The following is a 225,601-nucleotide window of genomic DNA, read 5'->3' on the forward strand; positions in this document are numbered from 1 at the left end:
AGCGCCCCGCTCGCATGGTCGTGAGCGTGCGTCGAAGGGTGCATGAAGTGGGCGCGGTCGGCGTCGAAGAGTTGGTCGAGTTGGGTCATCGGAAGCTCCTTCGTGTGATCGTTGAATGGGTTGGGTTGACTCAGGCCGCCGCGTCAGCCGTCGCGGCAGCCGCCGTTGCAGCAGCCAGGCGGTGAGCGGGAAGACTGTCAGTCACCGGCAAGCCGAGCTGGCCGAGGCAGAAATAGCGGGTTTCGACAAACGGCTCAAAACCTTCAACCCCGCCTTCGCGGCCGAGTCCGGACGATTTGATGCCGCCGAATGGAATCGGCGCACCAGTGAATTTCGCGCCGTTCACGGACACCATGGCGAAGTCGAGACGGCGGATCAGTTGAAACACCGTGTTGAGGTCTTTCGCGCAGACATAGGCGACGAGGCCGTATTCGGTGTCGTTCGCGCGCTCAATGGCTTCATCGAGCGAATCGAATGGCGAGACTGCGGAGATCGGCGCGAAGTTTTCTTCGTCGTAGATGCGCATGCCGGGCGCGGCGTCCGCAACCACGGTCGGCTCGAAGAACCAGCCCCCGCGCTCATGGGCCGCGCCGCCGGTGGTGATGCGCGCGCCCTTCGCTTTGGCCTCGGCGACGCGCTGCGCTGTGGTGTCGAACGCGGCTTGATGCATCAGCGGACCGACATCCACGTCTGCTTCGAATGCGGCACCTACCCTCAGTGCTTTCACGGCCTCGCTATATTGCGCAACGAACGCTTCGTACAGCGGCCGGGCAACGAAGATGCGATTCGCCGCGCAGCAGTCCTGACCCGAAGTCTGAAACTTCGCCGCGATCGCCACGCTTACGGCCTGAGCGAGGTCGGCGTCTTCGGTCACAATGAAGGGCGCGTTGCCGCCGAGTTCCAGTGCCGTCTTCTTGATGCCGGCCTGGGCCGCGGTCTGCATGACCAACGCACCGACGCGCGTTGAACCGGTGAAGCTCACCGAGCGCACCCGGGTATCGCGTACTAGCGTTTCCATCGCCATTTGCGGTTCGCCGAGCACAACATTGAATACGCCCGCGGGAAAACCCGCTTCTTCCGCCAGTTGTGCGAGGGCGAGTGCGGAGAACGGCGTTTCATGCGCGGGCTTCACCACCACAGTACAACCTGCGGCGAGCGCGGCGGCGGCCTTGCGTGTGATCATCGCGCAGGGGAAATTCCATGGCGTGATCAGCGCTGCCACGCCGACGGGTTCGATCACCGTGCCCAGATGCGCGCCGTCGATATGCGTGGGAATTGTGCGGCCGTTCAGGCGTCGCCCTTCATGCGCAAACCATTCGACGAAACTCGCACCATAGGCGATTTCTCCGCGTGCTTCGGCGAGAGGCTTGCCCTGTTCGAGCGACAGAATCGCAGCCAGATCATGTTGATGGCGCAGAATCAGCTCATGCCAGCGCAACAGCAGTGCTGTGCGTTTGGCAACCGGCAGCCAGCGCCACGTAGAGAACGCGCGCTGCGCCGCGTCGACTGCTTCGGTGATTTGTGAGGCGTCGAGCATTGGCACGTGGCCGAGTACTTGCTGGTCGGCGGGATTCTGCACGGCGATACTCGCGGCGCTCGCGCTGTGTATCCAGCGTCCGTCAACGTAGCACAGCGATTTGAATAGGACCGGATGACCCAGCAACATGACGACCTCCTGTATGCGATGTATGTCTGTTACTGTACGACCGGCAGCGATGTGGTTTTTTTGGTTGAAGCGTCGCAAAGTCAGCGTTTTTTCTGGATTTTGCCGTGACACATGGCGATTTTCTGGCGCGATCGCCATGCGCTTCAACCGTCGTCGCCGATCGTTTGTTCTGCCCAGTCCGGCAACCCTTCCGTGCTGCTCTTCACCACCTTCGTGACGATGTACGTAAAGTACTTTTCGATACCCAGTTCGTCGGTCAGGAGTGAATCGATAAACCGCTGATAGTGGTCGATGTCGCGCGACATCACGTGCATCACATAGTCAACGCCGCCGCCCGTTGCGTGGCATTGCACAACCTCCGGTGCCGCGGCGATCCGCTCTTCGAAGCGCCGCATGTCCTGCGCGGTGTGACGTGCGAGCGTCACCTCGACCACGACGCGGCTGCCCTTGAAGGCGCGTATCCAGTCGATATCCGCGCGATAGCCGCGAATCACACCGCCTTCTTCCAGACGCTTGACGCGCTCCCACGCCGGCGAGATCGACAGATTGATCTCCTCAGCGAGACGCGACTTCGTGATGCGTCCGTCGCGCGCGAGGATGCGCAGAATCGCCAGATCGAAACGGTCGAGTTTCATCGTGCGCTCAGACTCCCACCGGTATGCCGCGCTCGACGACATCGGCCACCACCGCCACCGTATCGCCGATCCGCACGAGGCCCGGAAAATGCCGGGCCGCGAGCAGGCCGCCACGGCGCGCGCGATATTCGACGGGTACGCCGCCGGTACGCGATGCGTCGTGAATCCGTGCGATCACTTCGCCGCTTTCAACCGTTTCGCCGAGGTCCTTGCACAACTCCAGCAGACCGTCGTGTTCGCTCGTCGTAAAACAGGTGCCATCGGGCATGTCGAGCAGCGTCGTGGTACGCGAGGTCGGGTGCCCGGAATGACGCCCAGCTTCGTCTCGCCCAAGGATGCCCGCATACTGCAGGAAGCCTCGCACGCCGCGCTCCGCCACCGCTACGCTTTGCACCGTCGCCGTGCCGCCGCCGCCAAGTTCGGTCGACACAAACACCTTGCCCGCTTCTTCGACCGCTGTGTCGTACAGGCCGACACTATCGAGTTCGAGCATCCGCATCGAATACGGCGCGCCGAATGCGCGCATCGCCGCTTCGCACCGGGCCTGCTGACTGGCATCGGGCAGCAGGTGAATCGCAGCAAGCGGCACGAAATCGAGCGTTCGCCCGCCAGCGTGCAGATCGAGCACGTAATCGGCGAGCGGCAACAGATAGCGCTGAAAATAATCGGCGATCTTCTCGGTGATCGTGCCATCCGGTTTGCCGGGAAAGCTGCGGTTCAGATTGCCGCGATCGATCGGCGACGTGCGGCTGCCCGCGCGGAACGCGGGAAAATTCATGAATGGCACGATGATCACGCGCCCTTTCACGTCGTCGGTGTTCAAGGTTGCGGCCAGCTTCGACAACGCAATCGGGCCTTCGTATTCATCGCCGTGATTGCCGCCGGTGAGGAGCGCCGTCGGTCCCTCTCCGTTGCGGACCACCGTGACCGGAATCATCTCCGCGCCCCACGCGGATGTGTCGTGCGAGTGTGGCAGCTTCAGAAAGCCGTGTTGTTCGCCATCGGCGTTGAAATCGACCGTCGGCTGAATAGGTGATGCCCGCATATGCATTACTCCCTCACGAACAGCTTGTGCGGCGTGTTGTAGAACGTTTCGACGCCGGAACACCGATGCTCGTATCCTGTCCCGGTCATGTTGTTTCAGACATAGGCCGCTCTTAGCGCTTCGCGTCGTTGCGAAAAATCGTCCCTGCGCTCGTGGCATGCGCTCGCTTCAATGCAAGCGAGGCAATCGCGGTATCCTGCGCGCCGGTGCCGGTCAGGTCGCAGATCGTCACGTCGCTTTCATTGGCGCGGCCCACGGCCTGTTCGGCAATCACCTGACCCAGTTCCGCTATCGCGGCACCGGCATGCATCACGCCGGCATTCAGCGCGTGATGCAACTCGCCCAGCACGCGCGTTTGTTGTGCACGGTCGCATACATAGCGCGCCGCGGCGAGCGCTGCCGGCGCGATTTCATTCTTGTGCTCGGCGTCCGAACCCATCGCGGTGATGTGCAAACCTGGATGCAGGTCGGTGATGTCGATCAGCGGTGTGCGGCTTGGCGTCGTGGTGATCGCGATGTCCGCTTCGGCGAGCGCATGGTGGACATCACGTGCAACATCGCATTGCACGCCGAGCGAGGCGCTCATCTCCGCAGCGAAACGTTGCGCATTGCCCGGATCGCGCGCCCATACGCGCACGTGTTCGACGCGACGCACCAGCTTCAATGCGCGCAATTGCAAACGTGCCTGCTCGCCGGCGCCCAGCACCGCGACTTGCGGCGTGTGCTGTTTCGCCAGCCAACGCGCCGCGACCGCGCCGGCCGCCGCCGTGCGCACGGCCGTCAGATAACCGTTGTCGAGCAGCACTGCTTCGGTCAGCCCCGTCTTTGCCGATAACACCAGCATCAGGCCATTCAGACTCGGTAAGCCGAGCGACGGATTGTTGAAGAACCCCGGACTCACCTTGATCGCGAAACTATCGAAACTCGGCAGCCAGGCTGTCTTGACGTCGACTTCGCCGTTATGTTCCGGCAGATCGAGCCGCAGGATCGGTGGCATCGCAACAGCTTCGGTAGCGAGCGCGAGAAAGGCGGCTTCCACCTGGTCGATGGCGGCAAGGTCGAGCGGCACGAGTTCGCGAAGCTCAGCTTCGCCAAGGAGCGTGATCGAGGTCATAGAATGGTGTGTGAATCAGCTTGGGGCGACGCGGTGTCTACGATCTGGCGATGCAGATCCATATCGATGTTGGCGCCCGTCACGACGAGCACGAGCGGCCCACGTTTGATGCGCTCGGCAGGCAGCACGCCATCAAGCAAGGCGGCGATGCCTACAGCCGCCGCGCCTTCCACAACGAGGCGCTCATGCCGGTATGCATGTGCGATGCCGCGTGCAATCGACGCCTCGCTGAGCAGCACGGTGTCGTCGATCAGATCGCGCGTGAGCGCATAGGTATAGCGGTTTTCGAGTCCGATGCCGCCGCCCAGCGAATCTGCGAGCGTTTCGACTTCTTCGACCAGCACCGGCTGGCCGGCCGCGAGACTCGCATGCATCGCGGCGCCACGTGCCATCGTCACACCGATCAGGCCGATCGCGCGATTCGCGCTTTTAGCCGCGATCGCAATGCCCGCAAACAGGCCACCGCCGGACAGCGGCACGACGATGTTCGCGACATCCGGCAACGCCTCGACGATTTCCAGTCCGATGGTCGCCTGACCGGCGATCACATGCAGATCGTCGAATGGCGGGACGTAGGCGAAACCTTCTTCGCGTACCAGTCTCAACGCTTCATGTTCGGCCTCATCCTGGCTCTTGCCGACAATCCGCGCCTGCGCGCCGAGTGCGCGCACGGCTTGCACTTTATTCGCCGGTACGAGCGCGGACATGCAGACGGTCGCGTCGATACCCAGCGCGCGGGCCGCATGCGCCACCGCGCGGCCGTGATTGCCCGTCGAGGCAGTCACGACTTTCCGGCAACCCTGTTCGGCAAGGCGAGCGAGTGCATTGGTGGCGCCGCGCAGCTTGAAGCTGCCGGTCGGCTGCACGGTTTCGAGTTTCAGAAAAACCGCTGTGCCCGCCTTCTCCGACAGACTCTGCGATTCGATGAGCGGCGTATGACAAACGCGCCCCGCGATACGGCGACGCGCGCGATAGACATCGGCTAACGACAGAACGGACATGAACGCGGCCCTGCACGAAAGGGTTCAATTCCGATGCTGTCGCGCCTGCGTTGTCACGCTGATTGCGGCCGCATCGTTTTTCAATGCAGTCCAGTCTAATGTTCTAAAAAACGATTTCCATTGTCCTAGTTCATTTCACGCGAGCAGTGCGAAATCCGATCGAAGTCAGGTGAAATCATGCACCTGCGGGTACTGCTCGAACACGTCGCGCATTGTTTCCAGTGCGCCTTTATAGGTTTCCTCGCTGACCTCGGCACCGACGCAGATACGCACCGCATTCGGCCGGTCCGCGTCGCGCACCAGAAATGGATCAGGCGAAGTCACGGCAATATCGCGGTTACGCAGCTCCCTCACCAGACGGTCGGTATGCCAGTGGTCGGGCACGCGCAGCCAGGCGGACAGTGCCTGTGGATGCGCGCCAAGCACGTATTTACCCAACGTTTGCTGCAATTGCGCCTGACGCCGTCCCAGACGTTCGCGCTGTATTTCCACGAGCCGTTCGGCAGTCCCGTCGACGATCCAGCGCGTCGCCACTTCGGCCATCGGCGAAGTCGCCATCCAGCTGCTCACACGCAACACGCTTTCAGCGCGCAGCGCGAGCCGCCGCGGGGTAGCGAGGTAGCCGATCCGCAAACCGGTCATCACCGACTTCGTCAGGCTCGTGCAATAGAACGACAGATCGGGAATCAGACTCGAAATCGGCGTGCCATGCTTCGCAGGCAAAGGACCGTAGACATCGTCCTCGATCACGTAAACGCCGTAGCGTTCGGCGATTTTCGCAATCGCGCGGCGCCGCGAATCGGGCATGAGCGCCACGGTGGGATTGTTCAGCGTGGGCGTGCAGACAAGGGCCGTGATGCGTTCGCTATCGCACATCTCCTCGAAGTGTTCGGGATGAATACCGTATTCGTCGATCTCGAGGCCTTTCAGCGTAAAGCCCAGTACATTCGCCGAGCCGATCACGCCATGATCCGTGAGGCTCTCACACAGTACCGTGTCACCCGGCCCCACGAGCGAAGCCAGTGCCAGAAAGATGCCGTGCGCCGCACCATTCGTGACTAGCAGCGTATCCGCCGAAGCCGGCATGCCCAGCGACGCGAGCCACGCGATCCCCGCCTGCCGATGATGCTCGAAGCCCGCAATAGGCCGGAACGCGCGAATCCAGGGTTGGTCCTCGAGCGTCGAGAGTGTCGCGCAGACCTTGCGCCACATAGCGTCGTGTTCCGGCGTATGGATGATGCGCGCAATCGAAAAATCGACCACCGAACGCTCGGCCGTGTCGAGCATATAGCTCGACATGGTTTCCGTGACGCGCGCCGCCACGAAGCTGCCGCGGCCCACCTCGCAGCGGATCAGCCCCTGCCGCTCCAGTTCCTTGTAGGCATTGGTCACCGTCTGCACGCTGATCGCCAGTTCCGAGGCGACGTCGCGCTGCGGCGGCAGGCGCGCGCCCGCCGGCAACGACTCGCTTTCGATGTCGCCCGCGATCGCCTTGACCAGCCGTTTATATTTCGATTCCACGCCGTGCACCGCGCGCACGGCATCCCGCCACTGCTCGATCACCGCTGCCCTCCGTTGTCGTCGGACCCCGCCTATGTCCACTCCACCTCAATAGTGAGGCCAAACACTGCACAAAAATAATTGTCCTAGTGCATTGACGAGCAAAAATAGGGGTTTGTATCGTGCAATTTGCGGGGGCGGCACCGGCCGCTCAGATCAATCGGAATCGGTTCGCATCAGCTTGCGTCCGGTTCTTCGTCCATGATGAGCAGAAACAGCGTCGACTGGGATGAGATATCCAGTTTTCTGTAGAGATTGCGCCGGTGAACCTTGGCGGTGGCGGGTGACACGCCGAGCTGCCTCGCCATATTTTTGGTCGAGTGACCCGCCAGAATCAGCAGGGCGATTTCAATTTCGCGATTGGTCAGCGACGCATTGGACCGCTTGCGCAACGCCTGTTCGAAGTGAATACGCCGGTCGTTTCCGGCGGCAGAACTCACCGCCGGGGGGAGTACCGCTTTCTGCGCCGCCAGGGTATGGCGCATCAACGGAAGCAGCCATGCGCCGTAGAGACAGAGGGTGCCGATTTCAGTCGAACTAAAGCGGCGTTCACTCCCTATCGACACAGACAGCGTTCCTCCCGCGGGCAGAGGTGCTAAAAACTGCACCTCGTCTTCCAGCACGTTCACTGAAAAATAACGACGAAAATATTCGGTTTCCCGAAAGTGATCGGGCGCAACTTCGTCGAGGCAATACACGCCCGGACTGATCGCGCCCAGGCTGAATTGATAGAAAGGGTCCAGCAAATAGACGTTGTTCAGATACCCCTTGAACAGTTCGTCGTTCGACGTGCGAGCCTGGATCTCCGCAATCAGCTGCGGCTTCCCGGCGGGCCAGAAAACCATCACCACCCAGTTGTCAAAGTGGACCACTCTGCGCAATAGATCGATCAGCGCAGGCCAGAACTGCCTGTCGTCGAGTTTTTCGACCAGACGCCCGAGCCGCTGATGAAATGCAACGTCCGCTACTTCAAGCTGCATGCCAGTTTCCTCCACTACCCCTAACGGGGTAGTTCGCTCCATCGTTCTAGCCCTTCGGCCTGATTTTCACCGGCTACGCCCCACCCTACCATCGCAATACCCCGACGCATGCGCGCCGGCAGGCTTGCTCGCAACGAGCAACACAGGAGACAGGTATGGGTATCAGAGACATCGGTGTTCGAGTTGGCCACGGCACGCCTGGTCCATTTAATAGCATCACCGACGTGCAAGGCGTAAGAGTGGGGCATCGTACCCTGGTCGAAAATCGGGCAGAAGTATCGATTCGAACCGGCGTGACCATCATCGAGCCACGCGCCGGCATCGCGCGGTTTGATCCATGTTTTGCCGGCTGTCACGTGCTCAACGGAAACGGCGATGCCACCGGTCTGGAATGGATACGCGAATCCGGCTTGTTGAGTACGCCCATTGCCTACACCAACACACACAGCGTCGGCGTGGTTCGCGATGCACTGGTCGCCGCCGAACGCGAATGGGTCGGCGACAGCCAGTATTGGTGTATGCCGGTGGTGCTGGAAACTTTTGATGGCGTACTGAACGACATCTGGGGACAGCACGTCACCGCAACACATGTCCACGAAGCACAGGCGCAGGCCCGTAGCGGCCCTGTCGCCGAGGGCTCGGTGGGCGGCGGCACCGGCATGATTTGCCACGAATTCAAAGGAGGCATTGGCACAGCCTCACGCAAGCTCGCAGCGGACGACGGCGGTTGGTGCGTGGGCGCTTTGGTCCAGGCCAACTACGGCCGTCGCGACGCGCTGCGGGTAGCGGGCTATCCCGTTGGCGAGGCGCTGCGGAATCTGCCGTCGCCATTCGACCGGCGTCAGGCAGGTGTCCCCGGAATGGGATCGATTGTGGTGACGCTCGCGACCGACGCGCCGCTTCTTCCGCATCAATGTGAGCAACTTGCACGACGCGCAAGCATTGGCTTGGCGCGTGTGGGCGGCGGCACCGAATACTCCAGTGGCGATATCTTCGTCGCCTTCTCGGTAGGTAACCGCGGCATACCGCCGGCGGATTACGGCAAGGCGGGCGAGCCGGTCATCAGCGTGCGCAGTGTCAGCCAGGATTTCATGTCTGCGCTATTCGTCGCGGCTGCGGAAGCGGTCGAAGAGGCCATTCTCAACGCACTGGTTGCTGCGGAGGATATGAACGGACGAGGCGTTCATGTCACCGCGCTCGGGACCGCCCGGCTACTAAAAGCACTGGAGCAAGTCGGCTGGCGTCGCGGCGCAGATCACGCAGACCACCCATTCGCTGACTGACTCCTCTCCCCCTGCTTGAGATCCTTCAATAAAACCGAAAGGCCATATATGACTTCTCGCCATCTCATCACTGTTGTCACAGGAATTCTCGCAGCGTCGGGGATGCTTGCTGCGACGACAAACCATGCTAAAGCCGAAGAACTGAACCTCTACAACTGGTCGGACAATATTGCCGACGACACGGTGTCGGGCTTCGAAAAGGAAACGGGGATTCATACGCGATACGACGTCTATGACGGCGACGATACCTTGCAGGCAAAGTTGCTAAGCGGTTCATCGGGCTATGACGTGGTGGTGCCGTCGTCCTCCTACGCCGGCAAACAGATCCAGGCGGGCGTCTATCGGAAACTCGACAAAAGCAGGATTCCACATCTGGCTAATCTGGATCCCATGCTCATGAAAATGCTTGCGTCAGCCGATCCCGGCAATCAATACACAGTGCCGTGGTCATGGGGAACGGACGGCATCGGTTACAACGTCACGAAGGTGACGCAGATTTTGGGCAAGGACGCGCCCTACGATAGCTGGAACCTGCTGTTTGATCCACAATACGTATCCAGGCTGAAAAGCTGCGGCGTTTCAGTGCTCGACTCTCCGGAAGACGCATTCTCGGTTGGGCTGATATACCTGCATAAGGATTCCAATAGCACCAACCCCGCGGATTATCAGGCGGTGTACCAGCTATTCAAAACGATTCGCCCCTACATCACCCAGTTCAATTCTTCCGGTTACATCAACGACCTGGCCAATAACGATGTCTGCATCGCGCTAGCGTGGTCCGGCGACGTCGGCATCGCGAAGCGCCGTGCAGAAGAAGCACATCGCGCTTATGAGATTCGCTACATGATTCCAAAAGGCGACGGCGTGCTGTGGTTCGATCTGATGGGTGTTCCAAAAGACGCGCCGCATCCGGAAGCGGCGATGCAATGGATCAATTACATCCTTCAACCCAAGGTGAGCGCGGCGATCACCAATCAGGTTTTCTATCCAAACGCTAACGCCGCTGCGCGTGTTTATGTGAAGCCGGCCATCCTCGATAACGAAGCGGTCTATCCACGCGGTGAAAGGATGAAATCGCTCACACTGTCGTTGCCTTTGCCGGCCGATATCCTTCGCCTTGAAAACAGGCTGTGGACGCAACTCAAGGCAGGGCGCTGACCTGAGGTTGCCAAGGCGCACAGGGTTCCCGCGAAATCCTCAGCGCGGGATGGCCGGCGAACACCGCGCAGTAGCGATTACGACGCCCGGCGATGCACGTACCCGGTGCGTCGCCGTTCATCGTCAGTCATGATTGCACCATGACATGCTTCGCCAAACGTTTGCGGCATGCACGATAGCGCCCGCAATGCCCGTGGAGTCGACCCGGCCCGATGCTTGCTTTTATGCAGGTACAACATTTCCACGCTACCGGGGCCAAGCCATGTCGAATCCGCTCGAAATCGTCGAACTGACGCATCACGTCAGGAAGCTGGCGACGGGGAAAATCTCCGATATCAACGACATCAATCGCGAGACCACGTTCCTCGCACTCAACGCCTTGATCGAAGCGGCGCGCGCCGGTAATGCAGGCCGTGGCTTCGCGGTCGTGGCGAATCAGGTCAAGCATGTGTCCGCGCGAATCGGCGAAATCACTACGGTGCTCAATCGCGAACTCGCCGGCTCGCTGACCAAGCTGACTGATCTCGGCGACAGCATGATCGAACGGCTGCGCTCACATGAGGGCCAACGTTGCGCCGATCTCGCGCTGAACATGATCGATGTAATCGACCGCAATCTGTACGAGCGCTCATGCGACGTGCGCTGGTGGGCGACCGATTCCGCGGTGGTCGACTGCCTCGCCCATAAGAGTGCGGAGACACGGGCGTATGCGTCGCGCCGTCTGTCGGTGATTCTCGACAGCTACACCGTGTACCGCGATTTATGGATCATCGACGCGGCGGGCAACGTAGTCGCAAACGGCCGGCCGGATATGTATGCGGTGCACGACCGCAATGTCGCCGAAGCCGGGTGGTTTCGCGAGGCGATGAAAACACCTTCGGGCGCGGACTTTATTGCGGGAGACATTGAGGCGCTGCCGCTTCTGAAGCACGCGCACGTCGCGACCTATGCAACGGCAATCCGCGAAAACGGCGCGGTCGACGGCAAACCGCTCGGTGCACTGGTAATCTTTTTCGACTGGGCGCCACAGGCGTCGGCCGTCGTTAAAGGCGTGCGGCTCACGGAAGAGGAATGGCGACGCACGCGCTGCATGATCGTCAACGCGTCGCATCGCGTGATTGCGAGTTCGGACGATAAGGGCGTGCTCGACGAACAGTTCCATCTGAATACCAACGGCCGTCCAGCAGGCTTTTATCAACTGGCAGACGGCCGTACCATATCGTTCGCCGCCACCCCAGGCTATGAGAGCTATCGCGGTTTGGGGTGGTACGGCGTGATTGTGCAGTCACCGCCGTGAGGCGATCACGCAAGGCGGCAGCTCTACCCATCGCGCGTTGCGGCTTGCGGCTTGCGGCTTGCGGCTTGCGGCTTGCGGCTTGCGGCTTGCGGCTTGCGGCTTGCGGCTTGCGGAAAGATCAGCAAAGCCGATGCAACGCGCGGTGACAATTGAATGCGTTTTCCCTGCCTGCTTTCGCGACTAACCCACCATCGCACGCAAGTGCGCAGCGAAGTCATGAGCAGCGCTCTGCTGATCGGCCGTCGCGCGCTCGACGATCCCAACGTCGCGGTAGAACGTGTCGTCGCCCAGAGTCAGCGTTCGCACCGTCGGCGGAATATGTAGCGCCGCCGCCTGCGGGACGATGGCAATGCCCACGCCCGCCGCCACCAGCCCAACGATTCCCTGCAGCTCGTCCAACTCCGCCACGTCGTCCACGTTGATCCGCACGCGTTTCAGGAAGCGGTCCACGAGCCGCCCGCCAAACGAATTACGGTCGTAGCGGATCAGCGGCTCACGGGCGAGCAGCACGCGCCACGATTCTTTCGCAAGCTTGCGCGGCACCAGCAGTACGAATGGTTCGCTAACGAGCAAATGCCATTTCAGCTCGGGCGGCAATGCGAACGGCGGCTTGATAATCACCGCGAGATCCAGTTCGCCCGAGTCGACCTGCGCGAGCAGATTCAGCGATACCCCCGGCAGCACGCGAATCCGCCAGCCTGGCGACGCCGCGCGAAACCGCTGGATTGCACCGACGAGCAACGAACTCTGCACCGACGCGATCGCGCCGACCCGCAAGAGCCCTGCATTCTCGCCTGCAGCGCCCTGCAATGCGAGGCGTGCATACACCGCGAGCAATTCCTGCGCAACTTCCACTGTCCGCTTGCCCGCTGCGTTGAGGCTGGCGGACCGGCCGGTACGATCGAACAAGGCGAAGCCGAGTTCGTCTTCCAGACGTTGGATCTGCGCACTCACCGCCGACTGCGTCAACCCGGTCTGCGCGCCGGCACGCGCAAAAGTGCCATGACGCACGACGGCGAGGAACGTTCTGAGCTCTCGTAGCATGGTTCAATTCATCGATAAATTTGGCTCTCAGATCTGAAATATATCGTTATTCATTAAAACACGTTGTATTTAATATGTTGTCTGAACGCTCGATGAAGCGCACATTCCTTCAACTTCTGGAAGCCCCATTGCGATGAATACCCCACTCCTCCCGTTCCACATTGCATTTCCGGTCCACAGCATCGAGGCGGCGCGCGCGTTCTACGGCGACCTGCTTGGCTGTCCCGAAGGCCGTAGCGCGCCCGACTGGGTCGACTTCAACTTCTATGGCCATCAGATCGTCGCGCATCTCGCGCCGGGTGAAACGGGCGTGAGCTCGACCAATGCCGTCGATGGACACGGTGTCCCTGTGCGCCATTTCGGCGCGCTGCTGACAATGCCGCAGTGGACCGCGCTCGCGGAAAAGCTCAAGGCGGTCGGCATGCAATTTGTGATCGAACCATACATCCGCTTTAAGGGTGAGCCTGGCGAACAGGCCACCATGTTCTTTCTGGACCCGAGCGGCAATGCGCTCGAATTCAAGTCGTTCGCGAACCTCGATATGCTGTTCGCGAAGTAAGGTCGCGGGAAAATCGTCAGGCAACGGTGGAGTGTCGCGATTACCGGCTTCGGTACGATCGGCCGCACAGTTGCCGGATTACTTCGGCAGCGCTCAAGGATTTCGAACGCATTCTGATGAAGAAAAAATGGCTGAACGTGCCTGTACCGCAGCACGCGTCATCGACTAGAGGTCAATAACCAGTTCGTCTGATTTAGCCCGCGACACGCAGATCATGAGGGATTTGCCAGCCACCTGCTCCTCTTCACTCAACACGTAGTCACGATGTTCTACTTCGCCCGACAAAACCTCAACCTCGCAACTGCGGCACAGTCCTTCCCTGCAAGAGAACGGCGGGGAGACCCCCTGACGCTCAAGGCTCTCGAGAATCGACTCCGTGGGCTTAACGGCGCATCGCAAGCCCTGCTTTGCGAGAACAACAGTAAACGGTCGATCGCTGTTATCAGAGATTTGCGTGGGTGGAGCAGTAAAGCGCTCAAAGTGTAGATTTTCGCGCGGTATGCCGCTTTGCTGACCGTGACGGGATACAGCATCCATCAGTCCAGCAGGGCCGCAGCAATAGATGTGCTCGCCCATCTTTACGTCGCTTACCAATGTTTGAATGTCAGCCGCCTGGCCGCCCCACTCGTCGTTTGCGTGCACATGAACGCAGTCACTGAAAGCAGATAATTCATCGAGATACGCGGCGCACATCCGTGAGCGCACACAGTAGTGCAATTGCCAGGGGATGGAATGACGGACACACCATCTGATCATACTGAGGATCGGTGTGATGCCTATTCCACCCGCAATGAAACGATGACACGTCGCGTCACGTGAGAGCCTGAATAGCGTGCGGGGCTCGCTGATGGTCAGAGCGTCGCCTTCGCGAAGCGACGTGTGCAGATAATGCGATCCGCCGCGCGATACGGCGGCAAGTCCGACGCCAAGACAGTAACGGTTCGTTTCGGACGCGTCGTTGCACAGTGAATACTGCCGTGTAAGACCGTCAGCCAGATAGACATCAATGTGCGCGCCAGGCTCGAACCCGGCGAGCCTGGCGCCATCCGCTGCCTGCAGTTCGACGCCGAGTATCCCTTCTGCCTCGCGCTTCAACCGCGTCACTTTCACCTCGATCATCTCAGTCTCCCCGGGCCGCTGCCGACGCCTGCGCTCGCTCTTCTTCAAGCCGTTGATTCACGGCCCAGCGGAACTGGGACAGCGCGGCATCGATACCAAACGGCATCATCCTGAAGCTTGGGTCCAGTGAAAGATTCCTCTGCTGAGCGGTGATGATGTCGCGGTCCTCATCGAACGCATCGACTACTGCCTGATGGATCGCGCGCGTGACATCGGGCTGGTCAATCGCAAAGTTGTGCGGGTGACCGAAGAAATAATGCGTTGAGTTTTCTGTTTCAGGCGTGAGCGCCTGGCAGCCGCGAAATTCGGCGGCATCAACACGAACTCCCTCTTGTGCGCCTGTGCCGACTGGCGCCATGCCGGAATCCATCCGCAGGATCGCGGGAACGGTGAAGTCATAAACGTTCCAGCGATCGACCTTACCCGCCCAGTCCTTCACGGCAGCAGCAAACGGCGGAGCGTCCGTGTTCAAAGTCCAGCGCGTGATGCGTACGCCGCCCTCGATCCGCTCGACTTTGGGCTGTACCTTCGCATAGTCCTCAGGGCCGCCCAGCGTGGTCGGATGCACAAACGGCAAATGCGAGAAGTCCAGCAGGTTGTCGCAGATCAGCAGGTAGTTCACGTCATAGTGAATGTAGCCAGGCAGGCTACGCCACACCGGATCATCGAGCCAGTGGGTATCAGGAATAGCTTCCGGGTCTGCCAGTGATGGGTCTCCCATCCAGATCCAGATCCAGCGATGCCGCTCGACAACCGGGAAGCTTCGCACCTTCGCCTGCGGCGGAATGCGCTGCTGGGCCGGCGCTTCAATACAGGTCCCGGCGCTGTCGAACTTCAGGCCGTGATACATGCACCGCACACAATCGCCCTCACGCCGGCCAACCGACAGTGGCGCGCCGCGATGACAGCAACGGTCCTCGAGCGCCACCACGCCGCCGCTTTCCTCGCGATACAGCAAAACCGGGATGTTGGTAATGACGCGATTGAAAAGCGCTTCGCCTGCCACCTCATGCGACCAGGCGGCCACGTACCACGTATTCCTGATGAACATAGTTGTCTCCTCCATTTGCCTGCGCCCTGTCGGGAGGACGCTTGACCTCACGATAGATTTGGGACCATCATGCGTCAAGACAATGGAGCTAATGCAGGGAATGCACCGCGTGCATATACGTGATCTCGATCTCAACCTGCTGGTCGTATTCGACGCGCTGCTTCGTGAACGAAGCGTGACTCGCGCGGCATCGGAAGTGGGGCTCTCACAGGGCGCAATGAGCCATGCGCTGAACCGTTTACGGGCATTTTTCGAAGACCCGCTGTTCGTCAAGACGCCGGCTGGCATGGAACCGACGCCGAAAGCAACCATGCTCGGCGTATCGATCATTGAAATCATGACGACCTTGCGTCAGGACGTCGTCTCGCAGGCACGCTTTGATCCTTCGACAGCGCGGCGCACATTCGTTCTGTGTATGACCGACATGGGGGAACTGGTCTTCCTGCCGCCGCTGATCCGGCGGCTGCGCAAGGAAGCGCCGAACTGCACGCTGCGATCCGTGCAGGTTCCAATTGAACAGATCGAAGGGCTGCTCGCGTCTGGTGAAGCGGATCTTGCGTTGGGCTCGATCCGTGCCGCGCCCGACGATCTATTCCAGCAGCAGTTGTTTTTGCATTCGTTTGTGACCATGGCCAGCGTGCGGAACACGGCCATCGGCGAATCGATTACGCGCGAACAGTTCGAAACGATGCCACAGATTGTGGTTTCGCTGACTGGGCGAGCCAGCGCGGCGTATGACAGCGCATTCGACGAATACGGAATCACGCGCAACGTATATTTGACGACACCACACTTCCTCGTCGTTCCTCTGTTGATCGCCGAACATCCCGAACTGATCGCAACGGTACCGCTGGAACTTGGAAATACTTTCGCCAGACTCGGTACCGTCAGAATCCTGCCGCCGCCCGTGGCGCTGCCACCCTTTGCGCTCCGTCAACACTGGCATCCACGCTTTCACGACGAACCAGCGAACATCTGGCTTCGCCAACTCATCAAGCGGACTTTCGAGCGTTATCCCGACTTACCGGACGAATAGCGTCGAACTCGAAAGTTCATCTCCGACGAGGGATATGATGCACCTCTCGTAGCGCAGAAGTTCCGTCGCTCGCGGCTCATCAGCGCTTCGAATCTGGCTATAGCAGCGGCCGTTCGCTTTCAAACCCCTTTAGCAAGATGCCATTACAATCCAGCACTTCGATCTGACGACGGTGATTTGCGCCATGAGATATTTCCTTACATCGACACTCGCGGCTGTCGTCGTGGCCGCAAGCACGGCTGCGACAGCCCAAACATCCGCGAGTGGCAATACACCCACACTGCAGTGCGCCATTGGATATGTCACTGGCGTCGGTGGAGCCGCGCAGAGTTTTCGTGAGTACCTTGCGGCCCCTGACAGAGACAAATATCGCTACCTTGCAGACAATCCGATCCAATGCAAAGTCTCCGACGAGGGTCGCGCGTCTGCCTGTACCGGCGTCACCAACCTTCGGAATGAAAAGGTCAGCGTGTACGACGACGTCGACAGCGAGACAATGGCCGTGGTCGCGCGCGTGGAACTCGACCACGGGACATACCCGGTGATTATCGTCGTGCGAAAGCAGGACGTGAAATGTGAAGAGTGATTGCGGAGCTCGCGGCAGCCTTGCGGTAAAGTTCTGAAGCGAATCGCTTCGCGGCTACGCGGCCACGTTCACTCACTCACGCACAATCACAAATGGCTCCCTTGCTCCCCTCTGCTGGTGCCGTCCTTTTGCTGGTGGATCTTCAGAAAGCGATCGATCATCCAAGCTGGGGGAAGAGAAACAACCCACTTGCCGAGACTCAAATTGCACGTTTGCTCGCCCACTGGCGCAGTAACGGCTGGCCGGTATGGCACATTCGGCACGACTCGAAAGAACCCGGCTCACATTATCGGCCGGGGCAAGCCGGACATGACTTCAAGTCAGAGACCGCTCCGGCTGCCGGCGAGCCGGTCATCCCGAAACAGACCAACAATGCCTTTATAGGTACGGATCTGGAAACGAGACTTCGCGCGCAAGGCCATGACACACTCGTTGTAGTCGGCGTCATCACCAATAACTCTGTCGAAGCAACCGTTCGTATGGCCGGCAACCTCGGTTTCTCTACCTACCTCGCGGCCGATTGCTGCTTCACGTTTGACCGAAAGGACTGGAACGGCAACCTGAGAAGCGCGGAAGACGTGCACGCGATGTCGCTTGCCAATCTGGACACGGAATACTGCACCGTTATCACCGCCGCGGCGCTGCTGGACCTAGGCACGTAAACCAGTAATCCGCTCGCGCCCAACGTGGTGCTGGTCGAACGCGAGCGGCGCCGGCATGTCCATGTTGAACGAAACTGTTGGCGTTATCCTCAGTCGGTGAACTCATGAGCACAATGAAATTCGATACCGTCGTACTCGGCGCGGGCATTGTCGGGGTATGCGTCGCCGTCCATCTTCAGAAACGCGGGCACCAGGTTGCGTTGGTCGATCGCAAACTGCCCGGCAACGAGACGTCGTTTGGCAACGCGGGGCTGATCCAGCGCGAAGGCGTGTACCCGTATGCATTTCCGCGCGACCTCGGCACCTTGCTTCGATACGCACGTAACCAGTCGCCTGACGTTCGATACCACGCCAACGCGATGCTCGAGGCCATGCCGTTTCTGTGGCAATACTGGCGCAATTCTCATCCGGCGAAGCATGCGGCGATCGCGAGGTCCTATTCGACGCTGATCGAACATTGTGTGAGCGAACATCGCGCGCTAGCCGCCGATGCCGGCGCGAGCGCGTTATTGCGTCCGATCGGCTGGCTGAAAGTGTTCCGCACCGAAGCGGTCCGCGACAGGGAAACGCGGATTGCCGGGCAGTGGCATCAGGAATACGGCGTCGAGTTCGAGTCGCTCGACGCGGCGCGTCTGCAACAGATGGAGCCCGATCTCGAGCGCAGCTTGATCGGCGGCCTGCGCTACACGGCATCCGATTCCGTGAGCGATCCGAATGCACTGGTGACGGCTTACGCAAAATACTTCGAACAGCTCGGCGGACGTTTTTTCATCGGCGACGCGAATACGTTGCGCGATCATTGGCAGGTCGATACGAACGCGGGCACGATCGCGGCTTCGTCCGCTGTAATCGCGCTGGGGCCGTGGTCGGATCAGGTGAGTTCACGGCTGGGCTATCGCCTGCCGCTGGCTTCCAAGCGCGGTTATCACATGCACTATGGCTCACAGCCAGGAGCGCGTCTGAATCATCCGGTGCTCGATGTCGAAAGCGGATTCTTGCTGGCGCCGATGGCAAAAGGTATCCGGCTGACGACAGGCGCCGAAATCGCGCGGCACGACGCGCCGAAAACACCCAACCAGCTCGCCGCCGTCGAACCGGTTGCACGCAGGCTGTTCCCGTTGGCCGAGCGTCTGGACGCCGAACCGTGGATGGGTCGGCGCCCCTGCACGCCCGACATGATGCCGATCATCGGACCGGCAGAAAATCACAAGGATTTGTGGTTCGCGTTTGGTCACGCGCACCACGGGCTGACGTTAGGTCCCGTGACGGGCCGGTTGATCGCCGAGATGATGACCGGCGAGGAGACGCTTGTGGATCCCCGGCCGTTCAGGGTCGACCGGTTTTAGCGCTGCCCGATCAAAGCACACAACGCCCGGTGGCACGCAACTCATTTTCAGCTGACGCAAGCGGCAGCATTCGAGTCCTAATTAGAGGTCTTGCCGCTCTTCAAGACTAATCCCGAGCGCTCGCCACATCTGCCAGTGCAAGCCGACAAAAGGATGATCGCGAGTCACAAAGAAATAAATAGCAGCCGCAAGACATAGCACTGCCACGCTCACGAAGAGCCAGGATCGCCCTGCCAGCACGAATTCGGCCGGTGGTGAATCAGCCACCTGCGGTTGCATCGTCGCCATTGGAGGTTATTCCTAAAGTAGATCGACAGGCATACTGCAATGCGGCACGTCTCAGGTCTACCCACAAGGGTCTTTGTCTTTCCGAATACCGGTAGACGTCGTCAATGATCAGGCCAGGTGCTTGACCATGAATACGCGCTTTAGACCTTTTTCCTCGGCCCGGTGCGTCTCGGTATAGCCGATGCGAGAGTAAAGCGCGATATTTTCCGTCATGGTCTCGTGGGTGTAGAGCCTGATGACGCGGTAGCCCGCCGCTCTGGCTGAGTACTCAGCGTATTCCAGCAGGCTGCGGCCTAGTCCTGTTCCCTTGGCAGAAGGTGCGACGGCCACGTTGGCCAGCAGCATCGCATCCTGCTCCGGGACGAGTACAAGAATGCCTTGTATGGTGCCTTCCAACTCGACAACATAGACCCTTCCCTCGCCGATCAAGACTTCATAGTCATCCAGCATCGGCCCCGGCGGCCGCCCGATACGGCAGATATAAGGCGAGTAGGCGTCTCGAACGATTTCCTCGATAGCTTGACGGTCGGCAAGAATGGCGGGGCGAGGATCGGGATGCATTGTAATGCTTCGCAAGTATTCGGCTGAAGACGCGGTCGTGAATATAGTAGCGCTTCCATGTCGAAGGACTCAAGTTGGCCGCATGCTGCCTAAGACGACAACCTGGCGGGTTCTGTCAGATAATCTGCCGTGGAGTATCCGCTTGAAATCCTAACGAGGACGTTGCCATGAGAGTCATTTTCGGCTTGCTCGGTGTCGCTGCATTCGGTGCAGCGCTCGGTCCGCTAGGCTGGTTGGCATGGCTTGCCCATACCCATGCGCTAACCACCATCCTGACATATCAACTCGTGATTGCGATCCTGGTTGCCTTACTGATAGGGGCTTTCTGTCTGGCGGCCAATTGCTCCTTGAATCGCCGCTCCCCCCTGTTTCCTGTCGCCCAAACGTCACAGCGCGGGTAGGCAACACGCAGCGAGATAACGGTCACCGACGCAGTTCGCGTGCTGTCACGCAAAGGACGTTGCAAAGGTTTCTGGATCTTCAGTACAGGACGTGTGTCCAGTTCAAATAGCCGTCGTGCGCGGAGGGAGGCGCGTCGCTCACTCAATTCGCTCGACAAACTGCGCGCGGTCAAATGGCGCCTCGTAGGGATCTGGCCAGAATTCGACCATGCGGGTGATTTTGCCGTGTTCGACCGTAAAGAACGAGATTGCTCTGGCATGCTGGACGCCATCGGTGACAGACACATCCGACACAGCCTCTTTTTCACTCCCGACGATACGATTGATCGTGAAAACCCACGGACCTTGCGCCGGGTATTCTGTGTTGAGTTGAGCAAAATTGGCCGCGCCCCGAATCCGCTCTTTCGATTGGGGCCACTCAAGAACAAAGTCCTGCGCCAGAACCGCCGCGACGGCGTGAAAGTTGTTTGTGGCCATGAGACTGATAAATCTCGCATTCATGCTGGAATTCTCCTAGTCATCATCGGTGATATCAGGCGGCATGCTTTGGCCATGTCAACGGCTCGTAGTCGACATTCATTCGCTGCTGGTCCACTCCACGTTTGCGCCCACTGAGCGCAAATTTTCCACAAAATTTGGATGTGCACGGCGGATCGGCAGCGCATTCATGATTTCCGAACGCCCCTCGATACTCGCGGCGACCATGAGCAGCGCGATTGCCACGCGAATAATGTATGGACTCTCGACTTTCGCGGCGCTCAACGGAAGCCCGCCGAACGTGATCAGACGATGAGGGTCCGACAGGAACACATGCGCGCCGAACTTGGACAGTTCAACCGACCAGCCCATTGCCCCGTCATATACCTTGTTCCAGAACATCGCACTGCCTTCGGCCTTAACGCCAAGCGCAATGAAAATGGGCAGCAGATCGACAGGTAGATAGGGCCACGGCGCCGCTTCCACCTTGGTGAGAATATTCTGGGTAAAAGGCCGCCGCACTCGCAGCGGACCTTCCCGAACGGCGTGCGACCAGCCATCCCGGTGCACCACCTCCACGCCGAACTTCGCGAAGGTTCGGTCGATAAGCGGGAACTGCTCAGGCGCGGTGTTTTTGACCGCGATGTCGCCACCGGTGATTGCACCAAGCGCGAGAAAAGTTGCGATCTCGTGGAAATCCTCGCTGAAACGAAATTCGCCGCCACTGAGTTTGTGGCCGCCCTCTACGCTCAGGCGCGATGTGCCAATGCCGTCAATCGGGACGCCCAGCTTTGCCAGAAAACGGCAAAACTCCTGCACGTGCGGTTCCGATGCTGCATTAACTAACGTCGACGTGCCATGGGCCGACGCCGCGCATAGCACGAAGTTCTCGGTGGTGGTGACCGATGCATAGTCCAGCCAATGCTGATTTGCGACCAATTGAGTGGCTGCGCGCACGATGAGCGAGTCGGCAGTGCGCTCAATGCCCGCACCGAAGCGCTCGAAGACCTCAACGTGCGGATCTATCTCGCGTACGCCTAGCGTACAACCCTTTACATCGTTTTCCAGACGTGCAACGCCGAAACGCGCCAGCAACGGTGGCACCAGCATGATCGAAGAGCGCATCTCCTCGGGCAACCTGTGCGCGACCGGATCGAATGCAGTCGCGTGGTGATGCAGATCGAGGATACCGGTGGTGAAATCCATCGACACGCGGCTGCCGAGCATGCGAAAGATCTCAAGGATCTTCTTGACGTCGGTGATATCAGGTACGCCGATGAGACGTAGCGGCTGATCGGTAAGCAGCGTGGCGCAAAGGACGGGCAGGACAGCGCTGACACAGCAATGCGTTAGCGGCAGAAAAGCGCCGACGCATCGCTGTGCAACCGCGAACCCTTACTGTTTCAGCAGCTTCACAATGGTCAGCGTTCCATCCACATTTTCGACTCGTACCTTGACCTTTTCACCCTCCTTCGCCTCTTTGACCATCGACGCATCCTTGGCCTTGTAGGCCATCGTCATCGCCGACATCCCGATGTTCTTCAGCTCGCCGTGCTGAAGCGTCACCATGCCGGTCGACGGGTTCACCTTCTTGACGACCGCGTCGGTAAGCACGGCGTTGTTCTGTGCCCCGGCATCCGTTGCACTGCTGTTCATCTTCATGCCGGCCATATCGTCCGCCGCTATCGCCGCGCCGGCGAACGTAAGACCGGTACAGACCATAGCCGTCAGGGTGATCAACTTCTTCATTGGTTTTCTCCAGAGTGAGTGTGCGGCACAAGCGTGCCATGGGGTACGACATGAGGTTGAAGCGTTTCTTGCGTGTCTGCTTTCATGCGCGTAACGCGGCGGCGCTGCAGCAACAGCCAGGCGGCCGGAATGATGAGCATGGACAGGAGCGGCGCGGTCACCATGCCGCCAACCATCGGCGCGGCGATGCGTTGCATGACTTCGGAGCCGGAACCATGGCCCAGCATGATCGGGATGAGGCCCGCCAGGACAACCGCGACCGTCATCGCCTTGGGTCTCACCCGCAGAACCGCGCCTTCGCGGATAGCATCGACAAGCGTCTCTTCGGTAAAGGGCTCCCCTTCCTCAAGCCGACGGTTAAGTGCGCCCTTCAGATACAGCAGCATCACGACACCGAATTCGGCCGCCACACCGGACAACGCGATGAATCCCACTGCCGTGGCAACGGACACTGCGTGTCCGAGCATCCAGATCAACCAGAACCCTCCCACGAGTGCAAATGGCACCGTCAACATCAGCAATAGCGCGTCGGCCGCCGAGTTGAAGGTCAGGAAGAGCAATACAAAAATGACGACGAGCGTCACAGGAATCACCGTTCGCAGCTTCGCAGCCGCGCGCTCCAGATACTCGAACTGACCCGACCACGCGATGGAATAGCCGGGTGGCAGGACAACCTGTTGCGCAACCGCGATCTGCATCGCCTTCACAGCCGATTGCAAGTCGGTATCGCGAATGTCAACGTAGACGTAGCCTGATAGCCGGGCGTTCTCGCTGCGAATCATCGGCGGGCCATCGGAGATTCTGACCGTGGCCACATCTCCCAGCGTGATCTGCGCGCCGCGGTCCGTGACGACCGGCAACTGGCGTATGTTGTCGACCGAGTCCCGGATCTCCCGTGGATAGCGGATGTTGATTGGAAAGCGCTCGCGACCCGCGATCACCTCGCCAACGTTATCGCCACCCACGGCAGTCGACACGACGGACTGGATGTCGGTCACCGACAGACCATAGCGGGCAGCCGCGAAGCGGTCGATGTCGACGTCGATGTAGTGACCGCCGTTCAGGCGTTCCGCCAAGGCTGACGTGACACCCGGCACGTTCTTCAGGACGGACTCGACCTGCGTGGCGATCCTGTCGATCTGCCCGAGGTCCGCGCCGGAGATTTTCACCCCGACGGGCGTCTTGATGCCGGTCGACAACATGTCCAGGCGATTGCGAATCGGCGGCACCCAAACGTTCGACAGGCCCGGAATCTTTACCCGCGCGTCGAGTTCATCCACCAGCTTCTCCGGCGTCATGCCCGGCCGCCATTCGCTGCGCGGTTTGAACTGGATGGTGGTTTCGAACATTTCGAACGGCGCGGGATCGGTCGCGGTATCGGCACGTCCCGATTTGCCGAACACGGTCTTCACTTCAGGAACCGTCTTGATGAGGCGGTCCGTTTGCTGCAGCAGTTCGGCGGCTTTATCTGCGGAGATGCCGGGCAACGCAGTCGGCATGTAAAGCAGGTCGCCTTCATCAAGCGGCGGCATGAATTCGCCCCCGAGCCGCGACACGGGAATCACCGTGATGGCGAGCGCTAGCACTGCCAGCCCGATTGCCACCCACGGCCGGCGCAGCGTCGCTTCGAGCAATGGACGGTAAAGCCGGATCAGCAGCCGGTTGATTGGATTCGCATTCTCATGCGGGATCCGGCCGCGGATCAGATAGCCCATCAGGACCGGCACGAGCGTGACGGACAACCCGGCGGCAGCGGCAATCGTGTAGGTCTTGGTGAACGCGAGTGGCGCAAACAGCTTGCCTTCCTGGCCTTCGAGCGAGAACACCGGAATGAACGACAGCGTGATGATCAGCAGCGAAAAGAACAGCGCCGGCCCAACCTCGGCGGCAGACTGCGCGATCAGTTCCCACCGCTGGGCGGTCGTAATCGGCGTATCGGGGTGCTTGTGGTCGTACGCTTCCAGATGCTTGTGAGCGTTCTCGATCATCACAATGGCTGCATCGATCATCGCGCCTATCGCGATCGCAATGCCGCCCAATGACATCAGGTTTGCATTGACGCCCTGATAACGCATCACGATGAATGCGGCCAGCACGCCGAGCGGCAGTGACAGGATCGCGACGAACGCACTGCGCAGGTGAAACAGGAACACCGCGCAGACTAATCCGACAATGATGAACTCCTCGATGAGTTTGTCCTTGAGGTTGTCGACTGCGCGTTCGATGAGTTGCGAGCGGTCATAGGTGGTAACGACCTCGACGCCCGGCGGCAGAGACTTCTTCAGATCGGCGAGCTTCGCCTTGACCGCTTCGATGGTCGTCAGCGCGTTCTTTCCCGAGCGCATCACGATCACCCCGCCAGCCACTTCGCCTTCACCATTCAGTTCGGCAATGCCACGGCGCATTTCAGGCCCAATCTGAATGCGGGCGACATCGCCAAGCAATACAGGGGTCCCGGTGCTGTTCGTGCGCAGCACGATGTTGCGGAAATCATCGAGCGAGTGCAGATAGCCCGATGACCGAACCATGTACTCGGACTCGGCCAGTTCGACCACTGAACCGCCCGATTCCTGGTTTGCCTTGCCGATCGCATCCGCGACGCTAGCCTGTGTGATGCCGTAGGCGCGCAGCTTGTCCGGATCCAGAACAACCTGGTATTGCTGCACCATGCCGCCGATGCTGGCCACCTCCGAAACGTCCGGCACCGATTTCAGCTCGAACTTCAGAAACCAGTCGTTCAAGGCGCGGAGCTGCCCAAGGTCATGTTTGCCCGTGCGGTCGACCAGCGCGTATTCGTAGACCCAGCCAACACCGGTTGCATCAGGTCCGAGTGAGACAGTCGCGCCCGGGGGCAAACGGCTCTGCACCTGGTTCAGGTATTCGAGCACGCGCGAGCGGGCCCAATACTGGTCCGTCTTGTCATCGAATAGCACGTAGACGAACGCATCCCCGAACGACGAATAGGCGCGGATGGTGGTGGCGCCCGGCACGCCGAGCAATGTTGTCGTAAGCGGGTACGTCACCTGGTCTTCGACGACCTGGGGCGCCTTGCCTGGATACGATGCCTTGATGATGACCTGCGTGTCGGACAGATCCGGCAGTGCGTCGAGCGGCGTCTGGGTCAGCGAATACACGCCCCACGCGGTGACGAGCACCGTCGCGAGCAGCACAAGGAAGCGGTTGTAAATCGACCAGCGAATGACGCGTGCAATCATTTCGCGCCTCCGACCGGTTCGACCTGCGTCAACTGGTAGCCGTCATCGGACGGCTTGAAGACGAAATGCACGGACTCGCCCACCTTGACGTCCGGAAAGGCCTTCGGAGACGGCTTGCCGAAGGTCATGGTCATTGCACCCCAGCCCAGCGCCGGCACGGGCTGATGCGAGAACGTGATGTCGCTGGCGGTGACTTGTTCGACCTTGCCGGTCGTTTCGTAGGTCTGCGCAACAGCGGGGGCGGAAGCAGAAGAAGGTGCAGATGCCGATACCCCAGATGCCACGCTTCCGTCGAGTTTCGGCAGCACGGATGTCAGGCTCGCTTCCGAGTCGATCAGGAACTGGCCCGATGCGACAACCTGCTGACCCGCGGTCAGCCCGCTTGTCACTTCGGTGTTGTCGCCGCTATCGTTACCGACGGTGACCTGAACAGGCTGCAGCCGGCCATCGCCATTCCTGACGATGACGATCGAGCGCTTGCCGGTGGTGATAACCGCTTCGGACGGCACAAGCAGCCGCGAGACCGGCTTCGCTCCGCTGACCCGTGCACGCATCAGCATGCCGGGCGTCAGCTTCAGCCCGGCGTTATCGATTTCGAGGCGCGCCTGCAGCGTCCGGCTGTCCGTACTGATGCCCGGCAGAATTTCACGGATGTGGCCGCTAAAGTGTTGTGAAGCGTCGCCAGCGAACGTCGCGTCGACCATCATGCCGGGCTGCACCTGCAATGCGAGCGACTCAGGTATCTCGACGATCAGCCACAGCTTCGAAAGACCCGCGATCTTGGCGAGCGTTTGGCCCGGCGACACCATCGCGCCATCGCGAACATTGAGTTCCGTCAGCACGCCGGCTTCCTGGGCGAATAACGTAACGTGGGTCTGCGCGTTGCCGGTTCGCTCGAGGCTCGCAATGAGGCCGTCCGGAATCGACAGCGCCTGCATGCGCGCGCGGGCTGCAGCAAGCAGGCCGGCATCCATGCCCCCACGTTTGAGCGCAAGGTACTCTTCCTGGGGCGCCAGCCAGTCGGGAACGAATAGCGACGCAATCGGCGCGCCCTTCGCGACACGTTGCATCGGCGCGCTGGCGTACAGGCGGTCGATATAGCCGGTCACCCGCGACTGGACGACATCTGCCATCGACTCATTGAACTGGGTGGTTCCGATCGCGTCGAAACCTTCGGCGGTGTCCCGCCGGACCACCGTCGCGTATCGGATGCCAAGATTCTGTTGAAGCGTGGCGTCGACCTTGATCCCGTTTGAACCGCCTTCGTCAGCGAAAACGGGCTGAAGCGCCATGTTCATGAAGGGCGATTTGCCGGGCTTGTCGAAGTGCTGGTTGGGCACCATCGGATCGTGCCAATAGAGCACTTTGCGACCCGTCTTTGCGTCGACCTTATCTCCGGGTGCGGATGGCGTCGCGGCCGCGGCTGACGCCATGGGTGCATCCGTTGCCGCGCGACGGGTGCCGATCACGTAGCCGGCGCCTAGCAGCACGGCCGCAGCGAACACGGCTGCCACCGCGCGTACGATCAGTTTCTGGTTCATGTTTTTCTCTTTACTGGCCGGAGGTCAGATCGGGCGGCAAAACCTGGTATTCCAGCTGCGCCCAGACGAGGGAAACGTCGCGTTCAAGGTTCAACACCTGAAGGTCCGCTTCGAGCTGTGTGTGTCTCGCGTCCAACGCATCAGCGAGCGTGCCGGCACCTGATCGGTACGCGGCATTGGCCAGTTGCACTTTCTGTTCGGCCGAGGGAAGAACGGCTTGTTTCGCATTGGCCAGACGTTCCCGGCCACTGGCGAGCTTTGCCGTCAGACTCTGGATATCAGCTACCACCTGCCGCTCGGTGTCTTCATAAGTCAGCCGCGCTTGCGTACCCATCTCGGACTTTTGCTCGACGTCGCGGTCTTCGACGTTCCGGCGATGGATCGGCAACGGAATGGAGACACCTACCGAGACATAATCCGGAAACTGGCCGCCGCTCTTGAAGTAGGTCAGCCCCCAGGTCCAGTTCGGGTTCCTGTTGCTTCGGGTAACGTCCGTGTCGGCGTCAGCCAGCGAGATGGCTGCGCGCGCCGCGATCAACGCGGGCTGGACCTGGGCAAGTTGCTCGACGCTCAAACTGGACACGTTTGACTGGAGCTCCGGCGGGGTACCGGCAACTTCCAGCACGTTGCCTGCCGCCGTCCAGCGCGACAGCGCAATCAACGCGGTCTTCTCGTCTTGCCGCGCATTGATCAGTTCGTCACGCGCGTTCCCGAGCGTCAGGTTGGCCTGAGCGACATCGACCGCCGTCCCTTTTGCACCACGATAAGACGCCTGCCTTGCCGTCAGTTCCTCGCTCAGATGGTCAACCAGTGCCTGGCTCAGGGCGACGGCCTTTTTTGCATAGATGGCGTTCAGCCACGCCATGGCCGCTTGCTGACGGACCTCGGCCACCTTTTCAAGGTACGTCGATTTGTCCCGCTCTACAGCACGATTGGCGAGCGTTGTCTGCAGCCGGCGCTTTTCCGGCGACACCCATTCCTGCTGGATGCCGATGCCGCGCATCGTGAAATTGTCCTGGCCGATGGTGAAGGCATTGGGTCCATTGATGGGCAGGTCCTGGACACTCAGATTCAGCGTGGGGTTGGGCAGTTGCCCGGCTTTGACAACCACGTCCGAACTTCCGCGGATCGAGGCTTGCGCAGCCTGGATCGAGGACGAGCGGCTAGTGGCAATTTGCAGTGCCTCGTCGAGCGTCAAACCCGCGTTCTGGGCGTGCGCCGCGCGGCCAGCCAACAGGCCGAATGCGAAAAAGACGGCACATGAGCGAGCCCAGGCGCGCCGGGATGCCGGCGTGCCGATGATGGAAAGCATGTTCTAACCTCGAATGGTCGAGCCGCGTATAGCCGCGCGAGCGGACACACGAACTCACGCCCCGGAACGGGACGACATCACCGCGCAAAAGCGGTGAACCAGAACGATAGAGTTAGAGGGACTGCGGTGGACGCCAGAGGCCATCCGGCTCGCGGATGGAGAGCGACTGCGCGTAGTGGAAGCTGACGGGGACAAACGACCCAGCGGGTCGAGTTACGGTGGGAGAAGAAACAGGGTGATAGAGGCTACCCATCTGACACTGGGCACTCACCTTGCACAGCGACACCTTCGACTTGCCGTGTTCGCTGGACGTTGGGCTCATTGAATCGCAGCCGGGCATATCAGCCGACATGGCCGCCGTGTCACCGGCCATGGTGGATTCCATTGGGCACGGTCCAGTCGTGCCGCTCGCTGCCAGCCCACTCAGGGGCAGCATCGCACACAGCAGCAAGACGAGGAGTGTCCGCAGAATTTTCATCGCAGCAAGTATAGCGCAGCCAATTCAATCTGATTGGCGGCTTTTTCCGCTCAGGGGTTGGTTCTTGCCTGCATGATTGACCTTCCCATTGGGGGAAGGTCAAGTCGTTTATGGAAAAGGTCGTGGTGAGTAGAAGGGCCAATTAAAGACATCTTCTTATGCCCACCTTCAGGTTTACTTCATGTCGTGCTCGACGAGAAAAATCGACATCGCCTCACGCAACGTCCGCGCTTTCTCCCGCAAGCTTGCCGACGCCGAAGCGACACCCCTTACGTGCTGAACATCGCGCTCCAGCATCGCATCCATCTTGCCCATGCCCTGACTGAACCGGTCGACATCGTGGCTCTGGGCGTCACTTGATGCGCTGATATTTTCGATCAACCTGGCGACGTCTCCCACATTGCCGACAACGTGCCGCATGGCCGTACCGGCCCGTGTTGCGAGCGTCGAGCCATGCTCGACGCGCTGCAAAGAATCGCCAATCAGGGTTTTGATTTCGCGCGCGGCGCTGGCGCTCCGATGAGCGAGCGTACGCACCTCCTCGGCCACTACCGAGAAACCCCGTCCGTGGCTACCCGCACGCGCCGCTTCGACAGACGCGTTGAGCGCGAGGAGGTTGGTCTGAAATGCGATGCTCTCGATCATCGCGATCATGTCGCCCATCCGATGCACAGCCTGATTGATCTCGTTCATCTTGTCGACGACTTCGCCGACAACCTGTTCACTTTGCTGTACCGAGGTTGAGGTCTGCCGCGCAAGGCTATTCGCGGATGCCGCATGTTCCGCGCTTTCCCTGACCGTTGCGCGATCTGCTCCATCGCCATGTTGGTTGCGTTGAGCGTTTCGGCTTGCGTGGTGAATTCCTGCGACAAGGTGTGATTTTCGGCTGCGATGTTGTCCGATGAAGCCGCCATCTGGTCGATCGTCATGGTGATTTCGCGCATCGCATCGTGGATGGCGCTGAGTGTGTCCTTGAAGGTGCGGCTGCTGCTCCCCTTGAGCGTCATGGGCGGAAGGCGCAGGTCGAATTGACCCGCTTGCCGTGAAAGGTTTTCGCCACGAACGGCGAGTTCCCGGCCCGTTTGTGCATCGGCTTTCATATGCCGCGCAATGAAGATCAGCAAGCCGGCCTGAGCAACCACGTAAGCCGCATGCAGCAACACGGTCGACCACGCGGGCGTGGTGAAGCAATAGGCATCCAATCCGGCAAGCTGGAGATAGTTGAACGTGAAGTGGTGCACCGCGATGACGCAGGCGGCACAGAGGATCGGTCGCCAGTCGCGATAGGCCAGCAGGAACGACATCAGCACAAAGATGCCAAAGTGCAATTCGGTGAGGCCGTGCTCCTGATGAATCTGCAACGCAGCGAATGTCATCAGACTGGCGGCCAGGAAAAGGCGCGTCACCAGTGCGCCTGCACGCCAGTAAGTCAGCATCGACGCGACGGCGACAGTAGGCAATCCGACCCACAGTACGGCGTGCAAATTGTAGTCGCGTGTCGCCAACAGGCAGGAGATCGCGAACAGCCCCCATACGACAACAATCATGAGCCTGTCGGCCTTCACATAAACCGTGTGCAACAACTCGTCCGGCTGTTTCATGCGGGGTCTCTTCTCTCAGGTATCTTTTTATTGATCTGGTGCGGATGCGTCGTCTCTGCGTCGCTGGATCCGCGTCTCACCCGATCTGCAGTCGGTGATGAGAATCGGCGGCGAGCGCTCCGAATACCTTGCGGACAACGGTTTGCGCGCACGCGATTGCTGACGTGGGGCCTCGTCCACACGCCATGCACCTGCATAACGGCATGCCTGGCCGATTCTTTAGATCAATAAAAAGGGCGCGGGAAGGCCCGGCACGCGAGCTCCACTGCTAACAGTTCAAGCACATAATGTTGCGCTTGTTATTCGCCAGCCTTCACTTGGTGCATCGGCTCCTCGCCGGAGATTGCCGACGCGGTCCTCGTCGATCTCCATGCAAGGCACAACGCGATCGCGACCACACCGCAGCCTGCCCAAGGCGTACTGAGCAGCGCGCCATTGTCCACCAGAAGTCCCCCCAGACCCGCGCCCAAGGCCACACCAAGATGCATTGCGGAAACGTTGATGCCGATGCTGACGTCGGCCTGATCCGGCGCGCTGCGTATCAGGTAGTTCTGGACGATCGGCGAAATGGACCAGCTCAGGCATCCCCACAGCATCATGGCGGGCAGGAAGAGGAGGGGCGCGCGGCTTGTCGCGGGGAGTACAGCCATTGCCAACAAAAAGACCGCAGGGCAACAGATCAGCGCACGCGATGCGCCTGCCCGATCGGAAAACCAGCCGCCCAGCCACGCGCCTATGACGCCCGCCACGCCGAAGGCGACATAGAGCAGCGTCAACGTGGCCGCGCCCGGCGAATAAACGGCCTGCACATACGGTGTCAGATAGGCGAACAGCGTAAAGTGCCCGCCGATCATCGCAACAGATACCAGTTGCCCGGTGAGCATTCGCGGATGCGTGAGCTGGGTCCAGTACGTTCGAACGGACATCGATTTGCGCGATGCGGACAGCGGCAGCCGGCACGCAAGATAGACCGTGAGCGGCAATGCCAGAATAGCGATGCAGCCGAATACCGCACGCCAGCCAGCCCAGTTATTGATGACCATGCCGACTGGCACGCCCAGCACCAGTGAGCCGCTGATGCCCATGAAAACAATCCCGATAGCGCGTCCGCGACGGGCAGGAGGCGTGAGTTCGGTGGCAAGCGTCGTGGCCAACAGGATCACCGTTGCACAGCTGGCGGCCATCGCCACGCGCGCTGCGAACAGTACGCCATAGCCCGGACTCATGGCTGCCAGCAGATTGCTGAGCGCGAAAGCGCCCAAGGCGTACAGCAGCAGGCGTTTGCGCTCCCGATGCGATAACCACGCGGACACGCAGAACGCAGTCAGTGCGAAGACGCAGGAAAAGATCGTGGTGAGTTGCCCAGCAGACGCAAGCGAGACATGAAGGTCCGTTGCGATGGACGGCAGGATGCCGATGCAGATGTTTTCGTCGATGCCGGCCAGAAATACCGTTGCTGCCAGCAAGTACACACGCGTGTCCATGAAATCCCGTCCGATGTGATGGATGACGCGGCGAACAGGCCGGGTGCGTCATCGTCAGTCAGTTGGGTTTCGAGGCGTGACCTTCGGTTATCCCTGAAGGCTGGACATTACCGAAGTTAAGTGGAGGATGCAACCAGCAGGGGATCACGTAGGCGGTAGTGCAGGACGAAAATCCGAATTGTTGTGCCCCCCGAACGCAGTGTGCGAGTCTGGAAGTCGCGTCGTTATCGCACGCTGTCCCGGTGTATCACAAACGTTTCCGTGCGGGAACCGTAGTGCTTCGTGACTTCGGCGTCGATCATCAGCCTGGACGATTTCAGGATTGGACCTGTCACCACATAGAGTCGATCGGGATCGGGGCCGTACATATACAAATAGCCATCATTGCCGTCAACATGAAACTCATGTCTCGCCAAGTTCGCCAGCGCCCGCACGCTTTATCGCGCTTTCTAGCCGATGTTCCAGAACGCGAATTCGCGGCCGGTCCTTGGGGTAGTAATCGAAATGGACCATCATTACCGGTCCTGGTGGCCTCTGTGACTGCTCCAAAGCCGCTGCGCTGCCCGTAGACAAAGCGATGCACAGACAAGTGACGACTGCTCTTCTTCTTAACATGGGCACGATATCGCAGGCGAAATGAAGATCAATTGTCGACGATGTGGACAGTCCCGTCGAGTGCCCCTTTGCGGCCGCACGCGGTCCAATGAACTCATCGCGCTACCGTTCATTGAAGCGATTAGCCCCCGGCCCGCTTCGCGTGGTGGCCGTAGTTTTTGAGCGCTTCGATGACCTGCTCGCAATGGTCACCCTGCACTTCAATCACACCATCCTTGACTGTTCCACCGGAACCGCAGGCCGTGCGCAACTGCTTGCCTAGCAACGCCAAAGCAAGCGGATCGAGCGCCAGCCCTTTAACGAGCGTCACGCTCTTCCCGCCCCGGCCTTTGGTCTCGCGAATCACCCGCACTACGCCATCGCCTAGCGGTAGTTTCCTGGCAGCCGTCTTGCAGACACATTCCGCGAGCGAGCGCCGGCATTCGGGACACATCCGCCCGCCCTCAGTGGAATAGACAAGACCGCCTTTGGGACTACTCTTCATTATTCGCTTGCTCGGAGACGCTTAAGTCGGGAATCGGGAATCGGGAATCGGGAATCGGGAATCGGGAATCGGGACGAGTTTAGCAGGTGAGCCTTGGCAGCCGCCTCTGGCCAGGTGCGGTCAGGTGATCAACGATTACAAACATCGCCGAATGATCTCAGCGTCCTTAACCGGTTCTTCGGAATAGTGTTGGGACATAGCACGCCGGCAACGCCGGAGGTCGATGCAAAAGGAATTTGGCGCTCGCCGGCGCAGGCATCACCTTTGGCATGGAAGAGGCATTCCGCTCTTAAAGCCCACCCGCAATGTTCGTGGATTGATAAGGATCGCGGAACGAACCAATCAGTCAGCCGCGCCACCGAAGCTCAATGGAAGGGCGCTTTCTCCGGATCGGCTGCGTATTTGTCCCGGATTGCATTCACGCAACTGGTGAACCGCGTGCGGAAAACGACGGGATCGGCGCTTGGCGGTGTGAGTCCATCCGAAGTAACGTTCCATCCGTCTGACGTGCGGGTGACATTCAGATCGAAGGGGGTCCCCGCCTCGTCCTCGAGAATCACCGTCTCGCGCACCTCGCGGCCCTCGGCGCGGATGATCGCCAGGCACCCCTGATGAAGCTTGCCAGGGGCATGTGTGTTACGACTGCCCGTAGCGACGCTTTCCGGGGCGGCGCCGTACATCCGTAGCGATTCGAATTGGGGCGGCGTCGCGGCAGTAACAAATGCGACATCGGCATCCGCTATTTCGTCGCTACAGCCCGTGAGCAAGGTGGAAATCGCAGCCAGCAGGATGCCGGCGAGCGCGTGTCGGAGACTCGATGTGTGGTGGCGTAGCATGGCTGGTCCAGGAATTTGCGGCACGTGGCCGTAAGTGTCATGTCAGGTGCTGGCTCTAATGAGGGTCTCTCGACTACACCCCGGCCATCGCAACTGTAAGGATATCCGATTAGCATGACAGCGATTAAGTCGCCGATATCGAATGACCGGATGGGGTCGAACACGGTTCGACTGCGCTGACGAGCCGCGAGTCCGCACCTACACGCGGCACATTCACCCCGCGAAAGTTCGTGGCTACTTGCGCTCGCCTTCCAGCACCGCATCGGCGCAAGCGAGAAAGCCCCTGATCAGACGCCCGCGCGGCGACGCCCGATGCCATAGCACGCCAAACCGGCGCGGCTCCGTCTGCACCGGCAGCGGGAGCTTCGCGACGTTCAGATGGGTTGTCAGCGGCGAAACGATGTCCGGCACAAGCGACACGCCGAGTCCGCGATCGACCATCATCGCGATTGCCATCAACGAGTTCAGTTCGAACAGTTCATGCGGCACGATCTTCGCCGCGCGCAGGTATTGATCCGCCTGCTTGCCGCCGCCGAGCGAGCGGTCATAGCGAATGAACGGCTCGCGCGCCAGCAGGTCGTGAGGCGCGTGCGCGGCGAGACGCGACGGCGCGAGCACGACGATCGGTTCTTCGCGCAGCAGATGCCAGTCGTACGCCTTCGGCAACGCGAACGCGGGGTGCAGGCAGACAGCGACATCCACGTCGCCACGCTGCAGCGCCTCGTAGAGTTCCATCGACGTTCCCGCGCGAATCAGCACGTTCGCGTGCGGAAACGACGCCGCGAAACCGGACAGCACATCAGGCACGAGACTCAGCAGCGCGGTCGTGATCGTGCCGATCCGCAATTCCCCCGCCGCTTCACCTTCCAGAGCAAACGCCTTCAGTTCCGAGAATTCGCGTACCAGGCCGCGCGCGCGTTCGATCACGCGATGGCCCGCTTCGGTCGGCATCACGGTACGCCCCGAGCGCACCAGCAACTCGACGCCGAGTTCGCGCTCCAGCGCCTGAACCTGCTGCGCCACGGCGGCTGGCGTCACGCCAATCCGGCGCGCGGCCTCCGCCATCGAGCCACAATCGACGACCAGTAAAAGATTGGCGAGAAAGGCGACGTCCATAAAGATAGTTTATGTACCGTTTGAAGATAGGTCTGGATAGTTTATCTAAATTCAACCCGGAATTAGACTTGCTTCCGATAAATCGAGAACTGGAAGCGGAGACATGAGAAGCAAACTGTTCGTGCCAGCCTCGCGCCCCGAGCTGTTCGCGAAGGCATTCGCGAGCGCCGCCGATGCGCTGTCTTTCGACCTGGAAGACTCCGTCGCTGCCGACCGCAAACCGCAAGCACGTGTGGAGCTGCGCGAGTTGCTGGGCTCCGATCTCGTCGCCGGCAAGCAAAAGGTGCTGATCGTCCGCGTCAACGCGCTCGACACGCCGCATTTCAGCGCGGATATCAACGCCGTCGCACAACGCGGCCTCGACCTGATCAATCTGCCGAAACCCGAATCCGTCGACGACGTGCGCGCGGCCGTAGCCGCGCTCGAACGCGCCGAAGCTGTCAGCGGCGTAACGACTCCGATCCGGTTGCTGCTCAACATCGAATCGCCGAAAGCGTTCCACCTTGCGGCCGAACTCGCCGCTGCGCATCCGCGCGTTGCGGGTTTACAGCTCGGGCTTGGCGATCTGTTCGAGCCGCTCGGCATCGCGCGTCGCGAACCGTCGGCCATTCAGCAAGCCATGTTCGGCCTGCGCATCGCGGCTGGCGAGGCAGGCGTGTTCGCGTACGACTCGGCCTTCGCCAATATCAAGGACGAAGCAGGTTTTCGTGCCGAAGCGCAACTCGCCCGGTCGATGGGTTTTCTCGGCAAGAGCTGCATCCATCCAAGCCAGATCACCCTCGCGAATGAAGTCTTCCGCCCTTCCGACGATGAAATCGCGCATGCGCTGCGTGTCGTCGAAGCGGCCCGCGAAGCCGACGCGAACGGCGTCGGCGCTTACGTGGTGGACGGCAAAATGATCGATCCGCCGTTCGTCGAACGGGCGCGCGTGCTGGTTCGCGATGCCGCGCGCCTCGGGCTGCTGAACCGCCCACCCGGTGGCCGCTGAACGCCTTGCACTGCCGAGCCGCCCCCAATCCGATCCGATGGAGCCAATCATGGAACGTTCGTCCCATACAGCCGAAGCCGGCGCAACAGGCCCGCTGGCGGGGATTCGCGTGCTGGACCTGAGCGCGTACATCGCCGGTCCGTACGGCTGCACGCTGCTTGCCGATCAAGGTGCCGAAGTCATCAAGATCGAGCCACCCAGCGGCGACAACCTGCGCAAATATCCGTCCACGCTCGAAACCGAAAGCCGTGCTTTTCTCGGCGTGAATCGCGGCAAGCGCGGTCTCGTGCTGGACCTGAAACAGCCTGAAGCGCTCGACGTGCTAATGCAACTCGTCAAGACCGCCGACGTGCTCGTCCATAACTTCCGCCCCAGCGTGCCTGCGCGCCTCGGTATTGCTTACGAGCAGCTTCGCGAGGTCAATCCGCGCCTGATCTATTGCGCGGTCACCGGTTACGGCGAAACCGGTCCGAACAAGGACAAGGCCGGCTACGACCAGGTCCTGCAAACGATGAGCGGTATGTGCATGCTGCAAGGCAAGCGTGGCGGGCCGCCGGAGATCCTGTACGGCTCAGTGGTCGACTACTACGCTGCGGCGCTGGTCGCGGCGGGCGTGTCGTCGGCGCTGTTCGAGCGCGAGCGCAAAGGCACGGGACAGTACGTTGGCATATCGCTGCTGCGCAGTGCGCTGACGATGCAATCCGCGCGGATGATCTGGGCCGAAAGTGAACCGAAGGACATCGGCCGCGATATGCGCTCAGGCGGCATTACCGGCATTCATCCGACCCGCGAAGGCTACCTCTACATCTCCGCGAACACGCCGCATTTCTGGCTGGCACTCTGCGAGAAAACCGGTCTCGACGCACTCGCGAGCAACGAACGCTACGACTCCGTTAAGAAGCGTGCGTTGTACTGCGACGAAATCGTGCCGCAACTGCACGCGGCACTCGCGGCGCGTAGCGCGCTCGAATGGGAGACGTTGTTCGGCGACGCGGTGCCATGTGCCACTGCACGCGGCATCGAAGATATGTTCGACGATCCGCAGGTGCTGGCCGAAGACATGATCGCAACCTACGCTTATCCGGGCGTCGGACATTACCGTGGTTTCCGTCAACCGATCCGCTTTGGCGACACAACCGGCCCCACGCCGCTCGCCGCGCCCGCATTCGGTCAACATTCCGATGCCGTGCTGCGCGAGTCCGGCTGGAGCGACGACGGGATCGCCGCGTTGCGTGCAAAACGCGCGGTGCTGTAAGCGAACTTTCGGTGACGCATGAGCGCCGCGCGACATAAAACGGAGACGACAATGGACACGCAACAGCGCAACGACAACGTGCAACTGCCACGGAACCGGGCGCCCGCTGGTGCGTGCGATTCGCACATGCACATCTACGACCGCCGCTTCCTCGCGGCTGGCGCGAATCACGCGAGCGTCCCCGAGCACGCCACCGTCACCGACTATCTCGACGTGCAGCGCAGAACCGGCACCCAACGCACGGTTGTCGTGACGCCACGCAATTACGGCACGGACAACCGCGTCACGCTCGATGCGATCCAGCAACTCGGCCAGGACCGGACGCGCGGGGTCGCGGTGCTCACGCCGACGGTCACCGATAAGCAACTCGCCGAGCTTCACGACGGCGGCGTTCGCGGCATCCGTTTCACGCTGTACACACCCGCCCATGCTGCCGTCAACTTCGAGATGGTCGAGCCGCTCGCGCGACGTATCGCGGAGCTCGGCTGGCACGTGCAACTGCACTGGACCGCCGCGCAGATCGTCGAGCATCGGGCGATGCTGGCGCGCCTGCCTTCGACGATCGTGTTCGATCATCTCGCGCGTCTGCCGATGCCCGACGGCGCGTCGCATCCGGCGTTCGGCATCGTGCGCGATCTGGCCGATTCCGGTCGTGTCTGGGTCAAGCTGTCCGGGCCGTATCTCGACTCCGTTGCAGGCATCGCCAAAGACTACGGGGACATCGCATCGACCGCGCACGCGTGGATCGACGCGCTGCCTGAGCGCCTCGTGTGGGGCAGCGACTGGCCGCACACGACCGAGTCGCACAAGCCCGACGACGCCCAGCTGTTCGATCTGCTCGGCATATGGACCGGCGACGATGCGATCCGCGACCGCATTCTGATCGACAACGCCGCGACGCTGTACGGCTTTCCCACCCAGGCGAACTCGGCCACAACAGCCTGAATTCCCGGCACCTCAGCGCGCATAGAACGCGTAACCCACAAGATTCTTCGGAGACACCAGATGAAACCCGCAGCCGCTGCCCCACCCACCATACGCAAGACACGCTTCACCGAAGCAACTATCCGGCTTTTCGAACGGACCATCCCGGACCCGTTCGTGCTCGCGATCCTGATTACCGTCGTGGTCGCTGTGCTGTCGGCGGTGTTCGCGCCGCATGCATCGGCCTCCCACCTGATCGGCGGCTGGTACAAGGGTTTCTTCGATATTCTGACCTTCGCTTTTCAGATCACGCTGGTGCTCGTGACCGGCCATGCGTTCGCGCACGCGCCGCTCGTGCAGCGTATGTTCAAGGCGCTGGTGTCGGTCGCGCGCACGCCCGTGCAGGCGGCGGCGCTTACGTTCGTACTCGTCGCAATTGCGTCGTTCTGCAACTGGGGCCTGGGGCTCGTTGTCAGCGCATTGCTCGCACGTGAAGTGGCCAAACGGATGCGTGTGGATTTCGCGTGGATCGTCGCAGCGGGTTTTTCCGGCTGGGTCGTGTGGGCAAGCGGCATTTCGAGCTCGATCGCGCTCGCACAATCCACGCCCGGCAGCGCGATGAATGTCGTGCAGAAACTGACCGGCCAGGTGCTGCCGTTCAGCAGCACGGTGTTCACCAGCTTCAACCTGGTGCCGACGATCATCATGCTGATCGCGATGCCGTTCGTATTCGCGTGGCTCAAGCCCTCCGACGAAGACGCAGTCGTGCTCGACACGGAGAAGCATCCCGATGCACCACCGCGCGAGCGCCCGACCGGCAAGCTGAGTTTCGCGCGCTGGATCGAACATTCGTGGCTTGGTAGCGCCTTCATCGGTGCGGCGGGAATTGCATTTCTGATTCTCGCGCGCGTCGAACATCTGGCGTTTTCAGGCGTGAACGCGGTGATCTTCGTGATGTTCATCGCCGGCGTGATTCTGCATGGCTATCCGCTCGCCTATGCGGACGCCGTCAAGAACGCGGCAAAGCAGACTGGTTCGATGATGCTTCAGTATCCGTTGTACGGCGGGATCATGGGGATGATGGACGCGACTGGATTGCCGGACGTGATCTCGCACTTCTTCATCGCCATTTCGAATCCGCACACGCTGCCGTTCTGGAGCTATGTGTGCTCGCTTATCGTTACGTTCTTCATTCCGAGCGGTGGCGGTCACTGGGCCGTCCAGGGACCGTTCGTCGTGCCTGCCGCAGTCGCGCTGCACGCGTCGGTGCCGGCGACCACGATGGCTGTCGCGATGGGTGAACAGGTGTCGAACATGCTGCAGCCGTTCTGGGCCGCCCCAGTCGTCGCGATGGCGGGTATTGGCGTGCAGCGCGTGCTCGGCTTCACCGTCATGACCTTCGTGGTAGGCGCGCTCGTGTACGGCACCGCGTTGCTGCTACTCGTTTGACGATCGGCGGCGAACTCACCGACAACAGATATGAACGGAGACGATTCGATGAAAGCAGTCACGACGCAGCAGGCCACTCCCGGGTCGAATTTAACGGCTGCACAGGCGGCGGATTCGCCAGCCGGTCACGCAACATTGAAGGATCGCTGGTGGGCGATCTTCGACGCACGTATCGGATCGTTGCCGGCGCCAGTCTACTTCGTGCTGCTTGCGGTGCTCGCGGCGATGACCCTGCGCGGAAAGCTGGCCTCCGATCTGCCGACCGGTATCGCACTCGTCGCGGTCGGTGGCTTCACATGCGCCGAGCTCGCGAAGCGCATCCCCTGGATTCGCCATATCGGCGCGACGTCGATCTTCGCGGCGTTCATTCCGTCGATGCTCATCTACTACAAGCTGATGCCGGTTCCGGTCGTCAAAGCCGTCACTGACTTCACCAGAACATCGAATTTTCTCTATCTGTTCATCGCCGCGATCATCGTCGGCAGTGTGCTCAGCATGGACCGCGAGACGCTGATCAAAGGCTTCGTGCGCATCTTCATTCCGGTCGCGGCGGGTTCCGCTGCGGCGGCATGCGTCGGCACCGGGGTGGGCGTCGCGCTCGGCATGGACCTCCGGCACGCGTTGTTCATGGTCGTGGTCCCGATCATGGCCGGCGGCGTGGGCGAAGGCGCACTGCCGTTGTCGGCGGGCTACGCGCAGATCATGGGTGTCGAACAGGGGCCGCTGTTCGCGCAAGCACTGTCCGCCGTGATGCTCGGCAATATCGCCGCGATCTGCTGCGCAGGCCTGTTGAGCTACCTCGGCGCGCGCAAGCCGCGTTGGACCGGCAATGGCCGTCTGACCGTCGCGAGCCGCGCCGACGACGAAGCCATGCGCAACGCGCCGCAGTCGTTCGAATTCGACGTGAGTTCGGTTGCCGCCGCGGGTGCTACCGCGATTGCGCTGTATCTGCTTGGCGTGCTCAGTCATCAACTGTTCGACTGGCCGGCGCCGGTCGTGATGCTGATTCTGGTGGTCGCGGCGCAACTGTTCCAGGTCGTGTCGCCGCGCGTTCGCGGTGGCGCACGCTTCATGTATGGCTTCTTCTCGACCGCCGTTACGTATCCGCTCATGTTCGCGATCAGCGTCGCAATGACGCCTTGGGGCGAAATCGTCACAGCGTTTCACTGGGTCAATATCGTCACCGCTGTTTCTACGGTGCTGACGCTCGTCGTAACGGGTTTTGTCGTCGGCAAACTGGTCGGCATGTATCCGGTCGAGGCCGCGATCGTCAATGCTACGCATAGCGGCCTGGGCGGCACCGGCGATGTCGCGATTCTGACCGCCGCCAATCGAATGGAATTGATGCCGTTTGCGCAGATTGCGACACGTATCGGCGGCGCCATCACGGTGATGATGGCGCTTGCCGCTTTTGCGTGGATTCACTGACCTGGTTCGAAATGGCCGCGCCGGTCGTCATCGCGCGTTCATCTCCAACTGTTTTCTTCCGTCCGCTTATAAGCGGACGACATCGACGATGGCATCGGCAAATGCCTTCGGCGCTTCCTGTGGCAAGTTATGTCCGATACCGCCGTCGACGTTCCGGTGCACATACTTGCCGGTGAACTTCTTCGCGTAGGCTGCCGGCTCGGGATGTGGTGCGCCGTTGGCGTCGCCCTCCATCGTGATGGTCGGAACGGAGATGACCGGCGCCTTCGCCAGGCGCGCTTCGAGCTCATCGTATTGCGGCTCGCCCTTGACTAGCCCCAAACGCCAGCGGTAGTTATGAATCACCACCGCGACGTGATCCGGATTGTTGAACGACTCAGCCGAACGGTCGTACGTCGTATCGTCGAAATTCCATTTTGGCGACGCGAGACGCCAGATCAGCTTGTTGAAGTCGTGGCGGTTCGCTTCATACCCCGCATGGCCACGCTCCGTGGCGAAATAGAACTGATACCACCAGGCCAACTCCGCCTTCGGCAGCAGCGGCGCCCGGTTGGCTTCCTGGCTGCCGATCAGATAACCGCTTACCGACACCATCGCCTTGCATCGTTGCGGCCACAGCGCCGCAATGATATTCGCCGTGCGCGCGCCCCAGTCGAAACCGCCGAAGATCGCCCTTTCGATCTTCAAGGCATCCATCAATGCAATGATGTCGACGGCAACCACGGCCTGCTGACCGTTGCGAGGCGTATCCGCGGACAGGAACCGCGTTGAACCATAGCCGCGCAGATACGGCACGATGACCCGATAGCCCGCAGCGGCAAGCAATGGCGTGACCTCGGCAAAGCTGTAGATATCGTAGGGCCAGCCGTGCAGCAGAATGACCACCGGTCCATTCTGCGGACCCGCTTCCGCATAACCCATGCTGAGCGTTCCCGCATTGACCTGACGAAGATTGTCGAACGAAGCAACACGCGTTGCCGCTTTCGTGTCGGGTGGCGTGCCGTTCGACTGTGCCTGGGCGAGGCCGCTCAAACCCAGCTCCATCAAACTGATACCAGCAACTGTCGTCCCCAGCAGACGACGACGTCGAGTATTGATCTGGTCCGGCATCACTGATACTCCTCAAAGATTAGCCACACAAGCGCAGTGCATGTCCGGCTTGCGAAGCCAGACGATCTGGCCTGGAAGTATTTAAACCCGTGGACGTATCTGGCATGTGTCTATCAGGAGCGCCAGTGAAACGTTATGTATTTATCGACGATGGAGATACATTGAGATACAGAGACAGCGTGGCGAGCATTCACGCTCATTGACGAAAAGCTGCGACATACCACGCAATCAGTGAGCAACAGGAATCTGGCTGACGCCTTTCAGCACAAGCCTGGCTTCCAGACCGCCATCGGGCCGGTTATGCAACGACAGCGCCGCGTCCATCGCCAACGCGAGTTGCCGCGCAATCGCGAGGCCCAGCCCGGTACCGCCGGTTCCGCGGTTGCGCGATCCTTCCAGCCGATAGAATGGTTCAAACACCGCTTCCAGCGACTCAGCCGGAATGCCCGGCCCGCGATCGAGCACGGAGACCATCACGTGCCCGTTCTGCAAAGTCGCGACCTTGATCTCGGCCGCCCCGCCGAACTTCAGCGCGTTATCGACGAGATTGCCCACGATCCGGCGCAACGCCTGAGGACGCGTCACCAGTGCGGTGTCGATACGCCCGTGCAGCGAAACGTCCTTGCCGGCATCGACATAGTCGAACACGAGGCTGTCGAACAGCGCATCCGGATCGATACGCAGGGGCGCCTCACTGGCGCCGTGCATGGTGCGTGCGTACGTGACGCCTTCCTTGACCATCGTTTCCATTTCCTGCAGGTCCTGCTGCAGCCTGGTCCCCTGCGCGCTCTCGTCCATCACGTCGAGGCGCAAACGCATGCGGGTAATCGGCGTTTGCAGGTCGTGCGAAATCGCCGCGAGGATCTGCAAGCGCTCGGTCATGTAGAGCCTGATACGGTCCTGCATGGCGTTGAACGCGCGCGCCGCGCGCGCCACTTCGTCCGGCCCGTCTTCGGGCAGGCGTTCCACCTTCAGGTCGGGCCCCAGGGTATCGGCCGCTCGCGCCAACACGCTCAGCGGGCGCGTCGCCAGCCGCACCGCCAGCCAGCAGCATGCGGCCAGCACCGCCAGTTGCAGCACCAGCACCCACGACAACCATGGCGACAGCGGCGCGCCAGGCATGGGGTGGTAGTCGATCGTCAGCGGTGTGCCGTCACTCAACTGCAGATGGACTTGCAGACGGTCCGGGTCGCCAGGGACAGCGTTAGCCGTTAACGGATAGCGCTTGCCGATACCTTCTGCGATAGATTGAGCCACCCTTGCTGAGAGCTTCGCATCGGGAGGTGCGCCGGCAACGCCGGGCCCCAGATTGAAGGTATAGGTGCGCCGCGCCAATCTTGGCAGCCATTCCGCGCGTTCGTTGGCGGGCAAATGGTCGAGCAGCGCGACGGAACTGGTGACCTCGCGTTCGATGTAACCCATCATCACGTTCGTCATGGTCTGGTCCCGTTCCGTCATGGTGAGCCAGACCGAAAGCGTTTGCACCAGCGCAAGGCTGACAAAGAGAATCAGGGCAAGCCGCGCGAACAACGTACGCGGCCAACGCAGCAAGGCATTCAGCTTCATGGATTGCCTTCGATCATGGTCACGGCCGCCGAAAATACATAGCCTTCGCTGCGCAGTGTCTTGATGTAACGCGGCTCGCGCGCCACGTCCTGCAGGCGCTGCCGCAAGCGGCTGACCAGCAGATCGATCGAACGGTCGAACGGATCGGCCTGGCGGCCCTGAGTCAGATTGAGCAATTGATCCCGCGTAAGCACGCGTTGTGGATGATCGAGAAACACGCGCAGCAAGCGGTACTCCGCACCGCTCAGCGCCACCATGGTGCCCTCGGCGTCGAGCAGATGGCGCGCAGTGGTGTCGAGCCGCCAGTCGCCGAAGCCGATCATCGGTGCGGTTTCCGTCACCTGCATGCCCGGCGGCAGCATGCGCGCGCGGCGTAACACGGAGCGAATGCGCGCCAGGAGTTCGCGCACCGCAAACGGCTTGGAGAGGTAATCGTCCGCGCCCATTTCCAGCCCAACGATGCGATCCGCCTCTTCGCTGCGGGCGGTCAGCATTAATACCGGTACCGAACGGAACTTGCCGGCACGCAGTTCCCGGCACAGCACGAGACCGTCTTCGCCGGGCAGCATCAGGTCAAGCACGATCAGATCAGGGGCGCCCTGCTCGAGGACGGTGCGCATCTGCCGGCCGTTGGCGGCCAGCGAAACGCGCATGCCGTTCTTCTCGAGATAGGTTGCGAGCAATTCGCGGATGCCCCGATCGTCGTCGACGATCAGCACGTGGTCGGTATTTTCCATCAACGGATCAATCCTTTCGACGATTGACGCGCACCCGGTTCACGTTGACCAACGAACAGTGCACAGGGTGCGCCAGTTCTGCTGCCAATCCACCCGCCAGGAAGGCGAGAATCGCCATGAACCGTCTCATGCATCCTCCACGACCGACAGGCTGGCGCCATTGGCAACAGTGGCCTCCAGCGTATACGGGTCGATGCCCTCCAGGCAACCGATGTTGACCCGCCACAACTGTGGATCCCTACGCGTCTGGTGAAACGGATAAATGCCGCAATGCTTGCAGAAGTAGTGCTTAGCCGTGTGCGTATTGAACTGATAGAGCGTCAGCGCTTCCTCACCGTCCAGGATCTTCAGTTCGCCTGCGGCGAACGGCGGCGTCATTAGCGCACCCTTGCGCCGGCACAGGCTGCAATTGCAACGCGCAGCAGGCAGGACGTCGGTACGGACTTCAAATTTCACGGTCCCGCAATGACAGGATCCTTGCAGCAGTTCGGTACTCATGGGGTGCTCCGCAGTAGGCATGGCTGCTTTATAGCCCAGTACGCCCCACGCTTTGTATCGCAATGTATCTGGGCACTCCCCTGACACAAAACGTTGCACCCGCGCCGCCTCGGCGACACAAGCCAGATACGAACGGGCGTTCCAATGCAGCATGCGCACCAGCGGAATGCACGGCATGACACCCTGGTCTGCGCCCGGACCTTCCCTTTCATGAAAGGACGCTGACATGCTCTCCCGACTCAAAACCACCGCTACCGTCGCCCTCTTCGCCGCAACGGTGGCAGCCGGCGCCACCGCAATCGCTACGCTCGTTGCAAGTCCTGCGGCCAGCGCTGCCACAAGTCCCGCTGCAAATCCGGTCAACGACAGCACTACCGCGCCGGAATTCACCGGCATCGATAAATGGCTCAATAGCGATCCCCTGACCATGCAGCAGTTGCGGGGCAAGGTTGTGCTGGTCGATTTCTGGACCTACACGTGCATTAACTGCATCCACGTGCTGCCCTACGTGAAGACCTGGAATCAGAAATATAAGGATCAGGGCCTGGTGGTGGTCGGTGTCCACACGCCCGAGTTTCCGTTCGAACGCGACACGGACAACGTCAAGACGGCGATCAAGCGCTTCGACATTACGTTTCCTGTAGCGCAGGACAACCGCTACGCCACGTGGCGCGCCTACGACAACCAGTATTGGCCTGCGTTCTATCTGGTCGACAAGAAAGGGCACGTGGTCTACACGCACTTTGGCGAAGGTGACTACGAACGGACCGAGGCGAAGATCAAGGCGTTGCTGGCGGAAAACCCGTGATTCGTATCGTGATGTATCTGGGCATCGAGGTGATCCAGAACATTGCAATTGATCAGGTTTCTCGACACAAGCCAGATACGTCGGCACGCTTTAATGCGTCGACGCCGGATGCAAGACGCATCGCAGATGTGTGCCTACTCTCCGCCATCCGACTACGATCTTCGGTCGTCCGTTCGCGTCAGTACCGAACGCTGCTTGTGGTGAGCAACGGCAACGCTTGCGTCGCCTGTCCGTCGACCGTGGCGCCGGCGAAGATAAAACTCGGCGAAAGATGCGCGTTGAGGTCCGCGGGGAAGTTGAGTGCAGGCTTCGACACTTCGTCGAGCATTGCGATCTGCGCGGCGGTGAGTTCGAGGTCCAGTGCACTCAGGTTGGTCCGCAGTTGATCGATACGCCGCGCGCCGATGATCGTCGAGGTCACGCCGCGCCGTTTGTAAACCCATGCGAGAGCGGCCGCGGCGGGGCTCACCTCAAGTTCGGCTGCGACCGCCATAAGCACGTCGATCACCGGAAACTCCTTGTCGCCCGGCACGCCGACAAGCGCCGAACGCTCGGACTTCACCGCTTGAGTGTTTTCGCGCGTGTATTTGCCCGACAACCAGCCGTTCTTCAACGGGCTCCACGGCATGACGCCAATGCCGAGTTCTTCGGCCATCGGTATCAGTTCGCCTTCCGCCGTCCGCTCCAGCAGCGAATACTCGACTTGCATCGCAATGATGCGGTTCCAGCCGCGAAACTGCGCCATGGTCTGCGCTTGCGCGATCTTCCAGGCAGGTGTGTCGGAGATCCCGATGTAACGAATCTTGCCGGAGGCGACCAGGTCGTCGAGCGCGCGCATCGTCTCGTCGATCGGCGTGTTTCTGTCCCAGTTGTGAATCCAGTAGAGGTCGATGTAATCCGTTTGCAGCCGGCGTAGCGACGCTTCGCATTGTTCGACGATCGCCTTGCGTCCGGCGCCGCCGCCGTTCGGATCGCCAACGTGCAGGTTGCCGACAAACTTCGTCGCAATGACGCTGCGATGCCGGCGGTCCTTGCGCGCCGCAAAGAAGTCCCCGATGATTTTTTCCGAGTGGCCCAGCGTATAGATGTTGGCCGTGTCGATGAAATTTCCGCCACGCTCCAGGTACTCCGAAAGTATGGCTTCGGATTCTGCGGGACTCGTGCCCCAACCCCAGTCTTCACCGAAGGTCATCGTTCCAAGGCAAAATGGACTCACGCGCAGACCAGAGGATCCGAGCGTGACGTATGAATCGAGCGGCATAATGTTTCTCCTGGAAAATGAGCCGACTGGCTAGCTCCAATGAGACCATCGCGCGAGTGCGGCGCGGTAGACTGAAACTCGCAAGCTCTTGCACAATCCTCTCAGATTGAGCGGGTTCGGGCAGATGCGCTTGCGCTTTCACGGTCGGCCAGGATACGTTTGAGTTATGGACACGCTCGCTGAACTTCGTACCCTGATTGGCCGCCATGCTGTCGACGATGTAACGGCAACAAGCCTGCCGGGGGTCGTCCTGTCGGTGTCGACCACACACACGCAGTCGATTCATCGCGTCTACGAGCCGGTATTCGCTCTGGTCGCTCAGGGCGCAAAACGCGCGACCCTCGGTGACAAGCTTCTCGAATATCACGCGGGACAATGTCTGGTCGTGACCGTCGATCTCCCGATGTGCGGGCACGTGATCGAAGCGAGCGCGAACAAGCCGTTTCTGGCAGTCGGCCTGATGTTGAAACCCGCGACTATCGCTTCGTTATTGCTGGACACCGCTTCAGACGCGCCCACTATGGTGAACCCGTTCGGTGCGGCGGTCGGCGACGCGACGCCCGAACTGCTTGATCCGTTTGTGCGGTTGTTGCGGCTGCTGGAGCATCCGGAAGACCTGCCCGTTCTCGCGCCGATGATCGAGCGCGAAATCTTGTGGCGGATACTCACGGGACGCCAGGGCGCGCTGCTGCGGCAGGTCGGTCTTGCCGACAGCCGTCTGTCGCACGTCGGACGCGCGATTCGCTGGATCCGCATGCACTATGCGGACATGCTGCACACTGAAGAGCTCGCGGAGCTGGCGGCGATGAGCGTGTCCTCATTCCATCGGCACTTTCGCGCCGTCACCGCCATGAGTCCGCTGCAGTATCAGAAGCAGATCAGGCTTCAGGAAGCCCGCACACAACTGCTGACCACGTCGAAGGACATTGCCAGTGTGGGGCTGAGCGTTGGCTATGACAGTGCCTCGCAATTCAGCCGTGAGTACAGCCGGCTGTTCGGGAGGCCACCGGGGCAGGATGCGCAGAGGCTGCGATCGTCTGCCATGCAGGCACGCAGCAGTGCAACTGCGCGATCCTGAGCGACTTCAGCACCGGCTCGACCAGACACCGAACACTATGACCGCTTGACGAAGCGCGGTTGAGCGCGTCCTGGGCAAGCTAAAGCACTAGATCTCTTCGGTTATGCTCGATCACTGCGATGCTTCTACCAGCACTCTTTCAAGCTCGGCATGCGCCTCGTCCACTTTGCGTTGGCGCTCGGCGATTTTCTTCGCGCTCTTACCGTTGGCCTTCGCTTCCTGCAAGTCATGCTGGCGCTCAGAGAGCTTCCTCTCGGCCGCAGTCACCTTCCGTTGCGCGTCGCTGCGCAGCACGGCATCCGTGCAATTCGCGTTCATTTGAGCGAGCGCGGTTTCGAGACCATCGATGCGCTTCGCATTGCCGTGCGCTTGCGCGTAGGCGATTTCTCTCTCTATCGAGCTGCGTTTAGCGTCGCAACCGCTTGTTTGAGCTGAACACAGCATCGGATAGATCGCTATACCGAGCAAGAATGCCTTGATCGACGTACTCATGAGAGACCTCACAATAGTGGAGTGTTGTTCGTTCGTTGTGCGTTTTGCAGCCCGAACGCATACTTGTTCTTGTCGACGCTGCAATTCACCGCGAGCAATACTACTTCAAAATGACAAGGCGACTCGATTGCTGACGATCGGTAGCACTCAATCCACAAGGGATCTTCCACGTCAACGGTCCAGATTTACCACCACGATTCATCTTCTATTTTTGTGGTGCATCATAGGATGCATAGGTTTGCTTTTGATTGGGCCATCCTTGCTCCAGCTCCTGAATGTGCGTCATTGATCGCACTGAACCAGCCGCCTTATCGATTGACTACAACGTTCGATACTTCGGTCAGATTGTCGACACAACCGAGCAATCGGCCAAATAGCCGGAATTGGTCAGACAGAGTGAAATGGTGAGCGGCGCAGGTCGACCCTGCGCCGCTCAGAGCGTCATTTGCATTCGCCCTAACCCATTCCTTCGATCACGCGCACGACCCTACATCACCACGGAATCGTTTCGTTTTCCCAGCGCGTGAACGTCCCTGTTGGGCCGTCCGGGCCCAGCAGCGCGACGCGCACTGCCTCGCGAGCGCCCTCCACGACAGTCTCCGTGCCCGCGTATCCGTTGAGGTTCGTCCTGGTGAAACCCGGGGAGACAGCGTTGACCTTGATCCCATCCGGCTCCAGCTCGATTGCCATGGCGACCGTCAACGCGTTGAGAGCCGTCTTGGACGCTGGATAGACCGGGCCGAAGATCGCGCGGTAAGCGAAGGCCGGGTCCAGGTTCGTCGCTAGCGACCCGACGCCGCTCGACACGTTGACGATACGCGCGCCCGGTGTCTTGCGCAGGAGCGGCACCATCGCCTGGTAGACGGCAAGAACGCCGAACACGTTGGTGTCCCACACCGCACGCATTTCATCGAGGGACACGTTGCTCGGGCGGGTCGTCTTCGCATACTCCTCGACGGCCTGACCGGGCCGCTTTTTCGTATTCGAGATTGCCGCGTTCTGGATGAGCACGTCGAGGCGGCCAAACTCATTGCGGACACGCTCCGCCGCGGCTGTGATCGAAGCCTGATTCGTCACGTCGAGCTGGAGCGCGTGGGCGTGCCGCCCGACCTCCGTTGCCGCAGCCTCGCCGCGCTCGAGATTGCGCGACCCGACCAGCACGGTGAAGCCGTGTGCCGCGAGATCCTTTGCGATCTGAAGACCGATTCCTTGATTAGCCCCGGTGACCAGGGCGACGGGTTTGTCCTGCATAGCAATCTCCTTGTCGTATTGCGCTGTTGCGCAAAGAAGTCATTTCCGATTTCAGTTCAGGGCGGCGGCACCGGCCACTTAGCTAACCTCGGCCGCCCATGCTTCAGCGTCGGCGCCGGCCGGGATACGCATCGGGGATGACGGATCGGTCGCCGCGCGCCATACGGCCTCGGCGACGTCCTGTGCCCGGGTGACAGGAGAAGATGTATCCGCGAACCTCGCGAAGACGCTTTTGACGAGATCGGCATAGGCTTCATGGTCTAAGCCGTGCATATGGGCGCGCGCGTTGTCTCCGAAGCGGGTCTCGGGCGCACGGCCCGGCAGCACCAGGCGCACCCGCACGCCGAACTGTTCGAGCTCCAGCGCAATCGATTCGGTGAATGCGTTCACCGCCGCCTTGCTCGCGCGGTACGCGGCGATCAGGGGGAGCGCCTTTAGCGTCACGCTCGACGTAACGTTCACGACGACGCCGGCCTTGCGCTGCCGAAACTGCGGCAACACCGCTTGCGTCAATGCGATCGTGCCGATCGTGTTGGTCTCGAAAATCTCGCGCACCGTCGCGATCGGGACGAGTTCGCCCGGAGAAGCCGCGCCGAAGCCCGCGTTGTTGACGAGGACGTCGATCGGGCCTGCGGCCTCGACGGCCTCGCGAATGCTCTGCGGATTCGTGACGTCGAGCGCCAGCACGCGCAAGCGGTCTGAAGGCGGCAGCACGTCGGCACGCGGTGTGCGCATCGTGGCGATGACCTGCCAGTCGCGTGCCAGAAAGAAGCGGGCGGTCTCGAGGCCGAATCCGGAAGAAGAACCGGTGATCAGAACAGTTTTCATAGAAATTCCTGTGTCGACCGGAGTTGGTGCTTTAGCGCTTACTCCGGTCCCATGCAACATGGTTGCTGGGATGGTTTGTATGTGCCCATACGATAGATCGCCGCGACCGTACTTGCTACAATCAATCATCCGAATTTCATTTGCAAGAGTCCGGCGATGATTGATCCGTTGGCCGAAGTAGTGACGCTGCTGCAGCCGAATGCCCGGTTTTCCAAACTCGTCCACGGCGCCAGCCCCTGGCGCATCAGCCGCTCGGATGCCGGCCAGCCGTTCTATTGCGTGATACTTGAAGGCGGGTGCCGCCTCGCGATTGACGGACACGAGCCCATCGAACTGCTGTCGGGTGACTTCGTCCTGATTCCTGCGGCGTATGGCGTCGCGATGTCCAGCCTCGCGCCGCCACCGCCGGGCGTCGAGACAGCGGCGCCAATCGCGCTGGGCAACGGTGAATTCAGAATCGGTGCCCCGGACACTCCGATCGACTTACGAATGGTGGCGGGCCACTGCAGCTTCGGTTCACCGGATGCGACCCTGCTGGTCTCACTGCTGCCGCAACTCGTGCATGTCCGCGGCGAACAGCGGTTGGCCACGCTCGTGCAACTTGTGCGAGAAGAAACACGCGAGCAGCGGCCCGCGCGCGAGGTCGTGCTCTCGCGACTGCTAGAAGTGCTGCTGATCGAGGCGCTGCGATCCACGGCAGGAACGAGCGCGTCACCGGGCCTGGTGCGCGGACTCGCCGACGGCCGCCTCGCCGCCGCGATCCGCACAATGCACGAACACCCGACGCGCGCATGGACGGTTGCTGAGCTCGCGAAGGAGGCTGCGCTTTCACGCTCGACCTTCTTTGAGCGCTTCAGCCGCGCGGTCGGCGTCGCACCGATGGAATATCTGCTCACGTGGCGCATGGCCCTCGCGAAGGACCTGCTACGCCGCAACGAAGGGCGCGTCGCCGAGATTGCGCAGCGCGTTGGCTACAGCTCCGCCAGCACCTTCAGCGTCGCCTTCACGCGGCACGTCGGCCGGCCACCTACGCAGTATGCGCGCGAGGAACAAGCGGCCGCGAACGGCGCGTAAGACGACGCAAAGAGGTTGTTTTCGGATATGGACGCGCGTCGCTGGTTCATGCTCGACCCACACGCACGGGAGGCGCGATCACTACCGGAGCCTGTTGCAGGTCCGCTTTTTGAAGACCTGGGTCAACTGCTCGACGCCCCTGCTGACGGAGACGGCATTGCATTGGCTCGTCGTTCATGTCAACAGGCCCTAGTCCGATCCGGCGTCGTAGGGCTGCTTAACCAGAAAATCGTTGTAGCTTCGGTTCCGGATCCAGGACGGCGCGCGTCCACGGCCGCTCCAGGTCGCACCGGTGACGGGGTCCTGATACTTCATCTGAAGCGGTTTGGTGCAGTACGTGCCTCGCCGGTCGACACGTAACTGGTTAGGCACAAGGTTGAAGAAGTTCATGACCTGGCGGACGTGTTCAATAGCGGCTTTCTGCTCCTGCTGCCAGGCGACTGATATCCGCTCATCGAGTTGCGCGAGTTGCTGCTTCAACATCTTTACCCTGCTGCTCATGCTCTCTTTCCGTCGTACATGACCAGGTTGTTGCATCGCGTTCCCGGTCTTTGCGGTTACATCCCGCACTGACTTCGCAGACACGCCCTCATCCCGTTCCGTAAGAACCCTCAGAGGCGCAGCCCACGCCCAACACTCTCGAATATCAAGTGATATATGAAATGTAATCGTAATAATATCCAGTTGAATTTTAAATATCAACTGATATCCTTCCGGCCATGAACACGGCGACCAAACCCCCGCGACTGAGCCGCGAAGAAAGTCGATTGCAGACCCGGGCCCATTTGCTTGCTGCGGCGAAGCGGCTGTTTGTCGAGAGAGGTTTCGGCGCCACGTCTCTCAGGGATATTGCGGCCGAAGCAGGTTATACGCAGGGTGCTTTCTATTCGAATTTCGCGAGCAAAGAAGAGCTGTTTGTGGAACTGATGCGAGAGCGGTCGAAGGCACAAGTGACCGACATTGCCCAGACGTTGAGTGATCCAGCTGCGTCGGCGGACGACATATTGAACGCGTTGGAGGTCTGGGCGCAGACACTTGATGCCGAGCCTGAGTGGTCTGTGTTGGGCGTTGAATTCAAGCTTCAGGGGCGCCGCAACCCCGTTTTTGCAACAGCCTCACAGGCGTTGCTGGACGCCCACCGCGATGGCCTCGCATATTGCATCGGGCAGATTTTCGCCAGACTGGAAAGAGTGCCACCCGAATCGCCGACCGTATTGGCCGCCTCCTTCATGGGGCTCTCTCAAGGCCTCGCACTGCAGCGCTCAATGCTGTCCGAGGTGCCCATTGGACATATGATCATGGTGTTCCTGCGCAGCTTGGTAGACGCGGCGCCGCGTGTGCGCTGATCTGCGATGTTGCGGATGACGATGGGTGCGGCCGGCTCCGCGATGCCGGCTCGATGCTGAAACTACGGCTAGGGAGAAGTCATCGGGACCAGTTGATCATCCGTACCGCTCGCCGCACTAAATGAGTTCCGCGACGCGAACAATGATCAATGCCGCTGGCACAAGCACCGCCTGCGCGCATAGCGTGCCGAGAACGCGCGCGCCCACGAGGGTTGTGATCGCGCGCCGGAAGTTGTTTTCCGGAACCCGGCCTTCAATCACATCGTCAGTCATCACCGAAACTTGCGGGTCGATGACGACTGCCAATACCACGGTCGCGAAGCCATTGATAACCGACGGTAGATTCGCACATGTCACTCGCAAGTCGGGCTCCAGGTATCCAGCATAAAGGGATGCAAAAACGCCGACTGTCCAGATCGCCATCGCAAGAACATTCAGCCCTATAACCGTCCAGGACACGCCTGCTCCAGTTGCCAGTTGGGTGACGTTCTGTCGCAAAGGGAGCCGCGCTCCATCCCGAATGTAGTTGACACCCCCACGACTGAAGATATGGAGTAGCAGACGGCTGCCGCGCAACGTCTATCCCGCTTTGTCGACCGTTCGCGTCGCTGAGGCATCGATCGGACAGGAAGCGGCTGGAGCATTGCCTAGCCGCTTTGCGGACGAATCGCGACGGACTGCGAACGGCTCGGCGTAAGAGTGGACACGGGCTTTACTCTCGTTGACCGGCAAAGCACTTGAGATCGCACGGTTCGACGAACCAGCGGCGGAGTGCGTCCTCCAATCCGTCCGTGCTGTTCTGCTCACCGGCCCAGGCAATACAGGCATCGGGACGGATCAGCATCGAAGGCCCGGTGTCGACGGCGACGCAACGTATCCGCTGCGTGATGGCTGCAACAAGCCTGGACGCTTTCCCGTCGGTTGAGGCGTCGAGAAAAACGCCCATGCCATCCTGCATGACGTCGTAGAGCGAGACGTCGGCATCGCCATGGCTGATCGGCTTGTCGCCAATCAACCTTCCGACATCGTCCAATTCCGAGCCGAGATCGTAACGGGTGGCAAGGCCGCTCATCATCTCGCCGATGAGTCGATTGACGTCATCGAGTTGCATGAGGTTTGCGAGGAGGTCCCGCATCGCACCCGATTGTGGATCGGGCCGCAGAATGGCGATCTGGGCAAGGGTGTTGGCCAGAACGGCTTTGGCGACCGGCCGCCGCTCGACCGTGTAGGTGTCGAGCAGACTCTCTGGCATCTCGCCGCGAATGACCGTGGCGAGCTTCCAGCCGAGGTTTGCTGCGTCCGCAAACCCAAGGTTCAAGCCCTGACCACCGAACGGCGAGTGAACATGCGCCGCATCACCGGCAAGCAGCACTCTCCTCGCCGGTAGGTATCGACAAGCCGCGTGTTGTCCGCCCACCGGCTCCCGCTTTCGAGCGCCTTCACACGGACGTCCGCGCCGCTGATGCGGCGTAGTACGGCTTCGATCTCCTCGCGTGTAACCGGAGCCTGCCGGTCTTTCGGCGGCCCGATGAAGTCCAGCATGAACAATCGACCGGGGACGGGCCCGTAGCAGAACACGCCATCCGATGTGCGATTCCAGCCAATGGGCAACAGGCGGTCGGGATGGTCGATCTCCGCAACGACCTGGTAGAACGTCGACGTTGGAGCGGTGCCGGGGAAGTCAAAACCGGCCATCTTGCGAATGAGGCTGCGCCCTCCGTCGCAACCAACGAGGTAGGCGCAGCGGATACGGCCTCCGTCTGCCGGAGATGCCCACTCCAGCTCAACGCCGTTCACCTGCTGGACGACATTGGTGACGTCGCACTCGCGACGTACCTCGATCCCAAGAGCGCACGCGCGATCGGCCAGCATGGTTTCGACGTCATGCTGACGCACCAGGCGGGGACGCCGTTCCGGCTCTTTCTGCGCGCTCTTTCGGATCAGAGACAGGCCACCGAAATGGCCACTGTACTTCGATGCCCGACCACGCAGCTCCGCTCCGGTCTGCTTTGTGAACTCATCCATCGCCGCGAAGCTGCGCGCCTCCGCGGCGGCGATGGCCGCCGCCATCCCGCGCCGTGTCAACGATTCGATTCCAAGCGGTCCGACCGACATTGCCTTCATGGCCATGCTCGCCGCAGCCAGGCGGTCCAGCACGAGGACCCGCACGCCGCCCAAAGCCAGTTCAATGGCGGTCAGCAGTCCAACCGGCCCGGCTCCCACTACTACAACATCAACCGATGTTTTCATATACTAAGTCTCAATGTGTACTCAGTACATAAAATATACGATAAGATGGCAACATGTCAATGCCACCCGACCGCCGATCCCGTAAACGCCTCGCCACGCGCGAAGGCATCTCCAATGCCGCCACGCGCCTCTTCCTGGAGCGGGGCTTCGATAATGTGACGGTGGACGAGATCGCGGCAGCCGCCGACGTCGGACGGATGACCGTGTTCAATCACTTCCCCCGCAAGGAGGACATGTTCTTTGATCGCGACGAAGAGGGTCGCGAGATGCTGCGCGAGGCTTTGCGGCAACGCGATCCGCGCGTTGCTCCGATCGAGACGTTACGTCTGCTCGCGCATCGGCTGGTTGCGGAACAGAGCCCTTACGTCAGATTTTCTGCTGGGAGCCAAGGCTTCATAGAGACGATCGAGGGCAGCGAAACCCTCAAGGCTCGGGCGAGAGCGATACGTGACGAGATCGCGCAAGTCGTAACGGTGGCGCTATCCGAATGCGTAGGGCGAAAACCTGCCGATCCCGACGCCCATCTGGCAGCCGATCTGCTCCTGGCGACGTGGACCGTGGCCCTCATCCAGGCTCACCGGACCTTTCGACAAACGCAAGATACAGAGGACGCGAAAGCCACCTTTCTCGCGATTGTTGATAAGGGAGCCATCGGCCTAAAAGCTGCAATGGCAGGCACGCCTTACGCCTAAGCACGCGCTTGCCTACGCAGCGATCCATGATCAGACCTGTGTCGCGAACGGTCGTACGACGATTTCGTTCACGTCAACATCGCCGGGTTGCTCAATCGCATACAGGATCGCGCGCACGGCAAACCTGGTAGCCGCGTAGACGGCAGCAGTGGGCGGAACGACGAAACCGCCGATCGTGGACGCCATCTTTTCCCGGGTATTACCTCTATTACGCTTCCCGCAAACAGAGCCCGCCTACCTTGCAGGCTTTTATTGCGACGATTCGCGAACATGGAGCCGCAGCCACACACACCGAACCTACGACGTAAGCCCGGCAACGTACATCATCACGGCGCGCGCCGGGTCTAAACACCAGCCAGGGCCGGCAGTTCTGCCTCGTACGACAAGAGCTCGCGCCGGTTGCTCATCAGCGGCTGACGTTCCACGTGGTTCAGAGGCGGCGCGCTCCCGACGCGCACCGGAACGGGCGCTGGATAGCGAGCGTTTTTCCTCTCGAGAATGGCCCGGCTCAGAAACCCGGCGCTATACGCTTTCAGCAAGTGCGGATGGTGCGCTTCGATATACGCAGCAATCTGCGCCTCCGCACTGTCGATCCTGCCTAGTAACGCCAGCGTGCTCGCATCCCAACGGAAGCGCAGGCCGAGTTCATCGAATACGCTGTTATAGGCGCACAGTTGCGCCTCGACTTCCGCATCATGCGCGCTGTCGCAAGCGTCGAACTGGGACGGGTTCATGGTCGTCTCCTTGAGGAAAAGGGCATGACCAAGAATAGGCTGATGTATCGATAAACAATAGTTAAAGTTATTTCGAAAAACGATAACTATTTACTTATACATCCGTTCCCCAGAGACGACGGCAACAAAATCTGGTGCCTGGACAGCCGCGTTGCCCTCTCGCACAACCCCACAGCCAGAAGCAGCAGACCCATCTATTAGGTATGCCTAATGCAAACCATAAAATGTTTTAACTTTCCCTTATTGCTGTTCTCGCGCAGCATCCCTCAGACGCGCTCTACGCCAAACACCTTTCATCCAGTTGTCGTGCGATCGACGGATAAGGGTTTTCGTTAGCGCAATTTCGTCTGGCCGACCATTGGTGCTTCATTGCCCACAGGCAAACCGGCTATGAAGCGATTCGATCACGTAGGTCCAACGCGCCGCTCGAGCGCGACGGAATATACAGGAGACGAAAGACATGGGACATTCCAACGTACCCGGGCGAAGCAGCACGGCATTCTGGCATCACCGCTGGGTACAACTGGCGATCGGTATCGTGTGCATGGGGCTCGTCGCGAATCTGCAATATGCGTGGACACTGTTCGTTGTACCGATGGACAACGCCCACCATTGGGGGCAGGCGGCGATCCAGACCGCGTTCACCGTCTTCATTGTCACCGAAACCTGGCTCGTGCCCGTCGAAGGCTGGCTCGTCGACAAGTTCGGGCCGCGCCCGGTTGTGATCGGCGGTTCGCTGTGTGCGGCGCTCGGCTGGATCATCAACGCGCATGCGAGCAGTCTCGCAGAGCTATACGTCGCGGCAGTAATCGCCGGCATCGGTGCGGGTTGCGTATACGGCACCTGCGTCGGCACGGCACTCAAATGGTTTCCGGACAAGCGCGGTCTCGCAGCCGGTTTGACCGCGGCGGGTTTCGGCGCCGGCGCGGCCGTCACCGTCATTCCAATTGCCAACATGATCCAGCGCTCAGGCTACGAGCACACGTTCATGTTCTTCGGCATTTTCCAGGGCGTCTGCATTCTGCTGCTCGCCACCATGCTGGTACGGCCAAAGCCGCCCGCAACCGCGGTCGCCGCCAAACGCGTGGTCGCCAGCAAGATCGACTACACGCCCGGCGAGATGATCCGTTCGCCGCTCTTCTGGGTGCTGTATTTGATGTTCGTGTTCGTCGCGGCCGGCGGCATCATTGCGACCGCACAGCTTGGGCCGATCGCGAAGGAATACGGCTTTGCCAAGCTGCCGGTGAGTCTGCTGGGCGTCACCCTGCCGCTGCTCACGATGACGCTCTCGATCGACAATCTGTGCAACGGCTTCACGCGTCCGTTGTGCGGCTTTCTGTCGGACCGCATTGGCCGCGAAAACACGATGTTCATGATCTTTCTCGGCGAAGGCGTCGCGCTGCTGGGACTCATGCAGTTCGGCCACAACCCGTACGCATTCATGTTCTTCGCAGCCGCCGTGTTCCTGTGCTGGGGCGAAATCTTCTCGATCTTCCCGGCGACCTGCGCGGACACGTTCGGCAGCAAATGCGCCGCGGCCAATGCCGGGACGCTCTATACCGCGAAGGGTACCGCGTCGATGCTGGTGCCGATCGCATCGGTGCTGTCGGCGAATGGTGGCTGGAGCACCGTGTTCATCTCGGCGGCGGTGGTGTCGATCGCTGCAGCCGTGTCCGCGAAGTTCATCCTCGCACCCATGAGAAAGCGCTGGATCGAGAACTCGGGCGCGCCGGCCGGCGCAGTCGTCGCTGAAGCGCGGCTGCAGCCGTCTCCCGGCGGCTCGCCTGAATAAACAACAACGCGAGCGCGCAGCTCACGACAAACCCCATAACGTCCCGCGACCAAGGAGAGACATCATGGCAGAAGCCGACAGCCCTACAGCAGAAAACAGCCAGAAACAACAGGCAGCCGAGACGACCGACGGATTCCATCTCGTCATCGATGCGCTGAAACTGAACGACATCGACACCATCTTTGGACTGGTCGGGATTCCCATCACGGACCTTGCGCGGCTCGCACAAGCGGAAGGGATGCGGTTCATCGGCTTTCGTCATGAACAGCACGCCGGCAACGCAGCGGCCATCTCCGGCTTCATGACGCAAAAGCCAGGCATCTGCCTGACGGTATCGGCACCGGGCTTTCTCAACGGCCTGACGGCGCTCGCCAACGCGACCACCAACTGCTTCCCGATGATCCTGATCAGCGGTTCGAGCGAGCGCGAAATCGTCGATCTGCAGCAGGGCGATTACGAAGAAATGGATCAGTTGAATGCGGCCAAGCCGTATGCGAAGGCCGCGTATCGCGTGCTGCATGCGGAAGACATCGGCATCGGCGTGGCGCGTGCGATTCGTGCCGCGGTGTCGGGCCGCCCGGGTGGTGTGTATCTCGACTTGCCGGCCAAGCTGCTCGCGCAAACGCTGGACGCCGTGAAGGCCCAACAGTCGCTGGTTAAAGTGGTCGACGCCGCGCCGCGTCAGTTACCGGCGCCCGAATCGGTCAAGCGTGCGATCGATGTGCTAAAGAGTGCGAAGCGCCCGCTGATCCTGCTCGGCAAGGGGGCGGCGTATGCGCAGGCTGACGCCGAGATTCGCGCGTTCGTCGAGCAAAGCGGCATTCCCTATCTGCCGATGTCGATGGCCAAGGGCCTGTTGCCCGATACGCACGAGCAATCGGCGTCGGCGGCGCGCTCGTTCGTGCTGCAGGAAGCCGACGTTGTCGTGCTGATCGGCGCGCGTCTGAACTGGCTGCTCTCGCATGGCAAGGGCAACACATGGGGTGCGGAGCCGAAGAAGTTCGTCCAGGTTGATATTTCGCCAACCGAAATCGACAGCAACGTCGCGATTGCCGCGCCGGTGATCGGCGATATCGGCTCGTGCGTGGCGGCATTGCGCACAGGTCTCGATGCGGGATTTGCAAAGCCGAGCGCCGAATGGACCGGCGCGATCGCCGAGCGCAAGAGCAAGAACCTCGCAAAGATGGCCGCGACGCTCGACAAGAACCCATCGCCGATGAATTTCCACAGTGCGTTGCGCGCGATCCGCGATGTGCTGAAGACCCGCCCGGACATCAACGTCGTCAACGAAGGCGCGAACACGCTCGACTACGCGCGCAGCATCATCGACATGTATGAGCCGCGCAAACGCTTCGATTCGGGCACATGGGGAATCATGGGCATCGGCATGGGCTTCGCGATCGGCGCGGCGGTGACGAGCGGCAAACCGGTTGTCGCGATCGAAGGTGACAGCGCCTTCGGTTTCAGCGGCATGGAACTCGAAACCATCTGCCGTTACGACTTGCCGGTTTGCACGATCGTATTCAACAACAACGGCGTGTATCGCGGCACCGACGTGAACCCGACGGGCGGCAAGGACGTCGCGCCGACCGTGTTCGTGAAGGGCGCGCGCTACGACAAGATGATCGAGGCATTCGGCGGTGTCGGCCACCACGCGACCACACCGGAAGAACTGACCAAGGCGCTGCTCGAAGCGATCGCATCGGGCAAGCCGACCTTGATCAATGCCGTCATCGATGAAGCGGCCGGCACCGAAAGCGGCCGCCTGACCAATCTGAATCCGCAAAGTGCGGCGATGAAAAAGTGATCCAGAGTAACTACGGAGATACCAAAGTGACCAAACCTCTCGAAGGCATCAAGATCATCGACTTCACCCACGTTCAAGCCGGCCCCGCGTGCACCCAGTTGCTCGCCTGGTTCGGTGCCGACGTGATCAAGGTTGAACGACCGGGTTCGGGCGACGTGACGCGCAACCAGTTGCGCGACATCCCCGACGCCGACGCACTGTACTTCACGATGCTCAACAGCAACAAGAAGTCGCTGACGTTGGACACGAAAAAGCCCGAAGGCAAGGAAGTACTCGAAAAGCTGATTCGCGAATCAGACGTGCTGGTCGAAAACTTTGGCCCGGGCGCGTTGGACCGGATGGGCTTCTCGTGGGAACGCCTGAACGAACTCAATCCGAAGATGATCGTCGCTTCGGTGAAGGGCTTCAGCGACGGCCATCACTACGACGACCTGAAGGTCTATGAAAACGTCGCGCAATGCGCAGGCGGCGCGGCGTCCACCACCGGCTTCTGGGATGGCCCGCCAACCATCAGCGCCGCGGCGCTCGGCGACAGCAACACTGGCATGCATCTGGCGATCGGCATTCTGACCGCACTGATTGGACGCGGCAAAACCGGCAAAGGCCAGAAGGTCGCGGTGTCGATGCAGGACAGCGTGCTGAACCTGTGCCGCGTGAAGCTGCGGGACCAGCAGCGGCTGGAGCGTGTGGGTTATCTCGAGGAATATCCGCAGTATCCGCACGGCGAATTCAGCGATGTCGTGCCGCGTGGCGGCAATGCGGGCGGCGGTGGTCAGCCGGGCTGGGTGCTCAAGTGCAAGGGCTGGGAAACGGATCCGAACGCGTACATTTACTTCACGATCCAGGGCCACGCGTGGGAGCCAATCTGCAAGGCACTCGGCAAACCCGAGTGGATCGATGACCCCGCCTACAAGACCGCTGAAGCACGTCAACCGCATATCTTCGAGATCTTCGGAACCATCGAAGGCTGGCTCGCCGACAAGACCAAATTCGAAGCGGTCGACATTTTGCGCAAGTTCGACATTCCGTGCGCGCCGGTGCTGACGATGAAGGAACTCGCCAACGATCCGTCGTTGCGCGCGAGCGGCACGATCGTCGAAGTGCAGCACAAGAAACGCGGCTCGTATCTGACGGTCGGCAGTCCGATCAAGTTCTCGGATATGAAGCCGGAAGTCACGGCGTCGCCGCTGCTCGGCGAACACACGGACGAAGTGCTGGCGAGCCTTGGCTACAGCAAGCAGGACATCTTCAACCTGCGCGAAGTCAAAGCGGTTTAACGCCGTTAAGCCGCAGGCCTGTTTGTATGCCTGGCTTGTGGGTACGGCGTCGCTCGCGGGCGCCGTACCCAATCCAGGGATTTGCGTTTTTACATTCGGGGAGCGTCATGCAAAGCGCTATCGACTTCGAGCAACTCGCCAATGTTATCGGCGACGCGATCATCATCTCCGATGCCGGCGGCAGCATCACACTATGGAACCCCGCGGCCGAACGCATGTTCGGTTTTACACAAAGCGAGGCGCTGGGAAACTCACTGGACCTGATCATTCCGGAACGTTTGCGCGGCCGCCATTGGGACGGATATCACAAGACCATGGCAACGGGCGAAACCCGTTACGGCAACGACGTGCTGCGTGTCCCCGCTGCGCACAAGGATGGGCGGGCACTCTCGATTGCCTTTACGGTTGCGTTGCTGCATTCGCCGCAGAACGAGCTCACCGGCATCGTTGCAGTGATCCGCGACGAAACCAGCCGTTTCCAGGAAGATCGCTTGCTGCGCAAGCGTCTTGCGGAACTGGAGACGGCCGCAGGCGCGTGAGCGGCCACACCGCAAACGCTAGCACGAGCTGCGCGTCACACTCGAGCAGGCGAACGCGTATGCGCCGACGCATCGTCGTCGGCGCGAGTGCGGCCAAGAATCACGAACACCGCGATCGCGCATAGCAGCGTAACAACAGTCAATCCCCCGAGCAAAAGACCGAACGCGTCGGTATAGATGTGAAGCAACGTCGCACGGGCGACGTTCGGCAGAAGCGCCGATGCACGATCGAGATCGCCTGCAGCAAGTCGCGCCGCGGCTTCGGATACTTCGGCAGATATGGCATGCGGTCCCAAGGTCGACTGCACACGCGCCCGCGTAAGCACGGCCAGAATCCCGCTGACCGTTGCGAGCGCAATGCATTCGCCTGCAACGCGCGTGGTGCTGAAGATACCCGTCGCCATGCCGGCACGCTCCTTCGGCACCACGCTCACCGATAGACCGTCCATCAATCCCCAAGGCATCCCTGCGCCAACACCGATTGTGAGCAATGGCGCGATCACTGCCTCGCTCGCGCCGCCGCGTAACACAATGGTCAGCCAGTACAAGCCGGCTGCGGCGATCAACAAACCGATCCCCGAGATGACACCGGCGGACATCCAGCGCGTTAGCGTCGCGGCGACGAGCGGCACGATGAGCATCGGTGCGGACAGCGCGAGCATCAGCAAGCCAGCGTCGATCTCGCTATAGCCGTCGACACCGACGAAACGCAGCGGCAACACGACGAGCAGCACGATGTAGCAGTAGCAGGTCGCAATCGGCAGCACTTGCACACCGACAAAACGCGGATAGCGGAACAAAGACACACCAAGCATTGGCCGCGCGACTCGCGTTTCGATTGCCCAGAACGCGGCGGCCAGCAGTGCGGCGCCCAGCAGGAATCCGACGACGAGCGGGCTCGACCAGCCGCTCTCTGACGACTGGATCACACCGAACGTGAAGCACGACAATGCGCCCGTGAACGTCGCGATTCCCGCCCAGTCGATACGCCGCGCGTCCGGGTCGCGCGACTCACGCATCTGCGGCACGCCGAACAGCAGCGACACGACGCCCACGACGGCACCCGTCGCGAAGATCGCTCGCCAGCCGAAGCGCTCGATCATGAAGCCGGCTAGCACGGGCCCGAATGCAAGCCCGAGCCCGAAGGTCGTACCCAGCAGACTGAATGCCCGGGTACGCCCGCGGCCATCGAACTCCTGCGCGAGAGCCGCAGTCCCGCCGGCCAGCGCGGCCGCGGCGGCAACGCCCTGGATAGCACGCAGCAGATCGACAACCAGGATCGACGGTGCGAAGCCGAGTAACAGCGAGACCAGCGTGAATCCGCTTACGCCGATCGCAAATAAGCGCTTGCGGCCATACCGGTCCGCGAGTGCCCCGGCCGCCATCAGCAGGCTCCCAAAGGTCAGCATGAACGCATTCGTGATCCAGTTCATCTCGACCGGGCCACCCGCGAGTTCCCGCCCGATCGCGGGCGTTGCCAGCGCACCGGCCGAAAAACTGAGCGGCAACGCGAGCGCGGCGAGACAAACGGCCGTGAGAATTGCGACCGGCCGCCCCAATGAAACGGAAGAAAAAGTGTTGCTCATCGACGCTCCCCAAAGGAAGCCGGTCTGCGCAACGCCTCGCGGACGCGCACACCCCGGCAGAGCGATCAACGATAATTCGGATTCAATCAGATAAAAACCGTGTGGAATTCCGCTGATAACGGAGTTAAATTCCTGAATTCAATCGACTTTACGGGGATCGGACCGGGATGGACAACCTCAACGGAATCGTCGCGTTCGTGCGCACGGCGGAAGCGCTTAGCTTCGTCGCCGCCGGCCACAAGCTCGGCATCTCGGCGTCAGCGGTCGGCAAGGCGATTGCAAAGCTGGAGCAATCGCTCGGCGTGCGGCTCTTTCATCGCACCACACGAAAGGTCACGCTCACCGATGAGGGACGTCACTTCTATGATCGCTGTCACCGGATACTGGAAGACCTGCGCGATGCCGAGGCGATGCTGTCGGAGGCCGCGCAAACGCCACGCGGCAGGCTGCGCGTGAGCCTGCCCGCGATCGGCTATCGATTCCTGTTGCCCGTGCTGCCAGAATTCACGCGACGCTATCCCGATGTCGAACTCGATCTGGATTTCAACGACCGGCTCGTGGATGTTGTCGAAGGCGGTTTCGACGCAGTCATCCGCAGCGGCACGCTGACAGATTCGAGTCTGATGTCACGCCGTCTCGGCACCTTCTGTTTCACGCTGTGCGCGTCGCCCGGCTATCTCGCGCAAGCTGGTGTGCCGCGTACGCTGCGCGACCTGGACGTGCACGCGTGCGTGCGCTACCGTTTTCCGACAACGGGCAAGCTTCAGCCGTGGGAACTGTTGGCGGATGGCAGTGAGCCTGCGAACCTGCGCACGGCGATAACTTGCAACAACATGGAGGCGCTGCGCGAGGCTGTCATCGCGGACTTTGGCATTGGGTACATGCCGGATTTTCTGGTACGCGACGCGCTCGCGACGGGCACGCTCACAACGTTGCTCGACGAGCATCAGATCGCCCCAGGACAGTTCTCGATCCTATGGCCATCGAGCCGGCAGTTGTCGCCGAAGCTTAGGGTGTTCGTCGATTTCATGTGCGCGAAGCTGTTCAAGCTCCCGTGAACCGACAATTCACGACGTTCTGCGTCACGTACCACGCGACCTAAACCACTGGATCACCCGAGTTCGCACGCTGTATACCGGTCTCGCGTGCCGTACGCCGTTGCCTGCGCTCCAGCCGGTCTTCCTGCAACACCCGCCGCCCAGTGCGCGTAATGAGCACCAGCGCGATCGCTAGCAACCCAGTACCGAACAGGTAGCTCGGCGGAATGAAGCGCGCGTTCGTGAAGCGCGCCACCAGCGAGATATAGAACGGCGCCAGCCCGCCGAAAAGCATGACCGAAGTGTTATACGAAATCGCCACGCCGGTGGAGCGACCCTGCACGGTGAAGATCTTGACCAGCATCCCTGGATGCGCGGCACCTTGCAGCGTCAGGAATAGTATGCCGACAACCCGTACGATCATCAGACGGCTCTCAGTGGGGTCGGCCAGCAAATACGAGAACAACGGAAAGACGCAGATCAGCCAGCCCACGATAAAGAAGAAGAACAGCCGATACGCGCCGACACGGTCCGCCAGCAAGCCGAACACCGGCGACAGAACGCACATCACGATACTCGTGACGAATATCCCTTGCAGCGACGAACTGAGTGACAGATGCAACTGAACCTGCGCGTAGGTTGGCAGATACGCATTCCAGACATAATTCAGCGACGTGCCGGCGATCATCACGCCCATCGCGCACACCACGGCATCGCCGTTCTCACGCACAAAATCGCGAAGACGCTCGCGCATGGGCGCCCGTGCCGCGGCGCGTGCCTGCATCCGGTTGAATTCATCCGATTCGTCGACATGATGGCGGATGTAGAAGCCGATTGGCCCGACCAGCGCGCCGATCAGGAACGGCACGCGCCATCCCCAGGCCGACAGATCCGCATGCGACAGGTGACGCGACAGCAGGTAACTGCATCCCGAAGACAACATCGCGGCGATCCCGATCGACAGCATATTGAAGCTGCCGTAAAACATCTTCCGGTTGGGCGGCGCGACCTCGTAAATCGTCACCGACGACAGCGCGAATTGCGCACCCACCGCGAAGCCTTGCACCAGGCGGCCGATCACCACCAGCAGCGGCGCGACGAGCCCAAGGGTCGCGAAGCCCGGGGTCAGCCCCAGGATCAGCGAGCCCACCGACATCAGCACCATGATCCACGACAGTACCTTTACCCGTCCGACCCGGTCCGCGGCCGCTCCCATTACCACGCCGCCGATCGGACGGACCAGGAAGCCGACCGCGAAGGTCGCGAACGTCAGCAGCAACGCCCCGCTGCGATCAACGGTAGGAAAAAACACCCGCGCGATCATGCTCGAAAAATAGGAGTACACCATGAAATCGAACCACTCGAAGGTGCCTCCTATCACCGTCGATACAATGGTTTTCCAGACCTTCCCTGAATCGCTTTGGGCGTCCATGTGTTTATCCTCCGGCCCGCAGGGTGCGCAACGTCTGCGCAAAAAAATCCTGAACCACCTCGACAACCTGCATGCCGTTGTGGGCAATATTGGCCATCTCGTCGAAGCGCACGCGAACGCCGGCAGCCTCGAACGAGGCCTTCAGCGTGCGTAGCCGCTCCGGGCGCGTCGCCCCGGCATCGTTGATACCTGGCAGATACATCGGGCTATCCTCGGGCACCGTGATTTCCCAGGTTTCCAGATCTGCCCGGCCCACCACCATCTGCACCGGCACACGCTGCAAGGCGGCCAGATCGAATGGCTTGCCGAAGTGTCGCTCGAAACCGCCCGTGCCCAGCCACCAGTCCTTCGTGTCGTCGAGCACGGTGACGTTGCCGGGCGCACCGATCGACGCGGCCCACAGCCGCTCCGGATGCGCGTACGCAAAGCGGTTCACATACTGCCCGCCGCCCGAATAGCCGAACAATGCGAACTTGTCGAAGCGCTTGCCATAACGCTCGCCCACTTCGGTCACCATGTCGAGCAGCACTTTGTCGTAGCGGATATCGCCTTCGATGAGTCGCTTGAAACCACTGCGCTCGCCATCGCCGCGCACGCCCACCGGAAACAGCGGGCACAGCACGATGCAGCGGTTCCAGCGGCCGAACGGCGCGAACGCATCGCGATACTGCGTGAACTGACGCCCGGTGCCATGCATCACGACGACCAGTTCGACATCATTGCCGGGTGTCAGTACTTCAGGCGGCACGTACAGCACATACGGAAAGCGTGGATCGTGACGACTCGCGTACACGGTGGTCGAACCCAGGTCGTACAGCGCTTGCGCTTTCTCATGACCCGGAGTGGATCGCTTCTCTGCATCGAACATCTGTCATTCCTCTCTGACGATTCCAACGGTCTCGTGCATGCCGCGCGTTGCGTGGCACACGTGCTTATTCACAACTCACGCCGCTTCGGCGAGCGGTTCGTGGTGCAGGCTGTAGCGGGTGAAAACGCGGTTGAGCGCGGGCATCGGTGCGACATCCATTTCGCCTGCGCCCGGCAGCATGACGATCATCGCGACTGTCGCGGTCATCGTGTGACGTGTGCCCGGGCGCGGCGGACGGCATACCGAAAACGGCGTGCCGAACGCATCGAACAACGCGGCCTTGACCGCGTCGCGATCGACCTTCGGTGCGGCTTTCAGCAACTGACGCACGCGCCAGTCGCGGTAATAGCTGTCCGGCGAGCTATCGCAACCGGTATCCAGCAGCTTGGCGCGAGCGACCGGGCTGAGCCAATGGTTCGCGTGCACGATCATCTGGTCGTCGTCCGGATAGATCGGGAAAGCTTCGTTCGGCGCGCATTCGAAATCGATGCCGAAGCCCTCAGCCATGCCGAGCATGATGTTGTTCGAACACGATTTCGGCGTGGTGGCGATCACCCGCAACGCGTTCGCGAACATCGGTTCTTCCAGCACGCGCCGACGCAGCAGCGACAGCGGCACGCCCAGTTGCGTGAAGTCGCGCTCGGACTCGAGATAATTCGCGGTGATCGACACGCCCGCGGCATTGAGCCCGCTGCGCGCGAGGCCACCCGCCTCGACAAAGGTCAGAAAATCGGGGCCGTCGTCGCTGCGCACGCGCAAGACGATGCCGGTATCGACGCAATCGGCCTTCCAGTCCCAGTTCTGCGCATGGATCAACTGCCCGGTCGACGTACGCGACGGCAGCACCAGCACACCGGTACAACCGTCTTCGTCGTCGGCCTGCAGCGCCATTTCGACGCGCGCCTTGGCCAGCACCTCGGTCCGGGCATTGATCATCACGATGTCTTCGAACGGCACTTCCGCGCCGGTGGCAATGCCACGCATCTCGTCCAGGTACGCAGGTTGAAACTCGCCGATGACCTGTTCGAGCGAGCGGATCAGCGCCGTCTGCGACGCTTCGCTGTAGCCAAGATTGCGCAGCGTCTGACCATAGCGGGATGCGCTCAGGCGCACACGCGCCGCCGCCGCACGGCCATATTGCAAGCCGCGTTCATACGGTTTGCCGGACACACTGACGAATGGAAACTGCGGAAACTGCTGGATTTGCGACATGTGTGGGACTCCTCACCCTGGCTGCCGCCGACGGCATAAAGCGGGAGTAAGCCCGCGCTGACGCCATCGGCCTGATTTGTGACAAATCGATTCTCATTGGCCACAAACAAAATAAAAAGCGTTATTTTCTTTATCGAAAGGAAAGAAATTTTTTCGTTTCGTGCGATCATGAGGCGCGCGGAGACAGGGGGAAATCGTGCAATCCGTGCACGTCCCGGAGGCTTTGGAGGAGATCCCGCATGAGTGAAATTCGAATGCTGCGGACGTTTCTCGCGATCGAGAAACATGGAACGATGGCGGCGGCCGCCGATCGCATGGCGCTCACACACGCCGCTGTCGGCGCGCAGATGCGCACACTGGAGCGCGTATGCCAGCGCCAGTTGTTCGACCGCAGCGGGCGCAGCATCCAGTTGAACGATGCCGGCCGATCGATCATCCAGCAGGCGCGCACGGTGGTGGCCGCGTATGACTCGCTGTTGCGCGGCGTGGCCGACGAACTCAGCATCGAAGGCTCGATCACGATCGGCTCGACGGTGTCGTCAATGGGTTTTCTGGCGGCTAACGTGATCCGGCTGAGGGTCCCCTACCCCGGGCTGAAGGTGCGCCTCGCGCACGGCAGCAGCGCCGAACTGGACCGCCAGGTGCGTGCCGGGGAAATCGATGCGGCGGTGATCGTCAGTGAACCCCGGGCAACCACGCTACCCGAGTCGTGGGAGCGCCTTTACGATGAACCACTGGTACTGCTGGTCAATCCGGCGATCGCCCCGGCCGATGCGCCGGTGAGCTCACTGCTGAAGCGTCATCCGTTCATCGCCTTCGAAGCCGCATCGCTGACAGGCACCCATGTGGCGAGCCTGCTTCGGCGGCTGCGCGTCGAGGTCAACCCCATTCTGGAAATGAACTCGATCGCCGCGATTGCCGATCTGGTGCGGCAGAACGTGGGCGTGTCGATCGTGCCGCGTCTGCGGCACGCCGCCTGGGACGAAGACCCGCTGCTGTCGGTGAGGCCGATTCCGGGCACCGCGTGGCGCCGGCACATCGGCTGGTATGAGTTTGGGCGACAGCCGCTGGCCACCGCGATCGTCAAGAATCAATTGCTCGCGGCGCTGGCCGAGTAAGGCCTCCGCCTTCAGGCTCCTTGCGATCCACCAGCGCCTGCGCTTGACGCAACATTTTCGCTGCACGGGATTGTCGACGACTCGCGCCACGATGTCGAACGGCCGAAACTGGGGGCAGCGCCTGGATCCTTGGCATACTGGTCGATGTGCTGACTCCCGAGGATTGACTCAGGAAAATCGAGCACACTCCAACCAAAATATCAGGAGACACAGACCCATGAGTGATCAGCCGTTCGGACGCTCCCGCCGTGATTTCATGCGTATTGCCGTGACAGCAGGCACCACCGCAGCGCTGCCGTGGATGAAAGACGCCAACGCGCAGTCACCGGCCAGCTCCGCAACCCCTGCACCCGCCACCGGACACGCCACAAAAGGCACACAGCTGATCCTGCTCGGCACCAAGGGGGGGGCCGACGCCGTCCGACCTGCGCGCGGCACCGGCGAACGTGCTGGTGGTCGACGGTCAGCCCTACGTGGTCGATTGCGGCAACGGCGTGGCGCTGCAATTGACCAAAGCGGGTATCAAACTGCCGGGCATCCGTGACATTTTCCTGACCCACCATCATTCGGACCACAACGCCGATCTCGGCAACCTCGTGTTCCTCGCCTGGGCCACCGGCCTGCGCACGCCCGTCAACCTGTACGGGCCGCCGCGCATGACAAAGATGATCGACGACTTTGTCGACATGAACGCGATCGACCTCGACGTGCGGATGCGCGAAGAAGGCCGCCCGCCATTCCGGCCACTGATCAACATTCATGAATTCGACGGCCCACGCCTCGTGATGGAAGACGACCGCGTGCGCGTCACCTCGACACTGGTCGACCACTACACGATCAAGCCGGCATTCGCTGACCGCGTAACCCGGCCAACGCGTAGTTCGCTCGTCAATTGCTGAACCGCCTGGACGCCCATCGTTTTGTGCCACATGCGGCGTGACACGATTCGCGCGACAACTGCCGACGAAGCCGGCGGTGTCGTAGTTCTTGTCCGCGCCGACTGTGATGCCGAGCGGCGCAACACTTGCGGCATCGGCAAGCATCCGCCCGGCCGCGTCGCGCTCGGCGGTGCCCGTCGCCAGCGTCACCTGTGCGTTGACCACCAGGCCATGCCGGTTGTCGGTCAGCACGTGGCCCATATAACAGAGCATCGCTCCGGTTCCTTTGCTCTTGCGAAACAGGCGCGCCTGCTCGTCCGTCGTGGATTGGTGCGTCTCGTTACTGCGCTTCTGTCCGTGCCAGTTGTCATTCGGCGCGGGCGGTTCGTCAGGAGGCGTGTCGTCTTTGTCCGGACTTGCCTTGGGCACAAAGCTCTTGTGCCCGGCCCATGCCTGAATCAACGTGCCGTCAACGCTAAAGTGCTCTCCAGAAAGATATCCGCGCTCGCGCGCGGTCTCGACTGTCTCGTTGAAGAGCAACACCAGCACATCGTGTTCGAGCAACCGGTCGCGGTTCTTGCTGAACGTCGAGTGGTCCCACACGGTCCCGTCCATCGGCAGGCCGACGAACCAGCGGAACAACATGTTGTAGGAAATCTGTTCCACCAGCATGCGCTCGCTACGAACTGAGTACAGCACCTGCAGCAAAAGAGCTCGCACCAGCTTCTCCGGCGCGATGCTCGGCCGGCCACCTTTCGCGTCAGCTTCGTACATCCGCGCGAAAACGTCGTCCATGCGCTTGAGCGCGTCATTGAGCCAACTGCGAATCGGACGCAACGGATGGTCCTTCGGCACGAAATCATCCAGCTTCAACACGGTGAACATTGACTCGGTAAAACCATCTGGCCCACGCATCCGTTCCATCTCGCTCTCATTGATGACATCAGTTCAACGTTTACACCTGCGTCCCGGATGACCGCTACATGAGGTATTTCACCGGCCTGTTAGACAGCGAGTACTCGAAAAGCAGGCCCAATTGCTGTGCATTGTTGCCCTCACCCGTGCGGTCGTACAGGTAACCGTACATCAGCGAAAGCAAAGCAAATGGTGAGAGTTGATACGAATCCGATATCTGGTAGACATCGTGCTGCTTGTATTTCGGCGTGTTGGTCAGGTTCTCCGTGTGATAGGCCAGCCAGATGCGGTTGGCACCGATCGCATACGAAGCCCCCGCGTTGAACACGCTAAATACCGCGCCAGGACCCGCGGCACCACCGCCCGCCAGCGTGTAGCTACCGCCCGCCCCAACGCCAGGTTCGTCTCCGCGCTCGTAGCCGGCCGCCACATTCAACGGCCCGTTGATGTACTGGACGATAACGTTATAGAACCCTATGCCGTTGCCCGACCCGGTCGTCGAATCGCGCAATGCCACCATGAATTTGGCGTTCAGCCCATCAAACGTGGGCGTGTAGTAGGAAATACCACTGTTCGCACGGATGATCAGACCATTGAAATTATTCATGGGCGACGCGATGCTTTTGACCCAGGACGGATCCATTGCCGCCTGAAGGACGTCGTATTGCGGCGAGTTCTGCAAGCCGAAGCGGACTTCGCCGAATCCGCCGGACAGGCCGACATACGCTAGACGATTAAAGGCTTCGGCCGCGTTTGTGGCCGCACCCGTCTGACCGGAAAAGGCTTGCTCCAACTGGAAATTGACGTGCAGGCCGCCACCGATATCCTCGCTGCCCTTAAAACCGTAACGTGTCGCGAAGAGTCCGCCGGGTACCGCACGGATCGCCGAATTGTTGCCGCTCGAACTTTGATAGACAAAGCCATTGTCGAGCACGCCATAGAGTGTGACCGTCGACTGCGCGAACACGGGGGAGGCGGACGCACAGGAAAAGACTGCGCCGGATGCGAGAATGATAAACCTTTTCATACGGAATCTCCGTTCTTATTCGCATCGGAATGCCGACGCTTTTATGAATAGTTATTAGTTTGTACAGCTAATATAAATGCCATCCAGTGAGCGATCGAGCGTGCCCAATACCCCCGGATATGCCGCAGTCTTTCGGATGGTGGGCCGGTTTCGGGGCGGCCCCGGGTTCTTGTCTGTCGGATCGGAGGACGGTAACGGCGGGGCAAGCTAACAGCCTTAAGTAGTTTCGCTGCTCAATCCGATCTCCTTTGATTGAATGTATTTTTTGCTTTGGTCGATTTCGATTCCGGCGAAAACGTATCGAACATCATTCGACAAGGTTAATTGCGCGGCAGGCGATGGGTCCATGTATAAAACTTCGATTGAATGGCATTTTTTTACTCGCAACCGGACGGGGTAAACCAGTAACGATCCGGCGAACCATGTGCGGTCTGTGCAGCTCACCGCATGGTCTATGCGTGATAAACCGCACTCGCGAAGGACTGTAGCGCCGAGTTTGTGCGAAACACTGGATCGCATCAGTTGGATGGCCGGACAGTGCCCGCTTTCCAGTTCAACGTCTGCCGCCCACCCTCCTCGCTCGGTTCAACCCTCAATAGCGTGGGCATGCGAACTCCGTTTTGCTGCGCGGGTGCAGCCATCGGATGGAGTAGTAATGGAGTAATGGGGCCATTCGCCCCTGAATCTTTAGGCTGCCAGGGAATATGTTTAATCGACACGGCATCTGAAGGAACCAGCGGTGCGCGTCGCCAATTCGCCGCATTTGAAGCGGCTGTTCGACATCAAGTCATGCGTTTTGGCTGCCGTAATCAAGTCATCGGGGCCGGTTGCACCGGTAACTACGCCGGGCAGACCCTTTCTTGGAGTCGATCATGAGCTATGTACGCGCCGCGGGTAAGGCCACGCGCAGCCTTTGCCTCTTTCTCTTTTCCAGCGCCGTGTTTCTGCTATGGGTATCACTCGCAGCTGGAGCCGGATTCATCCTGCTCCAACTGCCCGATGTATGGGCGACGCACAGCAACGACGAAAATACTCGCTATGCGATCATGTCTGTCACCGCGTATGCGCTGATTGTGGGTGCGCTGTTCCTCGTCTTCATTGCGGGTTCCATCGCGCGATTATCCGACGCGGTGATAGCGGCACGAACGGCGGTTCGACACCTTCGCGAGATACGTGCGGTCCGGCGCACACAAAGTGAGCGCGTCGCCGCAGTTGCGCTGCATCCGGCCCGGAACACGCTTTAACGCCGAATGCTTTCGCGCCCCCTTGGCTCACGAACGTGGGCCTTTTCAGTTCCATATTCCCCGGCGCATTGGCGACCGCACTGCAACGGACGACGGCCGGCACATCTCGACCCGTTGCGCTCTGTCGACCCAATGCGACATTTAGGCGGCTTTCAAGGTACAACGGCCGTTCATTGATTCGCGACGGTCGATTCGAAGCGAGGCGGCCGCCTGGCGAGGGAAACTGCAGAGGGAGGGCTGTTTTGTCATGAGCGTCAGGCGCTGCTTTAAGCCGCTAAGTCCCCGGCTTCGTGAAGAATCCATTTCGCAAATGCCTGTAGTGGCCCTTCACTCAACTCGATCGGATCAGGAAGAACGAGGCAGAAGGTTTTGGTGATCGCTTTGCCGTCCGGCCAAGGCGCGACCAGTCGGCCTTGTTCAAGCTCTGCCCCGACGTAAAGACGCGGCACCAATGCAACACCCAAGCCGGCTAGCGCCGCCTCTATCAGCATGGAATGCAGATCGTAACGCGCGCCAACCGCCGAATTGGTCAGTACGATGCCAGCCTCTTGTGCATAAAGCTGCCACGCGTCCGGATTTTGTCGCCTGTGAAGGCGTGGCAGCTCATCTAGCGATATGTTCGCATCGGCGTCTGCGAGAAGCGCCGGACTACAGACGGGCACAAGCACCTCCTCCAGCAGGCGATGTAGATGCATACCTGCCCATGCTGGATGCTCAAAATGGATTGCTGCGTCGAAACCGCTACCGGCAAGAATGAAGGGTTCCATACGTTCGGCGATATGCACGGTAATGTTCGGATGCTTGTTTTGAAAGCGTTTCAGTCGAGGGATAAGCCAGCGGGTGGCAAAGGTCGGAATTGCGGCGATATCAATGCTCGCGCCCGCGATGGGCTGTCCCATCAGATATAGGCTGTCCCGTTCCAGCCGATCCAGAATCTCGCGAACCTGCTCCGCGTATCGTGTGCCGCTGGCCGCAAGCCGTACCCGATTTCCAACGCGCTCGAACAGCGCGACGCCCAAAAACGCCTCCAATCGACCGATCTGACGACTGACCGCGCCCTCAGTCAGCGCTAACTCCTCGGCCGCGCGGGCGAAGCTGCCGTGTCGAGCCGCGGCCTCAAAAGCCAGGAGCGCGGAATTGCTTGGAATCTTACGTCGCATTGAAGTCTCGCCAATTGGTATGCGCTCAACGTCAGCTTGAGTAAATGTCACCGAAGGCTGACTTTATATCGCTATATACGCTGAAAATATCAGATTAGCATTACCTTACTGCAATGAGCATGGATCATTTACTGCAATATGCTCGCCCGTCACGAAGGACAATCTGATGATCTACACCGTGGAATGCAGCTTCGCCGATCCCAACTGCGAAGCCGAATGGAACGACTTCTACAGCCTTGAAAAACTGCCCGCCCTCATCTCGGTCACTGGCTTCCACACGTCGCAGCGCTTCAAGTCGTTAAGCGATGGCTGCCCGGTCTACCTCGCCGTCCACACGATTGACAGTCTCGACGTCCTGACGGGCGAGGAATATCGCCAGAAAGGCGGTGGCAATTTTGCAAGGTGGCAGCAACACATCACCGACTGGCACCGAAATCTCTACAGCGATATCGGCCTCGCGCCGGCAGTCAATGCAGATGAACTCCTCGTGCTTTGCGCAGGCGGCCCCGAACCTCTGATCCAGATGGGCCTCACACCGTTGGCAATGCAAGCAGTTGCACTGGAGAAGTTTCCGGACCGCCGTTGGCTCGCAAGACTGCCCCGGCGAAACGCCCAGCTTGTCGAGAGCATGTCGGAAGGCGTCCACCTTTACTCGCCGATGACGGAACAACTAACGTGTTCCCGCACCGTTTCGACCGAACAGGGAAAATAGGTCCGCGATGCCCAATGTCACCTTCTATATTCCTATGGGGCAAATGCCGTCTGACGAGAAGCTTGCCGAGCTTTCCAGCGACTGCATCAAACTCTGTACGCGTGTCCTTGAAGCGACACTCGAAAACGTTCATGTCGTCTATGTCGACGTTCGGCATGGGCACGGACATCCCGTCTTCGCAGAAGTCCAATATCGCCTTGAGACGTTTCGCACGCTCCCAGTAATGAACCAGTTCATGGAAGCCCTGGACGACGCCATCGCGCGCTGCACTGGTCTCACGGCGCGCATCCGTTGTTTTGGGTATGCCGCATCGAACATTCACGCCCGAAATTAGAAAGTCTTCCGGAGAAGAATTGTGTCCACCTTTACCTTTCCAAGTCAGCAAGTCGGTGATTTCACGATCACCGCTATCAGCGACGGCTACCTCACCGCTAGCCTGGACTTCCTCTCGAACATCGCCCCCTCCGAGGCCTCCAGAATGCAAAGTGATGCAGGGCAGAAGGAGCCTTCCGCCGTGCATATCAACTGCTATGTAGTACGCGAAGCGGGCCGCACCATTCTCATTGATGGTGGGGCTGGAGGCGTCAAGCACTGGGGCGGCCGCCTGAAAACGAATTTATCGCTTGCTGGCGTCGAACCATCTGAGATAGACACAATCCTGCTCACACACGCCCATCCCGACCATGTCGGAGGGCTAGTGGACACAGCCGGACAAATTGCTTTTCCGAATGCGGAACTTGTTGCTCATCAGCGAGAGGTTGAATTTTGGCAGGATGATGGAAATTTAAGTCATGCTAACGAACGTTCTCGAGGTAACTTCCTGATAGCGCGACAAGTGTTTGACGGCTATCGCAACAAGCTCCGCACTTTCGATGAGGGGGAAGTGCTTCATGGTATCAGAGCGATGTCGCTACCGGGACACACAGCTGGACACTCCGGATATCTTCTCGAATCCCATGATCAGGGCCTGCTTGTCTGGGGAGATATTGTTCATTTTCCTCACATCCAGATTGAACGGCCAGACGTATCGATTGCATTCGATCAAGACCCTTCTCTGGCAGCCACCACACGATCACGGCTTCTCGACCTGGTCAGTTCGGAAGGACTTTTGATCGCCGGTATGCATTTGGGGGAACTCGGCTTCGCGCGAATAAAGCGAACGAGCGGGAGCTACGGTCTGCTTTACGAGAACGAAGCATGAGGCCGCGAACAGAAGCAACCATCTTCGACCGCCGCTTACGAAGGTCCGTACATCGATAGGCAACAACCAGGCGCAGCGATCATGCCGGTCCAATCGCCTGTGTGGCCTAACACATGTGGCTCACTGAACTCCTTCACGTCGCGCAGAGCCGGCAAAATCCGCAGCGCGAAATTGCGGCTGACATGTCACCACCACGTCTACGGAAGCTTCAGATTCATTACGGGTATAGCGTCCACGTAATGCAGACCATAAATAAGTTTTACTTTCCGATTTACCGTCGCGCCGCCATTGTGTGAGCCAGACAGCCAGTCTATAGCCACAATTCATGCGCTGCGCAGCCGCATTCATGGGAAACGTGGCTATCTCTTCAGATGACCATTTCTTAAGATTCCTTAAGGAATCGTTCATTGATCGTCGTCGTTCAGGGGCGGGATAGTTTTCAGTACTCAAGCCGATCCCTGGACCCACGGTCAGACCATAAAATGGAAAGGAGACAAATCGATGGAAAAGCGCATGATGACCTTGATGTTGCTCGCTGCGGCCGCATTGGCCGGCTGCGGAGGTGGAGATAACGTCAGCGCACCGACACCGCCAAAGCTACTGACGAACATCGCCGTGCCCAATGCTTCGAGCCCACCATTCAGTTTCGACATCGGCTACGTCGAGGCCGGCAAGTACTTTCTCGCCGACCGCAATAACAAAGCAGTCGATGTCGTGGACACCGGATCGAACACGTTGATCGCGCAGATCCCAGGGCCGTTCATCGGTGCCGGTGCGACGACAGACGAGTCCGGTCCAGACGGAATTGTAGGTATCACCGGCACGAACACGATCTATGTAGGCGACGTCGACTCAGTTAAGGTGATCGATACGGCTGCGCAAAAGACAATCAACACAATCGTCATCAGTAATTCCGGATCGCGCGTCGACGAGGGCTGCTACGATCCTGATGACCACCTTGTGATGTTCGCAAGCCCCGGAGACTCGCCGCCGTTTGTCACGTTGATTTCCACGCTGACACAAAAGGCAGTGGCAAAGCTTCCATTCAACGGTTCGTCGGGGCTCGAAGCGTGCGCATATGATTCTGCCTCGAAGAGCTTTTTGATCAACAATGATGGGACTTCTGCCAATCCCGATGGCGAACTCGATGTCATTACCGCCAGTTCTGCAGTGGCAGGCAGTCCTTCTGTCAGCAAATCGTTTCCACTAGGGAAATGCGGACCGGCGGGAATCGTGCTTGGCCCGAATAACGACGTGCTCGTGGGATGCGATCCGCCGGCGGGCGACCCGCTCATCACGCTGATCCTCGATCGTACGAGTGGCGCAATTCAAGCCAGCCTGCCATTTGGCGGGGTGGACCAGGCCAGTTACGATCCGGCTTCCAACCGCTATTTCCTCCCGGCCCGGCACTACGTCACGAGCGGTGTCGCTGCAGCGTCGGGATTTAGCCCGCAGATGGGCGTAATCGATGGCGCGTCACGGCAGTTGCTCTTCAAGATTCCGGTGGGCACAGGCGCGCACTCTGTCGCGATCGACAGCACGCTTGGGCAAGTGTATGTGCCGTTCCAGCCCGGCGCGGCAGGATTCCCGAACGGTGGAATCTCAGTGTTCTCGACTCATTAGTCTTTCCGATATGGGTCATCGCCTAGCGGGACGGATTGAATGACGATTGCCACAGACACGTTTCAACAATGGCTGGGTGGGCGCTCCCACCAACGCTCCACGATCCGGTGGGTTACGGGTCTGGAGCGCCGGCGGTGATCACCTTTCGTCGTAGCTGGAACAGTCGTTCGCCGGCGCGTTCTACATGACTCACTTTGACCGTACTCAGTCAGATGACGAGCGTCGCAGATCGACCTATTTCGGTCCTTGGCTTTTCTGCGAAACGGTTATTCAACGTTGGGGCGAATTTCGCCGTCTGGCTCGCTATGGCGAGCCAGAGCAGTCGCATTAACTTTTCCTGCAGTCGCGAAACTGTGGGACCGGTCAAAACCACAACTGCGTGCCACGCGATTGAAGCGCTTTGCCGCTCTGCGCTTATTTGCGCCGGGTTGTCATCTTTAACAACTGTTATTGGCCGGCGGCCGGCGATACTACGCTCGGGGTCGCCAGCGTGTTGTGACTCCCGGGAACGTTGGTGAGGGACGTTGAGCTATTGCTCGGGCTATTCGGCAGGCCCGAGTTCGGCGACATGGCGCCCATGCCGCTGTCCGAGTTGGTGACGCCAGGCGCGCCGTAGCCGCTCGTTGTAGTGGCCGGGGACACGGCGGCCGGCGACACGGTGCTCGGGGTCGCCAGCGTGTTGTTGCTCTGTGCATAAGCGCCGCCCGACAGCGTGAGTGCGGCGACGGCCGCAATTAATGTGCTGGTTGCCTTGTTCATGACCCGTTCCTCCTTGATTGGACTCTAATTTAGATACAAACGATATGCCCACAGTGCCCTCTATGTCCCAATCGGCTCAAGCCACGTGCGATAAGGCTTCTGAGGCCGGTATTGCACAGTATTGATGATTACAATGCGCCGACAGCGCGAAATCGGGTCCATAGCAGGTGATACAAAGTTTAGGAAAGCGGCCGCTGATAATTAAGCGCATTGTTCGCAAGGGTGAATTTCAATTTCCGGAATTACGCCTAATGGGTCCCGGTCCCCAAGCTCAGGCCGGCGTGGTTCGGCATTGCGCGTAGCACGCTACGTGACCCGCGAGGAAACTGATTGGGCTGTATGGATAGAGAACAGCCACGCATGTCATTGCTGGCGAGCACGTAGTTGAGGTGCGCGCGTAGTTAACGGTACGTCGTTGTAGACGACTGCAGCTTGGTCAGCGCGCCGCGTTTGAATCGGAACCAGCCTTGCGAGCTTTGCATCACGACTTCATCGCCTTGCCAGAAAACGCGCTTGACTGTCATGCGCTCACCCAAATGCTGGACAAGTGGCGGACGGCGGCGGAAGTCGTACAGCACCGGGCCGGAATCAGTCTGCACGAGCGTGCGCGTGACGGTGTCATTTGCGTTGTCGACGTCATCGAAATGCATGAGTGTGTTCGCGCCGAAGCGATCGAAAATTTCCTTGTCAAGCATCCCCACGAAATCGCGGTCAATGCGCACGAATTGCAGATTGCCCGAGGGGGTGACGAGCGGACCGGACGCGTTGCTTTGCGCATGAACGCAAGTCGCGAAAGAGGTGGCTGCGATCGCAGCGAGGAATAGTCGTCTCATGTTTCCTTTTAGATGCAGCGGCGTCTCCGACGACGGAGCACGACCTGTAATCGCTCCGTGGGAACATTGTCGTCAATTTTGGTCGGCATGTCGAAGGTCTGCAAATGACTCCCTTAGCGGGATGGTGAAGCGCGCGAAGGGACTGGCGAGATCAATACGCCTTGAAGCTTTCGGTGCGTGCCATCAATGCCAGTCCAATAACGGCAATACCCGCGAAGAGCGCTGGCAGCAGGAAAACATTGGGAAGACCCAGGAATGCGACCCCGAAACCGCCTGCAATGCCTCCTAACGCCGAGGCGAGAGCCGTCGAGCTCATGAAGATTGCCGACGCCGTTGCTACCGCGTTGGGAAGCAGGCGTTGAGCGACGATGATGCCCAGAACCATAAATATGCCCCAAACACCACCCATGAGGATCTGTCCGGCGAACATGCCTGCTGCGGACGGCCAGAGCACAAAGCAAAAATTGGCAAACACCCCCATGGCGGCTCCGATACACATCAACCAGACGTTGCCAAGCTTGCGGCCCAGCCCGATGCTGAAGGGCATGATGAGTAGCTCGATGAATGGCTGTATGCCGATGACCGCTCCCCGTACGGTCGGGCCCAGCTTGAGGTGTTCTTCCATGTAGATCAGCAGGAAGCCGTACTTCACAGGCTCCCCTGCGTAGACCAGGACGAAGAGTCCTGTGAACGTCAGCAATGGAAGCATGGCACGTAGGCTGGAGTGACGCGCGGGCTCACTCGCCGACTCCGGCTTGAGCCTGGCGGTCGGGTTCAGCGTTCCGAGAGGTGCGATCTGTAAAAGCATGCAGATGGCGGTCATCCAAAGCATGGGGCGCAGGCCATAGGCAGCCGCCACCCACGCGCCCAGGACAGGCCCGACGATCCATCCGCCGGTAAGCGCCATACGGATGATGGCAACGACACTTTCATTTGCGTCGCCGGGCTTGTCGCTGAGTTCATCGTGAACCGCCGCAAAAATTTGCGAGGCGGTAGCACCGGAAACGGCCAGCAAAGCGACGGAGATGATGAAGGGCATCCAGACCGAACTAGAAAGGGCCAACCCCGCCCAGCCCACAAAGCCCGCCGCTGCACACATGCGAAAAAGACCGAGGCGATTCCCTGTGCGATCGGAGTAGCGGCCGACGAAATACCCCGCGACTGGAGCCGCAAGGCTGGTCAGGTAATAAAATCCCGCCAACGGCAGCGAGGCGCCGAGTTCCCTCACCAGGAACAGAACGATCTGTGGTGCAGCCGCCGACGCGCCGAGACCCGACAGAAACATCGCAATCGTTGCGCCGAGAAAAAGCCTCGAAGCTGCAACTTGACGCAATGCAGATTGGCTACCGGTTCGGTCAGACATCGTGACAGATTGACTATCGCTTTGGTCAGACATTGTGAAACGCCCCCCCCGGTTGTGGTCCCGAACCTGTTCGGCAGCGACGGTCCGTCCGGCGCGCACGCTGCAGATTATCGCGATCGCTTCCCGATTGCTATGATCAGGTCGAACTGGTCACTTCCACATTGCCGAAACAACGGGCTGAGGCTTGAAGTTGCAAACGCTCGAGCAGTCCGCGTTCTCGTTAATAGCCGTCATCCGATCCGACGGTCGCGATGGCCGCAAATGGCTGAAGCCGGCAGTTCATTGTCGAACCGGGCCGGGTGAGTCCCGAGTTTGCTTCGGATTTCCGTAGTCGCCCCCTGAGCAGATCGTCGGGTATGGTGAGAGCGGCCCGTTGCAGCCTATCTGCAGCAGACGCAGCCATGCTCGGCTCGGGCGTCGGTCCTATAGACTTTTTAAATGGATCTAGCCGCATCGCTCAGCCATTTCTTTCAGTTAGATAATGCTCACGACCTCGTCAAGCATTGCGTTAAGCGCGCAGGCCGCTACTGAACGCAGTTTTTTCAGGGCGGCCCACAATATTCGCATTCCTGAAACGTCTTCAGACGCATGGAACCGCCACGCACCACGGACACGATGACCGATCGAGACAGCGACATCACCGCGACCGTGGTGCGTGAGCGCACGAAGCTCGTCAATTTTATCCGGCGTCGCATCCGCGATCCAAACGACGCCGAGGACATCCTGCAGGATGTTTTCCACGAATTCGTGCAGGCTTACCGCCTTCCCGCTCCGATTGAACAAGCGAGCGCGTGGCTGTTCCGTGCCGCACGCAACCGCATCATCGACCGTTTTCGCAAGAAGAAAGAGCAGCCGCTGCCGGAGCTGTCACAGGATGACGATGACGCCGACAGTGAGTATCGCCTCGATCTCGCCCTACCGGCACACGACGCAAGTCCCGAAGCCCTCTACGCTCGCACTGTACTGCTCAAGGCCTTGCAGGATGCGCTCGATGAATTACCGCCCAATCAGAGCGAAGTGTTTATTGCGCACGAGCTGGAGGGGCGGTCCTTCAAAGACATGGCGGCGGAAAGCGGTGTCACGCTCAATACGCTGCTCGCGCGCAAACGCTACGCGGTCTTGCATCTGCGTGTCCGACTGCAGGCCATTTATGACGAACTGGATATTTAGAGGACTCGACGGATGAATTATCGAATCAGATGTGCCGGTAAAGCACTGCTCGTGGTGGTCGGCATAGGCGTGCTCGGGTGCGCGGTCACGCTTCTATGGAATTGGGTGATTCCGGCGTTATTCGTTGGCGCCCGTACCATCGACTTCGCACATGCACTTGGCTTGCTGGTTCTGAGCCGCATCCTGTTTGGCGGATTCCGCGGACACGGTGGCTGGCGCGGTCGACGGCATTGGCGCAAATGGGATGCGATGACACCAGAAGAACGGGAACGATTCCAGGCGGCGAGAGGGTCACGTCCGACCCGGCCGGCGGAAGATTGAGCATGCGCGAGAATTGAAGACCGGCCACAACCGGAACAAGCCCGTCACTGCGCATGTCGCGCGGCGGTGTGCCCTGCACGGGCGATCAGTTACCTGGGAGAGCGTATGACATTACCTGCCACAATGCTTCTGCAGCGGCTTCACGAACAGAGCCAGACAGAAGTGATTGCCCGCGCACGGGCGCAGTTCCAGGGATCGAGCGAGGAGTTCCTGACTCTCGCAGAGGAATACGACACGCTCGCACCTCGACTACGCGGACGGTTTCTCGAAACGCTCGGATTATCCAGCGAAGATTTCGAATCCTCGCAAGGCACGCCTCTGTCGTTAGCCGTGTCAGCAGAGACGGGACGATTTTTGCGCAACATGGTGCTTTCGCACAAGCCGGCTCGAATTCTCGAACTCGGCAGCTCCTGCGGCGTGTCCACGCTGTATTTCGCCGAAGCCCTTCACACGTTGGGCAACGGCACGGTTGTCGCAACTGAACTCGACCCTGCAAAGTGCGCACAACTCCGGGCTCACGTCAGAACGGCGGGCGTAGACGCCTATGTCGACCTTCGGGAGGGTGATGTCTTCCAGACCGTTTCCGAATTAGACGGCGCTTTCGACATGGTATTTATCGACGTATGGGCCAACACGTATCTGAATCTGTTCAAGCAGATTGAGCGGCTGCTACGCCCGGGATCCATCGTTCTCGCCGACAACATGTACACCGCTGAGGACGCCGTTCGACCATACAAGCAGTACCTCGACGACAATCCGCGCTTTTCAAGCACGACACTGGACTTTGAATCGGGGATCGAATTTACAGTCGTCGTTTCCTAAGCTGATGTGCAGCGGACGCCAGTCGGAAGTCCTCGATTCCTGGGAATCGCAATCACCTGCCCCTCAATGCGATGAGACGAACCTTGACTCCGGAAAGGCTGGAGGCAGCGCGAAGCTCTCGCGAAGGCGTTTCGTCTCCGCGGCAGGCGTTCGGCCAAAGAGCCGCTTGAATTCCCGATTGAATTGAGAAGGGCTGGCATAGCCGACAGCATGACATGCCGCCTCGGCAGTCATGCTTTGGCGCACCATTAGCAAGCGAGCCTGATGCAATCGAGTGGATTTCACGTACTGCATCGGCGACGTACTCGTGATGGCCTTGAAGTGGCTGTGGAACGTAGGAACGCTCATCCCGGCCTGGTTTGCCAAGCTGGGAAGATCTAGCGGCTCTGCATAGGTCGCATGGATACGCTCCAGCGCTTTCCCAATCTTCCCGAATTGACCTTGCATCGCTAAAGCCGCACGCATTGTGTTGCCTTGTCCGCCGGTAAGAACACGGAAATACAATTCACGCACCAGTCCCGGACCAAGGATTGCGGCGTCAAGTGGCCGGTTCATTGCCTCCAGAAAGCGCAGTACAGACTCTCGCATCGGCGCATCCATTGGACTCGACATCATGGTCTGCGGCACGTCGCCTGACGATGACAAACCATGACGATCGATCTGAATCATGAGCTCGGCCGCTACCTGAAAGTCCAGATGCAGATACAGGGCCAGTAGCGGACGCTCGGGCGTCGCATCGGTCTCCATCGTGAAAGGGACCGGCACCGCAACAGCCAGATAGTGCTGCTCGTCATACACATAAACCTGGTCACCCAGATATCCCCGCTTTCTACCCTGGCAGACGATCACAATGCCGGGATCGTATAGCACCGGCGTGCGAGACAACGCCCGATCCGAGCGCAGGATTCGCACATCGTGCAACGCAGTCAGGTTGTAGCCTTCCTGCGGAGCCAGCGCAGTCAGCAAGGCCACCATCCGGCGCTGTTCACGTGCACTGGCAGAGGGAACACGTTGCTCGACGCGCTCTTTGCGGGCCGCTTTGTTCATAGAAATAGGCAATAAATACAGACAATCTGGTCTGATTTCCAGGGAATTTTCAGAATAACATGCAACTCTCCCAACCAGCGCAGGAGTGTTTGCAATGCTATCAACCAAAACCATGCTTATCACGGGCGTCAGTAGCGGCTTCGGACGCGCATTGGCCGAAGAAGCGCTCGCCGCAGGGCATCGGGTCGTCGGCACGGTACGAAGCGAGCAGGCAAAACAGCGCTTTGAATCGCTTGACTCTGCAAGCGCATTCGGTCGAGTCCTTGACGTTACTGATTTCGATTCAATCGAAGGTGTCGTCAACGGAATTGAAGCTAGCGTGGGACCACTGGATGTACTGGTGAACAACGCCGGTTACGGTCACGAGGGCGTCATGGAAGAGTCGCCGCTTGCTGAAATGCGTCGGCAATTCGACGTGAACGTGTTCGGTGCTGTTGCCGTCATGAAGAGTGTATTGCCGTATATGCGCGAACGGCGACGCGGACATATTCTCAACATCACATCGATGGGCGGCTTCACCACCATGCCGGGAATCGCCTACTACTGCGGCAGCAAATTCGCATTGGAGGGAATCTCCGAGGTCCTCGGTAAAGAAGTCAAGCCGTTCGGCATCCACGTGACCGCAGTGGCACCTGGGTCTTTTCGCACTGAGTGGGCCGGTCGTTCGATGGTTCGAACCCAGCGCTCGATCCCGGACTACGATTCTCTGTTCGACCCAATCAGAAAAGGGCGGGAAGAGAAAAGCGGCAGGCAACTCGGGGATCCTGTGAAAGCTGCACGTGCCATGTTGTCCGTTATCGAAAGCGACGAGCCGCCATCGCATCTTCTGCTAGGAAGCGATGCGCTCGGTTTGGTCCGGGAAAAGCTATCGTCGCTCAGTGCAGAATTTGACGCGTGGGAAGCTGTTACTAGATCGACGGACGGATGAGTACGCGTAGCGCCCGTATTTGGGAACGGTCTGAGGCCGCGCATTAGCAATGAACAGCGTCGGATGGCCGGTTGCGGATACGCCGCCGATGCCCGGCCGTCTTACCGACGACGTATTTGAATGACGGGTTGCGGCCGAACCAGGAAGTTCACCGTTGATCGAAACGCGGACTGACTGGTTATTGCCCAGTACCGCCATCCGTCTGCAATTTATGAAGTACCTGCATCGCCGTCTCTGCCGATTCGAGCGGAACAAAAATATGATCGTGGTACGCACCCGCCACCACGTTACAGCTGATGCCGGCATACCCCAATGCACTGGCGAATGCCGCGGTCAACCCCACCGCATCCAAGGCTGAATTCACGGTCAACGTAATCCAGGCACATTTGAACAATGCATTCAAACCGCTCCTCGCCGCGTCCGTCTCACTCGTAATGACCGACAACCCCTCAGGCTCCCGGATTGACGCAACGATGACGGACGGGTCAATGGCATGACCGTCCTTGACCGAAGCAAACACAAACACGCCCGGGTTAAGCACCGGCTTCAACGTTTTTAATAGAACAGACAGATCGGAAACCGGGTTCATTTAACCTCCTGCACAGCATCGCTCCATGTCACTCATGGCTTCGTTGAGTTTAGGGCTCGGCGTCTAAACCGTATAGGGGGAAGATTCGGATGACCGATTGTCGATGATTTAGCCGGTCCCGCTCAAACCGTTCCCAACTGCCTGGGTCCCGCCGATTCATGCCAGGCGGATCCATAACGATTTTGGGGTCTCGCTACCCAGAACGATTGTTTGTCACCGGGTAGGGACAGGTATGAAATACGGCCTGTGATAACCCATGCAACGGGAAAAACGTGGACACGGTGAAAATTCTCGACGAAGGGAAAGCGGTTTCGCTTACTTTTCGCGGCGGCAGGGAGCGGCGCTTCCACGCGATCTGGCTACGAGACAATGCGCGCGATGAATCGACCCGGGCACCGGGTAACGGCCAACGGCTGATCACGCTCGGAGAGATTTCGGCGGACGTTCGCATTGCCGCTGCCTCGGTGGACGAGCGAACGCTGCGCGTGACATTCCAGCCCGACGGCAGGGAGATCGTCTACGACATCCACTGGCTCGCCGAACATGCCTATGACGGCGTGAGTTCTCGCGCGCCAAGCTGGGTCTCGACGGAAATCGAAACATGGGACGCGGGTTTGGGCCAGCGCGTGCCGTGTGCGGATTTCTCGACAGTCAGCCGCACCGACGGTGCGCTTGGCGACTGGCTTTACGATATTCGGCGTTTCGGTTTCGCAAAGTTGACCGGAGGGCCCGTGAAAATCGGCGCGCTTCTCGAGGTTGTCGCCTTGTTCGGCTATGTCCGCGAAACCAACTACGGCAAGGTCTTCGAAGTGCGTACCGAAGTGAATAGGAATGTTGCCAAGTGCAAGTGCGATGCGCGAGGCCGGACTCGTCAAACGGGGCGCAGACCACCGCACTCACCAGCAGAAGAAGCAATGCACCGCCTCATTGATCTTTCCCACGAGTTGTCTTACGAGGCTCTCGAGTCGAGTTTTATCCCGACGGTGTCGATTTGATCAGCCTGTCATAGTCGACTGGCATGATGCATGGTCGCCTGTCCGGCGCGTACTGCGCCCAGGCCGGGCAAAAAAACCGCCTCCACGAATTTTGCCCGGATAGCCTATGTGCAGGCGGCACCGCGCGCTTGCATCGCAGATCCACTAGGACAACAAGGAATCGAGTACATGAGCTTCGTGCACTTTATTGGCGGGGAAAAAGGCGGGGTGGGAAAATCGCTCGTCGCCCGCGTTCTGGCGCAGTACTTCATCGACCGCAATTTGCCGTTTCTTGGCTTCGACACTGACCGCTCGCACGGAGCGCTGCTGCGCTACTACGCCGATTTCACCGCGCCAGCCACGCTCGACGACCACGACAGTCTCGACCCGGTTATCGAGCATGCTCTCGAACAGCCCGAACGCCGCATCCTTATCGACCTCGCAGCGCAGACCCAGCAATCGGTCTCGAAGTGGTTCGACGACTCTGACGTGCTCGGTATTGCGCAGGAAAACGGTATTGCACTCACGTGGTGGCAGGTCATGGACGCGGGCCGCGATTCGGTCGACCTGTTGCGGCAATGGCTCGATCAGTTCGGTGGCAAGTTGCCCCTCGTGATCGTGCTGAACGAAATCCGGGGCGAGCGCTTCGAATTGCTGGAAACATCAGGCCAACGTCAGCGTGCGGAAGCGCTTGGTGCGAAGGTCGTTTCGCTGCGCCATCTTCCCGACACGACGATGCAGAAAATCGACCAGAGAAATTCGAGCTTCTGGGCCGCGGCACATCATCCGGATCGCGCGAGCATCGGTCTTGGCATGCTTGAGCGCCAACGGGTCAAGGTCTGGCTTAGCCGCATTTATGAGGAGATCGACAAGGTCGCGCCCTAACCCTGACAGAAAGCATCACAGTCGCTCGTGAGTGGCCGCTTTCGCGCTGCCTCAAACTGGCGAAGCCGACCCGCTGTCGTCATGCTCACCGTGGCGTTGATGATGCCCGCTCTCAAAGTTGAGCTGCCAGGGCATAACTCAGGCGATGACCTTCTCCCCGGCAGCCTGCTCGCGCAGGCTACGGGCTTCGTCGCGCAGGAACTGCTGGTAATCGTCCAGATCGCCGTCGAAGGGCTCGACGCCACCCTTGGTGACGAGCCAGAACTCGTCACATACCGCGCGCAGCAGTGACCGGTCGTGACTGACCAGCAACACTGTGCCTTCGAATTCGTTGAGTGCCATGCCTAGCGCTTCGCGTGTGGCCAGGTCGAGGTGGTTGGTAGGCTCGTCGAGCAGCAGCAGGTTAGGACGCTGCCACACGATCATGCACAACACGAGCCGCGCCTTTTCGCCGCCGCTCATGGTGCCGACCGCCTGATGGACCATGTCGCCACTGAAGTTGAAGGTGCCGAGGAAGGTGCGAAGCGATTGTTCGGTGCCACTCTGGCCGGGGGCACGCATGTGCGCCGGCGTGTCCTTCGCAAGGCGGATCATGTGTTCCAACGGCGTGTCGAGAGGACGCAGCACGTCGAGTTCCTGCTGTGCGAAGTAGCCGATGTTCAGGCCTTTGCCTTCGCTGATTTCGCCGGCAATCGGCGCCAGCTCGTGCGCCACCGTCTTCACCAGCGTGGACTTGCCCTGGCCGTTGGCACCGAGAATGCCGATGCGCTGCCCGGCCAGCACGGATCGGCTGATGCCCCGCACGATGACCGTGGGCGGCGTGCCCGGCGGTGCGTCGGTCGGTGCCGGGTAGCCGAAGCTAGCGTCCAGCATCGACAACAGCGGGTTCGGGACGTTAAGCGGCTCCTTGAACTCGAAGGTGAACTCTGCGTCGGCAAGCACGGGTGCGATCTTCTCCATGCGTTCGAGCGCCTTGACCCGGCTCTGCGCCTGCTTCGCCTTCGAGGCCGTGGCCTTGAAACGGTCAATGAATTTCTGCAGGTGGGCGATCTTGTCCGCCTGCTTGGCCATCGAGGCCTGCTGCAACAGCATCTGCTCAGCGCGCATGTCTTCGAACTTGCTGTAGTTGCCGCCATAACGCACGAGCTTGGCGTTGTCGACGTGCACCGTCACCTGCGTCACCGCGTCGAGGAATTCGCGATCGTGGCTGATCACGACCAGGGTTCCTTGATAGCGCTTGAGCCAGGCTTCCAGCCAGACCAGCGCGTCGAGGTCAAGGTGATTGGTCGGCTCGTCGAGCAACAGCAGGTCGGACGGGCACATGAGCGCGCGCGCCAGCTGCAGTCGCATGCGCCAGCCGCCGGAGAAGCTGTTGACTGGCTGGCTAAGCTGCGCAGCACTGAAGCCAAGGCCCTGGATCAGCGCTTGGGCACGCGCGGGGGCATCATGTGCACCAGCGTCGTGCAGGGCCATGTAGGCGTGCGCCATGCGCATGCCATCGTCGCTGGCCTCAGCGGCGGCTACTTCGGCCTGCGCGGCCAGCAGTATGGTGTCGCCCTCGATGACGAAGTCGGTCGCACTCTGCTCGGTCTCCGGCATCTCCTGCGCAACCTGGCCCATCTTCCATGCAGCGGGAATCGAGAACTCGCCGCCGTCTTCGTGCAGCGTGCCGTTGAGAAGGCCGAAGAAGGACGACTTGCCGGCGCCATTGCGGCCGACGAGACCAATCTTTTCGCCGGGGGTGAAGGTGACGGACGCGCTGTCGAGTACGACATTGACGCCACGGCGCAGCGTGACATTACGGACGGAAATCATAAGGAGCTACTTCGAAGAGGACAGGCATGATAGCCGACCGGACGTGCAAGGCTGTCTCTTTTCTGGCCGCACGAGTAAAGAGCCACCTGCGCTTTGCGGCGCCCACCGGCCACAAAGCAAGGCGGGCTCTGGCACACCGGGCGTTCCGGCGCGGGGCCAGCGAACATACGGTGAATGACAGCTATTGGCCGATTTTGCCTGTCAGCGATCGGCAGCATCCGACCCTTTACGGACCTTCGGCTTTCTCCGATGCGGCCGTTCAAGATGCCAGCCAACTGCGCTGGTAGGATGAAGTTCTTGCTCAACACTCCTATCGCAGTTTATCGGCCAATGAAATTCGAGATTGAGGGAAAGGTCGGCATTTCAGCGCCCAGGCTGGCTCAGATCAGCCGTGCAATAAAGGCATTGCGCAGCTATGGGCCGTCTTCGTACGCCTCTCTGACTAGTGAGAGCGGGAGTTACGTTCAGGTTGCAGGGGGCGGCGTCACTTGCATGGTCGAACACTTTGATGCGGGCACGAGGACGCGTTCAAGAGCCTTCCACGACAAGCCCAATCCAGTGTTCCCGGACGGGACCATATTGGCGTTTAGGGCGGGAAACATTCCGATGCGTTGCGACGAATGGTTCATGTCGATGCAGGTCGTCGACATATTTTCCGCGTTTCTGAATAACGCTTCATTCCCGGCTTATGTTCACTGGCGGCCCGCGCCGGGCTTCTAAGCTGCGTGCGCCCGGGCCATCGAAAAAGCATCCGGACAACTTTGACCATAACCGATGCCTGTGAGTCGGCGATCTGGGCGATCTCGTAGGACGGCTCAAGTTGGCCGAACCCGGAAGAACGCGGTCAGTCCGAACATCACAGGCGTCGCTCGGATGCAGAGCTTCCGCAACCCTGAAGAGACATTCAGCAGTCCCGGTTGTGGTCATTCATGCGCCGACCTAGTTGCCGACCGGATCTCGCTGAATGAGACTCAAGTCGAGTCGTCAGTCGATGCGCGCATCCAGGAATCGCGCGATACCGAAAAGGCGCGGGTAGTGTCCGATGAGCCGGATTCGCCGTTCAATGTTTCAGCTGCTTCGATAGGATGCAATCCAAGTTTGAGCAGCGTCCTGATGCTACGTTGATTCCAAGCTGCAGCGCCTGCCCAGACCTCCTGTATCGCCATGACGGTGAATGCATATCGGACAGTAGCCGTAGCCGCTTCCACGGCCAAGCCTCCGCCCCAATACGCAGGATTCAACCAAAACGCCAGATTCCAACTTGCCGACTTATCTCTCTGAACGAGCGATACTTGGCCGATGCAACGCTCGCCTGTCCGAAGGTCAATCGAAAACACGCAAGCTCTCCCGTCTAACGACATCGCGAGGATCGAATCCAACCAAGCTTTCAGCTTGCCTTGCCGTTGTAAATTGGCCAGTGGAAGTTCGGGAGGGAACTCCGGCGCTCCAATCCCAGCAACCAATGCGTTGTAATCGCTGGCAGTGGCGGGTCGAAGAAAGCAACGGTCGGTGGAAACGATAGCGGTGGCTAGTTCCATTCTTGTCCTCGCACAAATTTGACCAGCAGCGACACGATTGATAGACAGCGCGCGCCGTCTATTCCCATCGCGCTAGCCCCTCGCCGCGGACCTGGATCTTCCATTGTCGCCAATCCAGGTGCTCGTGTCGAATGTCGCTTCATGGCCGAACCCAGTCGGATGATGACCGTCTCGGGTCGACCCTGAAGGGACCGTCGATTTTCGCGATACCAACCATGTTTCAGGGGACTGGACCGTGTTCGTGCTCTGCTTCTTGAGCTTTCATGGCTCGCGCGATCAATAGGAAGTCCACTTGACTGATCCGAAGGCCCTCTCCGCCATCGCTGACCATTTTTCCTAAGTTCGGAGGACTAAATACGCCGCGGTATAGCCTCTGCGAAAAAATCGGTGACTTGTCGCACACGCGCCGGTACAAACGTATCCGTCAGCACAACCCGTTAGGGCAGTTTTCGCGGCTAAATGTCGACGATCTTTCGCAATAGAGAGTACGAAACGCGCCAGTGGCCATCGGTGTCATTGACGGCGACCGATGCGGTCTTGGCATTCAGCCTCACGACGACTCCGACGCGCTCGCTTAGGTGCTTGTCAGTGAAGCTAACTGTGTCACCGATGAAGAACTCTTCACGCTGCGTTCTCGGCGGCGGTGTCGGTTCAACCTGAGGCTGAACAGTCGAAGTTTCCGGGATGATCGCCGCATAGAGCACGCCCCAACGGCGTCGAGTTGTGCTGTCCTGAACCACTGCCTGTGTCTGGCGGAGTTCGACTATGGTGCCTTGCGCCGGCGGTCCAAGCGGGTTATCGCCGATGTAGTTAACGGCCATCCCCAGGTGCAGGCGTTGACGTATTTCGAGAATACGTCGGGGATCATCGAGCATTTTGCCGATAGCAAGATAGAGGCGATAAAGCTCGGCACTAGGCGCCTGCCGAAGCGAGTCGAGAATGTCCATGGTGTAGAGGTGTTTTAACGGGCGAGCGGCAAGAGCTCGTGCACGCGATTGACGGGATACGACGGCAGTTTCTCAAGTGTTCGTTCGAGCCACGCATAGGGTTCGATACCGTTAAGGCGAGCGGTCCCAAGGAGTGAATACATTGTTGCCGCCGCACGCGCACCTCGTGGAGACCCCGCGAACAGCCAGTTCGACCTTCCGAGGGCAATCGGTCTGATTTGGCGCTCAAGCGCATTGTTGTCTGGCAACAGGACGCCGTTCTCTGTATATCGGACAAGCGCCTCCCAATGTCGCAACGCATAACCGAAGGCCTTGCCGAGCGGGGCTTGCGCGGGCAAACCGATGCTGTTTGCCTCTAGCCATTGACGAAACTGTGCCAACACCGGCAACGTCTGCGCTTGCCGTGCTGCAAGTTTGATGTCCGGGGTTTGGTCTTTGACACGTGATTCAATCGCATATAGCTTGGCGATCCACTGCAGTGCCTGCGCCGCGAGGCCGGGGTCTTTCTGAGCCTTGGCAATTTCGAAGAACCGTCGACGGCAATGAGCCCAGCATCCGACCTCAATAATGTCACCTCGCGCGTAAAGCGCGCCATGACCGCTGTACGCGTCGGCTTGCAGATAGCCTTTGTATTTATTCAGGTACAGCAGCGGATGCGCGCCCGCGCGTGACTCAGCGAACTCGAACACGACCGCTGGCGGGTGGTCGACCCAGACGCCGTTCTCGTTGCGCTGGCCCGCGCCCAGATAACCCCATAATCGTGCTGTGCGCGTTGATGGGTGCCCTCGCTCAAGCAGAGGTAGCGTCGTGTCATCCACGTGCATGCGCGGCGCCTTCAACTGGTGAGCGCGCAAACCAGGCAGCAGTACCGAGAGCAGCTCAGCAGATGCCAGCTTCCATTCGCACAACGTAGCGCGTGGCAAGTACACACCACGGCGCGCGTAGCGCATTTCCTGTCGATTCAACGGCAGATGATCGACATAGGTATTGACCAGGACATTGGCGAGCAGGCTCGCGCTCGCATTGCTCTTTGGCAGCGGCGACGGCTGAGCGCTTGCGGTCACGATGGTCGATTCGCCATCCTTCTTCGCCACGTATTTGAAGCGGATGTGCTCAATGACGGTGAGCCTGGACGGCTCGTAATGCAGCGTCTCGCTGCGCTCTTCGCCGATCCGTTCAAGCGTATCGAACGCCATCTTCTGTTCGTCGCTCAGATCGTATTCGATGCGTGTGCGCGGCAGGTCCTTCGGTAGCGCCGGACGCCCTTTACGGGTGTGACTCCCTACGGGAATGGCGTCGACCGCCGGCGGTGCCGGGATATCGGTTGCGGCGTCGAACAGCTCGGCTTGGCCCGCCAGGCGCTCGGAGCTCACGCCAAAGCGCGCACGGTTCAACTGCGCGATCTGATACTGAAGGATTTCCAACTGCTCCCACAACACCCGTGCGAGCCGGTTCTGTTCAAGCGCGAATGCTTGCAGCGCATCGGGCTCGACGGGAAGATCCGCGACAGTGACGGCGTTGGGTGGCATGTGCTCCATGATGCCTAACTCAAGCCACGTTTACAAGCTCGGGGCCGCGCTGGAGCACCTCATGCCACGCGCGTCACTGCCACGGTGCGGTGTGGCTCTCGCGCCGGGATCTCGATGCCTTCGAGCCATGCGTTGAGTTCCGCGAGCGTGAAGCCGCGCTGAGCGAGTAATGAGGGTGACGGGAAACGGCCTCTTTCGAGACGCTTATACCAAAGCGCGAAACCGGTCCGGTCCCAATAAAGAATCTTCACTTTGGAGCGGTCTCGCGCCACGAAAACGAACAGGTTGCCCGATGCAGGCTTCTGAGCAAGTAGCGGCTCGACGAGATAAGACAGCCCATCGATCGCCTTGCGCATGTCGACCGGGTCGCGACAAATGTAAGCGCGAACGTCCGAGGTAATCAGCACCGACCACCTCCGAGCTGCCCGAGCACATATCGCACGATGCGCTCGGCGTGAACGCCGCTCAGTTCGATACGAACGCCAGCGAGCGAGAGCGTCACCCCGTCACGCGACGGCGATACATCCGCCGCCGGCGTTGCAACAAGCGGCCTTGAGGAAGCCAGTTCACCATCCAGATTGGAACCGATGAATGCGGCATCCGCAGTAACCGCGAGTGGCTGTTTAATCTCTCTGACCGGGCTTGAGAGCTTCTTGCGCCACAGGCTGAAGGTGCTTACCGCCAGATCCTGTTCTCGGCAAAACCGCCGAGCGCCGACACCGCTCGCTTTCCAGGTGGTGACCATTTCGCCCCAGAACGCTTCCCCTTGCCGTGGGCGACGCGTACCCATCGCCGTTGCAGCCTTAATGTTCTCGTCTTCCATCGCATTGCCCTCGTTCTCACGAAAGCATCACCTTCACATTCGGGAAGTCGCGATTCAAGACGGGATCCGCTGACGCTTACGTACAAACCGGCGTCTTGGCCAGATGAGGCTTATGTCTCTGGCGTCGCCCATAAATTCGTCGAGAACGGTGATGACGTCCGGATGTCGGAGATCATCGGCAAGAGAGATCTTCGCAAACAGGCCGATTCCCACACCGGCTAGAACACCAGCCCGGATCGTTTCGATACTGTTGGACGTGAGATTTCCGCGCACGGACACGCTAAATCGACCTTCTGGCCCTACAAAAGGCCAATGCGTTGACTCCGTCAAGCCGCGATATAAAAGGCAATTGTGATCAACGAGCTCGACAGGAGTCTTTGGCATTCCGCGTTGCTCGAAGTAGCGACGGGATCCGACGCAGACGAGAGGAGTACTGGCCACGCGCCTGACGATCGCGTCAGGATCGTTCACGGGCCCCACTCGGATCGCCAGATCAATCCCATCTTCCACCATATCTCGCACGAAGTCCGAGAGAATGAGATCCACCTGAAGGCCAGGATTGAGTGATAGCAGGTCGGGAATAAGCGGCAAAATATGAAGACGGCCAAAAGTACCTGATGCAGCAATCCTGATCAAACCCGAGACATTATGCGTACTGCTGGTCAGCTCGCTGTCGGCGTCATCCATCTCGTCAAGCAGCGGTTTTGCCCGATCGTAGTATCTCTGCCCCTGATCCGTCAGGGTCACGCGGCGCGTACTTCGGTTAAATAACACCACGCCGAGGCGCCTCTCGAGCGCGCCGATAGCCTTACTGATTGCCGACTGTGAATCGCCGGTTCGATGCGCGGCAGCTGTAAAACCGCCGGCTTCAACCACAGCTATGAAGGCGTTTAATTCGTGGAATCGATCCACTTCCATTTGTCGAGGCCATTCTGAAGTGTCGTAGTGGCAGCAAAGTAGAAGTGTCGTAGTTGTGCCTTTGTTATCTCTTTGACGAGGTTTTGAGTACAGAATCCTGGAGGCTGACCGTCGTTCTGCCAATCGCGGTGTTCAGATCATCAACCGTGATCTCCCGCTGCTTTTTTGTCCCAGCCTTGCGTTCCTTCAGCTTAGGCGCCTGCCCCTGATTGGTCCGTGACGGCGAGCCTGACGCGCGCCGGTTATCGCGATCGGCCTGAACGAGCTGCGCGACCTGCAGCACGTGACCCAGCCGCTTGTGGTCGACGACCGCGCCCTGATCGATCTCCGAGAGCCGGTCATAAGGCGTGCAGGGAAGGGCGAGGCCGTCGGCACGGATCTCGATGCGGCCGTCCGGATACTCGTACACATCGATGTAGCGTCCGACCAGCCTGCGGTTGGCGTCCGTGTCTTCAAGCAGGTAGATCACCCGGTCGTACTGCAGCGTCAGCGAGCGCGTGACGCGCCGCGGTTCACGCCACGTCAGGATGGTGTCGAGATTCTCATCTGCACGCAGCGGCCGGTGAGCGTTGAAAGCGCTGCGCGGTACCTTGCCAAAGCGCGTGTTGTAGTCGGCGATGAAGTGGGGTGCGTAAGCGTTGGCCGCTTCCCGCGTGTCGATCTGGCGTAACCGTAGTTCCTTCACGAGGCGGTCCTGCAGTGTCAGGTTCGCGCGTTCAACACGGCCCTTCGCCTGGCTTGAATTTGCGCACAACCCGTCAATGTTCAGCTCGAACATCGCCCGGCCAAAGTGCGTCACGCCTTTGCCCCCCGTGGTCGCCGTCTGCGTCGAGCGGAATACGCTCGCCTTGTCGCTGTAGAACGCGACCGGCTTGCCGTGCAGTTCCAGATACGCCCGTGTCGCCTCGAAGTAGCTGAAGGTCGATTCGGTCGCCGTGAAGTGCAGCGCCATGATCCGGCTGGTTGCGTCGTCCACATAGACCAGCAGCGTGCACGCCGGCGCCCGCTCCTCGAACCAGCGATGATCGCTGCCATCGATCTGGATCAGCTCGCCCAGGCACGATCGCCGCGCCCGTGGCTGGTAGATCTTCGGCGGCCGCTGCCGGCGTGGAATCCACAGCCCGGCCCCCGTCATCAGGTGACGCACCGTTTCCTTCGACAGCACCAGCCCATGACATTCGCGCAGCTTCTCGCACGCCAGCGTTGGCCCAAAATCCGCATAACTGTCCCGGATCAGATTCAACGCCCGTTCAGCGACACCGTCCAGCAACTGGTAGTTGCTCGGGTGCCCACGATGCCGCGACAGCAGCCCCGACGCGCCCTGGCTGCGATAGCGCAGCGTCAGCCGCTCAACCTGGCGCCGGCTCAGATGAAGCCGTTCTGCAGCCTGCCACGTCATCAGCAGGCCATCGACCAGCGACTGGATCGTCCTGAGCCGGTCAACCTCGCACATCGTCATGGTGATTGTCCCGGATGTCGTCATGCGAGCCTCCCATTCAAATGGTCAGCCAGCATGACATGCGACGTTTCAACTTTGCCCAGGTACGACATTACAGCTTTGCCGTAACACCATTCCCCTTGGGAATTAATATTATGGAAAATTTAGCTATTATCATTGGTTCTGACATCACTCACAATGCAGCTCTCTCCACAGCTGAAGGAATGGTGTCATGAATATTGATCTCACTGGCCGCAAGGCCGTCGTTACTGGGTCTACAGCAGGTATCGGCCGAGCCATTGCAGAAGGGCTGGGGCGCGCAGGCGCCGAGGTCGTGATCAACGGCCGCACAGAGAAGCGCGTCTCCACGGCGCTTCGGGAGCTTCGCGAGCTCTTGCCAAAGACGGAGTTTACCGGCGTCATCGCAGATCTTGCGACCCCGGAAGGCGCGGCGGAGTTGTTCGCGCAGGCGCCGGATGCGGACATTCTCGTCAACAATGTGGGTACTGGGCGTCCGAAGTCCTTCTTCGAAATTGAGGACAGCGAGTGGATCGATCTCTTCGAACTTAACGTCATGAGCGGCATTCGCGCCTCCCGCCACTATGTGCCGAACATGACGAAGCGCGGCTGGGGGCGCGTCGTCTTCATCAGCAGTGAGTCCGCGCTTGCCATCCCCAAGGACATGATCGACTACGCCACGACCAAGACCGCTCAGCTCGCCATTGCGAGGGGCTTGGCCGAGGTGGTCGGCGGAACGGGCGTCACCGTTAATTCGGTTCTCCCTGGTCCGACGAATTCGGAGATCATGGGTGGTTGGGCGCAGGCGAACGCAGATGCGCAAGGCATTACGCGTGAGGAAGCCGAGCAGCAGTTCCTGAAAACGAATCGCCCGACCACGCTCCTCAATCGCTTCGCGACAACCGAAGAAGTCGCAAACCTGGTCGTCTATGTCTGCTCGGAGCAGGCGTCGGCGACAACAGGCACTTCATTGCGTGTCGACGGCGGTGTCGTTCGGACAATTGCATAGGGCGCCCGCATGTTCACTCGCTCAACGCGGCCTCGGGAAGGGCCAAACCATCGGTTCCTTCCCGGAGTAGACGATTGCCCAAGTTGAATGTGCCTGCAATCGTACGAGTATTTCCACTCAAAAATAGCCGCCCAGAGTTGCCTTAATCGCGCCGACCGGTTGGTCCATGGTGACACGATTGCCGACGATCCTCGGCTTGGGTCGATGGTCCGCTCCTGGCCGTCAGCCGGATGGTGATCGGCTCAGTTCGACCCGATGCAGCCCCTGACGAGTGGCTGCATCGGAGCAGTCAATTTTAGGGCACTCTCGATCAATGTTTATCCACCACCCCTCATTCCAGATACGGCGTCAGCACAACTTCGATCCATTTCATGAATGCGCGGACTCGGCGCGACAGATTGCTCCGATGTGCTACGACGAGGGACACCGCGAGCGCCCGGCGACGAGAATCGGGCATAACCTCCACAAGCGCTCCATTCTCCAGGTATCGGCCAATCCCCAAGAGTGGCGCCTGAATCAGGCCGAGGCCGGCGAGGGCAGCGGCTTCGTAGGTCTGCGCGTTGTTGACGTGTAGCGTACCCGGCAACTGAAGCGTCGCGTAGCTGTCGCCGTCCGGATATTCCCATCCATAAGGTCTTGAGCCGAGCATCGTCGAAAAATGAATTGCCCGATGTTCCTGACGCTGGAGATCTCCTATCGATCGAGGTACGCCATAGCGCGCCAGATAGACGGGACTGGCAGCGTTGACCATGCGCAACAGGCCCAGTGGGCGGGCAATCAGCGTCTCGTCCCGTATGGGTCCAAGCCGCAACACGCAGTCGAACCCCTCTTGAACCAGATCGACTTGCCGATCCGTACTCGACAGCTCCAGCTCCAACTCGGGATGAGTCGCCATGAACTCCGGCAAGGCTGGCATGACCGTGGTGCGCGCCACCTCGGACGGAAGATCCACCCGTAGACGCCCGCGAAGTGCCACGTGCTCGCCTGCGAACATCGAGTGCAGGTCATCGACTTCAGCAAGCAGATCGCGGGCGCGCGCATGAAACGCACGTCCGTCCTCTGTCAACTGCACGCTCCGCGTCGTCCGGTGCAGGAGTCTGACACCGACATCTTCTTCCAGCTTCCGGATAGCCGTTGAGACCCTGCCCTTTTGGATGCCCAAGCTGTCGGCCGCGCGGGTGAAGCTCCCCATTTCCGCGACCGTTACGAATATGAGGAGGGGTTCGAGATTCTGCATTTTCGCGCCTCGGTATTGTTACCCGCAGAGAGAACAGTTAATTCACTTTATCGGCGTTTATCATATCTTAGAAACACAATAAGCTTCGAAATTGAGACCCACATCGGAGAACAACACGTGACTGAAACTATGACCTTGCATCGCGCCCTGTGGGTCGGCCGGGTAATGAGCGCGTTTGTCGTTATCGCTCTGGTGGCAGACGGGATTATTCAGCTTTTCGTGCCAGCACAGATCGCGAGCATGTTGCAGGAAACCGGGTTCGCGATGGACGTTACCCGCGTCGTGGGTCCGATCGTCCTTGCCTGCGCCATCCTTTACGCCATCCCGGCTACCGCCGTCCTCGGCGCGATCCTGGTGACGGGCTATTTGGGAGGTGCCATCTGCGCCCATGTCCGCATTGGTGAGTTGGGATCGCCGCCAGAAATCATTTCGCTGGTTCTGGGCGCGTTGACATGGGGCGGCCTCTACGCGCGCAACTCCCGTATCCGAGCCATTCTGCCGCACATTCGTTAAGCCAACCGGGGCAGTCCTCTGCCCTCAATATCCGGAGAAAGCATATGTTTTTAGTAACGGGAATCACGGGAAAAGTAGGCGGCGCAACGGCAGAACATCTGTTGGCGCACGGCAAGAAAGTACGCGCGCTGGTCCGCAATCGCGAGAAGGCGGCTCACTGGGCGAACCAGGGCGTGGAACTGGTAGACGGCGATTGGAATGATTCCGCAGCCATCAAGCACGCGCTCAAAGGCGTCGAAGGCGCGTTCGTCATGTTGTCGGCTGTCTGGGCGCCCTCGCCCGATTTCAAAGAAGCCAGGGGCGTGATTGCAAACTATGTCGAGGCGCTCACCAGGGCATCGCCGCCGCGAGTGGTTGCGCTTTCGTCGATGGGGGCGAACAGAACCAGCGGGCTGGGGATGATCACGGCGCTGTCGCTTCTGGAGCAAGGATTTCGCGACCTGACATTGCCGATCGCTTATGTGCGCGCCGGCGGATTTTTCGAAAACTTCCTCTACGGCTTGCATGTTGCCCAAGGTGGCACGCTCCCCGTCTACTACAACCCGACCGATCGGAAATCGACCATGGTCGCGACCAACGACATCGGCGCCGAAGTCGCGGCGCTTCTGACCGGGCCGGCATGGTCGGGGCATCGCGCCATCGAGCTCGGTTCGATGGTCAGTGCGGATGAAGTAGCGACACAATTGGGAGAGGTCCTGAAGGTCGACGTCAACGCTTTTGCTGTACCGCGGGCCGGGTGGCCGGCAGCGTTCGAGCAGCTCGGCGTTCCGAAGGGCCAGACGGGACCGGCCGAAGCGATGTATGACGCCGTCAACTCAGGATGGATGGACCTCGGCGTCGAGGGTACGGAACACGTCCCGGGCGCGACGTCTGCCCGCGATGTCTTCGCGGCGGCCTTGAAGGCCGCTACAGAATAGGTCAGCGGATTAGCGATGGGATACGACTCGGGAAATCTACTCCGGATATTCGTACCCCATCGTGATTCTGGCAGAGCAACCAAAAGAGCCCATTTCCATATGAAATGCGGCGTTCATACCAACAACTATCGAGATCGACTATGAAGGTTCTTGTTTTGGGAGCAACGGGCGGAACCGGACGGCTGATCGTCCACGACGCCTTGGAGAAGGGTCATTCCGTAGTCGCGTTAGTTCGCTCGAAGGCGCGCGCGCCCGACTTCCCAGGCGCAAACCTCATTGAGGGGGATGCCTGCGACGAAGGCGCCCTGATGCGCGCCTTGAAAGGCTGCGATGCCGTCGTCAGCTCGCTGGGCACGGGCGTTAGCCCTTTCAGCGAAGTCAGCGTTCTGACCGAAGCGACACGCGCGTTGCTCCCGGCGATGAGTCGCAGCGGCGTCCGCCGCCTGGTCTGCATCTCCGCCCTGGGGGTGGGAGATAGCCGCGGCCACGGCGGCTTCGTGTTCGACCGGCTGTTCCAGCCCTTGCTGCTTCGCCATGCCTACAAAGACAAGGGGCGCCAGGAAGCCGCGATTCGCACCAGCTCACTCGATTGGGTCTTAGTCCGGCCCGCGATGCTCACCAACGACCCAGCTCGCGGAAGCGTCAGGGCCATCGTTGACCTCGCCGACGTCTACGGCGGCAAGGTCGCACGCGCGGATGTCGCTCAGTTCGTGGTGGAGCAATTGGCGAAGGATACGTGGTTGAAACAGACACCCGTACTCCTATGGTGAGGACGGGTCTCGTGGATCACGTTCTTCAACCACCTAGTAGTCAGGCATACAAGAGGTCACGAACGAACAGATTAGAAGGCAAGATTGCGCTCATCTCGGGAGGCACAACCGGGATGGGGGCGGCGATCGCGAAACGATTCCAGACAGAAGGGGCCACGGTGATCGCCACGGGCGCCAACCCGGAAACACTGGAGAAGGCCAAGAAGGAACCATGGGCCTCGAAGGCCACTTCATTTTTATGTTCACCGAAACGAAAAAAAATATTCCATCCGCGCAATTCGGCGGCAAGATCCGCGCGCTGAGACAGCGGCTAAAGCTCACTCTTGACTGTACGGCAAGGGCTGCAGGGATTTCGAAACCTTTCCTGTCACAGATAGAGCGCGGCTTGGCCATGCCCTCGATTGCCTCGTTGAAAGGCATTGCCGACGCGCTTGGTGTTGCCGTGCAATACTTTGTTGACGCTCCAAGCGAACAGAAATTTGTGTGTCGGGGTGAGGAACTGAGTTTCTTCGAGTTCGCGGATACCGCAAACTCGTTCGCCAGACTTACGCATAAGTCTGGAGGCCGGCGGCTTGAGGCCGTCCTTGTGAGATTCCCGCCCTATCAGAGCGGACCTGCCGATATGCCAACCAGCGCAGAAGAAGAGTTTCTTTACGTCACTTCGGGTGAAATTTCGTTGACTCTTGAGGGCAAGACATTTGTGCTCAAAACAGGGGACAGTGCGCATTACCAATCGACGCTGCCCCAAGGATGGTTGAATAACCGATCCACGGAGGCGTTTGCGATCTGGGTCGGGACGCCGAACCTACTTTAAATGTTGAAACAGAGTAATCGCAAGCCACCAATTTAGTGCGATCGCCTGGGAGCCAACGATTCCGTGACCTTGAATCGCAACGCTGCGCAACCCGATCGAAGAATAATCGCCGTTCGCTAAGCTACACTCAGCGCGCATAATGATTAGGGTGCGTTCGCGGTCCGCGTCCAATAGGCAACTTGCGTGTTTTCCAGCAAAGTTGCGGAGCGACGATTGTCGACAATCTAGGGGCCAGCGTTGAACGTCCGTAAGTGGCCCAGACTGTGTCAAAACGGGCGGCCACAAGAAATAACGAAACCGGCCTCATCGGACGTTGCAGCTTTTCGATTGCGACAAGCCGAACGAAACCCGGCGAACAGTTGCAAAGGTTCAACAACCCCATGCGGGCATCACGCCCGCATTGCCGTTATAAGCGTTTCCGAACCGAGTAACCGGATCACTCGCTTCATGTTGTACGCCAGCACGTGCAAGCTCATTTCAGTGCTCACTCGTTCGATGGTCCGCGTGAGGAAATGAGTGGCCCCCATCCATGCTTTGATCGTGCCGAAGGGATGCTCGACTGTCTGCCGCCGGGTCCGCATTATCTCAGGAGCATGATCAAGTCGCGCCTGCATTTCTTCAACAAGGGTCTCGTGCTCCCAGCGGGTCATACGCCGCTCAGTGCCCGGCGTGCATTTCTCTTTTAACGAGCACTGCTGGCAATTCGAACTCCAATACTTGCCCAGCTTCAGAGCACGCTCTACTGTCCAGCATCGCCAGATGAGCCGCTCACCGGCCGGACACCGATATTCGTTCGTTTCCGGGTTGTAAATAAAATCATCCCTGCTGAAACGGCCATGCGCCGTGGCGGTTGATGTCACCGTCTTTGCCACGAATACGGTGATGCCAGCTTCATGGCATGCAAGTATCTCTTCGCTCTTGTAGTAGCCTCGATCCGCGATCGCAGTGAGTTTGCCTACACCCATTTCCGTTCGGGCAAGCTTCGCCATCGACGTCAGTTGATCACGGTCAATGCCGTTGTTAGTCACCTCGTGCGCGACGATCAAATGGTGTTTCGTATCCACTGCCGTCTGGACGTTGTAGCCGACAACGCCGGTCCCACGCGTCTTCATCGAACGCGCGTCCGGGTCGGTAAGCGAAACCTGTTTGTCAGGTGTCGCGTTCAGTCGCACCTCGATCTCTTTGAGGCTTCGCATCTGCTCCTTCAAGGCCGCAATCTTGTCTTGCAGTCGCTCCGTCCTGACCTTCGCGATTGCCGGCTCCTGACGATCCGCTGTGTCCATTGCCTCGAGATAGCGAGCGATACTTGACTCGATGTCGCGCATGCGTCGTTCAAGCTTCGCGCTCGTGAAGTTACGGTCGCGGTGGTTCACCGCCTTGAACTTGCTGCCGTCAATCGCAACAATCGCTTCGGCGAAGAGGTCCAGACGCTGGCACAGCACGACGAACTGACGGCAGACGCTACGGATCGCTTTGCCGTTGTCTTTACGGAACCGCGCAATGGTCTTGAAGTCCGGTGCCAGGCGGCCCGTGAGCCACATCAGTTCGACGTTGCGCTGGGCCTCGCGTTCAAGGCGGCGGCTCGACTGAATACGGTTCAGGTAACCGTAGATATAGATCTTGAGCATCACCTCGGGGTGATACGACGGCCGACCAGTCAACGCTGGTTGGACTCCTTCAAACCCAAACTTATGAAGATCAAGCTCATCGACAAAGACATCAACTACGCGCACGGGATTTGTGTCCGTCACGTAGTCATCGAGCGCTTCAGGGAGCAGAGAGCTTTGTGTACGATTGTCGCCTTGAACGAACCGTTTCATGTTGCTCAACCCTTGCTATCGGATGGTAAATTTTAACGCGCCAAAATGCGTTTTGACACAGTCTGGGCCGCACTGAGCCGGATGACGACCGGCTCAGCTCGACCCGTTCGAGTCGCTCAGAACTCGTGCTCTACTGTCCGCTCCAGCGGGAGTATGAGACGTTCGCCGACGCCTCATCGGCCCGTCACTCCTTCACAGGACCATTGGAGACGGCGTCTGCGACCTGGGAAAGAGACTCAGTTTCGACAGGTTCGATGATGGCAACGAGACCAGTCTCTGATCGGGCATGGCGTTCAAATAAGGCTAGAAGTTCAGGGCGCAGTCCATCGCCGCGTTGTGCTGCGAGCGCATGAAACGAGAGAAATGGCAACATGGTCGAACTCCTTTTAATGAGGGAAAGGCGAGCGCTACGCCGATGACGGAATTGGCACTCCGGGCGCCCGCAAGATGTATGTGGTTCGAGCGCACCGTCCTTCGTCCGCCAGCCTCGGTTACTGTGCGATCGCATGGACAGGTTATGGCCGCGGATCAGCACAGGCACTCCGATTCTTGCTGTCTATTTCATCTCGCCCCCCCTGGCGCCGTCGCTTACGAACGACGCGCGTAGTGGCCATCGTCACCACAAGCCGCGTGTCGGTTTATCGAGTATTGCAGCAAGAAACGGGGGGCGGCTGACTGCTGACGCCAATATTGTTCAGACAGAGGGAGACGATTGCGCTTCCCTCTTTCAACCACAGTCAATGAGGAATTCACCATGTCCAGGGAAGATGACAACAAGGCCGTCGTGGGCCGCTGGTTCACCGATTTCTGGGGCAAGACATGCAACCTCGACATCGTCGACGAACTTGCTGCTCCTGACATGCTTCTTCAATACTCGCTGCACGAGGCGCGCCGTGGCCGCGAGGACATCAAGGCATTCATGACCGATTTCCGCCGAGCGTTTCCGGACCTCAACTTCTGGGGCGCCGCTGATCTCATCGCCGAGGGGGACTATGTAGTCGGCCGTTGGGAGGGTGGAGGCACACATACCGGTCCGGCATTCAGCGATTTCCTCATTGGATCGTTGCCGGCCGCGACCGGACGGAAAATGCGCTTCACTGGCACGACCGTGCTACGACTCAATGGTGGCAAGATCGTCGAAGAAATCGGGCTGGACGACGGCGTGACGGCGCTGCAACAACTTGGACTGCTCAAGGCAGCGTGATCGAAGGCACAGCGCTTCCGCAGTTTTTCAGCAATGCTGTGCGTATCTAACGCCATAACGGGCCGGGTGGACTGGCCTGTTCTATGGACATGGCGCTAACCGTGAAGGTCAGCTTCGCGGCAAAGAGGGGACGTTCGAAGCGACAAGGTTGATTGTCGCTTCCTGGCCGGACTCTGCCTGATGCGATTGGCTCAGTTCGACCTTGAGGAGACATTCAGCTTCCTCAATAAGAGACGTTCGTGCGGAGCTATCAAGGGTTACGCCTCGTCGCAATCTTATATCCAGGGCAACATCGGTTGGAGCGACCACGCAACGGCACGTTGCGTGGTAACGGGCAACCTCCGCGGGGACTAGCCCTGTTTAAGCAATTCCAAGGGCAATGTAGTCTTCGAAGCAGGAGGGCCTGTTACGATCAAATCGGGCAGGCGGTGTGGATCAACCCACTGCGCGCCCGATCAGGCAAAGTCGCGACACCCCTCCGTCCGGCAGAATATTGAAGCGCACATGGGTAACCGGCATGATCTGTTCAGGCGTGAACGAATGCACGCAGTCCATTGCCAGCTTCTGCTCGTCGAGCAACACGGACCAGAACATCGATTGGGTGATGAGCGATTCGTCGGTGCCTGCCGTGACGAATGCGCCTTGCAGCGAGCAACGGTCCGCGAAATTGCCTTTGAAATGCGCAGTGTCGACATCGATCCTGCTGATTTCACCTGGCACCGCAAGTTCGACGATGCACCAGTCACAGCCCGGTTCGCGACGTCGGCGGGTTTCCCAGCCTTCGCCCATGTTGGCCGCGCGCGTGGGCAAAAGCAGATTTGACGCAAGGCCGTAATGTTGGTTGTTTGCCGCGACGATCCGCGCGCCGTTCGTCGCTGACGCGAGATCGAGTTCGGCGTCAGGCGCGAGTTCGCGGCGCGGCCGGCCGAACACGCGCAATCGCGCGATACCGCCGTCCGGATAGATATTCAGGCGTACGTGGGTGTAAACCGCGCCCTCGGCCGCTTCGATTGCGCGAAAGTGATGCGCGTTGCCGCTCAGCGCCACCGCGGGCAGCACTTCGGTCCATTGCGCGCCGGCGGGCGGAATGTCGTCATCCGAGCGGCATGCGTCTATCGATGCCGCCGGAGGAAAGTTGCCGGTGAAATGGCTCGTGTCGATATCGACGCCCATCAGCTCACCCGCCGTGCCCAGCTTGACGATACAGAAATCGTGGCCGGTCACGCGCTTGCGACGCGATTCCCAGCCGTCCATCCATTTGCCGTTGTCATCGTATTTGCCGGGAATGAACACGGCCGGCTCCGGATCCAGCATGCGAGCCATCGGCGCGAAAAAATCATCGCTGGTAAGCACAGCATGTGCGCCCAGACGCGGGTCCGCGAGGTTGATGCCCGTGCGCGTAAAGGCAGGCGCGTTCGGGTCGAAAGTGGGAATCGCCATGTGTGTGAGCGTCTGTCCGAGATTGTTGAAATGATGAACGCTCAGGCGTCCGGAACCCACGATTGCGTGCCTTGCAGATCGGATGAAAAGTCGTCGAGCACGGCGATGTCAACCGGTTTCGGCATGTTGTCGCCTTGCCCCTGAATTTTGACGATGTCCTGTGGACACGCAGAAAACGCAACGAAGCAATCCATCTCAGCGCGCAGCGTGATGTACTCACCAGGCTTCGTCACGGTAGGCAACGTATGCAGCGTAATGCCGTCCGGTTGCACGCGGATATTCATGAAGATATTGAACGAAGCGAGGTTCTGGCGCGGCGGCGTCACGCCGAGTTCGAACATCCCTTCAAACATGTTGTCGCAACAGTTGCGGTGATAGCCGCGCACGCCGAGCAGTTCATAGCGTTTGCGATCGCAGGCCGCCATGAAGGTGTCATGGACGCCGGGCGTCGTGTCTTCCACGACGGTCAGCACCGGATTACGCTGGTTGGTCACAAAGCTGTCTCCAACCACCGGATTGAGCCGCTGGTTCCACACGCGCGTGGTCTCCATGCACATGTATTCGTTCAGGTCGTACGCGTTCCAGGCCCAGCAGTCCACGACTTGCGTACCATGGGTATTGATGACGCGCACGACCTGCCCCGCTTTCAGTCGGACTGCCTTGCCGTGGCCGGCGGGAATGGTTACTGTAGGGTGATCTGTATAGCTCATGAGCGTGAATTTTCCGGGGTAAAACGATAGAGAAATTGCTGGAGTCGCGGCGACGAGGGTGTATCGAGAACTTGCGCTGGCGGACCCTGTTCGACGATGCGTCCACCGTCCATAAAAATCACGCGATCCGCGACATCGCGCGCAAAGCCGATTTCGTGCGTGACGACGATCATCGTCGTATCGTTCGCGGCGAGTCCGCGCATCACGGCCAGGACTTCGCCGACCAGTTCGGGATCGAGCGCGCTGGTCGGTTCGTCGAACAGGATGACTTCCGGCGCCATCGCGAGCGTACGGGCAATGCCGACACGCTGCTGCTGACCGCCCGACAGGTTCGCGGGCATCGACGTGTGCTTGCCGCCCAGGCCGACCTGGCGCAGCGCTTCGACCGCGAGATCAGTGGCGGCGAGACGGTTCATCCGTTTGACCGACAGCAGTCCTTCCATCACGTTTTCGAGCGCCGTCATATGCGGCCACAGATTGAAACTCTGAAACACCATGCCGATGCGGCTGCGCTGCGCGCGTATCTCGCGCTCAGGACGCGGGCTGGTCGCGCCGTTCGGGTTCTCGCGCAGGCCGATCCGCTGGTCGCCGATCCAGATGGCGCCTTCGTCGGGCGGTGAAAGCCAGTTCAGGCAGCGCAGCAGCGTCGATTTTCCAGAGCCCGAAGGACCCAATACGCAGACCGTTTCGCCGCGCGCTACGGTTAGGTCGACGCCATCGAGGATGCGGTTCGCGCCGAACGACTTGACGATACCGCTCGCCTTCAACGTTACGGGGGGCGTGCTGTCGGATAGGTTCATGCTGATCACCGGGGCCGGGCGACCCGATGGGCGCGACCGAGACGGCGCTCCCAATGACGGGTCGAAAAGTGGATGACGGATGTCGCGGCCCAGTAGACCATCGCGACGACGAAATAGACTTCGAGGGGCGCGTACGTGTCTGACACGACGGCCTTCGCAGCGAACATGAATTCGTGCACAGAGATCACCGATAGCAACGCGGAATCTTTGACGAGGCCGATCAGCAGACCCGTCAGCGTTGGCAGCAGCAGCGGCAGCGCTTGCGGCGCGATGATGCGGCGCGCGATCGCAACCGGCGACATGCCGATCGCGACGCCTGCTTCGACGGTTCCAGCAGGCACGGCGGCAACAGCAGCCTGAATCACTTCTGCGACGTACGGGCCGTAATAGACCGCGAGCGTGACCGTGCCGACCAGCGGCGCGGGCAGCAGCACGCCGAAATCCGGCAATACGAAGAACATGACATACAGCAGCACGAGCAGCGGCAAGCCGAGCGTCAATGCCGTGTAGCCGCGAATCACCGCGGCCAGCCACGGACCGCCACGTCGCTGGCCGACCGTCAGCAGCACGCCGAGCACGCCCGACATAACTGCGCCGGCCGCACACAACCAGACCGTGCTGCCGAGTCCTGCTGCAAGCTCCGGCCAGTAGCCGGACAGAACGCCGAGATCGAAGGTCATCGCGCAACTCCGGTCGCAACCTGCTCGACGCCTGGCACGCGCGGCGAACGCTGTGCGCGGCGCGCGGCATAGATGACCGGCAACGCGACCGCCAGATAGCCCGCGCTGACCAGCAGCATCACTTGCGTCGACGTGTAGGTTCGCGCGATCACCATCTGTCCCGCATACGTTAGTTCGGTGACGGCGACGACCGATGCGAGCGGCGTGGTTTTCAACAGGATCGTGAATTCGTTGATGAGTGCGGGCAGACTGGCCTTCAGCATCTGTGGGAGCGCGATCCTCAACGCGATGCGCCACGGCGCCATACCGAGCGCAATCGCGGCTTCGTATTGACCAGGCGTGATCACCCGCAGATTGCCTCGCAGGATCTCAGCCGTGTAGGCGCCGCTATTCAGGCCGAGCGTGAGCGCGGCGGCCAGCATCGGACGGCCGCCCAGCCCGATCAGCGGCAACGCGAAGAACAGCACGAACAGTTGCACGAGGGCGGGTGTGCCACGCATGAAGCTGATATAGAGTCGCGCGGCCCAGCGCAACGGCGCAACGCGCGTAAGTTGCATCGCGAGCGCGAGATGACCGAACACGAGACTGCCGGTTGCGCCGAACAGCGTCAGTTCCACGGTCAGCAGCCAGCCGTCGATGAGTGTCGGCAGGCTGTGGATCACTTGCGGGTCAAAGCCCATCACGGCGGATTCCCGAAAATCAGGGTTGGTCGAGTTCTTCGATTGCAGACAGTTCGAGCGCGCCAGGCGCGTCGTTGCCGGGAATGCCGGTGCAGCAGGCCGACACAATGAACACCATGTCCGTCACCACCCGGCACGCGACGAAATCGCCGGCTCGGGTGACGTTGGGCAGCGGTTCGATGCGGCCATCCTGATGCAATGCCACGTGCATGAAAAGGTTGATCGGGTCGGGCATTTTGGGCGGCTTCAGGCCCAGCGTTTGAATCACCGCACTGACCGATTCGACGCAGCCGGTCTGTCCCGCGTGGCCCTGGTCCGCGAGATACGCGGTTGTCGATGCCGGGAGTAGCAGATCGTGTTTGCCGCTCGAATCCTTACCGAGCACCATCAGCGCGCGGCGGCGATTGCTGACGATCCGCATGCCCGCCTGCAGCACGTACGAATTGCTGAACACGCGTGTGTGATGAACCGACATGTACACGTCGTCGTTGATCCGGCTGAAGCCGAACATCGACGCGACCGCGCCCGGTTGTTTCGCCTCGATACGCAGGATCTGGCCAGCCTTGACGTCGATCGCGCGCGATTCGCCCGCAGGCACGGCGACGGTTTGCGGGGACAGCGGTGCGCGCGAAGGCGGTTCTTTGAGAAGCAGCATGTTGAGTCCGTTCAGGCGGCGACAGGCGTCGCGGGCAGGATGGAAATAGCGATGTCGGTAACCTTCAGGCCGTTGCCGGGAATGATGTCCTGAGGACACGACGACACTGCGCACACCAGATCTTCGAGCACGTCGAACGTAATGTAGTCGCCGGGCTTGCTGGTCGGATCGGTGACCTGCATCCGGCAATCCCGTGTGACCGGGCCGTTCTGAAACAGGTTGAACGGCTCCGGCACATCGAACGGCGACATCCCGTACAGCGCCAGACCCGCGTGCATGTTGTCGAGGCAGTTTCGATGCCCGGTCACGTTGAAATCGACCGTGAAACGCGTATCGTCACAAGCGGGCACGTTGGCATCGTGAATGCCGACGGTGTCTTCGACTACCCGCAACAAGGGGCGCCCCAGCGATGAATACAGTGCGTCGCCGACGTTGAAAAACAGCGTCCGAAGCTGGCGGCGCGTATGCGTCGGCGACAGCTTCTCGCCATGGTTCGACTTGACCACCGCGACAAAGTCGGCGGCCTGCTGCCCCTCGACGTCCATGATGGTCAACCGTTGACCCGCCTTCACTTCGAAGGTACGTCCGTGTCCTGCCTTGACGGTGAGAGTCTGTACTGGTTCTGTCATATGATTCGGTCTGCTCGATTTACTGCGCGGGGATGAAATCGGACGTCGGCGTATCGAAGGTCACGCCCAGGTTGGCCTTTTGCAGGCGCGCGAGTTCGCCGGACTTTTTCATTGCGAGGATCTGATCGCCGATCGCCTTGTTCAGACGCGTATCGTCCGGGCGGGTCGCCCAGGCAATCCATTGCGACGGGCCGAGCTCACCGGTCGATTTCAGCTTGCCCGGATTCTGTTTGATGACGCCCGCGAGCACGGTCATATCGTCGAACACGAAATCGACGCGACGCGTCATCAGTGCAGCCACTGTCTGATCGACGCTATCCACGCTGATCAGCTGGATCGGTGCAAGACCTTTGGCCTTCAGCGTCTCGTTGAACTGCTTGAGAATCTGTTCGGGCGCGCTCGCGCTCTTGACCGCAGCCGTCAGGCCAGCGAGAGACTCAATGGTGGCTGGCTGCGGAATCTTCCTGAAATCGGCGCGCACCAGAGCGCCGTTTACGGTCTTGCTGGTCGGCACTACGTACGCGAGACGCTTTGCGCGTTCGGAAGTTACGTTCAGCGCGGAACCTTCGACATCGAACGAATGCGCGAGCAGGCCCGGGATGATCCCGCTGAATGCCATGCGCTGATATTCGATCTTTACGCCCAGATGCTTAGCGACCGCAGCCATGACGGCCGGATCGAAACCGACGATGTTGTTGCTGGCGTCGGTGTATTCGTACGGCGCAAAGGTCGGATCGATCGCGACGGTCATCGTGCCGCGACTCTTGATGTCGTCGAGCGTATCGGCGTTCGCGGCTACCGAGTGGATCAATGCGCCGAACGGAAACAACGTGGCGAGGACAATGCTGGAGAGGCGGCGTTTTGACATCAGGGAACTCCCGTTGAGAGGTGCACGAAGCCACCGGAATGCATGATCCGTGCCAACCGTCGATGCGAGAAACATAGGTTTCACAAATCTAAGAGCAAAAACACATGTTTCTATGGTGAATAACAAGAAACACGCATTTCACATTCCACAGTCCGATTTATAATGACGTCATCGCGGGATGACAACTGACTGCACCTGCTGCGTGCAAGAGAACGGCAATGCACGTTCGCGGTGCCGACGTTGCACCACGGCGGGCGCTCCACTTACTCACAAGCATCGAAATGTCAAAAGCTCAAACGAAACAGGAAAAGCGCGCACCGCAGTCGATCGAAAGTCGCATCGCCGAATGCTATGACGAACTGTCCGAGATCGATCAACGGTTGGCCGATGTCATTCTGAGTGCGCCGGGGCAACTGGCGATGCAAACCGCCACGGAACTAGCGGCGACCGCGCAGGTGTCGAAAGCGACCACGACGCGTTTTTTTCAGAAGCTCGGATATACGTCTTATGACGATGCGCGTGCGATTGCGCGCGCGGCGCAGGTCGGCGGTTCGCCGTTGTATCTACAGGATAGGGGCCGCAAGAGCGCGAGTACGAAACTCGACGACGTGATTCAGGCGCATTTGCAGCACGAGGTCGAGAATCTGGCGCGCACGTACCGGTCGCTCGATACGCGGGTGCTGAGCGAGGTGGTCGAAGCAGTTGCGCACGCGCGGCGCGTGGTGATCATTGGGTATCGGCATAGTCATACGGTGGCCACAATGATCAGGCGTGAACTGATTCAGGTGCGCTCCGACGTGATGTTGTTGCCTGCGCCGGGCGACACCATGGGCGAATATCTCGGCGACCTGGCCGCGAAGGATGTCGCAATCATCGTCGGTTTGCGGCGCCGTGTGCCGGCGGTCGGTCTTGCCGCAGTTGCACTCGCCGAGGCCGGCGTACCGATTGTGTATATGTCGGACGTCATTGCGGGGAAGCCGGCGCGATTGGCGCGCTGGGTGATCCGTTGCCACACGGATGGCCTGATGCTGTTCGACAGCAACGTCGGCATGACGGCGGTGGTCAATCTGATCTGCTCACTGGTTGCCGAACGCCTGCTCGAACGGGGCAGCAACCATTTACAGCGGGTCGAAATATTGCACGAGAGTTTGCGCGAGTTCGAGTGAAAACGTAGAGATTTTTCTAAAGAGCCTGACGCACCTGGTAGGCAGAGGTGATGCTCGAGCAATGTTGGAGGGATGAACACCGATTGTTGACGATTTTCGTAGCTTGTCGAACGTCTCAAGCTGGCCGAACCCGGAAGTACGCGGTCAGGCTAAGCAGCAGTGGCCGCGGCCGAATGCCAAACTTCCGTACCCGACCCTGAGCCGTCATTCGGGTCACCTTGTCGGCAACGACCGCTTTCCAATTCCGAACGGACATCCGCCCCCATCACGTCTGCCGTACGGGCGCTCGCAGCCGGCGGGTCGCTACCGGCCATCATGCCCTCGCTCAGAAGCACCAACTGAATCTCGATCAGATCACCAGCACGCGTTCAGCGATGCGCGTGGCCGCTGTGACTTTGTCGTGACGCGCCGCTATTTGAACTTGACGAGATCCTTGAAGATCAGTTCAGCCCAGGTATTCCCCTTGGCCTGGACGAGCAAGCCGCCATCTTTGAGCGGTCCTAGCGCAATCGGCGCGAAACCGAGTTGTTCGGCCAGAACCGCGACCGGTGCCATCGCATTTTTGTCATCGCTCGACAAAAACACGACGCGGCTGCCGCCATTCACGCTCGGATCAGCGGCCAGAACGGCAGCGGGCAGATGGTTAAAGCCCTTTACGAACCTGGCGCCGGCAAACGCTTTGGCGACAACTACGGACGACGGTTGCCCCTCCAGGTCTTCAACGGGAACACCAAAAGCATTTGTCGTGTCGATGATCGTCTTGCCCTGCCAGGTTGTGATCTGCTTCGCGACTTCGCGATGTTCCCAAAACGGAACCGCCAGGAAGATCGTGTCGGACGCGATTGCATCCTGCAACGTCCTGGGGACAACGGTGGGGCCGATCGCTCGTGCCTGCTGCATCAACGTCTCGGGAGGGCGCCGGCTGGCGACGGTCACATCGATGTTCTTTCTTGCAAACGCTTGGGCGAGTGCCTGGCCTACCGCGCCAAAGCCAATAATCGAATAGCTCATGCGAACTCTCCATTCAGTATTTGTAAGGAATCCATATTTATCGATACAGATCGGATCATTTTCGTCGAGTTGACAGGTCCTTCTACACGCTTTTCGGCGCGATTTCAGATGGCCGAGAAGCCGCCGTCGACAGACAACTCCACCCCATTCACGAAGCTCGAATCGTCTGAAGCAAGAAACAGCGCGACCGTCGCAATTTCCTCAGGACGACCCATCTTTCCCCGCGGTATCAGGGATTCGAACATCCGCTTCGCCTCCTCGGTAAGAACCTGGTCCTGCATCGGTGTGGCGATCGGCCCCGGGCTCAGCACGTTCACCCGGATATTCCTGCCCCTCAGTTCGTTAAGCCAGGTGCGTGCGAATGAGCGCAACGCCGCCTTGCTCGCCGAATACACGCCATAACCAGGAAAACCTTTCACCGAAGCAACTGACCCGGTCATGAAGATCGATCCACCATCGTTGAACAGCGGCAACGCCTTCTGAACCGCAAACAGCGTTCCGCGCGTATTCAGACTGAAGGTCGCATCGAAGTGCTGCTCGGTAATCTCGCCCAGAGGGACGGCTTCTCCCGTGCCTGCGCTCGCGAACAGGATGTCGATCTTGCCCTTTTCTCGCTTGACTGTATCGAACAGGCGGTCGAGGTCGCCTAGATTGGCCGCGTCGCCGCGCACCCCCGTCACGTTCCGGCCAATCAGCTTGACGGCCTCGTCGAGCGCCTCCTGCCTCCGGCCCGTGATGAAAACATAGGCGCCTTCTTCAACGAACCGCTTGGCGCTCGCCAGTGCCATGCCGCTCGATCCACCCGTGATGACTGCAACCTTACCCTCAAGCTTTCCCATGACTTCTCCTTTCGTGGTGCCGGACTGCGTCTCTGTTCCAATTTGCACACATGTGCGGTATCTTGTGGATCACTGATCCAGATACGAATTCATTATATACGGATCACCGATCCGGTTGTCAAGGAAACCCGTGCGAGCCGACGCCAGAAAAAATTACAGCCATCTACTTGCGGTCGCGCGCGACGTCGTCACAGAGCATGGTGCCGACGCGTCCATGCGAGATATCGCCCGCCGGGCCAACGTCGGGTTGGCCACGCTGTTTCGCCATTTCCCGACACGAGAAGCCTTGTTCGAAGCGTTGCTGCGCATGAACGTGGACGAACTGATACAGCAGGCAGCCGAACTCGAAACGTCGAATCCACCTGACGAAGCGCTGGTGTCCTGGTTTCGCGAAGGGCTTGCATTCGTTCATACCTATAACGGTATTTGCGCCTTGTTTGCGACCGCGCACGCGGACCCGGACTCCGCGCTTCACGCTTCGAGCACAGCGCTGCGTTCAGCGGGCGCGCGACTACTGCTCCGCGCTCAAACCGAGGGAACGGCGCGCGCCGATATGGATGGGGTCGACCTGTTCGCCCTGATGTCGGCGCTCGGCTGGCTCGCCGGCCAGCCCGCATTCGCGTCACGGGGGGATCATCTCTTTCATGTTATTACGAGCGCCATCCTGACAAATCGGCCTGGCAACGATATCAAGAAGGCAACGTAACAGCGTGCAACGCATTGTTGTCTGCACTGCGCCGGATGGCGTCCGCTATGACCGGCGCCGGCGATCCTATGCACAAAAGTCTTGGCAAAGGTGACGAATGCAGTTGATCGTGTCGGGAGTTTTGAGCGGCTGTTGACGAAGGCGATGAGACGTTGGAGCGGCTGATCTGTCTCACTACCCAGCGACCGCGCATGGCCGATCAGGGATCGGCACAACCCTACGGTGAAATAGGCTCGCTATGTTGCTTCGTCGCCGTCGTCCACACGCAACCGCTCATATTGCATGCGATGGCATGCAATATGAGCGGCCGATGTGAGTCGCCAGTAGCCCAGAGCCTCCTGTCACGACCGGCTACTTTCCGGTTTAACGGATAACCCGCTTGACGATCTGCTTCGCGAACGCATCTGTCAGGGGCTCCCGCGAAAACCAGCGGCGATAAAAAAGCGAGCCCGTAAGCGCCGCGATCAGCATGGCAGCATCCGTGTTCTTCGGCAGTTCTCCCTTGCGCACCGCCCGCTGGATGACGACCTCAAAAGGCATCGAATAACCCCGTTGAAGTTTGCTGTACATATCGGCGATGTCGGGGTCCCGCTCGGCGGCATCAATGATCGAAGGCAGCACTGAGGTCCATTTGGCTGACCGCAGCAGCTTCGCGAGACTTGTCATCAGCGCCGTGACGTCGCTCTCGAAGTCTCCGGTGTCTGGTACGTCTTGAGGCGTGCTGAGCGTCGAGCAGGCATCTCGCAGCAGGTCAGCCCGGGTTGGCCAGTGCCGATAGATCGTGGTCTTCGCGACGCCCGAGCGACGCGAGATTTCATCGACGCTCGCGCCACTAAGGCCACGTTCGAAGAGTAATTCTGCCGTGACGCCAAGCACGGTCGCCCGCGAGCGGCGGACCCTTTCGTCGAGCGCCTCGACGTCAGGCTCAGCAACAGCCGGCGCGCCTGGTTCGGTGACTGTGGTTTTCTTTCGCATGAGCAGAAATAAGGTAGACAAGATACGATACGCTACTGTAGCGTATCGTACGTTCAAGGGCAATCACACCCTTGTTCAATTTTCCCACTTCACGCAAAAGGTGGTTGTTATGAAATTCGCTTCCACGCGGCTCATTGCCCGCGACATCAAAACCCTCGTCAGCTTTTACGAGAAGGTGACGGGCCAACAGGCGGAATGGCTGGCGCCCGTATTCGCAGAAATCGTCACTCCGGCGGCAACGCTTGCGATCGGCGCCGCCGAGACCGTGGCGTTATTCAAGGAAGGAAGCGCTGAGCCCGCCTCCAATCGCACCGCTATCGTGGAGTTCCAGGTCGAAGACGTAGATGCCGAGTTCGCAAGGCTGAAAGATGAAGTGCCCGTGGTGCACGAGCCGAAGATGATGCCTTGGGGCAACCGCGCGGCTCAGTTCCGCGACCCCGAAGGGACGCTCGTGGGCATGTACACGCCCGTGACCGACGCCGCGAAGCAGCGGTTCGGCGCCCGCTGAGCGAATGTGAAAGGGAATTGGCGTCCGCCTCCGGCCTGCCCTCGTTACCTTATCGTGCCCCCCGCCGCGAGGCTGCGGTGGCCGCTTCTGAGTCAGGAGCCACACCGCGATCGCTACTGCGGCGCCAGCGATCCGAACCAGCAGGATACGGTAACGCCCCCAACCATCAGATAGTCACCGCCAGTAATGAAGGCAATTTTTCCTGCGATGTTTTCTGACATGACGGTCCTTCCCCGTGCCAACTGGCATGTTGTATAGATGGGAGTTATTTACCGACGCGCGCCTGCAGATGTGCGGGTGCTGTCCGACTGGTGCCCGTCGTTCTCTGGTTTTCATCTGTACTATCCCAGCCGCCACCAGCCGACTCCTGCGTTCGTCGTCGTTGCTAATGCGCTGCGTCATCCGACGCATTCTGCACATCGGTGACTTCAAGCTTCATTCAGATTATCAGCGATTGAGGATGGGCAATTGAAAGGCTGCTTTGGACCGCTCACAGCCTGACTGCGATCGACGGCAGCGGACCCATAGCTGGGCGCTCGAAACGCCCAGCAGACCGCCGAATACGGACGCTCAACGTTTGACATGAGACGCGGCCAGCCTCGCGCGTCCGCTCGATGGAAGGGTTAGGCCTCGGGCTGGTGGCAAACCACTTCGATGTTGTGCCCGTCCGGCGCAATGACAAAAGCTGCATAGTAGTTCGCGTGGTAGTGCGGGCGCAGACCAGGCGCACCATTGTCTTTGCCGCCCGCCTCCAGAGCCGCGCGATAGAAAGCGTCGACTTGCTGGCGATTCCCGGCCGTAAACGCCAGGTGCAGATGCGCCGGCTTCTCCTCGGTCTGGTACAGGCACAATGACGCCTTGCCCTGTGGGCTAAGCTCGACACCGTACGTCGGCGACCCCTCCGAGACAACAGCTACGCCAAGCGGTTCGAGTGCCTTGAGGAAAAACGCTTTGCTCGCTGCATAGTCGCTGACTCCGAATTTGACGTGGTCAAACATGAGTTCTCCTGAGGTGTATGGACCTGTGCAAGTCCTAACGTGATTTAGAGATCACCGCGATGTTGCCACACGTAGCCACAAGTAGCCACCGGTGGCAGTCGGGCTATGGCATCCGCACGATGCAGTTCGGTCTGGCGAAGACAGGGTCGCCAAGCGGTCGATGCACTAGACGAGCCGGCCGCAAGAACCAGGACGACACTCTTGACTTTCCTTGGAATCGACCTTGGAACCTCCGAGGTAAAAGCGCTACTCACTGACGACGAATCGCACACGATCGCCACCGGCAATGCACGACTTGAAGTCGAGCAAATTCACCCCCACGGGTCCGAACAGAGCCCGCAGGCATGGTGGCACGCCACACTCGATGCCATCGCGCAGCTACGGGCGTCCAATCCCGCTGGCCTTTCGGCGCTACGCGGCATTGGGCTATCCGGACAGAGGCATGGCGCGACCCTGCTTGATCGCGCCGGTCAGGTGTTACGCCCGGCGATCCTGTGGAACGGCACTCGGGCGTTTGCCGAATATGTGGAGCTCGAAGCACTGGTGCCCGAATCGCGCTCGATTACCGGCAACCTCGCGATGCCGGGTTTCACCGCGCCGAAACTGCTCTGGCTGTCTAAATACGAACCGGCCGTGTTCCGCGCCGCGCACAAGGTCCTGTTGCCGAAGGACTACGTGGCGTGGCGGCTAACTGGCGAGTTCGTCTCCGACATGTCCGATGCGTCGGGCATGCTGTGGCTCGACGTTGCAAAGCGTGACTGGTCGGACAGGATGCTCTCCGCAACCGGCCTTTCGCGTGAGCACATGCCGAGGCTGGTGGAAGGCAGCGAGGCTGGCCGTGACGAAGGAGAAGGTCGCGCAGGTGTGTACGTCTCCGGCAACGATCGAGGTATGCGAGCCCGACGCAGAACAGTGGTCGCTGATCGGGGATCGGCTTGCGCGATATTGCAGGATATATGCGGCGCTTAAAGACGAGTTTTCCAGATGAGTGACCGCTGTCTGGGCGGCCAAAGCAGTCATTCAACCTATGGATGCTGCGACTGGTTTCGGATGTCCGCCTTCGACAGACGCGATCAACCGGTTGAATCCAAGACCCTGAGCGGTCGGTCGCGCTCCGGTGAAGCCGCCATTCACACTCGGTGACGGGTGTACCGGTTCGCCACTGGCTACGCTTCCGGAGCGTGGATGCGCTTCCGGCGCGTGGATGCGCTCCATTTTCAATGCCAGCCCTCCTGTATCACGCGGGTGAATGCAACTGTGTTGGTAACAGAAAAGTCACTGTACATATCAAACGAAGGGCCTCGCCGTCAGAAGGTTCGATGGACCTATTGAGCCTGAAGTCGGGTTGATTCACGGTGGAGGCGCCACTAACCGGCGATGGCGCACCTCGATGCGGCTTGATAGTTACCTGACGAAGCTCGTCGCCCATCGCCAGCTCCCCGAGAACGGCACGGTGGCCATAACTATCGCTGGATACGACATTTCGACTGATGCAGGGCGCCTCGACCCGCAGTCGTCACCCTAGTCGCCGCGAAGCGACCCTTATCCATGCCCTGTCACGACCTTTTTCGTCGCGTGATAGCCGTGCCTTGTTGCATCGGCAACGGCATGGCCGGCCTTCTTCGTACCGCGGCCGACCGCGTGCGCGGCATCGCGCACAGCATGCCCGCTCTTCTTGCCTGCCGTCTTGACATCGTTCTTGAACTCGTGGGCGCCTGTAGCCACGCTCGCATGCGCCAGCGGGCTGAGAACCGCCAGCATGAGCAGAATGATCGAAATTCTCGTCTTCTTCATCATTTTGATTTTCCCACATAAGATTGGTACGCACGATAGCCAGCCGTACGGCTTGAGAACGCCGCTCGCACCCAGTATGACGCCGCCACGCCCGCGGGTCATCAGACGCCCACTAATGAATGGCGAGAAACTAAACGCACCTCAATTCCCGAATCGGCCGCACGCGCCCCTGAGTGAACGAACAAACGTGCGCCAAAGCAGCCGGTCGGTCGTCACGCGCTTGCTACGTAAGATTCAATCCCCCATCCGAGAGCAGAATTTCACCCGTCAGATAATTTGAGGCGACCAGGAATGCAACAGCCTGAGCAATATCCTCGGGACTAGCGGCCCGGCGCATAGGCGCCCGCTCTTTCCAAAGTTGCTGCGCCTGTGTCCACTCCGCCGTGAGAGGCGTATCTACCAAGCCAGGGGCGACAGCATTTACGCGGATATCCGGGGCAAGCGAAAGAGCGAGCAGGCGGGTCACGTGGTTTAACGCTGCCTTGGTCGCTGCGTAAGGAATGGACGCCCCCTTTGGTCGGACGCCCGCATGTGAACTTACGTTTACGACGCAACCCGGACTTCCTCGTGCGGCGGCTTCACGGAGCGCGGATTGCGCTTCGGCTACCAGGTGAAACGGGGCAATGACATTGACTTCATGCAGCTCCCGCCATACGTCCGGCGTCGCCGCTGCCAGATCTGCATGAGGGATAACGCGGCTGATCCCGGCGTTATTGACCAGGACGTCGAGTCGGCCCCATACGGCAATCGCTTCGCGGATGAGCCTCACTCTGTCCGCGTCATCGGACAAATCCGCTTGCACGTATGCTGCCGATCCGAGTTCACGCGCCAACGCATGACCCGCTTCGGCCGAACTTCGCGAATGCAGGACGATTGAGAATCCGTCCATGGAGAGTCGCCGCGCGATCGCGGCACCAATGCCAGAAGTCGAGCCAGTGACAAGAGCGACAGGGGACGGATTTTTCATGGAGCCGCTGAGATGCCGTGTAAGGTTTGTTTGGACTGGCGGAGGTTGTACGCATGGCCCTGGACCGGATGACCGTAAAGGTCGATCGATGACGGGTCCGCCGATTGTCGACGATATAGGCGGCTGTGTCGAACAGCTCAAACTGGCCGCACTCTGCCTGATGCGATTAGCTCAGTTCGACCCGGAGCGCCCAATCGACCCGCCTCAAAGCAGCCGTTCGCTCGCAGACGTACTCGACGCATATTTCCAGATCGTCCACAATCTTGCCAATTCGTTTATATGAATTCCTCCAGACAACCTGACAACATGTATATCCCGACCAAATGGCGTGAGAAATTCGCCGGGGCACTTATCGAGCGGCAGGTCATTGGAGAATCTGGAGCGGAGGTTTTTCGCATCCGTTGTGACAGCGGGGAGGCGCTATTTCTAAAGTCCGAGCCCATTGATTTGCTAGATGAGCTTCCTGACGAGGTTGAGCGCCTTCGCTGGATGAAACGACTCGATCTGCCTGGACCTACATTACTCGGCGATACGACGGAATACAACCGCCACTGGCTGCTCATGACGGCAGTCCCCGGGCTCGATTTAGCCAGTAATAACGATTTATCTCCGTCTCAAGTCGTCGGCATTCTGGCGATGGCACTACGTAGCCTGCATCAGGTGTCTATTGCGGAATGCCCCTTCGACCATCGCCTCGAAGAGCGCATAGTAGTCGCCAAGAATCGTGTAAGCGCCGGGCTCGTTGACGAGGCAGACTTCGACAATGAGCGGCTAGGACAAAATGCTACGGATGTGCTCGCTGAGCTGCTGTCGACGCTCCCTGAAACGTCTGACCTTGTAGTGACCCACGGGGACGCATGTCTGCCAAATTTCATGGCTGAAGGAAGTAACTTCACTGGCTTCATCGACTGCGGTCGCCTAGGTGTCAGTGACCGCTATCAAGATCTTGCACTGACCGCGCGAAGCATTGCCCGCAATCTCGGGGAGATGTGGGTGGAGCCTTTCTTTCGCGATTACGGTGTAAAACCTGATCACCGGCGCATAGCGTTCTACTGCTTGTTGGATGAGTTCTTCTGATCGTCGTAACGACGTCAAATAACTACATCAAGCGTCAATCCCGATCGCCCGACATCGCCACCAAGCGGCGCTTTCTTCGATACCGTGATATCCAGCATATGCGATTGATGTCCGGTGATCTGTTCGGATCAGTAATTGCCAACGAATTTGACCGCCAGATCGACTGACCGAATTTGGCCGATTCTATTGAAAAAGTCGTGGTGCGTCGTCCTGACAACACGAGCGAATAATTCAACATCTCAGATCACCGCACGGGTTTCCGTAGTCTATCGATGATCCCTTCAGACGCTCAACGGGTACCCATTTTATGCTGGCTCATGGGCATGACAGCTTGTTTCTCCACCACCGCCGGCGCGGTTTCGCGCATGGACAACGCGCACAGGCTGGAGATGATGCCAAGCAGCGAAAACATGATTGCAGGTCCCATCCAGCCAACGACGCCAAACAGTCCGGTGGCGATGAACGGCAACAATCCTGCCACGACCGACGCCCCGTTGTAGCCAAGCGAAATCCCTGACGAGCGCACATTGGCAGGAAACTGCTCGGAGAACCAGCTGGATTCGACCGCAAAAATAGGATCGTGACTGAACAGCAGCGACAGCGACACCGCTGTAATGACCATGACGCCCGCGCCAGTGTTGATCAACAGGAACATCGGCACACCGAAGATTATCGTGAACAGCGAGCCAAACAGGAAAAGTGGGCGTCGTCCCAGTCTGTCACTTAGCGCGCCGTACAACAGATGGCTGCCAAGACCCAAGGCCGAGCCGATCATCGTCCCCCACAGCACGTTCTCCTTGCTCGTCACATGCGCCAGCATTACGTAGGACAGCATGAAACTGGTCGTGATGTAATAGCCCCCTGTTTCCGCCAGGCGCAATCCGATGATCTTCAGGATCATCCGCCAGTCGCTGCGAATCACCTGCAGCGCGGGTTGCTTGACGATCGTGTCGCTGGCCTTGATGGCCTCGAATGCAGGCGACTCTTTCACGCTCAAACGGATGAAAATGCCAATCGCTACCATCACGAATGACACAAGGAATGGCGCGCGCCATACCCAGTTTCCTTCGAACAGATGTGACGACAGCAGGAATGCACCGTTGGCGAGCAACAGGCCCAACGGGATGCCGACCTGTGGCACCGCGCCGAAAAAGCCCCGACGTTTTGCCGGAGCGTGCTCGCACGCCATCAACACCGCACCGCCCCATTCAGCGCCGAAACCGATACCTTGCACCATCCGCAACACGATCAGCAGGACCGGCGCCAGCACCCCGACCTGCTCGTAGGTTGGCAACGCGCCGATCAGCACCGTGGCGGCTCCCATCGCGAGCAGTGACCAGAACAGCACAGTCTTGCGGCCCAGGCGATCGCCGAAATGACCGGCGAGGTAGCCGCCGAACGGGCGCATCAGGAAGCCGACTGCAAGCGTGGCGAACGCCGCGAGAATGCCGATGATCGGATCGTTCGTATGAAAAAATATCTTTCCGAACCATCCGGCGGCGGCCGTGCCGTAGATGAAGAAGTCATAGCTCTCCACCGCCGAACCGATCATCGAAGCAACGGAGACCTTGACCGGGTTGTCCTTCGCGGCAAGCGTCGTAGATGAGGTACTCATGGCATTTGTCTCCGAATCGTTTTATTAAGTCAGAATCGTGCCGCACCGTGGCGACGATCGTTGTGCGCCAGTCGCTCAGCGCCAGGTTTCGATCACGCGGCTATCGTCCCGTGCGCCGAGTCCGGCGTCAGCTGCCTGGTGGTATCGGGTGTTGGCCACTGCGAGTAGCGGTACGTCTGCGCCGCAACCTTCAGCCGCGGCTGCCACCAGATCGCTGTCCTTCACGAAAATATTGATTGCGCTTGTCACGTTGACGTCGGTGCCGGCCAGCATCCTCGGCCCGCGATCGGACAACATCCACGAACCCGCTGCACCGTTCTCGATCAGCTCGAGCACCGTGACAGGCTCGAGGCCGAGCGAGCTGGCGAGATTCAACGCCTCGGCGGCGGCAACGATGTGCACGGAGCACAAATGCTGATTCACCACCTTGATGCTCTGGCCGTCGCCGAGGTTCTCGCCCGTGATGCGCACGCTGCCCATTGCGTCGAGCACCGGACACGACGCGTTGATATCGTCCCGGTTGCCGGCCGCAAATATCACCAGTTCGCCCGTCCTGGCTCGCGCGACGCCGCCCGTCACGGGCGCATCGACCACCCGCGCACCCGCCTCTCGCAAACGCGCCCCCTGTTCCCGCACGCTCGCCGGGCCGACAGTCGACATAATGATCCAGCGCTGCCCGGCCACCGCTTCACCCACACCGTCGATCAACGAAGCCAGTTGCGTGGGCGTGGCGACCATCGCGACGACGACCTCCGCGGCGGGCGCCGCATCGAACGAGCCGACAGCGTCGAGGCTGCTCGCCTGCGCGATTTCACGCGCGTGGCTCGACAGGTCGACGCCCGTTACGCTATGACCCGCCTTCTTGACTTGTAGCGCCATCGGCAGACCGATCGCACCGATACCCACAAAAGTTACCTTCATGATGTCCGCCTACTTGAGCCAGTGTTTGATGTTCTCGACGATCGATGAAGTCGAAATGCCGTAACGGTCGTGGAGCGTCGGAAGAGCGCCCGCATCGAGGAACTGATCGGGGAGCGCGACTTGCCGGAACTCGGGCATGACACGCGCACGCATGAGCGCGATGGCGACGGCTTCGCCAAGGCCGCCGATACAGCTGTGGTTCTCCGCGACGATGACGAGCCGGCCCGGACGTTTGCATTGTTCGATGATGGTGGCTTCATCGAGTGGCTTGATGGTCGGCACGTGCAGCACGGCGACGCTGGCTGATCCGCCATCCAGCGCCTGCGCGGCTTCGAGCGCACGCATCGTCATGATGCCGGACGAGACGATCAGCACATCGGCGCCATCGCGCAGCAGTTTGGCCTTACCCAGTTCGAACGTGTAGTCGTAGTCGTCGAGCACGACGGGCACCTTGCCGCGCAACAGGCGCATATACACGGGGCCGTTGTGGGCCGCGATCGCGGCAACGGCCTGCTCGGTATCGAGCGCATCGCACGGATCGACGATGGTCAGTCCCGGAATGCCGCGCATCAGCGCGATATCCTCGGTGGCCTGATGGCTTGGACCGTAGCCTGTCGTCAGTCCTGGCAAGGCGGCGCAGATTTTGACGTTGAGGTTTTCCTCGGCGATCACCTGGTGGATGAAATCGTAGGCGCGGCGCGTCGCGAACACCGCGTAGGTGGTGGCGAACGGAATGAAGCCTTCCTTGGCCATGCCGCCAGCCGCGCCCATCAGAAGCTGCTCAGCCATTCCCATCTGAAAGAAGCGCTTGGGGAACGCATTCCCGAAGATGTGCAGGTCCGTGTACTTCGACAGATCGGCGGACATGCCGACAATGTTCTGACGCTTCTCAGCCTCGGCCACGAGCGCGTGTCCAAACGGCGCCGGGCGTGTGCGTTGCCCTTCCGATGCGATCGACGCAATCATCGCCGATGTGGTCAGACGGGGCTTTTTTTCAGTGACGGCGCTCATGAGCGATCTCCCTGCGTACGGTTCCGATCGAGCACGGCAATCGCTTGCTGCCACTCTTCCTGATCGACGCGGATGAAGTGGTTCTTCTCACGTGCTTCAAGAAACGGCACGCCTTTACCCATCAGCGTGTCGCAGAGGATTACCCGCGGCTTCTCATCAGCGAGCGCGCGCGCCCGATCGAATGCGGTGATCACAGCGTCGAGATCGTTGCCGTCGACACGTTCAACGTGCCAGCCGAAAGCCAGCCATTTGTCCGCGAGCGGTTCAAACGCGAGGATGTCGTGCGAGGGACCGTCCGCCTGCTGACGGTTGATGTCGACGAGGACGATCAGATTGGAGAGTCGATGATGTGCAGCGGAGAGCGCCGCTTCCCAGGTCGCGCCTTCGTCGAGCTCGCCGTCGGACATCGAGTTGTAGACGAAGGCAGGATTGCCTTTGAGGCGCAGGCCCAGTGCCATGCCCACGGCGATCGTCAGACCCTGCCCAAGCGAGCCGCCCGAGATTTCCATCCCAGGTGTGTAGGTCGCCATTCCCGACATAGGCAGGCGACTGTCGTCCGAGCCGTAGGTTTCGAGTTCGGCTTCCGGGATGATGCCGGCTTCGATCAGCGCGGCGTAGAGCGCGATCGCATAGTGTCCGTGCGAGAGCAGGAAGCGGTCGCGGCCTTCCCATTCGGGATCGTCCGGACGAATCTTCATGGCGTGGCACCAGGCGACGGCAAGCACGTCGGCGAGGCCGAGCGCCTGACCGATATAGCCTTGCCCCTGGACTTCGCCCATACGCAGAGCAAAGCGGCGAATCCGGTATGCGTGGTACGCGAGCCTCGTGTGGGGGCCGGCAGGCGTGTCGGCGGCCGGCCGCATTGAGGCGGTGATGGGTGTCATGTCTCCGTCCTGGTATTTTGCGGAATGTCTGTGCCCAGTGCGCCGCGGTATCTGGCGACGACAGGTGCACTTCATTCATCAGTAGTCGATCAATTCAACGCAGTGCCAGAGTATCATTGGGAAAAACGGCCTGACAAAAGAAAGGATTGCACCCAATCATGAATGGAATTCACGCATGAAGTCGATCCGCAAGCTACCGCTGCCCTTCCTGCGCGTCTTCGAGGCGGCCGGCCGCACCGCGTCGTTCGCGACAGCCGCAGAGGAACTCGATCTGTCGCCGAGCGCGGTGAGCCATTCGATCCGCAAACTTGAAGAGACGTTGAATCTGCGACTGTTTCAGCGCAGTACACGTGAGGTAAAACTTACCCGCGAGGGGGCGATCCTGCTTGAGCACGTACAGCGAGGCATGGATGAGATGCGACGCGGACTCGCGCTCGTCGCGACCGACGGACCCAGTCCGCTGCGCCTGCATACGGCGCCTAGTTTCGCGACGCAGTGGCTGCTGCCCAGGCTATCGGGTTTCGTCCGCGAAAATCCGAACATCGATTTGCGTTTCTCCGCGAGCACCGATTACGCGCGCTTCGAAAACGATGATTTCGATCTCGACATCGTGTACGGTGAGCCGAAGCCATCGCCGCACGAAAAGATTCCGCTAGCGCTGGAGAAGCTCACGCCGTTGTGCGCGCCAGACGTGGCCGTGCAGATCCGCGGCCCCGAAGACCTCTATGCGCATACGCTCATCCAATGCGACGTTCAGATGTTTCAGTGGAGGGGCTGGTTCGAAGCGAACGATCTGAGTCCGCCTGGTCACTATGGCCTGCACTTCGACCGCAGTTCAATGGCCATCGCAGCCGCGGTCGACGGACTCGGCGTCGTGCTCGAATCGACGCTACTGGCCGACCGTGAACTGAAGAACGGGACGTTGGCGTGCCCGCTGCTCGGGCGTACGCGCGAAGTGCCCTATATCGGGCACTACCTCGTTTATCCGAAACGGCTTCATTATCACCAGGCGTTTGACACCTTCAAGACCTGGCTGCTCAGGGAGTTGAGAGTCCATCATCCGGTTCCGGACGGCGAGATCGACGAGGCAGAATTTTGAGTGTCCGCTTCGTCGCGCGCTTCCGCCGTTCAACGCCATAGTGGTCAGTGTCTCGTCATAGCCGGCGAGCGTCCATTCGCTCGCCGGGGGCGGCTTACACTTCGCTTTGTTCAGCCATTTCATGCCTGCCATGGTTCATGATTTCCCCTCGTCGTAACAACTAGTACAAGTGGGTCCTTAAATGGGTTCTGAAATCGAAAGGCCCAAACCAAAACAACCACAGGTCAGGGCGTCCAGCGATAAACGGTGATACTGGAACCCTTGACGTTGTTCTTCGTGACCACGTACTCGCCCGTCGATCGAAGGTATGCCCTGATGCCGTACATCGAATCGATGGCGCTGCTGGCGTCGACGGTACCGGTACTGGTGTTGACCAGCGTGGTGTCGAGATTTCCTGTAGCCAGATTGAATGCGTCGATGTTCGGCAAAGCTTGGCCGCCGCTGAACCAGTAACCGACAAATAGATAGCTGCCGGCCGCGTCAATCGATTTGGCGCCGGCGTGGGCGAGCTTGATCACCGGATTGGGTGCCGTGGTATTGCCCGCACTCCAGCCGTGATACACCTCGATCCGCGAGCCTATCGACGTCCAGTCCGTACTCCCAACAATGCCCTGTCCGAGAATCATGGTGTCGCTGTCCGCGAGGTAGACGATGCGCGTCAACGGCTTGATGCTGTCGGGAATGCGGATGGGAATACCGGGTCCCCATGTTGGCTTGCCGCTGGCGTCGAAGCCGATCAGCGGATAGTGGTAGATGTAACCGGTCTTGTCGAGGCCGGCCCACACGCCCCCCTTGCTGTCGATGCAGAATCCGTCCCTGACCGACGCGGTCGCCTTGAACGCCGGACCGGGAAGCGTGGCGTCCGGTATCGCGATGTAGCCATTCGCAGCATTGAAGTGGAAGAAGTAGTAGGTATCGGGGTTCTGGCCGGACGCCACGAGAATCCGGTTGGCGCCGACGGTGGCAAGTTGACCGAAGTGCTCATCCCGTGAGCGATCGTTGATGTTGATGCGTGGATCAGATGGATAGGCAATCGGATCGACCGTGTTCGCTACGAAGGTTCCCCCTGCGGTGCCGGTATAGATGTTGGTGCCTCCATAGAAGTAGACACCGTCAGTACCCGGGTCCGGAGCGGCGATCCCCTCAAAGTTGAGAGACTGAAGCTTCCATTGCAGACGACCAGAACTGTTGTAGGAGTGAATGTCGGTGCCGCCGTCGCGGCCGAGGTCCCAACTGCCGCCCCACGGGTTGTTGAGCACATAGAGGTTGCCTGCGGTGTCCTTGCCGATGCCTACGACGCGAGTGAACCGCTTGTCGCCAACCTGGCCTTTGATTCCCGTCGTGGTGTCGAGATAACCGCCCTGAATGCCGAATGTGCCGGCCAGCGTCGGCGTGCCCGAGAGCTTGTAGCGCTTGATGTTCATGTCGGGACCTTCGTCCCCGACCACGAGCTGCCCCGACAACGCATCGAAATAAAGCGCCGATGGCAGCGACCCACCTGGCATCCGGATGGTGTTCAACAGGCCGCCGGTTGGACTGAACCCGACGATCGAGCCCTCACTCTTCTGTGCGACCCAGATGTTGCCTGCGCCATCCAGTGCGAGAGCGCCCGGGCCTGTGACGTTGATGTCCCGCTTCCAGACGCCGTCGGTAGTGAAGATCCGAACGCGATTGCCATAGAAGTCGCTCGCATAGAGGAGCGAGCCCGCCGTGGCGAGCCCGGTGACGACATCGACCCGAGGCTGGTTGTTCAACGCGCTGATCTGAATCAAAAGATCGCGAGCCTTGGTGGTGCGGTTGTATCGTCCCACCGCTCCGCTTCCGTACGTCCCGCCAGGCTGCAGTGCCACGTAGATCGACGTCGCGTTACCCGTGATCGCGCTGCCCTGAAACTCGCCGTGCGCGCCGATCGAGCCGAGGCTCTTGCCGGCCTGGTAGATAGCCACGCCACCCTCGTATTCGTCCCACATGGAGGCCGTATAGATGACACCTTCGGGCGCGACCCACATGGAACGCGCGGTGTTACCCACATGGGCGGCGAGGGTGCCATAGGTGTTCGCCAGCCAGTCGGTGGTGTTTTCCGCCTGACACGCCGGCGCGATCGTGGCGATCGCTACGGCGAGTAGCACAGCATGAATTCGTTTTTTCTCGACCATGACTGATGCTCTCCAGAATGTAGTGATCATTCACGTGAATAGTCGGCCAGTCAGATTTCAAATTCGTGATCGGTGACCCACGTATGACCATATGCAACTCATTGCGCCTTTACAAGCCGCTCTGCGACTTTGCATGCGAACGTGAATTGGCCTCTCCTCTCCTTCTCGCGCAACAGGTAATATTTCGCCTTGTCTCGGCGTATCGTTATGCATAGCGAATGAATCAGGGCGTTTTGACCGTTACCAAAAAACATAGGGGTGGAGTCAATGAATCGAAAAGAAATCAAAGCTCAAGTCGTGCAGCTTCTATCGGATGGCGTTGCGAAATCCGAAGTGTTCACCAGGCTGACGGGACAAGGCGTCAAGGATCGTCTGCTTGCATATCTCATCGCAGCGCACGGCAGCCGCGAGACGCCGTCTTTTTGGACGGCGAAATTTCTACCGATATGTGACGCGTTTCATTCGTCTCGGAACGGTTGATTTTGCAAATGGTCGAATTCGATTCGCGCCTGTTCAACCCGAATCCGTCCACACGAGGGGTAGACATGAAAGCAATCGAAAGCAAGCGCTCTTCCATGCATATTGGCTCGCGGGCGGTCGCGTGCCTGCTGGTGGCTGGGTTTGCCGCATCAACCAGTGCCGCGTCCGGCGCAGAATCCATCCTTCTGCCTCAGGATGCGCCGCACTACAGGACCGGAGACAACTGGACCTATCTGTGGTCCGACCTGCTGTCCGGAAAGAGTAAGACCATCACCCAAACCGTGACATCCGTCCATACCGATGGGAGTGCCTCTCTTCTGATAGGCCCCGGAGGCGGGCGTGTAGAACTGACCTCTGAAGCAAACGTGATTCCCAACGAAGCTGCCCAGCACGCCTGCGGTATCGCGCTTCATTTTCCGCTGGGAGCCGGAACGCGCTACGAGGCGGATTGCCAGGCCTCCGGCGAAGCGGGCACGACTGTGCTACGGCGAGCCCAGTGCGAAGTGCAAGGTGTTGAAGAGATCAAGACAAAGGCAGGCTCATTCTCCGCGATCAGGATCAGGATGACAGGAGTCTGGTCGCCGCAAGCTGGTGCCGGAGGTGGGCCGATGGAGGAGACACTGTGGTACGCCCCGAGCGTCAAGCGTGTTGTCAGGGAGGAGTTTCAAGGCCGCATGGCCGGAAAAGGCGCACCCGCGACGACCGCAATGGAACTGGTGCGTTACGCGGTGAAACCGTAGTCTCGATCGTGCGCACCGCTCCGTCCCCAGACCCGTGCGGTGCCTTCGGCACTTCCTGACTGGCAAGGCAGTTCCAACGATGCAACGGCCGGTAGCCACGTGTCAGACTGGAGCCAGGGCATCCCCGGCTGGGGCGTGTCGCTAGTCATCGGCCGGCTCGTCTTCCTCCATTGTGTCGATCGTGTCGCCATCCTCGGAACGCGTCAGGACAAACTCGGCAATCGCGTTCCAGTGCCGCAACGCCTTGACGCGATCACCGTCCATTACAAACTCGAACGTCGTTTTCGGGCTCAGGTAACTGCGGAACTGACGGTCTTTGAACGGCACCAGAACTTCAACAGGTCCGTTTGCAAAGCGCAGCGTGAGCTTCTGTCTACGATTTAGCCGCACCGCCGCTTTGATCCCAATCGCCGTCACATAGGTTCCGGTGATTTTGTCGAGGACGGACTGGGGCACTGCATCGGGCATCCGTTTGAATACCGCCTCGGCCTGATCAAGCCACAGCAACGCCCGGCTCCAGCGTTGCCTTGAGAATACGCTCGGGAATCACCTGCTTGCCCGACACCCGGCCGTGATTCATCAGCATCAGCAACGAGCGGGACATATCATCCATTGTGGCGACAATGCTGCCAGCGGGGCTCGACTCGTCGGTGTCCACGTACGGCGGCTGCCACAATTCATCGCTGTCGCGTTTCCCCAGAAACGGTACCGCAGGTTCTGGTCGCGTGAGCATGTCAGCTATGGTGAATTCCGCGTCTGTCATGCCGAGCGGCGTAAGTATCTCGTCGCGCACGAAGCGGTCCCAGCGCTGCCGCTCATTCCAGAGTCTTTCGGCGGTTCAGATACGTTCGGCATAAGCCCAATTCCGCTCGGAAAGGGGTTTCATCAAGCGCTTTCACTTCGTGCCGCCGATGCAGTCTGGGTAGTTGATCGTTTTCAACGCGGCCATCGTTTGCGAGAGACGACGGCGAAGCTCACGGCGATCGCGCCCGTCTGAACGTGGCCATCGTCTGCCGAGGATACGCTGGCGAAGCGGGGGCGACGAGGGCGGCGCGCTCGACTAACCAAAGGATCCGGCGCAGGTTCAGGATCGCCGATGTGTTCGTCAACCGAGATATCTCTGCGACCCAGCCGGTGTGGATGACGCTTAGGGTTTGTTGAGGCCATGGGTAATCGCGTGTAAAAAGACATATCCGTATTGAACAACTCGATCATCGATTAGTAAAATGAATGATTTGATCAATGTGATAACCAGACGGAATGGAACTCAAACTGCTGCGAACGTTTTTGTCGGTCGTCGAACTGCGTCATTTCGGGCGCGCGGCGGACGCCCTGCACATGAGTCAGCCGGCGTTGAGCAAACAGGTTGGCGCGCTGGAGGCGAGCCTGGGCGCGAAGCTGTTCGAGCGAGGCCGGCATGGCGCGGAGCTGACGCGGTTCGGGGAAATTTTCCTGCCCGATGCGCAAGCGCTCGTCTACGACGCGGATGAGATTCTCGCGCGTGCGCGAGAGGCAAGCAGCGGCAGGCGTGGTCATTTGCGGATCGGCATTTGTCTGTCCGTGCTGACGATCGCGCCACAGATCATCGCCGACTTCCGTCAGCAGTATCCGGGCATTGCCGTCGCGTTGAGTGACCTGTCGTCCGCTGAGCAAACTCGCCGCCTGCTGGCGGGGAAGCTGGATGTCGGCTTTATGCGGGTGCCTTCGATCGACGGCCTCTCGTCGCTTCGTGTGGTCGACGAGACACTGGCGCTGGCGTTACCCCCGCGCCTTGAGCACGTACGTCTTCCTTCCGATTTTGGCAAGCTGAATGAAATGGGTTTCCTGGCCTTGCGGCGTGCGCGTGGGCCCGGGCTCGCTGCCCAAGTCGAAAGCTGGTGTCGCGAACAGGGCTTTGTACCAAACGTGATGCAACAGGCTGATGATATGCAGTCTGTCCTGACATCTGTCGCTGCTGGAGTCGGTGTCGCGTTCGTTCCCTCGCGCGCGCAGCATCTTCTTCGGGACGCTACCGTCCTGCCGCTTCGCGGAAGGCACGCGAAGTGGCGCGTGGGGCTTGTCTGGGCAGATGCGCAGAAAAACCCAGTTACATCACGGTTTGTCTCGTTTGTGCGCGCCGCGCTGAAAAGCGTCTGACTCTTCTTTCCGACGTCGACCGTTGTTTCTTCATAGGCGACATCACCGGCCAACGGCAATTGGCCGGCCAGCGCCTGTCGTCGATCGGCGGCACGCGACCCTGAGCAGCCAATGAGCAGCAATCCCTTCTGGCCATCCGCCCGAAGGTCATCGAACGAGGCCGGTGATCAACTCAACCAAACGAATTGGCCCCCGGCCCTTCTGGCAGTAGCCATCAATCTCGTCACTCCTGAGTTGCCGATGCACCTCCGTTTCGTCTAACGCTGTGAAGGCGATGATTGCAATCTCGCGCGTGCGCTACAACACACAAATACGACACTCATAAGTCAATTTTTTGCGCATGGAGTTACCATCAGCAATCAGATCCTCGGGACCACCAGGACAACGGCAGGAGGATCCTGATTGCCGCGGAAGAACGAAGGACCGGTACCCACTCGAAGCGCTGGCGCGAAAAATCAGGCGGCGTTGAGGTCGCGATGAGCGATGGCCGACAGCGTGATCCAGGAGGATGACGGGAGCACGCGGGCAGCATGAAATTCGAGGCACCGGGCGTTTTTTCTCCACACCCTGCGAGCGACTACGTCGAGGAGATCCGCAATGAACGGATTCGATCTAACAATTCTAACTTTCCTGACCCAACACGCTTTTGGCGCTGGATTGATAACCAAGGCGATAAGAGCCATCGCCGGCTTCTACACGTTCAAGGGCCTGGTGTTCATCCCCATATTGTGTTGGATATGGTTTAAACCCCACCAGCACGGCGAATGGGATCGCGAGGTCGTCATCGCGACCCTTGCGAGCGGTCTTATGGCACTCGTGCTAGGCAGACTTCTTGCGCATTACCTGCCATTTCGCGTGCGACCGATCTATAACCCGGATTTGCACCTTCACTTTCCCGCGACCGAGGGGGAGCATGAGTTGCGATTCTGGAGTTCTTTTCCGAGCGACCACGCGATGATGTGGATGTCGGTCGCCACTGGAATTTTTCTCGTCTCATGCCGCGTAGGGATACTCGCGATTCTCTACACGGCGATCTTCATATGCGCGCCACGGGTTTATCTCGGTTTGCACTATCCGACCGATGTCATCGCGGGAGCGCTGATCGGCGTTGTGGTCACCTATGTGATGACGAGTAATTTCGTCAGAAAGCCTCTTGCAGCCCCCATCCTCCGATGGATCGACAAAAGGCCAGGACTCGGTTACGCGATGGCATTCGTGCTGTGTTTCGAGTTGGTAACCCAGCTGGACGAAGTCCGGATACTCGCGCAATCTGTTTCAAAGGTCGTCGGGCATTCGTAGAGATTACGAATACCGATGGCGGCCAAATCCCTGTTCGGCGATTCTCTGGCTCCGCCGTTGACCTCCACTTCACTCAGGCGAAGCCGCACGGATTCGTCGACTGCCCGCGCCCGTGATCCCCGCACATCCGCTCAATGCCGAACCAACAACGGCGGGGATTTGACTCCTTCTCTGCGGCACCTCGCGTAAAAAGCCTTGCTGGTCACTCTGGGGGTGACGCGTTTCCGGGGACGGTTGGCAATTGACTTCCGCCTCGGCGAGTTTCTTCCGTCTGACGTGACGTTGGCATTACCGTGGAGACTGATCATGCATTTTCAATAGCGGACGTGCGACCTTGATGTTTTTCCTTCGGCTGCGCAGCGCGAACGCAGCAAACGTACATCCCAACATCGCGATGCCGGCTACGAAGAACGTATCGCTGTAAGCCATAAGAAGCGCTTCACGTCCAATCACTTTGTCGACGATCCCGAGTGCCACCTCGCGGGTACCATCAAGCCCTGACACTGCCAGCGCATGCGCCCTGTCAATGTGGCTCTGTGTCAACACCCTGACCATGCCGATCATGCGCTCCTGAAACGCGCCATTGAACGGGGTGATCGCCTCGCCAATGCGCGAAGCATGCAGTTTTTCCCGTTCGACCACGATCTGGCTGGCGATCGCAATGCCGATCGCACCGCCCAGGTTGCGCACCATACTGAACAGTCCCGAGGCTGATCCAAGCTGACTCTTTTCGATGCCGTCCACGGCCATCACACCGAGCGCGACGACCACCAGCGACTGTCCGATCCCGCGCACGATCAACGACGGCACGACTACATTCGCCGATGCATCCACGTTGAGATGAATGTTCATCAGACAGCCGATTGCCACCAGCAGAAAACCGGCGATGATGGCGGTGCGTGCACTCGTGTGACGCATCAGCGGCGGCGTCAGGAACGACATCACGAACTGAACGAGCCCGTACGGCACCATCATGACGCCGATATCACGCGCACTGTAGCCCTGCAATTCGGCAAAGTAGTTCGGCACGAGAAACACCACCGCGAACACCACGCTACCGAACAGGAACTGCATCAGACTGGCTATGCCGAAGTTGTAGCGGCCGAGCAATCTCAGATTGATGAACGGGTCCTCCCGACGAAGCTGCACGACCACGAAAATAGTCAGTCCAACGGCCGCGATCAGAAACATGTTCACAATGAAGCTCGAGCCGAACCAATCCTTGCGGCCACCTTCCTCCAACACGATCTGCAGCGCACTGAGTCCGATTGCCATTGTCGTGATACCCAGCCAGTCTGCGTTGCGCAACCTGTCCAGATGCACGGGCTCCGGTTTGATCGCCCAGCCGATTGCGCCCAGCAGCACCAGCGCGGGTGGGATCTGCAGATAGAATATCCAGCGCCACGAATACATGTCGGTTAGCCAGCCCCCGAGAGAAGGCCCAGCCGCCTGCGCAACGTTGTTGGCCACGGCGAACAACGCCATCCCGAGAGGATGGCGTGACGCGGGCAACTCCGTCAGGATCAGCTGAAACGACAGCGGAATCAGCACACCGCCGAACGCCCCCTGAAATGCCCGGGCGACGATCATCGCGTCGATCGTTGGTGCCACCGAACACACCAGCGAGAAGATCAGAAATCCGCTTGTGCCGGCCAGCATCACACGGCGGATGGAAAACACCCGCACGAGCCAACCGGTCAACGGAATGATGATGATTTCCGCCACCAGGTACGCCGTGGTAATCCACGAACCTTCCTCGAAACTCGCGCCGAGCGAACCGCGGATATCGGGCAGCGACGCATTGGTGACGTGCACGTTCATGCCGGCCATAAAGCAGCCGAACACGCCGCCAAGCACCGCCACCCATGCGCGCAGCGACACCGATTCATGAGTATGGGACAAGGCGTTCGTCGTGCTCATGAGCGGCTCGCGGAAGGCTGCACAACGGCGGTGCCGGTATGAACGTGCGCGACGACTGACATGCCTGGCCGCAGGCTGATGGACTCATGCTGCCCGGCGTCCAGCCGGATCTTGACGGGAATGCGCTGCACGACCTTGGTGAAGTTGCCAGTCGCGTTATCGGGCGGCAGCAACGCGAACTGCGCGCCCGAGCCTGGCGCGATGCTCAGCACGCGCCCATGCAAGGAATGCCCCGCATAGGTGTCGACGTCGATCTCGACCGGCTGGCCGGTGCTCATTGCGGCGACGTCCGTTTCCTTGAAGTTGGCGATCACGTAGACATCCTGGAGCGGCACCACGGCGAGCAGAGGTTGGCCGGTCTCGACGTATTGACCCGGCCTCACGGCGCGCTGGCCGACCGTGCCGTCGTTCGCCGCGCGAATCGTCGTGTGGTCGAGATCGATCTGTGCGAGCGACAACGCTGCGCGCGCAACACCGAGCTGGGCTTGCGCCTGCTCGATCGCCGCCATGCCTTGACTCCGGCGCTTCTCCAGCACGATTTGCTGGCCGCGCTGGGCTTGTACGGTCGCATTGGCCTTGGCCAGCGCGGCGTCGGCAGTGAGTGCGTCGGCATGCGCCTGTTCCCAGCGCTGCGCGCTAGAGGCCTGCTCAGCCGCCAATTGCCGGTAGCGCTCGGCGTCTGCCTTGCTGCGGTTGGCGCCTGCCCGCGCCGCGGCGACGTCCGCCTGCGCCGCGTTCATCACACTGCCTTGCTGGGCAATCTGCGCATCGAGCGTGGCGACGTTCGCCTGCTCCGCGTGCAGGGTCGCAAGCCCGGCATCGACCGTTGCCTGAGCCCGCGCGACCTTGGCCGCGTAGTCGGCTCGGTCGATATGCGCGAGCACGTCGCCCTGGTGCACCGGCTGATTGTCTTCGACATCGACGCTCGTTACATAGCCCGGCACGCGCGAACTGACCGTCACCACGTCTGCGCGCACATAGGCGTCGTCAGTGCTTTCGATAAAACGGCCGACGGTCCACCAGCGAATGCCTACTACGACAATCCCTGCGACGGCTATCGCCGTGCCCGCGAGCACAAGGTTTTTTCTGCTAAACGGCAATGTCTTTCCTGGAACGACAGTGGTACTCATATCAAGACCTTGATGAGAAAGTAACGGACGAGCGGCGCGGCGACACGATGCGCTAGTGTTGCCAGCCGCCACCGAGTGCCTTGAACACGGCGATCTGATCGGACGCGAGTGCTTCAGTCGACACAGCAAGCGCTGCATCGCCGGCAACGAGACTCCGCTCGGCATCGAGCACATCGAGAAAGTCCAGTGCGCCCGCCTGGTAATTCAGTTCGGCGAGATGGAAGGCGCGGGCATCGTTCGCGCGGGCGGCCTGCAACGCACGTTGGCGTTCCCACTGCGCACCGTAGAACGTCAGCGCCTGTTCGGTTTCCTTCAACGCCGTGAGCACGTTGCGTTCGAACTGGGCGAGCGCTTCCGTGTTGCCGGCCTTGGCCTGTGCAAGCCGCGCGCGGCTCACCGCCATGTTGGGAAAGCGCCAGCTGATCAACGGCCCCACGCCCCAGGCCACCGCGTACTGATCCCCGAGCGATGCGAGGCTGCCGGTGGTCGACAGGAAGTTCACCGAGCCGCCCAACACGATCGACGGATACAGATCGGCACGCGCGACGCCGACCCGGGCGTCGGCGGCGGCCAGCTTGCGTTCCGCCTCACGCAGGTCAGGACGGCGGCGCAGCAGGGCGGCGCCATCGCCAACCGGGAACGGCGCGTTGAGCACCGGCGCGAGACGGCACTGCCCGGCCGCCTGGGGAAACTCGCCAGGCGGGCGGCCCAGCAGCACGGCCAGTTCGAACAGGGCTGCGCGACGCTTGCCCTCGAGCGTCGGAAGTGTCGCGCGCGTTTCATCGAGAAAGCCGCTCGCGCGCGCGACCTCGAGGTCGGACACCAGCCCGCGATTGCGTTGCCGGGTGGTCAGATCCACCAGGCGTTGAGCGATCCCGAGCGAGCGGTTGGCCACGTCGATCTGTTCGCCGTAAGCACACACGTGCATGTACGCGTCAGTTGTCGATGCGACGACGGCGACGCGGACCGCGTCCGTGGCCGCCTGCATCGCGTCGGCATCGGCTTGCGACGCTTCGACGAGATGGCGCACGCGCCCCCACAGATCCACTTCGTACGAAACCGCCAGCGAGGGCGCGTAAGCCCAGCGCGTGTCAGCCGACTCGCGTCGCGCCGCCGCGACGATCTGATCAGCACTCTGCTTGCCGTAGTTGCCGCCGAGTGCAAGCTGCGTTTCGGGCAGCCTGGCGGCCGTGGCTTCGTTCAGCACCGCTTGCGAACGCGCCAGACGCGCAACCGCGACCGCGAGATCACGATTCTGCTCGAGTGCCTGCTGGACGAGACCGTCAAGCACCGGGTCCTGGTAGAGACGCCACCAGTCGTCAGGTAATGGCTGTTGCGCAACAGGCCCATGTTCCGCCGACATGAACGGCGCGGACGCTGCAGCCGACAACTGCGGCGCGCGGTACGGCACCTCAAGAGAACACGCCGAGCCAAGCAGCGCGAACGCCGCAATGCAGACCAGGCGCAGAGGCGATCGTGTGAAGCGACGTGGCACGCGTGGCTGCCGCCTCGGGCCACGACGAACAAGAAAATGAACGGTGCGAAAAGCGCCCGAAGGAACCATGACAGATGCTCGGCTGTGGAATCGAAGGACTGATGGTAGAGTCCTGTGATTCGTTCATCTCTCGAAGAATTGCCATGCATCATCGCGAAATGGACAGCTTCGGTTTTTTCGAAAGCCAGAAGGCGCTTGAAGTCGCGCCCGTCACCGTGCTCGCCACGGATCAGCCCGCCGGCACCGCGTTCCCGCCACACGCGCATAGCAGCGGCCAATTGATCTACGCCATTTCGGGCGTGATGATCGTGCGTTCGGCCGCCGGCAGTTGGATCGTGCCGACCGGGCGCGCGGTGTGGGTGCCGGGCGGTGTGCGCCATGAAATCGAAATCGCCAGCGACGTGCAGATGCGCACGGTCTACGTGGCGGCCGACGCTCGCGACACATTGCCAGACAGCTGCAGGGTGATCCTGGTAGGCGCGCTGCTTCGTGAGCTGATCGTGACCGCAGTCGGCATCCGGCCGGTCGCCGGGCACGGTGGACGAGAACGGCGCGTGCTGGAATTGATCCTCGATGAGATCTGCGCCGCCGAACCACTGCTATTGCATGTGCCGATGCCACGTCATCCGGCGCTCGTCGAACTGTGCGCTGAACTGATTGCACAGCCGTCGCTCGACGCTACATTACAAGCTTGGGCGCACCGGGCCAACATGAATGCGCGTACGTTCGCACGGGCATTTCAGCGCGAGACCGGCATGACGCATGGTTCATGGTGCCGTCACACGCGGGTCCTGCTAAGCCTTCCGCAACTGGCAACCGGCGCATCGGTGCTCGACGTCGCACTTGAACACGGCTACGACAGCCCGAGCGCGTTCACAGCAATGTTTCGCAAGATCCTCGGAGTCGCACCCAGCGAGTACTTCAAATGAGGCTCATCCCGTACAGCACGACGTCATCGGAGGCTGTCCGATTCGCGACGATCAGTTGAAGATTTGCGTGCGCGGCGATCCAGGCTTCTCAAATAGACTGCTAGCGCCGAAGCGCGCTATTCAATGCAACGACAATCCCGCCCGGCGCCTTATCACCATTGCTCGGGGAATTCCACTGGACCTGATTCATTGCATGCGCGTTTTTTCTGTGCTCGCCGACACCGGCAGTTTTACCCGCAGCGCGGGACAACTCGGCGTCTCCACGCCTCATGCGTCGCGCGCTATAGCTCGGTTGGAGAGCCATCTTGGTACTCGTCTTCTGCATCGTACGACGCGTTCGATTGCGCTTACCGAGCCAGGGTTGCGCTATCTCGCCCGGGTGCACGAAATTCTAAGTGTGCTGGACGCATCTGAACGTGAAGTGAGGTTTGCATCCGCAGAGCCACGCGGCACATTGCGGATGCATTGCAGTGCAAGTCTGGCCGATCATTTCGTGTTGCCACTTGCCGCAGGATTTCAACGTCAATACCCGCATGTGAATTTTGATCTGACGGTGGCGTCGCAAATGCCCGATCTGGTTCGGGCACGTTATGACATTGCATTGATGGCCGCCAACCACCTCCCAGAGTCCAATCTGGTCGCATTAAAGGTCGGCGCTATTCGAAGCGTGCTGTGCGCGTCTGCTGACTACGTTGAGGAATACGGAATTCCTTGCACACTCGGCGATCTCGCAGCACACCGCTGCCTGCAAATTGGGGGGCCGGCATTTCGCGAACGTGAGTGGCAGATGAGATGCGGCAGGGAAACCGCGACGGTGCCCATCGACCCACAGCTAATTGTCGATGCCGGACGTTCCCTGGCAATCGCCATCCGCCAAGGCATGGGTGTCGGGCCGCTGCCGTCGTATATCGCGTCGCAAGAGATACAACTCGGCGACGTTATCGCCGTACTGCCGGAATACACGGTCAACGAAACTGACCTGTATTTGCTGTATGCGTCCCGACAATACCTCGATACAAAAATACGGGCATGGATCGATTTCATGAAGGCGCACATGCGATCGGGCAGTCCCGAGGACTTTGACGTAAGCCTATGAGGGTTCGGCACGCTTGTGGTTTTCCTGACCGGTCGCAGGTTTGACCTTTCTCACCTCGGTCGTCAGGGCGCCGCTGCATGTCTAAGGGCGGTTCATCTGCCGTAAGCAGTCGTTCGCGGATCGATTGTGTGGGGCCGCTCCCGGCCGAACTCGGAAGTTCGATAACGGACCGAGGGTGACCCATAGTGGACTCTCGCGTCGCTCATCAGCGGGACTGGCGGCAGCGCAGAAAGTGGGTTGCGAAATGGCAAGCATGACCGCCCGGCATGACAACACTAGCGCTCATAGTGCAGAACAGGCCTAGTTTAGTCTTGCTTATAACAAAGCGACGTTTGTTAAGCGCTGTTCCCCCGCTGTGCTACGGTGACTCTTTGCCACTAACCGGAAACTATCGTGAACGCTGAGAAGACTCGGACCCGTTCAGGAACGTGTTGTGCGCGACCGGAACCAGATAACGGGTGCAGGTGTCACGTCCGGAATCGATTTTGCATTGACCGTAGTGGCCGATCTTATGGGACACGAAGTTGCGCAGGAGATACAACTTCAGATGGAGTATGACCCCGAGCCTCCTTATCAAACCGGGTCGCCGCGTACCGCACCCGTTTCACTGGTCGAAGCGACCCGCCAAAAGATCGCGTCATTCATCGAACATCGCAGGATAGCTACCGAGCGCGCGGCTGGACGCCTTGCGGCCCTCCCATAGTGGCCGCACGCTGCCCGACGCATGTGACTCAGTGCCCCCTGAGCGGTCCTCCGCCCTTCTCGTTAGCGGACGGACCGCAGCAGGCCGGATTGCCGACTTTGTCGCCGGTGTGTCCACACAACGAGCGGTCGGTCGGACTTCTCGAAAACAGCCGTTCGAAACATAGACCGCCTTACGGCGCGCCATGGCTTTACGGTCATCCTCGATAAATATAAAAGCAGGACCACCGATCTGGCCGGCCCCGCTCCGCCGATCCTGCTGTAACTGCTAGCGCGCCCGAGCGCTACGTATCATCGCCGCCAGGATATATCCGGCAATTCGCGGATTCTCCTTGATTCGCCGGGTGCTGTAACCATACCAATCATGACCGTACGGCACATAGACGCGCACGTTAAATCCTTGCGCAAGCAGAGCATCACGCAGCGGTTCGCATACCCCCAGCAACATCTGAAACTCGAATCGTGACCTGTCAATCCGCTCGCATTGCAGCCAATTGATCAGCACATCGATCAGTTGCGCATCGTGCGTTGCAATGCCCACGAACGATCCGGCCTGTATTGCACTCGAAACATGCCGAACGAAATGCGTGTTGATCGCTGCCCGATCCCTCGATGCACGGTCGACGAGATGCTCGGTTGCCTCTGCATAAATTCCCTTGCAAATGCGCATGCGGCTCTTGCGTGCCTGCAGCGGAACGATGTCACCGTTCGTGCGCGTCAAATACGCTTGCAGTGCAATTCCAACTGGAAATCCGTCGGCTTCGAGCTTTACGAACGAGTCCAGCGTTTTCTGGGTGCAACTGATGTCTTCCATGTCGATGCACGCGCTGATTCCGTGCGATGCTGCCGCTCGCAGAATCGCCGTGACCCGCGCCATGCACGCGTCTTCGTCGAGATGCAACCCCAGCGCGGTCAATTTTATCGACAGCTCGGTGGACTCATTCTGCGCGCCAAGCGCCTGAACGAGATCGAGATAATCGCGAGTCATCGACTCTGCCTGATCCGGCAACGACGCGGTCTCGCCCAACACATCGACGGTCGTTCGGAAGCCTGCTGCATGGAGCGCGTGAATGCGCGTGCAAGCATCGCAAAGCGTTTCGCCAGCAATATAGCGGCGGGAGATCTTACGGATCAGCGAACGGGGAACGAGCGGGATAGCGTGAGCCGCCATCGTATTGAGAATACGCATGTTGTGGTCTCGTGAAAATGCAGTCGCGCGAATCTGAATGCGATAAGTCGATTCGAGCGACATCTCCGGACTGTTATTGACAACAGGTCCGGGACGAACGCCAAGGTAGATGCAATCGCTGCATCGACACAGGCTTTCAGTGCGTTTTCGAGGGAGGCCAGGCAGCTGCGTACATTGTTCGCGGGAGTCTTTATCAGTTCATTACGGGGTGAGTCAAGCCTGCTTTCGTTATGTCAGTCAGGCAACGTGAATCGTAGCACGAAGGAACGGTGGTCATGATCCAGTGCGCGTTGCATCGGGGCAGTTAAGTTTCGACGTCGACCTTACGCAACCTGACCCATTCGTCTGCCACCTCGCCCATGTTCCTGGGTACTCCACTTTTAATCCAGGCCATGAAGGATCGATCGAACCTGAACGTCTCACCACACTCACTCGTCAGAAACCGGCGAACGTTCTGGGTGTTCTTGTAAGTCTCGTCAATTTTAGTGGCCCGGTTAATCGGGCCTCGGTGCCAGTCAAATTTCATAGAGACTCCCCATCTTAAGGGTTGCTGTGGAAGAGACCAGCAGGAAACTGGCCGCGCCATGGCAGTGATTTGCGCGTCCATGCGGAAGCCTCGCGAGCAGCGAGCACGATTCCGCTTTGATAACAGCGCGTTTTTTGACGCGTTGACGACAAAAAAATTTTCCTTTAACTTCGAAACCGTTAAAGGCAGCGCTCCTCTGATCTCACAGAGGATATCGGGTTGGCGTGCCCGTCCAGCAAAAAGGTGATCGCGATGAGCGACAACCCTGTTGGGCCGGCGAACACTTCTTCGGCCCAGACAAGCGACGGTGTGGCACCCCTGACCGTCATCAGGAATGCCTGCGTACTGACGATGGATCCCACGTGCCCGCAGCATGCATGTGCGGACATCGTCATCGAGCACGGCAGGATCCGCGAAATTGCCCCAGATGCCTCTCTAGGCATAGGCGATGCGCACGTCGTGATAGACGGCGCCGGGCACCTCGTCATGCCGGGTCTGATCAACGCACATTTCCATTCGCCCACCAATTTTCTGAAGGGCGCGCTGGACAGTCTGCCGCTCGAGCTCTTCATGCTCTATGAAGTGCCTGCGACGCCTGACGCAGCGGTATCGGCCCGCGGCGCCTACGTCCGCACGCAGATTGGCGCCGCCGAAATGCTGAAGCTCGGCGTCACGTCGGTGCAGGACGATGCGTTCTTCCTGCCGGCACCGAGCCACGCCGAAATCGACGCGGTAATGAGCGCCTACCGCGATATCGGTATTCGGGCGACTGTGGCACTCGACCAGCCTAACCTGCCTGAAATCGCCAAACTCCCGTTTCTCCGCGACCTCGTTCCGGATGAACTCAGAGCGCGGCTCGAAGCTCCCGCGCCCATGCAGACGGACGACCTGCTGCGCCACTATCGCTATCTGATCGATACGTGGCATCAATCCAGCGATGGACGCCTGCGCGCCGCTGTTTCCTGTTCAGCACCGCAGCGCGTCAGCGTCGATTATCTGCGAGAACTGGACACGCTCAGCCGTGCCCACGATCTGCCGTTTTACATCCACATGCTCGAGACTCGCCTTCAGCGCGTTTTTGGCGAAGTGTGTCTGAATGGCCGCTCGCTGATCCAGTATGTCGACGACCTCTCGCTTCTGTCTGAACGCATGAATGTCATCCACGCCGTATGGATCGACGACGACGACATTGCTCTGCTAGCGCGCGCCCGTGCCCAGGTGATTCACAACCCGATCAGCAACCTGCGACTCGGCAGCGGCGTCATGCCGTTCCGGCGGCTCGCACAAGCGGGCGTTCCGATTGCGCTGGGATCCGACGAAATCATCGCGGACGACGCGGTCAACCTGTGGTCGGTCATGAAAACGGCCGCGCTGATCCACACAATCGGCGATCCGGACCCCCAACGCTGGCCCGTGGCTGACGAAATCCTTCAGTGCATGTTCGACGGCGGCGCCACGGCGATGCGTCAGCGTCATCAGCTCGGGCGTATCGCGCCGGGGTTTCAGGCCGATCTGGTCATGCTCGATCTGGATACGCTGCCGTTCACCCCGCTCAACGATATCGCCCGCCAGCTTGTGTATGCGGATGCAAGCCGCGCAGTCGTCATGACGATGGTTGCGGGTCGCGTGGTGATGCGGGACGGCAAGCTTCTGACCATTGATGAACCCGCGCTGCGGCAGGAAGCACGCGCCATCATGGCGGCCGCCGCCGGTCAGCGCGAAACCTTGACGCGCGAAGCCGCCGAATGGCTTCCGTACTATCGCGCCATGTACCAGAAGTCACTCGCTGTCGATGTCCGCATGAACCGGTGGGTTGGCGACGCCAATCCCGCTCGTAGCTGATTCTTCCTCGTCGCAGTTTCAATCTTGACCATTCGTTAGGGGTGCATTCTATGTCACATCGTCTCAACTATAGAACCGCCGCTCGGGCGGCCATGTTTGCGTTCGGTCTGATCGCAACCACCCAGGCCGCCCACGCGGAAGACAAAGCGATTCGCGTGATATGTAACAACTGGTCCGGATTCGCACCGGTCTTCGTAGCGGGCGACCTTGGTTACTTCAAACAGCTCGGGCTGAAGGTCACCGTCAAGTTTGACGACGAGCAGGCAGACGCGCTGGCAGGGATTGCCCATGGCGATATTGAAGTAGACATGCGTACAGTCGACGACTATCAGCGTCGCCCGCGCAGCCCCTCGACGCCGGGGGTCATGATCGGCACCATCGACGAGTCCAATGGTGGAGACGGCGTGGTAGCGGACGGTTCGATCCAGAAGGTCAGCGATCTGAAGGGAAAAGTGGTGGCAATGGAGACGGATATTCCTGCCTACCTCCTCCTGCAACTTGAACTGAGCAAAGCCGGGCTCAGCTATAAGGACATGACGATCAAGCAAACTGCGGGATCTGACGCGCTATCGGTGTTCTCAGACCATAACGTTGCGGCGATCGGGACGTTCCAACCGTTCATGAACAAGGCAATCACGCTAGACGCGAAACGCGGCGCTCATATTCTGGTTTCATCGGCAAGCTATCCAGGTACGATTGTGGACGCAATCATCGTCAACCAGTCAAAACTCAAAGCCGACCCGCTCGTCTACAAGAACTTCCTGATCGGCGTGTACAAGGCGATTGCGTATTACAACGCCGAGCCGGCTGACTTCATCCGTCTTGCCGCGCCTCACTTCAACCAGAGCGGCAAGGACTTCAAGGCAAGCATCGATGGAAGCCTTTCCTACACGTCGCTCGACACGGCGAAGCACTATCTTGGCGCCACTGACAAGCCCGGCTCCATCTACAAGACCTTCGATACGCTGATGAAGCTAAATCTGGCGAACGGTGCATCGGACCATACGCTGTCGGCCGCCGGCTCATTCGACGGTTCGCTTTTGCAATCCATCTCGGCTACCGACCTCAAGTGATCAAACCGCTTCCAAACGCCTTCTCCTTTCGCGGAAGCATCAGTCGCCGGGCCAATATTCTCATTGGCTTCGGCGCCAGCTTCGCAGTCTTGCTGGTGTGGCAGATGTCGTCATGGAGCGGGTGGGTCGATCCGACCTTTCTGCCGTCGCCAGTCGAGATCGCCCACAGCCTCTTGACCATGACCCTCGAAGGGCAAATCATTGGCAACGCACTGGTCTCGATCGGGCGCATTCTCACTGCATTTGCGCTGTCGGCGGCGATGGCGATTCCCATCGGCCTGTTGATGAGCAGCTATCGTCCGGTTAACGCCGCGCTCGAACCGATCGTGGATTTCATCCGGTACTTGCCGACGCCGGCGCTGGTGCCGATCAGTATCATCTGGTTCGGTGTCGGAGAGGAAACAAAGATCTTCCTGCTGTGGCTAGGAACGTTCTTCCAGCTAGTCTTGCTGGTAGTCGACGACGCTAATCGCGTTCCAAACGAGTACATCGAGATCGCGCGTACGCTCGGTGGCCGCCCGTTCCAGATTCTTACGGATATCGCCTGGCGATCGATGCTGCCCAATCTGGTCGACAATTTGCGCATTACACTCGGCTGGTGCTGGACCTACCTGATCATTGCCGAAATCGTGGCCTCCGACAGCGGTTTGGGCTTCGTCATATGGAACGCACGCCGTTACATGCAGACAGACCAGGTCATGGCTGGAGTGTTTGTGATCGGCATGATTGGACTTGTCAGCGACCAGGTCATTCGCGCGCTTCATCGACGGCTGTTCCGATACCTCAAGAGTACTGATTGATGAACATTCGAACTACCGAGTATCTTGTTTTCGACGGGGTCACCAAGCTCTTTGGCGGGTTGCCCGTCGTGGAAAAGCCCTTTGATCTGACTATCCCACGAGGCCAGTTCGTCGTATTTCTAGGGCCCTCCGGTTGCGGCAAGACGACACTGATGCGAATGTCAGGTGGGCTCGATACGCCGAGCGCCGGCGAAATCCGGCTTGAGGGCGAGCCGGTCGGCAAGCCCGACCAGCGACGTGGCATGGTGTTTCAATCGTACTCGTCGTTTCCCTGGCTGACCGTCAGCCAGAATGTGGCCTTTGGCATGCGCTACCGGGCCGACCTTGGCAAGGACGAAAAGCGCCGTCGCACCGATCACTATCTTCGCCTTGTCGGCCTTCATGAATTCGCAGGCACTTACCCGAACCGGATATCGGGAGGCATGCGCCAACGCGTCGCAATCGCACGAACGCTTGCTGCGGGTTCCGAAGTGCTTCTGATGGATGAGCCATTCGGCGCTCTCGACGCGCAGCGGCGGGAGCAGCTCCAGGTGGAGTTGCGCCGCATTCAAAGTGAGGAGGTGCGCACTGTCATCTTCGTCACTCACGATGTCGAAGAAGCAGTCTTCCTTGCTGACAGGATCATCGTGTTTTCACGACGACCCGCACGGGTGCTCGAGGACATCGATGTCACGTCCCATTTGGGTACCACACGCACACTGGCGTTGAGGGATAGCGAAACATTCTTCCATATGAAGACGAAGATCATTCAGACGGTTCGCGAGATGGCGGAGAACACATAGTAGAGCGATATTTTCGTTCGAACGCGGCCATCGATGGACGCATCGTTGGCCATGTATGATTCCGGGCGACACCCCGTCAAAGGAGTTCGGCAATGACAGATGCAGTGAACCCGATGGAAGTTTGGGCACCGTTCGGCACGTTCTCGATGGCGGTCATTCAAGGCGATGGGCATATCGTGCACCTGAAAGGCCAGGTGTCACTCGATCGGCACGGGCAAGTCGTAGGGCAACACGACATCCGGGTGCAGGTACGACAGGTTCTGGAGAATATTCGCCGTGTCGTAGCGGCGATGGGCGGACAGATGGCTGATGTGATTTCAGTGGTTCAATATGCAACGGACATTGAGGCCTTCATGACCACCGGAGACATCCGGCAAGAATTTTTTGCCGCGCCGTATCCTGTCACCACGACCGTCCAGGTCGAACGTCTATACCGACCTGAACTGATGATCGAGATCGCGGCGATCGCCGAAATTCCTCGCTCACGGTTTCGCCACCCCGAACGAGACGAATAGCCGTTACGTGAGTGGCCTCCTTGGGCGACTGGTTCTAGCCCGGTCACTGCCCTGTGCGAGTGGCGAATCCCAACCCACAAGACACAGATGTGCCGCTCCAAAGCGGTCGTCGAGACCATCGCCTGATTCAGAAGAAACTCAAGGAACCGAGTGTGTTCGCTCACTAAAGCATTCGAGTCAACGGACGCGAAATCGACGGGCAATACATAAATGTCTAGACAGACTGCGCTATCGAGACGGTAGCGGCGCCGATCACGACGCGCTGTCAGATCGACTACCGCCCGCTGACTCGATCCCGCGAAGCATGAGATCGATTCCGGCGAGAAAATCGACACGGTCGTCGTGAACGCGCAACTGTCTGGCTACGTTGCGGGTGAACGGGTACTCATCCGGATCGAGCTGAGACCACGCAGTCGACACCTCGTTTAGAAAGTTGGATCTATCGAGGCCTTGCTCCCGAGCGAAATGCGAGTTCGCCGCGTTCTGTCCTCCGACGCCAAGAATGTAGCTCAGCAACGCGGACACCGTTGCCCACTCTTCTTCGGCCCGCACACCAAGAGCGCGCAGTTGCTGGCCAATGCGTTCGAGAACCCGCACCGTCGGCAACTGCCCGGGGGCACGTGTCAGCGCTGAGCCAACCCACGGATGCTCGTCGATCGCGTCGAACATGGCCAGAGCGAGCGCGCGAATGGTTGCTTTCGGCGTCGAGCCGTCCACGGGCGCACTCATCGTGCGAGCGACGATGGCGTCGCACGCGGCAGTCAGAAGATCGCTCTTGCTGGAGATGTGCCAGTAAATAGCACCAGGACCGGTGGCGAGCCGCTCGGACAGAGCGCGGAAAGTCAGCCCCCGCTCTCCGCCGCAATCGAGGAGCTCGATCGATGCCGCAACGATTTGACCGGGCGAGAGCGATTCCTCCCGGCGTTGAATGCTACGTACTTTTTTTGCCATGCTTCATCTTGACACTTATGGAATGTTGTTCCAATATTACCATGGAACGATGTTCCAAACCGCTGCCTGCAGTACAGACATGTAGCGATCTCCGATCACCAGGGAAACAGGGAAACAGGGAAACAGGGAAACAGGATGAATACTTCAGTAGCGATCATCGGTGCGGGGCTGGGTGGATTGACTCTCGCGCGGGTGCTTCACGTCCATGGCATCTCTGCGACGGTCTACGAAGCAGACGCCTCGGCAAACGCGCGAGCGCAAGGGGGCATGCTGGATATCCACGAAAACAACGGACAGCTCGCACTTAAGGCAGCGGGACTCTTCGATCAATTCCTTGAGATCATTCATGCTGGCGGCCAGGCAACGCGGGTACTCGACAAGGATGGCAACGTCCTGTTTGAAGATGCCGACGATGGCACAGGCGGTCGACCTGAGGTACCCAGAGGAGAGCTTCGCCGGATTCTGCTCGACTCACTGCCTGTCGGCACGGTCCGCTGGGGACACAAAGTCACGGAGGTGTCTGCGCTCAGCGGCGGACGGCACGTGTTGACCTTTGCTAACGGCGCAGCCGTGACTGCCGATCTTCTCGTCGGGGCCGACGGTGCCTGGTCGAGAGTTCGTCCACTTCTTTCCGAGGCGAAGCCGGTGTATGTCGGCACCTCATTCATCGAGACATGCCTGTTTGACAGCGACACCCGTCACAAGGCGAGCGCGGAAGCTGTTGGCGATGGCGCCTTGTTTGCGCTGGCGCCGGGAAAAGGCATCGCCGCGCACCGCGAGCCCAATGGCGTGCTGCACACGTACGTGGAGTTGAACAAGTCCAGGGACTGGATTGACAGCATCGACTTCTCCGATCCGGCAATTGCGCTGGCCCGTGTTGCCGAGGAATTCGACGGCTGGGCTCCGGAGCTGACAGCGCTCATCACCGACGGTGAGACTGACCCTGTGCCTCGTCCTATTCATGCGCTCCCGGTCGAGCACCGATGGGCTCGCGTGCCCGGGGTGACTCTGCTCGGCGATGCGGCGCACCTGATGATCCCGTCAGGCGAAGGGGCCAATCTCGCAATGTTCGACGGCGCCGAACTTGGGAAGGCCATCGCAGCCAACCCAGGTGACTTTGAGGCCGCACTGATCGCGTATGAAAGGGACCTTTTTCCCCGCAGCGCGTCCGAAGCCGCGGAGTCAGAAAGAATCCTCAACGTGTGTCTCGGCCCCAACGCGCCTCAGAGTCTGGTTGATTTCTTCAGCGAAAACCAGCCCATCAAGTAGTTGTCCTGCCGGCTTAATCGTTTTCTCAGGAGGGTGTCGGAAGGCAACACAGACACACGCGATTGGGACCAGCCCGCTAACACATTGGGGCCCTGAGCCGAGTGCCAACGATTTTAGCGTCCGCGACGATTGTCCGGAGATGGCCGCGTGCGGCCCGAGAGCGGCCAGGTCGATCGTAACGCTGAAGACCCATAGCGGTCGAGCAGCGCTCCGAATTTCTCTTGCGGGAAGCCGCCGGTCGCTAACGTTCGACATGAGCGGCGGCCGAAAGCAAGCGAAGCTTGCTGTTGGACGTCCGCTCGATGGAGCGGTTAGGCGCCATGCCCGAGTTCTTGAGCGAGCCCGATGAGGATTCCTTCGGGACCCCGGATGTAGCAGAGCCGATACGTGTTTTCGTACTGGGCCACTGTGCCGACGAGTTCCGCGCCGCGTTTACCGAGGCGGGCGAGCGTATCGTCGATGTCCTCCACGGCAAACATGACGCGTAGGTAACCAAGGGCGTTCACCGGGGTGCGACGGTGATCGGCGACCACAGGTGGCGCAAGGAATCGGGACAACTCGAGCCGGCTGTGACCGTCCGGCGTACGCATCATGGCAATTTCGACGCGCATGCCGCGCAATCCAGTGACCCCATCTGCCCAGTCTCCTTCGATTGGGGCGCGCCCCTCGAGCTCAAGGCCAAGTTCGGCAAAAAACTCAATGGCGGCATCGATGTCTTCAACCACGATGCCGACATTGTCCATACGCTTCACCGTCATGATGTCTCCTTGGCGCCTGGCTGAAGCGCCGATCGTCACGCTGCCGACCTGAGCTATCGCTCAAGCTCAGGGTTATCCACGCGAGTAGCCGCACAAGAGATTCAGACCTCACCAGGGGCACAGGATAGCTACCATCCGCGATCGTTCGCTGCTGGCCAAACTCTGTCCGATGATGACCGACCTAGTTCGACCCAATTTAGATGGCTGGTGATTGGAAAAGCGGACACTCAACGTCCAGGCTAAGGCCGCGTCCCGTCGGAGACGTCCCTTCGGCGAGCGGGTTAGGCGCCCGTGTGCCCCTGGCGCCGTAGGACGACATGCGTGGCCTTCTCCGACGCTACGAATTCAACGCATTCGTATCCCAGAGCCCGCAAGTCAACCCCTCCAAACAGCGATTCTCCCCTGCCGAGCAGGACCGGCGCGATAGCAATGTGCAGTTCATCAATAAGGCCCTCTCGAAGATACTGCTGGATTGTGGCCGGGCCACCGCCGATCCGCACGTCCATTCCGGCAGCAGCCTCGCGTGCACGGTCGAGCGCCTCGCGAAAGCCTCCGGTTATGAAGTGGAACGTCGTGCCGCCTTCCATCTCGATGGGCGGGCGAGCATAATGGGTCAAGATGAAGACTGGAACGTGATACGGTGGATTGTCTCCCCACCAGCCTTTCCAGTTTGTGTCCGGCCAGTCCCCACGAATGGGTCCGAACATGTTCCTCCCAAGAATCCAGGCCCCAACATTCTGAAAGCTACGGGCGGCGAAATCATCGTCAATCCCGGTCGTACCGCCGTCCTTGCCGAACAAGGTCTGCTGGAACGTGCGTGTTGGGACAAGCCACTGGTGCAGTTCCGTCCCGCCAACGCCGAGCGGATTGTTGATGTCTTGATTCGGGCCTGCTCCATATCCGTCGAGCGAGATGGTGAAGCCCTTAACGCGAACTCGTGTCATCGTTTGCCTCCGTTTAGACGCCTGACGTAATATGGACAGAAAATCTGCATGGTTTGCCGGAACTACGCGAAATATTCTGGCAGCATATTTTTGCTTAACCGTATGTCTTTAAGCGAAATTTTCCGAATTTGTAAGCTGGCATACGGCAGTAAGCATCCACCCAAACACTGCAAGCACTCTGATTGTGTCCATGGCATTGCACGACCGCTTTTGTGGCCGCACTGAGACGACTAGCGACTGCTGCAGTTCGACCGAATCCAATCCACAATCGCGTCTGAATCGGCCGACAATTGAGCGGCTCATGTTAGAAAGAAAGGCTGCGGCTTTGGCCACATGCTTCCTTTGCCACCGCTGCTGCCGGCTATACGTCGACTTGTCAGTCAATTGCATCGGCGGATCGATGCGACAACCTTCGTCATGCGGTCGGTCTCTGCGGCCTGGCAGGCGGCAATTTCCATCGGCACGATGGAACCACCTCCGTTTTCCGCCTCGGCTGACTTCTTGCAACTCGCGTCGCGGCGCTTCTTCCATGCGGTGATTTTCTTTTCCAGACGCGCCTTGCAATCTGGAGAATTCGAGGTCTTATCGTCGATGGCATCCTGCAGCTTCTGCTCGGCAACCACTCTGTCACGCCATGCGCAGAAGTTCAGGCTCATCTGGTTCTCGTCGCAGTTCGCGAGCATGGCTTGCACTTCACTCGCAGGCAATCCGCTTTGCTGCGAGATGACGTCGGCGGGATCAAGGGTGCCGGCAATGGCGGACGAACACGTAAGGGCAAGTGCCAGGAGAACTCGTTTCATCATATCCCCTAGTTGAATGGCGTATTTGCTGCGTCGCAATAGTAGCAAATGCTGAAAGAAGCTCAGGAGGATCAGCAAACATTCTTGCAGTGCAACTAGAAGGCGAACGATTAAGGTTGGTGCGCCGTTCGCTTTTTTTGACGCCACCTGTCCGTCAGCATGCGGCCCGAGCGTCATTGTAATGGCGGCCCAATGCAATTCACCCGCCTTAACCCCATGACGGAGGCTCATATGCAATACCTATTGATGATCTATTCGGAAGAAAACGGCTGGAACCAGTTGACCGACAGCGAGCGGCAGCAAGGGGTTGCCGCATATCAGGCGTACACCGAATCGTTGAAAAAAGCGGAGGCGCTGATGGGCGCCAACCGGCTGCAGAACACGAGCACAGCCACTACGGTGCGGCTCGTCGACGGCAAGCCGCAGGTGCTTGACGGACCGTATTCCGATTCGAAGGAGCAGCTCGCCGGCTACTACCTGATCGACGTGCCCAACCTGGACGCGGCGATAGCGTGGGCGTCGCGTTGTCCCGGCGCGGCGCACGGCCTCATGGAAGTGCGCCCGGTCTGGACTGCCCCCTACGACGCGCCATCTGCTGCATGAGCCCGTCCGACGGCGACCGTGACATTGACGGCGCCGCGCATTCGATTGCCGAGGCGGTCGCTCGCCGCAGTTACGGCAAGCTCGTCGCGCTGCTGGCGATGCGCACGCGCGACGTCGCCGCGGCCGAAGACGCGCTGGCCGACGCGTTTGCGGCCGCGCTCGCGGACTGGCCGAAGCGAGGCTGCCCCGCGAATCCCGAAGCGTGGCTGATGACGGTTGCGCGCCGCCGGGCGCTCGACGGCGTGCGTCATCGTCGTGTCGGCGACGAAGTGGTGAACCAGCTCTCGATCCTCGCCGACGAGATCGACGAGCGTGAAGCAGGCATGTTGCCCGACCGGCGGCTTGCGCTACTGTTCGCGTGCACGCACCCTGCGCTCGAGGCCGCGATTCGCACGCCGCTGATGCTGCAGGTGGTGCTGGGGCTCGAAGCGAAGACGATTGCGTCTGCCTTCCTGATGTCGCCCGCCGCGATGAGCAAGCGTCTCGTGCGGGCAAAGAACAAGATCCGTGAAGCTGGCATTCCGTTCAGCGTACCGGAGCGCGAGGAGTTGCCCGGCCGGCTCGCTGCGGTGCTGGAAGCGGTCTATGCGGCGTATGCGGAAGGGTGGACCGATCCTGTCGGCGGCGATGCCGGGCAGCGCGATCTCGCCGACGAGGCGCTGTTTCTTGCACAACTGCTCGTCGAACTGCTGCCCGAGGAGCCAGAGACGCTTGGTCTGCTCGCGCTGATGTTGTATGCACAGTCGCGGCGCGATTCGCGACGCGATGCGGCCGGCGACTACGTGCCGCTGTCGGCTCAGGATCCGGCGACATGGAACGCACCGATGATCGACGCAGCCAACGCATTGCTGCGGCGCGCAAGCACATTCAACGCAATTGGACGCTTTCAGCTCGAGGCCGCGCTGCAGTCGGCGCACGTTCACCGCTGCCGGACGCATCGCCCGAACTGGGACGAGATTGTGCAACTCTACGATGCGCTGCTCGCGATCGCGCCGTCGCCGGTGGTCGCGGTGAACCGCGCTCTCGCGCAGGCGGAACGGGACGGTCCGCAGGCGGCGCTCGACGCGCTCGAGCCGTATGTGGACGATCCGCGGCTGGCCGACTACCAGCCGTACTGGGCCGCGCGTGCTGATCTGCTCGCGCGTGCCGGCGCGACGGCCGAAGCGCTCAGCGCGTACGATCTCGCCATCGGACTCGAGCGCGATCCGGCCGTGCGCCGGTTCCTGCAGCGCAAGCGCATCGAACTGTCATCGGCGAGAAGTTAGATTGGTGCGTTGCGTTTGCCGCGCGAGGTTGCAAGCCTCGCGCTGACGCGGCTCAGACCCCGCGCTGCGCGGCCAGGACCGTTCCCCCCGCTTAATGAACGTGCCAGCTGAGGAGCAATGTAGCGCCATGCCAGATGCGTCTGCGGATAGCCGTGCAACAGGAGTACTAGTGGTCCAGAGCCGCTAATCACGCCGTTAAAGGAGACATCTCCTGCGTCGACCTGGAGACCGCAGAAACCCGGGAAATGGTCACGCGATTCATGACGGAGGGTATCAGTTGACATGTGTTCCTCTCGTTTCGGAAGTCGACTCAGTGCGCCACGGCGGTATCAATGAAAGCGGCCAGATCGTGATTGAAACGATCCGGCTCTTCAATGAAAGGCGCGTGACCCGAATTCGCGTACAGCTTGGTTTGAATGTGTGGATCAAGTTCCTTCGCCCGGGCAATCGCACCGCTAGTATTCACAAGCGCGTCGTGTTCGCCATAGAGCAGCAACACAGGCACTCTGGTTTTGCTCAAGCCCTCGGAAGCGGCGACAGTCATCGACTGAACTCCGCTCTGCATGTCCCACGACGCCATCGCTGCATTTGCAAGCAGACGCTCCGTTGTGGACTTGCCGGGCTGCGTATGGAAACACAGGCCGAGAAATCTGCGCTCGCCATCGAGGTGTGTCTTGGCAGATTCAGCGCATGATCGCAACCGGTTTCAGTTTGGCTGATATCCGCTCCTTTCCCGACTGCATGCGCATGATCGAAGGCGCGGGTTCATGTCCCGAAACCTCCGATGCGCAGCGCAAACGGCTGGCCTCGATCGAACGCCAGATAGCGGACCTCGAACGCCGTCGCGCGCGCCTGCTTAAGACGCTGGCTGACGGGGCTGTTCCACCCTTAGACTAATTTCCGCGAAACGGACCGGGTAAAGCGCGATATAACGACGCGAACGGCCGTTGTACCCTTGGCAACAGTCATTCACGACGGAGCACGTCGATCGGCCGTTGTGGTTGCGAGGACGACGAACCATGCGCACATGCTCCGGAAAAGCGCCCTAAACGATACCGTCCAACGCCTTGGCAAGCCTGGCGACCGCGCCTTCGACGTCATGCAGTTTGTCCAGGCCAAATAATCCGACTCGGAAGGTCTTGAAGTCTTCAGGCTCGTCGCATTGAAGGGGAACGCCGGCCGCGATCTGCAAGCCGGCATCAGCAAATTTCTTGCCGGATCGTATGCCGTCATCGTCGGTATAGCTGACCACGACGCCCGGAGCCTGAAAACCTTCAGCCGCCACGCTTTTGAAACCCTTGGCAACCAGGAGTGAGCGAACGCGCGTGCCGAGTTCAGCCTGCTCCGCTCTCACTTTGTCGAAGCCGTATGCCTCGGTTTCCTTCATGACGTCGCGCAGCGTCGCGAGACTATCCGTGGGCATCGTGGCGTGGTACGCGAACCCACCGTTCTCGTAGGCTTCCATAACCTGCAGCCACTTGCGAAGATCGCAAGCGAAACTGGTGCTGGCTGTTGCGTCGATTCTTTCGCGGGCGAGAGGACTGAGCATGACCAGTGCGCAGCAGGGTGATGCGCTCCATCCCTTTTGCGGTGCGCTGATCAGGACATCAATGCCACTGGCCTGCATGTCCACCCAGATCGTACCGGAGGCGATGCAATCCAGTACAAACATGCCGCCGACGGCATGAACAGCGTCGGCCACCGCGCGCAAATAGGCATCAGGCAACATCATCCCGGATGCGGTTTCGACATGCGGCGCAAAGACCAGATCCGGCTTGTTTTCCCTGATCGCAGCGACCACTTCTTCAATCGGCGGCGGTGCATACGCGGCCTGCCTTCCTTGTTCGACCGGACGCGCCTTCAACACCATCGATTCAGACGGAATGCCGCCCATGTCGAAAATCTGCGACCAGCGGAAACTGAACCAGCCATTGCGAATCACCAGACACTTCTTGTTCGTCGCGAACTGCCGGGCGACAGCTTCCATGCCAAATGTCCCGCTGCCCGGGACGATAATGGCCGACTTCGCGTTGTAGACTTTTTTCAGCGCGCTGGAAATATCCCGTACGACTCCCTGAAAAAGCTGCGACATATGGTTGATGGATCGGTCGGTGTAAACGACTGAGTATTCGAGGAGTCCCTCGCGGTCGACATCGGGGAGTAACCCTGGCACGTTCGCCTCCGGTAATAGACAAATAAAAGAATCGAAAACAGATTCTAACGAAAGCCACCTGCACCGGCATCGGCCGAGACGCCCCGTCCAATTTGAGCTGACTGAGCCGGCCCGGTCGGCAGTCCACGCGTGGCTTGAGAAGGCCGCCCTGAGGCCAGAGCAGTACCTTTCCCAAGTCGACTATCCGCATTCCCACATCTTTCAACCAGGCAATATGCCCGGATGATACGCCGATGGGCGGGCGTAGCTGGACTTGATCCCACAGTCTATGGCACACATTCGACGCGCCGCACAAATCGATGTTGCAAACGGGTTCGCGAGACCGCTTTCCGCCGCGGCTATCTTCGTGCGAAGCGGGCAAGTTATTGCCGTTCGCCCATCTTGCGAAGCCGTCACCCGAATGACTGGAGCGTCCGAGACCCGCCCGATAACCGTCGAGCGCAGTTCGGCTATTGCCGACGGTGTGGCGGCTTGGGTTGTAGGTCAGCAATGGGCGGATTGTTGACGGTGACGGCGTCGAGCAGCCGGACGGCCGCTTCCTGTATCGGTGAACTCATACTCTCGGTCCTGAGCGCTCAGACGACGCGTCATTCTGAATAGTCGATGCTCCGTTCATCGCCACGTAGTACCCGTTACAGGCGTCACGCATCACGAACGACCAATAGCTTCTACGGAGCAGGTTGGCCGAAATATGGAGCTGAAAACCTTCCTCACCCATGAACCGGCTTCCGGTTCCACTTCGTTGCACCTACACTCACTGAAAGTTTTCCGATTACTTAATCATGCCAAGCGATGACCGCGCTACGGGCGGGTCATCAAATATTCTGCCACTGCCTGGTAGGCGGGCAAGGCAGTCGGATCGTTCGCCGCATTGCTTGCGCTCGGATGTGAGCTGAAACGCGCGATCACCATTTGCGCAGCAGGATCGACGTAGATCGCCTGCCCGTGGACGCCGCGCGCCATGAACGCACCGTGATCATTGTGCGTGATCCACCACATGCCGCTGTAGCTCCATCCCTTGAGCAGCCCATAGCCTGCCTTTGCAAATGCGACTTTGTCACCACCCGCACGGATGTGGTCAATCGCAGTCTTTGGCACCAGCCGCTTACCGTTGATCGTGCCCCCTTCCAGCATCAGTTCACCGATCCGCGCCATGTCGCGCAAGCCGGCATTGAAGCCTCCGCCGGCATAGGGTGTTCCAAGGGAGTCAACGGTGTAGTAGCCGTCCTGTTCGGCACCCATGCGGCTCCAGATTCGCTCCGCAAGCAACTGGGCAACCGATTTTCCGGTCTTGCGTGCGATGATCCATCCCAGCGTGTCGGTATTGACTGTCTTATAGGCAAAGGCCGCTCCGTGCTCACCCTGTTTGCGGACGGTCTCGAGATATTCCCAATAGGTTCGCGGCCCCTTGTAATCGCCAGGCCGGGGAAGCGGGCTTCCGGCCGCCGAATAGCTCCAGACTTCCGCCTTGGGATCGGCATAGTCCTCGCTGTATTGAAGTCCGGTCGTCATATCCAGCACCTCGCGAACGGTGGCGTCGCCAAAGGCACTCTGCCGCAATTCGGGCACGATGGTGTCGACGCGTGCATTGTCATCAATCACGCCTTCTGCGACGAGCATTTCGCCGAGCAATCCGGTCAGCGATTTTGTCACCGACATCGCTCCATGCTGTCCGGTCGCGTCGAGACAGCCGGCATAGCGCTCATAAACCACCGCGCCCTTGTGCAGCACGATGATCCCGTCCGTGTAGTTGGCGTCGTCAGTAGGTGGACGCCGAACCTGGCCTTTAGTATGCCACTGAAGGCTCGAGGAGTTGCCGCGGCGGCATGGGATCGGATGGCCCGGTTGCGCGAGAGCCTGACCGCAAAATGACCGCACCTGGCAAACTAAGTACGAGTGTTCTTATGCGACCGCCTTGCGCAACGATTCAGTGGGCGATCAACGTCGATCTTTTTGACCCTTGATCCGCGCGGCGCAATCAGGCAGTAACCGCTAGAATTGCGGCTTTAGCCCGGAATACGCCAATGTCTTTTGCCTCGCTTGGCCTGATCGATCGCTTGCTGCGTAATCTGCAGGACCTCAATTACCAGACACCTACGCCGGTGCAGGCCAAGGCGATTCCTGCTGTGCTCAGTGGCCGCGACGTCATGGCTGCGGCACAGACCGGCACTGGCAAAACGGCGGGTTTTGCGCTGCCGCTGTTGCAACGGCTAGTGCAACACGGCCCGGCGGTCCCCAGCAACCGCGCGCGCGTTCTGGTGCTGGTGCCCACGCGTGAGCTGGCCGAACAAGTGCTGCAAAGCTTTATCGATTACGGCAAAGGCCTCGACTTACGATTTCTGGCCGCCTACGGCGGTGTGAGTATCAACCCGCAGATGATGACGTTGCGCAAAGGCGTGGATGTGCTCGTTGCCACGCCGGGCCGTTTGCTGGATCTCAATCGCCAGAACGCAGTGCAGTTTGATCAAGTACAAACGCTGGTGCTGGATGAAGCCGACCGCATGCTGGATCTGGGCTTTGCGCGCGAACTCAACGCCGTCTTTGCCGCCTTGCCCGTTCAGCGCCAGACCCTGCTGTTCTCTGCCACGTTTACCGATGATATCCGCGCCATGGCGGCGGGCATTCTGCGCGGCCCGGTCAATATCAGCGTCAGCCCGCCCAATGCCACGGCCAGCAAGATCAAGCAGTGGGTGGTGCCGGTGGATAAAAAGAACAAGCCGGACCTCTTCATGCACCTTGTGGCTGAGAACAACTGGGAGCACGCGCTGGTGTTCGTCAAAACCCGCAATGGCGTGGATTACCTGGCGGCCATCCTGGATGAAGCCGGCTATTCGGTCGACACCATCCACGGCGACAAACCGCAACCCGCGCGCCTGCGTGCGCTGGAGCGCTTCAAGACGGGCGAAGTACGTATGCTGGTAGCCACCGATGTGGCTGCACGCGGGCTGGATATCGACGACCTGCCGCTGGTGATCAACGTTGATCTGCCGATCGTGGCGCAAGACTACGTGCACCGTATTGGCCGTACCGGCCGCGCGGGCGCCAGCGGCGTGGCGGTGTCCCTTGTGTGTGCCGATGAAGCGCCGCAACTGGCCGCGATTGAAGCGCTGATCCGGCAAACGCTGCCCCGTGAAGAAGAGCCGGGTTTTGAAGCCGAACACCGTGTGCCGCAAACTAGCGCGACGGGCCAGATCATCAAGAAACCCAAGAAGCCTAAGAAGCCCAAAGTGCCGCAAGTTGCGCCGGGCGCCGCGCAGGTGCTCAGCAAAAAACCGCGCCCGCAAAGTGGCGAAAACAAACGCAAGCCTGCAGCGCAACGCGCTGTGGCCGCGGGTAAAGGCACAAGCTTGTCCAGCGGTAACCCATTCAGCGTGCAAAAGCCACGCAGCAAACCCGCCAGCAAGCCAGTTGCGGGTTCAGGTAAGCCGGCTGGTGGCCGCGGCAAACGCCAACCCTGATCCGTGAGCACCCGCTTGCGCCACCTTCTCAAGATCAAACGGCGTATCCCTCACCCTCTTCCCCGTCAACCTGAACACCGCATTAGCCACAGCCGGCGCCACCGAAGGACTCGACAACTCTCCCACTCCACCCGGTTTCGCCGGATCGCCTTGCACGATCAAAATATCAACCTCCGGCATATCACTCATCCGCATCACGCGATACGTATCGAAGTTCTTCTGCTCAACCTGCCCATGCCGAATATCGATGCGATCCGCCGTCGCATGCCCTAACCCCCACATCAGCCCGCCATACAGTTGTTCTTCAACCCCACCCGGCGACACAGCCAACCCGCAATCCGCGACACACGTCAGCTTCTCAACCACCACCGCATCGCCCTTGCGCACCACCCGCGCGACCACCGCAACATAGCTGCTATACGCCTGATTCGTCGCAACACCCAATGCCGTACCGGCAGGCAACGCCTTCCCCCACCCGGCCCGCTCCGCCGCCTCGCGCAACACCGCCTTATGCCGCGGGTCCTTCATATGCGCAAGCCGAAACTCAACCGGATCACGCTGCCCAGCATGCGCAGCCTCATCCATAAACGACTCCACCGCGAACACGTTCGGGATATAACTCACCGCCCGATACCAACCCGTCGGCACACCCGTCTCATGCCGCACCCAACCAAGATCGACATGCGGCGCATCGTAAGCGAACTCATATTTGCTGATCGCTTCAGTCGTGCTGTAGTCCATCCGGTCCGGACGATCAAAATACCCCGGCTCCCATTGTTCCGGCGAGGCAGGCATCACAGCGCGCAATTGCAACGTGGTCAGATTGCCGTGCGCATCGAGTGCAGCTTTGCCACGGTGATAACTCGCCGAGTGATAGAACAGCGCGCGCATTTCGTCTTCGCGGCTATTCATCAGCTTGACCGGTTTGCCAACTTTCAACGCAAGCCACGTCACCTCAAATAACCAGTACTTCGATTCCCGCGAGCCGAAGCTGCCGCCCGAAACAAGCTCATGCAGCACCACACGCTCAGCAGGAATCCCGCCGATCACCTCGGCCGCTTCCTGCACCGTGGAAGGCACTTGCAATCCCCCCCAGTACTCGATACCACCATCCTTCGCCCACGCGGTGACATTGATCGGCTCGAGCGCATTCTGTGCCTTGTATGGCATCGAATACGACGCCTCGATCACACGTGCGCCGTGCGGCCACGCAGTTTTAGCGTCGCCATGCTGAACGGTCGGCACGACATGCGAAGCGGGATCGTCGAGCCACGCGGCCTGGCGCGCGGCGAGCGTGGTGCTGTCGAACGTTTCGAACGGACTATCTTCCCATTCGACCTGCAGCGCGGCCTGACCCTTGTGCGCTGACCAGTAGTCGTCAGCCAGCACGGCCACGCCAGCCTGATTGCCGCCGAGAAGGTCCGGACGGCCAGGAATCTGCAACACCTGCCGCACGCCCGGCACCGCCAACGCGGCTTTGGCATCGACGCTGCGCACGCGTGCGTCGATAACCGGCGCACGCGTGACGACGGCAACCAGCATCCCCGGCAACGAGACATCGATGCTGTACGGAAACGCGCCCCTCGCTTTCAGATCGGCACCGCGCTTTTTCTGCAGCTTACCGATGTATTTGAACTGCGAAGGGTCTTTCAACACGACGTCTTTCGGCGCAGGCAATTGCGCCGCCACGCTCGCCAACGATCCGTAGTTCGCGCGCTTGCCGCTCGCCTTGTCAATAACAAAGCCGTTTTCCGTCGAACACGCGGACGGCGCCACGTTCCATTGTTTCGCGGCGGCTTCGATCAACATGGCACGTGCGGTTGCGCCCGCACGCCGCAAGCGATCGTACTCAAGCGAGACGCTGGTACTGCCGCCTGTCGAGAACACTTTCCACAGCGGATGAATGTAATCCCCGTAGAACGGATTCTCCGGCGTAATCACATCCACACGAAACGGATCGACGTCGAGTTCTTCAGCAACCACCGCAGCCAATGCGGTACGCGTGCCGGTGCCGGAGTCGTGCTTGTGGACTACCAGTTTGATTGTGTCGTCAGGCAACACGCGCACCCACGCGTTCGGTTCGAACTCGCCTGCTTGCGGTTTTGGATCGCCGCTTACGTTGGCGTCTTTCGCAAAAGCCTCCGGAAGTTGAAAACCGATCGCGAGGCCCGAAGCCAGCAATGCCGAACTCTGTTTGATGAAATGTCTACGCGCCGCACCGTGTGCGCTGCCCAGCGCTTGTTTGTCGTTGCGCATTCAAGCCTCCTCTTCCGTCGAGGTGCAAGCAGAAGCGCACTTGGGCTCGACCCACGTGACGGACGCGAGCGCCGGATCGCCGGAAGCCGCGCGTTTGATCGCCTTGCGAATGCGTGAATAGGTGCCGCAGCGGCAGATGTTGCCCGACATGGCGGTGGCAATCGTTTCATCGTTGACGGTCGGCTTGTCCTTCAGAAACGCCGCGGCCTGCATCAACTGCCCCGATTGACAGTAGCCGCATTGCGGCACGTCTTCCGCGACCCACGCGAGTTGCAGCGGATGCTTGCCGTCTTTCGACAATCCTTCGATCGTCGTGATGTGCTTGCCCGCCACGGCTGCAATCGGCAGCAAACAGGAGCGCACGGCCTCGCCTTCCAGATGCACCGTACACGCGCCGCAGAATCCGCCGCCGCAGCCGAATTTCGTACCGGTCAATTTGAGCCGGTCGCGCAACACCCACAACAGGGGCATGTCTTCCGGTACATTGTCGAGCGAGTGCCGCGTGTCGTTGACCACGATCTCGATCATGCGCTGTCTCCTGAATGTTGTTGTGCAGCGCGGTGTGTGGTGCGTGCTACAAAGGCCGCGTGCTTGCGGCCATTATTGAAAGCCGTTAAGCACAACGCCAGCGACGATTTCTTCCATCATCCGTAAGTCCGGCTAACACCTATGTTGAAGCGCTACCCTTCGATCCAGTCGATGCAGGCTTTCCTGCAAGCGGCACGCGTCGGCAGCTTTTCGAGCGCTGCGCGCCAGTTGTCGCTCACGCATAGCGCGATCAGCCAGCAGATCCGTACGCTCGAAGAGTTCGTCGGCCAGCCCCTATTCGTGCGCGAAGGCGGCGGCGTGGTGCTGACGGACGCCGGCGTGCTGTTTGCAAATCAGTTGACCGATGGTTTCGAGCAGATCGATCGTGCGTTGTCGTCGGTGAAAGAGCGCACGGTCAAGCAGTCGATTACGCTCGATGTCGACCCCGAACTCGCGCAGAGCTGGCTGGTGGCGCGCTTGCCTGCTTTGCTCGGCGCGTTGACCGGCACGTCGTTGACGGTGCTGTCTACGCCGCGTCACGACCGCAGCGCGTTCGAGCGCGTGGATATTGCGTTGCGGTATGGGTATGGAGAATGGGACGGTTTCGAGAACGCGCTGATTTGCGGCGATAGGTTGACTGCCGTAGGTTCGCCCGCGCTTCTCGAGGCGCGTGGGCTGAGCGTGCCGCTCACGCCGGAACAGGTGCTCGATTTACCATTGCTCGGCTATACGAAACGCTCGTGGATTCCGTGGCTCACCGCGGCTGGGATGCCCGCCGTTGAACCGGATGCCGTAGCGGTGTTCGACAACGCCGCCGGGTTGATTGCAGCGGCAAGCGCAGGGATAGGCGCTGGTCTGGCGCGCGGTCTGCTGGCTGCGGACGCACGGCGCGAGGGGCGCCTGGTCGAACTCACGGAAGTAGAAATTCCGACGCATTACAACCTGTATGCGGTATGGCCTCGAGAGAAAGCGGCGCGCGTGACGCCACTGATCGAAGTGATTCGCGAACTGGTCGCGCAGACGGTCGGCGCGCCTTAGCGCTCACCGCTCATGGCACCCTTCGCGCCCATGCTGACTCTCGCGCATCGCCCAAACGATCAGCACGCGAACGTTACCGCCCGCCACCCTCCGCATCCACGTTCACGCTAGCGGCCACTTCCCGCACGGTATCGAGAAACAGCGACAGTACCGGCGACGCATCCTCAGCACGATAGCGCGCGTGCAGCGACACCTCGGGACGCGGCGCAGCCAGCGGCACGAACGCCACACCACCGGTCGTCAATTGCCGGGCCGACGAAGGCAGCAACGCCACGCCCAGCCCTTCGCGCACGAGGCACAGCAGCGTATGCACCTCGACCACCTCCTGGTCGATCTGCGGTGTAAACCCTGCTTCGACGCAACAGTCCTGTAAGAAGCGCGCCAGTTGCGAATGCTGCAAACCGAACGACACGAAACGCTCCGTCTCCAGCTCGCGCAACGCAATCTCCTCGCGCGCCGCAAGCCGATGCCCGAATGGCAGCGCCACTACCGCCGATTCGCGCATCACGACTTCACTGCGAATCTCCGGGTCCTCATGCGAAACCCGGAAGAAACACACATCCAGGCGCCGTTCCTTGAGCGCGAGAATCTGCGCAGCGGGTGTCATCTCATGCAGCGTCCACTGCACTTGCGGATGCTTCTCCGCAAATACCCGTAGTGCACGCGGAATCGGTTCGACCATCGCCGAGCTGATGATGCCGATCTCAAGACTCCCCACTTCGCCCCGCCCCGCACAGCGCGTCAGATCGATCGCGCGTTCGAACTGCGCGAAGATCAGCGGCACCTGCTCCTTAAGTGTTTTCCCTGCATCCGTGAGTTCGACACGGTGTTGCGAGCGTGTGAACAACGCGGTGCCCATCTCCTCTTCGAGGATGCGAATCTGCTGACTCAAAGGGGGCTGCGAAATGTGCAGCCGTGCGGCTGCCCGGCCGAAATGCAGTTCGTCGGCAAGTACCGCGAAGTAACGCAACAGCCGGATGTCCATATCGCAAACGTATCAAGATCGTGGTTAAAAAATATTGTACAGAGCGTTTTTATCTTGTGAGACTGCATCGCAAGCAGCAGTGCACATCAGTGTGACACTCGATGCCGGCGAGGGGAAGGCGCACAAACACTGCGTCTTGCAAAGGGCCGCATGGGCAAGCCTAACTGGGCTCCGTTCCATCGATGCGCCTGCCCGCGATCCGGCAACTGGATACACCAGTTCCTCTCAAGGAGATCGAGTACATGATCATCGACACTAGCTGTTACCCGACCAATCTGGTCGACCTCGCCTGGCGCCACGACGGCGAGCCATTTACCGGCGAGCGTCTGATCGCAACGATGGACGGCCCGTACATCATCAACGGCAAGCCGCGCCGCATCGACAAGGCATTCATTCAACCGCCGCAAGGCAACACTATCTATACGTGGACCGACGGCAACCGCTCGGGCCGCGAGTCGATCGACGACTACATGGCCTACACCGTCGAAATGACGCAGAAGTATCCGGACCGTCTGATCGGTTGCTTCGTCTACAACCCGCGCTGCGGTCCCGAGAACGGCGCTGAAGCCATCGAGTTCTATGCGAAGGAACACGGCTTCAAGATGGTGCAATTGCAGGCCAACATGCATGCGTACCGCCCTGACCGCGCGCTCGACTGGTTGCGTCCTGCATTGCGTAAATGCGCGGACCTCGGCCTGCTCGTAAAGCTGCACACCGGCGACGGTCCCTACAGCATTCCAAGCGAGTGGTATCCGCTGATCCGCGAATTCCCTTCGGTGAATTTCATCATGGCGCACTTTGGTGTGCAGACCGGTGGCGTGTATTGCTTCGAGCCGTATCAGATGGCGCTCGATACGCCGAACGTGTATTGCGAATCGAGCTGGTGCCTGCAATCGCGGATCGTCGAATTCGCGAAGGTACTGCCGACCCACAAGATTCTCTACGGCTCCGACACGCCGCCGAACGAGCCTGGCATGTGGCTGCGTTTGCTCGAAGTGTTGTGCCACGAACCGCCGCAAGGCCTGAACCTCGACGAAGACACGCTCGAGGACTACCTCGGCAACAACCTCGCCCGCATGATCGGCATCGAGCCGACCGCGCGGCCGAAAAGCGTCGAAGAAGCCCAAGCCTATCTCAAACAACACGCCGGCACGTCGCAGAAGCATGCCGCGAATGCAGCTCAAGCCGCCTACGCAGGAGCCCGTTGATGATCATCGATACCCATCTGCACCCGACCAATCTCGTCGACGAAGCGTGGCGCCATACCGGCGAGCCGTTCACCGGCGAACGCCTGCTGAAGATGATGGACGGTCCATACATCATCAACGGCAAGCCGCGCCGTATCGACATGGGCTTCATTCAGCCGCCGCCGGGCAACACCGGCTATCGCGATGGCAATCGCCGCGGTCGTGAAGGCATTCGCGATTACATGGCGTATATCGCTGAGCTGACGCAGAAGTACCCGGATCGCTTTATCGGCAACTTCACGTACAACCCGCGTTGGGGCCCGGAGAACGGCGCGGCTGAACTCGAATTCCACGTGAAGGAGTACGGCTTCAAGATGCTCAAGCTGCACGCGAACATGCACGGCTACCGGCCGGATCGCGCGCTCGACTGGTTGCGTCCCGCGATGAAGAAGTGCGCCGAACTCGGCGTGGTGGTGCTGATTCACACCGGCGACGGACCGTACACGATTCCGACGCAGTTCTATCCGATCATCCGCGAATTCCCGATGGTGAATTTCATCATCGGTCACTTCGGGATTCAAACGGGCGGTAACTACTCGTTCGAATCGTTCTGGATGGCGATGGATACGCCGAATGTGTATTGCGAATCGGGCTGGTGCTATCAGTCGCGCATCGTCGAATTTGCTCGCGAACTGCCGCGCAGCAAGATCGTGTTCGGCACCGATTCGCCGCCGAATGAGCCGGGCATGTGGTTGCGTGAACTCGAAATGTTGTGCGGTCCGGCGCCGCAAGGCATGGATCTGGACGAAGACGGTCTCGAAGACTATATGGGCAACAACATCGCCCGTCTGGTCGGCATCGAACCAACCAAACCGCCGAAAGATCTGGCCGAAGCGGAAAAGCGTTTGAAGGCGACGTACGTGAATGACGTAACGCAGCCTGCTTAACGCTTCCTGGTGATGTATTGCAGGCGCGGCTGACGGTTCGCGCCGCGCCTGCCCTTCTTGACGGTCCGCTTTCGTTATCGCTTTCGACGGAGTTCACTATGGCGGATAACCTCTTCCGCGCCACGCAGGATTTTCACCGCTTTGCGCAAGCGTATCACGAGCAGTTCCCCGATGATGTATTGACGATCAAGCAACCGCTGGCTGCGGATCAGGACGTCACCGCAGTCGTGGCCGAACTGGCCGCGCGCGGACGCCATGAAATGTTGATATGCGAAAACGTCGACGGCATTGCGACACCGCTGGTGACCAATTTCTTTGCTTCACGTATACGAATTGGACGTCTGTTCGACGTCGACGCGTCGGGCTTGTTCGACGCTTATCAACACCGTGCGAATGCCCCTATTGCACCGGTTTTCGTTCCGACCGGCCCCGTTCTCGACCAGGTTATCGAAGGCGATGCCGTCGATCTCGCGCAACTGCCGATGATCCGCCACTTCGATACCGATCGTGGTCCGTATATCACCAATGCGGTGATCATCGCGGAAGACCCGGTGACGGGGGTGGCGAATATGAGCTATCACCGTTCGATGCGGCATGCTCGCAATGCACTTGCAACCAGCCTGCATTCGCGCGGCCATCTCTGGCGCATGCTGCAAACCGCTCAAGCACGCGGCGACACCTTGAAGGTCGCGATGGTGATCGGTGCGCATCCTTTGTTCATGCTGGCTGCCGCAGCGCGCGTGCCCTTCGGCACAGATGAACGTGCGATTGCAGGCGGATTGTTCGGTGCGCCGCTGGAATTGGTGCGTACGCCGCGATACGGAATCGGCGTTCCCGCTGCCGCTGAGTTCGTCCTTGAAGGCACGATCGATCCGGACGCTCACGCCGAAGAAGGCCCGTTCGGCGAATTCACCGGCTATTCATCGGACCGCTCCACCAACAACGTGCTACGCGTCGACACGATGATGCGGCGTAACGATGCATGGCTTGTCGATGTTGTCGGCGGCCCATACGCGGAGCATTTGACACTGGCTCGCTTGCCGCGTGAAGCGGAAATGAGCGAGAAGCTGAAGGCGCGCTTCCCTTCTGTCACCGCGCTGCATTATCCGAACTCGGGCACTCACTTCCACTGCTACGTCGCGCTGAACCAGACGCGCGACGGCGAAGCGCGCCAGATCATGCTCGCGTTGCTCGGCTGGGATCCGTATCTGAAGAACGTCGTTGCGGTGGATAGTGATATCGACATCACTAACGATTCGCAAGTGCTGTGGGCGATCGCCACGCATTTCCAGCCGCATCAGGACGTATTTATCGTCGACGGTTTGCCGGGCAGTCCGCTCGATCCCTCCTCGTCCGCTGCGGGCACCACGTCGCGCATGGGTATCGATGCGACACGCGGTTCCCACTTCGACGGTATTCGCGCGAAGATCAGCGAACGTGCGTCACAACAAGCGATTGAGATTCTGGCCCGCGCCGCCAACGGAGCCCAACGATGACCCCGCGGCGACTCGTAGTCGGCATCAGCGGCGCGTCCGGTTTCACGTACGGCGTGCGCCTGCTGCAACTGCTGCGTGAACTCGATATCGAAACGCATCTGACCGTCTCGCGCAGCGCACTGCTGACGATGATGCACGAAACCGACTACAAGCTCGCCGAAGTCAGCGCCCTCGCCCGCTTCACCTACCGTTGCGACGACATGGCCGCGGCTATTTCGAGCGGCTCGTTCCGCTCGCTGGGCATGATCGTCGCGCCCTGTTCGATGAAGACGCTTGCCGAAATTGCCAGCGGCATGTCGTCGAGCCTGATCTCGCGCGCCGCCGACGTCACGTTGAAAGAGCGTCGCCCTCTGGTGCTGCTGGCGCGCGAAACCCCTTACACACTGGCGCATCTGCGCAACATGATCGCCGCCACCGAAATGGGCGCGATCGTCGCTCCACCTGTCCCGGCGTTTTACGCGCGCCCTGTTTCGCTCGACCAGATGATCGACCACACGCTAGGCCGCGTGCTCGACCTGTTCGGTCTCGAAGCGGGCACCGTCAAACGCTGGCGAGACAGTGAAATTGAAACCGCGCCACGGGATGCAGCACAAGCACCGCATATCGCCTGAAAGCCGAACCGCAACAACCGTAAGAAACGCACGAACCGCAGTACGAACGAAGAAACGGAGACGAGCCATGAATCACATTCACACCACCCACAACGAAATCGAGAAAATCCCCGTCACGGTGCTGACCGGTTTTCTCGGCGCCGGCAAAACGACGCTGCTCAACTACATTCTGCGCGAGAAGCACGGCCGCAAGATCGCGGTGATCGAAAACGAGTTCGGTGAAATCGGCATCGACGGTGGCCTCGTGCTCGAATCGACCGAAGAGATCTACGAGATGACGAATGGTTGCGTGTGCTGCGTCGGCGCGGTGCGCGAAGACCTGGTGCGAATCGTGCGCATGCTGGTGGAAAGGCCGGACCGGCTCGATCACATCATTGTTGAAACGAGTGGACTCGCCGATCCGTATCCGGTCGCCCAAACGTTCTTCCTCGACGATCCGATCGCGAAACAGGTGACGTTGGACGCAGTCGTCACGATGGTGGATGCGAAGCATATCGCCGCGCACCTGGACGATCTGGTGCTCGACGGAAGCGATAACCAGGCGGTCGATCAGATCGTCTGTGCGGACCGCATTGTGATCAACAAGGTCGATCTGGTGACGGCAGAAGATATCGCCTCGCTGGCGCAGCGCATTCGCGGCTTGAACGCCACAGCGGAAATTGTCGAATCAAGCTACGCACAGATCGACCTCGACAGGATTCTCGGCGTGGGTGCAAATGAGTTCTCGCAGATTCTCGTGGAGACCGATGGCCTCCATGAAGAAGAACATTCGCGCGCCAACGAACACGAGCACGAGCATCGCCACGACGAGCACGAAGCGCATCACGATCATGAACACGCCCATCATGACGACGATCACGCCGACCACCAGCACGACGAAAGCGTGTCCTCAGTCGGTATCGAAGTCGATGCGGACATCGATCTCGACGCGCTGCAAGCCTGGCTCACTGAATTGCGCGAGTCCGATGCCGCCAAACTGTTCCGCATGAAAGGCATTCTCGCTGTGCAAGGCCAGTCGCATCGCTATGTGCTGCAAGGCGTGCACAACGTCATCGAACTGCGCGCGGCGCAAGTGTGGGGCATTGAACCGCGCTCGTGCCGCATCGTATTCATCGGACGCGATCTCGATCGCGCCGCGCTGACCGACCGCTTCCATGCCTGTCTTGCCGTGCCGGTTGCGGCCTGACGGGAGATCCGGTCGGCGCGCGAAGTGATGCTGCACGGCCAGGCCGTGCGGCGCGCTCCGATCGAAAACGACAATTTGGAGACACGTCATGAACACCGCCATACATCCCGTCGATCGGATTCTGCCGAAGCGCCAGATGATCACGCTCGGTTTGCAGCACATGCTAGTGGCTTATATCGGCGCGATTGCTGTTCCGTTGATCGTCGCGTCGGCACTGAAGATGTCGCCGGCCGACACCACCGTGCTGATCAGTACCGCTTTGTTTTGCTCTGGCATCTCGACGATCTTGCAGACCGTCGGCATCTGGAAGTTCGGCGTGCGTCTGCCGATTCTGCAAGGCGTGGCATTCAGCAGCGTCGGACCGGTCATCGCGATCGGCCTGAGTCCGGGTGTCGGCTTCGCCGGTGTGTGCGGCGCGGTGATTGGCGCGGGTCTCTTCACGATGTTCGCCGCGCCTCTCGTCGGACGCTTGCGAAGGTTCTTCCCACCTGTGGTGACCGGCTGCATCGTGACGGTGATTGGTTTGCAACTGTTCCCCGTTGCGTATCAATGGGCCGGTGGCGGAGAAGCCGCTCAGCAACAGTTCGGCGCACCACCCTTCCTGGGCGTCACGTTGTTCGTCGCGCTGGTGATTCTCGGGATCAACCGCTTTGCCGGCCCGTTCTTGCGCAATCTCTCGGTGCTGATCGGTTTGATTGCCGGCGGCATTCTCGCCTGCTCGCTCGGCATGGGCAACTTCTCGAGCGTGGGGGCCGCCCCGTGGTTCACGCTGCCGATGCCGTTCCACTTCGGTACGCCTGTGTTTTCGGTGGTGCCGGTGCTGACGATGATCGTCGTGATGGTGGTGCAGATGGTCGAATCGATGGGCCTGTTCGTCGCCATCGGTGACATCGTCGGCAAGGACGTGAGCGAGGAAGACGTGGTGCGCGGCATGCGTGCAAATGGTCTTGCTAGCGCGATTGCGGGCATGTTCGCGGCGTTCCCGTTCATCGCCTTCATGGAGAACGTCGGCCTCGTCATCCTGACGGGTGTACGCAGCCGCTGGGTGGTGGCGATTAGCGGCGTGCTGATGTGCGTGGTGGCGCTGGTGCCGAAAATCGGTGCGATAGTAGCCTCCACGCCCGCAGCGGCGCTTGGCGGTGCCGGTATCGCCATGTTCGGTGTGGTGGTGGCCGCCGGCGTGCAGACGCTGGCGAAGGTGGACTTCGAGCGCAATCGCTACAACGTGCTGATCGTCGGTTTCACGATCGCCACCGCGCTGATTCCGGTGATGTCGCCGCAAGTCTTCAAGCACATGCCCGACTGGACGCAACCTTTCTTGCATAGCGGTGTGGTGTTGGCGTGCCTGGTATCGGTCGTGCTGAACGCGGTACTGAACGGCGCGCATGAAGAAGAAAAAAAGATCGTCGAGACGCACAACCTCGTGCGTGAGTAAGCGACCCACGCAGTAAGACGAGCGCGGTCGTCGCGCCCCCTGGACCGGCGGCCGCTTCGCAGTAACTGAAAGGACATTGAATCGTGAGCATGCAAACTGAAGCGTTGCTGATCAAGAACCCTGTCGCGGTGATGAGCGGCCGAAGCGGCGACGGCGCGCGCCTGGGCCAGGTCGATCTGCGGATTCGCAACGGCCGTATCGAGAACATTGCGCCTAACCTCGAACCGCGCGCCGATGAACGCGTCATCGACGCGCGTTCATGCGTTGTTTATCCGGGCTGGGTGAATACTCACCACCATTTGTTCCAGAACCTGCTGAAAGCGGTACCGTCCGGCATCAACGCCGATTTGCAGGAATGGCTGGCCGCTGTACCGTATCCGCGACTCGCACGCTTTACGCCGGACCTGGCGCGCGTCGCTGCACGTTTGGGTCTTGCCGAACTGCTCCTGTCCGGCGTGACCACCTGCGCCGATCACCACTACCTGTATCACGCGGAGGGCACTACCGAAACGGGTGATCTGCTGTTCGACGAAGCGGCTTCGTTCGGCATGCGTTTCGTCCTGTGCCGTGGCGGCGCACTGCAAGCGGCGGGTGATCATCCGGGGTTTTCCAAAGTGGCGTTGAAACCCGAAACGCTCGATCAGATGCTCGCGGATATCGAACGCCTGAAGTCGCGCTATCACGATTCAGGCGACGCTTCGATGCGGCGTGTCGTCGTGGCGCCGACTACGCCGACGTTTTCGCTGCCGCCGGAACTGCTGCCCGAAGTCGCGCGCGCGGCGCGGCGCATGGGCTTGAGGCTGCACACGCATCTTTCCGAAACGACCCGCTATGTCGACTTCTGCAAAGAGCGGTTCAATAAACTGCCGGTCGAGTTCGTCGCCGATCACGAATGGCTCGGGCCGGATGTCTGGTTCGCCCACCTCGTGCATCTGCAGCCGAGCGAAATCGCAATGCTTGCGGAAACCGGCAGCGGCTGCTCGCACTGCCCCGTGAGCAACGCGCGCCTTGGCAGCGGTATTGCGCCTGCACCGCAGATGGCAGCAGCAGGCGTGCCAATGTCACTGGCCGTAGACGGCGTCGCCTCGAACGAATCCGGCAGCATGACCAATGAAGCGCACTTCGCCTGGTTAGTGCATCGCGCGGCGCAAGGCGCGTCGGCGACGACTGTCGAAGAGATAATTCATTGGGGCAGCGCGGGCGGTGCAGGCGTGCTCGGCCTGGATGCGGTCGGCACGCTCGAAGTCGGCAAGGCAGCGGATTTCGTGCTTTACGACGTCAGCGATCTGCGCTTCAACGGCTTCCACGATGTGGCGGTGGCGCCGGTAGCCGCAGGCGAACCGGCGCGTGTGCGCTACAACGTGGTGAATGGCCGCGTGGTGGTGGACAACGGCGTGATTCCCGGCCTTGATCTCGAACAGCTTCGTTATGAAGCGGCCGAGGGTGTGAAACAACTGCTCGCCGATTAAACCACTTACGCGCTCAAGCACTCACTCACCCAAGCACCCAAGCACCCAAGCACTAAAGGGATACGCCCCGATGCAAAAAAGAAGAATCCGGCTCGGTATTCTCACGCCTTCGTCGAACACGGCGTTGGAGCCGATGACCTCGGCGATGCTCAGCGAACTGCTGCACGTCAGCGCGCACTTCGCTCGCTTCACGGTGACGGAGATCGCACTATCGGAGCAGGCGCTCGGTCAATTCGACGCGAGCCGGATTATCGCCGCAGCGCGTCAACTGGCCGATGCGCGCGTGGATATGATCGGGTGGAGCGGTACATCTGCCGGCTGGCTCGGCTTCGAGCGCGACCAGACGTTGTGCCGCCAGATCACCGAGGAGACGGGTATTCCTGCCACGACCTCGGTGCTGGCGCTCAACGAAATCTTGGCGAAAACGGAGGTGAGGCGGCTGGGTTTGGTCTCGCCATATATTGACGACGTTCAGCAACGGATCGTGCGCAACTACGAGAAGCTCGGCATTGAATGCGTTTCGGAACGACACCTCGGCTTGCAGGACAATTTCAGTTTTGCGGAGGTGCCGGACGCGCAATTGGCGATCATGATGCGTGAGGCTGCATTTGCCAGGCCTGATGCGGTAACCACCTTTTGCACGAATCTGCATGCGGCGCATCTGGTGCGGGCGTTTGAGATGGCTACCGATATTCCGGCCTATGACACGGTAGCCACCGTCGTTTGGAAGTCTTTAAGAATGCTTGGGGTGGATACAAAGCCATTGGCAAGCTGGGGCAGCTTGTTTACCAACGTGGCGTAACGTCAAGAGATCACGGGTCGCGGCGATTCCTGCAGTCTTCGTCGGGGTCCACCGCCGTCTGCCTGTTGAGGGGCGACTCATCGAACCGCCCCTCTTTGCTCCATCATACGAGCCGTTTGCTTTCGGGACGATCCCTCAAGCACTTCCCGTCAGACCAGCCGCGTCTGCGATCCACTCCTGCAGCGTCACCTCGATGGTGATGAATGACAGATTCATGCCGCGTACCACGCGCCCGGCAAACACCTGGCTATCCGTGCCGGACAGAATCGCGGTGAGCTCAGTCGTGCCCGTATCGTCCCGCCCCGACACAATGCCCGCGACTTCACCGAACAGCCCGACAATCTCGACGCCCGGTCCCTTGACGATCTGCGTGGCCAGCGCGGCACCCGCGCCGCTCGCCAGATGCCCGTCGATCAGACTGCCGACCGCGCTGCGCATCACGGCGCGGCCGATCCCATATTGCGCGCACAGCCGCTCGAGTGATTCGACGATGTCCTCATTCGGCTTCAACCGTGCAATCACCGTACGTCCATAACGGCCGGCTTCGAGCTTGACCTCGGATGAGTTGGATAGCGCAGTCATGCGGCGTCCTCCGCCGTCGGCCCAAATAACGTGTAGCGGGTTTCCTCGTCGATGTACTGCGTGAAGCCACCGTGTGCAAACGCGCAAAGCCGCAACACCAGCGATTCGCGGCCCACTTCGAGGCGGTCTAGGATCACATGCCCGCCGTGCAATCGCCCGTCGCCGCCGATGAACGCGCCGTGACAATGCAACGCGACGCTGCCCGCACTATCTTTGCCGATCGTGACCGCACCGTGCAGCAACGCGACTTCGTCATTCTCCACGGTAGGGGCGCCGTAGATATAAGGCCGCTCGCCTTGCGCCGCCTTGATGACGACGTGGTACTGCAATGCACGCGCCGAACCGCTGCAAATCCGGCCGGTCGCGCCGCAGAAACCGTGGCGCATCATCAGGTCGCGCAGCACCGTGCCGGCGTTGCGTCCGCTGGGTATTTCAACGCGCAGTTCGCGCGGCTCCCGCACTACCATGGCGAGCACCCGCGGGTGAGCGGCTGCGCCAGGATGGCGGAAAGCTTCTGTCTTCGACGTCATAGGAGGGTCAGGTAAATTACGACACCTCACATGAGCAACTTCAATGCCATCCGCACGCGATGCATGGGGCGCCGCGCGCAGCAAGCCTGAGCGCGCATCACTCCACCACTGCGCGCGAGACATCTGTCGCGCGCGGTGCTACAGGTGTAGTGCCGCAGCCGTGCAGATTCAATGCGAGTCGGAGCCGCCCCCATGTGCAACCCGATCGCGTCGACAACGGCGCTCGGTCATCCAGGGCGCGTTAACTTCCATGCCGCGTGCCGGCAAGGCCAATTTGCGCGGCAATATCGACAAACCGCGCGACGCACGGATTCAACGTATCGGGACTCCACACCAACGCGACATCGACATAGGGCGCATGCTGCAGCGGCACGAACTTGACGTTATCCGCATGCGTGCTGCGCATCGAGCTATGCACGAGCGCAACGCCGAGCTGCTGCGCGACGAGATTCACGATGGTCTGCTGAAAATTGGTTTCGAGGCGGATACGTGGTGTAAACCCCGAGCGCCGGCAGTGCTCGACGATCGTGTTGTAGATGAATGGCGATGCCGCATGCGGCGAGATGATGAACCATTCGTCGCGCAACTCCGCAATCGAAATCTCCGCCCGCGTGGCGAGCCGGTGTCCTTCGGGCAGCACCGCCACCAGTTGCTCGCTGAAGATCGTGCGGGTCTCCAGTTCGACCGCCGAATCGGACGGATACATGATGCCGACGTCGGCCTTGCCGGCGCGGATCTCGGCCACCAATAACGTAGGGATGCTTTCGCTCAGCTTCAGTTCGACGCGTGGAAACGCCGACGCATACGCACGCGTCAGCGCCGGCACGATGCTGTACGCGGCAGCGAACATGAAGCCCGCCATCAGCGTGCCCTCTTCGCCGAGGTCGGCGGCGCGCGCATGGCCGCGTGCCTGGTCGACGGTGGCCATCACCGTTTTGGCGTCGCGATAGAAACGATGCCCCGCTGCCGAGAGCCGCACGCTGCGGCGCGTGCGATCCAGCAGCACGACGCCCAGTTCCGCCTCGAGCAATGCGATCTGCCGCGACAACGGCGGCTGCGAAATATTAAGGAGCGCCGCCGCCCGTCCGAAGTGCAGGGTCTCCGCAAGCACGACGAAATAGCGTAATTGCCTCAGCTCCATGCCTGCCCCAGGGTCTGCAAATAGAAGTCCGACTTATACCTTATCGGTATCAGTCGTCGCATCATAATGTATTGGAGACTATTAATGAATCGCACTATGCTTGGTTTCGGAGACAAACCGCTGGCAGCTTTTTCGATTCGCCGGGCCACAAGCCGGGCCGATCCTGCCAATCAAATAGACCAAGAGAGATGCCATGACCGCCCACGACCCGTTGGACCGCGCCCGTGCAGACTCAACTCGCTCATCCGGGCTACCTCTTAGCCGACTATGTGGCGACGATCCGACAATGCTGGCCACGCTATCGCGTGCCCGCCTGCTCATCGACCGGCAACTTCCCATTCTGATCCTCGGTGAAACCGGCACCGGTAAGGAATATCTCGCCCGTGCGCTGCACAACTACAGCAGCCGCCGGCAGGCGGCGCTGGTGTCGGTGAATTGCGGCTCGATTCCAGAGAATCTGATTGAGAGCGAACTGTTCGGCTACGCACGTGGCGCGTTCTCCGGCGCGCTCTCGACCGGCATGAAAGGCAAGGTCGTGCTCGCTCATCGCGGCACACTATTCCTCGACGAAATCGGCGATATGCCCGCCGCCCAGCAAACCCGCTTGCTGCGCGCGCTGTCCGAACGCGAAGTGACGCCGATCGGCTCGGCCGAACCGATTGCGGTCGATCTGCAACTGATCTGTGCAACCCATCAGAACATCGAATCGCACGTCGAAGCGGGGACCTTCCGTGAAGATCTCTATTACCGGATCGCCGTGGGGATTGTGCATCTGCCGCCGGTGCGCGAACGGCACGACCGTGAATGGCTGCTGCAATCAATCCTCGAATGCGAAGCGCCGGGCATGACGCTCGACGCCAACGTCGACCGCGAAGCCCGTGAGATTCTGTTGCACTGCAAATGGCCGGGCAATCTGCGGCAGATGCGTGCGGCACTCCAATATGCATGCGCGGTGAAGAGCGGTGACCTGATCCGCGCCGGCGATCTGCCGGCCAATGTGCATCCGGGCAAAGGTGTGGGCGCACATGCGGGTCTGCGTTCGACGCTCGATGCGGCATTGCAGGCGGCACCGCATCCGTACGCCGCATCACATGACACCCGATACGCACCCATGCACGACGCCATGAACGGCGCATCGCGCACTGCGCGCCATGCTGAAGCGTCGCGCCTGCCGGTCGCGCCGCCGAGCGAACGCGACAATATTCTGCGCGCGCTGTCCGCGAGCCGCTGGAATATCTCGGCCGCGTCGCGTGACCTCGGTATTTGTCGCGCGTCGTTGTATCGCAAGCTCAGGCAGTTTCGCATTCCGCACGTACGCGACCTTGGCAGCAATATGTTGATGGCAGATCACGGCTGAACTCATGCTTCGACGCGGCGACGTGCTTGCCAGGGCACGTGCTGCATCGGTACCGATATCCATCGATGGTGGGTTATTCCTGCACCGTGGCCGCTGGAGCCAGCAAGGCTTTGATATCTTTCTTGACGATCTTGCCGTAAGCGGACTTGGGCAACGCGTCCCAGAACACGCAGCGTTTCGGCCACTTGTAGCGCGCGAGATGCGGTTCGAGATGCGCGAGCAAGGCGTCCTCCTCGAGCGCCCAGCCTTCGCGCCGCACCACCACCGCGACACCAATTTCGCCCCACTTCGGATCGGGCATACCGACCACCGCGACTTCCTGCACAGCCTTGTGCGTGAGAATCGCTTCTTCGACTTCGCGCGGATAGACGTTCGAGCCGCCGGAAATGTACATGTCCGACGAGCGCCCGGTGATGTACAGAAAGCCCTGTTCGTCGAGGTGGCCTAGATCGCCGGTATGGAACCAGCCGTGACGGAAGGCCTTCTCGTTCGCCTCGACGTTGTTGTAATAGCCGATGAACACCGCCGGTCCACGTACGCAAATTTCACCGCTCGCGCCCGCCGCGAGGCGATGGCCTTCGTCGTCGAGAATGCCGATTTCGATGCCGGTGCGTGCATAGCCACAGGTGCCGACGCGACTGTCGGCAGCCTGATCGTCGGCGGTGTGCAGCGCGGGTGGCAGCACCGTGATGTTGCCGGTCACTTCGCCCAGCCCGTAGTACTGCACCAGCACGTTGCCGAGCTTGCGCAGCGCATGCTTCTGGTCCTCGCGATACATCGGCGCGCCAGCGTAAATCACATACTTCAGTGAACTGTGATCGTAACGGTCCACCGATTCATGCTCAGTCAGCATCTTGACGATCGTCGGCACGGTGAACATATTGTCGACGCGATGTTTTTGCACCAGCGTCCACGCTTCTTCCGCATCGAGCTTCTCCGAGGCCGGCAGGATGCTGGCCGCCGCGCGCGCCACGTTGACCATTGCGTGAATACCCGCGCCGTGCGAGAGCGGCGCCACCACGAGCGAGCGCGATTCGTGCGTCAAACCGGGCATCAGATCGGCAATATGGTTGGTCAGCACGAACGCCATCTGCCCGTGCGTGAGCACGCCGGCTTTCGGGCGGCCGGTGGTGCCGGACGTATAGAAGAACCACAGCGGATCGTCGCGGTCCACGTCCACTGCGGCAAACGGCGGCGCGTCCATCTGCTGCGCAAGCGTCTCGTAGGCGAGTTCGCCCACACGCGGCTTGCCGATCGCAATCACATGCTGCAATGCGGGCGACGCCGCGCGTACCGCATCGACATGATCTACGAAGCCGGCTTCGTAGATCATCGCCTTCGCACCGCTCGATTCGCCGAGATACGCCGCTTCCGCTGCGGTAATCCGGCAGTTGGTCGGCACCCATACGGCGCCGAGTTTGAACGCGACCCACGCGCTTTCAAAGAGCGGCAGATTATTACGCGAATGCACGAGAATCTTGTCGCCCTTGCCAATGCCGAGCCGGGTCAAACCGTGCGCGACCGCGTCGACACGCGCGTTGATGTTGCGCCAGCTCGTGCTGTGCTCGGCGTGGATGAAGCCGGGGCGATCGGCGTGGCGTCGGGCTGCATCGGTCAGCAGATTCCCGAGGTTCATGACGGTGGTCAGCATAAGCAGGTGCTTTGAAGAAAGAGAAATGAAGAGACGCGCATCGTGGGGTCCAGGCGAATTGATGTCTTTCAGCGGCGTGCTTCGAGAATGCTCAGGTAGTTGGTCACGGCCGCGCCGCCCATATTGAAGACGCCAGCCGTACGCGCATTCGGAATCTGCATGGCGCCGGCCTGGCCGCTCACCTGCATCGCCGCCATCACGTGCATGGACACGCCGGTCGCACCGACCGGATGCCCCTTTGCCTTCAGCCCGCCGGATGCATTGACCGGCAAACGCCCCTCTTTCGTGGTCACACCGTCGAGAATCACGCGTGCGCCCTGGCCCGGTTCGGCCAGACCCATCGCTTCGTATTCGATCAGTTCGGCAATCGTGAAGCAGTCGTGCGTTTCGACCAGCGACAGATCGTCGAGCGTCATGCCTGCTTGCGCGAGACCTTGCTTCCACGCGAGCCGCGCGCCTTCGAACGCAATCGGATCGCGCCGCGACAGCGGCAGATAGTCGCTCACCTGCACCGTCGCACGAAACTCGACCGCATGAAGCGCGCGCCGCGCGATGTCCGGCGACGCAATGATCAACGCAGCCGCGCCGTCCGAAACCATCGAGCAATCGGTCCGCTTGAGCGGCCCGGCGACGAACGGATTTTTCTCCGACGGCGTGCGGCAGAAGTCATAGCCGAAATCGCGCCGCATATGCGCATAGGGATTCGACACGCCGTTGTGATGGTTTTTCGCGGCAATCGCCGCCAGTGCGTCGGACTGATCGCCATAGCGGTCGAAATATGTTTGCGCGAGTTGCCCAAAAATGCCCGCGAAACCACCTGGCACGTCCGCCTCTTCAATCGCATACGAGCACTTTTGCAGCACCTTGCCGACTTCGGCGGTCGGCAGGCTCGTCATCTTTTCGTAGCCGATCACCAGCGCGCAGGCCGAGCGGCCCGAGCGGACAGCATCGAGCGCGGAATACACCGCGGCCGAGCCGGTGGAACAGGCGTTTTCGCAACGCACCGTCGAGGTAAAGCGCAATTCAGGAATCGCATTGAAGACCAGTGCCGACGGGAAATCCTGATAGACAAAACCGCCGTTGAAGGTACCCACGTGAATCGAATCGATCTGACCGGCTTCGACGCCGGCGTGATCGAGCGCGCCGAGCGCGGTATCGGCAATCATGCGTTCGATGTCTAACGCGTCGAGTTTGCCGAACGGGATATGGCTCCATCCGATGATGGTGGGTTGCATTGCGAACGACTCCTTGGCTTGGTGATGGCAGCTCTCTATGCAAGAGCCAGGCCAATCGAGCACAGCCACGATGCAGCGGGCGCGCCGCGTTTGCCGTAGCGCGCCGCATCAACGCTCGCCAGGCAAGGAAAACAGCGTGCAATGCCGTTCGCGCGCGGCGCCTGAGCATACCGCTCGTCACAGCCAACGCGTGCGACACAAAGCATGCGACAGGTGTCGCATTCGCTCGACACCTGCACGGCTTATGCCGCCTGGCAATAACCCTCATCTGTCGCGGCAACGCTAACGCCCGCGCGGCTCGCGCCAAATGGCATCCAATTTGCTTTTAACTGAACGCCGGCCTTCGATACGGCAAACATAAAACTCAGGAGACAGACGATGAGCGTTACCACCCGGCGCGACTTTCTCAAATGTGCCTCTCTTGCCGCCGCCGCGTCGTTTGCCGGCTTGCATGGCCGCTACGCGCGCGCTGCCGAATTCACTCTCAAGTACGCGAACAACCTGCCCGCCACCCATCCGATGAACATCCGCGCGAAAGAAGCCTCCGCGCGCATCGCATCGGAAAGCAAAGGACGGATAGACTTCCAGGTGTATTCGAACAACCAGTTGGGCAGCGACACCGACATGCTGTCGCAGGTCCGCTCGGGTGCGATCGACTACTTCACGCTGTCGCCGCTGATTCTCGGCACCCTCGTGCCGGCCGCGCAGATCACCGGCGTCGGCTTCGCGTTCAAGGACTACGACCAGGTGTGGGGCGCGCTCGACGGCGCACTCGGTGCGCGCGTGCGCCAGGAGATCGCGAAGACCTCGGTGTTCGCGTTCGAGAAGATATGGGACAACGGTTACCGCCAAACCACCACCAGCACCAAGGCGATCCACGTGCCGGGCGACCTGAAGGGCATCAAGCTGCGCGTGCCGATGAGTCCGATCTGGACGTCGATGTTCCAGGCGCTCGGTGCGTCGCCGGCAAGCATCAATTTCTCCGAGGTGTATTCGTCGCTGCAAACGCACGTGGTCGAAGGCCAGGAGAATCCGCTCGCTACGATTACCGCAGCCAAGCTCTACGAAGTGCAGAAGTATTGCTCGCTGACCAATCACATGTGGGACGGCTTCTGGTTCCTCGCGAACAAGCAATCGTTCGCGCGTCTGCCAAAGGACCTGCAGACCATCGTGCAAAACGCCGTCAACGACGCGGCCGTGCAGGAACGCGTGGACGTCGCGAAGTTGAACGCGTCCCTGATGCCGGAACTGAAAGCGAAAGGCCTGCAATTCAACGACGTCGATATCAATGCGTTCCGCCGCCAGTTGACCACGACGGGCTTCTACGCCGACTGGCACAAAAAGTTCGGCGACGACGCGTGGACCGCCCTCGAAAAATACACCGGCAAGCTCGCCTGACGCATCATGCATCTAACCTTGACGAAGAAACTGGAAAACGACGGCTGGCTCGCACGCGGCCTGACGACGGCCGTCGATTGGGTCATGCACGGCGTAGGCGCGGTGGCGGCCTGCCTTGTCGTTGCCGAAACGGTGATCTTGCTATGCGGCGTGATCTTTCGTTATGGGTTGAACCAGCCGCTGATCTGGTCCGACGAACTCGCGTCGATCCTGTTTAGCTGGCTGGCGATGCTGGGCGCCGTGCTCGCCTTGCATCGGGGCGCGCATATGCGTCTCACCGCGATCGTCACGCGCTTGCCGGAGAAATGGCGCGGCTGGCTCGAAGCCGTCAGCGCACTCACCGTCTGCACCTTCGTCGCGTTGATCATCACGCCGGCAATCGAGCACATGAACCTGCAGATGCCGGTCAGCACGCCCGCGTTGCAACTGCCGGATGGCTGGCGTTGCGCCGCATTGCCGGTCGGTGCGGCATTGATGCTGATGGCGGCGCTCGCCCGCATTGCGCGTGAAGTGAGCCCGGGACAGTTCGTCGGCGCCTTGCTCACCGCAGGGGCGATCGCCGCTGCGTTGTGGATCGCACAACCGTATCTGCTCGCGCTCGGCAATCTGAACCTGATCGTGTTCTTCGTCGTGCTGGTGGGATTGTGCGTGGCGGGCGGCGTGCCGATCGCATTCAGCTTCGGCACCGCGACCCTCGCCTATCTGGTGCTGATGACGCACGCGCCGCTCGGCATCGTCGTGAGCCGGATGGATGAAGGGATGGCGAATCTGGTGCTGCTGTCGGTGCCGCTGTTCGTTCTGCTCGGCGCATTGCTGGAGTTGAGCGGTCTCGCGCGTTGCCTGATCGACTTCATGGCCGCGTTGCTCGGCCACGTGCGCGGCGGTCTGCAATATGTGCTGCTCGGTGCGATGTTTCTGGTGTCGGGCATTTCCGGCGCGAAAGCCGCCGACATGGCGGCGATTGCACCCGCACTCTTCCCCGAAATGCAGCGGCGCGGCGCGAAGCCCGAGGAACTGGTCGCGCTGCTGTCATCAACCGGCGCGATGACCGAAACGATTCCGCCGAGCCTCGTGCTGATTACGATCGGCGCGGTGTGCGGCGTGTCGATCACCGCGCTGTTCGTCGGCGGGATCATGCCGGCCGTGGTCGCGACGATCGCGATCGGCTTCGTCTGCTGGCGGCGCGCGCGGCACGAACCGCCGAGCAACAGCACGCGCGCGCCGATGCGCACGATCCTGCGCACCTTTGTGATCGCACTGCCCGCGCTCGCACTGCCGATGCTGATTCGCGCGGTGGTGATCGAAGGCGCGGCCACCGCCACCGAAGTGTCGACCATCGGTATCGCCTACACGCTGATTGCGGGCGTGCTGCTGCATCTGTGCGGACGCCGGATCGAATGGCGCCGCTTCTATTCGCTGCTGCTCGACACCGCAAGTCTGTCGGGGGCGATTCTGCTGATCATCGGTTTGGCCACCGCGATGGCCTGGGCGCTCACGCAATCGGGTTTCTCCGCGTCGTTAGTGTCGGCGATGGAACAGATACCTGGCGGTCCACGCGCGTTTCTGTGCGTGTCGATCGTGTTGTTCGTGGTGCTCGGCAGCGTGCTCGAAGGCATTCCCGCAATCGTGCTGTTCGGCCCGCTGCTGTTTCCCGTAGCCCGGGCGCTCGGCATTCACGACGTGCACTACGCGATGGTCGTGATCCTGTCGATGGGACTCGGTCTGTTCGCGCCGCCCATGGGCGTGGGCTTCTATGCCGCGTGCGCGATCGGCAAGGTGTCTCCGGATCGGGTCGTGAGCCGCGTGTGGGGTTATCTCGGCGCGCTGTTCATCGCGCTGCTGGTGGTCGCGTTCGTGCCGTGGCTGTCGATCGGTTTTTTGAAGTGAATGCGCTTTGATACCTGCGCTTTGAAGTCTCCTTTCAAGCCCATTTCTTTCCGCTGTTTTCAATCATTCGAGAGTTCGCAGTGAACCTGATTACTGAAACTGCCCGCCGTGGCCAGTCTGCCCTCACTCATCCGCGCGTCGCGCTCGTCACCGGCGGCGGCGCCGGCATCGGTGCGGCCATTTCACAGCAGCTTGCTGAAGCCGGACACATCGTCTTCATCGGCGACATCAACGGGCATGCCGCGAATGATCTCGCCGGCTCGCTCTGCGCAGCCGGTCACGAGGCGTATGCCATGCAGCTCGACGTGTCAGCGCCCGCGTCAATCGACGCAGCGTTCAGCACTATCGAGAGCCAGTTCGGCCGCTGCGACATCCTCGTGAACAATGCCGGGATCGCGAAGACATTTCCGTTTCTCGACTATCCGGTCGAGCACTGGCGCAAGGTCTTCGATGTGAATGTCACTGGACCTATGCTGTGCGGTCAACACGCTGCGCGGCTGATGCGCAAGAACGGCTGGGGACGGATCGTGAATATCGCCTCGGTCAGCGGACTGCGGGCGAGTTCGGGACGTACCGCCTACGGCACCTCTAAGGCCGCAGTGGTCGGACTGACACGCCAGATGGCGATCGAGCTCGCCGAATACGGCATCACGACCAACGGCGTCGCGCCAGGACCGATCGACACGCCGATGACACTCGATCTCCATTCGCAAGTCGCGCGCGACAATTACACGCGCGCGGTGCCGGCGAAGCGTTATGGCGCCCCAGCGGAAATCGCCGCCGTGGTCCGCTTCCTGTGCTCCGAACAGGCGTCGTATGTGAACGGCCAGACGGTGCCGGTGGACGGCGGCTTCATGGCGGCGGGCGTGCTGGAGATCTAGGAGGACGGCGCCCTTGCACTGCGCCGATCGGTGATGGCGACCGTCACAGACTGGATCGCAATGGAGGCGGCAGCGCGGCCAGCCGCAAATGGTCGACACCCGCTGCGATTGCAAGCGTCGACTGCTGCCCGTCACGCATACGAATGCTGATCGTCCGGTCGCGCTCATCGCGCGACCCCACCGCGACAAAAATCGGCACCTGCTTTTCGCGTGCGTCGACGATCTTCTTCTCCAATCGCTCCGGTCGGCCGTCGAGCAGCGCTCTGATGCCGGCTTCGTCGAACGCCTGCATGACCTCTTGCGCGTAAGCCGCGTTCGCATCGCTGATCGTCGCGATCACGATCTGCTCCGGCGCGAGCCAGACCGGCAGCCATCCTTCGTGATGTTCGAGCAGCATTGCGATGAAACGCTCCATGCTGCCGAGCACCGCGTGATGAATCATGACCGGCCGCTCACGTTCGTTGCGCTCGTTGACGAACTCCGCGTCGAGCCGCTCCGGCAGCATGAAATCGAGCTGGATCGTGCCGCATTGCCAACTGCGTTCACGGCTGTCCATCAGATGAAACTCCAGTTTCGGGCCGTAAAAAGCGCCCTCGCCTTCGAGTACGTCGAATTCGAGGCCTGCCGCACGCGCCGCATTTGCCAACGCCTCTTCCGCGCGGTCCCACGTTTGATCATTGCCTGCGCGCATCGCGGGCCGCGTGGCTAGCGCTACCTTGAAGCCGGGGAAACCGAGGTCCGCATAGACAGCACGCAAAAGCGAACAGAAACGGCCGACTTCAGCTTCGATATGCGCCTCCGTGCAGAACACATGCGCATCGTCCTGCACGAAAGAACGCGTACGCTTGAGCCCTTCAAGCGACCCCGAAGGTTCGTCACGATGACACGCACCGAATTCGCTATACCGAACCGGTAACTCGCGATACGACCGCACGCGCTGGTTGAACACCTGCACGTGACACGGACAACTCATCGGCTTCAAACACAGCGCGCGCCCTTCTTCCGCGTCGGCCAGCGAATACATTGCCGCGCCAAACTTCTCCCAATGCCCGCTTTTCTCCCACAGCGAACGCGCGAGCAATTGTGGCGTACGGATCTCGCGAAAGCCTGCGCGCCGCATGCGGGCGCGAATGTAGTCCTCCAGCACGCGGTACAGCTCCCAGCCGCGCGGGTGCCAGAAAACCATGCCGGCGCCTTCTTCCTGTTGATGGAAAAGGTCGAGTTTGTTGCCCAGTACACGATGGTCGATGTCGTTCACGATGACGCTCCGTTTGATTTGATTTGCAGATATTGCGGATCGCTGCCGCAAACGGAGGTCCAGAAACGCCAAAGGCCCCGTCCGTTTCCGGCGGGGCCTTTGGTGGTCTGCCACTGCTTCCTGCTTCTAGCGTGCGCAACCTCCAGACGACCCGCCTGTGAAGGTGGTCGTCGTGGTGGTAACGGCAGCAAAGGGAATCGAGTGGAAGTCCATGGATCCACAGTAAACGATTTTGCGAGGGGACGTCAATTGTAATTTCGATGAACGCATGGGATGCGCCTCAGCCAGCGCGACTGCGCTGCGGCGCGAACCTCGAACGCGACGCCAACATGCCGATGTTAAACGTAAGCGCGCTCAGGACGACCGCGCCGCCGATCAGCCCGAACGCCGAAGGGCGCTCGCCTAAAATCAGCCAGATCCATACCGGCCCGATCAGCGTTTCGAGCAACAGAATCAGACCGAGCTGCGGCGCCGCAAGAAAGCGTGTGCTCAAACCGATCAGGCCAAACGCGATCGGCACCACCACACCGGCCTCAATACTCATCCAGTGCCATTGCACGTCTTCAACAAATCCCACGCGACCAAGTAGCGGTAGAACCGCACACGCGCTTAACAGACCACCGCCGGCAGGCGCCAGCGCCATGTTTCGGGCGCTCTTACGGGAAACGACAAAGGCAGCACTCATTGCCAATGCGCTCGCCACTGCCATGGCGTTCCCCGAAGTCTGAAGCTCCCCGATACTGCCGTGCTGAACCAGGCCGATGCCACCGAGCGCCACCAGCATCGCCAGCCAGGTCGGCGCGGGCGTCTGTTCGTTCAACACCAGACGAGAAAGCAGCGCCGCAAACAGCGGCGCTGCGGAAATGATGAACAGCACACTTGCGGCGTCGGTGCGGCGCAGCGCGCACACAAAAGATAAGGAAGCGAGCCCGTAGCAAAGCGAGACCAACCAGAACAGACGCAGCCTGACGGAGCACGCCAACAGCATTCTTCCGCGCGCAAAACAAAGACATATACCCACGCTGGCGGCGCACATGAACACGCCGCGCCAGAAGGCGATCAGAAACGGATCTACCGGGCCGACGAGACGGACCAGCAAGGTGTCCACGCTCAGAATCAGCACGCCGGCACATGCGTATAGAACACCACGGTTACGGTCGCCGCCCATACGGGTCACTTCAGAAACGGCTTGACGTAGCGCTCCAGCATCAGCGTGAGAGCGTCGCGCGTGTATTGCTGTGCCTGCGGCGCCTTGCTCGTCCGAGGACCGGCCACGTTCAGCGTTTCGATGTTATATCGCTCCGTGAACCGTCCAATCTCTTCAGCGGCCGTGGTTTGCGGCATCGTGGCAGCGTCGATGATCTTCATCGGCTTGCCTCGCGCCACGCACCATTCGCAGGTTTCGAGCGTGCCGCCACTCAGAATGCCGAAGTGAATCACCACGGTGCCGTCGCTATCGAGCAGATTCTGCAGCGTCCGCTCTTCATAGCCTGCGTTCGGGAGTTCGGTCAACGGATACCGATTCGGTATCGATCCGTCCTCCGCCAGTCTTCCCGCAGGGCACCACCCACCGCAGGGAAATTGCATATCCAATGCAGCGTCCAACGCGCCGCGGTCTACGCCGGTCTGTCCGCCGGAAACGATTCGTTTCAACAGGGCCGCCATCTTTGCTCCCGAATGTCCTTCTAACGACGCCCCGCACTATCCAGCGGAGCGTCCGGTCTCCATCGCGCGTCCGTTCAGCGCGCCGTTCTTATTGCCACTCGATCGTTGCGGGCGGCTTATCCGTGATGTCGTAGACGACTCGGCCAATATCCATCTGATCGGTAATTTTCTTTGATATTTCCGCCAGATATGGAAACACCTTACGCGAGAAGTTCGCGGTCATCGAGTTGGTCGATTCCACCGCGCGAACCACAATGGCCTGCTCATTCTTCACGTGTTTGTCGCCCTTCACGCCAAGGCTCGGCACGTCGACGAGAATACTGAACGCCATCCACACGTCGCGCGACACCGGCGAATTGTTGATCACGTCCTCGACAATCTCGGTGGACTGCCGAACCAACGCGACCCGCTCACGCGTCACTTCGCCTTGCACGCGAATCGCGAAGCCCGGACCTGGAAACACTTTCTTGTGCACGACATAGTCGGGCAATTCGAAGTACGCGCCGATCTTGCGCACCTGATCCTTGAACAGATAGCGAAGCGGCTCCAGCATGTCGAAATTCAATCGCTCAGGCAGTCCGCCGACATTGTGGTGCGGCTTGATCTGAGAAGAGAACTTCGTGACGCCGCTTTCCACTACGTCCGACCAGATCGTACCTTGTGCGAATACTTCGGCACACTGCTGTTTCGCGACGACTTCAAATGCGTCGATAAACGCTTTTCCGATAACCTTGCACTTCTGGAACGATTCGGTCACACCGGTCAGGTCGCCAAAGAACCGGTCAGCCTCGCGAATGATCTGCAGATGAATATCGTTGTCGGCGCAGAATCGCTCAACTTCGAATTCGGTCTGAGTAGGCATCAAGCCGCTATCGACATAAATCGCGACCAGTTGATCTTTTTCGACGCTGCGGCGAATCAGTTTCGTCATCACATAAGAATCGACGCCGCCCGACAAACCAACGATGATGCGACGATCCTTAACGAACGCCTGGATCTCCGGAATCTTCTGTTCGACGAACGCCTGCGGGGTCCACTTTTCTGCCGGCTGCGCGCCGCAGATGCGGAAGGCAAAATTAGTCAGCATCGTCGTACCGGATTCGGTGTGCGACACCTCCGGATGGAACTGCAAGCTGTACAAGCGCCGCTTTGGATCTTCAAGCGCGGCAATCGCCCCGCTCGCGCTACGCGCAATGACGCGGAACGCTTCGGGTACGGACAACACGGAATCGTTGTGGCTCATCCACACGGTAATCTGCTGTTGCTGCACGCCCGCAAACAGTTCGCCAGTTTCGAGCACGTCCACTTTGGTATCGCCAAACTCCGATTGCTCCTTGCCGACGCTGCCACCATACAAGCTCGCGAGCAACTGATGGCCATAACAAAGCCCCAGCACCGGCAAACCGGTTTCGAGCCAATCACGGTCGAACGCAATATCGTTCAACTTCACCGACGACGCGCCGCCAGAAAATACGACACCCTTCAACTGCCGGCCGCCGTCGCGGACATAGTCGCGATACTTCAAATCCGCGGGCACGATCTCCGTGGGCACGCCGATTGAGTCAAACGCAACCTTGATCAAATGGGTGTACTGGCTACCGAAATCGAGTACAACAATCATGTCCTGGCTCATATCAATTTACTCCGTTTTCCTTTGCCTGTTTTTCAATAAATCGTTCGATCTCTTCGGCATCCTGCAAGCCAAATTTGCCGTTCTCGACACCCGCTCTCACAAGGCAGCCAATCTGCGCAATCGACGTGATTTTCGTCACTTGCAAACGGCGTTTGATGAGGGCGTCGAGACCGTAACTCAGGATCGTGTACAAGTGAATTTCGCCGGCGAACTGCCGCAGATAGTCGACCACGGGCTCGACTGTCCGGCCCGACACGAGCGTGTCGTCGACAATCGCAACCTTGCTGCCGGGTTTCGGATCGGTACCCACTAGCCGCCCGCCTTCCGCATGCCGCTTTTCGTCCTTCCGATAGAGCGACAGGGGTGCCGCCAGATTGTCGGAACAACGCGACGCAAAATAGCTGCCTCCGCTTTCCAGTCCGCATACATAAGTAATGCCGTCTTTCTCCATCTGCTCGGATAACAGATTGGCCAGCGTTTCCCTTACCGGTTTATGCGGAAGCGTATTTTTGAAATTAATATGAATGGGTGAGCGTCGACCTGGTTTCACTTCGATATAACGCTCGGCACGATACGCAATGACATCTTCTGTGTTGAGGATCAGATCGATAGCCACATCGCTGGGGGACATTTGGCCTCCTGCTTTCTTTAAAGTTAAAGTCGTCGTAGCCGGTCATACGTTTCGATGGTCGGCACGACGACGCGCGCGTGCCCCGGCAAAGCGCCGCATGGCACGTCCTGGAGGTCACGAAAAACCGGGTTGATAACCGCGTCGGCTACAAGACGCGGTTTTGGCGAGCGGGCGATGCCCTCGCAGATCAGATGAGCCGCTACTTCGACGTGAGCCAAACTCCGAAGATAATCGCACCCACGCCGGCGAACCGCGTGAGGTCCGCTGGGCGCGCTGTCGCACCCAGCCAGCCAAACTGGTCGAGTAACAGCGACACGATGAACTGCGTGCCTACGATAATCGTGAATGCCGTGGTCAAGCCGAGCCGCGAAGCCGTATAGCCGATCGAACCGGCGATCACGAGTCCGAGGGCACCGGCGGTCAGCGCGTACCAGGGCACGGCCATCCATGCTCTCGTGCTGCCGTCGCGAAGCGTGAAAAGCAGAACGATCGCCAGCAAAGCACCACTCGCGTAATTGACGAAAATACCGCCGGTGGTTCCGATGCTCTTTTCCATGACGCCCATAAACTGGCCTTGTAATGCCACGGCGCATCCGCCCAGTACAGCAACCGCAGTTAATCCAATCACATTGCCTGACATAATATCCACATTCAAATCATCAGCATAAGTTGACAGAACGGAATTTTTATTTTTCCGTAGACGATGCGCGATTTATCGATTGCCAGGCCCGTATGCCTGTCGTATAAGCGAACTCGGCACAGTATCTACTTGTCCGGTTAAAACCTGAAACGCTATATTTTCACTTGTGCCGTTAAATCGTTTCACAGTGAGGAGCACCTTTGTGCTGTCGATAGAATCGCTGCAACTGGTCGACCTGATTGCCAGAACCGGCAGCTTTACCGCTGCGGCCAAGGCGTTGCATCGGGTACCGTCGGCGGTCAGCTATGCAGTCCGGAACATCGAAGAGGAACTCAGCGTCGAGCTGTTTCGCCGCCTGCATCGAACTGTCGAATTGACTGAGGCAGGCCGTCATTTCGTCAACGAAGCGCGCGGCATGCTCAACAAGATCGACGAGATCAAACGCGAGACGCTGCGCGTGGCCAACGGGTGGCAGCCGAGCCTGTCTATTGCACTCGACAACATCGTGTGTGCGGACAGAATCAGCGCGTTGATGGCGGATTTTTACCGGCACTTCGACAATGTAGAACTCATCGTGAGGATCGAAGTATTCAACGGCGTATGGGAGGCGCTGACCACCGGCCGCAGCGATATCGCGATTGGCGCGACCACGGCCGTGCCGGTCGGCGGAGATTTTCAGTTCAGGGACATGGGATCGATCGAGTGGGCGTTTCTGGTGAGCAGAAATCATCCACTCGCTGAAGTCACAACACCTTTAAGCAATGAAGTACTGGCCGCGTTTCCGTCGATCTGTCTTGAGGATACGTCCCGGGATATTCCGAAACGGACCACCTGGTTGCTGCCGAATCAACGCAGACTCGTTGTACCGGACTGGCAACGTGCAATCAATTGCTTCACCGAAGGTTTGGGGATCGGCTACATGCCGGTACATCTTGCGCGACCCTATATCGAGTCCGGCACGCTGGTGGAGAAAGCGGTAGAGCATCCGAAGGCGCCCGCGCCATGTTGTGTCGCCTGGTATGGGGGCAAGACGCCACCGGTGCTGGAATGGGTGCTCGATTATCTTGGCGACAGCGAGAAACTCCATCGCGAATGGATCTCGTGAGCGGGCCGGCCTCACTACCCGGAAGCCGTCGTCACGTACTATAGCGGGGCAGAAGATTCGCCGCCACGCATAGCGGCCCCTTCGATCCGCAACATAAACCGACCGAGCATCTCATCTTGACCATCCACATCCGCCCCGCCCACACACCTGACGCCGCCTTGATTCTCCGCTTTATCACCGAACTCGCGGTGTATGAAAAAGCGGAGCATGAAGTTGTCGCAACCGTTAGCGATATCGAAGCGAGCCTTTTCTCCCCCACGTCCACCGCGAAGGCTTTGATCTGCGAAATGAACGGCGAGCCGATAGGCTTCTGCGTTTACTTCTTTTCTTATTCGACGTGGCTCGGCAAACAGGGGCTTTATCTGGAAGACCTGTACATATCACCGACATCGCGTGGCAGCGGTGCGGGCAAACAGATGCTCCGCCACCTCGCACAGATTGCATGCGAAACAGGCTGTGGGCGCTTCGAATGGAGCGTGCTCGACTGGAACGAGCTGGCAATCGGCTTCTATGAATCGATTGGCGCGAGCGCGCAAAGCGAATGGGTTCGCTACCGCCTGGCGGGCGATGCACTCACCGCGTTTGCCGACGGCAATACGTGAGGTACGCTATGCGCGGAACAGGAACATAGGCAGGTAATCAGTGATGCGCGCCTTGTTTATCTGCAGCAAGAACCGCCTGCGCAGCCCGACGGCCGATTAGTCTGCCACCCCACTCGCTACCGGCTCAACCTCAAATGCATCGCCGGTGGCGAAGAATGTCCCGCCCGCCACGTAGTGGCACGTACGCAGATCGGGGTCGTCGCCGAAATGCCAGCGGTTGTTCGAATACACACGGCTGTCCGCGTAGGCGGCGACCACTTCGCCAATGATCAGATCGTGCCGCTGGCTATCGTCGGGAATCACCTTGCATTCCATCCACGTGATGCAGCCAGCGAGCATCGGCACATCGATTTCCTGTGCGGGGAAGGTCTCAAGGTTGAAGGCGGAGAATTTGTCGAGTTCCGCACCCGCGTTCGAGCCTACTGCCAGCGTCTGCGCGGCGAACCCGCGGCTCGGCAGTTGCAGCCCGAACACGCCGCTCGCTTCGATCAGTTGCCGCGTGAGCGTGCGGCTGTCCACCACCACGACAACCTTCGGCGGAGTGAAATCGAGCGGCATTGCCCACGATGCCGCCATCACGTTCGTGCGGCCGCCGTGCGCGCTGGTAATGATCGTGACGGGTCCATGATTCAGTAACTGCGTGGCCCGCGACAATGCGACGGGTTCCCGGGTGATTTTCATACGTGCTCTTCCGCCTCAAATGGATCAGGCAGATTGTAGCGGGGACGCGCAAAGCGGATTGATTACGGGTACGCCAACATGGCGTACCGGCAATACTGGCAGACATCGCGGCGCGGCAACCGGTAAGCCGCCGCACCGGCTTGGGTCAATGCGGGGCTTTACCGTTGGGCATGGCGTCCAGCGGTTTGTGCTGTTCCTCGCCGAGTCCCGGGAAAAATGCGTTCCATGCGGCGCGCACGCCCTGAGCCGCGGTGGCCTCCGCGGCGATCGATTCGGTCTCGCCTTCGGCCGCTTTCGCTGGGTCGGCGGACAAACCGCGCCAGTGTGTGAAAACCAGCAACGGTTTCTCGGTCCACACGCCCTCGCCATATTTCGCAAATGCCGTGTCCCCGCTCGTCAACTGCACTTCGTACCAGCCTTCACGGACGGGCGTGTGAGCGGCGAGCTCAAACCACGCAGTCGGTTCGATTTCCTTCATGTCGTCTCCGGTCGGATAGATCGTCATAGATAACCACAACAAAGGCATTCTTCATGCCCGAACTCGATAGCGGCCCGATAGGCGGACGCCGCATATCACGCGGTGCTGCACGGCTGCGCGCTGGGCATGACCTGCGGGCAATTCGTCAACGTCACGTACTTCCGAATCGCCGCGCATAATCGACACGATAGCGCGACATGGGTCACGCGGACAAACGTAAAAACTTACACGACGTGTCTGGCGCTCGCCAGGCTTACCGGCCGCTGCCCGACGCGCACGCCATCTCGCGCACCAGCTCGGCCAGAACGCGGACAGCGAGCCCCAGTTGCTCGGCTGACGTGCTGCCGTAGCCGATCACCAAACCGTTCGCCTCCTCGCGCTGCTGCAACGCAAAACCCGAAAGCGCACGGGGGTTCAACCGCCTGCCGAGCGCGCGTTCGGCGAGGGTCCGATCGGAAATGTGCGGCGGCAGGCGAAGCGTCAGATGCATGCCGCAATTGCCGCCCAGGATCTGCGACGGCGCGAAATACGCGGTGAGCGCATCGCGCAACGCCTGCTGGCGCTCACGATACAAACGCCGCATGCGGCCCAGATGTCGCCCGAACTCACCGCTGTCGATGAAATGCGCCAGCGCCAACTGTTCCAGCCGATGCCCGCCGCGCAGCATTTCCTGCAGCGCAACAGCCGTGTGCGTGGCGATTGCGCGCGGCAGCACCACGAAACCGATGCGCAGCGCCGGAAACATCGTTTTGCTGAATGAGCCGACGTACAACACCGGCGCATCCTCGACCAGGCCTTGCATGCTGGCGATCGGCTCGCCGGTATGGCGGAATTCGCCGTCGTAGTCGTCTTCGATCAGCCAGGCGCCGCAGCGGCGCGCCTGCGCGATCAGCTCCAGGCGGCGTGCCACCGACAACACCGAACCAGTCGGATACTGATGCGCGGGGGACGTGTAGATCAGCTTCGGCGTATGCGTGTGCCACGCGTCGGGCGGTACCGCGATGCCCTCGGGATCGACCGGTATCGGCACCATGGTCAGATCGCCGAGATTGAACGCGGCCTTGGCGCCGCGATAACCCGGATCTTCGACCCAGGCGATGTCGCCAGGATTGGTGAACAGCCGCACGCACAGGTTCAGCGCTTCCTGGGCGCCTTCGGTGATCACCACCTGCGAGCCCTCGCAGCGTACGCCGCGCGCCATACGCAGATGCGCGGCGATCGCGTCGCGCAGCGCTGGTTCGCCTGCCGGTGAGCCGTAGCCAAGCGCGAGGGGTAGCGCGCGCTCCATCGAACGTTCCAGCGCGCGCCGCCAGGCGGCCAGCGGAAAGCGGTCCAGCGCGGGCGTGCCCGGTGTAAGCGGCAAGGTGTTGTCAGCGTGGGTGCGCGTCGCCGCGAATTGCTCGACGCGCGCCGCGTAAGCGACCTCCGGCGCGGCCGACGACGTCTGCGGTTCACCACGTGCCGCAGGGCTGGAGAGCGGACTCACGCGCGTGCCCTTTTTGTCGGCCACCACATAGCCGACCGCGGCCAGATGCTCGTAAGCGATCACTACCGTGTTGCGCGACACGCCCATCTCCGCAGCCAGCAAGCGCGACGAAGGCAGCAGCGACCCTGCCGGCAAACGGCCCGCGAGAATCGCCTGCTGCAACCGCTCGATCAGTTGTTTTTGCAGCGGCGCGGGCCTTTCGCCGTTGCTGGTAGTCGCCGCGGCGGCCGGATTGCCAAGCGGGCCAATGATCTCGATCATGTCGGCTGGACCTATCAAATACTATTCCCGTGGATCTTTTTAACATACCACGTTTGCCGTATTGTTCTCTATAACCGACGATCATCAACAACTCGCAGGAGAGCAGGCATGGAACCCAGACGCAACGCATTCGAGCAGCCCATCGGCGTCCCCGTCCCGGGCTGGAAAGGCGCTCAGGCGCCCGGGCGCGAGCCGCTGGTGGGCAGTTATTGCCGGATCGAACCGGTGGACGTCGAACACCATGCGGCCGACCTGTACGAGGCCTACAGCTCGGCGCCCGATGGCCGCGACTGGACCTATCTGAATGTCGGGCCGTTCGAGAGCCTTGCCGCGTATCGCGAGCATCTGACGCGTATGGCTGCATCGCCTGATCCGCTGCACCACACGGTGATCGATCTGGCGACCGGCAAGGCAGTCGGCACGCTCGCGCTGATGCGCATCGACCGCACGAATGGCGTGATCGAAGTCGGGCATGTCACCTATTCCCCGCGCCTCAAGCGCACGCGCATCGCCAGCGAAGCAATGTTCCTGCTGATGAACCACGTATTCGACGACCTCGGCTATCGCCGCTTCGAATGGAAGTGCGATTCGCTGAACGGACCGTCGCGCACGGCGGCGTTGCGCTATGGCTTTACGTTCGAGGGGATCTTCCGGCAGGCGATCGTCTATCACGAACGCAATCGCGATACCGCGTGGTTTTCGGTCATCGACAGCGAATGGCCTGCGCTGCGTCCGAGCTATGTGCGCTGGCTCGACGCCGGCAACTTCGACGCGCAGGGCAAGCAGGTTGAGCGGCTGGTTGATCTCATCGCACGGCAGCGGGCTGCGGCGAGCGAAGGCGGTCAATAAGGCGGGCGGGTTCGCGGGCGGGTTGCAAGCCGGCTAGAGGGCCGGCATGCAACGGCTCGACGAGATGCCGAGGCTTCGCAGGCTGATGAGACTTCAAATGACGCGCCGCGCGACGGATCAGGCAACGCCAGCCGCTCGCCGCAGCACGATGGTCGGCTTGCCTTTGTATGTCGTGCGGTGCTGTTCGCGGTAACCGCACTTGTGCGCGACATTCAGCGACGGCTGGTTTTCCGGTGCGATGATGCAGGCGGTGTCGCCGTCCGGCCAATGCGCATCGGCCCAGGCGAGTGCGGCGCGCACGGCTTCGGTCGCGTAGCCGCGATTGTGCACGGCGGGGTCGAGTGCCCAGCCGATTTCGGGCGTATCCATCAACGAAGGCTCGATCTCGCGGTGGTAGTCGGCAAAGCCGACTTCGCCCAGGAAACGGCCGCTATCCTTTTCCCGTACCACCCAGTAACCGTATCCCAGCATCGCCCAATGTCCGGCGTAGCGCAGCAGGCGCGCCCAGACTTCTTCGCGCGTGAACGGCTTGCCGCCGATGTAGTGGATCACCTCGGGATCGGACCACATCGCATAGCTCTCGAGGAAATCGTCGCGCGTGTGTGGACGCATGATCAGGCGGTCGGTGGCGAGGAGCGTGGGGCAGGTGGGCATAGGCGGGCCGATGGTTGGCGCAAACGCTTGGGGTTAAGAGGCGTTGAAGAAAGGCGTCGAAGAGTGCCTGCGATGATCGCAGATTTTTTGCGCGCCAGGTTCGATGCCAAAATCCTGGCGGCGCTCGCGCCGCGCATCAATGCTTCCGCCCCTCACGCCAGCTCAAGAAACCGCGCCAGACACGGATTGCGATTCGCCGGCGACCACGCCAGCACCTGCTCGATCAGCGGCGCGTCGACCAGCGGCCGGAACACCACACCCGCGAGTTGCGCCTTGCGCATCGAGGCCGGCACCAGCGCCACCCCCACACCTTCATCGACAAGACTGAGCACGGTCTGCTGCAACTGCACTTCGAAGCGGATATCCGGTTCGAAGCCACCCGAGCGGCAATGCTCAAGGATGGTTGCGCGCAAAGTGGGGGCGACTTCCTCGGACGCCAGCACGAACGGCTCGCCCGCCAGTTGCGCGATCTTCAAACGCCGCGCGCGTGCCCGCGGATGGCTGCGCGACAACGCAACGCACAGCGGTTCGCGGAGGATCGTCCGCGTCGCGATGCCCTTGTCGGGCACGTTCGGAAACATGATCGCCGCGTCGATCTGGCCGGCCAGCACTTGCGCGGCCAGGTCGTTCGAGACGACCTCGCGCAGATTCAATGCGACCTCGGGAAACGCGGCGCCGAAGGCGCGCGCATAGCCGGGCACAACGTTGTACGCGGCGCACATCGTGAAGCCGATAGTGAGTTTGCCGGCATCTCCGTGCGCCGCCGCTTGCGCGTTGCTGACCGCCTGTTCCACCGACGCGAGGATCGCCTTCGCGTCGACGTAAAAGCGCTCGCCTGCCGCGGTCAGCGTGACGCTGCGTGGACTGCGCTCGAGCAGCGTCACGCCCAGGCTCGCCTCCAGTGCCGCCAGTTGCCGGCTCAACGGCGGCTGCGACAGATTCAGGCGTGCCGCCGCGCGGCCAAAATGGCGCATCTCGGCGAGTGTCACGAAGTAGCGTAGCGGCTTGATGTCGATCACGACGCCCTCAGGCTGAATGACGATGCAAAAAAGGTATTATTGAAGGCGAAAAACAGTATTGGATTGTATCAACGCAAGCCACTACGCTGGCGCATCGCTCTGTCCGCCCACGCCTTTTTGCACCGATGTTAGCCACGCTTGAAATTCTGCTTCCCGTGTTCGGCCTGATTTTCGCGGGCTTTGCCTGCCGCCGGCGCGGCGTGCTCGGACCGAACTGCGCGTCCGAGCTGAACCGCTTCGTGGTCTGGCTGGCGCTGCCCGCGCTGCTATTCGACACGATGGCGCATGCCACGTGGCAGCAGCTCTATCAGCCGGCCTTCGTCGCGGCGTTTTCGATCGGGTGCATCGGCGTGTTTCTGCCGATTCTCGTCATACGCATGATAAGCGGCCGGCATCTGGCCGACGCGAGCGTCGACGCAATTGCGGCCTCGTATCCGAACACCGGCTACATCGGTTTTCCGCTCGGCGTGATCGCGTTCGGCTCAGCCAGCCTGACGCCGACCACGATCGCCACGATCCTCGTCGCGTGCGTGCTTTTTGCGCTTGCCATCGTGCTGATCGAAGTCGGCTTGCAAACCGAACGCACGCCGCACAAGCTGGGGTTGAAAGTGCTGGGCTCGCTGGCGCGCAATCCGCTGATCGTGTCGCCGATCGCGGGCGTGCTGTTCGCGAGCACCCACGTCGTGTTGCCGCAAAGTGCGGAGACCTTTCTGAAGCTGTTGAGCGGCGCCGCCAGTCCCTGCGCCCTGGTGAGCCTCGGCTTGTTTCTCGCGGAAAAGCGTCCATCCAAAGCCGGCGCGCGCGGCATCTCGTTGCTGCTGACCGGCGTCAAGCTGCTGGCGCAGCCGGCGCTGACCTGGTGGCTCGCGGCGCGCGTGTTCGGACTCTCTCCCGCGCTGGTCGAGATGGCCGTCGTGCTGGCCGCGCTGCCCACCGGCACCGGCCCGTTCATGCTGGCCGAGTTCTACCGGCGCGAGGCGCACATCACGTCACGCACGATTTTGCTGTCGACGGTCGGGTCGGTCGTGACCCTGTCGTTGCTGCTGCTGGTGATGGGACATCGCACATAAGCGGGCCGGGGCGCTGTACCCCTTAAACGCCCTCAGCGTGGTTGCCCGCACTTGAGCCGGCTCGCCGCTGCACAGCAGCCGACCGCTCATCCGGTTGCGGAGTGCGCGAATATCCACCGTTTCACGCCTCGCGTTATGCTTCGCACACGGACCGTCAGGGTCCGCACTCTCCATGCGCGACCGCGAACAGCGAACCGAACCGCCGTGCCCAAAGCCCGCCCACCCGAACTCCACGACGAGGACAACGCCCGCTCGCTTGCGCGGCGCTACCCGCGTGGGCTGCGCATCGAACCGCATTCGCACACCTGGGCGCAGGTGCTGTATGCGGTCTCGGGCGTGATGTGGGTGGAAACCGGCCGCGAAGCGCTGGTCGTGCCGCCGCAGCGCGCGGTGTGGCTGCCCGCCGGTACGGTCCACTCCATCCACATGATGAGCGAAGTGGAGATGCGCAATATCTATCTGCACGAGCGCAACGTCGGCCATCTGAGCCGGCGCAGCGACGTGTTCGAAATCAACGGCCTGCTGCGCGAGCTCATCACATCGATTGCGGAATACGAGCACACCCATGCTCGCGACGAAACCTATCTCGAAGCCGCGTATCGCCTCGCGATGCTGGAGTTGGAGCACGCGCCGCGCTCGTCGCTGCGCATCGCACTGCCCGATGCGTCGGACCGGCGGCTCGATGCGTTGTGCCGCGCGGTAATCGACAACCCGTCGAACGCGATCAGCTTCGAGCAGCATGCGGCGTCAGTCGGTGCGAGCGTGCGCACGCTGGCGCGCCTCTTTACGCGTGAGTTGGGAATTGGCTTTGCCGAATGGCGGCGCCAGGTGCAACTGGCGGTGGCCGTGTCCGGCCTCGCCGAAGGACGCCCGGTCAGCAGCATCGCGCACTCGCTCGGTTTCCGGCCAAGCAGCTTCAGCGACATGTTCAGGCACGAGTTAGGCGTGCCGCCAAGCGGTTTCGATCCGAGCGCGACCCTCGGCGAGGCGGTTTCTGACGTTTTGCTGGAGCAGGCGCAAGACAAGCTGTCCCCTAACGGGTGAGCCCTTCGCGCTAACGGCCAAACGGCTCCCAGCGCGGTCCGTAAGCTAACCCGACACGTCTTGTCCGAAATTCGAAAGTATTTGTCTCAACGCCTTCATACCCGCCATCTAGACTACGCTCATTGGCTGCACGACGCAGCGAACGACCCGACAGGAGTGACACGCAATGAAAGCGATTCAGTTCAAGACTTCTGGCAATCCCGAGGTGCTCGAATACGTCGACCTGCCGACGCCGCAGGCCGACGCGGACAGCGCCGTCGTGCAGATCAAGGCGGCCTCCGTGAATCCGAGCGACGTCAAGAACGTGTCCGGCCATTTCGAACATACGACACTGCCGCGCACGCCCGGCCGCGACTTCAGCGGCGTCGTAGTGGAAGGCCCGCAGGCATGGCTTGGCGCCGAAGTCTGGGGCACCGGCGGCGACATCGGCTTCACGCGCGACGGCACGCACGCCGAGTTCATCAAGATCCCGCTCGCCGCCCTGTCGCGCAAGCCGGCCACGCTCAGTCACGCCGAGGCGTCCGCGATCGGCGTGAACTTCGTAGTCGCATGGCTCGGCACGGTCGAGTACGCCCACCTGCAAGCGGGCGAGACGATTGCCGTGATTGGCGCAGGCGGCGGAGTCGGCGGCGCGGTGGTGCAGATCGCGAAAGCGCGGGGCGCTCGCGTGATCGCTATCGACCGTCATCCGCTTTCTGCCGATACGCCCGCGGGCCGGCTGATCGACGACTACGTTCCGTTCGACGAAAACGTGACCGCACGCCTGAAGGCATTGACCGGCGGCGCCGGCGCGGACGTGGTGTACGACTCGGTCGGCGGCGTCGCATTCGAGACTGCACTGAGCCTCGCCAAACGCCGTGGCCGGGTGCTGGAAATCAGCGCCACGGGTAAGCGCCGTGTGGAATTCGACCTGATCGACTTCTATCACAACGAAACGCAACTGCTCGGCGTGGATAGCGCCAAGCTGGGCGTCGCCGAATCGGCGCCGTTGATGACGGCGCTGGTGGAAGGCTTCGAAAGCGGCAAGCTGCAAGGGCCGGCCATCGCACAGGAATTCCCGCTCGAACGGGCACGCGAGGCTTATGAGGCAGTGGCGGCCGGCACGCGCGGCCGGGTCGTCATCACGATGTAATTGCCAAAACGACCGGCGGGCGTGGCTGCCCGCATTTCAGATGGGTATGACAAACATGAAAGCGTATTTGATCTCGCTCGTTGCCGGCGTCGTGGTCGGTTTGGTCTACAGCGTGATGCAGGTGAAATCGCCCGCGCCGCCGACGGTCGCCCTGGTCGGGTTACTCGGCATGCTCGCCGGTGAGCATGTGATCCCGCTCGTACGAACATGGCTGACCGCCGGCATTCATTGACGCATCCTCGCGCGATACCTTTTCCATCACCGGGCACCTCACGCTAAGATCGAGGCCGCTGGGCCGGCGCGCCGCGTAAGCAGCGTTGCCCGCGCATGTGTCGTCAGCATGCGCGCCGCCCGAAAGATCACAAGAAAAGCTTCGCTCGGAGAATCGGATGTCTGAAGAATATGAAGTGCATGGTCCGCACGACCATGCGGTTGAACACGCCGGCCACCACGACGCTGATCCCTTTGCGAGCCGCATGGCCGTGATGACGGCGATCCTCGCGACGATCGGCGCACTGTGCGCCTACCAGAGCGGCAACAGCGAAAATCTGGCGCTGTACTACAAGAACGAAGCCGCCATCAAGAAGACCGAAGCGTCCAATCAATGGAACTACTACCAGGCCAAGGGCGAGAAGGAAAATCTCGCAGAACTCGGCGCGGCGTTGTCGCTCGGCAATGCCGATGCACACGCAAAGTTCCTCGCCGACGTCGACAAATACAAGCAGCAGAAAGAGCCCATTCGCGCGAAGGCTGAAGCGATCGAAAAGGACGTCGTGGACAACGACGCTAAAAGTGAAGCGCTGTTGCACGGCCATCACCGCTGGGCGCAGGCCACGACTTTGATTCAGGTCGCGATTGCCCTCTCCGCGATCACGTTGTTGACCCGCAAGAAATGGCTGCGCAATCTGTCGTTCGGTATTGCGGCGGCTGGTGTGGTCACTGCGGCCGTGGCGTTCTTTTCGGCTTGATCATGCGAACGGCGCGGCAAGGCGTGGATTGATCGCGTGTGCGGCGGGCTGATCGCGGCGTTGGGTGTGCGTCAGCTGATCCGATAACTTGCAGACTGTTCAATGCGCGATGCCGCGAGCAGCACGCTCGAGCAACAGCTCACGCTCGCGCGCGTTGCGCGTCATGGCGGCCGCGCGTTCGAATTCGACGCGCGCCTCTTCCACGCGGCCGAGTTTCTCCAGCAGATCGCCGCGCACGCTCGGCAGCCAGTGATAGTTGGCGAGCGTGGCATCGGCTGCTAGTGCGTCAACGATTTCCAGACCGGCAGCCGGTCCAAACGCCATACCGACTGCCACCGCCCGGTTCAGCTCGACCACCGGCGAAGGCGCCACCTGCGCCAGCGCGTCGTACAACGCGACGATCTGCGCCCAGTCGGTCTCTTCAGCACGGCGGGCGCGTGCATGACACGCGGCCAGCGCCGCCTGCAACGCATACGCGCCACTCGCGCCGCCCAGCGCATGCGAGGTGCCGAGCGCGGCCAGCCCGCGGCGGATCAGCAGCGGGTCCCAGCGGCTGCGGTCCTGATCGAGCAGCAGCACCGGCCTGCCTTCGGCATCCGTACGCGCGTGCGTGCGCGACGTCTGGATTTCCATCAGCGCGACGAGGCCATGCACTTCGCTTTCGTCAGGCACGAGCCCGCTCAGCACGCGCCCCAGCCGCAGCGCTTCCTCGCACAATGCCGGGCGCATCCAGTCGTCGCCGCCGGTGGCCGAATAGCCTTCGTTGAAAATCAGATAGATCACCTGCAGTACCGATGCGAGCCGCGGCGCGCGCGCATCCGCTTGCGGCACCTCGAACGGCACCTTGGCCGCCGACAGCGTGCGCTTGGCCCGCACGATGCGCTGCGCGATGGTCGGCTCAGGCACGAGGAACGCGCGGGCGATTTCGTCCGTAGTGAGGCCGCCGAGCAGGCGCAGCGTCAGCGCGACGCGTGCGTCGGTGGACAGCACCGGATGGCACGCTGTGAACACCAGCCGCAGCAGGTCGTCGCCGATATCGTCGGCACGTGCGGCATCGAGGGTATCGACGAAATCCGGCACGAGGTGCGCCTCCTGTGCGTCGAGATCGTGGCCCAGCTCCTCGCGCTTGCGGGCATGCAGCGCTTCCTGGCGCAAGCGATCGAGAGCGCGGTTCTTCGCTGTCGCCATCAGCCATGCTCCCGGATTGTCGGGTACGCCCGCGTCCGGCCAATGTTCCAGCGCCGCCACCAGCGCATCCTGCGCCAGCTCTTCGGCGAGCCCCACGTCGCGCACGATCCGTGCGACGTGGGCGATGACCTTCGCGGATTCGATCCGCCAGACTGCCTCGATGGCACGATGGGTGGCCGGTATTGTCACGGGATCAGCCCGCTGCCTTGGCGTTCGGGTCCATGTAGATCAGCTCCCAGATGTGTCCGTCGATATCTTCGAAGCCGTGCCCGTACATGAAACCGTAGTCCTGCGGCGCGCGCGGCACCGTGCCGCCGGCGGCGAGCGCCTTCGCGACCAGCGCATCCACCTCGCCCCGGCTCTCGCACGACAGGCCTATCAACGCCTCGGTGCTTTCCTTCGGATTGCAAAGCGACTTGCGCGTGAAGGATTTGAACAGGTCCTTGACCAGCAGCATCGCGAAGAGGTTCTCGCCGAGGACCAGACACGCGGCCTGCTCGTTGGTGAATTGCGGCTCGAAGCTGAAACCGATCGTGCTGAAGAATTCCTTCGACCGCTCGAGATTATCGACGGCAAGATTGACGTAGATCTGCTTATGCATGATGAAATCCATTGATCCAGTTGTGGGCTCGCTGGGGCAGCGCCTTGCGTCGCCGTGTGCCGCCCAGGCAGCGATCCAGCGTGTTCAGCTCGCCTCGGCAAGCGTTTTCAGATTGCTCAGGCCGTCTTCGAAATCCTTGCCAATCATCTTGTCCATGCTGACGAACACCTGCATCAGCTTCGACAGAAACGGCGCAGGCCCATGCATCGCCCACGTGACTCGCGTTGCGCCCGCCTCCGGCTTCAACTCGAATTCGGCAATGTTATGCGCTTCGAACGGCTTGAGGAAATCGAGGTTCAGCGTCACGCTCGACGGCGCCGTCGTATCCACGATCTCCATCTGCCCCACGCCAATCTTTTCGCTTTGCCATGCATAACGCGCGCCCTTGCCGCTCGACGTGCCGCTATAGGTGCCTTGCGTCGCGGGATCTTTGCGCAGGAATGGATTCCAGCGATTGAATTGATGCATGTCGTCGATCAACGCGTAGATCCGCTCAGGCGGCGCCTCAATACGCACGCTGCGTTCAATGCGAAAATTGTCGGGCCGGGTCGCCGCATAGATGAGCAGCAGGGCTACCGCCGCAACGACGGTAATCAGAATGGTTTTGAGCATGACGAGTCCTTTCGATGTAGCCGGATCGACGCCTCGTTCGGCAATCGGATCGGCGTCAGGATCAATGTTTGGCCGCATCCAGCTTATGGAAACGGTCCAGTTCCGGGCTCGGCGCGAAGTCCTCGAGTTCGTACAGTTGCCGCACTTCGATTTCGCCTTCGGCCTGCTCGCCGAACGGTGCCGGAAACCGCCGCGCCCATTCCACGGCTTCTTCGCGGGAGCGAACCTGAATCAGCGTGTAGCCGGCGATCAGTTCCCTGGTTTCCGCGAACGGACCGTCGAGCATCGTGCGCTTGCCGCCGCTGTAGTGGATGCGCCAGCCTTTCGAACTCGGTTGCAAGCCGGTTGCGTCGAGTAGCACGCCGGCCTTGGCCAGTTCTTCGTGATAGCTGCCCATCGCAGCCATGAGGGCATCGTCCGGCGGGCCGCCGGCTTCGCTGACGGCAGTCGCCTTCACTATGATCATGAATCGCATCGCGATCGCTCCTTGGGGGGGTGGCAGGCGGCGAGCCGTTCTTTGATTGCTGGCTCCTTACTCACACGACGAGCGATACGCGACCGAATCGACATATTTGTTGCTGGCCTAGGGAAAACCCTAGTCAAATAGTCCCGACGGGGCGAACCCGCTTATAGGAAACACGGACCGAGCTTGCGGACTTCGACGGTGCACCAGGAGGCCGCCGGACAGGCTTGCGCGATCGCCACGGCTTCTTCCCGGGTTTCACAATCGAGCAGATAGAAGCCACCGATCATTTCCTTGGCTTCGGCGAACGGGCCGTCGAGCAGTTTCGGCTGTCCGTCGCGCACCTGCACGCGCACGGCGTCACTGGAGGAGGTCAGCGCTTCGGCTGCGACCAGCTTGCCGCGCTCCTTGAGGTCGGCGGCGAAACGCAGCATCTGGTCGTAGACCTCGCGCCCGGCCTGTTCGCCGCGTTCGATGCGCTGATTCGGGGGTTCGACGATAAGCAGCATATAAGACATGACGTCTCCGATTTATCGCGCCGTGGACGTGAACGCCAGGCGGGCGTACGACGGCAAAAACGCGCTTACAGTTAGGTAGCGAAAGGCAGTCTAGCAAGCGCAGATGACTCCAGCAAACCCGTTTCACCGCCCCGGCGCGGAAGGCGCGCGGGGCCCTACGGACACTCGTAATACAAGCGTGGCATATGGATTGCTGCTCCGCTTGTATCGATACACATCCGAGGTGACATCATGGGAAATCGATCTGGCTTGGGCATCATCGCCATGTTATTGACGCTACTGACCTTCACAGCCGGGTGCACGCTTGGCGGTGCGGCGGCGGGTGGGGTGATCGGCAACGAGGCCACCAATCACAGCGCGGTCGGTACGGTCGGCGGCGCGGTAGCCGGCGGGATTATCGGGCACGAGCTGGGCAAATAACCGAAGCGTTGAACTGCTTCCAGACACGCGACACAAGACCGCCGCTTAAAAGTATTCTCCGAGCGCGCTAAAGCTCGTCATGAATTTGCCGTTTATCGATTAATCGCAGTAGATAATCCGGATTCAATCCGGCGATACTGCGCGGCTGACTGAGCCAGGCGCATGGCATAGTCTGCCGGCATAACAAGCGAATCATATAAACAGAGCATCGGGGAAATTCATGCATCGATCGTTAGCGCGCACCGGCGTCGCGGCCGCCGTGGCCTTTGCCTTGATCCAGCTGAGCGGTTGCGGCGGCGGCGGTTCCGGCTCGACGTCATCGAGCACGCCAGCAATCACGGCCACCTCGGTGAGCGGCACCGTCGCCACCGGCACCGCCGTCGTGGGCGCAACCGTTACGCTGACCGACGCGACCGGCGCTCAGGCCACGGCAACCACTAACACCCAGGGCGCCTACACGATCTCGGTGAAGGGTATGACCGCGCCGTTCCTGATCGTCGCCACGGATGCCACTGGCGTCTCCGGTCCGCTCGTTTCCGTGCTCGCCAGGCTGCCAAGCGGCACGGCGCCGGCTGTCGTCAACGTCACGACGCTGACCACCGCGATTGCAGCCATGCTGACGGCCTCGGGCAACCCGATCGACCTTGCGTCCACCACCGCACTGCCCAAGGTGACCCTGCAGTCCGTGCAGATCGCCACCATCACGCTCGACACGATGCTGGCGAAAATCCTCGCGCAGAACGGCATCCAGATGGCGGGTTTCGATCCCATCGGCATGGCCTTTACGCCGGACCACACCGGCGCCGATGCGGTGATCGACACGGTGTCGCTGGTGTCGGCTGCCAACGGTGGCTTGCTGCTGGTGTCGAATGCTGCGCCGGCCGCGACCGTCGTGCTGAACAATCAGACTGCCCAGTCGGTTACGCTGGCAGCGCCCCCAGCGGCGGCGAATTATCTGGAGCCGCTTGCGTCCCTGCTGACTGCCTGCGCGGCGAGCGGCACGCTCAACACGTCATGCTCGCCGGCAATCGACGCCACGTTCCTCGAAAACGGTTCATCCGATCTGGCCGTCGGCCACGGTCTGACCGATGCGAGCTTGAGTGGCGCCGTGTTCGGTTCGCCAAAGCGCTCGCGTTCTTCACGCGCAACGGCAAGCAGCTTGCGCTCGTGCAGTTACCGGTCACACTGGCGAGTGGCGCAGCAGCGGGTGTGCTCTACACCATCGCGCAACAGTTGCCCACGCCCGTCACGCTCGCCAACGGCACGCAGCTCGGCTGGGACTTGATCGGCAATCAGTCGCAATTCGCTGTATCGATCATGTCGCAAATCCAGCGCCGCACCTTCCTCGATACGAAGCTGAACGACGTGAACCGCTACGAGTCGGGTCTCACGATTGCGATTCCGACCGCTTCGAATCCAACGGTATATTCAGCTTCCGTCACGGGACCCGGACTCGCTGCGCCGGTCTGGCTGATGCAGCGAAATGCGCTCGGCAGCAGCACGCTGGGGCTGTCCGATCTGACAATGAGCGCGGCACCGGTCTCGCCCGCTACCACCAGTAGCAACACGTCGTTGTATCGCTGGTCATGGCAATCACTGTCGTCGACCGCGAACTTCACGCCGACGGCTTCGAGCGGCTATTACTCGGCGCAGTCGATCGACGCGAGCACCGTGCCGCTCTACGCGACCTACACCGTGACGTTCTACGACAAAACCGGCGCACAGCTCGGCCAATCGTCGATCATCAATCCGGGCAGCCCATTGAACGCGGCGGCGGGCAGCACGGTCGCGTGGCCGACGCTGCTGCCGGACTTCGCGACGCAATTCCTGACACCGGGCGGCTCGCTGGCGAGCGCGCAATACGCGATGAGCGTGACGTGGTCGAGCCTCGTGAACGGACAGAATCTCGCGTATCCGGTGACGTCTGTGCAGATTCAGGCCTACCCCGGAACGGCCACCGGCTCGACGACGGAAGTGGACGGGTTCTCGACCGGCGCACCGAACAACACCACGTTTGGTCAGTATCAAACGACGGTCTATGCCGGGGTCAATTCCCTGGGCGTGCAGACTTGCACGAACTGTCCGTTCCCAGCGTTGACAGCGGGTGGTTCGCGGCTCGTGCAGTTGAGTGGTGGGCGCAATGGGACCGCGTACTTCGATATTACGAAGTACAACGACTAGATTGGGGCAAGCCCGAATAGCTGCGCTATACTCGCTCCATGAATACGAACACGACCTCGCTGAATCTGCATCGTTGGTGGCACGCCTGACCTGAGCGGCCCGATTCTCTTCGTACATCGAAAACGTGATGCCGCCAGTCCTGGCGGCATTTTTGTTTCTGCATGCCGATGACTGGTGGTGTTGCAAACACGGATAATTGACCATGTCGCACGCAACCGAATCTGAAAAGCAACCCGTCATCCTCACCGGTGACCGCACCACCGGCCCGCTTCACCTGGGCCACTACATCGGCTCGTTGCGCTCGCGCGTGCAACTCCAGCACGAAGCGCAGCAATTCCTCCTGCTTGCCGATGCGCAGGCCATGACCGATAACGTCGGCCGGCACCAGAAAGTCACTGAAAACGTCATCGAGGTGGCGCTCGACTACCTCGCGGTCGGCATCGACCCGGCGAAATCGACCATCTTTATCCAGTCGCAGGTGCCGGAGCTGGCGGAACTGTCGCAGTATCTGCTCAACCTTGTGACGGTCGCGCGCCTCGAGCGCAATCCGACCATCAAGGCGGAAATCGTGCTTCGCGGTTTTGAGCGGGATATCCCCGCCGGCTTCCTGACGTATCCGGTCAGTCAGGCCGCCGACATCACTGCGTTCAAGGCGACCCGCGTACCTGTTGGTGACGACCAGTTGCCGATGATTGAACAAACCAATGAACTGGTGCGCCGTTTCAACAACACGGTCGACAGGCAGGTGCTGGTGGAATGCGAAGCGGTGCTCTCGCACGTGGCGCGGCTGCCGGGCATCGATGGCAAAGCCAAGATGAGCAAGTCACTGGGTAACGCGATTACGCTGGGCGCGAGCCCGGACGAAATCACCAAGGCCGTGAACAACATGTACACCGACCCTAACCATCTCCGCGTCAACGACCCAGGCCAGGTCGAAGGCAACGTTGTGTTCGCGTTCCTCGACGCGTTCGAGCCGGACGTACCGACGGTGGACGAACTCAAAGCGCACTACCGCCGTGGCGGTCTTGGCGACAGCGTGGTCAAGCGTGCGCTGAACGAACGTCTGCAGGCGATGCTCGCACCCATTCGGGAGCGCCGCCGCGAGTTCGAAACTGACCGCGCGGAGGTGCTGAATGTCTTGCGTCGCGGGACCCTGCGCGCGCGGGAAGTAGCAGGTGCGACGGTATCAGAGGTGAAAGGTGCGCTCGGTTTGAACTACTTTGAGAATTGAGTGGCCGATAGTCGTCGGCTCTCAGTTCTCCTTGCGCGTGATGTACACGTCGTATCCCATTCCGCTGGTAACTCTGCTATTCGTTTATTCGGTAGAGCCAGCCTCGGCCCATGCCTTGAAACAATTCAGCCGTGCGCGTGTCTGTCGCTGGTAGCAAAGGTCGGCCAGGAAATACTAGTCGCGCCAGACGCAGACGATCTTCCTGCTCGCCACAGCGCGCCACAGCGGCTCACTTCGCGGCCAAAAGCGACCGGGCCTGTTCAAGAAGCGCGTGCGACGCCAGAAATTCGTTACGCCCCGCCATGGTAAGCGCGGCTTGCGCAGTACGAGCGAACAGCTCGTCATTCGACACCACGACCGCCTCCACACCAGAACCAACCTGGTCGTATCGGCGAAAGAACGCGAGCATTTCGAACGCATCGAACCGGCGGTCCTGCGGACCGGCCTTGGCCAGAAGCTCAGCGGCGGCGGCCAGTTGTCGAGTGGACGCGAGGAAATCAGAGGGCGCCATGACATCAACCTCCTTATAAATCGTCGTCGCCGAATGTTTCTGGAGTTTAGCGCAGGTCTTTGACAGCGCCAGAGACGCGGAGCGCGGGCGCTAAAGGCATGCGGTTCGGCCGGTTGGCGATGCTCGATGCTCGCGCACGACAGGCGATCGAAGTCTCATATTGGTAGTTAACATATGTTGTTGATAATTTTTATGTGGCAACATATGTATCATGCTAGGCGTCGATTCGATCTATAGTTCTGCCGAAACCGATAGGAGATTGTCATGAAATACGCGTCGCTACTGGCTCTCGCAGCTTTTGCGATTTTTTCGCAAGCCGTCCCGGCCCAGGATGCACAACCGACCTTGGCGAAGGTTCAGAGCGTGAATCTGATTGCAATCGGTCACAGGGAGACGTCTGTGCCGTTCTCCTATGTCGATGCCAATAACCAGGTCATCGGGTTCTCCCAAGACTTGTGCAACAAGATTATCGACGCGGTCAAGGCAAAGACGGGACACCCAGACCTACGCGTCCGCTTCATACCTGTCACCTCGCAGAACCGGATTCCGCTGGTTCAGAACGGAACCGTCGACCTTGAGTGCGGCGTCACCACCAACCTGACCTCACGGCAAAATCAGGTCACGTTTTCCGATACATTCTTTGTTGCCACGACACGACTCCTGACGCGCAAAGACTCCGGAATCAAGGATTTCTCCGACCTCGCCGGGAAAACCGTGGTGACCAATCAGGGCACGACGTCTGAACGTCTCCTCAGGAAAATGAACGAGGAGAAGAAGATGAACATGCAGATCATTAGCGCGAAAGACTACGGTGAAGGCCGTGTCACGCTCGAAACGGGACGCGCCGTCGCCTACATGATGGACGACGTTCTGCTTGCCGGTGCACGTTCGCTGACTGCCCAGCCGGCCGACTGGGTTATCGTGGGGACGCCTCAATCCTCGGAAGCGTACGGTTTCATGCTTCGCAAGAATGACCCCGAGTTCAAGAAGCTGGTTGACGACGCAATGACTGCCGCGATGAAGAGCGGCGAGATCAAAACCATGTACGACAAGTGGTTTATGAAGCCGGTGCCGCCGAAAAACATCAACTTCGATTTCCCGATGAGTGACGCGATGCACAAGCTCTATGCGTCACCGAACGACAAGGCTTTCGATTAAGGAAATGAACGCTGAAATAGCAAAACGCCCCATGCAGGGCGTTTTTCGTTTCAGCGTGCTCGCGTAGATTTGCGCGTTCTCGGCCTAAAAAACAGACGTGGGTTTTAAACCACCGCTTCGACGATCGCTTTCGTGTGGGCAGATCTCATCAGTCCCTCGATCATCTTCGCTTCCGCGCTCGCGATCTCGCTCAACGACGCGACGGACAGTTGCCCGTCCAGAATCGCCAGCCCTGTGCAAAGGCGGGCGTATTCGCTGTCATCGAGAATCCAGGCGCCGTCGTGATGCTCACGCGCGTCGAGCTGCACCATCGCCGCATGAGCGCTTTCGATATCGGCAATAACGTCTTCGCCAAGACCAAGACGCGCCAACTCCTGCGACACCAGCAGATGCCGGCTCAGGGTCAGGTGCAAATCCCGCGAGCCCTGGCCGCGCCGGAATGCATCGAGGGCGGTGTAGCACTGCAGGAGCATGGCTGCGGTGACCGGCTCGTGGGCGGTACGGCTAAAGGTCAGCGCCCGCAATAGCGGTGACATGGCCGGCTGGGTGTGCTTGCGGACTCGCGATTTACTGGACATATCGATTCAACCTCCTTCGCTAACTCTCGGCTTTGCCGCCGAATGCTGTGCTCTCCGGTGGCAAACGCCGCCGATGTGCCGGCGGCTTGACAGGCCCCTAACGTGAGTCTGTATAACCATCATGGCAAGCAACTATTAAGACAGACTTAAACAAACCAAAATCTCGATTGCGTGGCATCTCGCCATGCCCGAGCAGATTTTCCGCTACGGTGCACCCGACATGCAACGCTGCCATATAAGTTCGGACCGGCTAAATACAAGTCGCATTGGCCGCACTAACGAAAAAAAACCCCGTTCCCGCGAGGGAACAGGGCCAGACAGGATGGAAGAGCCGTACAGGCGCGTGGATGCTTGCCGGCCTTATAACCATCACAAACTAATAAAGCTGTTGCTACCTGAACTGCTACTGCGTTACAGCTCGGCCCCTCGTATTCAACCTCACCTCGCTGCAACCCCCTGCTGATTCGCGCGCATAGTTGCTTTGATTGCGCGCTGCTGCATTGCTTCGACTTCCTACTGCTTTACTGCCCTGCCACGTCAGACAACCGCGGCAAACTGCCATCAACGGTACGGTTCAAAACAACGCGGGGGAAGACCGCGTCGATGGGCGCGGTGACTTGTCGCTCCATGGAAAACAGTTTATGTGAGCACGCCCGAATGCAATTGCGCGAAAGGAGGGGAATTGGCAGGCTAGTTCGCTGAATCGGCGCAGCGGGGCGATTTCGTCAGATGTGAGCCAGAAAAAAGGACGCGTACGGCGACACATCATCCGGCCCGATTACTCCAACTGCCAGCACCCGCGCGTGCGTCGAGTAATGAAGTTGAGCGGGCGGCACATAGGGGCGCGGGAAGCGTGGTAAAAGAGCGCTGCAGGCACGACAATTCACGACCATTCTTACTAGCCACCCGCACACTGGAAACGTTACCAGCATGTCTGCTCAAGAACCTTCGCTCACCCTGCGTCCGGCGCTAGCGGCGGACGAGCCCTTTCTGTTCGACTTGCGCAAGGCCACCATGACGGAGCACCTGACGCGTGCCGGCGAACCCGCTGACGATGCCGGGCATCGCGCGCGTCTGCTGCACCGTTACGACGCGGCACAGGTGATTTGCATCGACGGTGCGCCAGCCGGCTTGCTGAAAGCGCATCGTACCGAGAGCGAATGGGTCGTCGTGCAATTGCAGATCGCGCCGGCGCATCAAGGGCGCGGTATCGGCGCGCGGGCGCTGCGGACGGTCTTGCTGGCCGCACAGGGCGACGCGTTGCCGGTTTCGCTCAAGGTGCTCAAAGGCAATCCCGCAAGGCGCCTGTACGAACGCCTCGGCTTCGAGATCGTCGGCGAAGATGAAATACAGTTCCACATGAGACGCGCGCCGAGCGCGTCGGCGGAAACTCAAGCAGAATGAGTGTCTGATAACCGCTTATACAGAGCGACACGCAATGGACCCTGTTATGACCTTTCGCGACACCTCGGCGATCGAAAGCTGGCACGCTCACGTTTATTTCGATTCAGGCAGCCGCGACGCCGCGTGGTCCTTTCGCGAGCAAATCGAAGCGTACTGGAACGGTAAGCTGCAAATCGGCCGCTTTCACGAGCGCCCAGTCGGGCCGCATCCGATGTGGTCGTATCAGCTCGCATTCACGCAGGAGCAGTTCGCCGAACTGGTCGGCTGGCTCACGCTGAATCACGGCGCACTCGATATTTTTCTGCATCCGAATACCGGCGATGCCTTGCGCGACCACCGCGATGCAGCGGTGTGGATCGGTCACTCGCACGAGCTGGTGCTGAGCGCCTTGAACTGACCCATACCGGCGCGCGGCCGCGTGCCCGGTCAGATATTCGAATACGAACTACACCAGCCGCGCGCGGCGACCTGCTTGTCGCCGAACAGCGTGCAGCCGCCGTAGGCGTCGGTGGTCTTGCCCTGGAACAGCGAGCAGTTGCCGCAGGTTTGTCCGGCGGCGTAGTCGGGGAATTTCGCCTTGTCGACCCTGGATGCGTCCTCTGTGTAGCCAACGGCTTGCGCCTTCGGATCGGCTTCGCTCAGTTTGTTTGCGGTGTCGTCGGCGAACGCGACGCGAGACAGCAGGAGCGATGAGCTCACACCCACGCTCAGCATCAGGAAATTGCGGCGCGAAGTTTTCATAGTGGTCCGATGGGGAGAAGTGACGCTCGTCAATCGAGAAACTGCGTGAACCGTTCAACCGGTTCCCGGTCGGTCCGCAGCGTATTGACCTGTGCGTTTTCGTCGGCAAAACCGAGCGACATACCGCACACCAGTTGCTCCTCGGCCGGCAGTCCGAGATGCTCGGCAATCACCCGATGAAACGGCGTGAACGCAGCCTGCGGACAGGTATCGAGGCCACGACCGCGCGCCGCCGTCATGATGGCTTGCAGAAACATGCCGTAGTCGAGCCAGCTGCCGCGCTCCATCACCCGTTCGATCGTGAAGAACAAGCCGACCGGTGCACCGAAGAACCGGTAGTTCTGCGCATGCTGTTCGTGCATACGCGCCTTGTCGCCTTTCTGGATACCCAGCAAGCCGTATAGATCCCAGCCGATCTTGCGGCGGCGGTCGATATAGGGCGACACCCATTCATGCGGGTAGTAGCGATATTCTTCCTGATACAGCGCGTCGCGCTGAGGATCGTCATACGCTGCGACCAAAGCCTGCGACAGGCGCGCCAGCGACTCACCCGTCACTACGTACACTTTCCACGGCTGGGTATTGGTGCCGGAGGGCGCCCGGCTGGCGGCTTCGAGAATCGCTTCGATATCGGTGCGCGCAACCGGCGTGGGCAGAAAGGCGCGGATCGAACGCCGCGACATCAGTGCGGCGTCGACTTGGTTGGCAGGTGTGGTCATCAGCGGAATCCCGGCAGGGCCAACAGTTTGGCGGTCTGCGAAGATTCTAGCGCGAGCAGCGGGTTTTCCGCTTGCAGGCTTGCAGCACGTTTTTAAATCAACCCCATGCAGACGGCGGCGACGATTGATCCCATCACCAGCACTGCGCCAACCGTTTTGCGTTTGTTCAGCTCTGTCCAAAGCAGGACACCTGTAAGTGACAGCAGAATGATGCTGCCCGCCAGGGTATCGATCAGCAGCACCCAGCCGACGCTCAAGCCGACGCCCTTGTGCAGATTCGTCAGCGTCGCGAGAAACGAGTTTTCGCTGCGCTTGACGGTCACGTAACCGTTGCCGACCCAATACTCGGCCGACGTGTTTTCATGCGGCGACGCGAAGCTGAGCTGCCAGTGCTCGGGTTGGATCACGCTGCGTTCGCCCCACGCGACCGGATGGGCGGACTCTTTCTGCGCGCGTCCCGGGTTGCCGGTCAGGTTGAGTTCATGTTTGAGCCACTTGCCAAGTTCACGCGGCGTCTGCGGCGCCGGTTGCGGCAGCGGCACCTGCACGACCGACACCTGCGGCTCGCCGGTCGACACTTTGAGTGGCCCGCCCCGATGATTCAGGAAAAAGCCCGTGGTGCCGAACAGCAAACCCAACGCCGCGCCCCACAAACCGATCCAGCCATGTACTTTGCGTAACCATTTGACGAAGGTCGCGCGGCGCGAGCGCTGCTGCCGTGCATTCAGTTCGCCGCGGCCTGGCCGCCGCGGTTCGCTCGCTGCGACGTCGACGACCTCGGCGGGTTGGAATTCAATAACCTCGGGTACACTCACGTTTCGCTCCAGGTACGCAACAGGTTGTGATAGCAGCCGACCAGACTGCGGCGCGCAGCATCGTCGGCATGCGTGGCGTTCAAACGTTGAATCGCCGTGTCCATATCGAATAGCAAAGCGCGCTGCGTGTCGCTGCGCACGAGGCTTTGCACCCAGAAGAAACTGGCAAGACGGGCGCCGCGTGTGACCGGCGTGACCTGATGCAAACTGGTGGCCGGATAGACGATCATGTCGCCCGCCGGCAGCTTGACCTGCTGTACGCCGTAGGTGTCTTCGACAACGAGTTCGCCACCGTCGTATTCGCCCGGCTCGGAAATGAACAGCGTCACCGAGACATCCGTGCGCAGCTTCACGCCGTTGGGCAGCACACGCACCGCACCGTCGACGTGGCTGCCGAACTCCATGCCGCCTTCGTAACGATTGAAGAGCGGTGGGTACACCTGATTCGGCAACACCGCGCTGATGAACAACGGGTTGCGCTCGATCGACGCGAGGATCACGTCGCCGATCTCTCGCGCGAGCGGCGAATGCTCGGCGATCTGCTGATTGCGCTTGACCGGCGCGCCCTGGTAACCGGCGGTCGCGCGGCCATCAACCCATGCGTCGCCGGCGCTGTCGAGCCGCTCGCGCACGAAGCGCAACTGCTCGGCGTTCAGTACATTCGGAATGTGCAGCAGCATGTTGGGTTTCCTTTGCGTGCTTCCTGTGCGCGGCGTCCGGTCGAACGCAACTTCAGAAGCGGTAGTCGAGTGTCGCCAGCAGCGTGCGTCCAATGCCCGGCACTGAACGGCCACCATCCGAGGGAATCAGCGCGTCGTAATACTGCTTGTTGGTGAGGTTCAGCAGATTCAGACGGACGTCGTATTGCTTCGCGTGATACGCGGCAGTCGCGTCCCAGCGGGTGTAGCCCGGCACCTGCACGTAGTTCGTATTCGACGCGTAGCGCGGCGACATATAGGTCGGGCCGCCGCCAATTTCCCAGTGCGGTGTGATCGCGTAGGTGGTCCAGAGCGTCAGCGTGTTGCGCGGCGTGTTGGCCGGCACGTGCCCTTGGGTTCCGTCGAGCGCCTTCAGGATGACGGCGTCCATATACGTATAGCCGCCGAACACCTGCCACTTGTCGGTGATGTGTCCGGTGACACCGGCCTGGAAACCATCGACGCGCACGTCGCCGTCGAGTTCATATTCGGTCGGCGAAACTTGCGTGCGGGCGTTGGTCATCTCCTCGCGGAAGAACGCGGAGTTTACCGAAATATTGCCGCCCAACAGGTCCCACTTGCCGCCTACTTCATACGACCGGGTCGACTCCGGTGCGAGGTTCTGCGTCAGGTTGGTCACCGTCAACGCTTCAAGCGAAGGATCGAACGAGGTGCCATACGACACGTAGTACGACTGCCAGTCGGTCGGCTGGTAAATCACGCCGGCGCGCACACTGGTAAAGAAGTTGGTTTGACTCGCGTAATTCGGCAGGGTGATCGAGTTGTGGATCTGCGCCTGGAAGCGGTCCCAACGCAAACCGCCGATCACCTTCCAGTGTTGACCGAGCGATACGGTGTCGTTGAGGTAGGCCGCGATTTCATTCGACCCGGAATCGGCATAGTTGCCGACTGTCGTGGTCACACCCGCGGGCGACGACAGATACGCCGGATTCACCATCGAAACAACCGGCAAATTGTTGCGCGTGTACGCCTGGTTCGAGTAACTGTCGTGGCCGAGTTCGATGCCGGCGATCAGGTCATGCTTGACCGGGCCGGTGTCGAACTTGTATTCGAGCATCGTGTCGTTGTACAGCGAATGGTTTTCGATCACACGGTCGTGGCTCTGCAACTTGATGAACAGTTGCGACGGCGACAGCGTCGTGTAATTGCCGTTAGTGAGCGCTGTGCTACCGGCGAGCGGGCCCGTCAACACGGACTGCGGCGCGGTTTCGCGCGCGTCGGTCAGTGAATGCGAAAACTGCGTCTGGTTGCTCAGCGTGAGACTGTCGGAGAACTTGTGCTTGATCGCAGCGGTGAAGGTTTGCACGTCCTGGATCGTGCGGTCGGTGGTCAGACCGTAAAAGGTGTTCTTGGGCACGGGCGAAGGATGCCCGTTCAACGCCTGCACGCCGTAGTCGGGCATGTCGTAGTTGTGCTGGATCAGCGCGGAGATCGTCACTTCGGTCGGCGTGCCGATGCCGAAGCGCACTTCCGGTGCGATGCCGTAGTCCTTGTTCTTCATCACATCGCGCGTCGAACCCAGACTTTGGCCAAATGCGTTCAAGCGAATGGCCGCGGTATCCGTCAGCTTGTGATTCACGTCGACCGTGGTGCGATAGCGGTCGTCGGTACCCACCATGGTCGTGACTTCCGCTGAATCTTTCAGGTTCGCTTTCTTGCTCACCTGGTTGATCACGCCGCCGGTCGAGCCACGGCCGAACAACATCGACGACGGGCCGTACAGCACTTCGAGTTCCTCGAGGTCGAAGGTATCGCGATAGTACTGGTTGCGATCGCGGAAGCCGTCCAGATAGATGTCGTTCTGTGCGGTAAAGCCGCGCAGGTTGATGTTGTTGCCGATCTGACCGCCTTCGGCCGCGCCGATCGTCACACCCGGCGCATTGCGCAACGCGTCCTGGAACGACGTGGCGCCTTGCGAGGCCAGCACGGATTTGTTGATGACGGTGACGGTCTGCGGAATGTCGCGCAGCGCCGTGGGCGTCTTCGCGCCGACGCTCGATCGTTCTGCCTGGAAATCCTGTTGTTCGGCTTGCCCCGCGACGCCGATGGTCGGCAGGGTCGCGTTATCGGTTGCTGCGCTCGGCGCCGCGTTTTGAGCCGACGGCTGCGACGCGGTTTGCGGAGCGGTCTGCGCTACGGCGGGCGTGGCGAATGGAACGGCAAAAGCTAACGCTAACGCAGTCGCAAGCGGCGTGTGATTGAACATGGGAAATCCCGTCGGAAGTGCGCTTGCCAGTTCCGCATGCTCGACATGGGATCAATGACAAAGTCGCAATTGGCTGGCTGCCTGTCTCCTGCTCGGAGCGAAGACGACGGGATGGCTGGCTGGTGGTTAAATGAGAATCGCTATCATTCCACACGCATAAAGACGCATCAATCGCGCTAAACCTTACCGGACGTAATCGGATTATTTCCGTTTTTTACTAACGTATGGAATATGTAATTTTCAATGCCCCATCGTGAGTTATTCATTACGCGTTTGTAATGTTAAGTTGCCCGCTGCAAGACGATTTCGGCTATTCGTTAGATGAATATGTCAGCGGGCGTACATCAGGGATAAGCGCGTCAACTTCTGCCAATTGATGATGGAGCCGACGCCACGCCCCAGATAATGCGCCCCGGCGGCAAGGGTGTTTCCACTCGCACCGATAAATTGAACAGCACGACAAACTTTCTAAATCCTGACGATTTGTCAAACCTGAATGCGCCCGCGACCGAACACGAAATCGCCACACCGTTTATCCTTTTTGCAACACCGCATACCGCAACTGTTCCGTCCATCTTCGGAGTTGACCATGCAATACCGCAAATTCGGCCGCACCGGCCTGACCGTTTCGCGCCTGTGTCTTGGGACAATGACCTTCGGCCTGCAGACTGAAGAAGACGTTTCGCATCGCATTCTCGATACGGCGGCGGACGCCGGCGTGAATTTCATCGATACCGCCAATGTTTATCCGCTCGGTGGCGGCGAGAGCATTGCTGGCCGCACAGAGGAGATCGTCGGACGGTGGCTGAAGGGCAAACGCGACCGCTTCATTCTGGCAACCAAGGCGGTGGGCAAGATGGGGCCGGCAGCATGGGATCAAGGCGCCTCGCGCAAGCATCTACTGGATGCGGTCGATGCATCGCTACGGCGGCTCGGCACGGATTACGTGGACCTGTACCAACTCCATTCCGACGATGCGAATACCCCGCTCGATGAGACGCTAGAGGCGCTGGACGCGATCGTACGATCCGGGAAGGCACGGTATATCGGCGTGTCGAATTTCCTCGCCTATCGGCTGGCGCGGGCGTTGGGTCGCGCTGACGTTTTGCGCGTGTCGCGGTTTGTATCCGTGCAGCCGCGCTACAACTTGTTGTTCAGGCAGATCGAGAGAGAATTGTTGCCCTTGGCGGCCGAAGAGCAATTGGCCGTGATGCCTTATAACCCGCTGGCAGGTGGCTTGCTGACGGGTAAGCATCGGATGGATGCCGCGCCGGCGTCCGGGCGGTTTACCGATGTCGTCGGGAAGGCGGGAGCGATGTACCAGGAGCGGTACTGGCATAAGCGCGAATTCGAAACGATCGAGAAATTGAAGGCGATCGCTGCGCCGACCGGCGAGTCTTTGACTCGGGTTTCTCTTGCGTGGGTGTTGGCTAATCCGCTGATTACGTCGGCGATTATCGGCGCCAGTCGCGCAGAGCAGTTGAGCGATACGCTCGCGGCTTCAGAGCTTGTGCTCGATGCGCAAGTCAAGGCGCAGCTTGATGAAGTGAGTTTTGAATATCGATGGGGTGACGCGGCCAGATAATGTGCTGCACTTCGAGTGCCGCCTTCGAGTGCTGCCTTTGACGGCGGCTGCGGTTACCCGGCCGCCGCCACAAAGGCAGAAAAATCACCGCCCATATCGAAGCACCGTACTGGTGGCAGCCAGCACATGATCCTTCATCGCTGCCAGCAACGCGTCCCGTGTCAGTCCTGCCGGCAATGCGTCGGGCAATAAATCAAGCGCATAAACCTGCGCGACATAATGATGCGGAACCTCGCCGACCGGTGGACACGGCCCGTAATATCCGGGGCCGCCAGTCCGGTTCGTTCCCGCCACGCTACCGGCTGGCGGCGCGGCACCGGCACCCAGCCCGGTGGCCGAAGGCGCGACGCCATATAGCACCCAGTGCACGATTCCCAATCCCTTGGCGCCGTCCGGATCGAAAATAGTAATCGCATAACTCTTCGTGCCGGCAGGCGTATTTCGCCATTGCAGAGCGGGCGACACATTCCCGCCACCACAATTATTCGCGCTCGCCGCGTGGCTCGAATCCAGCGTGCCGCCGTCGGCCAATCCCGGCGACGACAGCGCGAATGCATCCGCCGCGCGGGCAGCGGTCGCAGAAAAAATCAGCACAGCACACAAGCCGGAAAATAACAGGCGTCGTGCAACGCCAGTGTTTTCGCTTCGAATCATCGTAGGTCGCCCCCGGGTATAAGTTAGCCAACCTGAAAAGGGCCGTAGCGCAGCAAAGGCGCGCCACGACCATTGATGCCAAACGTATTGACCGAGTGCTTTATTCCGCCGACGCGCAACGAATCCGTCAGCCAATCCCCTATCACTTGAACGGGCCGGTCCGCTTATTGGCTTCCGGCAACTGCCGCGTCTCACGCAAAGACTTCGGATGCCACAGGCGTGCGCCGCCTTCGATCCCTGCATCGTTCGATACCGTCGCGACGTTCGCGGGTAACTTGATCGTCAGCCGCGCCGCGTTGCCACCGCCAATCCATAGCTTGTCGTAGTTCACCAGCGAATCAAGAATCTCGATCACTTTCTGGACCCGGCGATTCCAGCGCTTGTTTCCTGCCTTGTCGCGTGCCGCGTCGCCAATGTACTCGTCGTACGCCACGCCCTTCTTGCTGACCGGATGATGCGCAAGCTCGAGATGAGGCATCAACTCGCCATCGCGGAACAGCGCCGTGCCCGCGCCCGTGCCGAGCGTCAGCACGAGCTCGATCCCATGACCTTCGATTGCGGCAAAGCCCTGCATCTCCGCGTCGTTGATCATTCGCACCGGCAGACCGCCGAGGCGCTGCGCCAGTGAATCCGCTAGCGGAATGTCGTGCCAGCCTTCAACGCCAAAGTGCGGCGCCGTCAGAATGCGGTTGTTGCGCACCACGCCAGGAAAACCAATCGACATCAGCGTGGGCGGCTCCTTTTCGACAAGTGGCTCGACCAGTTTCACCAATGCATCCACCAGTTGATCCGGTGTGCACGGATGCGGCGTCGCCACGCGCAAACGCTCGGTTTTCATCTGCCCGTCTGCATCGATGATCGCGGCTTTCAAGCCAGTGCCGCCGACATCGATCGCCAGAATCCGCTCGGTACTGCTTTTTACTTTCGTCTTACGTGTGGCCACGGTGTCCCCCGATTGTGTTGGTGCATCTCATGGAGTTACTTCTTTTCGATGGCATTCTTTTGCAAAGGCCGCCACGCGTGGCCGTTGCGCGCGAGCAGCGCATCCGCTTCCGCAGGGCCTTCGCTGCCGGCGGCGTAGCCGCGTACCGGCATCGCGCCGCCGGTCTTCGGGTGCAGCACGTCGTCTACCGCGGCCCAGCTCGTTTCAATGCTGTCGGCCCGCTGGAACAGTGTCTCGTCGCCGAGCATGCAGTCGTACAGCAAAGTCTCGTAGCCAACGTTGGCCTGTTCCGCGAAGAAGTCCGCATAGTCGAACGACGATTGCACCGCGCCGATCTGCATCACCGGCCCCGGGGTTTTTACATTGAAGTCGAAACTCGTGCCATGCGCGGGATCGATACGCAAGGTCAGCACATTCGGCGTCAGCGCGTCGACGGGCGTATCGCGAAACAGACGGAACGGCACCGGCTTCAGTTGCACCGAGATTTCCGTGCGGCGTGCAGCGAGCCGCTTACCGGTGCGCAGATAGAACGGCACACCCGCCCAACGCCAGTTCTCGACATATACGCGTGCAGCGGCGTAGGTTTCGGTCGTGCTGCCTGGCGCGACGTCCGGTTCCTCGCGATAACCGACGCCCGTCGGACCCTTTTCGTATTGACCGAAGACGACGTCGTCGGCAGTCAGCGGCTGGATCGCGTCGAAGATTTCAGCCTTTTTGTCACGCACCGCTTCGGCATCGAACGAATTGGGCGGCTCCATTGCGACCATGCCGAGCAACTGGAACAGGTGGTTCGGCAGCATGTCGCGGAACGCGCCGGTCTGCTCGTAGAATTTGCCGCGCCCTTCCACGCCGATTGTTTCGGCCGCGGTGATCTGCACGCTATCGATATATTCGCGCCGCCAGATCGGTTCGAACAAGGCATTCGCAAAACGCACTGCAAGAATGCTCTGCACGGTGTCCTTACCGAGGAAGTGATCGATGCGATACACCTGCGACTCGTCCGCGTACGACAGAATGTGCGCGTTCAGATCGCGCGCCGACGCGAGATCGGTGCCGAACGGCTTCTCGATCACGATGCGGCGAAAGCCGCCGCTGCCGCCCTCGCCTTCTTTCAGCAAACCCGCCTTGCCGAGATGCTCGACGATCGGTTTGAAAAAATGCGAGCTGACCGCCAGATAAAAAATGACGTTGCCGCCCGGCGATTGATCGAGCTTTTGCTTGAGCTTCGTGAAGGTGTCGTCGGTTTCGAACTCGCCGGCCATATATTCGAGCCGCTGTGCGACCCAGTCCCACGCTTTGTCGTCGAGCTTGCCGGCGTGGAAGGTGCTGGCTTTGTCGGCGGCGAACTGTTGCAGCGACTTGTGCAAGTCGTCACGCCATTCGCTCGTCTCGCGCTCGCCGTGATTCACGCCGACGATCTTCATGCCGCCGTCGAGCAGGCCATCCACGGCAAGGTTGTAGAGCGCCGGCATCAGCAACCGTTTAGTCAGGTCGCCACCCGCACCGAAGATCACCAGTGTGCACGGCGGCGCAGGCCGCTTGCCGGCCGGCGACGGCGGCGCATCATGCGGGCTCGCGCTGACTTTGCAACTGGGTTCGCGGGTGGTGGAAGTTGGGGTGTTCGGAGTAGTCGACATGGGATTCGCTTAAGGAAGCCAATGGAACGGACGTGGCGGTACATGAAAGACCACGCTTGAACCCACACAGTTCAAAAACAAGCACTAAACCTGGCCGCCCCGCGCGCCGTAGGGTTTATGTAACCTCGCGCGGTTGGGTCGCTACTCGCGACCTGGTCACCGCTCGCTACTTGGTCACCGCCGGTGCGGGTTCGGGCGTGGACTCGGGCGGGCATGCGGGCGCGGGCGCGGAAGTCGACGCAGGCATAGGCGCCCGGTCCGGCTCGCCTGCCAGCGGCACATTACCGGACGCGGCCATCGCCCTCGGTTGCAGGAGCAACGCCACCAGCCCGGTCCAGCCGGTTTGATGCGACGCGCCCACGCCACGCCCGTTGTCGCCATGAAAATACTCATGAAACAGCACGAGATCGCGCGAACGCGGGTCGGCCTGCAATAGCGGATACGCACCCATCACCGGACGTTCGCCGTTTTTGTCCTTCAGGAACAGGGTGGTTGCCCGGCGCGCCAGGTCGTCGCCGATTTCGCTGAGCGACAACTTCTGCCCTGAGCCGGTCGGATATTCGACGCGGAAATCGTCGCCGTAATAGCGATGAAATTCGTACAACGATTCGATCAGCAGATAGTTCACCGGCATCCACACCGGACCGCGCCAGTTCGAATTGCCGCCGAACACGCGCGTGTCGGATTCGGCCGGCAAATACTTGACGGTAACGCTGGTATCGTTGTGGTTGAACACGAACGGATTGTCGCGATGGAATCGCGACAACGCCCGCACGCCGTGATCGGAGAGAAATTCGCTTTCGTCGAGCGCACGGCGCAGCAACGCTTTCATGCGATGCCCACGCAACAGCGAGAGCAGGAGCGCATTGCCCTTGCCGGGCTCATTCCAGCGCGACACCAGCTTCGCCAGATCGGGGCGATGTTCGAGGAACCAGACGAGCCGCTCGCGCAAACCGGGCAAGCTACCATGCAACCGTTCTTCGAGAACGTGCACGGCGAACAGCGGAATCAGGCCGACGATCGAGCGCAGGCGCATCGGAATATTGCTGCCGTCGGGCAGGCGCAGTTTGTCGTAGAAGAACTCGTCTTCCGTGTCCCACAGACCGGTATCGCAATCGTCGTCGCAACTCACCGCCTCGGCGATATACAGGAAGTGCTCGAAAAACTTCACGCCGATATCCACGAACACGTGGTTCGCATACGCGAGTTCGAGCGCGATCCGCATCAGGTCGAGCGCGTACGCGGCCATCCATGCGGTACCGTCGGCCTGATCGATATGACCGCCGGTCGGCAGCGGCGACGAGCGGTCGAAGATGCCGACGTTGTCCAGCCCGAGAAAGCCACCCTGAAAAACGTTGCGGCCGTCGGCATCCTTGCGGTTCACCCACCACGTGAAATTCAGCAACAGCTTGTGGAAGACGAGTTCCAGAAAATCACGATCCGCTTTGCCGGTGAGCGCACGGTCGATTTCATAGACGCGCCACGCGGCCCAGGCATGCACAGGCGGGTTCGCGTCGCCAAGCGCCCATTCATAGGCCGGCAGTTGGCCGTTGGGATGCTGATAGCGGTCCTTCACCAAGAGCAGCAATTGACGTTTGGCAAACGTTGGGTCGATCAGCGCGAATGCAGTCGCGTGAAACGCCAGGTCCCACGACGCGTACCACGGGTATTCCCACTTGTCGGGCATCGACACGATGTCCGCGTTGCACAGATGCCGCCACTCCGAATTGCGGCCGCGTTTGCGGGACTCAGGCGGCTTGGGTTGCAGTGGATCGCCTTCGAGCCAGCGCTGCACGTCGTACTGGTAATACTGCTTGGACCACAGCATGCCGGCGAGCGCCTGGCGCTGTACCAGGCGTGCGTCGGGATCCACGATCTCGTGTTGCAGCGCGCCATAGAATTCATCGGCCTCGGCAATACGGTGAGCGAACACCGCATCGGCGTCGAGTTGCGCGTCATCGGGGCTCGACTGTGGACGCCAGCGCATGTACAGCACAGCGCGGCCCTGCGGGCCGAGTTCTATCGAAGCGTGCGCGGCCGCCTTGGTGCCGGCGTCGCGGCGTACCGCCTGTTCCTCGCCGTGTACGAGGTAATCGTTAAAGCCGTCCTTGAACGGCCCGGTGCCGTCCATGTTGAACAGGCGCTTGACGTTGGTGTCGTTTTCGCAAAATAGCCACGCCATCTGCGGCGCGTCTTTCGACCACGCTGTCACGACGATCGGCTCGTGGCCATGCTGCCGCCCGACCACCTGGGCTTCACCGTTGTGGTCTTTGCTGGCGACGAGCGACGGCTTGTCCTTGTTCTCCTTCCACGACCACGAATTGCGCGCCCAGATCTGCGGCAACACATCGAGCGAGGCCGCCTGATCCGCGCGATT

At 60.3% G+C, this 225,601-nt stretch carries 218 protein-coding genes and 12 pseudogenes (2 of these 230 running past the window's edge); 98 read left to right on the forward strand and 132 right to left on the reverse strand.

Features of this window, described 5'->3' with window-relative positions:
* The 8 genes from ACUN0E_RS04290 to ACUN0E_RS04325 all read right to left on the reverse strand — a co-directional run.
* Nucleotides 1–89 carry the 5' portion of an aspartate aminotransferase family protein gene (locus tag ACUN0E_RS04290; RefSeq protein WP_408508392.1) on the reverse strand. The gene continues 1,309 nt to the left of window position 1, outside the view, so 89 of the gene's 1,398 nt are visible here — the first part of the coding sequence; its start codon is at nt 87–89; its stop codon lies beyond the left edge, outside the window.
* Nucleotides 90–130: 41 nt separating this feature from the next.
* Nucleotides 131–1,666 (reverse strand): NAD-dependent succinate-semialdehyde dehydrogenase, encoded by a 1,536-nt coding sequence (locus ACUN0E_RS04295; RefSeq protein WP_445565754.1) that lies wholly within the window; start codon nt 1,664–1,666, stop codon nt 131–133.
* A gap of 143 nt (nt 1,667–1,809) precedes the next feature.
* Entirely contained in the window at nt 1,810–2,301 is a 492-nt protein-coding gene (locus ACUN0E_RS04300; protein ID WP_408519385.1) for an Lrp/AsnC family transcriptional regulator, read from the reverse strand.
* Between the two features lie 7 nt (nt 2,302–2,308).
* Nucleotides 2,309–3,346, reverse strand: a complete 1,038-nt coding sequence (doeB, locus tag ACUN0E_RS04305) for a N(2)-acetyl-L-2,4-diaminobutanoate deacetylase DoeB (protein ID WP_445565755.1) — start codon at nt 3,344–3,346, stop codon at nt 2,309–2,311.
* Nucleotides 3,347–3,458: 112 nt separating this feature from the next.
* Nucleotides 3,459–4,460: a cyclodeaminase gene (locus tag ACUN0E_RS04310; protein ID WP_445565756.1), complete on the reverse strand. Its 1,002-nt coding sequence runs from the start codon at nt 4,458–4,460 to the stop codon at nt 3,459–3,461.
* A complete protein-coding gene (gene eutB / locus ACUN0E_RS04315) occupies nt 4,457–5,461 on the reverse strand; it encodes a hydroxyectoine utilization dehydratase EutB (protein WP_445565757.1) in 1,005 nt (334 codons plus the stop codon). Before eutB ends, ACUN0E_RS04310 begins: the two co-directional genes overlap by 4 nt.
* Nucleotides 5,462–5,626: 165 nt before the next feature.
* Entirely contained in the window at nt 5,627–7,024 is a 1,398-nt protein-coding gene (gene ehuR, locus ACUN0E_RS04320) for a MocR-like ectoine utilization transcription factor EhuR (RefSeq protein WP_445565758.1), read from the reverse strand.
* A gap of 173 nt (nt 7,025–7,197) precedes the next feature.
* Nucleotides 7,198–8,016, reverse strand: coding sequence for a response regulator transcription factor (locus ACUN0E_RS04325; RefSeq protein ID WP_445565759.1), 819 nt, complete (start codon nt 8,014–8,016; stop codon nt 7,198–7,200).
* Between the two features lie 140 nt (nt 8,017–8,156).
* On the opposite strand from ACUN0E_RS04325, the gene ACUN0E_RS04330 reads away from it, so the two are divergent.
* The 3 genes from ACUN0E_RS04330 to ACUN0E_RS04340 all read left to right on the forward strand — a co-directional run bounded on the left by ACUN0E_RS04330 (nt 8,157) and on the right by ACUN0E_RS04340 (nt 11,739).
* Nucleotides 8,157–9,284: a DmpA family aminopeptidase gene (locus tag ACUN0E_RS04330; protein WP_445565760.1), complete on the forward strand. Its 1,128-nt coding sequence runs from the start codon at nt 8,157–8,159 to the stop codon at nt 9,282–9,284.
* A gap of 48 nt (nt 9,285–9,332) precedes the next feature.
* Nucleotides 9,333–10,442 (forward strand): polyamine ABC transporter substrate-binding protein, encoded by a 1,110-nt coding sequence (locus tag ACUN0E_RS04335; RefSeq protein WP_445565761.1) that lies wholly within the window; start codon nt 9,333–9,335, stop codon nt 10,440–10,442.
* 262 nt (nt 10,443–10,704) lie between these two features.
* A complete protein-coding gene (locus tag ACUN0E_RS04340) occupies nt 10,705–11,739 on the forward strand; it encodes a methyl-accepting chemotaxis protein (protein WP_408224389.1) in 1,035 nt (344 codons plus the stop codon).
* 180 nt (nt 11,740–11,919) lie between these two features.
* Here the strand turns inward: ACUN0E_RS04340 and ACUN0E_RS04345 are convergent, their stop codons facing one another.
* Nucleotides 11,920–12,783, reverse strand: a complete 864-nt coding sequence (locus ACUN0E_RS04345; RefSeq protein WP_408224392.1) for a LysR family transcriptional regulator — start codon at nt 12,781–12,783, stop codon at nt 11,920–11,922.
* Between the two features lie 133 nt (nt 12,784–12,916).
* On the opposite strand from ACUN0E_RS04345, the gene ACUN0E_RS04350 reads away from it, so the two are divergent.
* Nucleotides 12,917–13,342, forward strand: coding sequence for a VOC family protein (locus ACUN0E_RS04350; protein WP_408334445.1), 426 nt, complete (start codon nt 12,917–12,919; stop codon nt 13,340–13,342).
* Between the two features lie 165 nt (nt 13,343–13,507).
* Here the strand turns inward: ACUN0E_RS04350 and ACUN0E_RS04355 are convergent, their stop codons facing one another.
* Both ACUN0E_RS04355 and ACUN0E_RS04360 read right to left on the reverse strand, forming a co-directional pair.
* Nucleotides 13,508–14,461, reverse strand: coding sequence for a PDR/VanB family oxidoreductase (locus ACUN0E_RS04355; RefSeq protein ID WP_445565762.1), 954 nt, complete (start codon nt 14,459–14,461; stop codon nt 13,508–13,510).
* Nucleotide 14,462: 1 nt separating this feature from the next.
* Complete coding sequence (locus ACUN0E_RS04360; protein ID WP_408224635.1) at nt 14,463–15,512, reverse strand: aromatic ring-hydroxylating dioxygenase subunit alpha; 1,050 nt, start codon at nt 15,510–15,512, stop codon at nt 14,463–14,465.
* 100 nt (nt 15,513–15,612) lie between these two features.
* Here ACUN0E_RS04360 and ACUN0E_RS04365 point away from each other — a divergent pair, with 100 nt between their 5' ends.
* The 4 genes from ACUN0E_RS04365 to ACUN0E_RS04380 all read left to right on the forward strand — a co-directional run bounded on the left by ACUN0E_RS04365 (nt 15,613) and on the right by ACUN0E_RS04380 (nt 19,142).
* Entirely contained in the window at nt 15,613–16,548 is a 936-nt protein-coding gene (locus ACUN0E_RS04365) for a LysR family transcriptional regulator (protein WP_408224401.1), read from the forward strand.
* A gap of 184 nt (nt 16,549–16,732) precedes the next feature.
* Entirely contained in the window at nt 16,733–17,134 is a 402-nt protein-coding gene (locus ACUN0E_RS04370; protein ID WP_445565763.1) for a hypothetical protein, read from the forward strand.
* Nucleotides 17,135–17,226: 92 nt separating this feature from the next.
* Nucleotides 17,227–17,796 (forward strand): cysteine hydrolase family protein, encoded by a 570-nt coding sequence (locus ACUN0E_RS04375; protein WP_445565764.1) that lies wholly within the window; start codon nt 17,227–17,229, stop codon nt 17,794–17,796.
* Between the two features lie 113 nt (nt 17,797–17,909).
* Complete coding sequence (locus ACUN0E_RS04380; RefSeq protein ID WP_408224638.1) at nt 17,910–19,142, forward strand: NAD(P)/FAD-dependent oxidoreductase; 1,233 nt, start codon at nt 17,910–17,912, stop codon at nt 19,140–19,142.
* A gap of 81 nt (nt 19,143–19,223) precedes the next feature.
* On the opposite strand, the gene ACUN0E_RS04385 is transcribed toward ACUN0E_RS04380, so the two are convergent.
* Together ACUN0E_RS04385 and ACUN0E_RS04390 are read right to left on the reverse strand one after the other, a co-directional pair.
* The gene (locus ACUN0E_RS04385) at nt 19,224–19,430 is read right to left on the reverse strand and encodes a hypothetical protein (RefSeq protein WP_445565765.1); all 207 of its coding nucleotides are present in this window, start codon (nt 19,428–19,430) and stop codon (nt 19,224–19,226) included.
* Nucleotides 19,431–19,538: 108 nt separating this feature from the next.
* Complete coding sequence (locus ACUN0E_RS04390) at nt 19,539–19,991, reverse strand: GNAT family N-acetyltransferase (protein WP_408224410.1); 453 nt, start codon at nt 19,989–19,991, stop codon at nt 19,539–19,541.
* Nucleotides 19,992–20,158: 167 nt separating this feature from the next.
* On the opposite strand from ACUN0E_RS04390, the gene ACUN0E_RS04395 reads away from it, so the two are divergent.
* Nucleotides 20,159–20,392: a hypothetical protein gene (locus ACUN0E_RS04395; protein WP_408224413.1), complete on the forward strand. Its 234-nt coding sequence runs from the start codon at nt 20,159–20,161 to the stop codon at nt 20,390–20,392.
* A gap of 138 nt (nt 20,393–20,530) precedes the next feature.
* Here ACUN0E_RS04395 and ACUN0E_RS04400 read toward each other — a convergent pair whose 3' ends face one another.
* From ACUN0E_RS04400 to ACUN0E_RS04455, 12 genes and pseudogenes are all read right to left on the reverse strand, one after another.
* Nucleotides 20,531–20,893 carry a nuclear transport factor 2 family protein gene (locus ACUN0E_RS04400; protein WP_445565766.1) on the reverse strand — a complete coding sequence of 121 codons (363 nt, stop codon included), beginning with the start codon at nt 20,891–20,893 and terminating at the stop codon, nt 20,531–20,533.
* Nucleotides 20,894–20,968: 75 nt separating this feature from the next.
* Nucleotides 20,969–22,204, reverse strand: a pseudogene (locus ACUN0E_RS04405) (UDP-N-acetylglucosamine 1-carboxyvinyltransferase); the annotation flags it as partial.
* A gap of 60 nt (nt 22,205–22,264) precedes the next feature.
* Nucleotides 22,265–22,618, reverse strand: a complete 354-nt coding sequence (locus ACUN0E_RS04410; protein ID WP_408224419.1) for a copper-binding protein — start codon at nt 22,616–22,618, stop codon at nt 22,265–22,267.
* Complete coding sequence (locus ACUN0E_RS04415; RefSeq protein WP_445565767.1) at nt 22,615–25,833, reverse strand: efflux RND transporter permease subunit; 3,219 nt, start codon at nt 25,831–25,833, stop codon at nt 22,615–22,617. The genes ACUN0E_RS04410 and ACUN0E_RS04415 overlap by 4 nt, the downstream gene beginning before the upstream one ends.
* Entirely contained in the window at nt 25,830–27,374 is a 1,545-nt protein-coding gene (locus ACUN0E_RS04420) for an efflux RND transporter periplasmic adaptor subunit (RefSeq protein ID WP_445565768.1), read from the reverse strand. The genes ACUN0E_RS04415 and ACUN0E_RS04420 overlap by 4 nt, the downstream gene beginning before the upstream one ends.
* Nucleotides 27,375–27,384: 10 nt before the next feature.
* The gene (locus ACUN0E_RS04425; RefSeq protein WP_408388251.1) at nt 27,385–28,686 is read right to left on the reverse strand and encodes a TolC family protein; all 1,302 of its coding nucleotides are present in this window, start codon (nt 28,684–28,686) and stop codon (nt 27,385–27,387) included.
* Nucleotides 28,687–28,798: 112 nt separating this feature from the next.
* A complete protein-coding gene (locus ACUN0E_RS04430) occupies nt 28,799–29,164 on the reverse strand; it encodes a hypothetical protein (RefSeq protein WP_408224431.1) in 366 nt (121 codons plus the stop codon).
* Nucleotides 29,165–29,338: 174 nt separating this feature from the next.
* Nucleotides 29,339–30,697 (reverse strand): methyl-accepting chemotaxis protein, encoded by a 1,359-nt coding sequence (locus tag ACUN0E_RS04435; RefSeq protein ID WP_445565769.1) that lies wholly within the window; start codon nt 30,695–30,697, stop codon nt 29,339–29,341.
* Nucleotides 30,698–31,064: 367 nt separating this feature from the next.
* A complete protein-coding gene (locus ACUN0E_RS04440) occupies nt 31,065–32,249 on the reverse strand; it encodes an MFS transporter (RefSeq protein WP_445565770.1) in 1,185 nt (394 codons plus the stop codon).
* A gap of 736 nt (nt 32,250–32,985) precedes the next feature.
* Nucleotides 32,986–33,348 (reverse strand): translation initiation factor Sui1, encoded by a 363-nt coding sequence (locus ACUN0E_RS04445; protein WP_445565771.1) that lies wholly within the window; start codon nt 33,346–33,348, stop codon nt 32,986–32,988.
* A 365-nt stretch (nt 33,349–33,713) separates the two neighbouring features.
* Nucleotides 33,714–34,184, reverse strand: coding sequence for a hypothetical protein (locus ACUN0E_RS04450; protein WP_445565772.1), 471 nt, complete (start codon nt 34,182–34,184; stop codon nt 33,714–33,716).
* A gap of 234 nt (nt 34,185–34,418) precedes the next feature.
* Nucleotides 34,419–35,300, reverse strand: a complete 882-nt coding sequence (locus ACUN0E_RS04455; RefSeq protein ID WP_445565773.1) for a LysR family transcriptional regulator — start codon at nt 35,298–35,300, stop codon at nt 34,419–34,421.
* Nucleotides 35,301–35,403: 103 nt separating this feature from the next.
* Between ACUN0E_RS04455 and ACUN0E_RS04460 the strand changes: the two genes are divergently transcribed.
* The 5 genes from ACUN0E_RS04460 to ACUN0E_RS04480 are packed head-to-tail and all read left to right on the forward strand — an operon-like array spanning nt 35,404 to nt 41,344.
* On the forward strand, nt 35,404–36,288 hold the full coding sequence (locus ACUN0E_RS04460) for an HpcH/HpaI aldolase/citrate lyase family protein (RefSeq protein ID WP_445565774.1): 885 nt from the start codon (nt 35,404–35,406) through the stop codon (nt 36,286–36,288).
* Between the two features lie 49 nt (nt 36,289–36,337).
* Complete coding sequence (locus ACUN0E_RS04465) at nt 36,338–37,543, forward strand: CaiB/BaiF CoA transferase family protein (RefSeq protein ID WP_445565775.1); 1,206 nt, start codon at nt 36,338–36,340, stop codon at nt 37,541–37,543.
* 51 nt (nt 37,544–37,594) lie between these two features.
* Complete coding sequence (locus tag ACUN0E_RS04470; protein ID WP_445565776.1) at nt 37,595–38,488, forward strand: amidohydrolase family protein; 894 nt, start codon at nt 37,595–37,597, stop codon at nt 38,486–38,488.
* A 60-nt stretch (nt 38,489–38,548) separates the two neighbouring features.
* The gene (locus ACUN0E_RS04475; RefSeq protein ID WP_445565777.1) at nt 38,549–39,916 is read left to right on the forward strand and encodes a short-chain fatty acid transporter; all 1,368 of its coding nucleotides are present in this window, start codon (nt 38,549–38,551) and stop codon (nt 39,914–39,916) included.
* A 48-nt stretch (nt 39,917–39,964) separates the two neighbouring features.
* Nucleotides 39,965–41,344, forward strand: coding sequence for a 2-hydroxycarboxylate transporter family protein (locus ACUN0E_RS04480; RefSeq protein ID WP_445565778.1), 1,380 nt, complete (start codon nt 39,965–39,967; stop codon nt 41,342–41,344).
* 66 nt (nt 41,345–41,410) lie between these two features.
* Here ACUN0E_RS04480 and ACUN0E_RS04485 read toward each other — a convergent pair whose 3' ends face one another.
* From ACUN0E_RS04485 to ACUN0E_RS04500, 4 genes are all read right to left on the reverse strand, one after another.
* Nucleotides 41,411–42,454, reverse strand: a complete 1,044-nt coding sequence (locus tag ACUN0E_RS04485) for an alpha/beta fold hydrolase (protein WP_445565779.1) — start codon at nt 42,452–42,454, stop codon at nt 41,411–41,413.
* 228 nt (nt 42,455–42,682) lie between these two features.
* Nucleotides 42,683–44,020, reverse strand: a complete 1,338-nt coding sequence (locus ACUN0E_RS04490) for an ATP-binding protein (protein ID WP_445565780.1) — start codon at nt 44,018–44,020, stop codon at nt 42,683–42,685.
* The gene (locus ACUN0E_RS04495) at nt 44,017–44,757 is read right to left on the reverse strand and encodes a response regulator (protein ID WP_408224470.1); all 741 of its coding nucleotides are present in this window, start codon (nt 44,755–44,757) and stop codon (nt 44,017–44,019) included. The genes ACUN0E_RS04490 and ACUN0E_RS04495 overlap by 4 nt, the downstream gene beginning before the upstream one ends.
* A gap of 126 nt (nt 44,758–44,883) precedes the next feature.
* Entirely contained in the window at nt 44,884–45,255 is a 372-nt protein-coding gene (locus ACUN0E_RS04500; RefSeq protein WP_408224649.1) for a GFA family protein, read from the reverse strand.
* Between the two features lie 226 nt (nt 45,256–45,481).
* Here ACUN0E_RS04500 and ACUN0E_RS04505 point away from each other — a divergent pair, with 226 nt between their 5' ends.
* The gene (locus ACUN0E_RS04505) at nt 45,482–46,063 is read left to right on the forward strand and encodes a thioredoxin family protein (RefSeq protein ID WP_408334486.1); all 582 of its coding nucleotides are present in this window, start codon (nt 45,482–45,484) and stop codon (nt 46,061–46,063) included.
* Nucleotides 46,064–46,241: 178 nt separating this feature from the next.
* Here the strand turns inward: ACUN0E_RS04505 and ACUN0E_RS04510 are convergent, their stop codons facing one another.
* A complete protein-coding gene (locus ACUN0E_RS04510; protein WP_445565781.1) occupies nt 46,242–47,324 on the reverse strand; it encodes an aldo/keto reductase in 1,083 nt (360 codons plus the stop codon).
* Between the two features lie 166 nt (nt 47,325–47,490).
* Here ACUN0E_RS04510 and ACUN0E_RS04515 point away from each other — a divergent pair, with 166 nt between their 5' ends.
* Complete coding sequence (locus ACUN0E_RS04515) at nt 47,491–48,402, forward strand: AraC family transcriptional regulator N-terminal domain-containing protein (RefSeq protein ID WP_445565782.1); 912 nt, start codon at nt 47,491–47,493, stop codon at nt 48,400–48,402.
* 111 nt (nt 48,403–48,513) lie between these two features.
* Here ACUN0E_RS04515 and ACUN0E_RS04520 read toward each other — a convergent pair whose 3' ends face one another.
* From ACUN0E_RS04520 to ACUN0E_RS04530, 3 genes are all read right to left on the reverse strand, one after another.
* Nucleotides 48,514–48,894, reverse strand: a complete 381-nt coding sequence (locus tag ACUN0E_RS04520; RefSeq protein WP_445565783.1) for a DUF1090 domain-containing protein — start codon at nt 48,892–48,894, stop codon at nt 48,514–48,516.
* A gap of 492 nt (nt 48,895–49,386) precedes the next feature.
* Nucleotides 49,387–50,145: an SDR family oxidoreductase gene (locus tag ACUN0E_RS04525; RefSeq protein WP_445565784.1), complete on the reverse strand. Its 759-nt coding sequence runs from the start codon at nt 50,143–50,145 to the stop codon at nt 49,387–49,389.
* A 78-nt stretch (nt 50,146–50,223) separates the two neighbouring features.
* A complete protein-coding gene (locus ACUN0E_RS04530) occupies nt 50,224–50,973 on the reverse strand; it encodes an SDR family oxidoreductase (protein ID WP_445565785.1) in 750 nt (249 codons plus the stop codon).
* 156 nt (nt 50,974–51,129) lie between these two features.
* On the opposite strand from ACUN0E_RS04530, the gene ACUN0E_RS04535 reads away from it, so the two are divergent.
* Nucleotides 51,130–52,047, forward strand: a complete 918-nt coding sequence (locus ACUN0E_RS04535) for an AraC family transcriptional regulator (protein ID WP_408334495.1) — start codon at nt 51,130–51,132, stop codon at nt 52,045–52,047.
* A 189-nt stretch (nt 52,048–52,236) separates the two neighbouring features.
* Here the strand turns inward: ACUN0E_RS04535 and ACUN0E_RS04540 are convergent, their stop codons facing one another.
* On the reverse strand, nt 52,237–52,548 hold the full coding sequence (locus tag ACUN0E_RS04540; protein WP_445565786.1) for an H-NS histone family protein: 312 nt from the start codon (nt 52,546–52,548) through the stop codon (nt 52,237–52,239).
* Between the two features lie 218 nt (nt 52,549–52,766).
* Between ACUN0E_RS04540 and ACUN0E_RS04545 the strand changes: the two genes are divergently transcribed.
* Nucleotides 52,767–53,393 carry a TetR/AcrR family transcriptional regulator gene (locus tag ACUN0E_RS04545; protein WP_445565787.1) on the forward strand — a complete coding sequence of 209 codons (627 nt, stop codon included), beginning with the start codon at nt 52,767–52,769 and terminating at the stop codon, nt 53,391–53,393.
* A 117-nt stretch (nt 53,394–53,510) separates the two neighbouring features.
* Here the strand turns inward: ACUN0E_RS04545 and ACUN0E_RS04550 are convergent.
* From ACUN0E_RS04550 to ACUN0E_RS04560, 3 genes and pseudogenes are all read right to left on the reverse strand, one after another.
* Nucleotides 53,511–53,960: pseudogene (locus ACUN0E_RS04550) on the reverse strand (lipid II flippase family protein); the annotation flags it as partial.
* 145 nt (nt 53,961–54,105) lie between these two features.
* Nucleotides 54,106–54,645 carry an aromatic-ring hydroxylase C-terminal domain-containing protein gene (locus tag ACUN0E_RS04555; RefSeq protein ID WP_445570378.1) on the reverse strand — a complete coding sequence of 180 codons (540 nt, stop codon included), beginning with the start codon at nt 54,643–54,645 and terminating at the stop codon, nt 54,106–54,108.
* Nucleotides 54,637–55,643: pseudogene (locus tag ACUN0E_RS04560) on the reverse strand (FAD-dependent oxidoreductase); the annotation flags it as partial. The gene ACUN0E_RS04555 and the pseudogene ACUN0E_RS04560, both read right to left, overlap by 9 nt.
* A gap of 59 nt (nt 55,644–55,702) precedes the next feature.
* Between ACUN0E_RS04560 and ACUN0E_RS04565 the strand changes: the two are divergent.
* Nucleotides 55,703–56,335, forward strand: coding sequence for a TetR/AcrR family transcriptional regulator (locus ACUN0E_RS04565; RefSeq protein ID WP_408224502.1), 633 nt, complete (start codon nt 55,703–55,705; stop codon nt 56,333–56,335).
* Between the two features lie 30 nt (nt 56,336–56,365).
* Here the strand turns inward: ACUN0E_RS04565 and ACUN0E_RS04570 are convergent, their stop codons facing one another.
* Both ACUN0E_RS04570 and ACUN0E_RS04575 read right to left on the reverse strand, forming a co-directional pair.
* Nucleotides 56,366–56,521 carry a hypothetical protein gene (locus ACUN0E_RS04570; RefSeq protein WP_408334504.1) on the reverse strand — a complete coding sequence of 52 codons (156 nt, stop codon included), beginning with the start codon at nt 56,519–56,521 and terminating at the stop codon, nt 56,366–56,368.
* Between the two features lie 158 nt (nt 56,522–56,679).
* A complete protein-coding gene (locus ACUN0E_RS04575; protein WP_408388269.1) occupies nt 56,680–57,069 on the reverse strand; it encodes a hypothetical protein in 390 nt (129 codons plus the stop codon).
* Between the two features lie 460 nt (nt 57,070–57,529).
* Between ACUN0E_RS04575 and oxlT the strand changes: the two genes are divergently transcribed.
* The 4 genes from oxlT (at nt 57,530) to ACUN0E_RS04595 (ending at nt 62,484) form a co-directional block, all read left to right on the forward strand.
* Nucleotides 57,530–58,861 (forward strand): oxalate/formate MFS antiporter, encoded by a 1,332-nt coding sequence (gene oxlT, locus ACUN0E_RS04580; protein ID WP_445565788.1) that lies wholly within the window; start codon nt 57,530–57,532, stop codon nt 58,859–58,861.
* A 64-nt stretch (nt 58,862–58,925) separates the two neighbouring features.
* Complete coding sequence (gene oxc / locus ACUN0E_RS04585) at nt 58,926–60,668, forward strand: oxalyl-CoA decarboxylase (RefSeq protein ID WP_408519416.1); 1,743 nt, start codon at nt 58,926–58,928, stop codon at nt 60,666–60,668.
* A 26-nt stretch (nt 60,669–60,694) separates the two neighbouring features.
* Nucleotides 60,695–61,945 carry a formyl-CoA transferase gene (gene frc / locus ACUN0E_RS04590; protein WP_408519417.1) on the forward strand — a complete coding sequence of 417 codons (1,251 nt, stop codon included), beginning with the start codon at nt 60,695–60,697 and terminating at the stop codon, nt 61,943–61,945.
* 107 nt (nt 61,946–62,052) lie between these two features.
* The gene (locus tag ACUN0E_RS04595; RefSeq protein WP_408388277.1) at nt 62,053–62,484 is read left to right on the forward strand and encodes a PAS domain-containing protein; all 432 of its coding nucleotides are present in this window, start codon (nt 62,053–62,055) and stop codon (nt 62,482–62,484) included.
* 35 nt (nt 62,485–62,519) lie between these two features.
* On the opposite strand, the gene ACUN0E_RS04600 is transcribed toward ACUN0E_RS04595, so the two are convergent.
* Nucleotides 62,520–64,070 carry an MFS transporter gene (locus ACUN0E_RS04600; protein ID WP_445565789.1) on the reverse strand — a complete coding sequence of 517 codons (1,551 nt, stop codon included), beginning with the start codon at nt 64,068–64,070 and terminating at the stop codon, nt 62,520–62,522.
* 167 nt (nt 64,071–64,237) lie between these two features.
* On the opposite strand from ACUN0E_RS04600, the gene ACUN0E_RS04605 reads away from it, so the two are divergent.
* Nucleotides 64,238–65,128, forward strand: a complete 891-nt coding sequence (locus ACUN0E_RS04605; RefSeq protein WP_445565790.1) for a LysR substrate-binding domain-containing protein — start codon at nt 64,238–64,240, stop codon at nt 65,126–65,128.
* A 40-nt stretch (nt 65,129–65,168) separates the two neighbouring features.
* Here ACUN0E_RS04605 and ACUN0E_RS04610 read toward each other — a convergent pair whose 3' ends face one another.
* The 3 genes from ACUN0E_RS04610 to ACUN0E_RS04620 form a co-directional block, all read right to left on the reverse strand.
* Nucleotides 65,169–66,539, reverse strand: coding sequence for an MFS transporter (locus tag ACUN0E_RS04610; protein WP_445565791.1), 1,371 nt, complete (start codon nt 66,537–66,539; stop codon nt 65,169–65,171).
* A 4-nt stretch (nt 66,540–66,543) separates the two neighbouring features.
* Nucleotides 66,544–67,296 carry an alpha/beta hydrolase gene (locus ACUN0E_RS04615; protein WP_445570379.1) on the reverse strand — a complete coding sequence of 251 codons (753 nt, stop codon included), beginning with the start codon at nt 67,294–67,296 and terminating at the stop codon, nt 66,544–66,546.
* A gap of 186 nt (nt 67,297–67,482) precedes the next feature.
* Entirely contained in the window at nt 67,483–68,619 is a 1,137-nt protein-coding gene (locus tag ACUN0E_RS04620) for a C45 family autoproteolytic acyltransferase/hydolase (protein ID WP_445565792.1), read from the reverse strand.
* 239 nt (nt 68,620–68,858) lie between these two features.
* On the opposite strand from ACUN0E_RS04620, the gene ACUN0E_RS04625 reads away from it, so the two are divergent.
* Nucleotides 68,859–69,737 carry a LysR family transcriptional regulator gene (locus ACUN0E_RS04625; protein ID WP_408388283.1) on the forward strand — a complete coding sequence of 293 codons (879 nt, stop codon included), beginning with the start codon at nt 68,859–68,861 and terminating at the stop codon, nt 69,735–69,737.
* Nucleotides 69,738–70,231: 494 nt separating this feature from the next.
* Nucleotides 70,232–70,636, forward strand: a complete 405-nt coding sequence (locus ACUN0E_RS04630; protein WP_445570380.1) for an MBL fold metallo-hydrolase — start codon at nt 70,232–70,234, stop codon at nt 70,634–70,636.
* Here ACUN0E_RS04630 and ACUN0E_RS04635 read toward each other — a convergent pair.
* Nucleotides 70,585–71,530, reverse strand: a pseudogene (locus ACUN0E_RS04635) (IS5 family transposase); the annotation flags it as partial. The gene ACUN0E_RS04630 and the pseudogene ACUN0E_RS04635 overlap by 52 nt on opposite strands.
* A 64-nt stretch (nt 71,531–71,594) precedes the next feature.
* Nucleotides 71,595–72,557: a porin gene (locus tag ACUN0E_RS04640; protein ID WP_445565793.1), complete on the reverse strand. Its 963-nt coding sequence runs from the start codon at nt 72,555–72,557 to the stop codon at nt 71,595–71,597.
* Between the two features lie 872 nt (nt 72,558–73,429).
* Between ACUN0E_RS04640 and ACUN0E_RS04645 the strand changes: the two genes are divergently transcribed.
* Entirely contained in the window at nt 73,430–73,801 is a 372-nt protein-coding gene (locus ACUN0E_RS04645; protein ID WP_445565794.1) for a hypothetical protein, read from the forward strand.
* 266 nt (nt 73,802–74,067) lie between these two features.
* Here the strand turns inward: ACUN0E_RS04645 and ACUN0E_RS04650 are convergent, their stop codons facing one another.
* Nucleotides 74,068–74,961 (reverse strand): LysR substrate-binding domain-containing protein, encoded by an 894-nt coding sequence (locus tag ACUN0E_RS04650; RefSeq protein WP_445565795.1) that lies wholly within the window; start codon nt 74,959–74,961, stop codon nt 74,068–74,070.
* 166 nt (nt 74,962–75,127) lie between these two features.
* Between ACUN0E_RS04650 and ACUN0E_RS04655 the strand changes: the two genes are divergently transcribed.
* Genes ACUN0E_RS04655 through ACUN0E_RS04665 form a run of 3 tightly spaced genes read left to right on the forward strand, consistent with a single transcriptional unit; the run spans nt 75,128 to nt 76,874 of the window.
* Nucleotides 75,128–75,673 (forward strand): sugar ABC transporter, encoded by a 546-nt coding sequence (locus tag ACUN0E_RS04655; RefSeq protein WP_445565796.1) that lies wholly within the window; start codon nt 75,128–75,130, stop codon nt 75,671–75,673.
* Between the two features lie 7 nt (nt 75,674–75,680).
* A complete protein-coding gene (locus tag ACUN0E_RS04660) occupies nt 75,681–76,007 on the forward strand; it encodes a hypothetical protein (protein WP_445565797.1) in 327 nt (108 codons plus the stop codon).
* A 21-nt stretch (nt 76,008–76,028) separates the two neighbouring features.
* Nucleotides 76,029–76,874: an MBL fold metallo-hydrolase gene (locus ACUN0E_RS04665; protein WP_445565798.1), complete on the forward strand. Its 846-nt coding sequence runs from the start codon at nt 76,029–76,031 to the stop codon at nt 76,872–76,874.
* Nucleotides 76,875–76,994: 120 nt separating this feature from the next.
* Here ACUN0E_RS04665 and ACUN0E_RS04670 read toward each other — a convergent pair whose 3' ends face one another.
* Nucleotides 76,995–77,282, reverse strand: a complete 288-nt coding sequence (locus ACUN0E_RS04670) for a hypothetical protein (protein ID WP_445565799.1) — start codon at nt 77,280–77,282, stop codon at nt 76,995–76,997.
* A gap of 93 nt (nt 77,283–77,375) precedes the next feature.
* Between ACUN0E_RS04670 and ACUN0E_RS04675 the strand changes: the two genes are divergently transcribed.
* Nucleotides 77,376–78,497: a hypothetical protein gene (locus ACUN0E_RS04675; RefSeq protein WP_445565800.1), complete on the forward strand. Its 1,122-nt coding sequence runs from the start codon at nt 77,376–77,378 to the stop codon at nt 78,495–78,497.
* A gap of 447 nt (nt 78,498–78,944) precedes the next feature.
* Here the strand turns inward: ACUN0E_RS04675 and ACUN0E_RS04680 are convergent, their stop codons facing one another.
* From ACUN0E_RS04680 to ACUN0E_RS04690, 3 genes are all read right to left on the reverse strand, one after another.
* On the reverse strand, nt 78,945–79,256 hold the full coding sequence (locus tag ACUN0E_RS04680) for a hypothetical protein (protein ID WP_408224564.1): 312 nt from the start codon (nt 79,254–79,256) through the stop codon (nt 78,945–78,947).
* A gap of 401 nt (nt 79,257–79,657) precedes the next feature.
* Entirely contained in the window at nt 79,658–80,089 is a 432-nt protein-coding gene (locus tag ACUN0E_RS04685; RefSeq protein ID WP_445565801.1) for a hypothetical protein, read from the reverse strand.
* A gap of 151 nt (nt 80,090–80,240) precedes the next feature.
* The gene (locus ACUN0E_RS04690; RefSeq protein ID WP_445565802.1) at nt 80,241–81,485 is read right to left on the reverse strand and encodes an MFS transporter; all 1,245 of its coding nucleotides are present in this window, start codon (nt 81,483–81,485) and stop codon (nt 80,241–80,243) included.
* 555 nt (nt 81,486–82,040) lie between these two features.
* Here ACUN0E_RS04690 and ACUN0E_RS04695 point away from each other — a divergent pair.
* The 3 genes from ACUN0E_RS04695 to ACUN0E_RS04705 all read left to right on the forward strand — a co-directional run bounded on the left by ACUN0E_RS04695 (nt 82,041) and on the right by ACUN0E_RS04705 (nt 83,765).
* Nucleotides 82,041–82,622, forward strand: coding sequence for an RNA polymerase sigma factor (locus ACUN0E_RS04695; RefSeq protein ID WP_445565803.1), 582 nt, complete (start codon nt 82,041–82,043; stop codon nt 82,620–82,622).
* Between the two features lie 12 nt (nt 82,623–82,634).
* Complete coding sequence (locus ACUN0E_RS04700; protein ID WP_408224576.1) at nt 82,635–82,943, forward strand: hypothetical protein; 309 nt, start codon at nt 82,635–82,637, stop codon at nt 82,941–82,943.
* Between the two features lie 105 nt (nt 82,944–83,048).
* On the forward strand, nt 83,049–83,765 hold the full coding sequence (locus ACUN0E_RS04705; protein ID WP_408224578.1) for an O-methyltransferase: 717 nt from the start codon (nt 83,049–83,051) through the stop codon (nt 83,763–83,765).
* 63 nt (nt 83,766–83,828) lie between these two features.
* On the opposite strand, the gene ACUN0E_RS04710 is transcribed toward ACUN0E_RS04705, so the two are convergent.
* Complete coding sequence (locus ACUN0E_RS04710) at nt 83,829–84,812, reverse strand: AraC family transcriptional regulator (RefSeq protein WP_408224658.1); 984 nt, start codon at nt 84,810–84,812, stop codon at nt 83,829–83,831.
* Between the two features lie 94 nt (nt 84,813–84,906).
* On the opposite strand from ACUN0E_RS04710, the gene ACUN0E_RS04715 reads away from it, so the two are divergent.
* The gene (locus ACUN0E_RS04715) at nt 84,907–85,740 is read left to right on the forward strand and encodes an oxidoreductase (RefSeq protein WP_445565804.1); all 834 of its coding nucleotides are present in this window, start codon (nt 84,907–84,909) and stop codon (nt 85,738–85,740) included.
* A 178-nt stretch (nt 85,741–85,918) separates the two neighbouring features.
* Here ACUN0E_RS04715 and ACUN0E_RS04720 read toward each other — a convergent pair whose 3' ends face one another.
* On the reverse strand, nt 85,919–86,329 hold the full coding sequence (locus ACUN0E_RS04720) for an ACT domain-containing protein (protein ID WP_408224584.1): 411 nt from the start codon (nt 86,327–86,329) through the stop codon (nt 85,919–85,921).
* 281 nt (nt 86,330–86,610) lie between these two features.
* Here ACUN0E_RS04720 and ACUN0E_RS04725 point away from each other — a divergent pair, with 281 nt between their 5' ends.
* Together ACUN0E_RS04725 and ACUN0E_RS04730 are read left to right on the forward strand one after the other, a co-directional pair.
* Nucleotides 86,611–87,324, forward strand: coding sequence for a gamma-butyrobetaine hydroxylase-like domain-containing protein (locus tag ACUN0E_RS04725; RefSeq protein WP_445565805.1), 714 nt, complete (start codon nt 86,611–86,613; stop codon nt 87,322–87,324).
* Between the two features lie 168 nt (nt 87,325–87,492).
* Nucleotides 87,493–88,188, forward strand: coding sequence for a nucleotide-binding protein (locus ACUN0E_RS04730; protein WP_445565806.1), 696 nt, complete (start codon nt 87,493–87,495; stop codon nt 88,186–88,188).
* Nucleotides 88,189–88,326: 138 nt separating this feature from the next.
* On the opposite strand, the gene ACUN0E_RS04735 is transcribed toward ACUN0E_RS04730, so the two are convergent.
* On the reverse strand, nt 88,327–90,003 hold the full coding sequence (locus ACUN0E_RS04735) for an ABC-F family ATP-binding cassette domain-containing protein (RefSeq protein WP_408224602.1): 1,677 nt from the start codon (nt 90,001–90,003) through the stop codon (nt 88,327–88,329).
* Nucleotides 90,004–90,300: 297 nt separating this feature from the next.
* On the opposite strand from ACUN0E_RS04735, the gene ACUN0E_RS04740 reads away from it, so the two are divergent.
* Nucleotides 90,301–90,723: a hypothetical protein gene (locus ACUN0E_RS04740; protein WP_445565807.1), complete on the forward strand. Its 423-nt coding sequence runs from the start codon at nt 90,301–90,303 to the stop codon at nt 90,721–90,723.
* Between the two features lie 251 nt (nt 90,724–90,974).
* Here the strand turns inward: ACUN0E_RS04740 and ACUN0E_RS04745 are convergent, their stop codons facing one another.
* From ACUN0E_RS04745 to ACUN0E_RS04775, 7 genes are all read right to left on the reverse strand, one after another.
* Nucleotides 90,975–91,541, reverse strand: coding sequence for a GNAT family N-acetyltransferase (locus ACUN0E_RS04745; protein ID WP_120305763.1), 567 nt, complete (start codon nt 91,539–91,541; stop codon nt 90,975–90,977).
* Nucleotides 91,542–91,996: 455 nt separating this feature from the next.
* Complete coding sequence (locus tag ACUN0E_RS04750; protein ID WP_445565376.1) at nt 91,997–92,488, reverse strand: hypothetical protein; 492 nt, start codon at nt 92,486–92,488, stop codon at nt 91,997–91,999.
* 14 nt (nt 92,489–92,502) lie between these two features.
* Nucleotides 92,503–94,017, reverse strand: coding sequence for an IS66 family transposase (tnpC, locus tag ACUN0E_RS04755; protein ID WP_445565377.1), 1,515 nt, complete (start codon nt 94,015–94,017; stop codon nt 92,503–92,505).
* A 59-nt stretch (nt 94,018–94,076) separates the two neighbouring features.
* Nucleotides 94,077–94,424, reverse strand: a complete 348-nt coding sequence (gene tnpB, locus ACUN0E_RS04760) for an IS66 family insertion sequence element accessory protein TnpB (protein WP_445565378.1) — start codon at nt 94,422–94,424, stop codon at nt 94,077–94,079.
* A complete protein-coding gene (gene tnpA, locus ACUN0E_RS04765; RefSeq protein ID WP_445565381.1) occupies nt 94,418–94,840 on the reverse strand; it encodes an IS66 family insertion sequence element accessory protein TnpA in 423 nt (140 codons plus the stop codon). Before tnpA ends, tnpB begins: the two co-directional genes overlap by 7 nt.
* 54 nt (nt 94,841–94,894) lie before the next feature.
* On the reverse strand, nt 94,895–95,752 hold the full coding sequence (locus ACUN0E_RS04770) for a LysR family transcriptional regulator (RefSeq protein ID WP_445570381.1): 858 nt from the start codon (nt 95,750–95,752) through the stop codon (nt 94,895–94,897).
* 70 nt (nt 95,753–95,822) lie between these two features.
* Nucleotides 95,823–97,241, reverse strand: coding sequence for an ISNCY family transposase (locus ACUN0E_RS04775; protein WP_445565808.1), 1,419 nt, complete (start codon nt 97,239–97,241; stop codon nt 95,823–95,825).
* A gap of 187 nt (nt 97,242–97,428) precedes the next feature.
* Here ACUN0E_RS04775 and ACUN0E_RS04780 point away from each other — a divergent pair, with 187 nt between their 5' ends.
* On the forward strand, nt 97,429–98,223 hold the full coding sequence (locus ACUN0E_RS04780) for an SDR family NAD(P)-dependent oxidoreductase (RefSeq protein WP_445565809.1): 795 nt from the start codon (nt 97,429–97,431) through the stop codon (nt 98,221–98,223).
* A 331-nt stretch (nt 98,224–98,554) separates the two neighbouring features.
* On the opposite strand, the gene ACUN0E_RS04785 is transcribed toward ACUN0E_RS04780, so the two are convergent.
* Nucleotides 98,555–99,460: a LysR family transcriptional regulator gene (locus ACUN0E_RS04785; protein WP_445565810.1), complete on the reverse strand. Its 906-nt coding sequence runs from the start codon at nt 99,458–99,460 to the stop codon at nt 98,555–98,557.
* 117 nt (nt 99,461–99,577) lie between these two features.
* On the opposite strand from ACUN0E_RS04785, the gene ACUN0E_RS04790 reads away from it, so the two are divergent.
* The 5 genes from ACUN0E_RS04790 to ACUN0E_RS04810 all read left to right on the forward strand — a co-directional run bounded on the left by ACUN0E_RS04790 (nt 99,578) and on the right by ACUN0E_RS04810 (nt 102,474).
* The gene (locus ACUN0E_RS04790) at nt 99,578–99,973 is read left to right on the forward strand and encodes a DoxX family protein (RefSeq protein ID WP_445565811.1); all 396 of its coding nucleotides are present in this window, start codon (nt 99,578–99,580) and stop codon (nt 99,971–99,973) included.
* 44 nt (nt 99,974–100,017) lie between these two features.
* Entirely contained in the window at nt 100,018–100,890 is an 873-nt protein-coding gene (locus tag ACUN0E_RS04795) for an NmrA family NAD(P)-binding protein (protein ID WP_445565812.1), read from the forward strand.
* A 140-nt stretch (nt 100,891–101,030) separates the two neighbouring features.
* Nucleotides 101,031–101,660: an NAD(P)-dependent oxidoreductase gene (locus tag ACUN0E_RS04800; protein ID WP_097395506.1), complete on the forward strand. Its 630-nt coding sequence runs from the start codon at nt 101,031–101,033 to the stop codon at nt 101,658–101,660.
* A 113-nt stretch (nt 101,661–101,773) separates the two neighbouring features.
* Nucleotides 101,774–101,962: a hypothetical protein gene (locus ACUN0E_RS04805; RefSeq protein WP_445570382.1), complete on the forward strand. Its 189-nt coding sequence runs from the start codon at nt 101,774–101,776 to the stop codon at nt 101,960–101,962.
* Nucleotides 101,899–102,474 (forward strand): helix-turn-helix domain-containing protein, encoded by a 576-nt coding sequence (locus tag ACUN0E_RS04810; RefSeq protein ID WP_445570383.1) that lies wholly within the window; start codon nt 101,899–101,901, stop codon nt 102,472–102,474. The genes ACUN0E_RS04805 and ACUN0E_RS04810 overlap by 64 nt, the downstream gene beginning before the upstream one ends.
* A 389-nt stretch (nt 102,475–102,863) precedes the next feature.
* Here the strand turns inward: ACUN0E_RS04810 and ACUN0E_RS04815 are convergent, their stop codons facing one another.
* Together ACUN0E_RS04815 and ACUN0E_RS04820 are read right to left on the reverse strand one after the other, a co-directional pair.
* Nucleotides 102,864–104,294, reverse strand: coding sequence for an IS1182 family transposase (locus ACUN0E_RS04815; RefSeq protein ID WP_445565184.1), 1,431 nt, complete (start codon nt 104,292–104,294; stop codon nt 102,864–102,866).
* Nucleotides 104,295–104,478: 184 nt separating this feature from the next.
* Complete coding sequence (locus ACUN0E_RS04820) at nt 104,479–104,667, reverse strand: hypothetical protein (RefSeq protein ID WP_445565813.1); 189 nt, start codon at nt 104,665–104,667, stop codon at nt 104,479–104,481.
* A 381-nt stretch (nt 104,668–105,048) separates the two neighbouring features.
* Here ACUN0E_RS04820 and ACUN0E_RS04825 point away from each other — a divergent pair, with 381 nt between their 5' ends.
* Entirely contained in the window at nt 105,049–105,498 is a 450-nt protein-coding gene (locus ACUN0E_RS04825; protein WP_172315108.1) for an ester cyclase, read from the forward strand.
* 435 nt (nt 105,499–105,933) lie between these two features.
* Here ACUN0E_RS04825 and alc read toward each other — a convergent pair whose 3' ends face one another.
* The 8 genes from alc to ACUN0E_RS04865 are packed head-to-tail and all read right to left on the reverse strand — an operon-like array spanning nt 105,934 to nt 111,960.
* Nucleotides 105,934–106,938, reverse strand: a complete 1,005-nt coding sequence (gene alc, locus ACUN0E_RS04830; protein ID WP_445570384.1) for an allantoicase — start codon at nt 106,936–106,938, stop codon at nt 105,934–105,936.
* A gap of 41 nt (nt 106,939–106,979) precedes the next feature.
* A complete protein-coding gene (locus ACUN0E_RS04835) occupies nt 106,980–107,648 on the reverse strand; it encodes a DUF1989 domain-containing protein (RefSeq protein WP_445565814.1) in 669 nt (222 codons plus the stop codon).
* Nucleotides 107,645–108,448, reverse strand: a complete 804-nt coding sequence (locus tag ACUN0E_RS04840; RefSeq protein WP_408196449.1) for an amino acid ABC transporter ATP-binding protein — start codon at nt 108,446–108,448, stop codon at nt 107,645–107,647. The genes ACUN0E_RS04835 and ACUN0E_RS04840 overlap by 4 nt, the downstream gene beginning before the upstream one ends.
* A gap of 5 nt (nt 108,449–108,453) precedes the next feature.
* On the reverse strand, nt 108,454–109,128 hold the full coding sequence (locus ACUN0E_RS04845; RefSeq protein ID WP_408305922.1) for an amino acid ABC transporter permease: 675 nt from the start codon (nt 109,126–109,128) through the stop codon (nt 108,454–108,456).
* On the reverse strand, nt 109,125–109,808 hold the full coding sequence (locus ACUN0E_RS04850; protein WP_408196685.1) for an amino acid ABC transporter permease: 684 nt from the start codon (nt 109,806–109,808) through the stop codon (nt 109,125–109,127). The genes ACUN0E_RS04845 and ACUN0E_RS04850 overlap by 4 nt, the downstream gene beginning before the upstream one ends.
* 19 nt (nt 109,809–109,827) lie before the next feature.
* Nucleotides 109,828–110,463 (reverse strand): urea carboxylase-associated family protein, encoded by a 636-nt coding sequence (locus ACUN0E_RS04855; RefSeq protein ID WP_445565815.1) that lies wholly within the window; start codon nt 110,461–110,463, stop codon nt 109,828–109,830.
* 11 nt (nt 110,464–110,474) lie between these two features.
* Entirely contained in the window at nt 110,475–111,092 is a 618-nt protein-coding gene (locus ACUN0E_RS04860; protein WP_408241465.1) for a DUF1989 domain-containing protein, read from the reverse strand.
* A 19-nt stretch (nt 111,093–111,111) separates the two neighbouring features.
* Nucleotides 111,112–111,960: a transporter substrate-binding domain-containing protein gene (locus tag ACUN0E_RS04865; RefSeq protein WP_445565816.1), complete on the reverse strand. Its 849-nt coding sequence runs from the start codon at nt 111,958–111,960 to the stop codon at nt 111,112–111,114.
* A gap of 281 nt (nt 111,961–112,241) precedes the next feature.
* Between ACUN0E_RS04865 and ACUN0E_RS04870 the strand changes: the two genes are divergently transcribed.
* Nucleotides 112,242–113,126, forward strand: a complete 885-nt coding sequence (locus ACUN0E_RS04870) for a MurR/RpiR family transcriptional regulator (protein WP_445565817.1) — start codon at nt 112,242–112,244, stop codon at nt 113,124–113,126.
* A 411-nt stretch (nt 113,127–113,537) separates the two neighbouring features.
* On the opposite strand, the gene ACUN0E_RS04875 is transcribed toward ACUN0E_RS04870, so the two are convergent.
* Together ACUN0E_RS04875 and ACUN0E_RS04880 are read right to left on the reverse strand one after the other, a co-directional pair.
* Nucleotides 113,538–114,137 carry an NADPH-dependent F420 reductase gene (locus ACUN0E_RS04875; RefSeq protein ID WP_408337748.1) on the reverse strand — a complete coding sequence of 200 codons (600 nt, stop codon included), beginning with the start codon at nt 114,135–114,137 and terminating at the stop codon, nt 113,538–113,540.
* A gap of 104 nt (nt 114,138–114,241) precedes the next feature.
* Nucleotides 114,242–114,976 carry an SDR family NAD(P)-dependent oxidoreductase gene (locus ACUN0E_RS04880; RefSeq protein ID WP_408508427.1) on the reverse strand — a complete coding sequence of 245 codons (735 nt, stop codon included), beginning with the start codon at nt 114,974–114,976 and terminating at the stop codon, nt 114,242–114,244.
* A gap of 130 nt (nt 114,977–115,106) precedes the next feature.
* Between ACUN0E_RS04880 and ACUN0E_RS04885 the strand changes: the two genes are divergently transcribed.
* Complete coding sequence (locus tag ACUN0E_RS04885; protein WP_408337752.1) at nt 115,107–115,682, forward strand: TetR/AcrR family transcriptional regulator; 576 nt, start codon at nt 115,107–115,109, stop codon at nt 115,680–115,682.
* 363 nt (nt 115,683–116,045) lie between these two features.
* On the opposite strand, the gene ACUN0E_RS04890 is transcribed toward ACUN0E_RS04885, so the two are convergent.
* Nucleotides 116,046–116,714, reverse strand: a complete 669-nt coding sequence (locus tag ACUN0E_RS04890; RefSeq protein WP_408388307.1) for a TetR/AcrR family transcriptional regulator — start codon at nt 116,712–116,714, stop codon at nt 116,046–116,048.
* 52 nt (nt 116,715–116,766) lie between these two features.
* Between ACUN0E_RS04890 and ACUN0E_RS04895 the strand changes: the two genes are divergently transcribed.
* A complete protein-coding gene (locus ACUN0E_RS04895; protein WP_408241486.1) occupies nt 116,767–117,165 on the forward strand; it encodes a VOC family protein in 399 nt (132 codons plus the stop codon).
* 291 nt (nt 117,166–117,456) lie between these two features.
* Nucleotides 117,457–117,591, forward strand: a pseudogene (locus ACUN0E_RS04900) (LysR substrate-binding domain-containing protein); the annotation flags it as partial.
* Between the two features lie 197 nt (nt 117,592–117,788).
* Here ACUN0E_RS04900 and ACUN0E_RS04905 read toward each other — a convergent pair.
* Complete coding sequence (locus ACUN0E_RS04905; RefSeq protein ID WP_408337756.1) at nt 117,789–118,163, reverse strand: VOC family protein; 375 nt, start codon at nt 118,161–118,163, stop codon at nt 117,789–117,791.
* A 201-nt stretch (nt 118,164–118,364) separates the two neighbouring features.
* Between ACUN0E_RS04905 and ACUN0E_RS04910 the strand changes: the two are divergent.
* A pseudogene (locus ACUN0E_RS04910) lies at nt 118,365–118,997 on the forward strand (FGGY family carbohydrate kinase); the annotation flags it as partial.
* Nucleotides 118,998–119,705: 708 nt separating this feature from the next.
* Here the strand turns inward: ACUN0E_RS04910 and ACUN0E_RS04915 are convergent.
* Nucleotides 119,706–119,957, reverse strand: a complete 252-nt coding sequence (locus tag ACUN0E_RS04915; RefSeq protein WP_408508459.1) for a hypothetical protein — start codon at nt 119,955–119,957, stop codon at nt 119,706–119,708.
* A gap of 223 nt (nt 119,958–120,180) precedes the next feature.
* Nucleotides 120,181–120,924 (reverse strand): SDR family NAD(P)-dependent oxidoreductase, encoded by a 744-nt coding sequence (locus ACUN0E_RS04920; protein ID WP_408241492.1) that lies wholly within the window; start codon nt 120,922–120,924, stop codon nt 120,181–120,183.
* 306 nt (nt 120,925–121,230) lie between these two features.
* On the opposite strand from ACUN0E_RS04920, the gene ACUN0E_RS04925 reads away from it, so the two are divergent.
* Nucleotides 121,231–122,001 carry an APH(3')-II family aminoglycoside O-phosphotransferase gene (locus ACUN0E_RS04925; RefSeq protein ID WP_445565818.1) on the forward strand — a complete coding sequence of 257 codons (771 nt, stop codon included), beginning with the start codon at nt 121,231–121,233 and terminating at the stop codon, nt 121,999–122,001.
* A gap of 289 nt (nt 122,002–122,290) precedes the next feature.
* Here ACUN0E_RS04925 and ACUN0E_RS04930 read toward each other — a convergent pair whose 3' ends face one another.
* The 4 genes from ACUN0E_RS04930 to ACUN0E_RS04945 all read right to left on the reverse strand — a co-directional run bounded on the left by ACUN0E_RS04930 (nt 122,291) and on the right by ACUN0E_RS04945 (nt 126,411).
* The gene (locus tag ACUN0E_RS04930) at nt 122,291–123,616 is read right to left on the reverse strand and encodes an MFS transporter (protein ID WP_408337760.1); all 1,326 of its coding nucleotides are present in this window, start codon (nt 123,614–123,616) and stop codon (nt 122,291–122,293) included.
* A gap of 75 nt (nt 123,617–123,691) precedes the next feature.
* A complete protein-coding gene (locus ACUN0E_RS04935; protein WP_445565819.1) occupies nt 123,692–124,537 on the reverse strand; it encodes an NAD(P)-dependent oxidoreductase in 846 nt (281 codons plus the stop codon).
* Nucleotides 124,538–124,546: 9 nt separating this feature from the next.
* Nucleotides 124,547–125,548: a transketolase family protein gene (locus tag ACUN0E_RS04940; RefSeq protein WP_408337764.1), complete on the reverse strand. Its 1,002-nt coding sequence runs from the start codon at nt 125,546–125,548 to the stop codon at nt 124,547–124,549.
* On the reverse strand, nt 125,545–126,411 hold the full coding sequence (locus tag ACUN0E_RS04945; protein WP_445570385.1) for a transketolase: 867 nt from the start codon (nt 126,409–126,411) through the stop codon (nt 125,545–125,547). Before ACUN0E_RS04945 ends, ACUN0E_RS04940 begins: the two co-directional genes overlap by 4 nt.
* Before the next feature lie 196 nt (nt 126,412–126,607).
* On the opposite strand from ACUN0E_RS04945, the gene ACUN0E_RS04950 reads away from it, so the two are divergent.
* Nucleotides 126,608–127,531, forward strand: a complete 924-nt coding sequence (locus tag ACUN0E_RS04950; protein WP_408388317.1) for a LysR substrate-binding domain-containing protein — start codon at nt 126,608–126,610, stop codon at nt 127,529–127,531.
* 224 nt (nt 127,532–127,755) lie between these two features.
* On the opposite strand, the gene ACUN0E_RS04955 is transcribed toward ACUN0E_RS04950, so the two are convergent.
* Nucleotides 127,756–129,687 (reverse strand): SMP-30/gluconolaconase/LRE-like region family protein, encoded by a 1,932-nt coding sequence (locus ACUN0E_RS04955; protein ID WP_445565820.1) that lies wholly within the window; start codon nt 129,685–129,687, stop codon nt 127,756–127,758.
* Nucleotides 129,688–129,954: 267 nt separating this feature from the next.
* Between ACUN0E_RS04955 and ACUN0E_RS04960 the strand changes: the two genes are divergently transcribed.
* Together ACUN0E_RS04960 and ACUN0E_RS04965 are read left to right on the forward strand one after the other, a co-directional pair.
* On the forward strand, nt 129,955–130,167 hold the full coding sequence (locus ACUN0E_RS04960; protein ID WP_408484686.1) for a hypothetical protein: 213 nt from the start codon (nt 129,955–129,957) through the stop codon (nt 130,165–130,167).
* Nucleotides 130,168–130,232: 65 nt separating this feature from the next.
* Nucleotides 130,233–130,907: a hypothetical protein gene (locus ACUN0E_RS04965; protein WP_445565821.1), complete on the forward strand. Its 675-nt coding sequence runs from the start codon at nt 130,233–130,235 to the stop codon at nt 130,905–130,907.
* 141 nt (nt 130,908–131,048) lie between these two features.
* Here the strand turns inward: ACUN0E_RS04965 and ACUN0E_RS04970 are convergent, their stop codons facing one another.
* Nucleotides 131,049–131,414, reverse strand: a complete 366-nt coding sequence (locus ACUN0E_RS04970; RefSeq protein ID WP_445565822.1) for a hypothetical protein — start codon at nt 131,412–131,414, stop codon at nt 131,049–131,051.
* Nucleotides 131,401–131,706 (reverse strand): annotated as a pseudogene (locus ACUN0E_RS04975) (serine hydrolase); the annotation flags it as partial. The pseudogene ACUN0E_RS04975 and the gene ACUN0E_RS04970, both read right to left, overlap by 14 nt.
* 461 nt (nt 131,707–132,167) lie before the next feature.
* On the opposite strand from ACUN0E_RS04975, the gene ACUN0E_RS04980 reads away from it, so the two are divergent.
* Nucleotides 132,168–133,043 carry a LysR family transcriptional regulator gene (locus ACUN0E_RS04980; protein WP_445565823.1) on the forward strand — a complete coding sequence of 292 codons (876 nt, stop codon included), beginning with the start codon at nt 132,168–132,170 and terminating at the stop codon, nt 133,041–133,043.
* A 597-nt stretch (nt 133,044–133,640) separates the two neighbouring features.
* On the forward strand, nt 133,641–134,342 hold the full coding sequence (locus ACUN0E_RS04985; RefSeq protein ID WP_445565824.1) for a phosphatase PAP2 family protein: 702 nt from the start codon (nt 133,641–133,643) through the stop codon (nt 134,340–134,342).
* A gap of 288 nt (nt 134,343–134,630) precedes the next feature.
* Here ACUN0E_RS04985 and ACUN0E_RS04990 read toward each other — a convergent pair whose 3' ends face one another.
* The 3 genes from ACUN0E_RS04990 to ACUN0E_RS05000 form a co-directional block, all read right to left on the reverse strand.
* Nucleotides 134,631–136,262 carry a DHA2 family efflux MFS transporter permease subunit gene (locus ACUN0E_RS04990; RefSeq protein ID WP_408337770.1) on the reverse strand — a complete coding sequence of 544 codons (1,632 nt, stop codon included), beginning with the start codon at nt 136,260–136,262 and terminating at the stop codon, nt 134,631–134,633.
* Entirely contained in the window at nt 136,259–137,362 is a 1,104-nt protein-coding gene (locus ACUN0E_RS04995) for an HlyD family secretion protein (protein ID WP_445565825.1), read from the reverse strand. Before ACUN0E_RS04995 ends, ACUN0E_RS04990 begins: the two co-directional genes overlap by 4 nt.
* 82 nt (nt 137,363–137,444) lie before the next feature.
* Nucleotides 137,445–138,887, reverse strand: coding sequence for an efflux transporter outer membrane subunit (locus ACUN0E_RS05000; protein WP_445565826.1), 1,443 nt, complete (start codon nt 138,885–138,887; stop codon nt 137,445–137,447).
* A 158-nt stretch (nt 138,888–139,045) separates the two neighbouring features.
* Between ACUN0E_RS05000 and ACUN0E_RS05005 the strand changes: the two genes are divergently transcribed.
* Nucleotides 139,046–139,816 (forward strand): AraC family transcriptional regulator, encoded by a 771-nt coding sequence (locus ACUN0E_RS05005; protein WP_408388490.1) that lies wholly within the window; start codon nt 139,046–139,048, stop codon nt 139,814–139,816.
* 67 nt (nt 139,817–139,883) lie between these two features.
* On the forward strand, nt 139,884–140,912 hold the full coding sequence (locus ACUN0E_RS05010) for a LysR family transcriptional regulator (RefSeq protein ID WP_445565827.1): 1,029 nt from the start codon (nt 139,884–139,886) through the stop codon (nt 140,910–140,912).
* Nucleotides 140,913–141,882: 970 nt separating this feature from the next.
* On the opposite strand, the gene ACUN0E_RS05015 is transcribed toward ACUN0E_RS05010, so the two are convergent.
* Both ACUN0E_RS05015 and ACUN0E_RS05020 read right to left on the reverse strand, forming a co-directional pair.
* A complete protein-coding gene (locus tag ACUN0E_RS05015) occupies nt 141,883–142,803 on the reverse strand; it encodes a proline dehydrogenase family protein (RefSeq protein ID WP_445565828.1) in 921 nt (306 codons plus the stop codon).
* A 304-nt stretch (nt 142,804–143,107) separates the two neighbouring features.
* Nucleotides 143,108–143,410 carry a DUF6434 domain-containing protein gene (locus ACUN0E_RS05020; RefSeq protein WP_445565829.1) on the reverse strand — a complete coding sequence of 101 codons (303 nt, stop codon included), beginning with the start codon at nt 143,408–143,410 and terminating at the stop codon, nt 143,108–143,110.
* Between the two features lie 171 nt (nt 143,411–143,581).
* Between ACUN0E_RS05020 and ACUN0E_RS05025 the strand changes: the two genes are divergently transcribed.
* The 5 genes from ACUN0E_RS05025 (at nt 143,582) to ACUN0E_RS05045 (ending at nt 148,341) form a co-directional block, all read left to right on the forward strand.
* Nucleotides 143,582–145,171, forward strand: coding sequence for an amidohydrolase family protein (locus ACUN0E_RS05025; RefSeq protein WP_445565830.1), 1,590 nt, complete (start codon nt 143,582–143,584; stop codon nt 145,169–145,171).
* A gap of 50 nt (nt 145,172–145,221) precedes the next feature.
* The gene (locus ACUN0E_RS05030; RefSeq protein WP_445565831.1) at nt 145,222–146,244 is read left to right on the forward strand and encodes an ABC transporter substrate-binding protein; all 1,023 of its coding nucleotides are present in this window, start codon (nt 145,222–145,224) and stop codon (nt 146,242–146,244) included.
* Complete coding sequence (locus ACUN0E_RS05035; protein WP_445565832.1) at nt 146,241–147,044, forward strand: ABC transporter permease; 804 nt, start codon at nt 146,241–146,243, stop codon at nt 147,042–147,044. The genes ACUN0E_RS05030 and ACUN0E_RS05035 overlap by 4 nt, the downstream gene beginning before the upstream one ends.
* Complete coding sequence (locus tag ACUN0E_RS05040) at nt 147,044–147,826, forward strand: ABC transporter ATP-binding protein (RefSeq protein WP_445565833.1); 783 nt, start codon at nt 147,044–147,046, stop codon at nt 147,824–147,826. Before ACUN0E_RS05035 ends, ACUN0E_RS05040 begins: the two co-directional genes overlap by 1 nt.
* 92 nt (nt 147,827–147,918) lie before the next feature.
* Nucleotides 147,919–148,341, forward strand: coding sequence for a RidA family protein (locus tag ACUN0E_RS05045; protein WP_408234110.1), 423 nt, complete (start codon nt 147,919–147,921; stop codon nt 148,339–148,341).
* A gap of 252 nt (nt 148,342–148,593) precedes the next feature.
* On the opposite strand, the gene ACUN0E_RS05050 is transcribed toward ACUN0E_RS05045, so the two are convergent.
* Nucleotides 148,594–149,292, reverse strand: coding sequence for a TetR/AcrR family transcriptional regulator (locus ACUN0E_RS05050; protein WP_445565834.1), 699 nt, complete (start codon nt 149,290–149,292; stop codon nt 148,594–148,596).
* Nucleotides 149,293–149,427: 135 nt separating this feature from the next.
* On the opposite strand from ACUN0E_RS05050, the gene ACUN0E_RS05055 reads away from it, so the two are divergent.
* Entirely contained in the window at nt 149,428–150,561 is a 1,134-nt protein-coding gene (locus ACUN0E_RS05055; protein ID WP_408508436.1) for an FAD-dependent oxidoreductase, read from the forward strand.
* Between the two features lie 311 nt (nt 150,562–150,872).
* Here ACUN0E_RS05055 and ACUN0E_RS05060 read toward each other — a convergent pair whose 3' ends face one another.
* The 3 genes from ACUN0E_RS05060 to ACUN0E_RS05070 all read right to left on the reverse strand — a co-directional run bounded on the left by ACUN0E_RS05060 (nt 150,873) and on the right by ACUN0E_RS05070 (nt 153,294).
* Entirely contained in the window at nt 150,873–151,319 is a 447-nt protein-coding gene (locus tag ACUN0E_RS05060) for a VOC family protein (RefSeq protein WP_445565835.1), read from the reverse strand.
* 281 nt (nt 151,320–151,600) lie between these two features.
* Complete coding sequence (locus tag ACUN0E_RS05065) at nt 151,601–152,263, reverse strand: dihydrofolate reductase family protein (RefSeq protein ID WP_445565836.1); 663 nt, start codon at nt 152,261–152,263, stop codon at nt 151,601–151,603.
* A 380-nt stretch (nt 152,264–152,643) separates the two neighbouring features.
* Complete coding sequence (locus tag ACUN0E_RS05070; RefSeq protein ID WP_445565837.1) at nt 152,644–153,294, reverse strand: lysozyme inhibitor LprI family protein; 651 nt, start codon at nt 153,292–153,294, stop codon at nt 152,644–152,646.
* Here ACUN0E_RS05070 and ACUN0E_RS05075 point away from each other — a divergent pair, their 5' ends adjacent.
* Nucleotides 153,295–153,666: a YciI family protein gene (locus tag ACUN0E_RS05075; RefSeq protein WP_408337788.1), complete on the forward strand. Its 372-nt coding sequence runs from the start codon at nt 153,295–153,297 to the stop codon at nt 153,664–153,666.
* Nucleotides 153,663–154,931 carry an RNA polymerase sigma factor gene (locus ACUN0E_RS05080; RefSeq protein ID WP_445565838.1) on the forward strand — a complete coding sequence of 423 codons (1,269 nt, stop codon included), beginning with the start codon at nt 153,663–153,665 and terminating at the stop codon, nt 154,929–154,931. Before ACUN0E_RS05075 ends, ACUN0E_RS05080 begins: the two co-directional genes overlap by 4 nt.
* A gap of 95 nt (nt 154,932–155,026) precedes the next feature.
* Here the strand turns inward: ACUN0E_RS05080 and ACUN0E_RS05085 are convergent.
* A pseudogene (locus ACUN0E_RS05085) lies at nt 155,027–155,215 on the reverse strand (alpha/beta hydrolase); the annotation flags it as partial.
* 26 nt (nt 155,216–155,241) lie between these two features.
* Nucleotides 155,242–155,607: pseudogene (locus tag ACUN0E_RS05090) on the reverse strand (alpha/beta fold hydrolase); the annotation flags it as partial.
* 2 nt (nt 155,608–155,609) lie between these two features.
* Here ACUN0E_RS05090 and ACUN0E_RS05095 point away from each other — a divergent pair.
* A pseudogene (locus ACUN0E_RS05095) lies at nt 155,610–155,828 on the forward strand (MerR family DNA-binding protein); the annotation flags it as partial.
* Nucleotides 155,829–155,976: 148 nt separating this feature from the next.
* On the opposite strand, the gene ACUN0E_RS05100 reads toward ACUN0E_RS05095, so the two are convergent.
* Together ACUN0E_RS05100 and ACUN0E_RS05105 are read right to left on the reverse strand one after the other, a co-directional pair.
* Nucleotides 155,977–157,104 (reverse strand): aminotransferase class V-fold PLP-dependent enzyme, encoded by a 1,128-nt coding sequence (locus ACUN0E_RS05100; protein ID WP_408234086.1) that lies wholly within the window; start codon nt 157,102–157,104, stop codon nt 155,977–155,979.
* 801 nt (nt 157,105–157,905) lie between these two features.
* A pseudogene (locus ACUN0E_RS05105) lies at nt 157,906–158,859 on the reverse strand (serine hydrolase domain-containing protein); the annotation flags it as partial.
* Nucleotides 158,860–159,128: 269 nt separating this feature from the next.
* Between ACUN0E_RS05105 and ACUN0E_RS05110 the strand changes: the two are divergent.
* The gene (locus ACUN0E_RS05110) at nt 159,129–160,562 is read left to right on the forward strand and encodes a DEAD/DEAH box helicase (protein WP_445565839.1); all 1,434 of its coding nucleotides are present in this window, start codon (nt 159,129–159,131) and stop codon (nt 160,560–160,562) included.
* On the opposite strand, the gene ACUN0E_RS05115 is transcribed toward ACUN0E_RS05110, so the two are convergent.
* Both ACUN0E_RS05115 and ACUN0E_RS05120 read right to left on the reverse strand, forming a co-directional pair.
* Nucleotides 160,521–162,818: a molybdopterin cofactor-binding domain-containing protein gene (locus ACUN0E_RS05115; RefSeq protein WP_445565840.1), complete on the reverse strand. Its 2,298-nt coding sequence runs from the start codon at nt 162,816–162,818 to the stop codon at nt 160,521–160,523. The genes ACUN0E_RS05110 and ACUN0E_RS05115 overlap by 42 nt on opposite strands.
* On the reverse strand, nt 162,819–163,346 hold the full coding sequence (locus ACUN0E_RS05120) for a (2Fe-2S)-binding protein (RefSeq protein ID WP_445565841.1): 528 nt from the start codon (nt 163,344–163,346) through the stop codon (nt 162,819–162,821).
* Between the two features lie 141 nt (nt 163,347–163,487).
* On the opposite strand from ACUN0E_RS05120, the gene ACUN0E_RS05125 reads away from it, so the two are divergent.
* Nucleotides 163,488–164,384 carry a LysR substrate-binding domain-containing protein gene (locus tag ACUN0E_RS05125; RefSeq protein ID WP_408519449.1) on the forward strand — a complete coding sequence of 299 codons (897 nt, stop codon included), beginning with the start codon at nt 163,488–163,490 and terminating at the stop codon, nt 164,382–164,384.
* A gap of 73 nt (nt 164,385–164,457) precedes the next feature.
* Here the strand turns inward: ACUN0E_RS05125 and ACUN0E_RS05130 are convergent, their stop codons facing one another.
* Nucleotides 164,458–165,369, reverse strand: a complete 912-nt coding sequence (locus tag ACUN0E_RS05130) for a LysR substrate-binding domain-containing protein (protein WP_445565842.1) — start codon at nt 165,367–165,369, stop codon at nt 164,458–164,460.
* Between the two features lie 242 nt (nt 165,370–165,611).
* Between ACUN0E_RS05130 and ACUN0E_RS05135 the strand changes: the two genes are divergently transcribed.
* The 8 genes from ACUN0E_RS05135 (at nt 165,612) to ACUN0E_RS05170 (ending at nt 174,502) form a co-directional block, all read left to right on the forward strand.
* A complete protein-coding gene (locus ACUN0E_RS05135; protein WP_408337796.1) occupies nt 165,612–166,577 on the forward strand; it encodes an amidohydrolase family protein in 966 nt (321 codons plus the stop codon).
* Nucleotides 166,577–167,503, forward strand: coding sequence for an amidohydrolase family protein (locus ACUN0E_RS05140; RefSeq protein ID WP_408234065.1), 927 nt, complete (start codon nt 166,577–166,579; stop codon nt 167,501–167,503). The genes ACUN0E_RS05135 and ACUN0E_RS05140 overlap by 1 nt, the downstream gene beginning before the upstream one ends.
* A 98-nt stretch (nt 167,504–167,601) precedes the next feature.
* Complete coding sequence (locus tag ACUN0E_RS05145; RefSeq protein WP_445565843.1) at nt 167,602–168,999, forward strand: UbiD family decarboxylase; 1,398 nt, start codon at nt 167,602–167,604, stop codon at nt 168,997–168,999.
* Nucleotides 168,996–169,610 (forward strand): UbiX family flavin prenyltransferase, encoded by a 615-nt coding sequence (locus tag ACUN0E_RS05150; RefSeq protein WP_445565844.1) that lies wholly within the window; start codon nt 168,996–168,998, stop codon nt 169,608–169,610. The genes ACUN0E_RS05145 and ACUN0E_RS05150 overlap by 4 nt, the downstream gene beginning before the upstream one ends.
* Nucleotides 169,611–169,677: 67 nt before the next feature.
* Complete coding sequence (locus tag ACUN0E_RS05155; protein WP_445565845.1) at nt 169,678–170,796, forward strand: CobW family GTP-binding protein; 1,119 nt, start codon at nt 169,678–169,680, stop codon at nt 170,794–170,796.
* Nucleotides 170,797–170,884: 88 nt separating this feature from the next.
* Entirely contained in the window at nt 170,885–172,231 is a 1,347-nt protein-coding gene (locus ACUN0E_RS05160; RefSeq protein WP_408234053.1) for a nucleobase:cation symporter-2 family protein, read from the forward strand.
* A gap of 89 nt (nt 172,232–172,320) precedes the next feature.
* A complete protein-coding gene (locus tag ACUN0E_RS05165) occupies nt 172,321–173,700 on the forward strand; it encodes an amidohydrolase family protein (RefSeq protein ID WP_445570386.1) in 1,380 nt (459 codons plus the stop codon).
* A 70-nt stretch (nt 173,701–173,770) separates the two neighbouring features.
* Complete coding sequence (locus tag ACUN0E_RS05170) at nt 173,771–174,502, forward strand: maleate cis-trans isomerase family protein (RefSeq protein WP_445565846.1); 732 nt, start codon at nt 173,771–173,773, stop codon at nt 174,500–174,502.
* Between the two features lie 135 nt (nt 174,503–174,637).
* Here the strand turns inward: ACUN0E_RS05170 and ACUN0E_RS05175 are convergent, their stop codons facing one another.
* The 3 genes from ACUN0E_RS05175 to ACUN0E_RS05185 all read right to left on the reverse strand — a co-directional run bounded on the left by ACUN0E_RS05175 (nt 174,638) and on the right by ACUN0E_RS05185 (nt 176,755).
* Nucleotides 174,638–175,084 (reverse strand): PPC domain-containing DNA-binding protein, encoded by a 447-nt coding sequence (locus tag ACUN0E_RS05175; RefSeq protein ID WP_445565847.1) that lies wholly within the window; start codon nt 175,082–175,084, stop codon nt 174,638–174,640.
* Nucleotides 175,081–175,614 carry a hypothetical protein gene (locus tag ACUN0E_RS05180; RefSeq protein ID WP_445565848.1) on the reverse strand — a complete coding sequence of 178 codons (534 nt, stop codon included), beginning with the start codon at nt 175,612–175,614 and terminating at the stop codon, nt 175,081–175,083. The genes ACUN0E_RS05175 and ACUN0E_RS05180 overlap by 4 nt, the downstream gene beginning before the upstream one ends.
* A gap of 241 nt (nt 175,615–175,855) precedes the next feature.
* Nucleotides 175,856–176,755, reverse strand: coding sequence for a LysR family transcriptional regulator (locus ACUN0E_RS05185; protein WP_408209299.1), 900 nt, complete (start codon nt 176,753–176,755; stop codon nt 175,856–175,858).
* Between the two features lie 193 nt (nt 176,756–176,948).
* On the opposite strand from ACUN0E_RS05185, the gene ACUN0E_RS05190 reads away from it, so the two are divergent.
* Nucleotides 176,949–178,112, forward strand: coding sequence for a sigma-54-dependent Fis family transcriptional regulator (locus tag ACUN0E_RS05190; RefSeq protein ID WP_445565849.1), 1,164 nt, complete (start codon nt 176,949–176,951; stop codon nt 178,110–178,112).
* Between the two features lie 73 nt (nt 178,113–178,185).
* Here ACUN0E_RS05190 and ACUN0E_RS05195 read toward each other — a convergent pair whose 3' ends face one another.
* Nucleotides 178,186–179,763 (reverse strand): acyl-CoA synthetase, encoded by a 1,578-nt coding sequence (locus ACUN0E_RS05195; RefSeq protein ID WP_445565850.1) that lies wholly within the window; start codon nt 179,761–179,763, stop codon nt 178,186–178,188.
* Nucleotides 179,764–179,831: 68 nt separating this feature from the next.
* Nucleotides 179,832–180,998 (reverse strand): acetyl-CoA acetyltransferase, encoded by a 1,167-nt coding sequence (locus ACUN0E_RS05200; protein WP_445565851.1) that lies wholly within the window; start codon nt 180,996–180,998, stop codon nt 179,832–179,834.
* A 378-nt stretch (nt 180,999–181,376) separates the two neighbouring features.
* Here ACUN0E_RS05200 and ACUN0E_RS05205 point away from each other — a divergent pair, with 378 nt between their 5' ends.
* The 3 genes from ACUN0E_RS05205 (at nt 181,377) to ACUN0E_RS05215 (ending at nt 185,164) form a co-directional block, all read left to right on the forward strand.
* Nucleotides 181,377–182,396: a TRAP transporter substrate-binding protein gene (locus tag ACUN0E_RS05205; RefSeq protein WP_445565852.1), complete on the forward strand. Its 1,020-nt coding sequence runs from the start codon at nt 181,377–181,379 to the stop codon at nt 182,394–182,396.
* A 6-nt stretch (nt 182,397–182,402) separates the two neighbouring features.
* The gene (locus ACUN0E_RS05210; protein WP_408234026.1) at nt 182,403–184,283 is read left to right on the forward strand and encodes a TRAP transporter large permease; all 1,881 of its coding nucleotides are present in this window, start codon (nt 182,403–182,405) and stop codon (nt 184,281–184,283) included.
* 80 nt (nt 184,284–184,363) lie between these two features.
* Nucleotides 184,364–185,164 (forward strand): SDR family NAD(P)-dependent oxidoreductase, encoded by an 801-nt coding sequence (locus ACUN0E_RS05215; protein WP_408234023.1) that lies wholly within the window; start codon nt 184,364–184,366, stop codon nt 185,162–185,164.
* Between the two features lie 43 nt (nt 185,165–185,207).
* Here the strand turns inward: ACUN0E_RS05215 and thrS are convergent, their stop codons facing one another.
* From thrS to ACUN0E_RS05245, 6 genes are all read right to left on the reverse strand, one after another.
* A complete protein-coding gene (gene thrS, locus ACUN0E_RS05220) occupies nt 185,208–186,422 on the reverse strand; it encodes a threonine--tRNA ligase (protein ID WP_445565853.1) in 1,215 nt (404 codons plus the stop codon).
* A gap of 280 nt (nt 186,423–186,702) precedes the next feature.
* The gene (locus tag ACUN0E_RS05225) at nt 186,703–187,590 is read right to left on the reverse strand and encodes a DMT family transporter (protein WP_445565854.1); all 888 of its coding nucleotides are present in this window, start codon (nt 187,588–187,590) and stop codon (nt 186,703–186,705) included.
* A 5-nt stretch (nt 187,591–187,595) separates the two neighbouring features.
* The gene (locus ACUN0E_RS05230) at nt 187,596–188,087 is read right to left on the reverse strand and encodes a putative molybdenum carrier protein (protein ID WP_445565855.1); all 492 of its coding nucleotides are present in this window, start codon (nt 188,085–188,087) and stop codon (nt 187,596–187,598) included.
* Nucleotides 188,088–188,175: 88 nt separating this feature from the next.
* Nucleotides 188,176–189,720, reverse strand: a complete 1,545-nt coding sequence (gene guaA, locus ACUN0E_RS05235; RefSeq protein WP_445565856.1) for a glutamine-hydrolyzing GMP synthase — start codon at nt 189,718–189,720, stop codon at nt 188,176–188,178.
* A gap of 1 nt (nt 189,721) precedes the next feature.
* On the reverse strand, nt 189,722–190,351 hold the full coding sequence (locus ACUN0E_RS05240) for a phosphoribosyltransferase family protein (protein ID WP_408234008.1): 630 nt from the start codon (nt 190,349–190,351) through the stop codon (nt 189,722–189,724).
* Nucleotides 190,352–190,550: 199 nt separating this feature from the next.
* Nucleotides 190,551–190,991, reverse strand: a complete 441-nt coding sequence (locus tag ACUN0E_RS05245) for a DMT family transporter (RefSeq protein WP_408234142.1) — start codon at nt 190,989–190,991, stop codon at nt 190,551–190,553.
* A gap of 202 nt (nt 190,992–191,193) precedes the next feature.
* On the opposite strand from ACUN0E_RS05245, the gene punR reads away from it, so the two are divergent.
* Nucleotides 191,194–192,096 (forward strand): DNA-binding transcriptional activator PunR, encoded by a 903-nt coding sequence (gene punR / locus ACUN0E_RS05250; RefSeq protein ID WP_445565857.1) that lies wholly within the window; start codon nt 191,194–191,196, stop codon nt 192,094–192,096.
* A gap of 116 nt (nt 192,097–192,212) precedes the next feature.
* Nucleotides 192,213–192,698, forward strand: coding sequence for a GNAT family N-acetyltransferase (locus ACUN0E_RS05255; RefSeq protein WP_445565858.1), 486 nt, complete (start codon nt 192,213–192,215; stop codon nt 192,696–192,698).
* Between the two features lie 96 nt (nt 192,699–192,794).
* Here the strand turns inward: ACUN0E_RS05255 and ACUN0E_RS05260 are convergent, their stop codons facing one another.
* The 3 genes from ACUN0E_RS05260 to pdxR all read right to left on the reverse strand — a co-directional run bounded on the left by ACUN0E_RS05260 (nt 192,795) and on the right by pdxR (nt 195,604).
* Entirely contained in the window at nt 192,795–193,379 is a 585-nt protein-coding gene (locus ACUN0E_RS05260; protein WP_445565859.1) for a flavin reductase family protein, read from the reverse strand.
* A 145-nt stretch (nt 193,380–193,524) separates the two neighbouring features.
* Nucleotides 193,525–193,857: a hypothetical protein gene (locus ACUN0E_RS05265; RefSeq protein ID WP_408233996.1), complete on the reverse strand. Its 333-nt coding sequence runs from the start codon at nt 193,855–193,857 to the stop codon at nt 193,525–193,527.
* A 253-nt stretch (nt 193,858–194,110) separates the two neighbouring features.
* On the reverse strand, nt 194,111–195,604 hold the full coding sequence (pdxR, locus tag ACUN0E_RS05270) for a MocR-like pyridoxine biosynthesis transcription factor PdxR (RefSeq protein WP_445565860.1): 1,494 nt from the start codon (nt 195,602–195,604) through the stop codon (nt 194,111–194,113).
* 108 nt (nt 195,605–195,712) lie between these two features.
* On the opposite strand from pdxR, the gene ACUN0E_RS05275 reads away from it, so the two are divergent.
* On the forward strand, nt 195,713–196,453 hold the full coding sequence (locus tag ACUN0E_RS05275; protein ID WP_445565861.1) for a GNAT family N-acetyltransferase: 741 nt from the start codon (nt 195,713–195,715) through the stop codon (nt 196,451–196,453).
* A gap of 117 nt (nt 196,454–196,570) precedes the next feature.
* Here the strand turns inward: ACUN0E_RS05275 and ACUN0E_RS05280 are convergent, their stop codons facing one another.
* Together ACUN0E_RS05280 and ACUN0E_RS05285 are read right to left on the reverse strand one after the other, a co-directional pair.
* The gene (locus tag ACUN0E_RS05280; RefSeq protein ID WP_445565862.1) at nt 196,571–197,107 is read right to left on the reverse strand and encodes a GNAT family N-acetyltransferase; all 537 of its coding nucleotides are present in this window, start codon (nt 197,105–197,107) and stop codon (nt 196,571–196,573) included.
* 152 nt (nt 197,108–197,259) lie between these two features.
* Nucleotides 197,260–198,126: a LysR family transcriptional regulator gene (locus tag ACUN0E_RS05285; RefSeq protein WP_445565863.1), complete on the reverse strand. Its 867-nt coding sequence runs from the start codon at nt 198,124–198,126 to the stop codon at nt 197,260–197,262.
* A 125-nt stretch (nt 198,127–198,251) separates the two neighbouring features.
* Here ACUN0E_RS05285 and ACUN0E_RS05290 point away from each other — a divergent pair, with 125 nt between their 5' ends.
* The 6 genes and pseudogenes from ACUN0E_RS05290 to ACUN0E_RS05315 all read left to right on the forward strand — a co-directional run.
* Nucleotides 198,252–199,196, forward strand: coding sequence for an AEC family transporter (locus tag ACUN0E_RS05290; RefSeq protein WP_445565864.1), 945 nt, complete (start codon nt 198,252–198,254; stop codon nt 199,194–199,196).
* 204 nt (nt 199,197–199,400) lie between these two features.
* Nucleotides 199,401–200,240, forward strand: coding sequence for an AraC family transcriptional regulator (locus tag ACUN0E_RS05295; RefSeq protein ID WP_445565865.1), 840 nt, complete (start codon nt 199,401–199,403; stop codon nt 200,238–200,240).
* Nucleotides 200,241–200,406: 166 nt separating this feature from the next.
* Nucleotides 200,407–201,372 carry a quinone oxidoreductase family protein gene (locus tag ACUN0E_RS05300; RefSeq protein ID WP_445565866.1) on the forward strand — a complete coding sequence of 322 codons (966 nt, stop codon included), beginning with the start codon at nt 200,407–200,409 and terminating at the stop codon, nt 201,370–201,372.
* A gap of 46 nt (nt 201,373–201,418) precedes the next feature.
* A complete protein-coding gene (locus ACUN0E_RS05305) occupies nt 201,419–201,604 on the forward strand; it encodes a DUF1427 family protein (protein ID WP_445565867.1) in 186 nt (61 codons plus the stop codon).
* Nucleotides 201,605–201,761: 157 nt separating this feature from the next.
* The gene (locus tag ACUN0E_RS05310) at nt 201,762–202,340 is read left to right on the forward strand and encodes a DUF4337 domain-containing protein (protein ID WP_408233969.1); all 579 of its coding nucleotides are present in this window, start codon (nt 201,762–201,764) and stop codon (nt 202,338–202,340) included.
* A pseudogene (locus ACUN0E_RS05315) lies at nt 202,341–202,427 on the forward strand (LysE family translocator); the annotation flags it as partial.
* 12 nt (nt 202,428–202,439) lie between these two features.
* On the opposite strand, the gene ACUN0E_RS05320 reads toward ACUN0E_RS05315, so the two are convergent.
* The 5 genes from ACUN0E_RS05320 to ACUN0E_RS05340 form a co-directional block, all read right to left on the reverse strand.
* Complete coding sequence (locus ACUN0E_RS05320) at nt 202,440–203,717, reverse strand: RNA polymerase sigma factor (protein ID WP_445565868.1); 1,278 nt, start codon at nt 203,715–203,717, stop codon at nt 202,440–202,442.
* Nucleotides 203,718–203,721: 4 nt separating this feature from the next.
* The gene (locus ACUN0E_RS05325; protein WP_445565869.1) at nt 203,722–204,129 is read right to left on the reverse strand and encodes a VOC family protein; all 408 of its coding nucleotides are present in this window, start codon (nt 204,127–204,129) and stop codon (nt 203,722–203,724) included.
* Nucleotides 204,130–204,213: 84 nt separating this feature from the next.
* On the reverse strand, nt 204,214–204,741 hold the full coding sequence (locus ACUN0E_RS05330) for an SRPBCC family protein (RefSeq protein ID WP_445565870.1): 528 nt from the start codon (nt 204,739–204,741) through the stop codon (nt 204,214–204,216).
* A 61-nt stretch (nt 204,742–204,802) separates the two neighbouring features.
* Nucleotides 204,803–205,216, reverse strand: coding sequence for a YciI family protein (locus ACUN0E_RS05335; RefSeq protein WP_445565871.1), 414 nt, complete (start codon nt 205,214–205,216; stop codon nt 204,803–204,805).
* Nucleotides 205,217–205,368: 152 nt separating this feature from the next.
* Entirely contained in the window at nt 205,369–205,722 is a 354-nt protein-coding gene (locus ACUN0E_RS05340; protein ID WP_408233954.1) for a YciI family protein, read from the reverse strand.
* A 264-nt stretch (nt 205,723–205,986) separates the two neighbouring features.
* Between ACUN0E_RS05340 and ACUN0E_RS05345 the strand changes: the two genes are divergently transcribed.
* The 4 genes from ACUN0E_RS05345 (at nt 205,987) to trpS (ending at nt 209,554) form a co-directional block, all read left to right on the forward strand.
* The gene (locus tag ACUN0E_RS05345; protein ID WP_408234139.1) at nt 205,987–206,142 is read left to right on the forward strand and encodes a glycine zipper 2TM domain-containing protein; all 156 of its coding nucleotides are present in this window, start codon (nt 205,987–205,989) and stop codon (nt 206,140–206,142) included.
* 220 nt (nt 206,143–206,362) lie between these two features.
* On the forward strand, nt 206,363–207,427 hold the full coding sequence (locus ACUN0E_RS05350) for a hypothetical protein (RefSeq protein WP_445565872.1): 1,065 nt from the start codon (nt 206,363–206,365) through the stop codon (nt 207,425–207,427).
* On the forward strand, nt 207,352–208,323 hold the full coding sequence (locus ACUN0E_RS05355; RefSeq protein ID WP_445565873.1) for a hypothetical protein: 972 nt from the start codon (nt 207,352–207,354) through the stop codon (nt 208,321–208,323). Before ACUN0E_RS05350 ends, ACUN0E_RS05355 begins: the two co-directional genes overlap by 76 nt.
* Nucleotides 208,324–208,525: 202 nt before the next feature.
* Nucleotides 208,526–209,554: a tryptophan--tRNA ligase gene (trpS, locus tag ACUN0E_RS05360; protein ID WP_408510814.1), complete on the forward strand. Its 1,029-nt coding sequence runs from the start codon at nt 208,526–208,528 to the stop codon at nt 209,552–209,554.
* A gap of 229 nt (nt 209,555–209,783) precedes the next feature.
* Here the strand turns inward: trpS and ACUN0E_RS05365 are convergent, their stop codons facing one another.
* Nucleotides 209,784–210,065: a hypothetical protein gene (locus tag ACUN0E_RS05365; RefSeq protein WP_445565874.1), complete on the reverse strand. Its 282-nt coding sequence runs from the start codon at nt 210,063–210,065 to the stop codon at nt 209,784–209,786.
* A 264-nt stretch (nt 210,066–210,329) separates the two neighbouring features.
* Here ACUN0E_RS05365 and ACUN0E_RS05370 point away from each other — a divergent pair, with 264 nt between their 5' ends.
* Nucleotides 210,330–211,223, forward strand: a complete 894-nt coding sequence (locus ACUN0E_RS05370; protein ID WP_408519465.1) for a glutamate/aspartate ABC transporter substrate-binding protein — start codon at nt 210,330–210,332, stop codon at nt 211,221–211,223.
* Between the two features lie 104 nt (nt 211,224–211,327).
* On the opposite strand, the gene ACUN0E_RS05375 is transcribed toward ACUN0E_RS05370, so the two are convergent.
* Complete coding sequence (locus tag ACUN0E_RS05375; RefSeq protein ID WP_408510818.1) at nt 211,328–211,801, reverse strand: hypothetical protein; 474 nt, start codon at nt 211,799–211,801, stop codon at nt 211,328–211,330.
* Between the two features lie 930 nt (nt 211,802–212,731).
* Between ACUN0E_RS05375 and ACUN0E_RS05380 the strand changes: the two genes are divergently transcribed.
* Entirely contained in the window at nt 212,732–213,205 is a 474-nt protein-coding gene (locus ACUN0E_RS05380) for a GNAT family N-acetyltransferase (protein WP_445565875.1), read from the forward strand.
* A 46-nt stretch (nt 213,206–213,251) separates the two neighbouring features.
* Nucleotides 213,252–213,602, forward strand: a complete 351-nt coding sequence (locus ACUN0E_RS05385) for a DOPA 4,5-dioxygenase family protein (RefSeq protein WP_408233929.1) — start codon at nt 213,252–213,254, stop codon at nt 213,600–213,602.
* Nucleotides 213,603–213,631: 29 nt separating this feature from the next.
* Here ACUN0E_RS05385 and ACUN0E_RS05390 read toward each other — a convergent pair whose 3' ends face one another.
* The 5 genes from ACUN0E_RS05390 to ACUN0E_RS05410 all read right to left on the reverse strand — a co-directional run bounded on the left by ACUN0E_RS05390 (nt 213,632) and on the right by ACUN0E_RS05410 (nt 218,405).
* A complete protein-coding gene (locus tag ACUN0E_RS05390) occupies nt 213,632–213,946 on the reverse strand; it encodes a high-potential iron-sulfur protein (RefSeq protein ID WP_408233926.1) in 315 nt (104 codons plus the stop codon).
* A gap of 29 nt (nt 213,947–213,975) precedes the next feature.
* Nucleotides 213,976–214,665, reverse strand: a complete 690-nt coding sequence (locus tag ACUN0E_RS05395; protein WP_408233923.1) for a nitroreductase — start codon at nt 214,663–214,665, stop codon at nt 213,976–213,978.
* A 92-nt stretch (nt 214,666–214,757) separates the two neighbouring features.
* Complete coding sequence (locus ACUN0E_RS05400) at nt 214,758–215,480, reverse strand: PepSY-associated TM helix domain-containing protein (RefSeq protein WP_445565876.1); 723 nt, start codon at nt 215,478–215,480, stop codon at nt 214,758–214,760.
* A complete protein-coding gene (locus ACUN0E_RS05405) occupies nt 215,477–216,160 on the reverse strand; it encodes a Fe2+-dependent dioxygenase (protein ID WP_408510823.1) in 684 nt (227 codons plus the stop codon). Before ACUN0E_RS05405 ends, ACUN0E_RS05400 begins: the two co-directional genes overlap by 4 nt.
* A gap of 52 nt (nt 216,161–216,212) precedes the next feature.
* A complete protein-coding gene (locus ACUN0E_RS05410; protein ID WP_445565877.1) occupies nt 216,213–218,405 on the reverse strand; it encodes a TonB-dependent receptor in 2,193 nt (730 codons plus the stop codon).
* A gap of 589 nt (nt 218,406–218,994) precedes the next feature.
* Here ACUN0E_RS05410 and ACUN0E_RS05415 point away from each other — a divergent pair.
* On the forward strand, nt 218,995–219,990 hold the full coding sequence (locus ACUN0E_RS05415) for an aldo/keto reductase (protein WP_445565878.1): 996 nt from the start codon (nt 218,995–218,997) through the stop codon (nt 219,988–219,990).
* Nucleotides 219,991–220,074: 84 nt separating this feature from the next.
* Here ACUN0E_RS05415 and ACUN0E_RS05420 read toward each other — a convergent pair whose 3' ends face one another.
* From ACUN0E_RS05420 to ACUN0E_RS05435, 4 genes are all read right to left on the reverse strand, one after another.
* Nucleotides 220,075–220,644 (reverse strand): YbhB/YbcL family Raf kinase inhibitor-like protein, encoded by a 570-nt coding sequence (locus ACUN0E_RS05420; RefSeq protein WP_408337853.1) that lies wholly within the window; start codon nt 220,642–220,644, stop codon nt 220,075–220,077.
* 142 nt (nt 220,645–220,786) lie between these two features.
* Complete coding sequence (locus ACUN0E_RS05425; RefSeq protein ID WP_408388405.1) at nt 220,787–221,587, reverse strand: ROK family protein; 801 nt, start codon at nt 221,585–221,587, stop codon at nt 220,787–220,789.
* A 35-nt stretch (nt 221,588–221,622) separates the two neighbouring features.
* Nucleotides 221,623–223,224, reverse strand: a complete 1,602-nt coding sequence (zwf, locus tag ACUN0E_RS05430; protein WP_445565879.1) for a glucose-6-phosphate dehydrogenase — start codon at nt 223,222–223,224, stop codon at nt 221,623–221,625.
* 166 nt (nt 223,225–223,390) lie between these two features.
* Nucleotides 223,391–225,601, reverse strand: partial view of an MGH1-like glycoside hydrolase domain-containing protein gene (locus ACUN0E_RS05435; RefSeq protein WP_445565880.1) — the 3' portion only. Its footprint extends 585 nt past the window's final position; the window shows 2,211 of its 2,796 coding nt (coding positions 586–2,796); the start codon falls outside the window, past its right edge — the gene reads right to left on this strand; the stop codon is at nt 223,391–223,393.

It is taken from the genome of Paraburkholderia sp. D1E, assembly GCF_052682275.1.

Excerpts from the sequence above, each read along its gene's own strand:
- ACUN0E_RS04395 (WP_408224413.1), top strand. The coding sequence starts at position 20,159 with ATGAGAGTCATTTTCGGCTTGCTCGGTGTCGCTGCATTCGGTGCAGCG.
- ACUN0E_RS04895 (WP_408241486.1), top strand. The coding sequence starts at position 116,767 with ATGAAATTCGCTTCCACGCGGCTCATTGCCCGCGACATCAAAACCCTC.
- ACUN0E_RS04390 (WP_408224410.1), bottom strand. The coding sequence starts at position 19,991 with ATGCATCCCGATCCTCGCCCCGCCATTCTTGCCGACCGTCAAGCTATC.
- ACUN0E_RS04495 (WP_408224470.1), bottom strand. The coding sequence starts at position 44,757 with ATGGAAAATACCGACCACGTGCTGATCGTCGACGACGATCGGGGCATC.
- ACUN0E_RS04535 (WP_408334495.1), top strand. The coding sequence starts at position 51,130 with ATGATTGATCCGTTGGCCGAAGTAGTGACGCTGCTGCAGCCGAATGCC.
- ACUN0E_RS05395 (WP_408233923.1), bottom strand. The coding sequence starts at position 214,665 with ATGACCACACCTGCCAACCAAGTCGACGCCGCACTGATGTCGCGGCGT.
- ACUN0E_RS04340 (WP_408224389.1), top strand. The coding sequence starts at position 10,705 with ATGTCGAATCCGCTCGAAATCGTCGAACTGACGCATCACGTCAGGAAG.
- ACUN0E_RS04825 (WP_172315108.1), top strand. The coding sequence starts at position 105,049 with ATGTCCAGGGAAGATGACAACAAGGCCGTCGTGGGCCGCTGGTTCACC.
- ACUN0E_RS04295 (WP_445565754.1), bottom strand. The coding sequence starts at position 1,666 with ATGTTGCTGGGTCATCCGGTCCTATTCAAATCGCTGTGCTACGTTGAC.
- ACUN0E_RS05190 (WP_445565849.1), top strand. The coding sequence starts at position 176,949 with ATGACCGCCCACGACCCGTTGGACCGCGCCCGTGCAGACTCAACTCGC.
- ACUN0E_RS04515 (WP_445565782.1), top strand. The coding sequence starts at position 47,491 with ATGGACACGCTCGCTGAACTTCGTACCCTGATTGGCCGCCATGCTGTC.
- ACUN0E_RS04610 (WP_445565791.1), bottom strand. The coding sequence starts at position 66,539 with ATGGACGCCCAAAGCGATTCAGGGAAGGTCTGGAAAACCATTGTATCG.
- ACUN0E_RS05065 (WP_445565836.1), bottom strand. The coding sequence starts at position 152,263 with ATGACACGAGTTCGCGTTAAGGGCTTCACCATCTCGCTCGACGGATAT.
- ACUN0E_RS04375 (WP_445565764.1), top strand. The coding sequence starts at position 17,227 with ATGGCTCCCTTGCTCCCCTCTGCTGGTGCCGTCCTTTTGCTGGTGGAT.
- ACUN0E_RS05025 (WP_445565830.1), top strand. The coding sequence starts at position 143,582 with ATGAGCGACAACCCTGTTGGGCCGGCGAACACTTCTTCGGCCCAGACA.
- ACUN0E_RS05130 (WP_445565842.1), bottom strand. The coding sequence starts at position 165,369 with ATGGACATCCGGCTGTTGCGTTACTTCGCGGTACTTGCCGACGAACTG.
- ACUN0E_RS05020 (WP_445565829.1), bottom strand. The coding sequence starts at position 143,410 with ATGGACGCGCAAATCACTGCCATGGCGCGGCCAGTTTCCTGCTGGTCT.
- ACUN0E_RS05050 (WP_445565834.1), bottom strand. The coding sequence starts at position 149,292 with ATGGCAAAAAAAGTACGTAGCATTCAACGCCGGGAGGAATCGCTCTCG.
- ACUN0E_RS05275 (WP_445565861.1), top strand. The coding sequence starts at position 195,713 with ATGGAACCCAGACGCAACGCATTCGAGCAGCCCATCGGCGTCCCCGTC.
- ACUN0E_RS04745 (WP_120305763.1), bottom strand. The coding sequence starts at position 91,541 with ATGGAACTAGCCACCGCTATCGTTTCCACCGACCGTTGCTTTCTTCGA.
- ACUN0E_RS05325 (WP_445565869.1), bottom strand. The coding sequence starts at position 204,129 with ATGCATAAGCAGATCTACGTCAATCTTGCCGTCGATAATCTCGAGCGG.
- ACUN0E_RS04990 (WP_408337770.1), bottom strand. The coding sequence starts at position 136,262 with ATGAGCACGACGAACGCCTTGTCCCATACTCATGAATCGGTGTCGCTG.
- ACUN0E_RS05080 (WP_445565838.1), top strand. The coding sequence starts at position 153,663 with ATGAGCCCGTCCGACGGCGACCGTGACATTGACGGCGCCGCGCATTCG.
- ACUN0E_RS05175 (WP_445565847.1), bottom strand. The coding sequence starts at position 175,084 with ATGACTGCGCTATCCAACTCATCCGAGGTCAAGCTCGAAGCCGGCCGT.
- ACUN0E_RS04905 (WP_408337756.1), bottom strand. The coding sequence starts at position 118,163 with ATGTTTGACCACGTCAAATTCGGAGTCAGCGACTATGCAGCGAGCAAA.
- ACUN0E_RS05390 (WP_408233926.1), bottom strand. The coding sequence starts at position 213,946 with ATGAAAACTTCGCGCCGCAATTTCCTGATGCTGAGCGTGGGTGTGAGC.
- ACUN0E_RS05305 (WP_445565867.1), top strand. The coding sequence starts at position 201,419 with ATGACAAACATGAAAGCGTATTTGATCTCGCTCGTTGCCGGCGTCGTG.
- ACUN0E_RS05070 (WP_445565837.1), bottom strand. The coding sequence starts at position 153,294 with ATGAGCCTCCGTCATGGGGTTAAGGCGGGTGAATTGCATTGGGCCGCC.
- ACUN0E_RS05170 (WP_445565846.1), top strand. The coding sequence starts at position 173,771 with ATGCAAAAAAGAAGAATCCGGCTCGGTATTCTCACGCCTTCGTCGAAC.
- ACUN0E_RS05330 (WP_445565870.1), bottom strand. The coding sequence starts at position 204,741 with ATGCTCAAAACCATTCTGATTACCGTCGTTGCGGCGGTAGCCCTGCTG.
- trpS (WP_408510814.1), top strand. The coding sequence starts at position 208,526 with ATGTCGCACGCAACCGAATCTGAAAAGCAACCCGTCATCCTCACCGGT.
- ACUN0E_RS04605 (WP_445565790.1), top strand. The coding sequence starts at position 64,238 with ATGGACAACCTCAACGGAATCGTCGCGTTCGTGCGCACGGCGGAAGCG.
- ACUN0E_RS04710 (WP_408224658.1), bottom strand. The coding sequence starts at position 84,812 with ATGAACAAAGCGGCCCGCAAAGAGCGCGTCGAGCAACGTGTTCCCTCT.
- ACUN0E_RS05415 (WP_445565878.1), top strand. The coding sequence starts at position 218,995 with ATGCAATACCGCAAATTCGGCCGCACCGGCCTGACCGTTTCGCGCCTG.
- ACUN0E_RS04480 (WP_445565778.1), top strand. The coding sequence starts at position 39,965 with ATGAAAGCAGTCACGACGCAGCAGGCCACTCCCGGGTCGAATTTAACG.
- ACUN0E_RS04485 (WP_445565779.1), bottom strand. The coding sequence starts at position 42,454 with ATGCCGGACCAGATCAATACTCGACGTCGTCGTCTGCTGGGGACGACA.
- ACUN0E_RS04820 (WP_445565813.1), bottom strand. The coding sequence starts at position 104,667 with ATGTTGCCATTTCTCTCGTTTCATGCGCTCGCAGCACAACGCGGCGAT.
- ACUN0E_RS05345 (WP_408234139.1), top strand. The coding sequence starts at position 205,987 with ATGTTATTGACGCTACTGACCTTCACAGCCGGGTGCACGCTTGGCGGT.
- guaA (WP_445565856.1), bottom strand. The coding sequence starts at position 189,720 with ATGAGCCAGGACATGATTGTTGTACTCGATTTCGGTAGCCAGTACACC.
- ACUN0E_RS04695 (WP_445565803.1), top strand. The coding sequence starts at position 82,041 with ATGGAACCGCCACGCACCACGGACACGATGACCGATCGAGACAGCGAC.
- ACUN0E_RS05280 (WP_445565862.1), bottom strand. The coding sequence starts at position 197,107 with ATGCCCACCTGCCCCACGCTCCTCGCCACCGACCGCCTGATCATGCGT.
- ACUN0E_RS04685 (WP_445565801.1), bottom strand. The coding sequence starts at position 80,089 with ATGAGACGACTATTCCTCGCTGCGATCGCAGCCACCTCTTTCGCGACT.
- ACUN0E_RS04850 (WP_408196685.1), bottom strand. The coding sequence starts at position 109,808 with ATGGGCTTTGACCCGCAAGTGATCCACAGCCTGCCGACACTCATCGAC.
- ACUN0E_RS04370 (WP_445565763.1), top strand. The coding sequence starts at position 16,733 with ATGAGATATTTCCTTACATCGACACTCGCGGCTGTCGTCGTGGCCGCA.
- ACUN0E_RS04640 (WP_445565793.1), bottom strand. The coding sequence starts at position 72,557 with ATGAAAAGGTTTATCATTCTCGCATCCGGCGCAGTCTTTTCCTGTGCG.
- ACUN0E_RS04955 (WP_445565820.1), bottom strand. The coding sequence starts at position 129,687 with ATGGTCGAGAAAAAACGAATTCATGCTGTGCTACTCGCCGTAGCGATC.
- ACUN0E_RS05185 (WP_408209299.1), bottom strand. The coding sequence starts at position 176,755 with ATGGAGCTGAGGCAATTACGCTATTTCGTCGTGCTTGCGGAGACCCTG.
- ACUN0E_RS04880 (WP_408508427.1), bottom strand. The coding sequence starts at position 114,976 with ATGGGAAAGCTTGAGGGTAAGGTTGCAGTCATCACGGGTGGATCGAGC.
- ACUN0E_RS05060 (WP_445565835.1), bottom strand. The coding sequence starts at position 151,319 with ATGACGGTGAAGCGTATGGACAATGTCGGCATCGTGGTTGAAGACATC.
- ACUN0E_RS04400 (WP_445565766.1), bottom strand. The coding sequence starts at position 20,893 with ATGAATGCGAGATTTATCAGTCTCATGGCCACAAACAACTTTCACGCC.
- ACUN0E_RS05180 (WP_445565848.1), bottom strand. The coding sequence starts at position 175,614 with ATGACGTCGAAGACAGAAGCTTTCCGCCATCCTGGCGCAGCCGCTCAC.
- ACUN0E_RS04680 (WP_408224564.1), bottom strand. The coding sequence starts at position 79,256 with ATGAACAAGGCAACCAGCACATTAATTGCGGCCGTCGCCGCACTCACG.
- zwf (WP_445565879.1), bottom strand. The coding sequence starts at position 223,224 with ATGTCGACTACTCCGAACACCCCAACTTCCACCACCCGCGAACCCAGT.
- ACUN0E_RS04620 (WP_445565792.1), bottom strand. The coding sequence starts at position 68,619 with ATGTCGCAAATCCAGCAGTTTCCGCAGTTTCCATTCGTCAGTGTGTCC.
- ACUN0E_RS05165 (WP_445570386.1), top strand. The coding sequence starts at position 172,321 with ATGCAAACTGAAGCGTTGCTGATCAAGAACCCTGTCGCGGTGATGAGC.
- ACUN0E_RS04915 (WP_408508459.1), bottom strand. The coding sequence starts at position 119,957 with ATGAAGAAGACGAGAATTTCGATCATTCTGCTCATGCTGGCGGTTCTC.
- ACUN0E_RS04440 (WP_445565770.1), bottom strand. The coding sequence starts at position 32,249 with ATGGACACGCGTGTGTACTTGCTGGCAGCAACGGTATTTCTGGCCGGC.
- ACUN0E_RS05125 (WP_408519449.1), top strand. The coding sequence starts at position 163,488 with ATGTTGAAGCGCTACCCTTCGATCCAGTCGATGCAGGCTTTCCTGCAA.
- ACUN0E_RS05350 (WP_445565872.1), top strand. The coding sequence starts at position 206,363 with ATGCATCGATCGTTAGCGCGCACCGGCGTCGCGGCCGCCGTGGCCTTT.
- ACUN0E_RS04700 (WP_408224576.1), top strand. The coding sequence starts at position 82,635 with ATGAATTATCGAATCAGATGTGCCGGTAAAGCACTGCTCGTGGTGGTC.
- ACUN0E_RS04645 (WP_445565794.1), top strand. The coding sequence starts at position 73,430 with ATGAGCTATGTACGCGCCGCGGGTAAGGCCACGCGCAGCCTTTGCCTC.
- ACUN0E_RS05140 (WP_408234065.1), top strand. The coding sequence starts at position 166,577 with ATGATCATCGATACCCATCTGCACCCGACCAATCTCGTCGACGAAGCG.
- ACUN0E_RS05120 (WP_445565841.1), bottom strand. The coding sequence starts at position 163,346 with ATGATCGAGATCGTGGTCAACGACACGCGGCACTCGCTCGACAATGTA.
- ACUN0E_RS04855 (WP_445565815.1), bottom strand. The coding sequence starts at position 110,463 with ATGCTGCTTCTCAAAGAACCGCCTTCGCGCGCACCGCTGTCCCCGCAA.
- ACUN0E_RS04490 (WP_445565780.1), bottom strand. The coding sequence starts at position 44,020 with ATGAAGCTGAATGCCTTGCTGCGTTGGCCGCGTACGTTGTTCGCGCGG.
- ACUN0E_RS05150 (WP_445565844.1), top strand. The coding sequence starts at position 168,996 with ATGACCCCGCGGCGACTCGTAGTCGGCATCAGCGGCGCGTCCGGTTTC.
- ACUN0E_RS04410 (WP_408224419.1), bottom strand. The coding sequence starts at position 22,618 with ATGAAGAAGTTGATCACCCTGACGGCTATGGTCTGTACCGGTCTTACG.
- ACUN0E_RS04950 (WP_408388317.1), top strand. The coding sequence starts at position 126,608 with ATGAAGTCGATCCGCAAGCTACCGCTGCCCTTCCTGCGCGTCTTCGAG.
- ACUN0E_RS04655 (WP_445565796.1), top strand. The coding sequence starts at position 75,128 with ATGATCTACACCGTGGAATGCAGCTTCGCCGATCCCAACTGCGAAGCC.
- ACUN0E_RS05420 (WP_408337853.1), bottom strand. The coding sequence starts at position 220,644 with ATGATTCGAAGCGAAAACACTGGCGTTGCACGACGCCTGTTATTTTCC.
- ACUN0E_RS04980 (WP_445565823.1), top strand. The coding sequence starts at position 132,168 with ATGGAACTCAAACTGCTGCGAACGTTTTTGTCGGTCGTCGAACTGCGT.
- oxlT (WP_445565788.1), top strand. The coding sequence starts at position 57,530 with ATGGGACATTCCAACGTACCCGGGCGAAGCAGCACGGCATTCTGGCAT.
- ACUN0E_RS04545 (WP_445565787.1), top strand. The coding sequence starts at position 52,767 with ATGAACACGGCGACCAAACCCCCGCGACTGAGCCGCGAAGAAAGTCGA.
- ACUN0E_RS04505 (WP_408334486.1), top strand. The coding sequence starts at position 45,482 with ATGCTCTCCCGACTCAAAACCACCGCTACCGTCGCCCTCTTCGCCGCA.
- ACUN0E_RS04530 (WP_445565785.1), bottom strand. The coding sequence starts at position 50,973 with ATGAAAACTGTTCTGATCACCGGTTCTTCTTCCGGATTCGGCCTCGAG.
- ACUN0E_RS04625 (WP_408388283.1), top strand. The coding sequence starts at position 68,859 with ATGAGTGAAATTCGAATGCTGCGGACGTTTCTCGCGATCGAGAAACAT.
- ACUN0E_RS04310 (WP_445565756.1), bottom strand. The coding sequence starts at position 4,460 with ATGACCTCGATCACGCTCCTTGGCGAAGCTGAGCTTCGCGAACTCGTG.
- alc (WP_445570384.1), bottom strand. The coding sequence starts at position 106,938 with ATGGCGATTCCCACTTTCGACCCGAACGCGCCTGCCTTTACGCGCACG.
- ACUN0E_RS04330 (WP_445565760.1), top strand. The coding sequence starts at position 8,157 with ATGGGTATCAGAGACATCGGTGTTCGAGTTGGCCACGGCACGCCTGGT.
- ACUN0E_RS04465 (WP_445565775.1), top strand. The coding sequence starts at position 36,338 with ATGGAACGTTCGTCCCATACAGCCGAAGCCGGCGCAACAGGCCCGCTG.
- pdxR (WP_445565860.1), bottom strand. The coding sequence starts at position 195,604 with ATGATCGAGATCATTGGCCCGCTTGGCAATCCGGCCGCCGCGGCGACT.
- ACUN0E_RS04920 (WP_408241492.1), bottom strand. The coding sequence starts at position 120,924 with ATGAAAAATCCGTCCCCTGTCGCTCTTGTCACTGGCTCGACTTCTGGC.
- ACUN0E_RS04935 (WP_445565819.1), bottom strand. The coding sequence starts at position 124,537 with ATGAAGGTAACTTTTGTGGGTATCGGTGCGATCGGTCTGCCGATGGCG.
- ACUN0E_RS04965 (WP_445565821.1), top strand. The coding sequence starts at position 130,233 with ATGAAAGCAATCGAAAGCAAGCGCTCTTCCATGCATATTGGCTCGCGG.
- ACUN0E_RS05210 (WP_408234026.1), top strand. The coding sequence starts at position 182,403 with ATGCATCTAACCTTGACGAAGAAACTGGAAAACGACGGCTGGCTCGCA.
- ACUN0E_RS05115 (WP_445565840.1), bottom strand. The coding sequence starts at position 162,818 with ATGCGCAACGACAAACAAGCGCTGGGCAGCGCACACGGTGCGGCGCGT.
- ACUN0E_RS05055 (WP_408508436.1), top strand. The coding sequence starts at position 149,428 with ATGAATACTTCAGTAGCGATCATCGGTGCGGGGCTGGGTGGATTGACT.
- ACUN0E_RS04600 (WP_445565789.1), bottom strand. The coding sequence starts at position 64,070 with ATGAGCAACACTTTTTCTTCCGTTTCATTGGGGCGGCCGGTCGCAATT.
- ACUN0E_RS04810 (WP_445570383.1), top strand. The coding sequence starts at position 101,899 with ATGTTCACCGAAACGAAAAAAAATATTCCATCCGCGCAATTCGGCGGC.
- ACUN0E_RS04945 (WP_445570385.1), bottom strand. The coding sequence starts at position 126,411 with ATGCGGCCGGCCGCCGACACGCCTGCCGGCCCCCACACGAGGCTCGCG.
- ACUN0E_RS05225 (WP_445565854.1), bottom strand. The coding sequence starts at position 187,590 with ATGGGCGGCGACCGTAACCGTGGTGTTCTATACGCATGTGCCGGCGTG.
- ACUN0E_RS04720 (WP_408224584.1), bottom strand. The coding sequence starts at position 86,329 with ATGAACCCGGTTTCCGATCTGTCTGTTCTATTAAAAACGTTGAAGCCG.
- ACUN0E_RS04365 (WP_408224401.1), top strand. The coding sequence starts at position 15,613 with ATGCACCGCGTGCATATACGTGATCTCGATCTCAACCTGCTGGTCGTA.
- ACUN0E_RS05335 (WP_445565871.1), bottom strand. The coding sequence starts at position 205,216 with ATGCGATTCATGATCATAGTGAAGGCGACTGCCGTCAGCGAAGCCGGC.
- ACUN0E_RS04805 (WP_445570382.1), top strand. The coding sequence starts at position 101,774 with ATGGGGGCGGCGATCGCGAAACGATTCCAGACAGAAGGGGCCACGGTG.
- ACUN0E_RS04785 (WP_445565810.1), bottom strand. The coding sequence starts at position 99,460 with ATGCAGAATCTCGAACCCCTCCTCATATTCGTAACGGTCGCGGAAATG.
- ACUN0E_RS04730 (WP_445565806.1), top strand. The coding sequence starts at position 87,493 with ATGAGCTTCGTGCACTTTATTGGCGGGGAAAAAGGCGGGGTGGGAAAA.
- ACUN0E_RS04715 (WP_445565804.1), top strand. The coding sequence starts at position 84,907 with ATGCTATCAACCAAAACCATGCTTATCACGGGCGTCAGTAGCGGCTTC.
- doeB (WP_445565755.1), bottom strand. The coding sequence starts at position 3,346 with ATGCGGGCATCACCTATTCAGCCGACGGTCGATTTCAACGCCGATGGC.
- ACUN0E_RS05230 (WP_445565855.1), bottom strand. The coding sequence starts at position 188,087 with ATGGCGGCCCTGTTGAAACGAATCGTTTCCGGCGGACAGACCGGCGTA.
- ACUN0E_RS04930 (WP_408337760.1), bottom strand. The coding sequence starts at position 123,616 with ATGAGTACCTCATCTACGACGCTTGCCGCGAAGGACAACCCGGTCAAG.
- ACUN0E_RS04500 (WP_408224649.1), bottom strand. The coding sequence starts at position 45,255 with ATGAGTACCGAACTGCTGCAAGGATCCTGTCATTGCGGGACCGTGAAA.
- ACUN0E_RS04780 (WP_445565809.1), top strand. The coding sequence starts at position 97,429 with ATGAATATTGATCTCACTGGCCGCAAGGCCGTCGTTACTGGGTCTACA.
- ACUN0E_RS04775 (WP_445565808.1), bottom strand. The coding sequence starts at position 97,241 with ATGACGACATCCGGGACAATCACCATGACGATGTGCGAGGTTGACCGG.
- ACUN0E_RS04355 (WP_445565762.1), bottom strand. The coding sequence starts at position 14,461 with ATGATCGAGGTGAAAGTGACGCGGTTGAAGCGCGAGGCAGAAGGGATA.
- ACUN0E_RS04595 (WP_408388277.1), top strand. The coding sequence starts at position 62,053 with ATGCAAAGCGCTATCGACTTCGAGCAACTCGCCAATGTTATCGGCGAC.
- ACUN0E_RS05195 (WP_445565850.1), bottom strand. The coding sequence starts at position 179,763 with ATGCTGACCACCGTCATGAACCTCGGGAATCTGCTGACCGATGCAGCC.
- ACUN0E_RS05045 (WP_408234110.1), top strand. The coding sequence starts at position 147,919 with ATGACAGATGCAGTGAACCCGATGGAAGTTTGGGCACCGTTCGGCACG.
- ACUN0E_RS05265 (WP_408233996.1), bottom strand. The coding sequence starts at position 193,857 with ATGAAGGAAATCGAACCGACTGCGTGGTTTGAGCTCGCCGCTCACACG.
- ACUN0E_RS05005 (WP_408388490.1), top strand. The coding sequence starts at position 139,046 with ATGGACAGCTTCGGTTTTTTCGAAAGCCAGAAGGCGCTTGAAGTCGCG.
- ACUN0E_RS04735 (WP_408224602.1), bottom strand. The coding sequence starts at position 90,003 with ATGATTTCCGTCCGTAATGTCACGCTGCGCCGTGGCGTCAATGTCGTA.
- ACUN0E_RS04800 (WP_097395506.1), top strand. The coding sequence starts at position 101,031 with ATGAAGGTTCTTGTTTTGGGAGCAACGGGCGGAACCGGACGGCTGATC.
- ACUN0E_RS05240 (WP_408234008.1), bottom strand. The coding sequence starts at position 190,351 with ATGTCCCCCAGCGATGTGGCTATCGATCTGATCCTCAACACAGAAGAT.
- ACUN0E_RS04795 (WP_445565812.1), top strand. The coding sequence starts at position 100,018 with ATGTTTTTAGTAACGGGAATCACGGGAAAAGTAGGCGGCGCAACGGCA.
- ACUN0E_RS05205 (WP_445565852.1), top strand. The coding sequence starts at position 181,377 with ATGAGCGTTACCACCCGGCGCGACTTTCTCAAATGTGCCTCTCTTGCC.
- ACUN0E_RS04455 (WP_445565773.1), bottom strand. The coding sequence starts at position 35,300 with ATGGACGTCGCCTTTCTCGCCAATCTTTTACTGGTCGTCGATTGTGGC.
- ACUN0E_RS04570 (WP_408334504.1), bottom strand. The coding sequence starts at position 56,521 with ATGGCGTCCACGATCGGCGGTTTCGTCGTTCCGCCCACTGCTGCCGTC.
- ACUN0E_RS04925 (WP_445565818.1), top strand. The coding sequence starts at position 121,231 with ATGTATATCCCGACCAAATGGCGTGAGAAATTCGCCGGGGCACTTATC.
- ACUN0E_RS04940 (WP_408337764.1), bottom strand. The coding sequence starts at position 125,548 with ATGAGCGCCGTCACTGAAAAAAAGCCCCGTCTGACCACATCGGCGATG.
- ACUN0E_RS04675 (WP_445565800.1), top strand. The coding sequence starts at position 77,376 with ATGGAAAAGCGCATGATGACCTTGATGTTGCTCGCTGCGGCCGCATTG.
- eutB (WP_445565757.1), bottom strand. The coding sequence starts at position 5,461 with ATGTCCGTTCTGTCGTTAGCCGATGTCTATCGCGCGCGTCGCCGTATC.
- ACUN0E_RS04380 (WP_408224638.1), top strand. The coding sequence starts at position 17,910 with ATGAAATTCGATACCGTCGTACTCGGCGCGGGCATTGTCGGGGTATGC.
- ACUN0E_RS05300 (WP_445565866.1), top strand. The coding sequence starts at position 200,407 with ATGAAAGCGATTCAGTTCAAGACTTCTGGCAATCCCGAGGTGCTCGAA.
- ACUN0E_RS05290 (WP_445565864.1), top strand. The coding sequence starts at position 198,252 with ATGTTAGCCACGCTTGAAATTCTGCTTCCCGTGTTCGGCCTGATTTTC.
- oxc (WP_408519416.1), top strand. The coding sequence starts at position 58,926 with ATGGCAGAAGCCGACAGCCCTACAGCAGAAAACAGCCAGAAACAACAG.
- ACUN0E_RS05030 (WP_445565831.1), top strand. The coding sequence starts at position 145,222 with ATGTCACATCGTCTCAACTATAGAACCGCCGCTCGGGCGGCCATGTTT.
- ACUN0E_RS04875 (WP_408337748.1), bottom strand. The coding sequence starts at position 114,137 with ATGAGCTATTCGATTATTGGCTTTGGCGCGGTAGGCCAGGCACTCGCC.
- ACUN0E_RS04335 (WP_445565761.1), top strand. The coding sequence starts at position 9,333 with ATGACTTCTCGCCATCTCATCACTGTTGTCACAGGAATTCTCGCAGCG.
- ACUN0E_RS04960 (WP_408484686.1), top strand. The coding sequence starts at position 129,955 with ATGAATCGAAAAGAAATCAAAGCTCAAGTCGTGCAGCTTCTATCGGAT.
- ACUN0E_RS05040 (WP_445565833.1), top strand. The coding sequence starts at position 147,044 with ATGAACATTCGAACTACCGAGTATCTTGTTTTCGACGGGGTCACCAAG.
- ACUN0E_RS05405 (WP_408510823.1), bottom strand. The coding sequence starts at position 216,160 with ATGCTGCTGCACATTCCGAATGTACTGAACGCCGAGCAGTTGCGCTTC.
- ACUN0E_RS04845 (WP_408305922.1), bottom strand. The coding sequence starts at position 109,128 with ATGACCTTCGATCTCGGCGTTCTGTCCGGCTACTGGCCGGAGCTTGCA.
- ACUN0E_RS04860 (WP_408241465.1), bottom strand. The coding sequence starts at position 111,092 with ATGACAGAACCAGTACAGACTCTCACCGTCAAGGCAGGACACGGACGT.
- ACUN0E_RS05340 (WP_408233954.1), bottom strand. The coding sequence starts at position 205,722 with ATGTCTTATATGCTGCTTATCGTCGAACCCCCGAATCAGCGCATCGAA.
- ACUN0E_RS04445 (WP_445565771.1), bottom strand. The coding sequence starts at position 33,348 with ATGAAGAGTAGTCCCAAAGGCGGTCTTGTCTATTCCACTGAGGGCGGG.
- ACUN0E_RS04385 (WP_445565765.1), bottom strand. The coding sequence starts at position 19,430 with ATGGCGACGATGCAACCGCAGGTGGCTGATTCACCACCGGCCGAATTC.
- ACUN0E_RS04425 (WP_408388251.1), bottom strand. The coding sequence starts at position 28,686 with ATGCTTTCCATCATCGGCACGCCGGCATCCCGGCGCGCCTGGGCTCGC.
- ACUN0E_RS05375 (WP_408510818.1), bottom strand. The coding sequence starts at position 211,801 with ATGTCCAGTAAATCGCGAGTCCGCAAGCACACCCAGCCGGCCATGTCA.
- ACUN0E_RS05160 (WP_408234053.1), top strand. The coding sequence starts at position 170,885 with ATGAACACCGCCATACATCCCGTCGATCGGATTCTGCCGAAGCGCCAG.
- ACUN0E_RS04660 (WP_445565797.1), top strand. The coding sequence starts at position 75,681 with ATGCCCAATGTCACCTTCTATATTCCTATGGGGCAAATGCCGTCTGAC.
- ACUN0E_RS04565 (WP_408224502.1), top strand. The coding sequence starts at position 55,703 with ATGCCACCCGACCGCCGATCCCGTAAACGCCTCGCCACGCGCGAAGGC.
- ACUN0E_RS05145 (WP_445565843.1), top strand. The coding sequence starts at position 167,602 with ATGGCGGATAACCTCTTCCGCGCCACGCAGGATTTTCACCGCTTTGCG.
- ACUN0E_RS04430 (WP_408224431.1), bottom strand. The coding sequence starts at position 29,164 with ATGAAAATTCTGCGGACACTCCTCGTCTTGCTGCTGTGTGCGATGCTG.
- ACUN0E_RS05310 (WP_408233969.1), top strand. The coding sequence starts at position 201,762 with ATGTCTGAAGAATATGAAGTGCATGGTCCGCACGACCATGCGGTTGAA.
- ACUN0E_RS04475 (WP_445565777.1), top strand. The coding sequence starts at position 38,549 with ATGAAACCCGCAGCCGCTGCCCCACCCACCATACGCAAGACACGCTTC.
- ACUN0E_RS04345 (WP_408224392.1), bottom strand. The coding sequence starts at position 12,783 with ATGCTACGAGAGCTCAGAACGTTCCTCGCCGTCGTGCGTCATGGCACT.
- ACUN0E_RS04575 (WP_408388269.1), bottom strand. The coding sequence starts at position 57,069 with ATGAACCCGTCCCAGTTCGACGCTTGCGACAGCGCGCATGATGCGGAA.
- ACUN0E_RS04450 (WP_445565772.1), bottom strand. The coding sequence starts at position 34,184 with ATGCTACGCCACCACACATCGAGTCTCCGACACGCGCTCGCCGGCATC.
- ACUN0E_RS04435 (WP_445565769.1), bottom strand. The coding sequence starts at position 30,697 with ATGGGGGCTGTTCGCGATCTCCTGCCTGTTGGCGACACGCGACTACAA.
- ACUN0E_RS04520 (WP_445565783.1), bottom strand. The coding sequence starts at position 48,894 with ATGAGTACGTCGATCAAGGCATTCTTGCTCGGTATAGCGATCTATCCG.
- ACUN0E_RS04415 (WP_445565767.1), bottom strand. The coding sequence starts at position 25,833 with ATGATTGCACGCGTCATTCGCTGGTCGATTTACAACCGCTTCCTTGTG.
- ACUN0E_RS05015 (WP_445565828.1), bottom strand. The coding sequence starts at position 142,803 with ATGCGTATTCTCAATACGATGGCGGCTCACGCTATCCCGCTCGTTCCC.
- ACUN0E_RS05110 (WP_445565839.1), top strand. The coding sequence starts at position 159,129 with ATGTCTTTTGCCTCGCTTGGCCTGATCGATCGCTTGCTGCGTAATCTG.
- ACUN0E_RS04815 (WP_445565184.1), bottom strand. The coding sequence starts at position 104,294 with ATGAAACGGTTCGTTCAAGGCGACAATCGTACACAAAGCTCTCTGCTC.
- ACUN0E_RS04510 (WP_445565781.1), bottom strand. The coding sequence starts at position 47,324 with ATGCCGCTCGATTCATACGTCACGCTCGGATCCTCTGGTCTGCGCGTG.
- tnpA (WP_445565381.1), bottom strand. The coding sequence starts at position 94,840 with ATGGAAGACGAGAACATTAAGGCTGCAACGGCGATGGGTACGCGTCGC.
- ACUN0E_RS04470 (WP_445565776.1), top strand. The coding sequence starts at position 37,595 with ATGGACACGCAACAGCGCAACGACAACGTGCAACTGCCACGGAACCGG.
- ACUN0E_RS04525 (WP_445565784.1), bottom strand. The coding sequence starts at position 50,145 with ATGCAGGACAAACCCGTCGCCCTGGTCACCGGGGCTAATCAAGGAATC.
- ACUN0E_RS05370 (WP_408519465.1), top strand. The coding sequence starts at position 210,330 with ATGAAATACGCGTCGCTACTGGCTCTCGCAGCTTTTGCGATTTTTTCG.
- ACUN0E_RS05380 (WP_445565875.1), top strand. The coding sequence starts at position 212,732 with ATGTCTGCTCAAGAACCTTCGCTCACCCTGCGTCCGGCGCTAGCGGCG.
- ACUN0E_RS05385 (WP_408233929.1), top strand. The coding sequence starts at position 213,252 with ATGACCTTTCGCGACACCTCGGCGATCGAAAGCTGGCACGCTCACGTT.
- ACUN0E_RS04870 (WP_445565817.1), top strand. The coding sequence starts at position 112,242 with ATGTCAAAAGCTCAAACGAAACAGGAAAAGCGCGCACCGCAGTCGATC.
- ACUN0E_RS04835 (WP_445565814.1), bottom strand. The coding sequence starts at position 107,648 with ATGAGCTATACAGATCACCCTACAGTAACCATTCCCGCCGGCCACGGC.
- ACUN0E_RS05135 (WP_408337796.1), top strand. The coding sequence starts at position 165,612 with ATGATCATCGACACTAGCTGTTACCCGACCAATCTGGTCGACCTCGCC.
- ACUN0E_RS04705 (WP_408224578.1), top strand. The coding sequence starts at position 83,049 with ATGACATTACCTGCCACAATGCTTCTGCAGCGGCTTCACGAACAGAGC.
- ACUN0E_RS05200 (WP_445565851.1), bottom strand. The coding sequence starts at position 180,998 with ATGCAACCCACCATCATCGGATGGAGCCATATCCCGTTCGGCAAACTC.
- ACUN0E_RS04300 (WP_408519385.1), bottom strand. The coding sequence starts at position 2,301 with ATGAAACTCGACCGTTTCGATCTGGCGATTCTGCGCATCCTCGCGCGC.
- ACUN0E_RS05075 (WP_408337788.1), top strand. The coding sequence starts at position 153,295 with ATGCAATACCTATTGATGATCTATTCGGAAGAAAACGGCTGGAACCAG.
- ACUN0E_RS04420 (WP_445565768.1), bottom strand. The coding sequence starts at position 27,374 with ATGAACCAGAAACTGATCGTACGCGCGGTGGCAGCCGTGTTCGCTGCG.
- ACUN0E_RS05410 (WP_445565877.1), bottom strand. The coding sequence starts at position 218,405 with ATGTTCAATCACACGCCGCTTGCGACTGCGTTAGCGTTAGCTTTTGCC.
- ACUN0E_RS05260 (WP_445565859.1), bottom strand. The coding sequence starts at position 193,379 with ATGAAAATCACCCGGGAACCCGTCGCATTGTCGCGGGCCACGCAGTTA.
- ACUN0E_RS04750 (WP_445565376.1), bottom strand. The coding sequence starts at position 92,488 with ATGGACATTCTCGACTCGCTTCGGCAGGCGCCTAGTGCCGAGCTTTAT.
- ACUN0E_RS04555 (WP_445570378.1), bottom strand. The coding sequence starts at position 54,645 with ATGCCAGAGAGTCTGCTCGACACCTACACGGTCGAGCGGCGGCCGGTC.
- ACUN0E_RS04350 (WP_408334445.1), top strand. The coding sequence starts at position 12,917 with ATGAATACCCCACTCCTCCCGTTCCACATTGCATTTCCGGTCCACAGC.
- ACUN0E_RS04840 (WP_408196449.1), bottom strand. The coding sequence starts at position 108,448 with ATGAACCTATCCGACAGCACGCCCCCCGTAACGTTGAAGGCGAGCGGT.
- tnpC (WP_445565377.1), bottom strand. The coding sequence starts at position 94,017 with ATGCCACCCAACGCCGTCACTGTCGCGGATCTTCCCGTCGAGCCCGAT.
- ACUN0E_RS05245 (WP_408234142.1), bottom strand. The coding sequence starts at position 190,991 with ATGTCAGGCAATGTGATTGGATTAACTGCGGTTGCTGTACTGGGCGGA.
- ACUN0E_RS04670 (WP_445565799.1), bottom strand. The coding sequence starts at position 77,282 with ATGAACGATTCCTTAAGGAATCTTAAGAAATGGTCATCTGAAGAGATA.
- ACUN0E_RS04460 (WP_445565774.1), top strand. The coding sequence starts at position 35,404 with ATGAGAAGCAAACTGTTCGTGCCAGCCTCGCGCCCCGAGCTGTTCGCG.
- ACUN0E_RS05155 (WP_445565845.1), top strand. The coding sequence starts at position 169,678 with ATGAATCACATTCACACCACCCACAACGAAATCGAGAAAATCCCCGTC.
- ACUN0E_RS04650 (WP_445565795.1), bottom strand. The coding sequence starts at position 74,961 with ATGCGACGTAAGATTCCAAGCAATTCCGCGCTCCTGGCTTTTGAGGCC.
- ACUN0E_RS05365 (WP_445565874.1), bottom strand. The coding sequence starts at position 210,065 with ATGGCGCCCTCTGATTTCCTCGCGTCCACTCGACAACTGGCCGCCGCC.
- ACUN0E_RS04865 (WP_445565816.1), bottom strand. The coding sequence starts at position 111,960 with ATGTCAAAACGCCGCCTCTCCAGCATTGTCCTCGCCACGTTGTTTCCG.
- ACUN0E_RS04360 (WP_408224635.1), bottom strand. The coding sequence starts at position 15,512 with ATGTTCATCAGGAATACGTGGTACGTGGCCGCCTGGTCGCATGAGGTG.
- ACUN0E_RS04540 (WP_445565786.1), bottom strand. The coding sequence starts at position 52,548 with ATGAGCAGCAGGGTAAAGATGTTGAAGCAGCAACTCGCGCAACTCGAT.
- ACUN0E_RS04985 (WP_445565824.1), top strand. The coding sequence starts at position 133,641 with ATGAACGGATTCGATCTAACAATTCTAACTTTCCTGACCCAACACGCT.
- ACUN0E_RS04690 (WP_445565802.1), bottom strand. The coding sequence starts at position 81,485 with ATGTCTGACCAAAGCGATAGTCAATCTGTCACGATGTCTGACCGAACC.